Genomic DNA, 229,334 nt, shown 5'->3' on the forward strand with positions numbered 1-229,334 from the left:
CGCCGGTGATGAACGGCCCGCAGGTCTCGGCGCCCGGCGGCACGGTCAGGAACTGCTTGAGGTGCCCGCGGGACGGGCCCTCGATCGGCGTCGCGAACAGCCCGTCGTTGCTGCCCAGCGCGTTGCCGTCGGTCGCGATCCACAGGTTCCCGGTGCTGTCGAAGGCGACGTTGTCGGGGCAGGAGATCGGCGAGACCTTCGTCTTGTCGAATCCCGCGAAATACGTGGACGGGTCGGCCGGGTCGCCGCAGACGATCGGCAGCGACCAGGTGAAGGTGGTGCCGGTGTGGTCGCCGCCGTCCTCGGTGATCTCGAAGATCTGGCCGTGCCGGTTGGCCACACGCGGATTGGCCTCGTCGACGCCCGGATACGTACCGACCCCGCGGTTGGTGTTGTTGGTGAGGGCGGCGTAGATCTTGCCGGTCTTCAGGCTCGGCTGGACGTCCTCGGGACGGTCCATCTTGGTCGCTTTCACCGCGTCGCCGGCGAGACGGGCAAAGGTCAAAACCTCAATCGCGGACATTCCCTGTACGAAGGAGGTGGTGCCCGAAACCAGCTTGATCCACTTGCCCGTGCCGTCGAACGCGCCGTCCGAGGGCAGCTTCCCGGAGCCGTCGATCTCCGAGGCCGGGCTGTCCCCGCTGAGCTGCGCTACGTAGAGCGTCCCCGATGACAGCAGGGTGAGATTGTGCCGCCGATCATGCGGGCGATATGTCCCCGATGAGACGAACTTGTAGAGGTACTCGAACCTCTCGTCGTCGCCCATGTACGCGACGACGTGCCCCGACTTGGCCACGATCACGTTCGCGCCCTCGTGCTTGAAGCGGCCCATCGCGGTGTGCTTGCGGGGCGCTTCGCCGGGCGAGAACGGGTCGACCTCGACGATCCAGCCGAAGCGGTTCGCCTCGTGCGGATGCTTGGCCAGGTCGAAGCGCTCCTGCGCCCGCTCCCAGCGGCGCGAGCCGGACGGATAACGCGCGGTGGTGAGGATGCCGTAGCGGTTCAGGTACGGCTTGTCGGCCGCCGGGACGGCGTCGCCGCCGACGAAATACTGGTTGAAGTTCTCCTCGCCGGACAGAACCGTGCCCCACGGCGTGACCCCGCCGGCGCAGTTGTTGAGCGTGCCGATGATCGTGGTGCCCCGCGGATCGGCCGCGGTCCGCAGCAGCGGCGAGCCGGCGGCCGGCCCGTCCGCCCGGAACTCGGTCGCCAGCATGGTGAAGCGCCTGTTGTACGGCCTCCGCCCGGACCGGATCAGCCGCCACTGACCGGTGTCGCCGACCCGTTCGAGCTCGACGACCGACATGCCGTGCGCGGCCATCGCGGCCCGGACCTGGTCGACGGTGAGCGCCTCCTGGCTGGTGAAGCCGGGGAACATCAGCTCCTCGTTGGTGTACTCGTGGTTCGACACCAGCAGGGCCCGGTCGCGGCGGCCGGGGAAGGGCAGCACGCCGAGGAAGTCGTTGTTGTAGCCGAACTGCTTCGACTGGGTCTCCCCGGTCTGATGGTGCACGTCGAGCCCGGGCGCCCCGGGGAAGATCGGGTCGCCCCAGCGGACGACCACGGCGTGGTCGTAGCCGTTCGGCACGATGAAGGTGTCGAGCTCGTTCGGCGGGATGGGCTTGAAGGTCAACTGGCCGGCAGTGGCCGGTCCCGCAGCGGCTGGTCCCGCACCGGCTGGCCCCGCGGCCTCAGCTGGTCCCGCGGCCGCTGCCTCGCCGCCGCCGACGCCGAGCACCAAGGCGCCCGCACCACCGGCCACCAGCAACCCGCGGCGGCTCACCGCAGCGTCGACGATATCGCCTAAATACGGATTGTCCGTCTGGTTGGGCGCCGGGTGGTCGCACGCGTTCCCGCACCGGTAGAGGCACGTCTTGGCGTCCCGTCCATGACCCAACAGGGGTAGCAGCTCACGCATCTCGAGATCTCCTTTGATCGCGACGCAGATCGGAGTGCATCGATCCCAGGTGAACGCAGCGTAAACAACTCCACGTCAGAGAGCGACCCCTCGATTCTTTGTGGCCCCCGTCGCAGCCGCGTCAAAAACGCGTGAAGAAACCCCCGGCGGCCGTACGCAACGCGTCAACGCCGATGACGCGGACTTCCCGGCGCGCTTCGCTTCGTCCGTACCACCACACCTCCCATGTCCAAGGAGTCACCCCGTGGCTGATCTCGGGTTCGTCGTTCTCACGATCGCGCTGTTCGCGGCGCTGACCGTGCTGATCAAGGCGGTCGAACGCTCGTGAGCGCCGTCAACGTCATCGGCCTGATCGTGGCCGTCGCCCTGGCCGGGTTCCTCGTAGCCGCCCTGTTGTTTCCGGAGAAGTTCTGATGGCCGGCTGGCTTTTCGTCATCACGCTGGTGCTCGCGGTCGCCGCGGCGTACCGGCCACTGGGTGATTACCTCTACCGCGTCGTGAGCGGACGGCGCAGCAACGTCGTCGAACGCGGCATCTACCGCCTGGTCGGGGTCGACCCGAACGCCGAGCAGACCTGGGGCGTCTACGCCCGCAGCGTGCTCGCCTTCTCGGCCGTCTCGATCCTGTTCCTCTACCTGTTCCTGCGCGTGCAGGACAAGCTCTGGCTGTCGCTCGGCTTCGACGGCGTGCCCACGCACATCGCGTGGAACACCGCGGTCAGCTTCGTGACCAACACCAACTGGCAGGCGTACTCGGGCGAATCGACCATGGGCCACCTGGCCCAGATGGCCGGCCTGTCGGTGCAGAACTTCGTCTCGGCCGGCGTCGGCATCGCCGTCGCGGTCGCGCTGATCCGCGGTTTCGCCGCCCGCAAGAGCAGGACGCTCGGCAACTTCTGGGTCGACCTGACCCGGATCACGCTGCGCGTGCTGCTGCCGATCGCCGTGCTGGCCACCCTGGTCTTCATGATCGGCGGGATGGTGCAGAACCTGTCCGGCGGCACCGACGTCAGCACGCTGACCGGCGCCACCCAGCACATCACCGGCGGGCCGGTCGCCTCCCAGGAAGCGATCAAGGAGCTCGGCACCAACGGCGGCGGCTTCTACAACACCAACTCGGCCCACCCGTTCGAGAACCCGACGACCTGGACCAACTGGATCCAGCTGTTCCTGATCCTGTGCATCCCGTTCGCGATGCCGCGGGTCTTCGGCCGGATGGTCGGCCAGAACCGGCAGGGCTACGCGATCGTCGCGGTCATGTCGGTGCTCGCCATCGCCTCGATCGCGCTCACCGTCGGCTTCGAGGTGCACGGTGGCGGAACGGTCCCACAGGCGGTCGGCGCGGCCATGGAGGGCAAGGACGTCCGGTTCGGCGTCCCCAACTCGGCCACGTTCGGCGCGGTCACGACGCTGACCTCGACCGGCGCGGTGAACTCGTTCCTCGACTCGTACACGTCGTTCGGCGGCATGATGCCGATGGTCAACATGATGCTGGGCGAGGTGGCGCCCGGTGGCGTCGGCGCCGGCCTCTACGGCCTGCTGATCCTGGCCACGATCACGGTCTTCGTGGCGGGCCTCATGGTCGGCCGTACGCCGGAGTACGTCGGCAAGAAGATCGGCGCCCGCGAGATGAAGCTGGCATCGCTCTACTTCCTGGTCACACCGGCCGTGGTGCTGATCGGCACGGCGGCCGCGTTCGCCACCGGCCACAACTCCACGGCGCTCAACGTCGGACCCCACGGGCTTTCCGAGGTCCTGTACGCCTTCACGAGCGCCGGCAACAACAACGGCTCCGCCTTCGCCGGCATCACGGTCAACACCCCGTGGTGGGACACCGCGCTCGGCCTGGCCATGCTGCTCGGCCGTTTCCTGCCGATCGTCCTCGTGCTGGCCCTGGCCGGCTCGCTGGCCCGGCAGAAGCCGGTCCCGGAGTCCGAGGGCACCCTGCCCACCCACCAACCACTGTTCGTCGGTCTGGTCGTCGGCGTCACGATCGTGCTGGTCGCGCTGACGTTCCTGCCCGCTCTCGCTCTCGGTCCCATCGCGGAGGGCCTCTCATGACCTTGCTCGCCTCTCCTCCGGAGACCCCGGAGACCAAGACCCCTTCCTCCGTACGCGGTGGGCTGCTCGACCTGAATCAGTTGTGGCGCTCCTTGCCGCAGGCGCTGGCCAAGCTCGATCCGCGCGCGCTCTGGCGCAACCCGGTCATGTTCATCGTCGAGGTCGGCTCGGTCTTCACGACCGTCCTGGCCATCACCGATCCCAGCGTGCTGGCCTGGATCATCACGATCTGGCTGTGGCTCACGGTTGTCTTCGCCAACCTGGCCGAGGCGGTCGCCGAGGGCCGGGGCAAGGCTCAGGCCGCGGCTCTGCGCGCGGCCAAGCAGGACACCCTGGCCTATCTGAAGAACGGCCGCGAGATCCCGGCCACCGAGCTCAAGCAGGGCGACGTGGTGGTGGTCGAGGCCGGCCAGGTGATCCCCGGTGACGGCGACGTCATCGAGGGCATCGCCAGCGTCGACGAGTCGGCCATCACCGGCGAGTCGGCCCCGGTGATCCGCGAGTCGGGCGGCGACCGCTCGGCCGTCACCGGCGGCACCAAGGTGCTCTCCGACCGGATCGTCGTGCGGATCACCCAGAAGCCCGGCGAGAGCTTCGTCGACCGGATGATCGCCCTGGTCGAGGGGGCCAACCGGCAGAAGACGCCGAACGAGATCGCGCTCAACATCCTGCTGGCCGCGCTCACCATCATCTTCCTGCTGTCGGTGGTGACGCTCCAGCCGCTGGCCATCTTCTCGAAGGCGTACCAGGCGGCCGCGCCGGACACGATCGCCATCGACGCGCACGGCGTGACCGGCATCGTGCTGGTCTCGCTGATCGTCTGCCTGATCCCGACCACGATCGGCGCGCTGCTCTCGGCCATCGGCATCGCCGGCATGGACCGTCTCGTGCAGCGCAACGTGCTGGCCATGTCGGGCCGCGCCGTCGAGGCGGCCGGTGACGTGAACACGCTGCTGCTCGACAAGACCGGCACGATCACCCTGGGCAACCGCCAGGCCTCCGAGTTCGTCCCGGTCGACGGCGTGACCGCGCAGGAGCTGGCCGACGCCGCGCAGCTGTCCAGCCTGGCCGACGAGACGCCGGAAGGCCGCTCGATCGTCGTCTTGGCGAAGAACGACTTCGGGCTTCGTGAGCGCGAGCCGGGCCTGATGACGGACGCGACGTTCGTGCCGTTCACCGCGCAGACGCGGATGAGTGGTGTCGACATCAAGCCCAGTCTTCAGTCCGGTGAAGGGCGGGCGGTTGGGGCGGTAGCCGGGGAGAGGCAGATCCGCAAGGGCGCCGCCGGCGCCGTGATCAAGTGGGTCGGCCACTCCTCCGACGAGGTGAGCGAGATCGTCGACGGGATCAGCGCCTCCGGCGGCACCCCGCTGGTGGTGGCCGAGAAGGACCGCATCCTGGGCGTCATCCACCTCAAGGACGTCGTGAAGTCGGGCATGCGCGCCCGTTTCGACGAGATGCGCAAGATGGGCATCCGGACCGTGATGATCACGGGCGACAACCCGCGGACCGCGGCCGCGATCGCCGCCGAGGCCGGTGTCGACGACTTCCTGGCCGAGGCGACGCCCGAGGACAAACTCGCGCTGATCAAGAAGGAGCAGGAGGGCGGACGGCTGGTCGCGATGACCGGCGACGGCACCAACGACGCTCCCGCGCTGGCTCAGGCGGACGTCGGCGTGGCCATGAACACCGGCACGTCGGCCGCCAAGGAGGCCGGCAACATGGTCGACCTCGACTCCGACCCGACCAAGCTCATCGAGATCGTCGAGATCGGCAAGCAGCTGCTCATCACCCGCGGGGCGCTGACCACTTTCTCGATCGCCAACGACATCGCGAAGTACTTCGCCATCATCCCGGCGATCTTCGCGGCGGTCTATCCGGGCCTCGACGCGCTCAACGTCATGCGGTTGCACTCGCCTGGCTCGGCCATCCTGTCCGCGGTCATCTTCAACGCGCTGGTCATCGTCGCGCTGATCCCGCTCGCCCTGCGCGGCGTGCGCTACCGGCCGTCGAGCGCGAGCGCGCTGCTGCGCCGCAACCTGTGGATCTACGGCCTGGGCGGCGTCATCGTGCCGTTCCTCGGCATCAAGATCATCGACCTCATCATCCAGTTCATCCCCGGGATCTGACAGATGCGACTCCCTACCTGGCTCTCACAACACATCGCGGCGCTGCGCGCGCTGCTCGTCATGACCGTTCTGCTCGGTTTGGCGTACCCCCTGGCCTTTGTCGCCATCGGACACGTGCCCGGTCTCGACGGCAAGGCCGAGGGCTCGCTGGTCAAGGTCGGCGACACCACGGTCGGCAGCAGCCTGATCGGCCAGTCGTTCACCGACGCCGACGGCAACCCCGTCCCGAAGTACTTCCAGAGCCGACCTTCGGCGGCCGGTGACGGCTACGACCCGACCGCCACCGCGGCCAGCAACCTCGGCCCGGAGAGCGTGGTCGACACAGCTGACGCGAAGAGTCTCCTCACCCAGGTCTGTGAACGAAGCCTGGCCATCGGCAAGCTGGAGAACGTGGACGGCGGCCGGCCGTACTGCACCAGCGACGGCGTCGGCGCTGTGCTCGCGGTCTTCTACCGCGACGGCCTGACCGGCCCGGTCACCCGGGTCGTGTCGGTCAACCAGACCGGCACCCCGTTCGTCGCGACCTACCAGGGCGTCACCGTCGAGCCGGCCCGGAACGACACCGACTACGTGGCCGAGGGCGGCGTCATCACGCCGATCCGCGGCGACGCCCCGGCCCACCCGGCCGTCCCGCCGGACGCCGTCACGGCCAGCGGCAGCGGCCTCGACCCGGACATCAGCGTCGAGTACGCGAACCTCCAGGCGCCGCGGATCGCCCGCGAGCGCGGTTTGGAGCTGAGCCGGGTTCACCAGCTCATCGAGGAGCACACTGACGGTCGCGCTCTCGGTTTCATGGGCGAGCCCGCCGTCAACGTCCTGGAGCTGAACGTGGCTCTGGACGAAGGCAAGTAGGCGAAGGGAGGCGCGGCGTCATGGCACGTGGAGAACTGCGGATCTATCTCGGCGCCGCGCCCGGCGTCGGCAAGACGTACGCCATGCTCGAAGAAGCCCACCGCCGGGCCGAGCGCGGCACCGACGTCGTGGTCGCGCTCGTCGAGACGCACGGCCGCAAGCACACCGCGGCGATGATCGGCGACCTCGAGGTGATCCCGCGCGAGCGGATCACCTATCGGGACGCCGAGTTCACCGAGATGGACCTCGACGCGATCCTGGCCCGCAGGCCTGAGCTCGCCGTCGTCGACGAGTACGCGCACACCAACGTGCCCGGCTCGGCCCACGCCAAGCGGTGGCAGGACGTGCGGGCCCTGCTCGACGCCGGCATCAGCGTGCTGACCACGGTCAACGTGCAGCATCTGGAATCGCTCAACGACGTGGTCGCCCAGATCACCGGCGTCGAGCAGCGCGAGACCGTGCCGGACGCGGTGGTGCGCGCGGCCGAGCAGGTCGAGCTGGTCGACATGACGCCCGAGGCGCTGCGCCGGCGGATGGCGCACGGCAACATCTATCAGCCCGAGAAGGTCGACGCGGCCCTCGGCAACTACTTCCGCACCGGCAACCTGACCGCGCTGCGCGAGCTGGCGCTGCTCTGGCTGGCCGACAAGGTCGACGACCAGCTCGGCAAATATCGCGCCGAGCACGGCATCGACAAGACCTGGGAGACCCGCGAGCGGGTGGTGGTCGCCCTGACCGGCGGCCCCGAGGGCGACACCCTGATCCGGCGGGCCGCCCGCATCGCCGCCCGCAACAAGGGCACCGACCTGCTCGCCGTGCACGTCACCCGCAACGACGGCCTGGTCGGGGCCGATCCGGCCCGGCTGGCCCGGCAGCGCCTGCTCGTGGAGACCCTGGGCGGCACGTATCACCAGGTCGCCGGCTCGGACGTACCGCAGGCGCTGCTCGAGTTCGCCGGCGCGGTCAACGCCACCCAGATCGTGCTGGGCGCCAGCAGCCGCGGGCGGTTCGCCCAGATCCTCTCGGCCGGCGTGGGCGCCACCACGATCGCCCAGTCGGGCTCGATCGACGTGCACCTCGTGCCACACGAGCGGGCCGCGCAGGGCCGCCGGCGGGTGCGGGTACCGGTCGCGCTGTCACCGGCCCGGCAGATCGCCGGCTTCGTCGCCGTGGTGGCCGGCCTGCCCGCGCTGACCCTGCTGCTCTCGGTCGGCCCGTCGCTGACGCTGACCAACGACATCCTGCTCTTCCTGGCCGCCGTCATCGGCGTCTCGCTGATCGGCGGTCTCTGGCCCGCGCTGCTGGCCGCGGTGGCCGGATCGCTGATCCTGAACTGGTTCTTCACCCCGCCGCTGAAGAAATTCACCATCGCCGAGCGGGACAACCTGCTCGCGCTCGGCATCTTCGTGGTGGTGGCGCTCGCGGTGAGCTGGGTGGTCGACACCGCGGCCCGCAAGACGCGGCAGGCCGCGGCCGCCTCGGCCGACGCGCAGATCCTGTCCACTGTGGCGGGCAGCGTGGTCCGGGGCGAGCGGCCGCTGATGGCGCTGCTCGAACGGGTGCGTGAGACGTTCGGCTTCGACTCGGTGACCCTGCTCAGCGACGGCGAGGCGGCGGCCGAGGTGGGCACGCCGGCGTGCACCCGCTCGGCCGAGGCCGACGTCGAGGTGCGGGCCGACGAGCACGTCACCATGCTGCTCAAGGGCCATCCGCTGGAGGCGTCCGACCGGCGCCTGGTCGAGGCGTTCGCCGCGCAGGCCGCGGTGGCGCTGCGCCAGGAGCGGCTCAGCGCCGAGGCGGCCGCGGCGAAACCGCTGGCCGAGGCCGACCGCATGCGCACCGCGCTGCTGGCCGCGGTCAGCCACGACCTGCGCACGCCGCTGGCCTCGGCCAAGGCGTCGGTGGCGGGCCTGCTCAGCGACGAGGTGCACTTCGACGAGGAGGACCGGCACGAGCTGCTGGTCACCGCGGACGAGTCGCTCGACCGGCTCGACCGGCTCGTGGCCAACCTTCTCGACATGAGCCGCCTCCAGGCCGGCGCGCTCGGCGTCAGCACCGTCGACGTCGGCGCCGAGGAGGTCATCCCGCGCGCGCTCGACGACCTCGGCCCGGACGGCCGCACGGTCACCCTGCACATCCCGGACGACGTGCCGCCCGTGCGGGCCGACCCCGGCCTGCTCGAACGCGTGCTGGTCAACGTGGTCGCCAACGCGCTGCGCTACAGCCCGCCCGAGCAGCCACCGGTAATCACCGTGAGCCGCTACGGCGACATCCTCGAAGTGCGCGTCATCGACCACGGCCCGGGCATCCCGCGGGACCGCTGGGACGACGTCTTCCTGCCCTTCCAGCGCCTCGGCGACCGCGACAACCACACCGGCGTCGGTCTCGGCCTGGCCCTGTCCCGCGGCCTGACCGAGGCGATGGGCGGCGACCTCACCCCCGAAGAGACCCCTGGAGGTGGCCTCACCATGGTCCTTTCCCTGCCGGTGAGCTCATGACCCGCGTGCTCGTGGTGGACGACGAGCCGCAGATCGTGCGGGCCCTGCGGATCAACCTCAAGGCCCGGCGGTACGAGGTGGACACCGCCCCCGACGGCGCCTCGGCCCTGCACGCCGCCGCCCATCACCGCCCCGACCTGGTCGTCCTCGACCTCGGCCTGCCCGACATGGAGGGCGTGGAGGTGATCCGTGGCCTGCGCGGCTGGACCGGCGTGCCGATCATCGTGCTCTCCGGCCGGGCCGGCAGCGCCGACAAGGTGGCCGCCCTCGACGCCGGGGCCGACGACTACATCACCAAGCCGTTCGGCGTCGACGAACTGCTGGCCCGGATGCGCGCGGTGACGAGGCGGGTCCAGCCCGGCGACGAGGCAGGCCCGGTCGTCACCATCGGCGGCCACACGGTCGACTTCTCCACCCGCAGCGTCTCCGGCGGCGACCACGACGTACGCCTGACCCCGCGCGAATGGGAGCTGCTGGAACACCTGGCCCGTCACCCCGGCAAGCTGATCAGCCAATATCACCTGCTCCAGCAGGTGTGGGGCCCGCAGTACGGCACCGAGACCAACTATCTGCGCCAGTACATGGCCCGGCTGCGCCGCAAGCTGGAGACCGACCCGGCCCGCCCGCGGCACCTGCTCACCGAGCCCGCCATGGGATATCGCTTCGTGCCGTGAACGGCCCGTCAACAAAGACCGGGCGCCTGTACGTAACGTGTCAACGCCCCTGTCGACGGGCTTCCCGCCGGCGTTGCATGGAACCGTGAACGGAACAACCGCCCTGGTCACCGGGGCATCGCACGGTATCGGTCACGAGCTGAGCCGCCGTCTGGCCGGACGCGGCTTCCACGTTCTGGTGCACGGGCCCACCCCGCGCTCGGCCGAGAAGGCCGTCCGCCGGCTCGTGGCCGCGGGCACGAAGGCGGAGCGGCTCACCCCGGTCTCGGCCGACTTCCGCCACCCCGAGGAGGTGGCCGACCTCGGCCACCGCGTCGAGCGGCTCGACCTGCTGGTCAACAACGCGGGCACGCTGGGCATCGAGGACCCGGTAACCCTCTACCAGGTCAACTACTCGGCTCATCAGGCGCTCACCTGTGCGCTCATCCCGGCGCTGACCGTCAGTGGCGGGCGGGTCGTCACGGTCGCCTCCGCACGGCACCGGATGGCCCGGCTCGACCTTGAAGTCGTGGGCCTGCGGCCGGCGCAGGCCTACGCCAACGCGCAGGCCGCCCGCATTCTGCTCACCGAGGTGCTGAGCAGCGAGGTCGAGGCGGTCGCGGTGCATCCGGGAGTGGTCGACACCGGCCGGTTCGCCGGGGTCTACGGCATGGGCGGCTTGTCGGTGCGTGACGGCGCCGAGCAGATCCTCTGGGCCACCGAGCCGGGCGCCGTCTTCGAGAACGGCGCCTATTACGAGGGCCGGATGCTCGCCACCGCCGCTCTCCTTGGTATTGGGCGGCCGGTTACCTGCGCCGGGTACACCGGGTGCATGACGGAGCTCCGCTGTGCCATCGAGAGAGACACCGACAAGGCCGGCAACACCACGTACCTGCACCTGAGCGGCTCTTTCGACAAGGCGGCCCACCGTGAGCTGCGGCGCCGGCTGTGGGACGCCTTCGCCCGCAAGCGCCGCGGCCGCGTCGTGGTCGACCTGGCCCGGGTCGACGAGATCGGCAGCGAGTGCATCGAGGTGCTGCTGATGGGGTACACCAGGGCGCTGCGCGGCGGGCACGGTTTCGAGGTCACCAACGCCCAGGGTGGCGTACGCCAGATGCTCGAGGCCACCGGCCTCTGCGAGCGACTCGACGACGACGTGCTCTACGCCCCGGCCTGGCCCGACATCTTCGAGTTCACGCCGCTGGGCGCTCCCGACCGGCTGGGCTGACCCCCACCTCGCGCAGGCGGTGATGGGCCACGCCGGCCGCGCTGAGCCGGTCGGCGATCGACGGGCTGGTGTGGTCGAGGAACACGGCGACCTGATGGTCGTCGCCGAGGAAGCAGGTGGCGACCAGGGTTCCCAGGTTGATCGGATCGATCTCGGGCACATCGTGCAGATCGAGCACGAGTCGCAGGGGCCGTAGGTGGCGCACGGCGTGGACCAGGGTGCGGCGCAGCTCGACCGCGTCCTCGGCGTCGAGAACGCCGTGCGGCTGAATGACGAGCGTGCCGTCGGGGTTGGTTTCGACGTCGACCGAAGTGGCGGTCATCGTGGACCCTTCGTTACCCGTTGTTCTCCGGAGGGAAAGGTTACTGCCGAGTGTGGACCGGCGATAGTCGAGATTTCGGGTGAACCAGCTCGGCCGGTCCGGGCCGATTCAGGTGATAGCCCTGCAGAAGGTCCACACCGGCCTCGGCCAGCGCGGCCGCGGTCGGCTCGTCCTCCACCCCTTCGGCCACGACGGTCAGGCTCAGCGACCGGGCGATGGCGATCACCGACTCGATGATCACCGCGTGCGGCTTCGAGTCGTGCATGCGCATCACGAACGACCGGTCGATCTTCAGCTCGTCGATGGGCAGCTCGGGCAGCAGCCCGAGAGACGTGTACCCGGTGCCGAAATCGTCGATCGCCACCCTGATGCCGGCCGCCCGGATCTCGGCCAGCCGCGCCGCCGCCTGATCGGGCCGGGTCAGCACCGCGGTCTCGGTGATCTCCACGGTGAGCAGTGACGCCGGCAGCCCCTCCAGGCGCAGCAGGGCCAGGATCGTCGGCACTGCCCGGTCCTGGGCCAGATAGGCGGCCGACAGATTCACCGAGACCGGCAGCCCGCGGCCCTCGCGGTGCCAGACGGCGGCCTGATGGATCGCCTCGGCCAGCACCCAGTCGGTCAGCTCGAGGATGACGTCCGAGCGTTCGGCGTCGGGCAGGAAGACACCCGGCGGCAGCATGCCGCGCTGCGGGTGCTGCCAGCGGACCAGCGCCTCGGCGCCACGGACCGTGCGGTCCCGGGCATCGTGCAGCGGCTGGTACTGCAGCAGCAGATGCCCGGCCCGGATGCCGGCCCGCAGCTCGGTGAGCTGGCGCAGGTCGGCCCGCTGGCCGAGACCGAGGTCCTCGGTCCACCGGACGACGCCCGTGCGGTCCTTCTTGGCCGAGTGCATGGCGGCCACGGCGCGGCGGCCCACCACGGAGATGTCGCGATGGTCGGCGTCGGCCACACCGACGCTCGCCTCGAGGCTGACCGGCACGCCGCCGACCGTGTGCGGGCCACGGATGGCGTCGGTGAGCCGGCGCCCGAGCCGGGCCGGGTCGGGGCACGGCACCGGCTGGGCCAGCAGCACCACGAACTGGTCGCCCTCGAACCGGGCGACCAGGTCCTGCGGTCGGCAGGCGTCACGCAGCGCGTCGGCCACCCGTTGCAGCAGGTCGTCGGCCCCGTCCCGGCCGAGCATGTCGTTGACCTCCTGGAACCGGTCGAGTCCCAGGTGCACGACGGCGGCCAGCGTGCCCGCGGCCAGCCGCTGCCGTCCTTCGGCCAGCGCGGTGGCCCGGTTGGGCAGGCCGGTGAGGTGGTCGGCCCGCGACATCCGGGCGTACCGGCCGGCCATCGCGGTGAGCAGCCCGATCACCGGCGCCACGCCGTAACGGTCGTCGGGCCAGCGAACCACGATCGGCTCGTCGCGCTCACCCTCGGGCCGGGCCAGGGCGGCCTCGGCGGCCAGGTCGACGTCGGTGCCGGCGGGCAGCACAAGCGGGTCGTGCAGCGTCCGCGAGCTGCGGCTGAGCAGCCGCGGCCCGGTGGGGGAGTCCATCAGCACGCCGGGCCGGTCCGGGTCGTCGCGCAGCAGTGCCACGATCTCGGCCAGCGGCGTGCCCGCGGGCACCGGCTCCATCGGAACCGCCGTCTCACCGAGCTTGCGCGGCAGGCGAACGCCGCTCACCGCTCAGCCAGCGGAAGGTCAGCCCCGGCCTGCGGGAGGTCAGCCCCGGCCTGCGGGAGGTCAGCCCCGGCCTGCGGGAGGTCAGCCCCGGCCAGCGGAAGGTCAGCCCCGGCCAGCGGGAGGTCAGCCCCGGCCGACGGGAGGTCGGCGCCGGTCAGCCGGAAGTCGGCTCCGGCCAGCGGGAAGCACGTTCCGTCGATCAGCAGGCGGCCCTCGGCCACGCGCGGGCGCAACCGGACCCAGAGCCCACGATCGGGCAGTTCGGCGTCGGCCGTGAAGCCGCCCAGCGCGCCCGCCCAGGCGGCCTCCATCCCGGCGTACGACAAAGGGTCCTCCCCGGTCGACTCGACGACCAAGAGCCGGCCGTCCTGGCCGGTCGTCACGGTGAAGCGGTGCACGGCCAGGCGCCGGGTCAGCTCGTCGAGCTCCATCTCGGTGCGGCGCTCCCCGGTGCGGTCGACCACCATGCCGTCGCAGACCGTGGTGCCGTCGGCCATCCGGTGCGGCCGGGCGTTGCCGTGCAGCCAGCGGCGCTCGCCGTCGTGCCTGATTACGGTGCCCTGCCAGCGCCACGGCTGAAGGGTCAGCACGGTCTCGGTGACGCTGCGGACGAACGACTCCCGGTCCTCCTCGGCGACGATCTCGGTGATCAGCGACGGGTCGGTCATCACCGCGCGCGGGTCCAGGCCGTAGATCTCGCGGCACCCCTCGGAGACGAAGGTGAACGACTGGCCGCCGTCGGGCGCGGTCTGGAACTGGAACAGCATGCCGGGTGCGTTGTTGACGGTCGCGCGGAAGCGGCGCTCGCTCTCACCGAGCGCGGCCTCGCTGCGGCGGCGGCCGGTGTCGTCGATGGCGATGGCGCAGACGCCGTAGACCGAGCCGTCGGGGTCGGTCAGCGGGAAACGGGTCACCACGTACTGGCGTACCTCGTCGCCGAACGGCACCTCCTCGAGGCCGGTGACCGCTTCGCCGGTCGCCGCGACCTGCTGGTTGCTCCGGCGGCCGGTGAGCGCCACGGCGTCGGGCAGCACGTCGGTGTCGAGCCGGCCGACCAGGTCGCCCGCGGAGACGCCGAAGACACGCTCGTACTCGCCGTTGACGAACAGGAAGCGGCCGTCCAGGTCCTTGGCCGAGATCATGGCCGAGGTGTGCTCGAGGATCGAGCTGACCAGTGTCGTGGTGCGCTGCAACTGCTGCTGGGCGCGGTGCCACTCGGTCCGGTCGGACAGAAAGGCGCAGTAGCCGTCGTCGACCGCGTTGATCACCATGGAGACGAGCAGCTCGGAGCCGTCCCGGTGGCAGGCCGGCACCTGCACCTGCGTGCCCGGCCAGGAGTCGTCGCCCGCGACGAGGCGCCGGGCGAAGCCGGCGGCGTGCGCGGCCCGCAGCGGCGCCGGCACGATGGTGTCGGCCAGCGACCGCCCCCGCACCTCGTCCCGGGACCACCCGAAGAGGCGTTCCGCGGCCGGGTTCCACTCGCGGATCACACCGGCCCGATCGATCTCGACGAAGGCCAGCGAGGTCGCCCACAGGGCGCCGGAGGCAGCGATCGAGGAGTCCGCAGCAAGCATGATGAGCTGATCGGCCGCCGGACGGCCGGTCTGAGGATTGTTTTCAGCCGGCGCGGCCGGCCCGGACCATCCCGGACTCGTAGGCGAAGACGACGGCCTGGACACGATCGCGCAGCCCCAGCTTCATCAGCACCCGGGCCACGTGGGTCTTCACGGTCGCCTCGCCCACCGCGAGCGCCGCCGCGATCTCGGCGTTCGAGTGGCCCCGGGCTACCAGGCGCAGCACCTCGGCCTCGCGGGGAGTGAGCCCGTCGAGCGCGGCCGGCGGCCGCGGCCCCGGCTGCGCCGCGAAGGCCGAGATGACCCGGGTGGTGACCGCCGGGTCGAGCAGGGCCTCACCGGCCGCGACGACCCGGATCGCGGTGATCAGGTGCTCCGGCGAGGAGACCTTGAGCAGGAAGCCGCTCGCGCCGGCCCGCAACGCCCGGTAGAGATTCTCGTCGGTGTCAAACGTCGTCAGCATGATCACCCGAGGCGGCTGCGGCGCCGCGAGCAAGGTGCTGGTGGCGGCCAGACCGTCCTGCCGGGGCATGGCAATGTCCATGAGTACGACATCAGGCCGCACCCGCCGCGCCACAGCAACCGCGTCGGCACCGTCACCGGCCTCGCCCACCACGGTCATGTCCGGCTCGGTCTCGATGACCATGCGCAGCCCGGCCCGGACCATCCGCTGATCGTCAGCGATCACCACAGAAATGCTCACCGGAGTACCACCACCGGCAACGGAAGCCGGCAGGTGACAGCGAAGCCACCCCCGTCCCGCGGCCCGGCGGTCAGCTCGCCTCCGAAGAGAGCGGCCCGCTCCCGCATGCCGATCAGCCCATGCCCCGCTCCAGCCGCCGCGATCCGCCCGCCCCCGTCTCCAGCGGTCGCGATCCGCCCGATCTGCCCGCCCCCGTCTCCAGCGGTCGCGATCCGCCCGATCTGCCCGCCCCCGTCTTCGGCGGCCGCGATCCGCCCGATTTGCCCGCTTCCGTTTCTGGTGGCCGCAGCCCGCCCGATCTGCTCGGGCACGGTGCCGGCGGATGCGGGTCCGCCCCCGTCGACGATTGAGAGGTGCAGCGCGTCCGGGTGGAAGGACACGGTCACCGTGACCGGGCACGGGCCGGCGTGGCGCAGCACGTTGGTCAGCGCCTCCTGCACTATCCGAAAAGCCGACATGTCGATCGCCGGCGGAACCGGCCCCGGCTCGCCCTCCCGCCTCACTGTCACCGTCAGCCCCGCCTCGCGCACCTGTGCGATCAGGTCGTCGAGCCGCTCCAGCCCGGCCGGTGGTTCCGCGCTCTCCGCCCCCTCGCCGCGCAGCAGCCCCAGCGTCCGGCGCAGCTCGCCGACCGCGTCCCGGCCGGACGACTCGATCGTGTGCAGCAGCTCCCGGTCCACCGGCAGCCCGGCGTCGAGGCGGCGCCGTACCACGCCGGCCTGGATCACCATGACGGTCACGCTGTGGGCCACCATGTCGTGCAGCTCGCGGGCGATGCGGACCCGCTCCTCCATGACCGCCTCACGGGCCAGCTGTTCGCGGACGGCCGCGCGGGCCGAGGCGGCGTCGGCCGTGCGGCGTGCCTGCACGGCGAGAACGACCCCCAGGGCGTACGGCGCCAAGGGAAAGAAGATCGCGGCCATCGGGTCGCCCGGATCGGAGATGAGGTAGACCACGAACGTCGTCGCCATGAGCCCGGCGCCGATCAGGCCGCGCCGGTCGCGGCCCGTCGGCGGCACGCAGCGGCCCACCGTGTACGCGGCGATCATCTCGGCGACCAGCTGCCAGAGCCGGAAGTTGACCGTGGCCTCGCCCGCGATCGTCGCCGGCTCGTAGAAGGCCGGCAGCGGCCCGATCACATGCGGCAGCATCGTCAGCAGCGGAAACAGCCGCCGTACGAGGATCAGCACGGCGAACAGCGCCAGCAACCACGGCCACCACCATCCGGGCATCCGGATGAAGTACTCCTCGGCCAGGGCGAAAGCCACGAAACCGCCGGCCACGACGGCGTCCATCGGCCGCAGCCGGCGCAGGATCATGCGTCGACGCTACGGCCGCGGACGTCGTCACCGAACCCGCCGCGAGGATGACAAGCCGTCCGCCGCGCGGCGGACCCGAGCTCCCTCCGCGTACGGGTTACCGCGCGGCCCGCCGTTCGTAGCGTCCCCTCCCAGACCGACAGAGGGGGAGAAAGCGATGTGGCGTAAGGCGACGGCGGCGTGCCTGGTGCTGGCACCGGTCGCGCTCGCGGTGGCGACCGGTGTGGATCCGGCGCTCGGCGAGGATCAGGGGTACGGCATCTACCGCCAACATCCGGACGCGACGTTGTGGCACGCGGTGCTGCTGCACTGGTCGTGGGTGCTCCTGGCGGTGGGGTTCATCGGGCTGCTTCTGCAGATCGGCAGCCGGAGCCAGAGCCGGGACGGGGGCCGAGACGGTGTCCGGGACGGGGGTCGGGGCGGGAGCCGGGGCCGGGCCTCAGTGCTGGCGGCGGTCGGCTGGGTGGCGACGCTGCTCGGCCTGGTCACGTTCTCGGGGCTGATGGCCTTCGACATCGGACTGCTGGCGCTGGAGCAGCAGCCCGGGTTGACCGACGCGCAGCTGGCTTCGTACGACGAGCGGATCGGCTCGTACGCCTGGGCCCAGTGGGGCTGGCAGGTGCCGGGCATCCTGGGCTGGGCCGTGGCCCTGATCGTGGTGCCGCTGGCGGCGGCCCGGGCCCGGGTGATCAGCTGGTGGGCGGCCGGGCTGGCCCTGGCCGGCACAGCGCTCTACCTGCTCTTCGCGATCTCCCCGGTCCCACTCTGCCTGACCGGCCCGGTAGTGCTCATCGTCGCGTACACCCTGGCCGCCCGGCAGTTGCTCGCACCATCTGAGACAGCGTCACCGGGCGGTCCGGCACTTGCACTATCTGAAACGGCGTTCCCGGCTGGGTCGACACTTGCGCCATCTGAAACGTGTCCGGCAGGCGAGCAGGCGATTGCGCCATCTGAAACGGCGTTTTCGGGTCGGGCCGGGCTTGTGTGTCTGATCGCGGCGCCGCTGTCGTTTGTGGTCGGCATGGCTACCGTGCCGCCTGGGTCTGGTGACTCGTCGACCTATGCCGACCATCCCGGTCTGGCCCAGGCCAGCGCGTTCTTCCTGCATCTGGCGTGGGTGCTCTTCGTGCCGGCGGTCATCGCCGTGTCCGAGCGGGGCGGCCGCTTCACCCGGGCGGCCGGCTTCGTGACCGTGCTTGCCCTCATCAACTTCAGTGCGCTGATGCTCGGCGACTACACCGATCTGGCCGCCCGGCAGGCCCTCGGTGACCCGGTAGCCGACCGGGCCATGGCACTGACCGACGGATATACCCTTTTCACCCTCGGGTGGGCCCTTCCAGGGATGGCGCTGTCGCTGCTCGGGCTGATCACGGTGGCGATCGGCGCCGCCCACGACGGGCTGGTCCGCTGGTGGGTTCCGGTGCTGGTCGTAGCCGGATTTGCCGGTTTCTTCGTGCTTCCGTTCGGGCCGCTGGCGGTTCTCGGCCCGGCGGTCCTGGTGGTGGGCTTCGGTCTGCTGGGTGCGGCGTTGTGGCGTACGCGGATGGTGAACGCCTACCGTGTGTCCTCACTGGACAGCACAGGATAAATTCGGCCGGTGGACGCGGGTCAGCTGTGGCTCTATCGCGAAAAGGTCGATCTGGCCGGGGTGACCGACGTGTCGATCGGCCCGGACACGCCGCCCGCCGCGTTGCGCCATCTGGCCGGGGCGGTCCCGCTGCGACTGACCCGGCTGACCGTCGGTGACGACCGCGCGCCCCAGGACCGCGAATGGCGCTATCTGCCCAACCTGGTCCGGCATCTCGACGAGATCATCGGTGGCTCTCCGGAGCTGCGTGAGCTGACCATCGCGAAATGCCCGATCGAGCGGATCCCGGAATCGGTGGCCGGCCTCGAGCAGCTCCAATCGCTCGCCGTCACCTGGACCCGCATCGGCCGCGTGCCCGAGTGGGTGTTCGAGCTGCCGTCGCTGACCGGGCTCAGCCTGGTTCACAACCACCTGACCGAGCTGCCGCCCGGCGTCGCCGCGGCGGCCCGGCTGACCGACCTCGACCTCGGATTCAACCGTTTCACCGAGGTGCCCGCGGGCATCTGGGCGCTCTCCGGTCTCCAGCGGCTCACCATGCAGGGCTGCCCGCTGGAGAAGATCCCGCCCGACATCCTGCGCCTGCCCGCGCTGACCGAGCTCGTGCTCGGCCGCCGCGGGCGGGCCGGCATCACCGTTCCCCCGCCCGAGGTGGTCGCCCGTGGCCTCACCGCGATCAAGAGCTACTGGGCGCAGGAGCAGGCCTCCGGCCTCGACTTCCTGGCCGAGGCGAAGCTGCTGATCGTGGGCGAGCCGGGCGCCGGCAAGACGACGCTGGCCAAGAAGATCCTCGACGCCGGCTACGCGCTCGACCCGAACGAGGGCTCGACCCAGGGCATCGGTGTGTTCTCCTGGCGGTTCCCCTCCGGCGTGCGGGCCGGCGACGGCCTGGTGGAGCGGGACTTCCGGGTCAACGTCTGGGACTTCGGCGGCCAGGAGATCTACCACGCCACCCATCAGTTCTTCCTGACCAAGCGCTCGGTGTACGTGCTGCTCTGCGACGAGCGCAAGGAGGACACCGACTTCCACTACTGGCTCGACGTGATCAACCTGCTCAGCGCGGGCAGCCCGCTGATCATCGTGCAGAACCGCAAGCAGGGGCGCGGCCGCCCGCTCGACCTCGGCACCCTGCGCCAGGAATATCCGAACCTGGTCGGCACCCTGGCCGTCGACCTGGCGAGCAACGACGGTCTGGCGGAGCTGCTCACCCGCGTACAACGGGAACTTGAATTGCTGCCGCACGTCGGCAGCGCCTTGCCCAAGACCTGGCAGAACGTGCGCCTGGCGCTGGAGGCGGACGAGCGCAGCCACATCTCGGCCGAGAAGTTCTTCCAGATCTGCGCGGCCAACGGCTTCACCCGTGAGGAGGACATGCGGCAGCTCGGCGGCTATCTGCACGACCTCGGCGTCTGCCTGTTCTTCCAGGACGACCCGCTGCTCGGCAAGACCGTCATCCTCAAGCCGGAGTGGGGCACCACGGCGGTCTACCGGGTGCTCGACGACCCGCTGATCATCGAGAGCCGTGGCGTCTTCGACCCGGACGACCTGCGCCGCATCTGGCACGAGCCCGCCTATCAGTCGATGCGGGGCGAGCTGCTGCGCCTGATGGGGCGGTTCTCGCTGTGCTTCACCGTGCCCGGCACGACCACCTATGTCGCGCCGCAACTGCTCTCCGGTCTGCGCCCGGCGTATCGCTGGGACGAGCCGGGCGACCTGACGCTGCGCTACGACTACGAGGTCATGCCCAAGGGCATCGTCCGGCGCCTGATCGTCGAGCTGCACGATTTGATCGAGGACAACGCGGTGTGGCGTACGGGCGTGGTGTTGCGCTACGACGCCGGCCGGGCCGAGGTGATCGAGGACTATCACCGGCGGCGGCTGCGTATCCGGCTGGCCGGGCGCGACCCGCGGGTGATGCTGGCGGTCATCGACCGGGCGCTGGCCACGATCCACCGGTCCTTTCCGGACATCCGGTTCGAGCGGTTCCGGCAGTGCGACTGCGCGGTCTGCGCCGCGGCGGACGAGCCGACCATGTTCCCGGTGCGCGAATTGGAAGATTTCGCCACCACCGGCGATCTGATCCAGTGCCGGGCCAGCCGCCGCATGATGGACCCGGCCGTGCTGCTGAGCGAGCTGTGGAAACGCGCGGACGCGGAGACGGCCCAGCCGGCCGGACCGGCCGAGGTGTACGTGTCGTACGAGCGCTCGGCGCCGGCCGACGAACTGGTCGAGGCCATCGCCGAGCTGGGCCTTCTCGTCCGCCACGACCGTGACGAGCTGCGCTATCGCGACGCCGTCCAGCGGTTCCTGCGCTGGCTCGGCCCCGGCCGGATCGTCGTGGTGGTGCTGGACGAGGCGTACCTCAAAAGCCGCACCTGCATGTTCGAGCTCACCGAGATCGCCGAAAGGCCGGACTTCGCCAAGTACGTCTTCGTGCTCGCCGGCGCCGAGCTCGTCGAGCCGCTCGGGCGTGTGCGCTACGCGCGCCACTGGGAAGACAGGCGGGCCGAGCTGCTGCGAGAGGCCGAAGGAGCCGGTCTGATCGAGGCGGTCCGCGACGACGTGCTCCTGTACGAGAGGTTCCGCGACACGATCGTGCGGATCGACGACCTCCTCGCGGGGATGAACACGCCGTCGCGCGACGAGCTTCTCCGTACGCTCAGCGATCTCTAGCGAAGCCGGTGCCGCCGCACGCGTCGCACATGGACGCCGGGGTGTGCTCGTCCCGGAAGCCCTGTCCGTCGAAGTCGAGCGTCCGCTGGGTGCCGCCGCCGACCCAGCCGGTGCCGTGACAGCGCACGCAGCGCCGGCGGGTGACCGGCGCCGTTCCGGCGCGTCTGAGCAGCATCCGCGCGACGACGGCGGCAATGATCATGAGCAGGAGGAGAAGTAGTAGCCACTTCATGGGTACATCCTCTTCTCTGGTTGACTGATTCGAGCGACCACACGTCTGCGGATGGTGAGATGACGAACAGCGATCCGCTGCCCCGGCTGGCCACCGAGGGTGAGCGTCTCGGGTGGATTTTCAGCGACCGTAACCTCTACCGGCGCCGGTTCACCGAGCCACCGCCGCAGCCCCAGCCCGTCCCGCCCGAGCTGCGCGAGCGCCTGGAGCGCGCGGAGCGGAGCACGACCAAGCGGATCCTGGTCTCGATCGGCGTGGGCGTGCTGCTCGCGGTGCTGATCGGCTGCTGCGGCGGCGTGGCCGCCCGCGGCGACGACGGCAGCGGCCGGGCCGTGGTCTTCCTGTTCGCCGGTTTGGCCTTCGTGGCCGGCATCGCCGGAGCCGTGATCGCCGCCCTCATGCCGGGCTGGGCCCGCAAGGCCGTCGAAAACGCACAACAGAAGGCCGAGGACGAGTACGCCAGTGACCACGCCGCCTGGGACAGCCGCCGGCAGTGGCACGACCAGCAGCAACAGCAGGCGGTCGACGCCCGCCCGGAGTGGACGGCGGCCAGCCCGTCGCCCGGCACCCGCCGCGTCGACATCATCGGCGGCACCATGTACGGCTGGGAGGCCGTGCTCACCGTCTTCGGTGGATCGCTGCTGGCCACCCGCGGCCGTATGGTGCTGGCCGACTTCACCGGCGAGGCGCTCAGCGGCGAGCTGATCCGGCTCGCCGAGACGACGAACCGCTCGGTCCGCGAGCTGGTGCTGCCCGAGCAGCTGGCCGAGTTCGACCTGGTCGCCGGCCTCGAACCGGCCGAGCTGGTCGACGGCCTGGTCGAGGCCATGTACGGCGACGCGCCCGAGGGCAACCGGGCCGAACGCTCGCAGGACACGCTGCTGCTGACCGAGGTCAGCACCATCCTCGCGCCCCGGCTGACCATGGCCCGGTTGCTCGCCGCGCTGCACGTGCTGGCCGAGCGGCCGGCCTCGCCCCAGCTGACGCCTTCGGAGCGGGAGCAGCTGCTCACCCTGCGGACCGAGGCGGCCCGCGTACGCCGGATCGAGGCCTTTTTGCACCCCATGGAGGCGATGGGCTCCGCCGCGTCGTCGTCCGAGATCGCCGACCTCACCTGCCTGGTGGCCGGCGGCGAGGGCGGTCAGGCCCAGAACGAGCTGCTCAGAGATCTGACCGTGCAGTGGCTGAGCCGGCAGGTGCGCCGGGCCGAGCCGCCGATCGGCTCGCTGGTCCTGCTCGGCGCCGACGAGATCCACCACCGGGCGCTGGAACGGCTCAGCACGCTGTGCGAGCGGCGCGGCATCCGGTTGGTCCTGTTCTTCGCCCACCTGCGGGCCGACTCGCTGCGCACGATCGGCGGCGGCGAGGTCGCGCTGATGCGGCTCGGCAACCACCAGGAGGCGCAGCAGGCGGCCGAGTTCGTGGGGCGCGGCCACAAGTTCGTGCTGAGCCGCCTCACCCGCTCGCTGGGCGGGGAGGAGACCCACACGCTGGCCGACACGTACGGCGAGAGCGAGAGCAAGGGCGGCGAGCGGGGCTCCCGCCTCGCCGGCCGTCACCTGCGTCGTTTCAGCAGCACGAACTGGAGCAAGAGCCGCAACTGGAGCCAGACCGAGTCGACCGCCCGGGGCACGAACTGGAACGACGCCTCGTCGGCCGAGCGCGTCTACGAATACACGGTCGAGCCGCGAGTGCTGCAGGACCTTCCCGAGTACGCCATGGTGCTCGTCAAGAACGAGGGCACCGGCTCAATCGTCCAGGCCGTCGAGGTCGACCCGGCGATCGTCACCCTGCCCCGCGTGTCGATGACCCCGGTGGCGCTCGAGCCGCCGCCCGACGCTGTGATTCCGGCTCCGCGCCCGTTGGAGGCGCCCACGCCGCTTCCGTCCTGGGGTGCGATCACCGATCCGCCCAAGCAGCAGGAGCCGGGCCGGTCGAGTCACGAATGACCAGCTCGGTGGCGAGCTCGACGTGAAGCGCGTCGAGCCGGTGCCGGTCGAGAAGGCGTACGAGAAGACCGACCGCGATCCGGCCCATCTCGGCCAGCGGCTGGCGCACGGTGGTGAGCATCGGGCTGGTCGCCTGAGCCAGGTCGATGTCGTCGAAGCCGGCGATCGACAGGTCCTCGGGCACCCGTAGCCCGTGGCCGGCCGCCGCGGCCAGCGCGCCCGAGGCGGCCTTGTCGTTGAAGCCGAGCAGGGCGGTGGGCCGGTCGGGCCGGTCGAGCAGATGCCGTGCGGCCTCGTAGCCGAACTGGACGGTCGGCTCGCCGGGCAGGACCAGGCCCGGATCGGGGAGCACGCCGGCGTCGGCCAGCGCCGACACGTGCCCGGCCCGCCGCGCGCTGCTGGCCAGCCAGTTGTCCGGCCCGGCGAGCAGGCCGATCCGCCGGTGGCCGAGCCGGGTCAGGTGCTCGGTGAGGCTGCGGGCGCCGGCGAAGTGGGCCGCGGACACGGCGGCGATGTCGCGCGGCACGGCCTCACGCGGGTCGACCACGACGAACGGGAAGCCCGAGGCCTGAAGGGCGATCAGCTCCTCGCCGGGCTCGGGCGGCAGCACCACGATGGCGCCGCCGACCCCGGGCCGGCCGGCCAGCGACGGCAGGACCTCGCTGTGCTGGGCGGCCTCGCCCGCGTTGAGCACGAGCTGGCGGCCGTGCAGGTCGAGGGTCTCGGCGATCGACGAGACGATCAGTCCGAAGTAGTCGGTGAGCAGGTAGGGGCAGCGCACGAAGACCGCCCCGGCCCGGGCCGGCCGCCGCCTCGGCCCGCGGCCGCCCAGCTGCTCGACGGCGCGATGGACCAGGTCACGGGTCTCCGGTGCGACGTGCTCCTGGTCGTTGAGCACCCGGGAGACGGTCGCGATGGAGACACCGGCGTGGGCCGCGATGTCCCGCACGGTCGGGCCCGCTCTCATACCGGAAGCATAAACATTGACATCCGTCACCGTGACAAGCTTGACTGTTTGTAACAGAAACGTTCCGTAGTTGTTTCAGTTTGTTACATGGGAGCGACCCGTGGCTTACTTCGGAACCACCTTGGCTTTGGCGGCGTCCATCCTCTTCGCCCCGCACCCGGTTGCCGGTGGCGCCCAGGTCTGGGTGACCACGCCCGGGGGCGCCAACTACCACGATTCGGTGTCCTTCGGCGCCTCGACGGCCGGGGTGCCGACCGTGGTGGTCGACCCGAACCGCCGTTTCCAGACCATCGAGGGCTTCGGCGCCTCGATCACGGACTCGTCGGCCGCCGTGCTCTACCGGCTGACCCCGGCGGCGCGCGACGCGGCGATGGAGTCGCTGTTCCGCGAGAACAGGCTCGGCTATCTGCGCCAGCCGATCGGCGCCTCCGACTTCACCGACGAGCCGGCCTACACCTACGACGACATGCCGGCCGGGCGGACCGACTACGAGCTGAGGCATTTCAGCATCGCGCACGACCGGGCGCAGATCCTGCCGTTGCTGCGCCAGGCCCGCCGCCTCAACCCGGCACTGAAGATCATGTCCACGCCGTGGAGCCCGCCGGCGTGGATGAAGACAAATGGCTCGCTGATCGGCGGCCGGCTCATCGATTCGCCGGCGATCTATCGGTCGTACGCCGCCTATCTGGTGAAGTTCGTCCAGGCGTACCGGGCCGAAGGCGTACGCGTCGACGCCCTGACCATCCAGAACGAGCCGCAGAACCGCAACCCGTCCGGCTATCCGGGCATGGACCTGCCGTCGTGGCAGGCGTCCGAGGTGATCACGAGGCTCGGGCCGATGCTGCGCGCGGCCGGACTGTCCACAAAGATTCTGGGGTACGACCACAACTGGTCCGAGCATCCGAACGACGCCGCGTCGACGCCGCCGGACTCGGTGGCCGACATCGACCGCTATCCGCAGCAGTTGCTGTCCACGCCCGCCGACAAGTGGATCTCGGGCATCGCCTACCACTGCTACTACGGCGATCCGAGCGCGATGAGGGCGGTGCGGACGGACGTCTACTTTACCGAGTGCTCGGGAAGCCAGTCGAGCGATCCGGCGAACACATTCTCGGACACGCTGAAGTGGCACGCCCGCAACCTGATCATCGGCAGCACCCGCAACGGCGCCAAGACGGTGATCAACTGGAACCTGGCCCTGGACGAGACGAACGGCCCGCACACCGGCGGCTGCGGCACGTGCACGGGCGTGCTGACGGTGGCCGCGGACGGCACGGTGACCCGCAACGCCGAGTACTACACACTCGGGCACGTGGCCCGTTTTGTCCGTCCGGGCGCGGTGCGGGTGGCCAGCACGTCCTTCGGCACGACGGGCTGGAACGGGCAGATCCAGGACGTCGCGTTCACCAATCCGGACGGCAGCACCGTGCTCGTCGCCCACAATCAAAACGACAATCCCCAGGCTTTCGGTGTACGGCTCGGCACGCGCTCTTTCGTCTACACGCTCCCGGGCGGCGCGCTGGCCACGTTCGTCTGGCGTGGACAGTCGGCGGACCGCCCGATAGCGCCGGAGGGCTGGACGGCTTCGTCCCCGCCAGCGGTCGACGACGACGCCAGCACCCGGTTCACAACCGGAAGTCCGCAGCAGCCGGGCCAATATCTGCGGGTGGACTTCGGGCGGGTGCAGCCGGTCGGACGGGTGGTCTTCGACGCGGGGGCTTCCCTCGGTGACGTGCCCCGCGGCTGGACCATCGCCGGGTCGGAGGACGGCCGGCGCTGGTTCACGGCGGCGACCGGCGCCGGCGGACAGTTCGCCACGGCGGTCTTCGCCGGTAGGCCGATCAGGCACGTCCGGATGACGCTGACCGCGGCGGACCCGTCAGCCTGGTGGTCGGTCGCCGATGTCCGGGCGTACCGCTGAACGCTCTTGGAGAACCGGTCCTGGCGGCCCGGCCGCAGCGCCTCCACGCGCCCGGCCGCAGCGCCTCCACGCCCGGTCGCAACCCTTCTCGCCCGGTCGCAACCTTCTCGCCCGGTCGCAACCCTTCTCGCCCGGTCGCAACCTTGTCGCCCGGTCGCAACCCTTCTCGCCCGGTCGCGGTGCTCTTGTCGCCCGGCCGCAACCCTTCTCGCCCGGTCGCGGTGCCCTTGTCGCCCGGCCGCAACCCTTCTCGCCCCGGCTGTGGCGCCCTCCCCGTCCGGCCGCGGCGCCTTCCCGCCCGGTCGTAACCCCCCCCATCCGCGATGGCTTTGAAATCGACCGGCGGCCCTCGTGACCAGGGCAACTGCTCCTCTGATCTTCATATGGCACGCTAGAACTTGACGTTGACGTCAGGGGCAGAGAACCGCGAAAGGAGTCATTGTGCGTATCGGCGAACTTGCACAGCGGGCGAGCGTGAGCGTCCGCGCTCTGCGCTACTACGAAGAGCAGGGCCTGCTGCTGTCGGACCGCAGCCCCAGCGGCCAGCGGCACTACAGCGAGCCCGCCGTCGACCGCGTCCAGCTGATCCAGCACCTGTACTCGGCCGGCCTGACCAGCAAGACCATCGCCGACCTGCTCCCGTGCGTCGACGCCAAGGTCAGCACCCCGGAGTCGCGGGCGCGCCTGATCGCCGAGCGGGACCGCATCGACGCCCAGATCGCCGACCTGACCACCGCCCGCGACAAGCTGGACGCCATGATCTCCTTCGCCGGCACGCCGGCCAGCGGCTGCGCCTACGTCTGATCGCTAGGCGACGTACAGCTTGCGCAGTGGCGCCGTCACTTCCCACACGGTCGCCGTGCCCGCGGTGAGCCGCACCAGGTCGCCGGGCTTGATGGCGATCGGCTCGGCGCCTTCCACCGCGATCGTGCCCGAACCCTCGAGCACCACGAAGACCTCGTCCACCTCGATGTCGCGGACCGCGCCCGTGCTCATCTCCCACACGCCGATCTCCACGCCCGTGTTCCCGAGCGTCGTGATCGGTGTGGCGCCCAGTGTCGGCGTGCCCGCCACCACCTCGCCGGCATCCGCCGGTGCGTGCACCACCGAGACCTGGGCCAGCGGAAACACCTCGACGTCAGCCATGATCGACACCCTAGTAGCAGCTCGAAGGCCTCCGCATGTCCGGTTCGGAGAAAGCTCCGCTTAACGAGCTGTTTCAGCATTAAAAGAGGCTTTTGCCCGTTTACGAGCCCTTAGCCTCATCTCCGATGACGGAGACGAGAACCGGCGTGAGCCACCCGGCGGCCCCCGCGGCCGCCGGGCCGACGTCCGGCTTCCGGCCCGACATCGAAGGGTTGCGCGCCGTCGCCGTCATCCTCGTGGTCCTCTTCCATGCCGGGGTGCCCGGTGTCGGCGGCGGCTACATCGGCGTCGACGTCTTCTTCGTCATCTCCGGCTTTCTGATCACTTCGCTGATGCTGCGAGAAGTGGACGAAACGGGCCGCGTCTCGCTGATCGGCTTCTACGCCCGGCGCTGCCGGCGTCTCCTGCCCGCAGCCGGGTTGGTGCTGGTCACCGTCGTGCTCGCGAGCTACCACTGGCTCGGCTTCCTGCGCGGCGACGAGATCGCCGAGGACGCGAGCTGGGCCGCGCTGTTCGCCTCGAACTTCCGCTTCGCCGCCCAGGGCGTCGACTACCTCGCGTCGCAGTCCGCGGCCTCGCCGGTGCAGCATTTCTGGTCGCTCGCCGTCGAGGAGCAGTTCTACCTGGTTTGGCCGGTTGCGCTCATCCTGCTGCTGTGGCTCGGTTTCCGCTGGGCCCTGCCGTACTGGCTCATCGGCGCCATCGTCCTTTCCCTCGCCTATGCGGTCGGGCAGGCCGGCACCTGGTCGTCCTTCTCGCCGGTCACCCGCCTGTGGGAGCTCGGCGCCGGCTGCCTGCTCGGTCTGGCCGCGACCCGTCTGCGCCACATTCCGTACCGGATCGCGAGCACGATGGCGGCAATCGGTGTCGCGCTCATCGTGATCACCGCTTTGACCTTCGACGAGCAAACCCCTTTCCCGGGATACGCCGCCGCGCTGCCGGTCGGTGCGACGATGCTCGTTCTCGCGGGCCGTGCGGACGCGCTGCTCGGCGGCCGCCCGATGATGTTCCTGGGGCGGCTGTCGTATTCGCTCTATCTGTGGCACTGGCCCGTGCTGATCATCGCCGAGCAGGCCGCCGGCCGGCCTCTGCCCGCGCTCACCCGGGCGGTGCTGGTGCTGCTCAGTGTGGCGCTGGCCGTGGTGACGTACCTCTGTGTCGAAGACCCGATCCGGCACAACCGGCGCCTCAGGCGCTCCCACCTGCTGACCTTGGCCCTGGCCGTCCTGATGGTCGCCGCGCCGCTCGCGGTGGCGGGCTGGAAGACGTCCACCTCGCCGTCCGCCGACACCGGGCGCGGCGGCGAATATCAACCTCGACTAGGAGCGCCGGCCGCGCATGTCCAGGACTGACCGCCTGCCGATCCTCGCCCTGGCCCTGGTGCTTCTCGCCGGATGCGCCGGCGCCCCGCCGCCCCGGCCCCGCCCGGCCGGTGACGTGCCCGCGCCGGAGATCGCGCTGTCGAGCGTGCTGGCCGCCGTCCGCGAGGCGCCGGGCATTCGGGCGCTGCCCGCCGATCTCACCCCGGCGCTGGCCACGACCGCGACCGATCTGGGCTTCGACAACGAGAAGTGCGAGGCCGGGCCGAAGGCGGACCGGGTCGAGCCGTGCGTCTTCGGCGACCGGGCGAGCGCGACCGACGTCGTGCTCTACGGCGACTCGCACGCCGGGATGTGGCTGCCGGCCCTGTCGGAGATCGCCGAGCGGCGGCACTGGCGGTTGCAGCTCTTCGGTAAGCCGGGCTGCCCGGCGCCGGCCTTCACCATCTGGAACCAGCAGGAGAACCGGCCCTTCAGCGAGTGCGACCGGTTCCGGTCATTCGTGGCTTCCCAGGTCGCTTTGGTACGGCCCGAGCTCGTGATCGTGGCGAACTCCAGCTTTTCGCGGAAGCGGGGCCGGGGCGAGCTGATCACGCCCGGGGAATGGCAGGAGGGCCTGGCCGCGACTCTTCGGACGTTGCGGAGATCGGCCACCGCGGTGGCCGTGCTCGGCGACACACCCGTACTGGATCTGAACGCGCCCGAGTGCCTCAGCGTTCACCGTTCCGACATTTCGCCATGTGAAACGACCCGGACCGCGGCGACGGCCCGGGTATGGAACGCGGCCGACGCGGCGGCGGCGCGGGAAACGGGCGCCGGCTATGTGTCGGTGCTGCCCTGGCTGTGCACGAGGGTGTGCACAGCGGTGATCGGAAATGTCACCGTCTATCGCAATCGGTTCCATCTGACCGGGACGTACGCCCGGATGATGAACGGCGTCCTGGAGGAGGCCCTGCTCGCGCACTTCCCCCAGGACGCGGTTCCCTAGTCGTTACTTGCGGCGGCGGGCCCGCAGGACCGTGCCCGCCGCCGCCGCGATCGCCAGGGCCACCCCGGCGATCACCGCGCGCGGGATCGGGCGGCTGCCCGGTTCGCGGGTGGTCAGTTGTTCCTTAGTCTCGGCGGCGGCCTCGGCGACACGGGCCGCGGTCTCCGCCGTGGTTTGTTTGATGTGCGCGACGCCGGTCGCGGGAGCGGCATGCTTCGGATGCCCTTCCCCGCCGGCGTCGCCACCGCGGATCTCCTGCGTCTTCTCGATCGCCGCACTCTTGACCTGCTGCGTCTTGTCCGCAGCCGTGTCCTTGACCTGCTGAGTCTTCTCCGTGGCGGTGTCCTTGACCTGCTGCGTCTTCTCAGCGGCGGCCTGCTTGACGTCAGCCGCCTTGACCTTCGCCTCGTGCGCCTTCTCGGTGGCGGCCTGCTTGACCTCGCCGGCCTTCTCGGTGGCGGCCTGCTTGACCTCGCCGGCCTTCTCCGCGGCGGTCTGCTTGACCTCGCCCGCTTTGGCCGCGGCGGTCTGCTTGACCTCGCCGGCCTTGGCCGCGGCGGCCTCCTTGGCCCGGACAGCGGCCTGCTTGACCTGCTCGGTCTTTTCGGCGGCGACCCGCTTGGCCTGCGCCTTCACGTCCGCCTTGGCGGCCAGGGCGGCCGCCGTCTCGGCCAGCTCCGCCCGCGTCTCGGCGATCTCCTGCTTCACCTCGTCACGTGACCTGGTGTCGCTCATGCGTGCCGTCCCTCCCGGATCGCGCCCTTGACCGCCTCGACGTCGCGCTTACCGCTCTCCATGGCCGCCTTGGGCTCCGGCGGCAGCGCCTGCTTCACCTGGTTCTTCCCGATCAGCGCGGCCACGCCGGCCGCGCCGAAGAGCACCACGGTCACGATCAGCGCCGCCACCCAGACCGGCATGACCAGTGCCAACAGCGCCCCGATGGTGACCAGCAGCGCCCCGACCCCGTACAGCGCGACGACTCCGGCGCCGCCGAGCAGTCCCGCGCCCGTGCCGGCCCGCTTGCCCTTCTCCACCATCTCCATCCGAGCGAGCGTCAGCTCGTCCCGAACGAGCGTCGACACCTGTTCGCTCAGCTGGCTGACCAGCTGCGCGGTGGGCTGTTGCTCGGTATGCGTCGTCATCAGTGAGCTCCCTTCCGTGTAAGGCCTACTTACCCGGTGGAGTGCCGCCTATTCAGCAAACGGGACAAATCAGGTCTAGCGCCCGGAGAGCCGGCTGGACCCGGGTTCCACGTGCAGCGCGTCGTCGACCTGCCATGACGGCCCATCAGGTTCCAGCCTCCTGCACTCGCCGGTTGAGCCGCGAGGGGATCGAAGGCCGGCAACGATCGGAGCTCCGCCACTAGGATGCTTTCCGTGTTCGATATCTTCGGGCGTTCACGTGCCGGCGGTCATGCCGGGTGTGCTGACCAGACCGGGCCACTGAGCCTGCCGCCTACTGAGGGACGGCGATGAGGCCCCCACCGATCATCGCGGGGGCGGCGTTGCACGTGGGATTGCCGGCCTGGGCTTGACCGCCCGGCGCCTTTGCCTCCGCGAGGTGGAAGCCCAGGCCAGCCCTCTCAGAATGCGAAGTTCGGGCGCTACGCGGCGGCATTCAGGCCCCTTACTTATTCAGCGGCCGACCGTGAGGCGCTGTCTATTCCCGTATGCCGCATCGATGAAAGCGCTGGAGAGGAATCGCAATGGTCAGGGCGAGAGCTGCGAGCCATGGGAATGACAATGAGTTGGTGCAAGTTTGGAGGGAGCTGAATAGGCATGCGGGCAAATTCGGCGGCCTCATCCGGCAGGCGACGGATGAGGTAATAGCGACTCATCGCACTCGGCGGTGGCATCTTGATGAATGCAGCCGCCAGGAGATGGCCTACCTGGGTGTGAACATCGAGAATTTGATCCGCGATGCCTTGGGGCTCGATGCGGGGTCACGGATGGATTTCTCCGTCGGGGGCGTCGATGTGGATTGCAAGTGGACGCGAAACTTCGGGCAATGGCAGATTCCTCGCGAGGCTGTAGGTCATATCTGCCTACTGGTCTACGGCGACGATATTGAGGGCAACATGGCGGTTGGCCTAGTGCGAATCGCGGAAGAATCCTTGGTCGGAGGAAACCGCGACCAGAAGAGGACAATAGCAGCGGCTGCCCGTAATGATATCTTGTGGATTGAGAACCCAGAAACCCCTCTCCCTGAGAATTTCCTGCTGACCCTGAGTAAGGCTGATCGGGCGGCCATCCTCGAGCCACGAGGGGGAACTGACCGGATGGTGCAATTATTCGAGCGGTGTCATGGCCGTGTGATAACTCGCCAGACGGTGGAGTCGATCGGGCAACAAGTTGACTCTGGCCGGCGCGTGCGTGCCGCAGGTGCGCGCCTTCTTCCTGACGGCTACGAGGTTCTGTGCGGGTACAAGAAAAAAGACAAAGAAAAGATGCGCGCGCTCGGCTTCGCCGGTTTGATGCTGAATCGTTCTCAGTACATATGCCTAAAGTCTGATGGGACGACCTTCGAAGACTTCGAGGGGCGTGAGGCGAAGCGGCAGGTGGAGGCCGCGTCTTTTAGGAAAGAATATAAGAAGAGGGTCGCCGCCGAGAAGAGAGAGCGCAAGCGGAAGCGGGACGAGCTATTGAAGAAGCTGGGACCGGCAGTTGCCGACGTGCCAAACCTCGAAGCTACCGACGAGTACTCGCCTTTTGGGGCGGGTCTGGTCCGGGATGCTGAAACTGTGGCTGCCAAGCGGGTTTAGGCGCAGTCCGCGGTCCCGCTTTGGTGGGCGCGAATTTCTAGCAAATACGACGCTGCCCGGCCAGCGAGGCTGGCCGGGCAGCGTTCGAAGTTGATTAGGCGGGCTGCTCCGCCGGGCGGCGGAAGAGGGTCGGGGACAGGGTGAGGGTGTAGCCCTTCACTCGGGCCAGGGCCAGAGCGCCCGCCACCGCCGCGATCGTGGTCACCGCGCCGGCCAGGAGCAGGGCCTCTCGCGGGCCGATGACGTCGCACAGCCAGCCCACGGCGGGGGCGCCGACCATGCCCGACAGCGACGACACCAGGCCCAAGGTGGCCAGGACCCGGCCTCGCATCTCCTCTCGGGTGTCGAGCTGGATGCGGGTCGAGACGACCGTGTCGAAGATGACGGCGCCGGCCGCGATCGGGAGGATCAGGGCGGCGAAGCCCAGCACGTTCGGGGCCAGGCCCGAGCAGAACTGCAGGACGCTGATGAAGAAGCCGGTGGCCAGCAGGACCCGCAGGGTGGAGCGGCCGCTGCCGGCCAGCAGCAGGCCGCCGGCCACGGCGCCCACCGCGAAAACGGTCGAAAGGAAACCGTACGAGCCCGAGGAACCGGACAGCGGGCCGGCGACCATCGCGGCCATCGACACCTGGTAGTTGCGGCCCAGGGAGCCCAGGACGAACGACAGGGCCAGGACGATCAGCACGGCCGGCTGGGACAGGACGTAGCGGAAGCCGGCCACGATGCCGCGCGACGACGCCGGGGCGGTGTTCAAATGGCGCATTTCTCCGGTACGCATGAGGGCCAGCGCGCCGACCACGGCGAGATACGACGCCGCGTTGATGGCGAACAGGGCCGACGGGCCGGTGATGCCGACCAGGACGCCGCCCAGCGCCATGCCGCCGATGCGGCCGGCCGAGCTCAGGACCGAGCCCAAAGCCAGGGCCGAGCCGAGCTGCGAGGACGGGACCAGAGCCGAGCCGAAGCGGCCCAGCATCGGGCCCTCGAAGGAGCTGATCACGCCGGACAGCAGGGCGACCGCGTAGATGATCCAGTTGGTGGAGCCGAAGAGCAGGGCGACCGCCAGGAGCGCTCGCACCATCTGAAACGCGATCAGGAACGGGCGGGCCGGCAGGCGGTCGGCCAGGGCGCCGCCCCAACTGCCCAGCAGCAGCACGGGCAGCGCCTGGAGCATGACGACGAGGCCCATGGTGGCGGCCGAACCGGTCGCGGTCAGGATGAGCCAGTTCAGCCCGAGCACCTGCATCCACGTTCCGCCCACCGAGACCAGGTCGGCGGCGGCCCAGAGACGGTAGTTGCGGACTCGCAGCAGCGCGAACATCGGAGCCAAAGCGGCGGCACCCCCACAGGAAAGCGACGCCGTCCCTCGGCGCCGCCTGCCTGTTCGGGAAGCGACCCCGAACCGCTTCGGCCTAATCGAGCCGCACTACCAGACCGCAACCAGCGGAGTTGTAAACCCAGAGACTTCAGAGGTACGCGGTCACAGCCACCGCCGAAACCTGTTAGAACCCGCCGCAGCGGCGGCCTAGCTGCAAGTCGAGCTCCTCACCGGCCTTCGGCCGGTTCGTCACTCGGGCTGCAAACCGGACAAACGGTTCCCGGCCACCGAGAAGACCCACCCGTTCTTCACTATCTGAAAGCCCTCGATCGTGGCCACCACCTGGCCGGTCGCCGCGCTCAACACCGGCCCACCCGTGTAGAGCAGCCCGCCGGCCCGCATCGGCTGCCCGGCGATCGCGGGCAGCTGCCGCCACCACAGGCGCCGGCCGTTGCGGACGTCGAGGGCTTCGACCGTGCGTTCGGCCGACCGATATACGCGGCGGCCGTCGGTCGCGATCAGTGCGCCCTGCTTGCCCTCGGCCGTCCACAGCTGGGCGCCGTCGGAGGCGCGCACGGCCGTCAACGCCGTGCCGTCCGAAACGAGGAACCTGTCGGCAGAGGGGGTGGCGCTCTCGGCGTACCAAATGCGGTTTTTGGTCCATGAAGCGACGCCCGAGGTGATCGTCACCGCCGTGGTGGTCTTGCCCTTGACCAGCAGGAGCCGGCCGTTCGCGGAGACGCCGGAGGCCTCGTACAGGGGCTTGCGCCACAGCTCGCGGCCGTCCGTCGCGCGATAGGCGACCGTCACCTGCTCATCCGAGGGCGAACTACCGGAGATCACGACAACGCCCTTGTCGACGACGAACGAGGCCACCGGCACCGGCGGCGCGATCCGCCAGCGGACGCGCCCGGTCGCGAGGTCGAGTCCCACGATCCGGCCGTCGGGGTCGCTCATCGAGTTGCAGTCGCTGTTCGCGGCGACGAGTACACCATCTGAAACGGCCATCGAGGGCGTGGTCGAATCGTCCGGGTCTTCCCAGTCGAACCGCCAGGCGAGGCGCCCGGTCATCGCCCGATAGGACGAGATGCCCCGCTCATCCGTGGCAATGACCGAGCCGCCGCCGCCGCTGAGCAATGGCGCGGACGGGCCGCCGCATGCGCCTTCCTTCTCTCGCAGCGCGACTGACCACCTCGGGGCGAGGTCGCCTACGGTGCCGGCGTTGACGACGGATTCGCCCGGGTTGTAGAAGCTGTCCTCGGCGTCGTAGCCGGCGTGGTCCCAACCGCCGGGAGCCGGCGTCGCCAACGAGAGTGCCAACAGCAAAGACGAACAAAGTGGACTAAACACCCACATAACGTACGCATGATTCGCCCATCAGGGGCGTAAACGCCGAAAAGGCGGCCCCGCCAGGCCGCCTTCCGGTTTCACGCTACTACCCGTTCATCAACTTCAGCATCTGCTGGATCTCGCCCTGCCGGGACTGCTTGACCCGCTCGCCGAACTTCTTGGCCTCGGCGTTCAGGCCGCCGGTGGCCTCGATCTTCGACATCTCCATGGCCTGGTGCTGGTGGGCCAGGAAGAGATTGAGGAACGCCGTGTCGAACTCGGATGCCTTCACCGTGCTCAGCGCCTTGATCTCGGCCGCACCGGTGCCGGGCAGGCCGCCGTGGTCGGCGTGCAGGCTGGCCGCGGTGTCGGCCGTGGTCTTGGCGCCCCATCCCGCGAGCCACGACTGGATCATCGCGAGCTCGTCCTTCTCGGTCGCCTGGATGGCCTGGGCCAGCGTGCGCAGCTCGGGGTTCTGCGCCCGTTTGACCGCGGTCGAGGTCATCTCGAGGCCCTGCTTCTGGTGGTACGCCAGCATCTGCAGGAACATCACGTCGGTCTCGTTGTGCTCGTCGCCCGCCTTGATCTCGGCGACGGCCTCGGCGCTGACGGTCTTCCCGGTCGGCGGCGCCGCCTCCTTCGCGGTGCCGCACGCTCCGAGCAGCAGGGGCGCGATCAGCGCGGCGGTGATCAGACGGCGCTTCACAGCGGCAGCCACAGCGCAAGGGTGTAGATCGACGGCTCCCAGCTGACGATCGACGTGTGGGCCTGGCGGGTCTGGTAGCGGACGCCGTTGTAGGTCACGACGTCACCGATCTTGTAGGACACGCCCGGGGCCCACGCGGCTCCGCCGGCCGCCGGAGGAGCGGTCGTCGTCGCCGTGGGCGCGGTGGTCGCCGGCGCGGTCGTACCGGGCGCTGTCGTGGGCGCCTTGGTGGGCGTGGTTGCAGTAGGCGCAGTCGTCGGGGCGCTGGTCGTCGGTGCTGTTGTGGGCGTCGATGAGGACGACCCGCCGATGTTCAGGTCGACGCAGTTGTAGAAGGCGTTCGCGGTGTCGGCGATGTTCCAGACGGCGAGAACCTTCTGCCGGCCCGGGAACTTCGACAGGTCGACGGTGTGATTGACGACCGCCGCCGGCTGCGCGCCGCCGTCGTCGAACGTGGCGACCTTCGTACCCCCGATGAAGTATTCCCAGGTCGAGGTCTTGTGCCGCGCGGTCAGCACCCAGCTGAAGTTCACCGAGGAGCCGACGGCCTTGGCCGGCCAGTTCCTCGATTCGTCGGACAGCACCGAGAACTGGGATACCCCGCCATCGCACGACTTCAAGCCCTTCGGTCCCTCGACGGACTGGGGCTCGAACTGGATCTGCCCGCAGTCCGACACCGCCCCCGACGCGCACAGCGCCTGGCGGCTGGGCGGCGAGGACACGTATCCGTGCGCCAGGGCGGGCGAGGCAACCGTCAGAGTCGCACCCGCCGTCATACCGAGGGCCAGCAGTGGGTAGGCGATCTTCCTGCGCATGTCAGCTCTCTCCGTCGATGTCGTCCCGGCATTTACGGCGGGAACGTTATGAGGAGCTGCCATAACGGAGCCTTAAAGGCACCGGAAAGGATCATGAAACCAGACGACGACCACGATCGGGTGCTTGCAGGAAGATCCCGACCCGGGCCCCGCCGAGCGGGCTCCGGGACAGCACGAGCTGACCGCCGACCTCCTCGGCTGCGCGGCGCACGATGTCCAGGCCCAGGCCGGTCGAGCCGGCCCCGCTCACCCCGCGCTGCACCGACCGCGACGGGTTCGCGATGCCCGGACCGGCGTCGTCGACCAGCAGGCCGGCCGCCGAGACGCTGACCCGGAAGGCCGTTCCGTCCGGGGTGTGCGAGAAGACGTTGCCCAGAATCGCGTCGACCACGCCGATCAGCTCGCTGCGCGGGATCGTCACCATGACCGGCTCGTCGCCGCCGACGACCTCCCACGGCCGTTCCTGATCCTCGGCCAGCACCGACCAGAACGCCAGCCGGTCGGCCAGCACCTCGACCAGGTCGGTCTGCTCGCGGCCGCGCGCCTCCACGCCGAGCCGGGCGCCCTTGATGATCGCCTCGAGTTCCTCGTCGAGCAGGTCGCAGGCCTGGCGCATGCGCTCCCCGATGGGGCCGGGCGGCATGGCCTCGGCGTCGAGGCGGAGCGCCGTCAGAGGCGTACGCAATCGGTGTGAAAGATCTGCCGCCAGCTCGCGTTCCTTGTCCATGAGGCTGCGCAGGTCGTCGGCCATCGCGTTGAAGGCGGTCGCCGCCTCCCGCAGCTCCAGCGGCCCGTCCGGCTTCACCCGCGTGCCGAGCTCGCCGCCACCGAGCCGCCGGGCCGAGCCGGCCAGCTCCCGGGTCGCCCGCACCAGCCGGCTGCCGAGCCGGTCGGCCAGCAGCGTCGAGCCCGCGACCAGCGCGATCGCCAGCCCGCCGAGCACGAACCAGGCCGTCCAGACCCCACGCCGCATCTCCGAGTCGGGCACGTAGACCTCGACCACCACGGTGCGCCCGTCGGTCAGCACGGTCGGCTGGAGATACGCCACCCCGTCCGGAGCCGGCGCCAAAACGGACTTTCGGTCCTGGGCGACGATCGAGATTTGCGCATCCGACAAATGGGAGAAACCAATTGCTGCGACATCGGGCAGATGTACGGCCATCCGGGCCGCCCCACCGGCCGTCGTGCTGGCCACCGCGTTGGTCAGCAGCGTCGGATCGGCGTCCACGCCGAGCACGGTGACGAGCGACGTCGCTTGCTGACGGGCGTCACTGACGGCCCGATCATGCGCGATCTGCTGTACGGCCACGGCCAGCGGCACGAGGAACGCCAGGGCGACCATCGAGGTGATCGCGAGCGCAAGCCGGTTGAGCGCCCACCTCATCGGGGGTCGACCATCATCACGCCCACCCCGCGCACGGTGTGCAGGAAGCGCGGCTTGGCCGCGGTCTCACCCAGCTTGCGGCGCAGCCAGGAGATGTGGACGTCGATCGTCTGCTCCTCGCCGATCCGGGCCTGGTTCCAGACCTCGTTCATCAGCTCCCGCCGGCTGATCACCTGCCCGACCCGCTCGGCCAGGTAGGCCAGCACGTCGAACTCCCGCCGGGTCAGCTGCAACGGCTGCCCGCCCAGCTCGGCCCGGCGCTGCCGCGGGTTGATCACCAGGTCGCCCACGGTGATCGCGGTCGGCTGCTCCTCGGCCTGGGTCCGCGCCCGGCGCAGCACGGCGGCGATCCGGGCCAGGATGTGCCCGCCCGAGAACGGCTTGGTCACGTAGTCGTCGGCGCCGGCGCTGAGCAACTGGATGATGTCGGCCTCGGAGCGCCGTGCGGTGGCCACGATGACCGGGACATCGGACACCGACCGCATCATCCGCAACGCGTCCGTACCGTCGATGTCGGGCAGCCCGAGATCGAGGATGACCAGGTCAGGCCGCTCATCGGTGACAATCTTGAGAGCCTCGGTGGCCCGTCCGACCGGCCGCACGACGTGCCCCGCATCGGTCAGGGCCCGGGACAGCGCGGCCGTGATGATGCGGTCGTCCTCGACCAGCAGGATCATCGCCATGGCGTACACCATAGGGGCAGGTGCGATTATGGTCGCCGTGCGATCTTCCCGGTGGACACCGATCGTGGGCTGGCTGGCCGCCACCGCCACGAGCATCGTGCTGGCCTCGGTGGCATTGCTTCCGGTCCTGCGGACCTCGGCGCCCGAGGACAGCGCGCTCGCGGCGCTGCCCGCGGCCGACACGAGCAGCTTCCCGGCGCCGCTGCCCAGCGTGACCACGCCCGCAGCCCCGACCACGGCGGCTCCGGCCACCACGACGACGACAACGCGGCCGCGCCCCACGAAAACGACGAAATCGCCCACGAAGGAGCCGGCCAAGCCGACGACCACCCCGCCGACGGCCACTACCGCCACGACGCCGCCGACCACGACCGAGGACGGCTGGACGGTCACGACGGGCGCCGACGGCGTACGGACGTACGTCCGGTCCTTCAAGGTCGAGGGCGGCCAGGCAGTCATCCGGATGACGTCGAAGGGTGTGGTCCAGTTGGTGACCGCGACCCCGGCCGATGGCTGGGCCGTCCAGAAGGTGCAGGACTCACCGGACAACCTGGCGGTCTACTTCAACGAGACCAACCACAGCTTCATCATCCACGCCACGTGGTGGGACGACCGCCCGTTCGCCGAGGTCAGTGAAATCGGGTCCTAACCAGCGGCTGGTGGCGGGGAGATCACCTGCTTGATTCGGGCCGCCGCATCCTCTGGCGGCTCGTGCTCCCAAACACGAATCACCTCCCAGCCGGCGGCGGTGAGAGCGGAGGTGGCTTCTTGGTCGCGCTGCACTGTGCGCGCAAGCTTGGGTCCCCAGTACCAGTCGTTCACCTTGGGCTTGCGGCCATGCTCAGGGCACAGGTGCCAGAAGCACCCGTCCACAAATATGGCCACTCGTTTGCGAGTGAAGACGATGTCCGGCCGGACGCGAACGCCGTCAAGATCTAGCCGCAGATCCTTTCGGAACCGCAAGCCGTGGCTGTGCAGAAGTGCACGAAGCCTGATTTCGGGCTTCGTGTCACTTCTGCGGATGGCCTGCATGTTCCGTGATCTGCCCTCATTGAGGGGCTGTGGGTGACGGTACGTCTCCCAAGCCCGGCTGCGGGCTTCATCCGCCATGCTGACAACTGTAAATAGAGCTCTTAGCTCACCTTCGACCGGGTGCGCGCCTGCGCAAAGGCCGCGTGACGGTCGTGGTCTTCCTGACCCCGGAATGCCTTCCATTCCCCAAGCTGGTAGGTCTCACGCTGCCCACGCTTCTTGACCTCGATCGAGAAATCGTGAGAAAGGACGTCGATGCGTTTCTTGATCTCATCGATGGTCATCGAGCTGCCCAGGAGGCCGTGAATGCGGTCCGCGGTCAGCGGGCCGTCGCTGTCGCGTAGCAGCCGGTAAACCTCGTCGTGGACCTTGCGCGGAGCGGGAATCTCGGCCGGGGAGCCCTCCTTGCGCAGGGCCCGGGCGATCGACTCACCCACCGCCCGCGCGACCGGCGGCGGGAACGCGTTGCCAATCTGGCGGTACTTGCTGGTCTTGAGGCCCTTGAATTCCCATTCGTACTCGGCGCCGTACCAGCCCTGGATGCGCGCGACCATCTCGACCGTGAGCTTCGGCCCTCGGGGGTGATCGTCTATGTTCCAGTCCGGTTTCGGCGCCTCATTCGCAAGTCCGTGACCGTCGGTCCACAGTTCCGCCCATGCGCGCTTTGCGCGAGTAGGGCCTAGGTCGGCCCCGCCATGCTTCTTGCTGCCGCCGACGATCGTGGGGGCGATCTTGTTAGCTGCTGTCATCCAGCGCTGCAGGTAGTCGTCGCGCCAGCCGTTGGCGCTAATCAGGTCACCCAAGACGCCACTGACGGTGTTGGTTGCGGCAGCCTTCTGGGGCCACGCGAAGTAGTCGACATAGTCAGGGCGAAGCGCGACAAGGATCATGCGTGGCCGCAACTGTGCGACGCCGAAGTCTCGTGCCTCGAGCAGCTCCCAGAAGGCTGTGTAGCCGAGGGCGGCGAAGCGATCGACGACGGCTTGCCGATATCCAGCGAAACGTGCGTCGTTCAATCCCCGCACATTCTCGAGCAAGACGGCCTCGGGCTCCATCCGCCCGGCGGCTTCCACGGCCCACGCGAAGAGGTCGCGCTCGTCGGCCGAGCCAAGCTGCTTGCCCGCGACGGAGAAGGGGGGGCAAGGAACGCCGCCGGCAAGCAGCTGGGCCTTGCCGCGGTACTCCTCCGGCTTCCAGACCTCCTCGTCCGCGACGTCGCCGACCTTGACGATCTGGCTGACGTCGTCGCCGGGCTGGATCCGCTCCAGGTTCGCTGACAGGGTCCTTGCGGCATTGGAATCGAGCTCAACGGCCAAGTGGTGACGGAAGCCCGCGAGGTGCAGTCCCAGCGATTGCCCACCAGCTCCGGCGCAGATCTCCACGACACTCAGGTCAGTCACTGCTCTCCCTCAGTTGTCTCGGTCCGTAGCTAACGAACGTGCCACCGTCGGTTCATCTTCCTGCACGACATAGCGGACCGCCGTCTACGGGGCGCTCCTCTATGTGACGTGTCGCAGAAAGTCATCACCTTACGGTTCGCTGACGCTATGGCCAGCGGTCTGACAGGGCCGTTGGCAAGACCTGCGCTCGGTAGTGCGTGGTGATACACCAACGCCGCGAGCGAAGACATTTCGGTCACCAGCTGCAGCCTCTTAAGGGGTAAGTCACCGCACGTCACAGGTCGTTCGAGGTCTTATTGCGGCGTTCAAGGGGCCGACGGTAGCTGGTCTGCCTTCTGCGGAGCTGCCCCTCGCCCCTTGCTCGTAGCCTCAGCCGATCTACCTCGCTGGCTCAAGTTGGCATGTCAGCGCTCTTACCGGAGACGCTGCGCTGACCACTAGCGTTCGTACATGCATACGAATGAAACCGAGGATCGAGCCGACGTCGGCTCGCCCCTGCCCCATGAGTATTCAGATCGGGATCCCCTGCGTCGGGCGAGAGCCCGGCCAGAGGGCCGGGCTCAAAGCCGGGCGCCAGGCTCGAGTGAGCTGCCGGCGCCGCAGGCACGCGGCGATGGCTGTGAGAGCTTCGAGGTAGCCGAAATTTGTGCGGGCGCGGGTGGCCAAGCCTTTGGCCTGGAGCGAGCGGGATTCGATCATGCTGTCGCGGTGGAGCTGGACGGCAACGCGTGCAATACGCTGCGCCTCAATCGGCCATCCTGGAAGATCGCCGAGGGTGATGTCGCGGATCAATCGGTGTGGCGTCCAGCCGACTTTCAGGGCGTGTCACTTCTGGCTGGCGGGGTCCCATGCCCGCCGTTCTCCATCGCGGGGAAGCAGTTGGGCGCGGATGACGAGAGGGACCTCTTCGCCTGGGCGGTGGAACAGGTGGCCGTTGTCAAACCTCGTGCAGTGTTGCTGGAGAATGTGCGCGGACTGAGTCTTCCGCGCTTCGCGGGCTATCGGCAGCACGTCCTCGATCGCCTCACCGAGCTTAGATATGTCCCGTCCTGGCGGTTGCTGCATGCGTCTGACCATGGCGTTCCCCAGCTTCGGCCTCGATTCATCCTGGTAGCGCTCAAGAGTGAGGACGCGCCGTATTTCCGCTGGCCGGCTTCCGCAGGCGAGCCTCCGACGGTAGGGCAAGCGCTGGCCAGCCTGATGGGAGCCAACGGCTGGCAGGGGACATGTGACTGGGCTGCCAAAGCCAACAAGATCGCTCCCACGATCGTCGGCGGTTCCCATAAGCACGGCGGAGCAGATTTAGGTCCCACGCGGGCGAGGCGCGCTTGGGCGGGGCTGGGGGTAAACGGCTCGAGCCTCGCGGATGTCGCCCCAAGCTGGGGCGACAGGTTCGACGTGGGGCCAAAGCTGACAAACGAAATGGTGGCCAGGATCCAAGGTTGGTCCGCTGATTTTGAATGGTCATTCACCGGGAGCAAGACGGCTAAATATCGCCAGATTGGCAACGCCTTTCCGCCTCCGGTCGCCCACGCCGTCGGTGCCGAGCTCATGCGGGCGTTCAAGAGAGAGCGAGGGCTGAGGGACGTTGAGGCCGCCGGCCGTGACGTGCTTTTCGAGGCGCTGCGATCAGCGGAGGGCTTTTCGGGACGCAGTCGGCTGATGCAGCTGGCCGGCATCGTTGAAGGTGCCGAGTTGGAGCGGAGGCTCAGTGCGCTGAGCCGGGACTTCGAGTTACAGGTTGATGGCACCGGCGCCGAGCCGGCGTACCGGCTCGGCAAGTTCAGGGGTTTCACCGGTCAAGCCGATCACCGTCGGCATGGTGCTTTCCTTAAGCGTCGGGCCCGGATCAGCTAGCGTCCGTCCCTTGTCGAGCGGTCTCGCCGCAGTGAGGTCGCGTGGGTCAGGTGAGCTGGCCGACTGACCGGCACGATCCTGCTAGCGCGGGGCTCACAATTTTGTGGGGGCGAGTGGCGGCCGAGCCGGTTCTCGTCCCCACAGTCCGACGCCGTGCCGACACTCGGCTTGGCGCGGTTAGCAACTGGTCTTGCACCGCTACTGAAGCCGGTCAGTGTGCAGCGGATGGGTGACCGCGGCACTGGCCGATATTCAGCATCCCGGCTGCGTTTGCGTACAAGTCGCGACGTGGAACGCGACCAAGCCGATCTTGCGCCGGCTAGATTTCAGGAAGGTGAGACGGGGAGGATTGCAGTGATCGAGGGCGTCAAGTTTGTGCGTTATCGCGGTTTCGAGCGGTTTCAGGTGAAGCTATCTCCGGACGCTATTCTGGTCGGCCCGAACAGCGCCGGAAAATCGACCATCATTGAGTCGCTAGCGCTGGCTGAAAGATGTCTGCGAACGGCCCGGCGTAAGGCTCCCACCCTGACAGTCGATCTTCAGGACAGGAAGGTCAAGGCCTTCGCCCTTCCTCGCCCCGAGGTTGAGGGGGTAGACCCTGTCTATTACGACTTTTCCCGCGAGGGAACGCGAGTGACGGTGAGCTGGTCGACCGGCACCCAGTTGCACGTCAGCTGGCCCGGCGACGACGAAGACGGTTCCCAAGACGGCTTCTACTGGCTCGAGCATCCGGACGGCTGGCAGCCCAGAGCCAACATGGTCGACCAGTGGTACCCGGCGCCGACGATCGTTCCGGTCGTCACCCCCCTCGATCCGGTGGAGGACCTGAAGAACGCCGACTACATCCGCAAGCTTGCCGGCAGCCGGCTGGCTAGCCGGCACTTCCGCAATCATCTGTGGCTGATGAAAAAGGCGGGCGAACTCCAGGAGTTCCTCGACTTCGCGGCGCCCTGGATTCCCGAGATCGATGTCCGCGAGGTCGTGCTGGACGCGGGGGCGGACCGGCTGGGTGTGTTCTACAACGAAAGGCGTAGCCGCATCCCGAAGGAGCTCGCCTGGGCGGGCGACGGCATGCAGATTTGGCTACAGCTGCTCTGGCACATCTATCGCGCGAAGGACACGCCAACCATCGTGCTGGATGAACCCGAGGTATATCTGCACCCAGATCTGCAACGGCGTCTGATCCGCCTGCTCGACGAGTGCGAAGCCCAGGTGATCTTGGCGAGCCACTCCTCCGAGGTGATCACCGAGGCGTCCCCGGAGTCGGTGGTGTGGATCGACCGGAGCCAGCGCGGCGGCAAGCGAGTGAGCGCGCCCTCGAAGCTGGCAGGTATCGCTGATGGCCTGGGAACCAACTACAACCTGGCACTCGTACGTGCGAGCCGAAGCCGGATGGTTATCGCGGCGGAATCTGCCGACATACGTCTACTCCGCCCTCTGGCGCGCGTAGTGGGTGCGCGGGCCATCTCGACCGAGGACAACGTCTCGTTTGTGCCGATCCGGTCCTTCACCGCATGGGCGAGTAGCGATCCGCTCATCTGGATGGCTAAGGATGTACTCACTGAAGTACCCACATTCGCCGTCCTGTTGAGCTCCGGCGGCCGTCCGCCCGAGTTCGATTCGAAGATCGCCGGCGAACTTGCCGGCGCGGGCATCGAATGCAGGATCTGGCCTTGGAGGGAACTTCTCAACTGCCTGCTCACTCCGTCTGTCCTCAGCCGGGCCTCGGGATCCGATCCTGCCGTCATGGCTCACCGGTTGGCAGATGCTATCGACGCGGCGGAGGATGAGGCGCAGCAAAATTTTGAGGCCGTAAGGCGGGCCGTTGGGGGGTCTCTCGAAGTAGAAGAGGTGGAGCGAGTCCGGACAGTATCGGCGCAGTTAGTTATCGATCATCTGAACCAGTGGCTGGTTCCGAAAGGATACCGGGGTCTGACACCGGCTTCGATTGCCAAGGCGGCCCGATACGCGGATCTGCCGGTAGAAGTCAGCTCAGCGCTGATTGCCCTGGAGGATGCGCTCTAGCTAGGACGGCATCCAGTCGAAACGCCCGGGCGGTGTAAAAGGAATTCCGAGGTCGAAGAAGGGAAGACCTGCGACGATATCTTGTGGCCCGAGGGTGTACCTTGCGCTTTCCCATCGGGCCGTTGCTGTGCTGTCCGCTGGCGCTTTGGTGACGAGGACGGCGGTCGGCACAGTGCCGACCGCGCCGATGGCGCCGTCCTCAGTGAGACCGATCGTTACCAGTCGCCAGGCAGGATCGAGTTGCGCGATCTCGTACTCATGGCGGCTTAGAAATACAACTAGGCGGCCGCGCCGATTCGTGCTCTTCACTTCCAAGTGCCAGACGGCGCGGCCGTTGGACAGTTCGATGTCATAGCCAAGCCCGTCACTTTCCAGAGCGACGTGTCTAGCGGAACCTGGCGCGACCATGTTCAGCAGTTGCACCAGTGCGCTTTCCCCGGCTAGACCGATTCGTGCCCGCTCGGCTAAGTCGATCTTCCGATGCACCTGGCGAACCGCCAGCACAGCTTCGCTCTCTGGCAATCCGAGGGCGTTGGCAATGTGTGCGAGGTCGCTGGGCATGTCGTCGGGCTTGGAGACATAGCTGTCAGCCTCAGCGAGCCACGGCGGCTGAGTTTCCTGAAGCGTTGCGCCGAGTAGTACTCGTGCGAAACTTCCTGGGGCACTTTGGGCAGCCCGGCCGATAAGCACGAATCCTTGCTCACTATCTGCGACAAGCTTTATGGACACAAGCCAGTCGAGGGCAGTCGCATATTGGGTTCGTGTCAGGTCTGCGTAGGCGGGATCGGCACGGATCAGTGCTGCCGCCTGGTCGTATGACGACCGTGACAGCAGATACAACCAGCGCAGCGCAGCGCGCAGCGTTCTCTCAGGAAGCATGCGAAAGGTATCCCAGGAGCGCGGCCACGTCACTGGTGTTCATGCCGACTGACGAGTCTGGTTCTTCCTCGAGGTCGCTCAGCTGGAGAACGTCTGGATCGTCGAGAATCCCGCCCATGAAGCGGAGCTTGTCGGCCAGCCGGGCGGCTACCAGCTCGTCGATCGTCTCGTTGGCGACAAGGATACGAATGCGTGTTTCGGTTCCTGGGGCAAGTCCGAGCCGATGGATACGGTCCTGGCTTTGCAAGAAGCGCCCGGCGGCAAAATCGCGATCGAGGTATACCGCTTCATGGCACTCGTGGTGCAGGCTGACGCCCTCGCCAAGCGTGGCTGGGTTCGACAGCAGGACCATGCAGTCGTCGTCCTCACGGAATCGCTTCAGCTGTTCGGTGCGATCTAGGGTTCCCCCATGGACCACGGCGGGACTGTACGCCTTCAGTAACTCCTCGAGGGACGTCAGATTACGCACAAAAGTGGACCAGACAATCGTCTTTCGGCCGCGTGCCGAGTTGTCCGAAACGATCTTCAGTGCGGCTTGGTACTTCGGAGCGAGCTCGTATGCAGGGAGGTCTCGCATGAGCTCAGAGAGAGAGGAGTCAGCCGGTGGAATGAGTGGCGGGACTCTGTAGGGCAGCGGGTCGTACCGGCTAGCACCCGGCGCTAGGAGGGCCGGCGTCGTTGCTGCCATCAGCAGGTAAAGCGTGATCCGCCCGAGCGCCTCGATCTCATCGCTGCCGGATCGCACGCGCCGGGACACCTGCCCGAGCAGCGCGTCGTACAACTCGCGGTGCAGCGGCGACAGGTCCACTGGAACGGTCTTGATGTCGACGTCCGGCAGGTGAAGTTGAGCCTTGGTCGTCCGGACGAAGAGCGGCCGCAGCTTCTGACTCGCCGTCCGGAGGTCGTTGCCAGCGATTGCCTGGGATACGGCCCGCCGGCCTTGGCCTGGCCAAACGAAGGACATCAAGTTTTCAAGATCCCGCGGGCCGTTCGGTGCGGGTGTCCCGGTGAGGATGAGGCGGTGTGCCGCGTATGGGCCGAGTGCCAGACAAGCGGAACCCCAAGCGCCGGCTGCCCCCAGCTTCATTCGATGCGCCTCGTCGAGGACGAGCATGGAGGGTCGCGCCCTCAGCCAGATCAATAGTGCGGCACGTGCATCGGGGAGCCGCTCGTAGTTGATGAGAACGATGTCCGCTTGCGGGACGGTCGAGGTATCCATGGCGGCGACCCTTGGAGCCACTTCCGGGGAGTAGCAGACGAGGGTTTCGTTCTGCCAGCTTTCCTGCGCCGACTTTGGGCACACGACCAGCATGCGCTGGACAAGACCGCGATCGCGGCGCGCTTGGAAGAGCGCCAGGCCCATCCGGGTCTTACCTGCGCCCGGGACACTGAAATTTGCTCCGTGAGAAAGGCCCGCCAGCTTGACGAGATGCTCAAGCTGAAGATCGTTTAGGTTTCCGACCCATCCACCGCCGAGTAAGTCGCCCGGCGGCGAAGGTGTGCCGGCGTGTTCGCCTACGTCGGACAATGCGGCCGCAGCCGTGGAGGCATCCACATTGTTTTGCTCGACCAAGGCGAGTAGTTCTCGCTGCCAGCGCACATTGCCGTGATCGCCAGCCGGCCAATGGGACAGCTCATCAAGGTTGACTAGGAAATCGTCAATGTCGACATCGATAGCCGTGAGGCTGATGCTTGTCGCGGTTGGTAGCCGGCCGCGTAGTGCCTGTAGGGCGCGGCTCATGGGCTCATCGCAGGTGAGCTCGATTCGTCCTGCGACCGTCGAGAAACGAAGGTCAAGCATCAGGAAGCGTCGTCCTTGAGCGTGGTCGCTCCGCGCAGCCATGCCAAGCCAGGCCGATCCTGTGCCTTCTCGGCCGAGCGAAGTACGAGCTGGGCGAGCTTGGTGATGCTGACCTGAAGCTGACTGAGGGCGTCGTCTAGATCATCCGCGTCGAAGTTGGCGGTGGCCCGGGCCTCAGCGACGGCCGAGGCGGCGAGGTCGAGACTCTCGGACGCGTCGGTGAGCCGCTCCACCGCGGCATACCGGCGCTTTGTGACCCTGCTGTTCTTTCCGGCCTTGTCCAGCGCCGAATTGAACGCCTCGTCGATATTCTTCAGCTCCTTGCTCGCCTCCGCGAGCTTTTCCGGAGTTACGAGAGCCGGGTACAGCTCCGTCGCCTTTGCCTTCAGGATCGACGTGGTCCACGACTTGAGCTTTTCGAGCTCGGCGCTCGGCGGGGAAGTGGTGATCGACGTGCCCGGGATTGCTCTTGGAGCAGCTGTCGCTACGATATCCGGCACTATCCTCTTGAGATACTTCTGAGTAAAGTCGGCATCGATGAGGCGAAGGTCGGTCTTGGACTTGTCAAGCACCATGGCTGCGAGACGCTGCTCCTTCAGGGCCTCCGCCTGATCCGGAGAGTTGGCCTTGAGCACATTCCATGCCCGGTACAGCTCTTCCAACTGCCCCTGGTCGGCCTCGAAGTCAATGAGCCGCATCGAGAGCTCCGCGCCGGCGGTCCCGGCGGAACGGCTGCGCTCGATGGCCTCCCGGACGAACTGAAGAATCCAGACATTCCGCTCGAAGGTCGCTGCCTTCATCCGGAATGCTCGCTGGATCTTGACTGGCGGATGACCGGAAGCTACGCGCTCGTCAATCGCAAGCAGAAGGTTCATGAAGGAGTAGTCGCGCCGGTGATCCTTGCGCAATTGAAGCGCGAGTTCGATGCCCTGAATGTCGTCGAGTCCGGCATCCTTTGGCAAGACTGCGACACGGATGTTCTCAGAGCCCAGCTCTTTTAGTGCGGCCCGGCGCGTATTGCCGTTGATCAGAACCCCGGACCGCGTGATGATGCCAGGATCGTTCTGGCCGTGTTCGCGCAAGTCCTCCTTCAGGGCGTCGAAGCTCGGATCCGTCTTCCCCGGATCGGTCGGGCTGCCCATGAGCAAGTCGTGAAGGTACTTCTGTGCCGTCTGTCCGTAAGGATCCACTTCCAGCGCTCTGTCGCGCTCGGGATCCAACGCCCGTTGTGCCCTGATCCGGTGCGTGTTGGGATTATAGGTCAGCAGATTGATCGGCATCTGAATCACGGGCAACGGCAAGGGGCGGTCGCGGTACTCAATGGACAGTGTTTCCAGGAGACCTGACTTATCGAGAGCGTCGAGGCGCAGCTCAACCACGTTTTGAACATCCACGGCGTTTGCTGGACCGGACAGAATCACGGATGTGTCCCCATTCGTGGTGGCGCTGGTTTGCTCCGAGATCATCGTCGTCTCCCAATCGAGGGTCAAGCACGCTGCCGACGGGTCGCGCCGCAATGCGAGTATGACGGTCATGACCCGACTCGATTGGCGTAACACGAGCCTGTCCGGCCGCAAGCGCATAGCTCTCTGGCTGCATACCGAAGTGCGGCAAGGAGGCGTCTTCACTAAGCAGCAGATGCGCACGGCGCTGAGCACTGCGGACAAGGAGGAGCAGGACGAGCAGCTCGATCGCCGAATGCGGGACCTCCGTGACGAAGGCTGGGTCATCTCCACTAACCGCGAAGATCGTTCGCTGGCCCTGAAAGAACTTCGCCTGGTCCAGGAAGGCGGGGCGGTGTGGCAAGACGGTTACCAGTCGCGCAAACCCAAGGTCCCGACGGCCAAAGAGCGCGCTGCAATCTTCGCTGCGGATGACTACGCCTGTCGCTTCTGTGGTGTGAGCGCTGGCGATACCTATCCCGAAGACGCTCTCCGCACAGCGAAGCTGACGCTGTCGATGGGAGAGTCCGGGTTGGTGACGTCATGTGATCGCTGCCGGGCAGGCGCGCCGGAGGTCGGCACCACTGATGACATCTTGGAAGCGGCGTCGGAGTTGACCGCCGAGGAGCAAGCTGTTTTGAGGCGTTGGGTGTTCCAAGGCCGTCGGCCCAAGAGTTCGCTTGCCAGCGTGTGGGCTCGGTACAACCAGCTATCCGCCACAGAACGGCGGGCCTTCGCGGCTGACCTGAGGCATCGCTAGGCACCATGCTGTGCTCGAACCTCATCTCGAAGGTCGGATAGCGTGAGCAGGGCACACCGACTTGGCTAAGGGGAGCACGTGGAGCTGTTGCACTCGGGGAAGATCCGGGAGATCTATGCCGATGGGGAGGACATCCTTCTCGTCGCGTCGGACCGGATCTCGATCTATGACGTTGTGCTGCCTACGGCGATTCCCGACAAGGGGAAGATCCTCACCCAGCTGTCGCTCTGGTGGTTCGAGCAGCTTGCCGATGTTGTGCCCAACCACATCATCTCCAGCACTGACGTGCCCGCGGAGTGGGCCGGCCGTGCAGTGAGGTGTGAGCGGCTCGACATGGTCATGGTCGAGTGCATCGCTCGCGGCTATCTCGCCGGGTCGGGGCTCAAGGACTACGAGCGGGACGGCGCCGTCTCCGGTGTGGCGCTTCCGCCGGGGCTGATCGAAGGGTCTCAGCTTCCTGAGCCGATTTTCACGCCTAGCAGCAAGGTGCCGCCGGGGCAGGGGCACGACGAGCCCATGACCTACGAGGAGGTCGGAGCGAAGCTCGGGGCCGAGCGGGCCGCCGAGCTCAAGCGGATCACGCTCGAGGTCTACCGGCGGGGTTCCGAGATCGCCGCGGCCAAGGGGATCATCATCGCGGACACCAAGATTGAGCTCGGGGTGGCCAAGGACGGGTCGCTGAAGCTGGCCGACGAGCTTCTCACCCCGGATGCCGCGCGGTTCTGGTCGGCCGACGAGTGGAAGCCGGGTGGGACGCAGCGCTACCTCGACAAGCAGTTCCTTCGGGACTGGGCCACCCACAACACCGACTGGGACCGTACCGAGCCGGGGCCGGAGATTCCGGACGAGGTGGTCGAAGCGACCCGTAACCGGTACGTCGAGGTCTACGAGCGGCTCACCGGGGAGAAGTGGCGCTAAGCGTGCTTTCGCGTCGCCGTCCACCACATCGGTGACGGTGAGGTGCCGTTGCGCTTGTTGAACAGGTACGTGCCGTAGCCGACGGCCAGCGTGGCCATCAGCACGCCCGTCCAGCCGCCGAAGACGATGCACAGCGGTGCGATCGTCCACAGCAGAACCGCCAGTGCCGTGCGCAGCCGGCGCCTGGGCCGGCCCATCCGGTCCACGCGCCGGCAGAAGTGTGGATCGTTTTCGCGCAGTTCGGTCACCAAGCCGTCGAAGGCGGCCTTGTCAGTGGGATCGAGCACGGCTGACCACCTCCGAGGGGGATGCCGGACGCCGGCATAGATACCCGCCACGCTGTGCCTAAAAACGTACGCTCCGTCACGTGGCACACCTACGATCAACGTGTGGATTACGGTCACCCGCTTGAATTCGGGACGTTCATCACTCCCGTCAACAATCCGCCCAGGGCCGCGGTCGCTCGCGCGCAGCTCAGTGAGCAGCTCGGCTACGACCTGGCCACGTTCCAGGACCATCCGTACCAGCCGGCGTTTCTGGACACGTGGACGCTGCTGAGCTGGGTGGCGGCGCAGACCGAGACGATCCACCTGGCCGGCAACGTGTTCAACGTGCCGATGCGGCCCGCGCCTGTCCTGGCCCGTGCCGCCGCCAGCCTCGACCTGCTCTCCGGTGGGCGGCTCGCGCTCGGTCTCGGCGCCGGCGCCTTCTGGGACGCCATGGTGGCCATGGGCTTCCCCCGGCGTACGGCTGGGGAGTCGGTGGAGCAGCTGGGCGAGGCCATCGACGTCATCCGGGAGCTGTGGAACGAGGCCGATACTCAACAGCTGCGCTACGACGGCGACTACTACAAGCTGGCCGGGGCCAAACGCGGGCCGGCGCCGGAGCACGAGGTGCCGATCTGGGTGGGCGCCTACAAGCCGCGCATGCTCCGCCTGGTGGGTGCCAAGGCCGACGGCTGGGTGCCCTCACTGGCGTACCTCAAATCGGGTGATCTCGCCCGTGGCAATGAGCTCATCGACGAGGCGGCCACGGCCGCGGGCCGAGATCCTCGGGAGATCCGGCGGCTGCTCAACATCGGCGGGGCGGGCAAGTCGCCGGAGGAGTGGATCGGCGAGCTCGTCCCGATGGCGCTGGAGAACGGCGTCGCGACCTTCATTCTCGGCACCGATGATCCGCAGGAGATGCAGCGCTTCGCGGCCGAGGTGATTCCGGCGGTGCGGGAGGCGGTCGGCCGGGAACGCGCCCGGGAAGGGGTGACGACCGGGCCGGTGCGCAGCGTCGCGGTGCTCGCGCAGCGGCGTGACGACATCGACTACGACGGTCTGCCGCCTTCGCTCTCGGCCGTCGAGCCCGGCGATTTCGGGTACGCCAAGGTGCGCTCCACCTATATGCGCGGAGGCTCACCGGGTCTCGTGATCCAGCCGCGCGACGCCGGTCAGGTGGCCGAGGCGCTCGCGTTCGCCCGCGACCAGGACGTGCCGCTGGCGGTGCGCAGCGGCGGGCACGGCATCAGCGGACGGTCCACGAACGACGGTGGCATCGTGATCGACCTGTCGTCGATGCGGGAGATCACCGTCCTGTCGGCCGAGCATCGCCTGGTGCGGGTCGAGGCCGGCGCCCGCTGGAAGGACGTGGCCGCGGTGCTGGCGCCGCACGGGTGGGCGCTGAGCAGCGGCGACTACGGCGGTGTGGGCGTGGGCGGTCTGGCCACGGCCGGCGGCATCGGCTGGCTGGCCCGCGAGCACGGGCTGACCATCGACCATGTGCGGGCGGCCGAGATGGTGCTCGCCGACGGGAGCCGCGTCCGGGTCAGCGACGAGGAGAATCAAGAGCTTTTCTGGGCCGTACGGGGTGCCGGCGCCAATTTCGGCATCGTGACGGCGTTCGAGTTCCAGGTGGACGAGATCGGCGATGTCGGCTTCGGCCAGTTCGTGTTCGAGGCGTCGGACGCGGCCGGGCTGCTGCGCCAGTGGGGCGAGGCGATGGAGGCGGCGCCGCGCGACGTCACCACCAACCTGATCATGGGTCCGCCCCGCCGGGGGCAATCTCTGGCCCAGGTGTACGGGGTGGTCGACTCCGTGAAGCCGGAGACCATCATCGAGCGGTTCACGCCGATCGCTCAGATCGCGCCGCTGCTCGACCAGCAGGTGCAGTTGGTGCCGTACGCCGGGGTCATGAACGTTCCGGACGCCACCCACGAAGGGCAGGGCGAGCCGGTGGCCCGCTCCGGCCTGATCGACCACCTGACGCCGGACTTCTGCGAGGCGGTGGCCGACCTGCTGTCCTCCGGGACGGTCTACTTCTTCCAGGTGCGATCGGTCGGTGGAGCGGTGGCCGATGTGCCCGAGGACGCGACCGCCTATTCGCACCGATCGGCCAACTTCTCAGTCGTCGCTTTCGGCTCGTCTAAGGACAAATTGGATGAAAAGTGGGCGGCGATGGCGTCCCACTTCCGGGGCCTCTATCTCTCGTTCGAGACTGACCAGAGCCCCGAACGTGTGCACGAAGCGTGGCCGGAGAAGTCGCTGGCCCGGCTGCTGGCCCTGAAGAAGCAGTACGACCCGGCCAACGTCTTCCGCGACAACTTCAACATTGACCCGGTGGGCTGACACACGAAAGAGCACTCGCCCCGATGGACGAGTGCTCGTATGTGCCGGGGGTCTAGGAGCTGCTGGACGCCGTGGCGGCGTGGGAGACGCCGCACGTGGGGCACTGGTTGTTGGTCTGGCGGAGGCGCCAGCCCAGCCACACGCCCGACAGGAGGCTCAGGAGGCCGACGACGGCGGCGACCGTGACCGCGCCGGTCATGCGGCCGAGTGGCGCAGCGGAAGGCCGGACTGGGTGTAGAGGCTGCCGCGGCCGGGGAACGGCTGACGGCGGTCGACCGCCGGGTCCTCGGACGAACGGGCCGTCACGTACGGCGCGGTGAAGGTGTCGACGCCGGTGCCGAGGTGGGCTCCGGGGCGATAGGTGACGGTCACCGCGCGAGGCGAGGCCGCCTCGATCACGCCGGCGCGCCATCCGTCGCGGTAGACCCACACCCGGTCGGACGGGTGGTAGCTGTCGGCGGGCGCGACGTCCGCCGGGTCTCGCTGAGGTGGGGCGGTGGTGGGGGTAGCGGTCGGTGCCGTGGACATCGAGTGGACCCTCCCAGATCTCGCCAGATACGGACTTCCGGGCGGCAATCACCACCACCCAGCCCCCGCATCGGCCGAGAAGCCGAACTTTCAGCACGCTCTGTCAGCAATCGGTGCGTGTCTGTCAGCTATCATCCTCGCCGACAGGTGCGTTCGCAAGGCCGGATGCACGTGCATCCGGCGGGGGCGAATGCTCCGGGCGTTGCGCTCGGCGTGTTTCGCCGTGGAGGATCTCCCCCTTAGGATGCTTGGGGACTGCGGCCGGCAGCCCACACACAGCTATGACGAGGAGTCAGGTGAGCGCGGGTACGCAGCAGGAGGAGGCGCCGGGTACCGGCCCTACAGTCCTGCGCATCCTGCTCGGCACGCAGTTGCGCAAGCTCCGCGAAGCCAGGGGGATCACCCGTGAGGACGCCGGGTGGGAGATCCGGGCCTCCGGCTCGAAGATCAGCCGCATGGAGCTCGGCCGGGTCAGCTTCAAGGAACGGGACGTCAACGACCTGCTGACCCTGTACGGGGTCAAGGACGCCAGCGAGCGTGAATCGCTGCTCGTCCTGGCGCGGCAGGCCAACAACCCGGGCTGGTGGCAGCAGTTCAGCGACGTCATGCCGGGGTGGTTCCAGTCCTATCTGGGCCTCGAGGCGGCGGCCACGCTGATCCGTACGTACGAGATCCAGTTCGTGCCGGGCCTGCTCCAGACGGCCGACTACGCCCGCGCGGTGATCATGCTGGGTCACGCCGGAGTGACGCCCGAGGAGATGGACCGCCGCGTCGAGCTGCGCCGGCAGCGCCAGGCCATCCTCGACCGGCCCGGCGATGCGCCTCAGCTTTGGGCGGTGATCGACGAGGCGGTGCTGCGCCGGCCGATCGGCGGCATCGACGTCATGCGTGCTCAGATCGAGTTCCTGATCGAGGCGGCCAAGAAGCCGAACGTACGGCTCCAGATCATCCCGTTCCACGCCGGCGGTCACGCCGCGGCGGGCGGGCCGTTCGCGATCCTGCGCTTCCCGGAGCCGGAGCTGCCCGACGTCGTCTACGTCGAGCAGCTGACCAGCGCGATCTATCTGGACAAGCGCGAGGACGTCGACCAGTACGCGATGGCCATGGAGCGGGTCTGTATCGACGCCGAGCCGCCGAACCACACGCCGGAGATCCTCGGCAAGCTGCTGCACGAGATCGGCCGACCGGCCTGACGGGCTTTTTTCGGGTTTCACACTAGAGGCGTACGAGCTGCAGTCTCGTACGCCTCTAGTTTTTGGTCTTTTGACCGTTTGAGTCTCAGGCGAGCAGGTTGTCGAAGTCGCCGTCGCGAACTCCGCCCAGGAACGCCTCGATCTCGGCCGGGGTGTAGATCAGGGCCGGGCCCTCGGGGTCCCGAGAGTTGCGCATGGCCACGTCACCGTTCGACAGAACGGCAGCCTCGACGCAGTTGCCGCTGGGGTTGCTGCGCCGGCTCTTCTGCCAGGTGACACCCTCCAACTGCCCGGCGGGGATGCCGTTAATCGCGTGCGTCATGTGAAGCTCCCTTGGTTTGCTCCGGTCGGGGATCGTCCGGAGGCAGATGCTCTCCAGTGAGCAATCAATGCCTCACACGTTGTGCAAATGCACGTGCATTTGGCCTTGCGTACTCACGGGATTGTGAGCATGATAACGCACGTACGCACACTCTTGGGGGTCACTAAGGGTGACATCTTTGAGTGACGGATCGGTCGCGGAAACGGCGTCTGCGGCCTCGGCGCGAGGCTCCTTGGCGGGGGCGTCCGAGCGAGAGGTACCACAATGTCCGTTCCCAACATCGGCCCTGAGCACTTCGACCAGGGCGACCCCGACGGGGTCGAGGGATCGCGCCGGGGCAACCCGGCTCCGCTCTATCGAGATGAGACGGTGACCGACGACGTGACCGCGGCCTCAACCCGGGCAAGCGCTGTCACACACCGTTTTGGGGGGATCAGGTACGCCCTGTCCCGCCCCGGAACACCGACGGCCGACCCTCGGCCGTCTACTGAGGAGGGTGGTTCTGACAGCCCCGAGTGATCTCGTTCGCCACCGTTCCGGTGATGCTCGAGGCGCCGTTGTCGGCGCGCCTCGCACGAGCGGTCACGCGCTGTTCGCGGTGGCACGGCTTGATTACGCCCCGTGTGCGCCACTCGGTCGCCGGAGGCCGCACGCCGAGGCTCGACACGGCGGCCACCACCCCCGCCGGTGAAGACGACCGACAGATTTCTTGTGGAAGCTGCCTGGCGGATACCCGTTATTGGCGAGATGTAAACAACTGAATTCGCGGGTGTGACGCCGTAACACCCGCTCCCGCGCCCTTGAGGGCGCCGCCAGGCTCCGGCCGGGCGGTCCGGTTCCCCCGTGCCGGATCGCTCGGCCGGTTTGGCTTCAGGGCGCGCAAGACGCGCCTGCCGGGTTGGCGGCGGGGCAGGCGGCACCCTCTGGGTCGGCGGCGGGCGGCGGCGCCGATCGGGTTGGCTGCGAGGCGGTGGCGCCGATCGGGTTGGCGACGGGGCGGCGGCGCCGATCGGGTTGGTGGCGAGGCGGGTGGCGCCATCTGGATTGGCGACGGGGCGGCGGCGTCGATCGGGTTGATCGCGGGGCGGGCGGCGCCGATTGGGTTGATCGCGGGGCGGGTGGCGTCGATTGGGTTGGTCGCGGGGCGGGTGGCGTCGACCGGTTGGTCGCGGGACATAGGACGCGCTGGCTGGGTTGGCCGCAAGGCATGAGACGCGCTGCTCGGGTTCGCCACAGGGTGCGCGGTGGGAAGGCGTCGGGAGGTTCGGCGGCCGGGCGTGGTCGGAGGCGTCGACCGGGTTGGGTGCGGGGCGCGCGGTAGGAGTCGGCCCGGTCGGCCACAGAGCACGCAGAAGAGAGCCCGGACCGGTCAGGCCGGCCGAGGACACCGGTTGGGGCCACACCGGCTGTAAAGGCGTGCGGAAGAGCGGCATCGGCCCGCTGAGCACGGGAGCGAGAAGCATCAGATCAGTCGCGGGGTGGGCGGCGACGGCGTCGGGTCAGTCGCGGGGTGGCAGCGAGAGCGTCGGGTCAGTCGCGGGGTGGGCAGCGAGGGCGTCGGGTCAGTCGCGGGGTGGGCGGCGAGGGCGTCGGGTCAGTCGCGGGGGGCGCGAGCGAAAGGTGCCGGGCCGGTCAGACGCAGGGCGCGCGCGACGAAGCGGGGACCGGTCGCAAGGCGCGCGGGCGTGAAGCGCCGGCCGACTGCGGCTGCGCGATCAGCTGGGAAAGCTAGGGCTTGCGGGCGACGCCGGCCCAGTAGTACGCGGCCTTCGGGTCGTCGACCGGCTCGTCGGGGCGCCAGCTCGAGACGGGCACCAGGCCGGGCTCCAGCAGCTCCCAATCGCCGAACAGGCGCTCGACGGCCTCTCTGGTGCGGGCCACCAAGGTCATGCCGGCGCTTGTGGCCGCTGTGACCGCCTCGCCCACCTCTTCCGGTGCGAAGTCCGCCGTCGGGTGTGTGATGGCCAGGCAGCTGCCCGACGGCATCGCGTCGCGCAGGGCGGCCACGCTCGACCACGGATCGTCCTGGTCGGCGATCAGCATCAGGATGGCGATCAGGGTGAGGCCGATCGGCTCGTCGAAGCTGAGCGTCTCGAGCAGCGTCGGGTCTTTGAGGATCGAGTCGGGGTCGCGGATGTCGGCCGAGATGTACTCGCTGCGGCCCTGCTCCGTGCTGATCATCAGGGCTCGGGCGTGTACCAGCACGATCGGGTCGTTGTCCACATAGACCACCCGGGCCTCAGGGGTGATCCGCTGGGCCACCTCGTGCAGGTTGGGCCGCGTCGGGATGCCCGTGCCGATGTCGAGGAACTGGCGGATGCCTTCCTTCTCGACCAGGTTGCGGGCCGCCCGGTGGACGAACTTGCGATTTTCGCCCGCCATGTAGCGCATGCCGGGGATCGCCTTGATCATGGCCTCGCCAACGGCGCGGTCGACCGCGAAGTTGTCCTTGCCGCCCAGCCAGTAGTCGTAGATGCGGGCGGAGTGAGGCACGTTGATGTTCACACCCGGGGGTGCGACTTCGTTCTCCACGGGGTACAGCGTAGCGGTCTTAATTGATCAAGTTGAGTCCCAGCTCAGGCCGCTGCCGCCCGCATCCCGCGGTGGACGACGCGGTCGCGGCCGGCGTGCTTGGCCGCGTACAGATTGCGGTCGGCCAGGGAGAGAAGGTTGTCGCTCTCGGTCTCGGACAGGCCGGCGACCCCGATGCTGATCGTGACCGGCAGACCCCGGGTGAGCGTGCCCCAGTCGTAGCCCCGCACCGCGCGGCGGATGGCGTCGAACTCCGCGGCGGCCTGGGCGACGGAACGGCCCGGCATCACCATCACGAACTCCTCGCCGCCCAGCCGGGCCACGAAGGCCTCCCTCGACACCGCCGCCAGCTCCGTCTCGAGCAGTTTCGCCACCTGGACGAGCACCTGGTCGCCGACGTCGTGCGACAGCTGATCGTTGATCCGCTTGAAGTGGTCGAGGTCGATGATCGCGACGACCAGGTCGGGGTCGGTGTCGATCAGGCCGGGCAGCTGTTCGTCCAGGTAGCGGCGGTTGCGCAGCCCGGTCAGCGGATCGCGGCGGGCCTGCTCGCGGAACCTCTCGGCCTCCTGGCGCGCCTCGGCCGTCTCGAACAGGGCCTGCCTGGTGCGGGCCTGCGCCTCGCGCTGCCGCGAATGCAGGTTGGTGAAGGCCGAGAAGAAGAGCTTGTGGACCTCGTACGCCTGAGCGAACTCACCCCGCGCCGCGTGCAACTCGGCCTGCTCCTGGTGCACCCGCACCAGCACGTCGGCCAGTTCCCGTTCCACACACAGGCTGCGGCAGGCGTCCAGACTGGCCTGGGCCCGGTCGTACGCCTCCAGGCCGCGCTGCGCCCGGGTGAGGGTCAGCAGATATTCGGGCAGCGCGTCGGCGTCGTCCTCACGGCCGGCGAGATGGCGCTCGATGCAGACCTCGAGCGTGTGCTCGGCCTCGGCGTAGCGCCCCCGCCCGATCTCGATGAGCCCGATCGTGTCGAGCAGCGACGCGTCCAGCTCGAAGCCGTGCTCGGCCGCGTGCCGCTGGAGGCGCTGCGCGACCCGCTCGGCCAGCTCGTGGTTGCCGGCGGCGTACTCGGCGTACGCGAAGTTGTTGAGGACCGCGAGCCTCAGGTCCTGCCGTCCGTACTCGATGGCCAGCCGTTCGGCCTGCTCGAAGCGGTAGCGGGCGGCGTCGATGGAGTGGCTGAAGGCCAGGGCGTCGGCCAGCTTGACCCGGTGCCAGACGCGCATGTGGTCGGTGGCGGTCTCGTCGAGCAGTTCGACGCTGAGCACCGCGTGTTCGAGGCACTGGGCCGGGTCGCCGAGGTGGCGGTGGATGTTCGACCACACGAGGTGGGTGCGGGCGGTGAGCTGGCGGGCGCCGTTGTCGACCGCCCACTGGTGCACCTTCCAGATGCGCTGGGCCGCGCCCGCGACGTCGCCGGCGCGCATCCGCAGGTTGGCCTGGCTGAGCCGGGCGCGGGTGGCGAGCAACTCGTTGCCGAGCAGGCGGGCCTGCCGTTCGAGCCGCACGGCCCGGTCGAGCATCGCTTCCGCGTCCCAGTTGATCTCGTCTTCGAGCTCGAGCAGGGCGGCGGAGAGACTCTCGGCGTCCAACCTGCCACCTCCCTCAGCTCCGGCACCATAGATCGGCAGCGCGGGCTCGGGGATGAGGATGATCAGCGCTCCGCTTTCGAAGATTAGCTCTGCGTTAGCCCCGAGTTCCACGTCTCCAGGCGTGACGATTGTCGCCACTCCTGTAACGAGCCGAATACAGAAAGATGCGGCACCCTGCGGGGTGCCGCATCTTCGAGCGGGGATCAGCGGGCGAGCGCCGCTTCCTTCTCCGGTGCCGAATCGGCCGGGGCGTCGACCGTCGTGCGGAGCGCGATCGGCTTGAGGAAGGCCGCGGCCACCACGCCGACCACCGCCACCGCCGCCGAGATCAGGAAGATGTGGCCGGTGGCGTCGCCGTACGCGGCCCGGACGATGTGCTGCACCGCGTCCGGCAGGGCCGACAGGTTGAGCGTGCTCACGCTGCCCCCGGAGGAGCTGCCACCCGAGACGCCGGCGTTGGCCAGGTCCGTGGTGATCGTGTCGGAGACCCGGCGGGCCAGGACCGCGCCGAGGACCGAGACGCCGATCGTGCCGCCGAGCGAGCGGAAGAAGGCGACCGTCGAGCTGGCCGCGCCGATGTCCTTGAGCGAGACCGTGTTCTGCACGGTCAGCACCAGGTTCTGCATCGACATGCCGACGCCCGCGCCGACCAGGAACATCGAGGCGCCGACGTACCAGAGCGGGGTGTCGTGGTCGAGGAACGAGAGCCCGGCGAAGCCCAGGACCAGGATGATCGTGCCGGCCAGGATGTACGGCTTGATCTTGCCGTACTTGGTGATGAGCCGGCCCGAGATGGTCGACGAGATCAGGATGCCGCCCATCATCGGGATGGTCAGCAGGCCGGCCTCGGTCGGGCTGTAGCCGCGGCCGATCTGGAAGTACTGGCCGAGGAAGACGGCGCCACCGAACATCGCCATGCCGACCGAGAGGCTGGCCAGGATGGCAAGGGCGGTGTTGCGCTTGGCCACGATGTCGAGCGGGACGACGGGCTCGGCGACCCGCTTCTCGGTCCAGACCGCGGCGGCCAGCAGGACCAGGGCGCCACCGACCATCGCGGCGCTCTGCCACGAGACCCAGGCGAACGAGCCGTCGACGAACGAGACCCAGATCAGCAGGACGCTGACGCCGGCCGCGATCAGCGACGCGCCCAGGTAGTCGATCTTGACGTTGGCCCGGCGGATGACCTCGAGGTTGAGGGTCTTCTGCAGGACGACCAGGGCGATCACGGCGATCGGGGCGCCGATGAAGAAGCACCAGCGCCATCCGAGGCTGCTGTCGACGATCAGGCCGCCCAGCAGCGGGCCGCCGACCGTGGCCAGGGCCATGACGCCACCGAGGTAGCCGTTGTAGCGTCCGCGCTCGCGGGGCGGGATCATCGCGGCGATGGCGACCTGGACCAGGGCCTGGACGCCACCCATGCCGAGGCCCTGGAACGCGCGGGCGGCGATGAGCTGCGGGGCGGTCTGCGCGAAGCCGGCGATGATCGAGCCGAGCACGAAGACCACGATGCTGATCTGCACAAGCAACTTCTTGCTGTACAGGTCGGCCAGCTTGCCCCAGATGGGGGTGGACGCGGTGGCGGTCAGCAGGGTGGCGGTGACCACCCACGTGTACTGGGTCTGTGACCCGTCGAGCGCGCCGATGATCGTCGGCAGCGCGGTCGAGACGATGGTCGAGCTGGCCATCGCGACGAAGAGCACCAGCAGGAGGCCGGAGAGGGCCTCCATGATCTGGCGATGTGACATGGCACCCGGTCGGGCGCCGGTGATGCTCGGGGCGCTCATCGCGCAGCCTCCATCAGATCGTCGGTGAAGCGCTGAAGCATCGTCGAGAGGGCGCGTCGCTCCTCGGGTGTCCAGTCGCGCAGGGCATCGGCAAGCTGCCGATGGTGGTGGGTCATGACCTCGTCGAGAACCTCGCGGCCCCGCTCGGTGACGTCGAGGACCGCGGCCCGGCCGTCGGCGGGGTCGGCGGCTCGTTCGACGAGTCCGGCCTTGACCAGCGCCGCCACGGAGCGGCTGACCGTCGAGGGATCGAGGGCACACTCGGCGGCCAGCGACTTCACGTGAGTGCCGCGGCCGGTGGCGATCATCACGAGGGTGCCGAGCGTGCCCGGCGGCACGGCCGCGTCGTGCGGCGCCAGCCTGCTCTTGAACACGCGGATGGCCCTGAGCAATTCCTGCATCTGCGTCAGCAGCGCGTCATCGATCACGGTCGGCCTCCCACGGATTTGATTGCCACATACAACTATCCGCCGAACCTGCCCAATGCGCAAGTTTTCTCATTGAGAAGCAAGTCACACGCCGGTACTCTCATGTCATGAGCACCACGGCCGAGCCCGGACTGCGCGAACGCAAGAAGGCCGCGACCCGTCAGGCCCTCCATGACGCGGCGATGCGGCTGGCGATAGAGCACGGCGCCGACCGGATCACGGTCGAGGCGATCGCCGACGAGGCCGGCGTCTCCCGCCGCACCTTCTCGAACTACTTCAGCAGCAAGGAAGAAGCCTTGCTGTACGGCGACTATCAGCGCATCCACTCGATGATCGCGCTCGTGCGGGCGCGTCCGGCGGACGAGCCGGCCTGGGCCGCGCTCACCGCAGCGGCCCACCAGTTCTATCTGGAGCTGGGTGACGTCGACCCGCAGTGGGTGGCGCGCAGCCGCCTCGTGCGCACCCAGGCCTCGCTCGTGGGGGCGCAGGTGCAGACGTTCGCGGCGCTCGAACGCGAGCTCTCGGCCGAGATCGCCGTGCGCCTGGGCGACGACCCCGCGGGCGTACGCGTGAAGATGACCTCAGCCGCTTTTCTCGCCGCCCTGCGGGTGGCGCTGCACATCTGGCTCGACCGGCCACCGGGCACCAGCCTGTGGGAGCTCGTCTCGGAGGCGCTGGCCGAGGCGGGGCGCGGCTTCGCCTGATCACCAAAAAAGCGTGACTCCGGGTGGGGGCCCGGAGTCACGCCTTCTGGGGATGGGAAGAGGGTTGTCAGCCGGTGAAGCCGGCGAAGATCTTGCTGAAGTCGAACGGTGACTGCGCCACGTTGGTGCACTGGAAGAGCGCGCCGTTGCAGGCGTTCTTGTCGCGGTTGGTCTCCCACATCGAGACGAATCCGATGTGGTTGGTGTTGGCGAAGGCGACCAGGTCGCGGGCGTCGGCCAGGCCGAAGACGCCGTTGTCGTCGTTGACGCCGATCATCGGGGTGACACCGACCATCTTGAAGGCGGCCGCGTCGCTGTTGCCGTAGACCGACTTGATCTGGTCCTTCGTGGACGTCACGGCCTGGATGGCCAGATTGCCGTAGTCCTGACCGGCCCGGCCGTAGTCCATGGCCATGATGTTGACCAGGTCGAGGTCGACGCCGGCGTTCTTGGCCGAGCGCACCACGTTGAGGCCGTCCGCGGTCAGGCCCTCCGGCAGCACCGGCAGGGTCAGCGAGATCTTCAGGCCGGGGTTGGCCTTCTGGAGCGCGGCCAGCGCGGTCGAGCGGCGGGCGATGGTGGTCGGGTCGGCCACCGCGGCGCCCTCGATGTCGAGGTCGATGTACTTGAGGTTGTACGCGCTCACCACGGCCTGATATTCGGCCTGGAGGGCGGTGACGCTGGTGCAGGCCTGTGCGAGCTCGATGCCGGTGGCCCCGCCGAACGAGACCTTGACGTCGCCGCCGGCCGCGCGGACCGCGGCGATCTGGTCCGCGAACTGCTTGGCCCGCGGGTCGAAGGCGTTGAACCAGCTCGCCTTGCAGCCGGCGCTGGTGACGAAGGCCAGGCTGAACGACTTGGTGTTGCCGCTCGTGCCCAGTTGGGCCAGCGTGGTCGTGCCATTGGAGAGCAGTCCCATGTCGACGTACGGCGCGAATCGCACATTTCCGTTATTCCCGGCCGGAGGCGTGGTGGTGGCGGGAGGCGCGGTGGTGGCCGGAGGTGCGGTGGTGGCCGGAGGTGCGGTGGTCGCGGGCGGCGTGGTCGCGGTGGGTGAGGTGGTGGCCGGTGGCTTGGTCGGGGCCGTCGTGGCCGGCGGCTTGGTGGGTGCGGTCGTGGGGGCCGTGGTCGCGGAACCGCCGCCGCATGACGCTCCGTTGATGGTGCAGCTGGTCGGGGCGCCACTGCCAGTCACGATGAAGCCGAACTGCGCGGTCGCACCGGCCGCGATCGTCGGCGCGTATCCCGGGTTCTTCGCGGTCGACACGCCGTTCGAGGTGGTGACCGTGGCGTCCCAGAAGCTGCCCAGCTTGGCGCTCGACGGCAGGCCGAAGGCGAGCTGCCAGCCGTTCACGGCGGCGCTCGTGCCGTTCTTGATCGTGTAGCGGGCCTGGTAGCCGGTGCCCCAGTCGCTGTCCTTGCTGAACGTGGCGGTGAGGCCGCCCGTCGCCGCGGTGGTGCCGGCCGGGTTGGTGGCCGCGACCGCCGCGCCGACGCCGCCGGCCACGGCGAGAACCGCCGCCGAGGCGTAGATGGCCAGGCGCAGACGACTGCGTTGCATGGGGTGACTCCGATCGCAGGGGGTGACGACGGAAGTCGAGTCTCGTCCGCTGCGCGTTAAATGACCTTGCTGACTGCCTTAAAGATCCTTAAATGACAGGCCGTCAACGACCAGTGACAGGTGCCTTTTCCACACCGTCGGATCGCTCGAGCTGCGCAGCACCCCGGCGTTGGCCCGCATGAGCAGGCTGATGTCCTGCCGGGTGAAGTCGGCCCGCAGCCGGCCCGTCTCCTGGGCCCGCCGGATCACCTCGGCCGCGCCGCGCTGCGCGGTCGCCTTCAGCGTGGCCAGCCGTTCGTCGTCGTCGAAGCTGCTGGTCACCAGGATCTCGGAGAGGCCCCGGTCGGTCGCCTGGATCTCGAAGAGCCGCCGCACATATCCGACGAAGCCCTGCCACGGGTCGGGGTCGGCCAGCGCGGCGTCGGCCAGCTCGACATAGCCGGCCATCTGACCGGCGAAGACCGCGGTGATCAGATCGCGCCGGGTGGGGAAGCGGCGGTACAGCGTGGCGTTGCCGACGCCCGCACGCCGGGCGATCTCGTCGAGCGAGGCATCCAGGCCCTGCTCGCCGAAGACCTCACGGGCGGCGGCGAGCAGAGCAGCGCGGTTACGCTGCGCGTCGGCCCGTAGTCGATCTGCCATGGTGCAAAGGGTAACGGCGGCCTACTGCTCGTAGAGACCGGGGAAGAAGCGATCGGTGGCGGTCACGTCGTACACCTGGCGGACCTCGGTGATCCGGTTGCCCTCGATGCCGAGGAACTCGACCATCCGCACCGTGCCGAACGGCGCCACCAGGTCGTAGAACAGCGCCGCGCCGTCGTCGGCACGGGTCTGCTCGATCACGGTGACCGTGTCGGCGAAGACCGCGATCTTGTGGAGGGTCCGCATCAGCTCCTCCTCGTCGACCGGCGCGTCGAGGTTCCACTCGATCTCGGCGTCGGGCGCGAGCAGCTGCCGCGTCGCGACCCGGTCGTCGCTCGTCCATGACTTCGTCCAAAAGTCGACGACGTCCATCGCGCTCTCCCTCATCGGGCCACTCCCGCCACCGGACGGGCGGGCATCGGGTCGGGGAACTGGCCGTGTCCGAGCAGGGCGGCGGTCGCCTGGGCCACGCGACAGGAGGCGAGCCCATCGCCGTACGGGTTCCCGCCGGCCGCCATCGCGTCGCGGCGGACGCGGCTGTCGAGCAACTCGGCCACCGCGCTGGTGATCGCGGCCGGATCGGCCGCCACGAGCCGCACGCTGCCGGCGTGCAGGGCCTCGGAGTATTCGGTGCCCTCGGCGATGGCCAGGACGGGCGTGCCGAAGGCCAGCGCCTCCTCGAGCAGGTCACCGTCGTCGGTCACCACGACGTACGCCTCGGCCAGCGTCCGCACCTGGTCGGGGCGGAGAACCTCGAGGTCGGGGTGGCGGGCGGCCAGATAGCGCAGGGCCGGCCCGATCGCCTGGGCCCGCTCCGGCGGGACGCCGAGCACGACGCGCCGCTGGTGAGGGCTGCGCCGCAGCAGTTTGGCGGCGGCGTCGGCCGCGGTGCCGCCGGTCAGCAGCAGGTCGCCGGCGACGACGCGCTCGTCGAGCAGGTTCATGGCGGCCAGCGGGGTCGCCGCCAGATGCACGGTGGCGACCTGGGCGAGCAGGCGCCGCTGTGCCTCCCGGGGCGAGGCCGCGACCAGGTCGCCGTCGCGCCGCCCGGCGTCGAGCTGCATGATCGGAATCCGCCGCCAGAACGCCGCGAGGGCCGCCGGCAGGTCGTCGCGGACCACCACCGCGTCGGGCGTGCGGCCGGCCCAGAGCTCGTCGAAACGGCGGACCGTCTCGGTGGGCCCGTCGGCGGACGGCAGCGTGATCTTCGGGGTGAGCCGGAACCGGGCCAGCGTCGCGTCGACCGCCGCCGGGTCGGCCCCGGTGGCCACCAGCACCGGGGTGAGCCGGCCCTGCTCGCGCATGGCGAACGCGACCGGTGCGAGCCGGAACGCCTCGGCCGGCGTTCCGGCGACCAGGTGAACTTCGGGCAGCGACGACATCGAACTCTTCTCCGGAGCTGGCTGGGGGAGGGCCGCGTCGAACGCTATGTAGTTACGCAGTGTGATGCAAGACCGTCACCCTGAGTGCCGGAGCAAAGTGGCCGAACGGCCGAACCCAGACATGTCAGACGTCGCCGATAGCGCTCAAATCGGGCACTTCCGGCTGGAGCCCGATCGCGATGGCGACATTACTTTCCGTTACTGCTGTTCGAGCAGCGTGGGATCGTCACGCAACATCGCGGCCAGCCGGCGCGCCGCCATCTCGGTCTCCTCCGGGCGCTCGACCTGGAGCGGCACCGGTTTCGGCAGGGGCGTCGGGTTGATCCGGCGGGTCGCCTCCTGCGACTGCTCCGGCACCGGCGGCGGCGGGGTCGCGGCGAACGGGTGCGGCGGATATTGATCGCTCGAGGAGGAGGCCATGCCGAGGTCGCGCAGGCGGGCGCCGAGATCACGCGACGACTCGCCCACGTCGTGGGCCGGTGAGCGTTGCTCGGGCGCCGGCGGGTGGTCGAAGCTGCCGTACTGCCGCTCGGCCGTGTCGGACTCGTCGTAAAAAGGCTGCTGGGGCGGCGAGTAGCCGTACCTCTCCTGGTCGTCGTAGCTCGCCGGGGGTGGCGACGCCGGAGTGGCCGGCCAGGGCCGATCGACCGGCTCGCCGACCTCGATGTCGACGTCGGCGTGCCGCGGCACGTCACCGTCGGCCGGCTGGAGGGCCGCCGCGTTCTCCGCGTTGACCTGCACCTGGCCGTCGGCCACGTAGAAATGCAGCAACAACGGCTCGCCGGCGCCCTCGACGCCGACGCTGACGCCCAGCTCGGGGTGGCGCCCGATGACTCCCGCGACCGCCTCGACCAGCTCCGTCACGGCCGCTGGGGTGCCCGTGGCCTCCCCGGCGGCCCGGCGGCGCAACTCATCACGGCGCGCCAGCTTGTCGAGCGCGTCGTCCAGTCCGCCTCGCACCTGATCGTCCTTCCGTAGCGGGTCGCCTTCCACTGTGCCCGCTGTGAGGCCGATTTGGGAACCTCGATCTGAGCGACCCGCCGCACACCCTACGTCGCCTTCTGACGAATGGCCTTGTCGAGGGCTTGATCCAGGACGACCAGCAGGGCGTCCCGTACGGAAGCTTTGAAGCGCGCGTCATAGGCGAGCACCGGAACGTCCTCGCGGACGGCCAGGGCCCAGCGCACTTCGTCCAGGCTGTACTGCATTTGCCCGTTGAAGGTGTTGACGCCGACGACGAACGGGAGCCCGGCCTTCTCGAAGTAGTCGACCGCCGGATAGCAGTCGTCGATCCGGTTGGTGTCGACCACCACGAGCGCGCCCAGCGCGCCCTTGATCAGGTCGTCCCACATGAACGCGAACCGTGTCTGACCCGGCGTGCCGAAGATGTAGAGCTTCAGCGTCTGGTCGATGGTGAGCACGCCGAAGTCCATCGCGATGGTCGTCGTCGTCTTCGTCGACCCCAGGCCGGGGTTGTCGATGCCGACCGAGGCCGAGGTCATCTCGGCCTCGGTGGTCAGCGGGGCGATCTCCGAGATGGCCCCGACCGTCGTCGTCTTGCCCACGCCGAAGCCACCGGCAACGATGATCTTGACCGGGACCGGGGCCTTCTTCGGCCGTCCCTCGTTGCCCACGGCGGCCGCGCCGTAGGCGCGGTTAGGTGATTGCTCGTAGTCCACGGATCACTCGCATGATGGTCTCAGGGTCGGGGGTGTCGTTGTCCAGCACGTGCACGTCGAGCTGGCCGGCGGCGCGCAGGTCGCCGACGAGGATGCGGGTGACGCCGAGGTGCAGGCGCAACCGTGCCGAGATCTCCGCCACGGAGACGGGCTCGACACACAGTCCCACGATGGCGCGCATCTCGGGTGAGAGACGCACGCGGTTCGCGGCCGGGTTGACGGTCACCTGGGTTTCCATCCCGATCTCGGGATCGGCGCCGTCGGTGCGCCCGGACGTGATGACGAACGGGCGCAGGGTCGCGGTCGGGTCAGTGGCCGGGGGCACCTCTTCGCGCGGGGCGGGTCGGTAGCCACCGGCCGACTGCGGACCGGACTGCAGGAAGGGCCGGACACTCGGCCGAGCCGGGTGTGCCGGGTCGTCGGGGTCCGGATAGGTCATTGCTGAACGGCGTTCTTCAACTCGGCGATCAGGCGCGGGCTGAGCGCGCCGCCGGCCCTCGTCGCGAAGAGCGTCATCTCGTACGCCAGGGTGCCGAGGTTCGCGGACCGGTCGGCGATGACCCCCAGCACCGAGCCGGCGCTGATCGCCGTGACCAGCAGATATCCCTCGGCCATGTCGATGATGACGCGGTTGAGCGAGCCCAGCCGGTACCAGCTCGCGGCGCCGCCGGCCAGGCTCGTGAGGCCCGAGACGACCGCGGCCAGGCGCTCCGCGTTCGGCCGGTCCTTGATCGCGGACATCGCCATCAGCAGACCGTCGGAGGACACCGCGATCGCCTCGATGACGCCCGCTGTGCCGGACGTGAACGAGTCCAGCAGCCAGTTGAAGGTCTTGGCCTCCGCGCTCAGCTGGGGCTGGGCATAGCCGTGGCCGGTTTCGGTCGAGTAGGGGGAAGTCATCGCGGTTGTCCCTCGGGTTGTGGCTGAGTTTCGTTCAGTGCGAGTGCGACGCCGTACTCGAACTGTTCCATCAGGGCCCGGGCCTGATCCGGATCCAGCGGCAGGCTCGGACTTGCCGGCGGCGGGTAGTTGGGTTCGTCCCGCGGCAGGGTGGCGCCCGGTACGCGCCGGGCGAGCGGAGCATGGCCGGCCGACGGCGGCGCGGTCATCTGTGTCTCGGCCGCGTCGAACTGGGCGCGGCTCACACCCGCCTCGAAGTCGTCGAACGCCGAGCGGGCGGCGGCCGCGTCGTCCTGAGACGGCAACCGGGAGGGCAGCGTGGGGGCGGCGGCCTCTTCGGGAAGCTGGCTGCCCGGCACACGGCGTCGCAGCGGGGCCCCGTTCCCGGGGGCGGAGGGCTGCTGCCGCGGCGCCTCGTAGGCCGTGGGGGTCGTGTAGCGGTAGTCCTCCTCGGGGGTGCGCTGCTGCGGAATCACCGGGGCCTGGGACATCGCCGGGGCCGCCGGGATGGCCGGCATCGCCGGAGGCGCCTCCACGGCCGGGGCCGTGTTCCAGACGGGCGGTGCTTCCACGGCCGGAGCCGTGTTCCAGACGGGCGGGGCCTCCACGGCCGGCGGGGTGCTCCACGTCGGCTGCGGGGCCGGTGTGGGCTGGTGCCACGCGGACGGACCGGCGGCCGGCAGCTCCGGCATCGCCGCCGGGACGCGGCCGGCGACCGGCGCGTTCAGCTCGTACGCCGGGTCGACGGCCGGCTGCGCGATCGGCTGGGCGATCGGCTGCTGATAGGCCGGCCCGGGCGAGTAGACCGGCTCGGCCTCGTAGACCGGCTCCTCGATGGCCGGGACGACCCGGGCCGGCGAGAAGGCGTTCCACGACTGCCCGGTCTCGAGGGTCCGTGTCGCCCGCTCCAGCACGTTCGCGTCGAACGGCTGCTGGCTGCCGGGCACCGACGCCCGGGCCGCCGATCCGGCGATGACCTGGGCGAACTCGGCGGTGTGGTAGCCCTGCGGCGTGATCGGGGCCGACGGCGCGGCGACCGACGGGAACGGGGCCATCTCGGGGGCGACCATGCTGGGCACCCGGGCGATCAGGTGGGACGGGTTGAGGTCGACCCACGCGGTGACGCCGCCACCGGGCGTCTCGGTCAGGGTCACCTCGATGCCGTGCCGGCGGGCGAGCCGGCCGACCACGAACAGGCCCAGCACCTCGGAGGGGGCCAGGTCGAGCCGCTCGCGGCGGGTCAGCCGGGCGTTCTCCTCGGCCATCCGCTCGGACGGCATGCCGAGGCCGTTGTCGACGATGGCCAGGCGGGCGCCGCCGCGCAGCTCGGTCGCGCTGACCACGACCCGGGTGTGCGGCGGGGAGAACGCGGTGGCGTTCTCCATCAGCTCGGCCAGCAGCAGCGTGAGGTCGGCCAGGACGGCCGGCACGACCACGATCTCCTCGGGGACGTCGACGTCGACGCGGGTGTAGTCCTCGATCTCACCGAGGGCGAGACGGACGACGTCGGAGAGCGGCAGCGGCGCCATGTGCTCGTTGGCGCCGGTGTCACCGGAGAGCACGACGAGGCTGGACGCGTTCCGGCGCAGACGGCTGGACATGTGGTCGAGCCGGTAGAGCTCGCCCAGACGGTCGCTGTCGGTCTCGCGGCGCTCCAGGTTGTCGATCAAGGCCAGCTGGCGGCCGACCAGGTTCTGCGTACGGCGGCCGACGTGCGCGAACATCTGCGCGACGTTGCGCCGGCCGAGGACCTGGCGCTCCACCAGCCGTACGGCCGTGGTCTGCACCCGGTCGAACGCGCGGGCCAGGTCGCCGATCTCGTCCTGGGACTCGACGTCGACCGGGTCGAGCCGAATCGGGCGTACGGACTCGGACTCGTCGTCGGCCACCCTCTCGAGCTCGGCCTCGGCCGCGCGGGCGATCCGGTCGGCCGAGACGGTGAGGCGGCGCAGCGGCCGGGCCACCGCGCGGGCCATGAACAGGCTCAGGCCGATCACCAGGAGCAGCAGCAGGAACGAGCCGCCACCGATGAGGAAGGCGTCACGGATGGCCGCGTCGCGGTTGCTCGTCACGATGGCCTGCACGTCGGCGGCCACCCGCTTCTCCACGAAGCCACCGAGCACGAGCACCGAGCGCAGCGAGGGGAAGAGTGTGCCGATGTTCAGCAGCGCCACGGCGTTGCTGGGGTCGGTCGCCGCCAGCTGGAAGAAGTCGGCGCCCACGCGGGACGTGAACGCGTCCTGCGCACCCAGGTAGAGCTTGTACTGGGTGTCGGTGAAGAACGCCTGCGAGTTGGCGATGACCTGCTGGATCTGCACCAGCGTGGAGGAGAACAGACCGACCAGGCCGGAGTTCTTGGTGATCGTGGCGGCGGTGAGATATCCGGACGCCTGGCTGATCAGGTCGTCGGTACGCAGCGCCTGCTCGAGGGCGAACAGCTGGCGGCCGACGCCGGTCTTCAGGTCGGCGTTCGACGAGATGGCCAGGCCGTTGATGACCGGGGTGATCCAGGTGGTGAACTCGGTGACCACCACGTCCGGGTTGATCGCCCGGTTGAGCACGTTCTGCCGGGTGTTGTCGAGCTTGGACGTGTTACGCAGGGCCCGCGCGAGCTCCTTGGAGACGGTCACGTCGTCGTCGACCCGGGCCACCGCGTCCTTGGCCCGCGCGCTCTGCACGGACAGGGTGGGCTGGTCGACCAGGTTGAACAGATATCCGACGGCGAGCAGGCGCTCCTCCTGGAGCTCCTGCACGGCCGTGCCGACGCGACCGGCCAGCTCGACCGTGTCGGACGTGGACTGTGCCTCGGTCGCCGCGTCGACACGGTTGACGATGATCGGCACGCTCAGCGCCACGACGCCGAGCAGGGGTACGAGCACCAGCAGGGCGAGTTTGCCCAGGATGCGGAATTTACCGAAGAGCACCGGACCGCTCCCGCTGTGTCGGGTCGAGCTCGCCGTAGGCCGGGATCTGGCCGTACGGGTTGGTTCCGTAGCCGGGGTTGCCGCCCGGTTGGTTCAGCGCGACGTCGCGGGTCGACTCGCCGGGCTGGCGCGGCGCCGGCGGGGGCTCGGCGCCGGCCTCGCGGCGGCGGCTGACCACCGGCCAGGCCACCGCGCCGAGGACCAGCAGGACCGCCAGCACGCCCATGATCACCGCTTCGGTGCGCCGGTAGTTCAGCGAGCCGAGCCGGTCGTCGAGCAGGCGCTCCATCTCCTTGAGGGTGATGCCGGAGAGGGTGCTCAGCGCGGTCTGGAGCGTGCTCTGCGCGGTCGACATGGTGGCGACGTTGACGTTGGCGAGCGAGGCGCCGCGGGTCATCGACTCGACGCCGCGGCGGAACGAGTCGAGCGAGCTGACCAGGCTGCCGCTCAGCGTCGGGCTGCTGGTGTTGTCGACCGCGGCCTGGAGGTTGTTGGTGAGCTGGTTGACCGACTCCTGCACGGCCAGGACCTCCTGGCCGAACTGGACCCGCAGAGCGGCGGCGGCGTTGCCCTTCGCGGCCTGAAGCAGGTTGGCCTGGTCGCCCATGCGGTTGACCCGCACGACCGTGGTCGGCATGTCGACCGCGGTGGCTTCCTGGAGGTTGGAGATGTCGCTGTCCGGGTCGCGGTTGAGCTCGGCGTTGCGGCGGACGGTGACGTACAGCTCGAGGATCAGGTCGGTGACCTCGACGTGGGCCGCGTAGACGTTCGTCGCGCCCTTGACCGCCGCGAGCTTGCCGATCTTCTGCTGGAGGTCGGCCCAGCGCTCCTTGGTCTTCAGCTCGTCGCCGAGGCGGTTGTCCACGTCGGAGACCTTGGCCACCGCGGCCTTGAGCGAGTCCGGCGGCTCGGCGACGCCCTGGATGGCTGTCGACTCCGACTCGGCCAGCGAGCTGACCAGCGGGGACAGGGCGGTGATGTATTCGACGCCCTTCTTCTCCAGCTCGGTCTGGTCGCGGTGGTCCGCGTTGTCCGTCCAGACCCGGCCGAAGAGCACTGCCGTCGGCACGAGCACCAAAACAGTCAAAATCACCGCGAGCGCGGAGCCTAAACGGGTTCGCCGGCTGTTCATTGCTTTTCGTCCTCCGCCATGCACACGCGATGAGCCGTTGTGACGGCTACTTTCCGTAGCCGGTTGGGCGCACGGATCCGGGCCAATCTATCCGAGAAAACCTCAAGAAACGCCTTTCCAAGGGACAGATCTCTCTCGGCTGATCGGGGGATACAGAGCCCGGTCGCTGTAGTTGTAACGAGCGTTCAGTTTCCGACCCCGGGGTCATGAAGCCCCAGCCCACACCGGTTCCGGAAGGAAGGAAAGTTACCGCGGCGATGGTAACGGCAGAGCGGCGGTACGAAAAGCCACAAGATCCATAATGCGTACCCGATAAGACTGGCGTCGATTAAACGCTGCGTAGTGGATCGAGTGCGCTGCGCAGAAAAGTAGCGCTGAGTCGTGGTGCGGATACGGCAGAAACGGGCTTTTCCTCAGACGCCCGCTGAGGAAAAGCCCGAATCAGGTCAAAGCCGTGCAAGTGCCTTGCGTAGCGGGTCCAGGCCCAGGCCACCGAGGTTGAGGGCGTCCCGGTGGAATGTCTTCAAATCGAAATCCGCGCCCTTGCGCTGCCGGGTCTCCTCACGGGCCTGGAGCCAGATGCGTTCGCCGATCTTGTACGACGGCGCCTGCCCCGGCCAGCCGAGGTACCGCTTCCACTCGAAGCGGAGCGTCTTCTCCTCCATGCGCGTGTGCGCGCGCAGGAAGTCCCAGCCGAGCTCCGGCGTCCACCGCTCACCCGGGTGGAAGCCGAACGGGTTGTCCCGCGGGATCTCCAGCTCCAGGTGCATGCCGATGTCGACGATGACCCGGGTCGCGCGCAGCGCCTGCGCGTCGAGCATGCCCAGGCGGTCACCCGGATCGGCGAGATAGCCCAGATCGTCCATCAGCCGCTCGGCGTACAGGGCCCAGCCCTCGCCGTGCCCCGAACACCAGCAGAGCAGCCTCTGCCAGCGGTTGAGCGTGTCCGCCCGCAGCAGGGTCTGGCTCACCTGGAGGTGATGGCCGGGAACGCCCTCGTGATAGACGGTCGTGACCTCACGCCAGGTCGAGAACTCGGTGACGCCCTCGGGCACCGCCCACCACATGCGGCCGGGACGGGAGAAGTCCTCGCTCGGCCCGGTGTAGTAGATGCCGCCGTCGCTGGTCGGCGTCAGGCAGCACTCGATGCGCCGGACCGGCGGCTCGATGTCGAAGTGCGTGCCGTTGAGGTCGGTGATCGCCTTGTCGGCCAGCGCCTGCATCCAGTCGCGGAACGCCTCCTTGCCGGCGATGTTGCGGGCCGGATCGGCGTCGAGCGCGGCCACCGCCTCGTCGATCGAGGCGCCGGAGCCGGCGATCGTGGCCGCCGTCCGGCGCATCTCCTCCTCGATGCGGAAGAGCTCGGCGAAGCCCCACTCGTACGTCTCCTGGAGGTCGACCTTCGCGCCCAGGAAGTACTGCGAGGCCAGCTCGTAGCGCTCGAGACCGGCCGCCTCCTTGTCGCGCCCCCGCGGCGCCAGATCGCGGCGCAGGAACTCGGCGAAGTCGGCCGTGGCCGCGGTGGCGGCGTCGGCGCCCCGCACCAGCGCGGCGGCGAGCGCGCCGCCGGCCTCGAGCCGCCCGGCCAGCCCGTGGTAGAAGTCGTCGCGGTCGGGGTCGGTCCAGGCGTCGCACTGCTCGGCCACGGCCAGCATCTGCGCCCGCGGGCTCACGTTGCCCTTTTCGGCCTCTTCGAGCAGCGTGCGCTTGTACTGCTCGAGGGCGGCCGGGAGGTCGCCCAGCCGGGTCGCGATGTTGGCCATCGCCTCCTCGCCCTCGGTCGGCATCACGTCGAAGACGCCGCGCAGGGCATGGATGCCGCTGGAGATCACGCTGATCGCGCTGGCCGTCTGCCCGGCGTCGGCCTGGGCCAGCTCGAGACCGAGCCGCTCCATCATGGCGTCCTTGGCGACCTGCTCGGACTCGTGTTCCGGCTCGATCACGTCAAGATCGTTCAACGTACGGCGTACGAGCTCGGTCTGAGCCTCGAAGCCCTCCGGCGAGAAATCGTCGGTCCTGCCGTCGTGTCCGGCGATGCCGGCGTAGGTGGCGCCGATCGGGGTGAGCTCGGCCCACTCGTCGACATAGCGGTCGGCCAGGTCATCAATTCGTCCCACGGGCCGACCCTACGGGAATTCAGGCATGGCCCGCGGTCCACTCCAGGAGGCGTTCCATCTCCCAGGTGTTCACGACCCGGTCCTCCGGCACACCGCAGAGCGCGGCCCGCTCGCAGCCGAAACGCAGCCAGTCGAGCTGGCCGGGCGCGTGCGCGTCGGTGTCGATGCTGAACAGGCAGCCGGCCTCGACCGCCACGGTCAGCATGCGCTTGGGCGGATCGAGCCGGTCCGGTCTCGAATTGATCTCAATCGCTTTGCCGTGCTCGACGCAGGCCTCGACGACCTTGTCCAGGTCGAACGTGCTGGGCGGCCGGGTGTGCCCGGCCCGGTGCCCCTTGTCGCCGCCGCCCGCCGCGGCCACCTTGCGGCCGGTCATGTGGCCCAGGATGTCCAGGTGGGGGTTGGCCAGCGCCTTGACCATGCGCTTGGTCATCCGCGGCGACTCGTCGCGCAGTTTGCTGTGCACCGATCCGACCACCACGTCGAGCCGGGCCAGCAGCGCGTCCTCCTGGTCGAGGGAGCCGTCGTCGAGGATGTCGACCTCGATGCCGGTGAGCACGCGGAAGCCCTCGGGCAGGGCGTCGTTGAGCTTGGCCACGTGGTCGAGCTGGCGGCGCAGCCGGGCCGGCGGCAGGCCCCGGGCCACGGTCAGGCGGGGCGAATGGTCGGTCAGCACGAGATATTCGTGGCCCAGCTCGACGGCGGCCAGCGCCATCTCCTCGATCGGCGAGCCGCCGTCCGACCAGTCCGAGTGCGAGTGGCAGTCGCCGCGCAGGGCCTCGCGCAGCGTGCGGGCGGCGCCCTGAAGATCCGTACCCTCGGTGGTCTGAAGCCGGCGCAGATAGACCGGCTCCTCGCCGGCCAGGGACTCGGCGACGCAGCGGGCGGTCACGTCGCCGACCCCGGAGAGCTTGGCCAGCGTGCCGGCGGCGGCCCGCTCGGCCAGCTCGTCGCCGGGCAGCGCGGCCACGGCGGCGGCGGCCGAACGGAACGCCTTCACCCGGTAGGTCGCCTCGTTGGCCCGCTCCAGCAGGAAGGCGATGCGCCGCAGGTCGGCCACCGGATCACGGGAAGACATGCCGACCAGCTTAGGGCGGCCGGGCCGGCGTCGTGGGGCCGTGTCGAGGGTCGGCGGGCCTGCGTTGTGGAGCCGCGTCGTGGGGCTGGGTCGAGGGTCGGCCGGGCCGCCCGCGGTCGGCGCGCTGACTAGCATCGCGGCATGCGGACGATCGACTGGGTTGACGGTGCCATCGAGATCATCGATCAGACGGCGCTGCCGGGGGAGCTGCGGATCCTCCGGCTGCACACGGTCGGTGAGCTGGTGGCGGCCATCCAGTCGCTGGCCGTGCGGGGCGCGCCGGCGCTCGGGGTGGCCGGTGCCTTCGGGGTCGCGCTGGCGGCCAAGGTGCACGCCGACGACCCGGCCGCGCTGGAGCTCGCGGTCGATCGGGTGTCGGCGGCCCGGCCGACCGCGGTGAACCTGGCCCGCGGGGCCCGGCGGGCGGCGCGGCGGCTGCCCTCGTTCGACGCGGTCCTGGCCGAGGCGTGTGCCGTGCGCGACGAGGAGATCGCGGCCTCGTCGGCGATGGCGGCCCGCGGCGCCGACCTGCTCGTCGAGCTCTGCGGCGGACGGCCCCGGCTGCTCACCCACTGCAACACCGGCGGGCTGGCCGCGGTCACCCTGGGCACGGCCCTCGGCGTGGTGCACGAGCTGCACCAGCGCGGCCACCTGGCCGGAGTCATCGCCAGCGAGACCCGGCCGCTTCTCCAGGGCGCCCGGCTCACCTCGTGGGAGCTGTCGCAGTGGGGCATCGAGCACCGGGTCGCGGTCGACTCGGCCGGCCCGTTCCTGATGGCGCGGGGCGAGGTCGACGCGGTGATCGTCGGCGCCGACCGGATCTGCGCCAACGGCGACGTGATCAACAAGGTGGGCACCTATGCGCACGCGCTCGGCGCCCGCCGCGCCGGTCTGCCGTTCGTGGTGGTCGCGCCCGAGTCGACGGTGGATCCCGACACCGCGACCGGGCTCGACGTGCCGATCGAGGACCGGGGAGCGGCCGAGGTCACGCCGTGGGCCGCCGCGGTGAACCCGGCGTTCGACGTGACCCCGTACGACCTGGTCACCGCGATCGTGACCGACCAGCGGGTGATCAGGCCGGCCGCCACGGCTTGAGCCAGTCGGTCTCGGGCCAGCCCTCGGCCGCCGCCATCAGGGGATAGGCCGTGGCGCCGTCCACCGACTCCCGGACGATGTCGGCGTGGCCGGTGTGCCGCGCGGTCTCCTGGATGAGGTGCAGCAGCACCCAGCGCAGCGTCCAGTGGGTCAGGTCCTTGGGGTTCCAGGGCACGGAACGGTCGATCGGGACCGGGTGGTCGAGGTCGGCGAGCTCGGTCACGGTCTTCTCGGTGCGTACGGCGATGCGGTCGTACCGGGCGAGAACGTCGTCGATCGACTCGTCGTCGCCGAGGCGGAAGTTCTCGGCGTACGCCTGATAATCAAGCTCTTGCGGCTCGCCGCGCACGGTGCTGATCCAGTTCTCCTCGGTGGAGGCGCAGTGCTTGATGAGGCCGCCGACGCTGAGCTGGCTGGCGGACGGGGCCGCGCGTAGCTGCTCGGCGGTGAGTCCGTACGCGGTCAGCCGCAGCACGTACCGCATCTGGGCGAGATAGGCGAGAAGGCCCTGCTGCTCGTTCTCGATGGCGCCGACCTGACCTGGCATGACGTGCTCCTCTCGGGTTCTTGAGAGGAATCTATGAGCGATTGCGGTCAGTTTCCGGCCGGATTGCCTCGACGGTTTCGCGGTTCACCGCGGCGACCCACCCGCCGGCGCGGCCGAGCTCGAGCAGAGGTTCGAACTCGATGGGCAGCTCGACCACGTCGCCGGCCTCGGCGGGCCACGCCCGGCGCAGGTCGACGGCCGGGCGGAGCGCGGGAACCAGGGCCGCCACCGGGTCGGGGGCGTCGAGCAGAAGGCGTACATCGTGAAGCTCGGAAATGAGCCGGTCGAGCTCGGCGCCGACCGCGGACGCGTTGCCGCCGCACATGGCGGCGATCAGCTCGGCCCGGGTGGCGGCGACCCGGGTGCCGTCGCGGAAGGAGCCGGCCGCGAGCGTGCCGGCCAGGGGATTGTCCCGCAGCTGACCGGACAGGGCGGTGGCGAACAGATGCGGGACGTGGCTGACCTGGGCGACCGCGCGATCGTGCTCGTGGGCGGTGATCGGGATGACACGGGCCGCGAGTTCGGTGAAGAGCGTGGCCAGGGTGCGCCAGTCGTCGAGGGAGGTCTCGCCGGGCTCCAGGCACAGCACCCACGAGCATCCGGTGAAGAGGGTCGCCTCGGAGGCGGCGAAGCCGGAGGTCTCCCGGCCGGCCATGGGATGGCCGCCGACGAAGCGCGGGAGAGAGGTGGACAGGTCGCGGACGGGGCCCTTGACCGAGGTGACGTCGGTGATCAGGCCGGGGAAGTCCTTGAGCCCGTCGATGATCGGCGGCAGGGCCGGCAGGGGCACGGCCAGCACGACGAGATCGCGACCCTCGACGGCCGCGCCGATCGAGTCGGCCGTGGTGAAGCTCTCGGCGCCGGCCGCCTCGCGGGTCTCGGGGTCGGTGTCGTAGCCGGTCACCTGATGGCCGGAGGCGTTCAGCGCTTTGAGCACCGATCCACCGATGAGCCCGAGCCCGATGACAGTCACGTTCACGCTCAGAACCTTCGCACACCCTCGCTTGATCATCCTTTTGGCCAGGTCGAGTTTCGTCCGTTTCGCAGCCCCTCCGCCGCTGAGTCCTCCTCATACGGTTATCTCGTGACTTACCGGGGGAAAACGCTCATGACGGTCTTCATCGCCGTCCTCCTGTCTCTGGCGGCGCCGGCCTTCGCCCAGGGCTCCGACGCCATGCCCAGCTTCAACGGCACGGTCCTGGCCGTCGCCTACTCCGGCAACATCGTGTACGTCGGCGGCGACTTCACCGCCGCGATCGTCAACGGGAAACCGGTCGCCCGGGGCCGGCTGGCCGCGATCGACGCCCGCAAGGGAACGCTGCTGCCGTGGTCGCCCGCGGCCGACGGCCGGGTGAAGGCCCTCGTCGTCAGCGGTCAGTCGATCTACGTGGCCGGCGACTTCGCCACGGTCAACGGCGTGAAGCGTGACAGCCTGGCCCGGCTCGACATCGGGTCCGGCACCACGCACAGCACCTTCAAGCACTCGATCAGCGGCCGGCCCCTGGCCGCCTACGCGGCGCACGGCCGCCTCTACCTGGGCGGAACGATCACCGCGGTGGACGGGCAGGCCCGCGGCCGGCTCGCGGCCTTCAACCTGAACACGGGCGCCCTGGACAAGCGCTGGCTGCCCACGGCCGACGACCAGGTGGAGACGATCGCGGCGGGCGGCGGCCGGGTGTACGTCGGCGGCAAGTTCCACCGCGTCAACAGCGTTCCCGGCTACGACCGGCTGGCCGCCCTCGACCCGGCGTCGGCCGCGCTGGTCACGACCTTCAAGCCCAAACCCCCGGTCATCACGTACGCCCTGGCGGTCACCGCCGACACGGTCTACTCCGCGCACGGCGGCCAGGGCGGCCGGATCAGCTCGTACACGCACGCCGGGGCGCTGCGCTGGTCGGCCACGTTCGACGGCGACGCCCAGGCGGTGACGGTGCTGGGTGACACGGTCTACGCCGGCGGCCACTTCGACCGGGCGTGCAGCACGGCCCGCACCGGAGCCCAGGGCTCATGCGTCGACGGCGCCGACAACCGGGTGAAGCTGGCCGCCCTCTCGGCCGCCGACGGTCACCTGCTCGACTGGACGGCCGACGCCAACGGGGTCGAGGGCGTCCTGGCCCTGGCCGCCAACCCGCGCCTGAAGGCGATCGCCATGGGAGGCGCCTTCACCACCGTCGAGGGCCGCCAGCAGAAGCGTTTCGCCCAGTTCAGTTAGCTTTTCTCCCGGCAGCGCGGGGCCGCACCCATCGGGCGAGGGGTGCGGCTTCGTGCTGCCTGTTCAGGCGTCGCGGCTCAGGCCTTGCAGTCGTGCGAGCGGTTCCAGGCGGCCACGGTTCCGACCGGGCTCTTCTGGCCCTTCTCGCGCCACGAGTCGAGGAACGTCGCCGGCCAGATGACCCCGCGGCGAACCTTCCAGTCGCCGACCTTGGCGCACGGCGGCGAGATGCCGTAGTGCAGATGGCAGACGCCGTTGGCGTTTCCGGTGTGGCCGACCTTGCCGAGCAGCTGGCCGGCGGTGACCCGGACGCCCTTGGTGATGCCGCTCTGGACCTTGCTCAGGTGCGACCCGTAGTAGCGGACGCCGTCGTCGCCGAGCAGCGACACCGACAGGCCTCCGTTGTTGGGCCCGTCGGGCGACCCCCTGACGTACACATCCTTGAGACTGATCTCCAGAACGACGCCGCTGGTCGTGGCCACCACCGGCTCGCCACAGTCGGCGAAGATGTCGGTCGCCGGATATTTCGAGTGGGTCGGGTGGTAGTCGACATTTGACGCCTTGACCGGAAAGACGTATTTCACCGTCTTGGGAGCCGCGGTGGTCGGCGCTTTCGTCGACGGAGTCGTGGCCGGCGCCGCGGCAGTGGGTGCGGGCCCGGAACTGGGCGCGGCCGCCACGGGAGGAGCGGCCGCGTCGGCGCCCACACTCGCGCTCGCCGTCACCTCGGGCTCGATGAACTGCGGCGTCGCGGTCACCGGCGGCGAGCCGGTCACACTGCCGCAGCCGGCCAGGCAGACGGCCAGGACGGTCAAACCGGAGAGGGCACGGAACAAAGGCACCGGGCCATCCTGGCAGAAGTGCCCCCATCCTGCCGACCAGCCTGTGGACGACGGCGTCGCCTGTGGATAACCCGCTCCGCCCCGGCGAGGGTGGATAGGCTGGCATTCACCGGCGGCCGGGTGCGCGTCCGGTGCCTACGCTGGAGGTGAGCGGTGACCGACCCGAACGACCCGAACCCTCGTCCCGCCGAGCCGTCGCTTCCCGCGCCGCCGCAGGCCGCGTTCGAGCCGGCCGGGCCGGTGCCCGCTTATGCCGCGTCACCTGAGCCCTTCCGGCCTTCACCATCCGGCCCTTACGCGCGGGCTTCCCATGGCGCGCCGTTGCCGCAGGCCGGGTACGCGCAGTCCGGCCCGCAAGCCGGGCACCCGCAGGCTGGGTACCCGCAGCCCGGTCCGCAAGCCGGGCACCCGCAGGGTGGGTACCCGCAGTCCGGTCCGCAAGCCGGGCACCCGCAGGGTGGGTACCCGCAGTCCGGCCCGCAAGCCGGGCACCCGCAGGGTGGGTACCCGCAGCCCGGCCCGCCGGCCGCGCGCTCGCAGCCCCACGTCCGGGGTTCGGGGCTCTTTCCGGGACCGTCCCGGCCCACCTATCGCGAGCCGCATCCCGTCAACGCCGGTCCGCTGCTGTCCGGGATCGGCTCGGCCGCGCTGTGGATGGTGCTCTTCGGCACACTCGGCCGCGACCTCGCCAGTTATGCGTGGTGGACGATCGTGGCCGCCGTCAGTGCCTGGGCCGTCGCCCTCGTCCTGACCTACCTGGGTGACCGGGGCGTCGCCGTCGGGGTGGCCCTCGCCTCCGGTCTGGGTCTGTCGGTAGCCCTCGCCTTCGTCGGCGGCCGGTGGATCACCACCCAGGACTGGCCGCTGTGGTGACCGTTTTTGTCCGATCTTGACCGGCTTGTCGGCGACCGGATGTGCCTTCGTAGTTGCGGTGCGCACTTGGCCTTGACGAACGGTTTGTGGTCGGCGAATCTCGGCTTCATGGCCCCCTCACCGCCCCGGCTCGACCCCGATCGGCGCCGCCGTCGTCTCGAGTTGCTGGCAGCTCTCGCGAGTGCGAAATCGGCCCGGGAGAGCACCCAGCCGCAAAGGCTGCGCCGGGCGCGTCTGCGGGAGCTCATCGCCATGCGTCGTCGCCTGGTGAACTGACGTTTGACCCGACTTCGCCCGCCGTCAAGGCGTGGCGCGCCGCACCCGCCGTTCTTCCCGCTACCGTCACTCGCTGAAGACAAAAGTCGCGTGGGGGGAAAGTTGTCGACATTCGCTGCCGCCGTAGCTCGGGGCAAGAACGGGTGGACGGCGTCCGAGCTGGACCTGAGCGGTCTGGCCGACATCGACGAGGTCGTCGACGCGCTGCGGGACGTGGAGCCGGACGCCGACCTGACATTGCTGTTCGTCGAGAGCGACGACCAATACCTCGCCGTCCTGCGCCTCGACGAGGGTGAAGATCTGCGGGTCTTCGGCTCCGACTCGGCGTTCGTGGACGAGTCGCGGATCGGCTCGCTGCTCCTCGGCGAGATCGAGACGCCGCCGGCCCTGGAGATCGACGATCTGGCCGCCGGTGAGGGCGACGAGGACGAGGACGACAAGCCGGCCGCCGATCCCGACGCCGACCCGGTCGGCGACGCCGATCTGCTCAACGACCTCGGCGTGAACTCGCACCGGCTGCTCGCGCTCTGCGGCAAGGAGGGCATGCTGCCCTCGGACGTGACCGCCGAGATCTGCCAGCGGATCGGCTGCGGCGACGAGATGGAAGAGCTGCGCGAGGCGTGAGCCTGGCCATCTCGCCCCGGCACGTGTCGTGGATGCGGCGCGCGCTCGAGGTGGCGTCCGCCACCGGCGACGACATTCCGGTGGGCGCGGTGGTCCTCGACGCCGACGGGGCGGAGCTGGCCGTCGGCGCCAACGAGCGGGAGGCCCGCGGCGACCCGACCGCGCACGCCGAGATCCTGGCCCTGCGCCGGGCGGCCGAGCGGGCCGGCAGCTGGCGGCTCAGTGGCTGCACGCTCGTGGTGACGCTGGAGCCGTGCACCATGTGTGCCGGCGCGCTCGTGCTGGCCCGGGTGTCCACGCTGGTCTTCGGGGCCTGGGAGCCGAAGACGGGTGCGGCCGGCTCGCTCTGGGACGTGGTGCGTGACCGCCGGCTCAACCACCGGCCGGAGGTCTACGCCGGGGTGCTCGAGGACGAGTGCGCCGCTCTGCTCCGCGGCTTCTTCGGCCGGGGTGCTGACGAGACGTACGGCTGAAAGCCGCGGCAGCGCGGGAAGCGCGATGCCGCGGCACTCAGATCAGGCGGCGCCGGCGATCGCGGTCTCGAGACCGATTTTCACCATGTCGCCGAAGCCCTGCTCGCGCTGGGCCGAGTCCATCTTGGCGCCGGTCTTGATGTGATCGCTGACGGTGAGGATGGTCAGGGCCTTGGCGCCGTAGCGGGCGGCGATGGTGTAGATCGCGGCCGATTCCATCTCGACGGCGAGCACGCCGTAGTCGGCGAGCGCGTCGTAGAGGTCCGGACGGTCGGTGTAGAACGCGTCGGCGGCCAGGATCGGGCCGACGCGGATCGGGGTCCCCTGACGCTCGGCGACCTCGACCGCGGTGCGCAGCAGGCCGAAGTCGGCCACCGGCGCGTAGTCGATGAGACCGTCGAAGCGGGACCTGTTCATGTTGGAGTCGGTGGCCGAGCCGATGGCCGCGATCACGTCGCCCAGCTGGAGGTCCGGCGCCAGGGCGCCGCAGGAGCCGATGCGGATGACGGACTTCACGCCGTACTCGTTGATCAGCTCGTGTGTGTAGATCGACGCCGACGGCATGCCCATGCCGGAGCCCTGCACGGACACGCGGACGCCCTGATAGGTGCCGGTGAAGCCGAGCATGCCGCGGACCTGGGTGTAGCACTTGGCGTCCTGCAGGAACGTCTCGGCGATCCACTTCGCTCGCATCGGGTCGCCGGGGAGCAGAACCCGCTCGGCGATGTCGCCCGGCTGCCCGCCGATGTGCACGCTCATCGGCGCGTCTCTTCTCGCTCGTTCATACCTCGGATACTGCCAGGTCGGGCGGGGTCTGCTCGGCAAAGGGGAACCCGGCTTCGAGCGTCGATCGGCGTCGGGTAACGTACTTCCCGGTGGTGTGTCCGAGCGGCCTAAGGAGCACGCCTCGAAAGCGTGTGAGGGTGCAAGCCCTCCAAGGGTTCAAATCCCTTCACCACCGCCAATGACCCGGCGGCTCCCTGCGGAGCCGCCGGGTTTTTTGCGTCCCCGGGCTCCCCTCGTTGGTCACGCTGCGTGCTGATGAATCAGTTTCATGTACGCCGAGTGAGGGCCCCCGGGAGAGGCTTTTCCAAGATCAGGTATCGTGCGCGTAACGACGCCGTTTCGGCCCTGGAGGGTCTCCGCCACCACCAGTGGCGATGACAGACCGTGATGACGGGGGAACGGCGCAAATATGGTGCCTGTTGCGCAAGTCACTAAGCCAAAAACTACCGGATCAGACAATGCGCTTTTAACCACCTGGTGAGAAAGTTTCACAAGATTGCCCAGCGCCGATACCTGTGAACTGTCCTAGATTTGACTGGTGAGAGTTGAGCATCACTGGTGGAATGGTGACGTCCGGCTCGCCCGCCGGGACGTCTACGTGCGCACCGACGGCGAGTTCTGGGAAGTCGAAGCTCAGATGGGCGGCCCGGACGGCAAGTCGAAGGTGCAGCAGTGCCCGGGTCGGGCTTCGGCCATGATCCTGGCCGACGCGTGGCGTGGCCCACGCTGGCAGTGGCGCAAGCTGTAAGGCGCCAGGAGCCGAGGCTGCGCCGCACCCGCTTGACATCACACGGCCAGCCGATCTTTTGAAATCGAGTCGGGCCCCCTTTTCGGGGTCCGGCTCGATTGCTTTCGTACGCCCGCACCGCTTGTCCGACGACAATTAGTTGATCGCTTCTAGGTTGGGTTGCCCACCACCGCCAGAAAGCGATCCCCATGCAGGCCACAGTCACCGATCACCGTTGCGACGTCGCCGTTCTCCATCTCAAGGGCGAACTCGACTCGGACACCGCCGGCCAGCTCCACGGGATCCTCGCGGATCTGCTGGAGCGTCCCGTACCGAAGATCGTCGTCGACCTCTCCGACCTCAAGTTCTGCGACTCGGTCGGCTTGAGCGCATTCATCACCAGCAAGCAGGTCATCTCCGCCCGCGGAGGTTGGCTGAGCTTCGCCGGCGCCAACCCGTTCCTCATACAGCTGCTGGAGACCGTCGGCCTGAGCCGTTACTTCGCCATCTTCCCCGAGGTCGACGACGCCATCGCGGCCGCGCAGCTCTGAGAAACGCCGAAGGGGCTGGACTCGATGAGTCCAGCCCCTTCAGCGTTGCTGGCGGAGGATACGAGATTCGAACTCGTGAGGGGTTTCCCCCAACACGCTTTCCAAGCGTGCGCCCTAGGCCACTAGGCGAATCCTCCGTGCGCCAGAATACAGAAGCTCCTCGCGGGCGTCGCACGGGTCCCCGGCGTACCGCCCGGCGCGGTTGGGTACGCTAGGGGCAAGCCTCTCGTGCGGCGTGCATCTCGTGAACCTCCCCAGGGCCGGAAGGCAGCAAGGATAAGCGGGCTCTGACGGGTGCACGAGGGGCCCTTTACGTTCCCGGGGCGCGACCCCGGCCACCCCAGCGGTACAGAGTTGGTTCTTGTCATACCCCCGACGGACAATGGCGCGGTCGTTGAGGAGGGGCTGGAGTGGCACTCGCGCTATACCGCAAGTACCGGCCGCGTACGTTCGCCGAAGTGATCGGGCAGGAGCACGTCACCGAGCCGCTGTCGCAGGCGCTGCGCAGTGGGCGGTTGCACCACGCCTATCTGTTCTCGGGGCCGCGTGGCTGTGGCAAGACGTCCAGCGCGCGCATCCTGGCCCGCTCGCTCAACTGTGAGCAGGGGCCCACGCCCGAGCCGTGCGGGGTCTGCGCCTCGTGCCGTTCGCTGGCGAACGACGGCGCCGGGTCGATCGACGTCATCGAGATCGACGCGGCCAGCCACGGTGGTGTCGACGACGCCCGCGAGCTGAGGGAAAAGGCGTTCTTCGCCCCGGCCAACAGCCGCTACAAGATCTACGTGATCGACGAGGCCCACATGGTCTCGTCGGCCGGCTTCAACGCGCTGCTCAAGCTCGTCGAGGAGCCGCCGGAATACGTGAAGTTCATCTTCGCGACCACCGAGCCGGAAAAGGTGCTCGGCACGATCCGCTCCCGGACACACCACTACCCGTTCCGGCTCATCCCGCCGGCGACGCTGAGGCCGTATCTCCAGCAGCTCACCGAGGCCGAGGGCGTCACGGTCGAGCCGGCGGTCTTCCCGCTGGTGGTGCGGGCCGGCGGGGGCAGCGCCCGGGACACCCTGTCGGTGCTCGACCAGCTGATCGCCGGCGCCGGCCCTGACGGCGTCTCCTATTCGCGGGCGGTTTCCCTGCTCGGCGTCACCGACGTCACGCTGCTCGACGAGATGTGCGACGCGATCGCGGCCGGCGACGGTGCCGCGGCGTACGCGACGATCGACCGGGTGGCCGAGGCCGGTCACGACCCGCGCCGGTTCGCCTCCGACCTGCTCGAGCGCTTCCGCGACCTGATCATCCTGCAGCAGGTGCCCGACGCGGTGTCCAAGGGCCTGATCGACGGCCCGGCCGACCAGCTCGAGTCGATGAGCGCCCAGGCGTCCCGGCTCGGTCAGGCGACGCTGTCCCGCTGCGCCGACATCGTGCACAACGGCCTGGTCGAGATGCGGGGCACGACGGCTCCCCGCCTCCTGCTCGAGCTGATCACCGCCCGCATGCTCCTGCCCGGCGCCGACGACTCGACGGGCGCGCTGCTTCAGCGTCTGGAGCGCATGGAGCAGCGGGTCACGCAGGGCGGTTTTTCGGCTGTACGTAGTGAGGACGCCCCCACAACCGCAATCGCGGGCGCCCCGCCGGCCGCCGCCCAGCCCGCCCCAGCGCAGGAGGCGGCCCCGGCCGCCGGTCCCGCCGACGGAGTAGGTGGCGGGGTCGGTGGCGGATTGTCGGCGGCCCGCGCCGCCGCGAAGGCGGCCGCGGCCCGGCGCTCGACTTCACCCGGCGCCCGCCCGGCGGTTCCGGCTGCGACCGCGGCGGCTCCGGCCCCTGCGGTTCCGGCCTCTCCTGCTCCTGCGGCTTCGGCCTCCGTTCCCGTCGCAGTTCCGGCCTCTGACGCTCCAACTGCGCCGGCGGCCGCGGGCGCATCGACGGGGGGCCCTTCCACGCCTGCGGCGGCACCCGTCTCGGCCTCTCCGGCTCAGGCGCCGGGCGGCTCTTCGGCCGCCGAGCCCGACTGGAACGAGGTGGCCGACGGCGGGTCCGGCGCGACGGCGGAGCACTACGACGACGAGCCGCCGTGGGACGACGAGCCCGAAATGCCCGAGCCGGTGACGGCCCGGCCGCAGGCGGACGATGCCGCGCGGTCGCCGCGGGTCGAGCCGGTCTCCGAACCGCCGGCGGCCGAGTCGGCTGTTCCTCAGGGGCGGGTCGAGCCGGCCGCGTCCGAGCGGCCGGTTGACCACGCCGAGGTCGAGCGGCGGGGTGAGCCGGCGGGAGTGTTGCCGGATGCGCCCGAGGAGCCGGGGGCCGCAGCGGTCGAGGCCGTGGCGGCCGGGCCGGGGCAGCCGACGGCCGAGGAGATCCGGCAGGCGTGGCACGACATTCTCGAAGAGGTGAAGAAGCAGCCGGGCGGCAAGGTGCTCCGGGCGGCGGCGATCAATGCCACCGTTCGGTCGGTCGACGGGCAGAGTGTGCTTCTCACGGTCGCGGCCGGGTCGCTTCAGCAGCGGATCGCCCAAGGGGCGCCGCTGATCGCCAACGCGCTGTACGAGGTCTTCGGCAACCGCTGGGAGGTGCGCTGCGAGATCGCCGGTGAGGGCGGCGCGGCGCAGGTCGCTCCGCCACGCGGCGGGCGGCCGCCGGCTCGTAACGAGAGCGGACCGGCCCAGCGCCCGGCGGTCGCCGCGCAGCGACCCGCGCCGGCGGCCCAGCCGGCCGCCGCGGCTCGCGAGCCGCAGAACAGGCGTCAGGCCGCGGCCGCGCCCGCCTCGTCCGACGACGACTGGCCAGAGCCGGTCAAACCGGGCGGGCTGGCGCCCCCGCCGCCCTCCACCGAGGTAGCGGCTGACGACGACTGGCCCGAGGTCAGCCCGATCGGCTCACAAGCGACGAACACCCGGCCAGACGGCGGAGACCCCACCTTCGCGCCGACGAGCCCGGTTGCTGGTCCCCCGGTCACGGCGACGAGTCCGGCGTCCGGTCCCTCCGCTGCGGAGGCGAGTCGGGCGTCTGGTCTCTCCGCTGCGGACGCGAGTCGGGCGTCCGGTCTCTCCGCTGCGGACGCGAGTGGGGCGTCTGGTCCCTCGGTTGCGGACGCGAGTCGGGCGTCTGGTCCCTCCGCTGCGGAGGGGAGTCCGGAGTCCGGTTCCACGGTCGCGGCGGCGAGCTCGGCCACGGGGCCCTCTGTCGCGGCGGGAGGTTCAGCTGATTGGCCCGGCGTGGCGGCGTTGGGTTCGGTTGAGTCGTCCGTGGCGGCGTCTGCGCCGGCTCGCGAGGCGGATCAGCCTGCCGTCGCCCCTGTGGGTGGCGCCGAAGCCGCCGGCCGGGTCGACGAGAACGACAGCGGCAGCCACCGAGGCGCGACCGCGGCCGGTTCCGGCGAAGCGGGGCTCAGCGCTGCGGCAGGGCTGGCGGTCCCCGGGGAGGCTGGGGGCGGGTCTGGTTCCGCGGCGGGCCCGGCCGTTTCCGGCGAGGCCGGAGGTGGGGGGCTCAACGCCGCGCGGGCGGCGGCCGCGCGTTCTGGAGGGCCCAGCGCGGTTGCGACCGATGCTCCGGCTGCGGGTGGGCCTGGGGTCGCCGCGCCGGCGCGGGCTGCTCGGAATGCCGGTGCCGGGCTCGCGGCGGCTCGGGCTGCCGCGGCCGGGGCTCGGGGCGGCGGTGGCGCTCGTCCGGCACCGGCCAAGCAGGCCTGGTCTGATGGGTCACCGACCGAGGAGGCTCCCTACGACCCGGAGTTCGACGGGCCGCCGAAGGTGGGTGGTGGGGGCAAGCCCAGCTTCGAGGGCTTCGACCCGGGGGACGAGCCGCTCGACGAGGTGCTCGACGAGAAGACCGCTCGGGAAAGTGGCGAGCAGATGGCCTTCCGTCTCCTCAAGGAGGCGCTGGGGGCCGAGAAGATCGGCGAGAGCTGACACCGCTGTGGCGCGTGGGGCCGGCGGTACGGGGCGGCTACGCTGGGCGGCGGTTACCCGGCGCCGCCGTCGGTTATTGACGGGTGTCGGGCTTTGACAGGTAGTGCGACGGGACTTTGAGGAGCGGTGCGATGCGCCCCGGTGGACAGCCGAACATGCAGCAGATCATGAAGCAGGCGCAGAAGATGCAGCAGCAGGTCGCTCAGGCGCAGGCCGAGCTGGCCGCGGCCGAGCTGACCGGCACGGCCGGCGGTGGGCTGGTCTCCGTCGTCATCACGGGGCTGGGCGAGTTCAAGTCGGTGAAGATCGACCCCAAGGCCGTCGACCCGGAGGACGTGGAGACGCTGGAGGACCTGATCCTCGCCGCCGTGCACAACGCCGCCGAGGCGCAGCGGGAGCTCACCGAGGAAAAGATGGGCCCGGCCACCGGCGGCCTGAGCCTGCCCGGGTTCTGATCGCGTGTACGAGGGTGCCATCCAGGACCTGATCGACGAGCTGGGGCGCCTGCCGGGCGTCGGCCCGAAAAGCGCCCAGCGCATCGCCTTCCACGTCCTCTCCGCCGACCCGGCCGACGTCAACCGGCTCTCCACCGCCCTGCGCAAGGTGAAAGAGCTGGTGCGCTTCTGCACGACCTGTTTCAACGTGGCCGAGTCCGAGCAGTGCCGGGTCTGCCGGGACCCCCGGCGGACCAACGAGGTCCTCTGCGTGGTCGAGGAACCCAAGGACGTCGTGGCCATCGAGCGGACCGGCGAGTTCCGGGGGCGCTACCACGTGCTCGGCGGGGCCATCAATCCGCTCGAGGGCATCGGGCCGGACAACCTGCGCATCCGCGAACTGCTGATGAGGCTGGGTACGGGCGAGGTGAAGGAGTTGATCCTCGCCACAGACCCCAACACCGAGGGTGAGGCCACGGCCACCTATCTGGCGCTGATGGTCAAGCCAATGGGGATCACTGTCACACGACTGGCAAGCGGTTTGCCGGTTGGCGGTGACCTGGAGTATGCGGACGAGATCACTCTCGGTCGCGCTTTTGAGGGCCGTAGAGCCGTATGACCACACATAACGTGATCGTATGATCACGGGGCGATAGCATTTTGGTCCGGATTGGCTCCTTGCAGCCCTTCTACACGGTAGTTTCCGATTGGTCGGCGCCGCAGGTCACGGTCACATCACGACGGGGACACGGAACTATTCGTGTGCGGTCAGTGAACTTGACCTGAAGCACCGCATTAGGTGAGTGTTCCTATCCGATGGCGGCACACCCGCCGTCGAGTGCCTTCGTGGCCGGAGTCTGATCTGACCCGGGCGACGAGGGTAGGCACTCGAGGCATGCGATAACCGATCGGTTGCCGTTCGCTGCGTGGGCCATCGTCCTCCGGTCTCACGGGTCCTCGCCGGGCCCTGCGCCGGGTGGCCGTGGACTCATGCACGTCCGGCCGCCGGGGAAGGACCGGCGCTTAGATGTCGCTTGGCCCAGAGGCGTCGGTCACCGACGAGACGACTCCGCCTACCGCCGACGCGGCCGAACGCCCGGGCGAGAAGGCGATCGCTGGACGATCGCTGAAGCAGATCGCCTGGCGTCGCCTGAAGAAGGACAAGGTGGCGATCGCCGGTGCGTGCGTCGTCATCTTCCTGATCGTCGTCGCGATCCTGGCCCCGCTGTTGATCAAATGGCTCGGCCACCCGACCGACGAGTATCACCAGGACAAGCTCGATCTCGCGACCGGAACCGGTCTGCCGCTGGGTCACCTCGGTGGCATCAGCTGGGACTACCTGCTCGGTGTGGAACCGCAGACCGGCCGCGACATCTTCAGCCGCATCATCTACGGCGCGCAGACCACCCTCACGGTGGCGTTCCTCTCCGCCTTCGTCTCGACCTTCCTGGGCACCCTCTTCGGCCTGGCGGCCGGCTTCCTGGGCGGCTGGGTCGACTCGGTGATCAGCCGTGTCATGGACTTCCTGCTCGCCTTCCCGCAATTGCTCTTCGCGATCGCCCTTCTCTCCGTCCTGCCCGACGAGTTCTTCGGTCTCGGTGATCGATGGTCGCGGGTGCTCGTGCTGATCGGCGTCATCGGCTTCTTCGGATGGCCGTACATCGGCCGGATCGTGCGGGGGCAGACGCTCTCGTTGCGTGAGCGTGAGTTCGTCGAGGCGTCCCGCAGTCTGGGCGCCCGATCGGGCCGCATCCTCTTCCGCGAGCTGCTTCCCAACCTGGCCGCGCCGATCCTCGTCTACACGACGCTGATCATCCCGACCAACATCCTCACCGAGGCCGCGCTGAGCTTCCTCGGTGTCGGCATCCCGGCGCCCAACCCCTCCTGGGGCGGCATGTTGTCGGACGCGACCCAGTTTTATCAGGCCGACCCGATGTACATGATCATCCCGGGTTCCGTCATCTTCATCACCGTGCTCGCCTTCAACCTGTTCGGTGACGGCCTGCGCGACGCACTCGACCCGAAGGCTCGCTGAGCTTTCCGGGGCGAAGTACCACCGCGGACCGGCCGGGTTCGCATTCGAGAAGGTAGGAGATCAGGTGGCACGCAAGACAAGGGCGCTGGCGGCGTCAGGCGTCGCCCTCGCGCTCGGGCTGACCACCGCCGCGTGCGGTGGCAGCTCGGACAGCAATAGCAGCAGCAGCTCGGACGGCAAGTCGGAGTTCAACGCGGCGACCACCAGCGTGGTCAACGCCAACACCAAAAAGGGCGGCACGCTCAACCTGTGGTCGTCGCAGGACGCCGACAGCTGGGACCCGGCGCGTGGCTACTACGCGTTCGTCTGGAACCTCAACCGCCTGTACACCCGCAAGCTGGTGGACTACGCCGCCAGCCCGGGCAAGGACGGCCTGAAGCTCCAGCCCGACCTGGCCGAGGCCGAGCCGACGATCAGCGCCGACAAGCTGACCTACACCTTCAAGCTGCGCAGCGGCCTGAAGTGGGACGACGGCGCCCCGATCACGTCGAAGGACGTCAAGTACGGCATCGAGCGCGTCTGGGCGACCGACGTGATCTCCGGCGGCCCGTACTACCTGCCGAACATCCTCGACCAGGGCCAGAAGTACCCCGGCCCGTACAAGGACACCGACCCCAACAAGCTGGGTCTGAAGTCGGTCACCACGCCGGACGACCAGACGATCGAGTTCAAGCTCGAGAAGCCGTACTCGGACTTCCTCTACCTGCTGGCCATGCCGGGCTCGGGCCCGGTGCCGCAGAAGCGGGACACCGGTGCGCAGTACGGCTCGAAGCCGGCGGCTTCCGGCCCGTACATGTTCAAGGAGATCAAGCCCGGCAAGAGCGTCTCCTGGGTCCGCAACCCCAACTGGGACCAGGCGACCGACCCGATCCGCAAGGCGCTGCCGGACGCGATCAACCTGACCATCACCACGAACGCCGATGACCTCGACAGCCGCCTGCTCTCGGGCACCGCGGACCTCGACGTCGGCCAGACCGGTGTCCAGGCGGCGGCCCGCACCAAGCTGCTGACCGACGCCAACCTGAAGAAGAACGCGGACGCCCCGAACACCGGCTTCCTGCGCTTCGCCGACTTCACGCCGGTCGCCCCGCTGAACAACCCCGACTGCCGCAAGGCCGTCATCTACGCGGCCGACCCGACGTCGATCCAGACCGCTCGCGGTGGCGAGTTCGCCGGTGGCGACATCGGCACCAGCATCCTGCCGCCGAACATCGCCGGCTCGGACGCGAACTACGACCCGTACAACCGCAAGCAGGGCAAGGCGCAGCTCGACAAGGCCAAGGAGGCCCTTGCCGCGTGTGGTCAGCCCAACGGCTTCAACGTGACGATCGCCGCCCGTAACAACCGGGCCGCCGAGGTCAAGACCGCCGAGGCGCTGCAGGCCGCGCTCAAGGCGGCCGGCATCACGGCCAAGATCGACCAGTACGACGGCGCGCAGGACTCCTCGATCGGCGGCTCGCCGGAGATCGTGAAGAAGCGCGGTTACGGCATCATCATCACCGGTTGGGGCGCGGACTACCCGACCGGCGCCGGTTACATGCAGCCGCTGGCCGACAGCCGGTTCATCACGAAGAACGGTAACTTCAACCGTTCCGAGATCAAGGACCCGGCGATCGACAAGCTGTTCGACGACGCCGCTGCCGAGACCGACCCGGACAAGGCCGCCGCGATCTACAGCCAGATCAACCAGAAGGTCATGGAGGGTGCGTACGTGCTGCCCTTCGTGGTCGACAAGGCGCTCAACTACCGCAACCCGCGGCTGACCAACGCCTACGTGCACGAGGCCTTCGGCATGCTCGACTTCCAGGCCCTCGGTACCAGCGACGGCAAGTGACGCTGTTCCACCCCAGTAACAACGGGTAATTCGAAGGGTTGGTGAAGGCCGCCCCCGGCGGGCGGGCATCGGTTCCGCGAGGATCTGATGCCCGCCCGTCTCTCGGCCGAATGTCGTGCTGGCATACATCGTTCGTCGCGTGATCAACGCGATCATCACGCTGCTCGTGGTGACCGCGGTCACCTTCGGCATCTTCTTCGCGATTCCGAAGGCCACCGGTAGTGATCCGGCGCTGCTCTATATCGGTAAGCAGTCGGACCCCGTGGCGATCGAGGGCATCCGGCAGAAGATGGGGTTCGACGACCCCATCTATGTGCAGTACGGCAAGTTCCTCAAGGGCCTCGTGGCCGGCCGGGACTACGCCAACGGCCCGGACGTCACCCACTGCCCGGCGCCCTGTTTCGGTTACTCGTTCGCGACCGACCAGGAAGTCACGCCGCTGCTGCTGGAGGACATCCCGGTCACCCTGTCGCTGGCTATCGGCGCCGCGGTCCTCTGGCTCGTCATCGGCATCTCCTTCGGCGTGATCTCCGCACTCCGAAGAGGCTCGTTCATCGACCGGGCCGCCATGACCACCGCATTAGCCGGTGTCTCGCTACCGGTCTACTTCACCGGTCTGCTCTCCACGGCAATCTTCGTCTATTGGCTGGGCTGGCTCCCTCAGGGTCAGTACGTGCCGTTCCTGGAGAATCCGGCCGACTGGTTCGTCAACCTGATCCTCCCGTGGGTCACGCTCGCCTTCCTGTTCGCGGCGACGTACGCGCGACTCACCCGGGCCAACATGTTGGAAACCCTGGGTGAGGACTACGTGCGTACGGCCCGGGCCAAGGGTTTGACCGAGCGGGTCGTCATCGGCAAGCACGCCCTCCGGTCGGGTCTGACCCCGATCGTCACCGTCTTCGGCCTCGACCTCGGCGCGCTGCTCGGCGGCGCCGTCCTCACCGAGACGGTCTTCAACCTCCGCGGCCTCGGCTACCAGGCTCTGCAGGCCATCCGCCAGAACGACCTGCCGATCATCCTCGGTGTAACGTTGATCGCCGCGTTCTTCATCGTCTTCGCGAACCTGATCGTGGACCTGGTCTACGGCTGGATCGACCCGCGCGTCCGGCTGGCCTGAGGGAGAGTCACGTGTCCATCGGCGCCACCAACGCCCGCCCGTTCCTCGAGATCAAAGATCTCAACGTCCGGTTCGAGACCGACGACGGCATCGTGCAGGCCGTCACCGGCTCGACGTTCAGCCTGGAGAAGGGACAGACCCTCGGCATCGTGGGCGAGTCCGGCTCCGGCAAGAGCGTGACCTCGCTGGCCGTGCTCGGCCTGCACCGCACCCGTAGCAACGCGAAGGTCTCCGGCGAGATCTGGCTCGACGACAAGGAACTCGTCACCGCCACCGACGAAGAGGTCCGCAAGCTCCGCGGCGGCAAGATGTCGATGATCTTCCAGGACCCGCTGAGCGCGATGCACCCGTACTTCACGGTCGGGTCGCAGATCGTCGAGGCCTACCGGGTGCACCACCCCGGCGTGAACAAGAAGGTCGCCCGCGAGCGGGCCATCGACATGCTCGCCCGGGTCGGCATCCCGCAGCCGGAGCGGCGCTTCAACGACTACGCCCACCAGTTCTCGGGCGGCATGCGGCAGCGCGCCATGATCGCGATGTCGCTGGTCAACGACCCGGCGCTGCTGATCGCCGACGAGCCGACCACCGCGCTCGACGTGACCGTGCAGGCGCAGATCCTCGACCTGATCCGTGACCTGCAGGAGGAGTTCGGCTCCGCGGTCATCATGATCACCCACGACCTCGGTGTGGTCGCCGAGCTCGCCGACGAGGTGCTCGTCATGTACGGCGGCAAGGTGATCGAGAAGGGCCCGGCGGTCGACGTCTTCCAGCAGCCGCAGCACCCGTACACCTGGGGTCTGCTCGGCTCGATGCCGCGCCTCGACCGCGAGGTCCGCGACCGGCTCAACCCGGTCAAGGGCACCCCACCCAGCCTGATCAACCTGCCGCACGGCTGCGCCTTCAACCCGCGCTGCCCGTACGCCGGGCGCAACGGCGACCGGTCCTTCACCGAGACCCCCGAACTTCGCGGCGACATCCACAAGGTCGCCTGTCACCTGCCGGCGGAAGAGCGCACCAAGATCTTCCAGCAGGAAGTGCTACCCAATCTCTGAGCATGGAGTGATTTAGATGAGCGAGAACCTGCTCGAGGTGAAGGGGCTGGAGAAGCACTTCCCGATCACAAAGGGCCTGTTCAAGCGCCAGGTCGGCGCCGTGCGAGCGGTCGACGGCATCGACATCGAGGTGCGGTCGGGCGAGACGCTGGGCCTGGTCGGCGAGTCCGGCTGCGGCAAGTCGACCACGGGGCGGCTCTTCACCCGCATCCTGGAGCCGACCAGTGGCACGATCACCTTCGAGGGTGAGGACATCAGCCACAAGTCGGTGACCCAGCTGCGGCCGCTGCGCCGCGACGTACAGATGATCTTCCAGGACCCGTACTCGTCGCTGAACCCGCGGCACACGGTCGGCTCGATCGTCTCGGCGCCGCTGCAGATCCAGAACATCCCGACCCCGCAGGGCCTCAAGAAGGCCGTGCAGGAGCTGCTGGAGCTCGTCGGCCTCAACCCGGAGCACTACAACCGCTATCCGCACGAGTTCTCCGGCGGCCAGCGCCAGCGCATCGGCATCGCCCGGGCGCTCGCCCTGCGGCCTAAGCTGATCATCGCGGACGAGCCGGTCTCGGCCCTCGACGTGTCGATCCAGGCCCAGGTGGTCAACCTGCTGGACGACCTTCAGCGCGAGTTCGACCTGACGTACGTCTTCATCGCGCACGACCTGTCCGTGGTGCGCCACATCTCGGACCGCGTCGCCGTCATGTACCTCGGCAAGGTCGTCGAGGTGGCGGAGCGGGACGACCTCTACAAGAACCCGCGTCACCCGTACACCGTGGCCCTGATGTCGGCGGTTCCGGTGCCCGACCCGGTCCGGCGCGACCGCGCCCAGCGCGACCGCGTGCTGCTCACCGGTGACGTGCCGAGCCCGATCAACCCGCCGTCCGGTTGCCGCTTCCGCACGCGCTGCTGGAAGGCGCAGGACATCTGCGCCACCGAGGAGCCGCCGCTGGTCACGCGGCTCGACGACCCGGCCAGCCACCTCACCGCCTGCCACTTCCCGGTGGTCGACGACGAGGCCGTCGTGGGTCGCCGTCCGGCGGCTACTCCCGCTTGATTCGTCCGTACGAGGAAAGGGCCGCTCCCGGCGAGGGAGCGGCCCTTTGCCGTTGTCCTAGTAGCGTTCGACCTTCTCGCAGTTGCCGATGGCGTCGCCGGCATCCGCGATGCAGTGGTCGCCGGTCCCGTCGCCCGCGTTGACGTGGTCGTCCTTGTCGCGGTCGTTGGTGTTGATCCGGTCGTTGCCGGCATCGCCGTAGAAGTAGTTCAGGCCGTCGGTGGCGGTGAGGTTGTCGTTGCCGCCGCCGCCGCGGATGACGTTGTTGCCGCCGTCGCCGTCCAGGTTGTTGGCGGCCGCGTTGCCGGTGATCCGGTCGTTGCCGGCGCCCCCGTAGACATCCTCCACGTCGGCGCCGACGGTGTCGCGCTCCCCGGCCTGCCCGTCGTCGCCGGCGGCGCCGTCCAGGTCGATCGTGAGCGGCCGGGTGTAGGCGCCGTAGTTCACGGTGTCGCGGCCCGGCCCACCGAGCAGGGTGTCCGCGGCCACCGGGTACATGTCGAGCTGCTCGTCGCCGTAGAGCATGTCGTTGCCGGCGGCGCCGCTGACATAGTCGCGTCCCGGGCCGCCGCTGAGAATGTCGTCGCCCGCGCTGCCCGCGACCACGTCGTTGCCGGGACCACCGGCGAGCCAGTCGCGCCGTGCCGTACCGATCAGACGGTCGTTGCCGAACCCGCCGATGATGCCTTCGACCGAGGCGCCGATGGTGTCGTGCTCGCCGGCCCGGCCGTCGTCACCGCGGACGGCGTCGGCATCGGCCACGACCGGCTTTGTGATCCATTCGTAGCTCACGAAATCGAGTCCGGTGCCCCCGATGAAGGAGTCCGCGTCCGCTCCCGGCGAGTCATCGGTGTGCCGGATCTCGTCGTCACCGGGTCCGGCGTCGAAGATGTCGTTGCCCAGGCCGGCGAAGAGCATGTCGTTGCCGTTGCCGCCGTACACCCGGTCGTTGCCGCCCTGGTCGTCGATGACATCGGCTCCGTTGCCACCGTAGAGCTTGTCGCCGCCGTCGCCGCCGCGGACGCTGTCGTTGCCATCGCCGCCGGAGAGCGCGTCGTTGCCGTCGTGGCCCTCGATGTTGTCGTTGCCGCCCATGCCCCAGATCGCGTCGGTGCCGGCGTCACCCTCCAGCAGATCGGCGCGCGAGCCGCCGGTGAGCCGGTCGGCGCCCGCACCACCGCGCGCGGTGATGGCGACGTCGGTCCGGTTGACCAGTGTGTCGTTCTTGGGGCCGAACTGGACCCGGATCCGGGACGGGTCGACCTTCAGGGCGCAGCGCACCTTCGTACCGTCGACCTTGGCGCAGCCGGCCCCGGCCGTGATCCCGACGACGTCGTCGACGGTGATCGTGCGGCCGGAACGGGTGATCGACACGTTGTGGGCCCGGCCCGAGTTGTCGACCATGGCCACGACCGACTTGTCCACGACATACACCGTGCCCTTGGCGGCCGCGTCGGCCGGGAGGGCGACCATCACGGTCGCCGCCACCGCGGCGCCGCCGAGGACGGTGGCCGCGACCCGCTTCGTCAGCTTCACGACGCCTCGCAGTACAGGACGGTGTCGCCGCTGCCACGCTCGCACTGGTCGGTGCCCACGCCGCCGTTGACCGAGTCGCGGCCGGCGCCGCCGATCAGGAGGTCGTTGCCGGCGTAGCCGTTGATGACGTCGTTGCCGGCCTCGCCGTAGAGGTAGTCGGCGCGGGCCGTGCCGATCAGCCGGTCGTTGCCGGAGCCGCCCATGATGGCCTCGACCGAGGTGCCGATCGTGTCGCGTTCGCCCGGCACGCCGTCGTCGCCGCGCACGGCGTCGGCGTCGGCCGTCACCGGCTTGCTGCGGAAGACGTACGAGACAGTGTCGAAGCCGGCGCCACCCACGAAGGCGTCGGCGTCGGCCCGGTCCGGGTTGTCGTTCTGGGAGAAGTGGTCGTTGCCGGCGCCGCCGTCCTCGATGTCGTTGCCGAGGAAGCCGTTGAGCTCGTCGTCGCCGTTGCCGCCGTACAGCCGGTCGTTGCCCCAGCCGCCGATGAGCACGTCGTTGCCGTCGCCGCCGGAGAGGGCGTTGGCGCCGTCCGGGTCGCTGATGTCGTCGTTGCCGCCCAGACCCCAGATCGCGTCCGAGCCGGCGTTGCCGTCGATGATGTCGCGCTTGGGGCCGCCGGTGATCCGGTCGTTGCCGGCCCCGCCGTTCGCGGTCATCGACAGGTCGGTCCGGTTGACCAGGATGTCGTTGTAGCCGCCCAGGACCACGCGGAGCCAGGTCGGATTGACCTTGAGGGTGCAGCGGGCCTTCGTACGGTCGCCGCTGACGGCGGCGCAGCCCTTGCCGGCCTTGACCGGCACGGAGTCGTCGACCGTCACGGTGCGGCCGGAGCGGGTGATGCTGACGTTGTGCCGGGCCGTGCCGAGCTGGGACACGTAGGCCACGATGGACGACCGCTCGACGGCGACGGTGCCGATGTAGGTGGCGGCCTGGGCCGGCACCGCGATGGCGCCGACGGAGAGGACGGCCGCCACGGGGAGAAGGATGCGGGCCGGCCGGGGGAAGCGACGCATGTGCACCTCTGGATGCGAAGAGGGGAAAAGAGGGCGGCCCCGCGTGGGACCGCCCTCTTCAGGAAAAAACTCAGCGTCAGCCGAGAACGTCTTCCTTGGCGCGGATCGCGTCCACGTCGAGGGACGGCCGGCTCTTGTTGCCCTTGGCGGACAGGTCGCTGGAGATCTGCTCGCAGCTGATGAACTTGTCGCCGTCGTAGTCCTGCGAGCAGAAGTCGGTGCCCGCGGCGCCGTTCAGGGTGTCGACACCCTCCTCGCCGGCCAGGTAGTCGTTACCGGCGCCGGCGCCGATCACGTCGTTGCCGGGACCGCCGAGCAGGAAGTCCGTGCGGGCCGTGCCGACCAGCACGTCGTTGCCGGCGCCGCCGAGGATGGCCTCGATCGTGCCGCTGATGGTGTCCTTCTCGCCGGCCGCGCCGTCGTCACCCTTGACGCCGTCGGCGTCGGCCCGGATGCCCTTGGTGCGGTAGTCGATGCTGTAGTCGACCGCGTCCTCGCCGGCGCCGCCGATCAGGACGTCGGCGTCGGTGCCCGGTGCGTACTGCAGGAGCTGCAGGAAGATGTCGTCGCCGTTGCCGCCGTCCTCGATGTCGCCGCCGGCCTGGCCGCCCAGGACGTCGTCGCCGTTCGAGCCGTAGAGGCGGTCGACGCCGGCCGCGCCGTCGAGGATGTCGTCGCCGTTGCCGCCCGAGAGGGCGTCGTTGCCGTTGCCGCCGACGATGGTGTCGTTGCCGTCCTGGCCCCAGATGGCGTCGACGCCGTCGTTGCCCTGGAGGCTGTCGGCCTTCGGGCCACCGTAGATCTTGTCGTTCCCGGCGCCCCCCGCGACCGTCGAGCTGAGATCGGTCTTGTTCAGGAAACTGTCGTTCCCGTCGAGCAGGCTCGCGATGATCCAGGTCGGCTTGACCTTGAGGGTGCAGCGGATCTTCGTCTTGTCGCCCTTGACCGCGCCACAGCCGGCGCCGGCCTTGATGGCGGTGGTGGTGTCGTCGACCGTGATGGTGTTGCCGGAACGGGTGACGATCACCTGGTTGGTGCGGCCGGCGGCGGCGACGTACTGCACGCGGCTGCCGTTGACGACCTTGACGACGCCGGCGGCGGTCGCCGCGTCGGCCGGGATGGCCAGCCAGCCGACGGCCGCGACGCCGATGGCGCCGACCGTGACGACCGCGGCGCGCGCGGGCTTCTTGCCGATCTTCATGAGGTCTCCTTGGAGCATCCGCGTTGCGAGGCTCCGAGAGCATAGGACGGTACGGACCCGTTCTGCTGCCCCGTACCGGCCTTGAAGATCAGCCTTCCGGACGATTTAGGATGCCCGATACGACGATGTGGATCGCTTCGGCGTCGGCCGGGTCCTTGAGCGTGGCCTTGGCGCCGGTGACCGTGTACCACTCCTCGGCGTCCTTGTACTGGACCCGGACCACCGCGTCGGCGCCGGTCAGCTCGGTGCGCAGGGTCAGATCGCCGGTCACGACGCCGACCTCGTCGGTCATGACCCCACCGGGGCCGGCGACGATATCGGTAGTGAGCTCGGGCATCAGCACTTCCTCAACATGTCGTCGAGCGCGGACTTCTCCTTGTCGGTGACCGTGAGTTTCCACTTGGTCTTCACGGCGATCCAGTCTTTCGCATATTCGCACCAACTGCTGGTTTCGGACGGTTTCCAGGTCGACGGGTCCTGGTCGCCCTTGGACCGGTTCGAGCTGGCCGACACCGCGATCAGCTGCGGGTCGTCCAGGTCGTTGGCGAAGTCGCCCCGCTTGTCGGTCGTCCACTTCGAGGCGCCCGACCGCCAGGCGTTGGCCAGCGGCACCATGTGGTCGATGTCGACCTTGGTCGGTGAGTTGAGGACCTGGCCGTCGTAGAAGCTGGTCCAGGTGCCGGCCACGACGTTGCAGCCGGAGAACTTGACGTTGCGGCCGTCGCGCTTGAGCACCGAGTCGCGCACGTCGCAGTTCGACCCGGTGTCGCGCCAGTGCGGGAACTTCTCCCGGCTGTATCCGGCCATCGAGCCGGCCTTGGCCACGGTCAGCTTCGCGAGCTGGGCCGAGGAGTTGGCGGACCCGGGCTTGGAGGTCGGTTCGCCCGTGTCGGAGGGGGAGACGGAGACGGGCTCGCAGGCGGTCAGCGCGAGCAGGGCGGTGGCGAGAGCAAGCGGGATGCGAGGGGACACATGTCCCAGCCTAGGAGTGCGGCGCCCCCTCCGCTCAGCAAGATCAGCCGATCGGAGGAGACGCCGCCGGGAAACCTATCGAGCGCGGTTGACGGCGCTGTTCACGGCCTTGATCGAGGCGCTCACGATGTTTTCGTCGATGCCGACGCCCCACACCGTGCGGTCACCGACCTCGACCTCGACGTACGCCGCGGCCTGGGCGTCGCCGCCGGAGGTCAGCGCGTGCTCCTGATAGTCGAGGACCCGGGCCTTGACGCCCAGCGGCTCGATCGCCTGCACGAAGGCGTCGATCGGGCCGTTGCCGACGCCGACCAGCGGCCGCCGCTGGCCGCGGTGGAAGACCTCGACGTCGACCTCGACCTTGCCGTCCACGGTCGACGTGCGGAAGTCGACGACCTTGAAGGCGGAGCCGAGCTGGTGCTCGACCAGATATTCGGCCGCGAAGATGTCCCACATCTCCTGGGCGCTGACCTCGCCGCCCTCCTCGTCGGTGTGGTGCTGCACGACGCCGGAGAACTCGATCTGCAGCCGCCGCGGCATGTCGAGCTTGTGCTCTTCCTTCATGATGTACGCCACGCCGCCCTTACCGGACTGCGAGTTGACCCGGATGACCGCCTCGTAGCTGCGGCCCAGATCCTTCGGGTCGACCGGCAGGTAGGGCACACCCCAGGTGAACTTGTCGATGTCGGCACCGGCCGCGTCGGCGTCGGCCTGGAGGGCCGCGAAGCCCTTCTTGATCGCGTCCTGGTGCGAGCCTGAGAAGGCGGTGTAGACCAGATCGCCGACGTACGGGTGACGCTCGTGCACCGGCAGCTGGTTGCAGTACTCGACGGCGCGCTTGATCTCGTCGATGTCGGAGAAATTGATCATCGGGTCGATGCCCTGCGAGAACAGGTTGAGGCCCAGGGTGACCAGGTCGACGTTGCCGGTGCGCTCGCCGTTGCCGAACAGGCAGCCCTCGATGCGGTCGGCCCCGGCCAGCAGGCCCAGCTCGGCCGCGGCGACCGCGGTGCCGCGGTCGTTGTGCGGGTGCAGCGACAGCACCACCGACTCGCGGCGGGGCAGGTTGCGGTGCATCCACTCGATCGAGTCGGCGTAGACGTTCGGGGTGGCCATCTCGACGGTGGCCGGCAGGTTGATGATCAGCGGGCGGGCCGGCGTGGGGTCGATCACGTCGATCACGGCCGAGCAGATCTCCAGCGCGTACTCCAGCTCGGTGCCCGTGTAGGACTCCGGCGAGTATTCGTAGAAGATCTCGGTGTCCGGGGTGTGGATCTCGGCGTACTTCTGGCACAGGCGCGCGCCCGTGGTCGCGATGTCGGTGATGCCGTCCTTGTCCAGGCCGAAGACGACCCGGCGCTGGAGCGTGGACGTCGAGTTGTAGAAGTGCACGATCGCGCGCTTGGCGCCGCGGATCGACTCGAACGTGCGCTCGATCAGGTGCTCCCGGCACTGCACCAGCACCTGGATGGTGACGTCGTCGGGGATCAGGTCCTGCTCGATGAGCTGGCGGACGAAGTCGTAGTCGGTCTGGCTGGCGGCCGGGAAGCCGACCTCGATCTCCTTGTAGCCCATCTGGACCAGCAGCATGAACATGCGCCGCTTGCGCTCGGGGGACATCGGGTCGATCAGGGCCTGGTTGCCGTCGCGCAGGTCGACCGCGCACCAGCGCGGGGCGGCCTCGACGTGCTTGGCCGGCCATTGCCGGTCGGTCAGATCGACGGCGAATTGCTTCTGGTACGGCACGTAGCGCTCGAACGGCATCTTGCTGGCACGCTGCGACGCGAAGGGACTGGACTCGGACATGTGGAACTGCTCCTAAGAGGGCGAGGCGAGGAAGGCGGCGCGCGTCAACTCCGCGACGAGGTGCCGGCCTGGGATGGGGCCTCGTCGCGGCAGCGAAGAAGAAGGAACGCCTGCCACATGTCGGTTGCGACGTTACGCGCTCGGCAACAGCGTGGCCAGCAAGACGCCCGGATCGTGGGAAGTCACGCCGACGGCGCGAGCGAGGGCTGGGTCACCTGCGGGTTCACCGGCGGCGGGGCGTCCTGGCCCATCGGCGGCCCGGCGGTCACGGCGCCCGGCAGCTGCACGGTCGCCGGTCCGGTCGACTCACTGACCATCTTGAGCACACCGAAGCCGACCCGGGCCGCGGTCAGCACGCCGTCGGTCGAGTAGCAGTAGATGCCGATGTCGACCGGGTCGGCCAGCGACGCCGCGGTCGAGTCGACCGAGAAGCAGTCGCCCTTGGCGCCGGCCAGCGGCTGCACCTCGGTCACCGCGATCGCCGCCTGCCGGTCGGTGAACACGCTCAGCCACTGCCGGAACAGGCGCTGCACCTCGAGGTCGTACTCCTTGGGGACGCGCTTGCCCGGGGCGGCCAGCTTGACGCAGGTCGGCGTGATCGGGTTGGTGGCCGAGGAGATGGTGCACTGATAGACCCCGGTGGAGATCGAGACGAGCGACACGTCGGCCGTGCCGCCCAGCGCCCCGCCGCCGACGTCCACCTTCCACGTGCCGTCGGCGCCGACCGTGGCGACCACGTTGCGCACCTTTCCGCCGCCCTGATCCAGGGTGTAGAGCGCCGCGTAGGCCTTGTCCATGGCGGCCGCGGCCCGTCCGGCCAGCGCGACCCGGGCGTCCGGCGTGCCGGTGGCCGGGGGTGGCGCCGAGGCCGGCGACGTGGGCGTGGTGGTGCCGCCCGCGGCGTCGCCGCACGCGCCGACGGCCGTCACGAGGAGGACGGCGGCGGACAGAGGCATCAAGCGAGGGCGCACCGAGACATTCTCGCCTCCATCGGCCGTATCGCTCTGTCCGCACGTCGGCGTGTCGTGCGTGTCCCCGGTCGCGGCGGGCCGGATTCTGGGATCGCCTGTCGGCGTGCGAGGCGGTCACGGCTAGTGTGGTGGCGATTGTTTGTACGCCAAGGATTGGATCGCCGTGGCACTGGTGGTGCAGAAATACGGGGGCTCGTCCGTCGCGACCGCCGAGCGGATCAAGCGGGTCGCCGAGCGGATCGTCGCCGCCCGCAAGGCCGGTGACGACGTCGTCGTCGTGGTCTCCGCGATGGGTGACACCACCGACGAGCTCATGGACCTCGCCAACCAGGTGAGCCCGCTACCGCCCGGCCGCGAGCTCGACATGCTGCTCACCTCGGGTGAGCGCATCTCGATGGCGCTGCTGGCGATGGCCATCCACAACCTCGGGTACGAGGCGAGGTCGTACACGGGCTCGCAGGCCGGCGTGCTGACCACCTCGACCCACGGCAAGGCCCGGATCATCGACGTGACCCCCGGCCGCCTGCGCAGCGCGCTCGACGAGGGCGCGATCGCGATCGTGGCCGGCTTCCAGGGCGTCTCGCAGGACACCAAGGACATCACCACCCTGGGCCGCGGCGGCTCCGACACCACCGCGGTGGCGCTCGCCGCCGCCCTGCACGCCGACGTGTGCGAGATCTACACCGACGTGGACGGCGTCTTCACGGCCGACCCGCGGATCGTCCCCGACGCCAAGCACATCAAGCAGATCACGTACGAGGAGATGCTCGAGCTTGCCGCCGGTGGGGCGAAGGTGCTGATGTTGCGATGCGTGGAATACGCGCGCCGTTTCAAGGTACCCATCCACGTACGCTCTTCGTATTCCCACAAGCCCGGCACCCTGGTCACCGGATCGATGGAGGACCCTTCCGTGGAACAAGCGCTCATCACCGGGGTCGCACACGAGCGAAGCGAAGCCAAGATCACGATCGTCGGTGTCCCGGACGAGCCCGGCGCGGCCGGCCGCATCTTCGAGACCGTGGCCTCCGCCGAGATCAACATCGACATGATCGTGCAGAACGTGTCGACCGAGGGCACCGGGCGTACCGACATCTCGTTCACCCTGCCCAAGGCCGACGGCTCCACGGCGATGACCGCGCTCGACAAGATCAAGGACCAGGTGAAGTTCAAGAGCCTGCTCTTCGACGACCACGTCGGCAAGGTCTCGCTCATCGGCGCCGGCATGCGCTCGCACCCGGGCGTCGCGGCCTCCTTCTTCGCCTGCATCGGCGAGGCCGGTGTCAACATCGAGATGATCTCCACCTCGGAGATCAGGGTCTCCGTGGTCTGCCGTGACAGCGACCTCGACACCGCGGTCCGCGCCGTGCACGACCAGTTCGAGCTGGGCGGCGGCGAGCAGGCGGTGGTCTACGCGGGCACCGGCCGGTAAGACCGCCTGCCATGGCGCAGCCCACGCTCGCCGTCGTCGGAGCCACCGGCTCCGTCGGCACGGTCATGCTCGAGCTGCTCTCCTCCCGGCGCAACGTCTGGGGTGAGATCCGGCTGATCGCCTCGGCGCGGTCGGCCGGCAAGCAGCTGAGCTGTCGCGGGGAGCAGCTCACCGTCGCCGAGCTCACCCCCGAGGCGTTCGACGGGGTCGACGTCGCCATGTTCGACGTGCCCGACGACGTGTCGCGTGACTGGGCGCCGGTCGTCGCCGACCGTGGCGTGATCGTGGTGGACAACTCGGCCGCGTTCCGCATGGAGCCCGACGTCCCGCTCGTGGTGCCCGAGGTAAACCCCGACGCGCTGCGCCACCGCCCGCGCAACATCGTGGCCAACGCCAACTGCACGGTGATGGCGATGATCATGGCGATCGCCCCGCTGCACCGCGAGTACGGCCTGCGCGAGCTGGTCCTGGCCTCCTACCAGGCGGCCTCGGGGGCCGGCCAGTTCGGTGTGGACACCCTGCACGACCAGCTCAGCAAGGTCGCCGGCGACCGGCTGCTGGGTTCACGGCCGGGCAACGTGCGCCAGGCCGTCGGCGACGATCTCGGCCCGTTCTCGGCGCCCCTGGCGCTGAACGTGGTGCCCTGGTCGGGAGCGTTCGAAGCGCTCGGCTGGTCGTCCGAGGAGCTCAAGCTCCGCAACGAGTCCCGCAAGATCCTCCAGCTGCCGGCGCTGAAGGTCTCGGCCACCTGCGTCCGCGTCCCGGTGGTCACCGGCCACTCGATCGCGGTCCACGCCGTCTTCGGCTCCGAGGTCGACGCCGAGGGCGCCCGGCAGGCCCTGCGCAACGCGCCCGGGGTGATCCTGGTCGACGACCCCGAGGCGGGCGAGTTCCCGATGCCGATCGACGCGGTCGGCACCGACCCGTCCTGGGTGGGCCGCATCCGCCGGGCCATGGACGACCCGCGGGCCCTCGACCTCTTCGTCACCGGCGACAACATGCGCAAGGGCGCGGCCCTCAACACCGTGCAGATCGCGGAGATGTTGGCCGCCGAGCTCTCGAAACAGCCCGGCGGCTCTTGAGAACGATCAGGCCACGGCTTCCAGGTCGGCGCGGGTCAGCAGCGCGCGCAGCGTGATGCCGTCGGCGGCCAGCGCCTCGGTGCCGCCCTCCTGCCGGTCGATCACGCAGAGCGCGTGGTCGACGTGGGCGCCGAGCTTGCGCAGGTCGTTCGTCGAGATGACGACCTGGCCGCCCGAGGTCACCACGTCCTCGACCACCAGCACCCGGCGGCCGGCCACCTCGGCGCCCTCGGCCAGCCGCGCGGTGCCGTACTGCTTGGCCTGCTTGCGAACGAAGGCCGTGGGCAGACCGGCGTGCCGGGCCACCGCGGTCACCACGGCGATGCCGCCCATCTCGAGACCGGCCAGCACCTCGGTGCCCTCGGGGATCAGCACGGCCATCTGCTCGGCCAGCTTGTCGAGCAGCACCGGGTCGGCTTCGAACTGGTACTTGTCGAAGTACTCGTTCGCCACCCGGCCCGAGCGCAGGACGAACTCGCCGGTCAGCCGGCTCACGGCGCGGACCTGCCGCGCAAGGTCAGAGTCACTCACGAGGGACTAGCCTGTCAGGCCCCTCGGGGACGGACGACAGCACCCCACAAGCAACCACTCAGCAACCGACAAATCGTGCCGATCAGAGGATCATGCAGATCAACCCGCACCGCTGGTTCGGCGTGGGCCAGAGCAGCGCCCCCGACTCCGCCAAGGCGGGCGCCGAGGCCGCACACGCGGCCGTGGGTGGGCGTACGGCCAAGGCGGTCTTCGTCTTCGCCTCCGCGAGCCACGATCTGCCGGCCCTGCTGGCCGCCGTGCGGGCCGAGGCCGGCCCGGCGGCCGAGATCGTCGGCTGCACCACCATGGGCGAGCTGGGCAGCGCCGGGGTGACCGACGGCGGCGTGTCGGTCGCGGCCCTCGGCGGCGACGGCTTCACCGTGCGGGTGAAGGTCGCGCCGATCAACCCGTCCGACCCGCGGGCGGCCGGCGCGGCGGCGGCCGACGCCGTCCACGGCCTGCACGACGAGCACCAGGTGCTGATCCTGCTCTGCGAGGGCCTGTCCGGGCGCCCGCACGAGATCGTCCGGGGCGCCTACTCGGCTCTCGGCGCCACGATCCCGCTGGTCGGCGGCTTCTCGGCCGACGACCGGCGCTTCCAGCAGACCTTCCAGTTCTACGGCGACGAGGTGCTCAGCGGCGCCGTCATCGGCCTCGGGCTCGGCTCGGACGGCCCGATCGGCGTCGGCGTGGCCCACGGCTGGCGGCGCACCGAACCGCCCATGGTCGTCACCAAGAGCCACGGCCCGCACATCTACCAGCTCGACGGCCAGCCGGCGCTGGACGTGCTGCTGCGGCGCAACGACTTCGACGGCTCGGCCGAGGAGTTCTTCGACCGGGGACGGCAGTTGCAGCCGCTCGGGCTCTCCCGGCGCAGCGGCGAGGACATCCGGGTGATCCATGCCGGGGACGACGCCGAGCGCTCGGTCTGGGGCACGGCCGACGTGCCGCAGGGCGCGCTGGTCTGGCTCATGGAGGGCGACCGGCAGGCGCTGCTGGACGGCACCACCCAGTCCTGCGCCGAGGCGGTGGCCCAGCTCGAGCCGTTGCCGCCGCTCGGTGTGCTCGCCTTCGACTGCGGCGGCCGCCGGGCCGGCCTGATCGAGGGCGGGCTCGACGCCGAGATGCGGGCCATGCACGCGTCCCTGGGCGACGCACCGTACGCCGGCCTCTACACGCTGGGGGAGATCGCCCGGGTGCGCGGCGCGCTCGGCATGCACCATCTGACCCTCGTCACCCTCGCCCTGGCCTGACCCATGCTGGCCTGGTCGACGCATCAGCTCACCGAGTACTTCACCGCGGTCAACGCGGCCGAGGACGAGACGTCGGCCATCGCGAACGCGGTCGAGCGGGCGACCGAGATGGTCGACGCCGAGGTCGGCGCGGTCGTGCGCGAGGGTGGCGTGCACGGGGCGTACGGCTTCGGAAAGGTCGTGCCGGAAGTGGGCGTCCTGGAGGTCGCCGCCGGCCAGCCGATGCTCGTCGTGCCGAACGTGGGTGATCTGCACGCGGTCGCGAATCCGCTGGGCGACCAGGCCGGCGAGGCGCTGGTGGTGGCCCGGCTGGCCGAGCCGTTCGCGCCCGAGGAGCGGCAGATGCTCCAGGGCATGGGGCAGGTGCTGGGCCTGGCCCTGCGCAGCATCCGGGTGCTGGCCGCGGAACGTCACCTGCGGGCCGAGAAGGAGCGGCAGGCGACCTCCGCGCAGACCCGTCAGCGGCTCGTGGAGACGCTGTTGACGATCCAGCGGGGGATCTCGGCCCGGCGGCCGCTCCCGGAGATCCTGGACGCCGTGACCGGCGGCGCGGCCGAGCTGCTGGGCGGGGCCACGGTGACGCTGCTGCTGGCCGAGGGCGGTCAGGAGCGGCGGCTCACGATCGCCTCGACGTCGGGCGGCGGCGTGACGCCGCCGGAGGGGCTGGCCCGGGCGGCGATGGCGGGAGGATCGGCTCTCGTACGGGTCGACGCGCGCGGCCAGATGATCGCCGCCCCGGTGCGGGTCACCGGCGAGATGGCCGGCTGCCTGGTGGCCCTGCTCTGCGGGGTGACCGGCGAGGACACCGAGCGCAGCGACCAGCTGGCCGCCTTCGCCCAGCAGGTGAGCCTGGCCCTGACCGACGCCCGCACGGTCGAGGCGGTCCGCGAGGCCCACCACGATCCGGTCACCGGCCTGCCCAACCGGGCGCTGTTCCTGACCATCCTCAACCGGGTGCTGGCCTCGCGGGCGACCGTGGAGGACCCGACCAGCGTGCTCTTCGTCGATCTGGACCGGTTCAAGGCGGTGAACGACAGCCTCGGCCACGAGGCCGGCGACCAGCTGCTGGCGCTGGTGGCCCGGCGGCTGCGCGGATGCGTGCGGGCGAGCGACACCATCGCCCGGCTCGGCGGCGACGAGTTCGCGGCGCTGCTGCACGACTCGCCGGTGGAGGCGGCGACGCTGATCGGCGAGCGGATCGTGGCCGCGGTGAAGGAGCCGTTCCGGGTGGCCGGCCGGGAGATCTTCATCGGCGCCAGCGTCGGGGTGGCGGTCTCCCGCGAGGCTGAGCTGAAGCCGGAGGAGCTGCTGCACAACGCGGACGTGGCGATGTACCGGGCGAAGAAGGACGGCCCGGGCCGGGTGCTGGCCTACCAGCCGTACATGCACGCCGAGGCGCTCGACCACCTGAGCCTGCGCGGCGACCTGCAACGGGCGCTGCGCGACGGCGAGTTCCGCCTCCAATATCAGCCGCTGATCCGGCTCGCGGACGGCAAGCCGGTCGGCGCCGAGGCGCTGATCCGCTGGTACAGCCCGACCCGCGGGTTCGTCTCGCCGGTCGACTTCATCCCGATCGCCGAGGAGTTCGGGCTGATCGTCGACATCGGCCAGTGGGCGCTGGAGACGAGCGCGGTGCAGGTCGCCCGCTGGCGGCGCGACTTCCCCGACCTGGGGCTCAACGTGAACGTGTCGGGCCACCAGTTGGTCCATCCGCGCTTCGCCGACAACGTGATGAAGGCGCTGGCCATCGCCGGGCTGCCGTCGAGCGCGGTGACGCTGGAGCTGACCGAGTCGGTGCTGATGAGCGAGCCCGACCTGGGCAAGGCGGCGCTGCATCAGCTGCGCGGGCTGGGTGTGCAGCTTTCCATCGACGATTTCGGTACGGGCTACTCGTCGCTGGCCTACCTCCGCGAGCTCCCGGTCGACGAACTCAAGATCGACCGGGCCTTCATCGCGCGGGCCGAGCTCACCGGCGAGGATCTGGCCCTGGTGCGCACGATCGTGGAGCTTGCGCAGATCCTCGGCCTCAGGGTGGTCGCCGAGGGCATCGAGAACGCCGCTCAGCTGGCCGCCCTCAGGCGGCTGGGCTGCGGATATGGACAGGGATATCACCTGTGCCGCCCGACCGACCCGGCCGAGGTGCCGGCCAAACTGCTGCGCGCATCGATCGCCGTGCTGGGTTGATCTTCACCCGTTGGCGTACTTGATCACCGCTCTACCGCATGCGGGATCCTTGAGGGGTACTTTTCGGCTAATTGGTACATATGCCCCGGAAGGAAAATAACGGTGACACCCTTCGCGTTGCTCTTCCTGCTAGCCCTGGCCGGCTCCACGTGCTTCGCCCTCGGCCGCGCCCTCGGCCGCGGCGAGCGCTACGAGAAGGGCTACCGCGAGGGTTTCCGCGACGGCGAGACCGGCTCGCTGGCCCGCGCGGCGCGGCTCATCCAGCTCAACGACCGCCCGGCCATCGCACCGGCGATCGAGTCGATGCTCGGCCCGTACGCGGTCCCCCAGCAGCAGTTGCCGGGCCGCAGCGTGGGCCCGGCGGTCACCGCGGTTCCGGTGAGGCCGCAGCTGGCGCTCTGAATGGGGTACGGCGTGACGCCGTACCCCACGATCCTCAGAGCAGGTTGATGGCGGCGCTGGCCACGAAGCCGAGCACGGTGCCCACGATGGCGATGATGAGGCCCAGCTTGCCGAGCCGCTCACCGCGGCGCAGGGCCACCGCGCCGAAGACGATGCCAAGAACGCCGAGAAGCGGAACGAGAAGAAAACCGACCCCCGCCAGCACAAAGGCAGCGATGCTGAAGTTGTTCCCGACCGGCCGGGAGGGGTTGTAGGGCGGCGGCGCGGCCCCGTAGGGCACGTTCTGAGGCATCCCATAGGGCGGCTGCGCGGCGTTGACATAGGGCTGCCCACCCGGCGGATATCCACCCCCAGCCGGATATTGCCCCGCAGGCGGCTGGTCGGCGGCGGGCGGCGCGTAGTACGGCGGCTGACCCACGGGCGGCGGCGAATAAGGCGGCGGCAGCTCTCCGGCGGGCGGCGTGTAGTGCGGCGGCTGGCCGGTGGCGGGCGGCGCGTAGTGCGGCGGCTGGCCGGTGGCGGCCGGCGTGTAGTGCGGCGGCTGGTCGGTGGCGGGCGGCGCATAGTGCGGCGGCTGACCCGCTGCGGGCGGCCCGTAGTGCGGCGGCTGACCTCCGGGTGGTGGCGGATAAGGCGGCGGCAGCTCTCCGGCTGGCGGCGCGCTCGTGGGCGCCTGCCCAGCCGGCGGTGCGTAGTTGTATCCCGCGGTCGGGTCGGGCGCGGCCCACCCCGCCTGCGGTGCGGCGGCGAGCTGGCCGCAGGTGGCGCAGTAGCCGTTCGGCTGGATGGCCGTCGAGCCACAGTTGGCGCAGGTCATCGACTTCGTCTCCCGGGTGTCGGTGTCACCCAGGAGCGATCGGCCCTTCACGCGCCGACTTGAGACCCGCCACCCCTCGACATGCCGATCGGCATCAGCCGGCGACCGTGATGGTCGTCCCGGCCGGGTGGATCTCGGTCTCGCCGTCAGCCCGCGTGACGGTGATGGCGGCCGACGACGTCGCCTTGTCGCCCGGCTGGAGTGCCACCTGGCCCGGCGGGTCCATCACGAATGTGCCGTGCCCGTGCCGAACCTCGACCAAGCCTTCATTCCGCAGAAGCGAGAGCGCGCGGCGGATGGTCTCCCGGGCCAACCCGAACTCGTCATGCAGATCCTTCTCGGACGGCATCCGCTGACCGGGAACCAACTCCCCGCCACGAATGCGGCCGCGCAGCATGCCAGCCAGCTGCCGATATGCGGCACCTTCGCTGTCTCGCGTGATCATGCTCTTACCCTAGGTCAAGTGGGCTACCCGACTAGAGGGCTATACGTCTAGACGTCTAGAGGTGGCGGGCCGAGAATGGACTCGGGCAGCGCGGCCGGCAAGGTGTCTGGCTCGTGGCCGAGGCGCGGACTCGCGGCAGCGTCCCGCGCCTGCTCATCACCCTGGAACGCGCCGCTTCGTCCCGGCGGGCGACTTGACCGCCGACGGGCGGGGCCGTCAATTCTCGTGATCGGGTCGGCGAGTGCCGGGCGGTTCGCTGAGATCCAGGCCTCGATGTCGGCGATTCTCCAGACCCGGCCCTGGACGAGCTCGTCGTAGGGCTTCGGCCAGTCGGGGCGGAGGGCCAGCTGGTACACCCGCTGACGGGTGATCCCGCCCATGCGAGCCCGGATTTCGGCTATCCCCATCAAATTCCTAGTCATGGAGCTACTTTACAAGCGACTATCGTAAATGTCGTGCCTGCTCCGTGCCAACATCCCTGGAGGGGCCCCGTGCGGGAGCCCCTCCAGGCGTACATCTCAATCAGCCGAGCTGGCGGCGGACCTCAGCCGCCACACGGCCGCCCTCGGCGCGGCCCGCGACGGCGGCCTGCGCGGCCTTCATCGCCGGGCCCATCTGTGCCTTGCCGGTGAAGCCGCCGGCCGACAGGGCCTCGCGGACCAGGCCGGCGATCTCGTCGTCGGTGAGCTGCTTCGGCAGGTAACGCTCCAGCACCTCGCCCTCGGAACGCTCCTTGGACGCCTGCTCGGCGCGGCCCGCGTCGGCGAAAGCCGTGGCGGCCTCGCGGCGCTTCTTGGTCTCCCGGGTCAGGACCGCGAGGACCTCGTCGTCGGTGAGAGCACGGGCCTCGGAGCCGGCGACCTCGGCGTTGCGGACGGCGGCGAGGGCCATGCGCAGCGTGGAGGTGGTCAGCTCGTCGCGGCCCTTCATCGCGGCGTGCAGGTCATCGTTCAGGCGGTCCTTCAGCGTTCCCATGGACGGAGAAACTACTCTTTCGGTCATGCGTAAGCGCTCCTTTATCGCCCTGGGTGCCGGGGTGGCCGCCGCGGGCGGCGCGACCCTCGCCTATGCCTCGCTGGTCGAACGCAACCTGTTCACGCTGCGGCGCTTCGACGTGCCGGTGCTCGAACCGGACGCCGAGCCGCTGCGGATCCTGCACCTCTCGGACCTGCACATGATGCCCGACCAGCGACGCAAGCAGGCGTGGGTGGCCGCGCTGGGCGGCACCGACCCCGACTTGGTGATCGTCACCGGCGACAACATGGCGGACCCGGCCGCTGTTCCCGGCGTGCTGCGAGCGCTCGACCCGCTGCTGGAGGTGCCCGGCGCGTTCGTCTTCGGCTCGAACGACTACCGCGGCCCGCGCTGGAAGAACCCGCTGGAATACCTGATGCCCGAGCGCGAGTACGTGCAGGGCGTCGACCTGCCCACCGAGGACCTGAGGGCGGCCCTGACCGACGCGGGCTGGGCCGACCTGAACAACGCCCGCACCGTGCTGAAGGCGGGCGGCCGCTCGATCGAGCTGGCCGGCGTGGACGACCCGCACGTCGACCGCGACGACTACCCGTCCGTGGCCGGCCCGGTCTCCACCGGCGCCGACCTCCACCTGGGTGTCACACACACCCCGGCCTCCCACGTCCTCGACGCGATGGCCGCCGACGGTTTCGAGCTGCTGCTGGCCGGCCACACCCACGGCGGCCAGGTGTGCGTCCCGTTCTACGGAGCGCTCACCACGAACTGCGACCTGCCCACGTCGATGGCGAAGGGCCTGCACCGCTGGCCCGGCTCCGACTCGTGGCTCCACGTCTCGGCCGGCCTGGGCACCCACCCGACCGCCCCGATCCGCTTCGCCTGCCGCCCCGAGGCCTCGCTGCTCACTCTCATACCGCGCTGACCTGCGGTTTTACGCTTCCGGGGATACCGATTTCGCGTCCGGCGAGGCGTCGGATAGTATTTCCTGGCAGCTCGGGGTGTGGCGCAGCTTGGTAGCGCGCTTCGTTCGGGACGAAGAGGCCGTCGGTTCAAATCCGGCCACCCCGACCAAGAGCAGTGCAGGTCAGGCCCGGTTACCGGAAACGGTAACCGGGCCTGATGTCTTTCCGGCCCCAGCGGGGGCAGTGTCCGGTGAGGGCCGGCCGAGGGCTGGTTCTGGGGCATCGGAGCAGCACTCGGTTTGAGCGCGATGGCGCGCGGGGCCCGAGCTTCGGGGCGGGGCTGGTTCGCATCTCAATCGCGTGGGATTGACACATGTGCGGCGATGACATCTGTGGTAGTCGTCTGTAAAGTGGCTCCATGACTAGGCACTTGATGGGTGTGGCCGAGATTCGGGTTCGGCTGGGTGGGGTCAATCGGCAGCGCGTGGACCAGTTGGCCTGTCGTCCTGACTGGCCGGAGCCCTACGACGAACTCGTCCGAGGGCGAGTGTGGAGGATCGCTGACATCGAGGCCTGGATCAGGGTGCACCGGCCGGCGCTCGCCCGCCGCCGCGATTGACGGCGTGCGAGGATGCGCCGTGCGGATCTCCTGGGAGCAGCGGCGCGTGTGCCGGCGATTCGGCGTTCGAGGGCCCTGTCGAGAGGCCCGGAGCTGCTGCCCCTCAACGCCGTGCGCCATCTGCCGGTCGGAACGACGAATGGCTGGTACATCTACCGCGGCGAGGCTGCCGCTCCTGCGGATGACGACTTCTACAGCCCTCTCCACGTCGATCACCTGGGTGATCACACCCCGGAGCTGATCCCCTACTTGGCCTTGCCGCCGGGGTGGGCGGTGGTCCTCGCGCCCGGCTATGAGGACGTGTACTTCGACGAAGGCCTGATCACCGGGTAGCGGTCAAGGCTTCCAAGCGGCGGGCGATCTCGGTGGCCGGCTGGGTGGCGTCGATCTCGGCTGTGGCGGTGGCTCTGAGAAGGGGCTCGACGGCGGCCACGTTGGCCAGGATCTCGGCGCGGTCGGCGGGTGTCCTGCCGTACGGGTTGGTGGTTCTCGCCTGCACACGGGCCAGCAGGACGGCCGCGGGGGCACTCAGCAGCACGATGTGGTCGAAGAGTGGGTAGAAGCGGCCCTGGTTCGACTTGCAGCCGGCCACGAAGACGTCGGGTGTGGTGGTCAGCAGGTCCGTGATGGGGGCCGGTCGCCAGATCCAGTCGTCGCCCGCCCATTCGCTCCACTCGTCGGTGTCCGTGTCCACGGTGTGGTGGCCGCGCGCGGCCAGCAGGGCCAGGGCCGTCGACTTGCCGGTGCCGGACATTCCGGTGATCAGGATGCGGGGCATCCGCAAAAAGTACGGGCGGGACCTCCCGAAGGAAATCCCGCCCGCGATGTCGGAGCGTCAGCGGCCCGGAGGCTTGGGCTTGTTGCCGCCCGGCGGGGCGCCGCTCGGCGGGGTCTGCACGGCCTTGCCCTTGCTCACCTCGATGACGACCACGCCGCCCTTGATGGTCTTGCCGCCGGGGTCGGTGCCGGCCGCCGTTCCCTTCGGGCAGTCGGACTCGACCTCGTTGCCCACCACCGCGTCGAAGCCGGCGGACTCGATCTCGTCCTTGGCGTCGTCGATGGACTGGCAGGCCACGCGGGGGATGGAGCGCTGGTCGCCCTCGGCGATCTTCTTGCTGCCGGGGACCTTGAACTGCTCCTTCGGCTTGCCCTTCATGTAGTCGGCCAGCGTCTCGTAGACGGCCGGGTTGACCACGTCGTGGCTCATCCGGTCGGTGTGCTGGGGCCAGTCCGGATTGACCAGATATCCCGCCACGACCAGCTTCGTCGTGCCGGTGATCAGGGCCGCCGTCTTGTCGGCGTCGGTCGTTCCGGTCTTGCCGAACACCGGGTGCTTCACCGTCGACTTGACCGCGCGGGCCGTGGCGCCGTTGCAGTTGCCCAGCTGGGCCGAGTCGCCGACCGGGCAGCGGGTCGCGTCGAGCGTGGCCCGGGCGACGTCGGGGCTGGTGGCCCGGATGCAGCGCGGCTTGCCGATGTCGAGTTTCTCGCCGGACTGCGTGGTGATCTGCTCGATCGGGGTGGGCTCGCAGTGCATGCCGTCGCCGGGCAGGACGGCGAAGGCGTTCGCCATGTCGAGCGGCGTCGACGCCGACACGCCCAGGGTGAAGGCGCCCCACTGGTTGGCCGAGACCGCGTTGTTGGCGAAGTCGGCGTCCTGCTTCACGCGGAACTGCACGCCGAACCGCTTGGCCACGGCGACCACGTTCTCGGCGCCGACCCGCTCCTCCAGCGGCACGAAGTACGTGTTGATGGACTTACCGAAGGCCGTCCACATGTTGTAGACGCCCTCGCCGCCGCCACCGGAGTTGCTCGGGCACCAGAAGTGGGTGCCGGGGCAGGCCGAGTCGTTGCCCGAATCGATGATGTAGCCCGACTTGTAGCGTTTCTCCGCCTTGATCGGGTACGCCAGCGGGTAGCCCTTCTCCAGCGCCGCGACCATCGTGAACATCTTGAACACCGAGCCGGCCTGGTAGCCGCTGATGTCGCCACCGCCGGAGAGCAGCGGGTTGGTCGTGTTCGGGTAGGTGGCCCGTACGCCCTTCTTGGCCTTCTTCTTGTCCGACGACAGCGGGTTCTGCGGCTTCGACGGGTCGTCCAGCTTGTAGCGCCGGTTGGCCGACAGGATGCGGACCTTGCCGTTGCCGGGCTCGACGCCGGAGATCAGGAGCGCGTTCTTGTTGTTGAGCGAGATGTGCTCGGAGATGCGCTTGCGGGCGTCCGCCGTGCCCTTGACGTCCATCGTCGTGACGATGCGGTAGCCGCCGCTCTTCAGCCGGCGCTCACGGTCGTACGTCGTCGCCCCGAACGACTCCTGGCTCATCCACCACCGGTAGAAGTAGTCGCAGAAGAAGCCCCAGTTGTTGTTGGCCACCGAGACGCAGCCGTTGCTGATCGGCTTGACCTTGCGCGGGATGGCTTCCTTGACCGCCTTGTCGGCCTGGACCTGGGTGATCATCCCGGCCTCGACCATGCCGGGGATGATGTAGTTGTTCCGGCGGTCGCGGATCTGCGGGTAGCCCTCGGAGCTGGTGGGGTTGAAGCTGGTCGGCGCCTTGACCATGCCGGCCAGCATGGCCGCCTGGCCGATCGTCAGGTCCTTGGGCTTCTTGTTGAAGTAGACCTGGCTGGCCGCGTAGACGCCGTACGCCTGGTTGCCGAAGGGCGCGATGTTCAGGTAGCGCTCGAGGATCTGGTCCTTCGACAGCTCCTTCTCCACCTGCAGCGCGTACTTCATCTCGTTGACCTTGCGCTTCGGCGTGTCCTTGGTGGCGTCGACGACCTCCTGCGGGTTGGTCGCCGAGTACGCCAGCGAGAGGCGCACGTACTGCATCGTGATGGTCGACGCGCCCTGCTTGGACTCGGACTTGCCGCTGTTGCTGACGAACGCGCGGGCGACACCCTTGAGGTCGACGCCGTTGTGGTTGTAGAACTCCCGGTCCTCGGCGGCCACGATCGCGTCGCGCATGAACTTCGAGATGTCCTTGATCGGGACATCGCTGCGGAACTCGTCGTAGAACTGCGAGATCTGCGTCCGGCCGTCGCGGGCGTAGATGCGGGTGATCTGCGGGGAGCTGAAATCTTTGAGCTCGCTGGGCAGCTGCGCGAAGGTCTCGCCACCGGCCTTGGCGGCCAGTCCGGACATGGCGGCCGCGGGGAAAGCGGCGGCCGCGACGACGACGCCGGCGAGTAAACCGCAGATCAGCAACGAGGTCGCATTGGCGAAGATGTTGTGATCGCGTCTGCGCATCCAGGAGGTCACCCGAGCAGGGTACGCGAGGACCGCACGTAACCGCGCGTTCAGAGAGCCCACTTTCAGTCTGCCCTAACGGGGGATCTTTCGTGGGGATTTGTGAAGTAGGCTTCGCGGCCTTTGCCCGGAAGAGCCGGGCTGTAGGTATTTGAGGGACAACGTTGCGTAATCGCCCAACTACAGAGCATGATGGTCCGAGCACGACGTCCACGTGGCTCAGGGGGACACACACACGCCCCGCGGACGTCAGGGGGTAACGCTAGGGGGGACGTTTACAGATGGGGATGATCAGCGACTGGCCCAGCATGGCCGCGTGTCAGAGTGGCGACCCTGACGCGCTTTTCGTGCAGGGCGCCGAGCAGAACGTGGCGAAGAGGATCTGCCGCAGCTGCCCGGTTCGCTACGAATGCCTCGCCGATGCCCTGGACAACCGGATCGAGTTCGGCGTCTGGGGAGGAATGACCGAACGGGAGAGGCGGGCGCTGCTGCGCCGCCACCCGCACGTGGCGAGCTGGCGAAAGATGTTCGAGGCCGCGATGAAGGACAAGGGCGCCGACAAGGTGCTCGTCCCGACCCGCTGACCCGCTAGGCGAGAAGCGCGCCGATCGTCCGCAGCCCGTCGACGTCATGAACGTCGGCGGGCTGCGCCGTGACGGAGACGGCCGGAACGGCCGGGAAAGCGTCGGTGAAGGTGGCGGCCACGCGCTGCTCGCGCTCGGTCTGCCGGACGAGGTTGGCGTGGATCCGCAGAGCGCCGGCGGTCAGCTGGTTTTCGCCCGAGGCGTCCAGCTCGGCGGCGGCGGCCTCGCTCCGGTCGGCCGGCAGGCCGGCCACCTCGGAACGGTGCATCCGGTTGAGCACCAGGCCGGCCAGCGGCATCCGCTCGGCGACCAGGCGCTCGGCGAAATACGCGGCCTCGCGCACGGCGTCGCGCTCCGGGGCCGCGACCAGCAGAAACGCGGTCTGGGGATCCTGCAGGATGCGGTACGTCTCGTCGGCCCGCTGCCGGAAGCCGCCGAACATCGAGTCGAGCGCGGCCACAAAGCCCGACAGATCAGTGAGCAACTGGGCGCCGAGGACCTTCTGCACCGTACGGGAGAAAAGCCCGAAAGACGCGGTGACCAGGCTGAACATGCTGCGGCCGCCGGAGCGGGCCGGCGCCAGCAGCATGCGCAGCATGCGGCCGTCGAGGAACCGGGAGAGCCGGGCCGGCGCGTCCAGGAAGTCGAGCGCCGAGCGTGACGGCGGGGTGTCGACGACGATGAGGTCCCACTCGTCGGTGGAGCGCAGCTGGCCCAGCTTCTCCATCGCCATGTATTCCTGCGTGCCGGCGAAGGTCGAGCTCATGGCCTGGTAGAACGGGTTCGCGAAGATCTCGGCGGCGCGCTGCGGCGTGGTGTGCTGCTGCACCACCTCGTCGAAGGTGCGCTTCATGTCGAGCATCATGGCGTGCAACTCGCCGCCGTTCTCGCCGTCGATGCCCTTGACCTGGCGCGGCGTGTTGTCGAGCTCGCTGAGACCCATCGACTGCGCCAGCCGCCGGGCCGGGTCGATGGTGAGCACGACGGTGCGGCGGCCGTGCACCTCGGCCGCCCGCAGGCCGATGGCGGCGGCGGTGGTCGTCTTGCCCACCCCGCCGGCGCCGCAGCAGACCACGATCCGGATGGCCGGATCGGCGAGAAGACCGTCGACGTCCAGCACCTCACCCACTACTCCAGAGTAGTCCGTACTTGATCCCGCGGACGGCGACTGTGTCCCGGCCCGCATCACGCGCGCATCAGGGCCGCGGCCAGCTCGTCGAGCCCGGCCTGGTCGACGCCGCGTGGCAGCAGGGGCAGCTCGACCAGGGGCAACCCGCTCTCGGTGAGCTCCTGGCGCAGCGTCTCCTCCAGCTCCTGCCGGGTGAGATAGTCCTTCACCTCGGTGGCCAGGCCGGTCACGGTGCCGGCGTCGGTCGGCAGGCCGGCCTCGGCCAGGCCGCGCTTGAGCTCGGCCTTCGTCACCCGTCCGGCGGTCACCAGCGCGGGGCGGGTGGCGTTCAGGATGATCCGGCCGACCGGGATGCGCAGGGCGTTCAGCTCGGCGATGGCGTCGAGCGTCTCCTGCACCGGCATCTCCTCGAGCAGCGTCACCACGTGCACCGACGAGATGGGCGAGCGCAGCAGGGCGGCCACGCTGTCGCTCTGTGTCTTGATCGGGCCGACCTTGGCCAGCTTGGCCGTCTCGGCCGTGACGTTGAGGAAGCGGCCGATGCGGCCGGTCGGAGGAGCGTCGAGGACCACGGCGTCGTACGCCCTCTTGCCGTCCTGGGAACGGGTGGTGGCCTCTTTCACCTTGCCGGTGAGCAGCACGTCACGCAGGCCCGGCGCGATGGTGGTGGCGAAGTCGATCGCGCCCACCTTGCGCAGCGCCCGGCCGGCCGCGCCCAGGTGGTAGAACATGTCGAGATATTCGAGCAGGGCCTCTTCGGGGTCGACGGCCAGCGCGCGCACCTCGCCGCCGCCCGCGACCTTGGCGATCCGCAGCTCCTTGTAGGGCAGCGGCTCGGTCTCGAAGAGCTGGGCGATGCCCTGCCGGCCCTCCACCTCGACCAGCAGCGTGCGCTTGCCGCCGGCGGCCAGGCCCAGGGCCAGCGCCGCGGCCACGCTGGTCTTGCCCGTGCCGCCCTTGCCGGTCACCACGTGCAGCCGCGCCGGCCACCTGCTCACTCGCTCGCCCATGGAATCAAAGGTAACGGGACGTCCTCAGCCGGTGACCTCGCAGACCAGCCAGCCGGTCTTGCGGATCACGGTGAACCGCAGGTCCTGGGCGGCGGTCTTCTCGTCGGCGGTCGACATGGTGACCTGCACCGCAACCGTCGCGCGGTCGTCGCCGTCGCCGGCCACCGCCGGCTCGGCCCAGCGGAACACCGGCTCCTGATATCCGGCGGCGTACGCCTTGATCTCGTCGACCCGCTCGGCGATCTTCTGCTTGTCGCGGGCCTCGCGGCAGACCAGGTCGTCGGCGGCGGCCGCGTCCTGCTGGCTGTAGACGGCGGTCAGGAAGCGGTCGACCGCGGTCGCCGCGTCGGGCGAGCCCGGGTTGTCGGCGTTGCGGAGAAGGAAATAGGCCGAGAGGGCGCCGCCACCGCAGAGCAGGATGGTGCCGACCAGCGCCACCGAGACCCAGACGGCGCCCCGGCGCGATCTCGGCTGCTGCGGCGGACCGGCCCAGATCGGCTCGGGCTGGGGCAGCGGAACCGGCGGCGGGATCGAGTGTTGATAGGCCAGGTGCTCCGGCGGGGTGGTCTGCCACTGGCCGGGCGCCTCGTGCTGGGCGTGCCACGGCGAGGTCGGCGGCGGCGCCTGCCAGCCGGCGTCGGCCGGGATGACCTGGGTCTCCTCGTGGGAGGCGGCCTCGCCGGAGTACGCCCCGGGTGGCGGCCACTCCAGCTCGGCGGGCGCGGGCGCTGCGTCGATGAAGGAGGAGGACACATGTGGGGGCTCGGGCGTCGGGATCGGCTCGTCCGGCGGGATGGGCTGCGGCGGCTCGGGGTCGGGCACGGGCACCGGCGCGGGCTCCGGGTGCCCCGGTTGGCCGCCCTGCGGGTGCGTCATGTCGCCCTCCGTGATGTGACGTGTCCGGCTTGCTCAGCCTAGTCAAATCGGCACGATCGTGGGCCCTAAGCTGGGCGCGTTACCGACGATCAGGGGAGTAGCAGCGATGCCGAAGTGGGAGTACGTGACCGTGCCTCTGCTGGTCCACGCGACCAAGCAGATCCTCGACAACTGGGGCGAGGACGGCTGGGAGCTGGTTCAGGTCGTTCCGGGGCCGAACCCGGACCAGTTGGTGGCCTACATGAAGCGGGAGAAATCGTGACGCTGCCGATCGCCGGCGAGGGCGGCGTGGACGCGTACGCCAAGCTCGCCGAACTGGGTCTGACCCTGCCGTCCGTGGTGCCGCCGCTGGCGTCCTACGTCCCGGCCGTGCAAACGGGCAATTACGTGTACGTCTCCGGGCAGCTTCCGCTGGTCGAGGGCAAGCTGCCGTACGAGGGCAAGGTCGGCGCCGAGGTCACGCCCGAGCAGGGCACCGAGCTGGCCCGGTACTGCGCGGTCAACGCGCTCGCCGCGATCGAGTCGCTGGTCGGCCTGGGCCGCGTCGGCAAGATTGTGAAGCTGACCGGCTTCGTGGCGTCGGCCCCCGGTTTCACTGGTCAGCCCGCTGTCGTCAACGGGGCGTCGAATCTGTTCGGCGACGTCTTCGGCGAGCAGGGCCGGCACGCCCGCAGCGCGGTCGGCGTGGCCGAGCTGCCGTTGAACGCGCCGGTCGAGGTCGAGGTCATCGTCGAACTGGCCGAGTAGCTGTACCGGTTAACAAAACTGGATCTCTCAGCCTTTTTGGTTGCTATCCGTAACCTGAGCGGGCACTGAGATCGCACATCCGGTCCTCTCCGTTCACCCCATGCGCGACGTAGGATTTCGCGCATGGGGGGTGCTGCGCCGAACGGCCTGCCGGGGTGGGTGACGCTGTTACGCGCGCCTAACCCGGGTCCGATGACGCTGGACGGCACCAACACGTGGGTCCTGCGGGCGCCCGGCGAGACCCGCGGCGTCGTGATCGACCCCGGCCCGCTGGACGAGGGACACCTGTCCCGCATCGCCGGTCACGGTCCGTTTCAGTCGATTCTCATTACTCACGGTCATCACGACCATGTCGAGGGTGCGGCCCGGCTCTCCGAGATGCTCGGCGGCACGCCGGTGCTGGCGGCCGACCCGGTCCACGCGATACCGGCCGAGCCGATGATCCGCGATGGCCGGATCGCCGCCGACGGGCTCGACATCGAGGTGCTGGCCACCCCGGGCCACACGGCCGACTCGGTCAGCTTCGTGGTCAACGGCGAGGCGGTCTTCACCGGCGACACCATCCTGGGCCGGGGCACGACGGTGGTGGCGCACCCCGACGGCGACCTCGGTAGATATCTGTCGAGTCTCCGACGCCTCAGCTCGTACGAAAAAGTCCTGATGCTGCCCGGCCACGGACCGGCCCGCGATGACGTCGCGCTGCTGGCCCGGGAATATCTGGCCCACCGCGAGGAGCGGTTGGCGCAGGTCACGGCGGCGATGCGGGCCGGGGCCGAGACGGCCGAGCAGGTCGTCGACATCGTCTATCCCGACATCGATCCGGCCGTGCGGTTCGCGGCGGTCTGGTCGGCCGCGGCCCAACTCGATTACCTCAATCACAAAAACCGGGAATCAGGAACACTCGCAGGCGGGTTGGATCGGCTGTGACCTGTCCTGTGTGTGGAACCGTCGCCGTTCCGGGCGCCCGTTTCTGCCACAACTGCGGCGCCGCTCTGCCGGCCGCGGCGACCCTGCCCGCGGCCGAGCGGCGCATCGTGACCGTGCTCTTCGGCGACCTGTCCGACTTCACCTCCTGGTCGGAGGACCTCGACCCGGAACGGGTGGGCGCGGTCACCGACCGGGTGCTGGCCGCCCTGGCCGGCGCGGTGAAGACGTTCGGCGGCCACGTCGACAAGCTCACCGGCGACGGCATCATGGCCGTCTTCGGCGCCCCGGTGGCGCACGAGGACGACGCCGAGCGCGCGGTGCGCGCGGCCCTGAGCATGCAGCGGGCCGTCCGGCGGGTGCTGGACGACGAGCGCGGTGGTGGCGCCCCCCTCGGCCTGCGGGTCGGCCTCAACACCGGCGAGGTCGTCGCCGGCATGCAGGCCGGCATCGAATACACCGTCATCGGCGACACCGTGAACACGGCGGCCCGGCTGGCCGACGCGGCCGCGGTCGGCGCCGTCTACGCCGGCTCCCGGACCAGCGGCGGCACCCGGCACATCGCCTCCTGGCGGCAGCTGCGCCCGCTGCGGCTCAAGGGCAAGCGCGAGCCGGTGCCCGCCTTCGAGCTGCTCGGCCTGCACGACGCGCCCGGCACCCGGTCGGGCCTGGGCGACGAGGCGCCGTTCGTCGGCCGCGAGACCGAGCTCGGCCGGGTGGCCGGCCGGCTGGCCGAGGCGATCGACGCCGGCACGCCGCGGGTCATGGTGATGACGGCCGAGGCCGGCATCGGCAAATCTCGGTTCGCGGGCGAGGTCAAGCGGCTCGCGGCCGGCTACGACGTGGGCAACGGGCGCTACGCGGCGCACGCCGGGGCCCGGGTGCTGCGGGTGCGGTGCCGCGCGTTCGGCGAGCGCCGCCGGTTCGCGCCCCTGGCCGACCTGGTGCGCAAGTCGGTCGGCCTGCCCAAAGATGTGGTCTCCACGGTCGGCCGGACGGTCGTCGAGGAGCGCCTGCGCAAGCTGGCCAACCGGCTGAGCCGCGATGGAGACCCGGTCCGGCTCGACATCGACCGGCTGCTGGCGCTGCTGGGCTACGGCGAGGCGCCGGCCAACCCGGTCGGCCCCGCGGCCAGCGCCGACTGGCAGCCCACCAAGCGGCTCGACGCCGACGCCATCTCGACCGCGGTGGCCGAGCTGCTCTCCGCCCTGGCCGCCGAGACCCCGCTGGTGGTCATCGTCGACGACCTGCACGACGCGACCGCGTCGACCGTGGACGCGCTCGGGCGCACCCTCTCGATGCTCGACGGCCCGGTGGTGGTGCTGCTGCTCGGCCGGCCCGAGCTGGTGCGCACCGCGGGCGCGCTGACCCGGATGGCCGACGCCGAGGTGCACACGCTGCCGCCGCTGCGCGGCGCGGACGCGTCGCGGCTGCTCACCTCCTATCTGAACGGCGGCAAGCTGCCGCAGCCCGACACCGACCGGCTGCTGGCCACCGCACAGGGCAACCCGTTCTATCTGGCCGAGATGGTCACGCTGCTGATGGAGCGGGGCGCGCTCACCCCGGCCGTCGGGGCCAACGCGGCCGGCAAATGGATGCTGGCCGACGGCTCGCTCGGCCGGCAGCTGCTCTCCCGCGACCTGGCCGCGGTGCTGGCGGCCCGCATCGACGCGCTGCCCCCGGAGCCCCGGTCGGTGCTGCGCGACGCGGCCGTCGTCGGCGACACCGTGCCCTCGGGCGTGGTCGAGGCGCTGCGTGAGCGCCGGGCGGCCAGCGACGCCCGCCCGGGCGCGGTGGCCGCGGTCGAGCTCGAGCGCTCGGTCGACGAGCTGCTCCAGCGCCGCATGCTGCACCGGGTCCGCGGCGGTTACGCCTTCACGACCCCGCTGATGCGCGAGGCCGCCTACTCCGGCATCGGCAAGGCCGACCTGGCCGACCGGCACGCCTACCTGGCCAACTGGGCGGCGCCCGAGGCGATCGACCGGCTCGGCTACGACAGCGCGAGCCGGCTGAGCCTGAGCGAGAACGAGCGGGACGCGTTCGTGGCCACCCACGCCGAGTGCGCGGTCGACCTGGCCGACGCCGTACGCCTGCGGCCGGACGCCGCCGTGCGTGACGTGGCGCCACTGGGTGTGGCCGCGCTGGGCCGGATGGCCCGGCGGGCGCTGGCCAACATCGAGCCCGGCGCCTCGATCGAATACGCGGAACGCGCCGCCCACCTCGAGCCGGACGGCGTGCTGCCCCTGCCCGACCAGCTCGTCTACGCCCGGGCCCTGCTCCGGCTGGGCCGGGCCGAGGAGGCGCTGGAGCACGGCGAGAAGATCGCCGTGAGCGCCGGCGACGAGCCGGTCAGCAAGGCCGAGGCGCTGCTCGTGGTCGGCCGCGCCCTCGAGGCGCTGGGCGACACGAACAAGGCGGTGGCGGTCTGGCAGGAGGCGCTCGAGGTCGCCACCGAGGCCGAGCTGCTGCCGGAGCGGGCGAACGCGATGCGCCGGCTCGGCATGGCCGACTTCCTGGCCGGCCGGCTCAGCCAGGCCAGCAGCCGGTTCGCCGCGGCCTATCAGGTCACGCTGGCCGCCGGTGACCGGCACGGACAGGCCTGGGCCCTGCAGAACCTGGCCTGGGTGACCACCACCCGGGGCGACTTCGCCGGCACGGACGCCGTGCTCGGCCGGGCGGCGCGGCTCTTCGCCGAGCTGGGCGACCCGGTGGGCCGGTCCTGGCTGCGCGGCACCACGGCCTTCGCCCGGCTGCTGGCCGGCCGGCTCCAGGAGTCGCGGCGGCTGGCCCGGGTCTTCCTGCCGTTCGGCGACCGGGTCGGCGAGGGCTGGGCGGTGGGCACGCTGCGGGCCGTGGAGGCGTACGCGGCGGCCGAGCTCGGCGAGCTGGCCGAGGCCGACGGTGAGGCCCGACGGGCCTACCGCGACTTCAACGCGGTGGCCGACGACTGGGGCCGTGGCCTGGCGCTGGTGGTGCGGGGCGCGATCGCCCGCGGGCTGGGCGAGTTCGACCACGCCTTCGACCTGCTGACCGACGCCCTGGGCTACGCCGACAAGACCGGCCATCCGCTGCTGCTCGGCATGGCCGGCACGCTGCGCGGCTTCGTGTCCCTCCACCGTGGCGACCTGGCACAGGCCGAGGCCGACGCGCGCCGGGTGATGACCGCCGTCGAGCCGCACAACCCGCTCGCCCCGGCCCAGGTCGGCCCGCGGGTGCTGCTGGCCGAGGCGCGGCTGCGGGCCGGCGACGCCGCGACCGCGATCGGGCTGCTGGCGCCGATCGCCACCGACACCGGCACGCCGTCACTGCTCTTCTCGCGGCGGCACGCCCTGGCCTCGTACGCCGGGGCCCTGCTGGCCGACGGCCGGGTCGACACGGCGATGACGTGGATCGGCCGGGCCCGCGAGGTGCCGGCCGAGGACGTGCGCAGCGGCGTGCTGGCCGCGATGGTCCACGCGCGGGTCCTGGCGGCGGCGCAGCGGTACGACGAGGCGCGGGAGGCGGCCGAGGAAGCGGTCCGGCTGGCGTCCTCGACCGAGCAGACGAGTGAGCGCTGCGCGGCCGAGGATCTGCGCGACGCGCTCGCGTCGGCGGGCTCGGAGCCGCCTCCGCCGGAAACTGTCGCGTACGCGTCCGACGTGCCCGGATGATCTCCGGGCCCTCTGGGATATTTTCAGACTCATGACCGAGACACCTCGCGGAGCACTGCCGGTCCCGTACGTGCCCGGCATGTCTGGATTGTCGGTCATGGCCCGTGGGGGATATGCGACCGTCTATCGAGCGATGCAGGACTCGGTGGGCCGCGAGGTCGCCATCAAGGTGGAAAATCGCCGCCTCGAGAGCGACCGCGACCAGGCCCGCTTCCTCCGCGAGGCGCGGGCCGCGGGCAAGATGTCCTCCCACCCGCACGTGGTCGACCTGTTCGACGTCGGGGTGACCGTCGACCAGCACCCCTACCTGATCATGGAGCTGTGCGACGGGTCGTACCTCGACCGGATGCGCCGGGCCCCGCTCGGCGCCGAGGAGGGCCGCGACCTCGGTATCAAGATCTCCGACGCGCTGATCCACTCGCACGCCAACGGCGTGCTGCACCGCGACGTGAAGCCGGCCAACATCCTCTACTCCGAGTTCAACTCGGCCGTGCTGGCCGACTTCGGCCTGGCCGTGCTGGGCGAGATGCGCGACTCGTCGGTCACCCTCGAGGTGCTCACCCCGGCCTACGCGCCGCCGGAGATGTTCCGGCACGACGACCCGTCCGACGCGGTCGACGTCTACGCGCTCTGCGCCACCCTCTACGCGGTGATGCGCGGCCGCCCGCCCCGCTGGGACGGCGACCGCAGCCCCAGCCTGATCACCCTGATGGACCTGTTCAACCAGCCCATCCCCGATCTGCCCGGCGTGCCGCCGCAGCTCACCCAGGTGCTGCGCTACGGCATGGCCAACGACCCCAACTCGCGGCCGACCGCCCGGCAGCTGCGCGACCTGCTCACCGCCGTGCAGCTCGACGGTTCCTCGCAGCACATCCCGCCGCCGCGATCCTCACACGGCGACGAGACGCCGACCGTGCGCACGGCGAAGCAGACCAAGCGGAAGCGGCTGTTCGGCCTACTCGGGATCCAGGACCGCTAACAGCTCGCCGGTGTCCACCTCGGTGCCCGGGTGCACCGGCAGCGAGGCGACCACCCCGGCGCTGGGCGCGTGCACCGGATGCTCCAGCTTCATCGCCTCCAGCGTGAGCAGCAGCTCCCCGGCCCGCACGCGCTGGCCCGGCACGACCAGCACCCGGCGGACGGCGCCGGGCAGCGGGGCGATCAGCGAGCCCTCGACGGCCTCGGGCGCCGGCAACGGGAAGCGGGACAGCTCCCGCAGCGCCACCGAGCCCTCCGGACTGTCCACGTACGAGACCTCGCCCACCCGGTGCACGTTGAACGTCAGCCGGATGCCGTTGACGTCGAGGACGACCTGCTCGTCGCCGGCCCGCACGACCACCGTCTCCGGATAGTCGGCGACCACCGGCGCCTGGCCCAGCCCGGCCAGGTCGAGCTCCTCCGGGTCCACCGTGCGCACCCACCAGCCGGCCAGCTCGCCGTGCCGGTTCATCCGATAGCCGACCTCGACCGGTCCGGCCGGGCCGTCGTAGACGGCCGTCTGCGAGCCGGAGGGCACGTTGCGCCAGCCCGACGGCACGGCCGCGAGCACGGCCGCCTCGGCGCGCCGGGCGGCGGCGCCGGCCAGGGCCGAGGCCAGGCACGACAGGCGTACGGCGTCGACCGCCGACAGGAGCGGGGCGAACACCTCCGGGCGCCGGTCGAGGAAGCCGGTGTCCACGTCGCCCGTGCGGAAGGCGTGGTGCCGCAGAGCCCGTACGAGAAGGTCGCGGTTGGTGGCCACGCCGTGGATCTGCGAGCGGGTCAGCGCGGAGGCCAGCATCCGCGCCGCCTCCTGCCGGGTCGGTGCCCAGGCGACCAGCTTGGCCAGTGTGGAGTCCTGGTGGGCGGCGATCACCGAGCCGTCCTCGACCCCGGCGTCCAGCCGCAGGCCGGGCGCGGGCAGCGGGCGGAACCGGCTCGCCACGTCGGGCACGGCGAAGCGGTGCAGGGTGCCGGTGGCCGGCAGCCAGGCGTACGCCGGGTCCTCGGCGCACACCCGCACCTCGATCGCGTGCCCGCGGATCGGCGGCGGGCCCGGCATGGGCAGGCTGCCGCCCTCGGAGACCAGCAGCTGCAGGCGTACGAGGTCATAGCCCGAGACGCACTCGGTGACCGCGTGGTCGGCCTGCAGCGTCGGGGTGAGCTCCATGAACCAGAAGTCGCCGCGGGCGTCGAGCAGGAACTCGACCGCGCCCGCGCCGACGTAGCCCAGGGCGCGCACGGCCACGATCGCGGCCCGGCACAGCTCCTCACGCAGTCCCGGGTCGACGGCCGGCGACGGCGTCTCCTCGACGATCTTCTGGTAGCGGCGCTGGATCGAGCACTCGCGCTCGCCGAACGGCACCACCGCGCCCTGCTCGTCGGCCAGGATCGGCACCTCGATGTGGCGTACGTCCTCGACGTACGGCTCGCAGTAGACCTCGCTGCCCACCTCGCGGCGGGTCGAGGCGATCGCCTCGGTCAGCGTCGTCGCGTCGCGGACTACGCGCAGGCCGGTGCCGCCGTTGCCGGTGTCCGGCTTGATCAGCACCGGGAAGCCGGGAACCTGCGCGGGGTCGGTGTAGCTGGGCAGCACCGGCACCCGGGCCTCGGCCACCAGCGCCTTCGTCTCGGTCTTGCTGCGCAGGATGCCGAGCGTCTTGGCCGGCGCGCCGACCCAGATCATGCCGGCGTCGGCCACGGCCGAGGCGAAGTCCGGATCCTCGGCCAGCTCGCCGTTGCCGGGGTGGATGGCGTTCGCCCCCGAGCGCTGGGCGGCGGTGATGATCAGGTCGCCGCGCAGGTACGACGACCGGGGCGTGCCGCCGTCGAGGCGTACGGCGTAGTCCGCCTCCCCGACGTGCGGCGCGTCGGAATCGGCGTCGGAGTAGACGGCGACCGTCTCGATGCCGACCAGGCGGCAGGTGGCGAACACCCGGCGGGCGATCTCGCCACGGTCGGCCACCAGAAGACGTCGGATCACTGGTCTACCTTTCCGGGTCGGAACACGCCGATGTGCCCGGCGCCCTCGACGGCCGCGCTGTGCGCGGCGGAGAGGCAGAGTCCGAGGACGGTACGCGTGTCGCGGGGGTCGATGGTGCCGTCGTCGTCGCCGTTCGCCACCGGGCCGTCGGCCGGCCAGCTGAACGCGAAGCGGGGATCACCGGTGCGGCCGCTGTTGAGGGCGAACAGCGGCACTGTGGAGTGCGCGAGCGCGTCGATCTCGCCCGGGCCGAACGACTCGGCGGTCTCGTCGCGCTGGATCAGCAGCAGCGACGTGTCGGTGGCGTTGGCGAGCTGGATGAAGTGCACGGCCTTCTGTGTCTCGGCCGGGGTGTGCGGCGCGCCCGAGGCGGCCAGCACGCCGACCGGATATCCGTGCAGCTCACCCCAGCCGGCCAGCAGGGCGGTGCCGACCGCGGGCTTGAACTCGTCGAAGTCGCTGCCGTCCAGTATGCGGGCGAGCAGTTCCCGGGGGTCGTAGAGGGTGGTCAGCGCCAGCAGGTCCTCGGCGTCGTACTTGGGCTCGATCGGCGGGAAGCTGCGTGGCCGCGGGCCGCGCTTGCGCCAGTTGAGGCGGCGCACGCACTGCCGGGCCAGGCGCAGCCCGTCCCGCTCGTCCTCGGCCAGCTGGTCGGCGACGTCCTTGGTGGCCCGGGCCGGCTGCGGCTTGACCGTGATCGTGTAGTCGGAGAGCGCGGGCAGATAGGCGGCGATGCCCTCGGCCGGTCCGAAGACGACGCAGATCGCGGGCACCCGGTCGGCGGCCAGGCGGCTCAGGTCGCGGGCGATGCCGCCGCGGGGTTGCGGGCCGCCGGGCGCGGTCTCGGCGGCCGATTCGACGAGGTTGACCAGCGGCAGCCGATTGCAGGAGGCGATCCGCGCGGCCCGGCGGATCTTCTCCACGGCGTACGGGTTCACCGGCCCACCGTCCACGGTGGGATCAGTGGCGATGATCATGCATTCGACGCCCTCGACCGCGCCGATGCCGGTGACCACGCCGGCCCCGACCGGGAACTCGGTGCCCCAGCCGGCCACCGGCGAGAGCTCGAGGAACGGGCCGTCCTGGTCGAGCAGCATCTCGATGCGCTCGCGGGGCAGCAGCTTGCCGCGGGCGTGGTGCCGGGTGACCGCCCGTTCGCCGCCGCCGGCCCGGGCCTCCTCCAGCGCGGCCTCGAGCCGGGCCAGCCGGTCCGTGGCGGTGCCGCAGCCCTCGAGATAGCCGGGGGTGCGCGCGTCGAGGGCGGTATCGAGCACGGTCACGAAGGCACCCCGATGCGCTGCTGTACGCCCCCCACCATGTTCAAAGCCGCGCCCTCTCGTATCCGCCGGTGCCTCTCGACCACCTCCACAACGAGTGGTCGAGTAGGTGCGACACGGATGCGAAAGACGCGTTTGAGGGGCTACCCGCTTGGGCAGCCCCTCAAAGACGGGAACCTCAGACTCGGGCCCGCCGAGCGAGGCGCTCGGGGTCGAGAATGATGACGCTCTTGCCGTCGAGCCGCAGCCACGCGCGGGAGGCGAAGTCGGCCAGGGCCTTGTTCACCGTCTCGCGGGACGCGCCGACGAGCTGGGCCAGCTCCTCCTGGGTGAGGTCGTGGGTGACCCGCAGCACACCGCCGTCGCGGGTGCCGAAACGACCGGCCATCTGGAGCAGGTTTTTCGCCACGCGGCCGGGCACGTCCGTGAAGATCAGGTCGGCCAGCGCGTCGTTGGTGCGCCGCAGACGACGGGCCAGCACCCGCAGGAGCTGCTCGGCGATCTCCGGGCGGTTGTTGAGCCACGGGCGCAACGACGTCTTCTTGAGCCGGGCCAGCCGGGCGTCGGTCACCGCGGTCGCGGTGGCCGTGCGGGGACCGGGGTCGAACAGGGACAGCTCGCCGACCATGTCGGAGGGGCCCATGATCGAAACCAGGTTCTGCCGGCCGTCCGCGGCACGGCGTCCCAGCTTGATCTTGCCGGACAGCACGATGTACAGGCTGTCACCGGCCTCGCCCTCGTTGAACAGGACGTCGCCCTTACGGACTTCGACCGTGTCCATCTCCTTGGCGAGCGCCTCGGCCGCCTCCGGGTCAACACCCTGGAAGATTCCGCTGCGCGCCAGTACCTCATCCATCTGCGCACCTCCGAACACGCGCAACGCCTGCGCTCGATCAGTCTAGGCGCACGCGGGCGGGAATCGGGCGGGCACCCCTTGATCTGAATACCGCAGGGTAACCGTTCCGACCGTGACGGGCTGTGCATTTCGTCGCTTCAGGTGGGCGACGACGAGCCATTCGACGGGTCGTCCGCGTAGCAACCCGAAGGTATCGTCGCGGTCGATGAATTCCCACCCCCCGCATCGAAGGCAGGGTCTTTTCGGCCGCCCTGTCCTGACAATCACGATTGTCCTGGCGGCTTTGGCCGGTATAGCCGCCGGAAGTGTCGCCTTCGCGAATCGCGACGACGGTTCCGGAGACTCGCAATGGCAGCCGCCCGGAGCCGCCGCGGCGCCCGCGTCCAAGCCCGCCTCGGGCAAGCCGGCGCCCACCACCGAGTCGGGTCAGGTGGTGGCGGACGACACCATCACACTCTCCGCGACCGGCGACATCATGATGAGCAACGCCCCGAGCAAGATGCCGCCGAACAACGGCAAGGGCTTCTTCGACTCGGTGAAGGCGAGCCTCGCCTCCGATCTGGTGATGGGAAATCTCGAGCAGCCGCTCACCGAGGACACCGGCACCTCCAAGTGCGGGCCGGGCTCGGGCAACTGCTTCGCGTTCCGGTCGCCGCCGTCGTACGTCCAGCACCTCAAGGACGCCGGCTTCGACCTCGTCAACACGGCGAACAACCACGCCAAGGACTTCGGGACCAAGGGCGCGGCCAACACGCGGGACGCCCTCGACGAGGCCGGCATCAAGGCGACCGGCAACTCCGAGGAGATCACCGTCGTCGACGTCAAGGGCGTCAAGGTCGCGGTGGTCGGCTTCGCGCCGTACACCGGCCTGAACAACCTGAACGACGTCGAGGGGGCCGCGGCCCTGGTCGCCAAGGCCAAACAAGAGGCCGACCTGGTCGTCGTGCAGGCGCACCTGGGCGCCGAGGGCGCCGAGAAGCAGCACGTGAAGCCGGGCACCGAGATCTTCTTCGGCGAGAGCCGGGGCGACCCGATCAAGTTCAGCCACGCGGTGATCGACGCCGGGGCCGACCTGGTCGTCGGGCACGGGCCGCACGTGGCCCGGGGCATGGAGTTCTACAAGGGCAAGCTGATCGCCTACAGCCTGGGCAACTTCGCCGGCGGCGGGAAGACGCTGAGCCGTACGGGCGTGCTCAAGTACGGCGGGATCCTGCAGGTCACGCTGAGCAAGGACGGGTCGTACGCCGGTGGCAAGCTCTTCTCCACCTATATGAACGACATCGGCCTGCCGACCCGGGACACCAGGAACGAGCAGAGCCGGAAGATCATGGCCCAGCTCAGCGCAGCCGACTTCCCGTCGACGGGCGCGCGCATCGGTTCGGACGGTGCGATCAAGCCCGCCGCGTGACGAGCGACGTACTCTTTAGCGGTGGATCTGGTGGTGCGATCGGTCAAGCGGTTCGCGGGGGAGACGCCCATCGGGCGCAAGAGGCGGGCGCGCAAGATGGCCCGGGTCCTCGCCGAGACCCACCCCGACGCGCACTGCGAGCTCGACTTCACCAACCCGCTCGAGCTCGCGGTGGCGACCATCCTGTCCGCGCAGACCACCGACGTGCGGGTCAACCAGGTGACGCCCGGGCTGTTCCAGCGATATCGGACGCCGGCCGACTACGCGTCGGCCGACCGGGCGCGGCTCGAGGAGACGCTGCGCCCGACCGGCTTCTTCCGGGCCAAGACCGATTCGTTGATCAAGCTGGGTAACGCGCTGGTCGAGCGCTACGACGGCGTCCTGCCGAGCAAGCTCGACGACCTGGTGTCGCTGCCCGGCATCGGGCGCAAGACGGCGAACGTGATCCTGGGCAACGCGTTCGGCGTGCCCGGCATCACCGTCGACACCCACTTCCGGCGGCTCACCAACCGCTTCGGCTGGGTGCAGGAGGACGACCCGGTCAAGATTGAGTTCCAGGTGGCCGACCTGATCGAGAAGCGCGACTGGACCATGCTGTCGCACCGGGTGATCTTCCACGGTCGCCGCGTCTGCCACTCCCGCAAGCCGGCCTGCGGCGCCTGCACGCTGGCCACCATGTGCCCGTCCTACGGCACCGGCCCGACCGAGGCCGCCCCCGCGGCCAAGCTGCTCAAAGGCCCGCGCGCCCGGGAGCTGGCGGTCGCCGCCGGCGTCGACCCCGACCTCGTGCCGGCGGCCGCGGTGACCGCCCCGGACGTCCCGTGAGGCTCCCGCGCCTGCTGGCGGCGCCTCTCGTCGTGCTGCTGCTGGCCGTCACCGCCGCCTGCGGCAGCGACGAGCCGGCCTCCCCCTTCGACGACTGCTCTCAACTGACCGGCGCCGGGTCTCCCAACGATCTGCCGGATCTGAGCCTGCCCTGCTTCACCGGGGACTCCTCGATCTCGCTGCGCTCCCTGAAGGGCCCCGCCGTGATCAACATGTGGGCGTCCTGGTGCGGGCCCTGCCGGGCCGAGCTGCCGGTCATGCAGAAGCTGTCCGACACGGGAAAGGTGACGGTGATCGGCGTCGACACCGGTGACAGCCGTTCCAACGGCGCGGACTTCGCCTCCGAGAAGGGCGTCACGATGCCGACCCTCTTCGACGCCGACCAGAAACTGGTGCACGAGCTGGAGCGCATCAACCTGCCGGTCACCGTCTTCCTCGACGCGGACGGCAAGTCGACCGTGCACATCCTGCCCCTGAACGCGGCGACCCTGGCCCAGCAGGTTGACAAGCTCCTGGGCGTAAAGGTGGCCGTGTGATCCCCGCCGATCTTCCGTCCTGGTTCCAACCGCTGCTGTCCCGCGTCTCCAGCGTGCGCAGCGAAGACTTCACTCCTCTGCGCGCGCCGGCGGGTGTCGGCCGGCCCAGCGCGGTCCTCGTGCTTTTCGGCGACGGGCCCGACGGGCCCGACCTGCTGGTGCTCCAGCGGGCCGCCACCATGCGCAACCACGCCGGCCAGGTCGCCTTCCCCGGCGGCGGCACCGACCCCGAGGACGCCGACGCCGCGGCCACCGCGCTGCGCGAGGCCAACGAGGAGGTCGGTCTCGACCCGTCCACGGCCGAGGTGCTGTGCGAGCTCCCCGAGCTCTACATCCCGGTCAGCGGCTTCGTGGTGACCCCGGTCCTGGCCTGGTGGCGCCACCCCCACAAGGTCTGCCCGCGGGAGCCGGCCGAGGTCGCCCATGTGGCGAGGTTGCCCATCGGTGAACTGGTAGACCCCGCGAACCGTATCCGGGTGCGGCATCCCAGCGGCTGGGTCGGCCCGGCCTTCCAGGTCAGGGGGATGCTGGTCTGGGGCTTCACGGCAGGGGTGATCTCGACGTTGCTCGACATGGGTGGCTGGACGAAACCGTGGGAGCCGGGCGCTCTGGTCGACCTGCCGGACGCGGCGGCCCCGGTGCCGGCCACCCGGGCCGGCGGGCCGGACGAGGTTCTGCCGTGAGCCGGCAGTGGCCCAGCACTTCTACTCTGAGTGAGTGCCCGTGGTCGATGTCCTCCTGATCGTGCTCATGCTGGTCTTCGCGATCAGCGGTTACCGCCAGGGTTTCGTCATCGGCGCGCTCTCGCTCGGCGGTTTCTTCAGCGGCATGCTGATCGGCCTCCAGCTGGGGCCGCTGATCGCCGAACGGTTCACCGACGACTGGGCCCGCCTGGTCGTCTCCCTGGTGGTCATCTTCGCGCTGGCGGTGCTCGGCCTGACCCTGGCCGGCTGGGTCGGCATAAGGCTGCGCCAGGCCATCACCAACAAGCCGCTCCAGATGGTCGACGACGCGGGCGGCGCGGTCATCTCGCTGCTGTCGGTGCTGGTCGTGGCCTGGCTGATCGCGGTGCCGCTGAGCACCACCCCGTTCGAGGGGCTCAACCGCGAGGTGCGCAACAGCGCGATCCTGCGCGGCGTGAACGACCTGATGCCCGAGCAGGTGCAGGACCTCTCGTCGGCGCTGAGCGAGACCCTGAACACCAACGGCTTCCCCGACGTGTTCGGCGGCCTGGCCCGCACGGAGGCCCGGCAGGTGGCGGCGCCCGACCCGGCGCTGAAGAACTCGGCCGTGGTGCAGAAGAGCAAAAGGTCGGTCATCAAGGTCCTGGGTACGGCGCCGAGCTGCTCCCGGCGCATCGAGGGCTCCGGCTTCGTCTACTCCAACGAGCGCGTGATGACGAACGCCCACGTGGTGGCCGGCACCCGCGACGTGACGGTGGAGGTCAACGGCCGGCGCGAGGACGCGACGGTCGTCGTCTACGACCCCGAGCGTGACCTGGCGGTGCTCTACGTGCCCGGCCTGAGCGCCCCGGTGATGCCGTTCGTCAAGAAGCAGGCGGCCACCGGCGCCAGCGCGATCGTCCTCGGCTATCCCCAGGACGGCCCGTACGACGCCCAGTCGGCCCGGGTGCGCGACGTCGGCGACATCACCGGCCCCGACATCTACGAGTCCCGCGACGTGACCCGCGAGATCTACACGATCCGCTCGCTGGTGCGCAGCGGCAACTCCGGCGGCCCTCTGATCAACCCCAACGGCCAGGTGGTCGGCGTCATCTTCGCGGCCGCCGCCGACGACAAGAACACGGGCTTCGCCCTCACCGCGGCCGAGGCCGCCCCGGTCGCCTCGGCCGGTGTCACCCGCACCCGAGGCGTCAAGACCGGCGACTGCGCTTAGAAGGGCTGCTCCCGGACCTCGGCGGCCTCAGGTGGTGCCGGCGAAGCGGCGGATCGTCAGGAGCGCCGCTACGGCCGAGACGAGGAAGAGGGTGGCGGCGGCCCACCAGTTGCGGTGGGAGGAGACCGGGGTGGCGATGATCGGGGCGGCGCCGCCGCCCGAATCCTCGCCCTCGGTGCGCGGGGTCAGCGGGGTCAGGGCGTCGGGGGCCGACTGGGCCTGGCCGGGGACCGGGGCGCTGCCGAACCGGGCGACGCCGGGCGACGGGTTGGTGTCGAGCGGGTTGTCGAGCACGGCCGGCAGCGAGGCGGTCAGCGCGGCCACCGGGTTGACCATGCCGTAGCCGAAGGTGGTGTCGCGGCCGGGTGTGCCCAGGTCTTTGGCCGTGCGGATGATGCGGTTGATGACCTCGCCGGCCGGCATCTCGGGCCAGCGGGAACGGATCAGGGCGGCCGTCGCCGAGACCATCGGCGCGGCGAAGCTGGTGCCCTGGACCTTCCAGTAGGTGCCGCCCGAGCGGGCGCCGACCAGCTGGGTGGCGGGGGCGGTGACCACCGTTTCCTTGCCGGTGATCGAGCCCGACCACAGCGACGTGCCGTCGCGCTCCGTGCCGGCCACCGCGAGCACGCCGGGCTCGCGAGCCGGATACCACACGTCGGTGCCCGAGGAGGCGCTCGTGTTGCCCGTGCAGGCGATCACCACGACGTCCTTGGCGAACGCGTAGTCGAGGGCGGCGGCCAGGGCGGCGCTGCTGCCGTTGCCGCCGAGGGAGAGGTTGATGACCCGGGCGCCGTGGTCGACCGCCCAGCGCACACCCCGCGCGACGATCAGGGCGTCGTCGTAGCGGTTGTCCTCGTCCAGGACCCGTACCGGAAGAATCTTGGCCTTGGGCGCTATGCCGACGACGCCGTTCTGGTCGTCGTCGCGGCCGGCGATGATGGCCGAGACCGTGGTGCCGTGTCCGACCAGATCGTTGTCGCCGTCGCCTTTCGGGTCGACGAAGTCGTGACCGGGAAGAACCTGGCCCTGGAGGTCGGGGTGGGTCGCGTCGACGCCGGAGTCGATGACCGCCACGGTCACGCCGGCGCCGTCGGCGTAGGTCCACGCGTCGGGGACGTCGAGGGTCTCCAGATGCCACTCGTCGTCGCGGACCGAATCGGAGAGCAGCGGGGCCGGCTCGGCGTGGGCCGGCGTGGCCGGAAGGCCCAGCGCGAACACTCCGGCGACGGCGGCGGCCAGCAGCCGGCGGGCACTGGTGGGTGCACGCCATGACTTCCTGCTCGCAACGCTCACGGTCGCATCGCCATTCTCGGTCCGGACGGTCGATGCAGATTACTCCGAAACCGCGCCTGTTGGTCGCGATCGGTCGATGTCAGTCGCACCGGCAGTCTGTCAATTGTGTGGCCGGCTCAGAACGGGGGCAGGTGCGCCAACTGGATCAGGCGCACTCCCTCACGCCGTGTGAGCAGGCGCCCACGCCCCGGTGGCATCAGCGCCGGCCGGATCGGGCCGATCAGCGGGCCCTCGTCGGACGGGCCGGACATCACCAGGCCGGGCGCCGACAGCTCCCGCAGCCGCTGGATGATCGGCTCGTAGAGCGACCGCCCGGCGCCGCCGGCCCGCCGGGTGAGGATCAGGTGCAGGCCGATGTCGCGCGCCTGCGGCAGATATTCGAGCAGCGGCGTGAGCGGGTTGGCCGGGCCGGCCACGACCAGGTCGTAGTCGTCGACCAGCACGAACAGCTCGGGCCCGGTCCACCAGGACCGGTCGCGCAGCTGCTGGGCGGTCACGTCCGGCCCGGGCAGCCGGCGCTCCATGTATCCCGCCACCGACTGCATCAGCTCCAAGGTCTTGGGCGCCTGGATGCCGTAGCCGATGCGGTGTTCCGTCTCGGGCAGGTCCATCAGGCTGCGCCGGTAGTCGACCAGGATGATCCGGGCCTCCTCGGGCGCGAACCGCTGGGTGATCGTGGTGGCGAGGGTTCGCAGGAATGTCGACTTGCCGCACTCGGCGTCACCGAAGAGCAGGAAGTGCGGATCGGAGGCGAAGTCGATCTCGACGGGCCGCAGGTCGGCCTCGGCCAGGCCGATCGGCATGCGCAGGCCGGTGCCGGCGCCGGCCTCGAGGTCCTCGTACGGAACGAGGGCGGGCAGCAGGCGCACCTTGGGCGCGGACGGGCCGTGCCAGTTGGCCGCGATCTCCTTGACCAGGTCGCTCGTGTCGGCCAGCGTGCTGAGCTCGGGCCGCACAGTAAGAAGGTGCAGCGCCTTGTTCTTGTCGGTCGGGTGCTCCTTGATGCCGCGGCCCGGCTTCTCCGGCACGCTCATCGCGGCCCGCCGGTTGATCGACGAGTCGCTCGGGTCGCCGAGCCGCAGCTCGACCCGCGAGCCGAACAGGTCGCGGATGCCGGGCCGGAAGTCCATCCACCGTGAACTGGACGCGACCACGTGGATGCCGTAGGAGAGGCCCCGGGTCGCGATGTCGGTGATGACCGGATCGAGCTCCTCGAACTCCTTGCGAACGGTCGACCAGCCGTCCACGACCAGGAAGACATCGCCGAAGGGGTCGTCGTCGGGGCTCGGGTTGGCCGGGTTGGCCCGGCGGCGCCGGTACGACGCCATCGAGTCGATGCCCAGGCTCGCGAAGCGCGCCTCGCGCTCGGACAACAGAGTGGAGACCTCACCGACCGTACGCCGGACGCCCACCGTGTCGAGACGGCCCGCCACCCCGCCGACGTGCGGGAGATCGCGCAGCGTGCCCAGCGAACCGCCGCCGAAGTCGAGGCAGTAGACCTGCACCTCGGCCGGGGTGTGTGTCAGGGCCAGCCCGCAGATCATCGAGCGCAGCGCCGTCGACTTGCCGCTCAGCGTCGAGCCGACCACGGCCACGTGACCGGCCGCGCCCGACAGTTGGAGCCACATCACCTCGCGCACCTGCTCGCGGGGCCGGTCGACCAGCGCGATCGGCACCTGGAGGGCGCCGTGCAGCTCGGGGTTGGCGAACGCGAGGCCGCGGGCCGGATCGGCGACGACCGGGCCGAGCAACTCGTCGAGCGCGGCCGACTGGGTGAGCGGCGGCAGCCAGACCTGATGCGCCGGCGGTCCCTGCCCGCCGAGCCGGTCGACCATCACGTCGAGCACGCTCTCGCCGGCCGGGGTCAGCTCGGGTTGCGGCTCGACCGGCTTCACCGGCTTCGGCGCGGGGATGTAGCGGGTCGTGTACGCCAGCACCTGCGGATCGGCACCGGCGCCACCGGCGGCGGCGCGGGCGCTCGCCTTGGGCAACGGTCCCGAGACGTACGCCGCCTTGAAGCGCAGGAGAGGCTCGGTGCCGAACTTCAGATAGCCGTGACCGGGCGAGCGCGGCAGCTCGTACGCGTCCGGGACGCCCAGGACCGCCCGCGACTCCAGCGCCGAGAAGGTCCGCAGACCCACCCGATAGGACAGATGGGTGTCGAGCCCGCGCAGCCGGCCCTCCTCCAGCCGCTGGCTGGCCAGCAGCAGATGGACGCCGAGCGAGCGGCCCAGCCGTCCGATCTGGACGAACAGGTCGATGAAGTCGGGCTTGGCCGACAGCAGCTCGGAGAACTCGTCACAGATGACCAGCAGCGACGGCAGCGGCGGCAGCGCGGCGCCACCGGCACGGGCCTTCTCGTAGTCGCGCAGGCTCGCGTAGTTGCCGGCCTTGCGCAGCACCTCCTGCCGCCGGACCATTTCGCCGTCGATCGCGTCCACCATGCGGTCGACCAGCGGCAGCTCGTCGGCCAGGTTGGTGATCACGGCGGCGGTGTGCGGCAGCCGGTCGAGCGAGGCGAAGGTCGCGCCGCCCTTGAAGTCGATCAGGACGAAGTTCAGCGTCTCCGACGAGTGTGTGGTGGCCAGGGCCAGCACCAGGGTGCGCAGCAGCTCCGACTTGCCCGATCCGGTGGCCCCGATGAGCAGGCCGTGCGGGCCCATACCGTCCTGGGCGGACTCCTTCAGGTCGAGCTCGATGGGGCTGCCGTCCGCACCCACGCCGATCGGCACGCGCAGCTTGTCGCGGTTGGGCCGGGGCATCCAGGCCCGCGACACGCTGAACGTCTCGGGATCGCCGATGCCGAGCAGGTCGGCCAGGCCCATCTCGGCCGCGAGCGGGGTGTCCGACGACTTCGACATCGCGGCCAGCCGCAGCGGCGACAACCGCCGGGCGACCGCCTCGGCCTGCTCGACGCTGAGCCGGTCGGGCGTGCCGACCTCGGCCTCGTGCTCCATCGAATAGGTGTTGAGCACCCGCCGGCCGCCGGCCCGGGCGACCTCGAGCACCAGCAGCGACCGGTCGAGCAGGCGCGGCGGCTGCTCGTCGAGGTCGAGCACCGTCACGCCGTCGATGCCGTCGTCGAGCTGGGTGGCGCCGCGCAGGTCGGCGCCGTCGAGCACGATCACCACATGAGGGGAGCCGGCACTGGTGGCCATCGGGTTGAACCGCGGCCGGTTGCCGATCACGTCCTCGAGCAGTTTCTCCAGATCGGGCCCGGAGCTGGCGACGAGCCGCACATGGCCGAGCGCGTCGGTCCGGGCCGGATGGAGGTTGTGCGGAAGCCACTTGATCCATTCCCACTCGGCCCGGCGCTCGGGGCCGGCGCAGACCGCGACGATCAGGTCGTCGGGCGCGTGGAAGGTGGCGAGCTGGCAGACCACGGCGCGGGTCAGGTCGTGCACTGCTTTTTCGCCGCGCAGGAAGACCCGCGCGAAGCTGCGCAGCGAGGCCGCGACGGGCAGATCGGGGACCACGGAGTACGCGTCGAGGAAGCGCCGCAGGGCGCCCGCGGTCATCGGCTCGAGCTCGTCGAGCGGCCGCGTGACCGGCGGAATCAGGGGCGTCGCCAAGGTCTGTGGGCCGACCGCCAGGCGTACGACACCGAAATCGGGATCGCTGACGCGCCTCTCCCAGACCCGGTGGCTGTTCGCGGTCGACCAGAGCTTGGCCGGGTCGGGATGGCGGTAGAGCAGGCCGACGCGCTGCATGTCGGCGGTCTCACGCACGCGGCGGCGCAGGCCGGCCAGATGGCGCAGATATTCGCGGCGGGCGGCCATCATCTCGGCCTTCTTGGGCGAGCCGCTCGCGCCGAAGCTGGTGGTGAGCATGGCGATCGAGGAGATGCCGAACAGGCCACCGATCACATAGGAGTACGCACCGCCGCGGCCCTGTCCCATCATCATCGCCATGGCGACCGAGCCGCCGAGCATGGGCAGCGCCATCATGGCCTGCTGCCAGCGGCCGCCGGTCTGTTGCGGGATCTCGGGTGGCGGCTCGACAGCGATCTCCCCGGTCGGAATCTCCGGCGCCGGACGCCGTGCCGACCGTTTGATCACCACCGTACTCATGCCGATTTATGTCCTTTTCGTCCACATTGGTGTACGCCCCCGTGTGGCCCATCGTAGGTAAAGTCGGCTAGCTGGCGCATTCACCTCTTTTTTCAGGAGTCGACGATCATGAGCATCGGGTTGGCTCGCGTCACCATCAGTGCTCCGCAGCGCCGCATCGACGTGGCGCTGCCCGAGCACGTGGCGCTGGCCGAGCTGCTGCCCGAGGTGCTGCGGCACGCCGGCGAGGGCCTGGCCGACGACGGCGAGAAACACGGCGGGTGGGTGCTGCGGCGCACCGACGGGGTCGCGCTGGCCACGACCCAAGGTCTTTTCCCCCAGGGTGTACGCGACGGCGAGGTGCTCCATCTCGTACCGGCCCACGACGAGTGGCCCGAGCTCGAGTACGACGACGTGGTCGAGGCGATCGCCGAGGGCGCCCGCCGCCGCGGCAGCTCCTGGACGCCGGCCTCCACCCGCACGGCCACGCTGGTCGCGGCCGGGGCGCTGCTGGCGATCGGGCTGATCGCGGTCCTCGCGGCCGGCCCCGACTGGCCGGGCGCGGCCTTCGCGGGGCTCGGGCTCGCGGTGATCCTCGCGCTCGCGGGGGTGACGGCGTCCCGGGCGTACGGCGACGCGCGCGCCGGCGCCGCCCTGGGGGCCTATGCGATGCCGTACGCCTTCGCGGGCGGCGCGGTGCTCGTCGCCACCGACGACCGGGTCGGCGTGTTCGGGCTGCTGCCCTGGCTCGGCGGCTCCGAGCTGCTCGCCGGCTCGGTGGCGCTGCTGCTGATCGCGGCGCTCGGCGGGGTGGGCGTGGCGGCGTCGCTGCGCCTGTTCACGGCCGGCGGGGTGGTCGGGCTCTTCGGCGCGCTGACCGCCCTGGTCGCGATGGTCACCGACGCCCCGGGCGCGGCCGCGGTGCTGATCTCGGCCCTGGTCTGCGGCATCGGCGCGCTGCCGCTGCTGGCGATCCGCTTCGGCAAGATGCCCACGCCACCGGTCACCCTGCCCACCGGCACCGACGCGTCGGAGGGCTTCACCGGCGCCATCTCGCTCGACGCCTCCCGCGACCGCCCCGACCGGGCCACCGTCTTCGCGGCCGTGACCCGCACGGAAGAGCTGCTGGCGGGCATGCTGCTCGGGCACGCGGTGCTCGCGGTGGCGGCGTTCGGGGTGCTGGCGGTGGCGGGCACGCTCTCGGCCCGCATCCTGATCGCGGTGTCGGCGGCGGCGCTGCTGCTGCGCTCGCGCCTGTTCGTGACCCTGCGCCAGCGGGTGCCGCTGGTCGTGGGCGGCCTGGCCGGCGTGGCCGCGCTCGGCGCCGACCTGCTGCGCGGTGCGGGCCCGGCGATGCTGCTCGGCCTGACCGGGGCCGCGCTGGCCCTCGCGCTGATCACGGTGGTGGCCGGGGCGACGTACTCCCGCAAGCCTCCGTCGCCCTATCTGGGCCGGGCCGCCGACCTGCTGGACACCTTGGTCGTGGTGTCGGTGATCCCGGTGGCGTGCGCGGTCGTGGGCCTCTACGACGCGGTGGGGAACATCAGCCTTTGACCAAGAGCGGCCGCATCGACGACGCGGCCGCTCTCATCGGTCTTCTCAGTGCTCGTGGCCCTCGGCCTCGGCGGCCTCGGCCCGCTTGAAGGAGGCCAGGATCTCCTCCTCGGCCTCGACGCGGCCGGTCCAGGTGGCGCCCTCGACTGACTTGCCGGGCTCCAGGTCCTTGTAGACCGTGAAGAAGTGCTGGATCTCCATCCGGTCGAACTCGCCCAGGTGGTGGATGTCGCGCAGGTGCTCCTGGCGCGGGTCCTCGAACGGCACGCAGAGGACCTTGTCGTCGCGGCCCTTCTCGTCGGTCATGCGGTACATGCCGATCGCCCGGGCCCGGATGAGGCAGCCGGGGAAGGTCGGCTCCTGCACCAGCACGAGCGCGTCCAAGGGGTCACCGTCCTGGCCCAGGGTGCCCTCGATGAAGCCGTAGTCGGCCGGGTACTGCGTCGCGGTGAAGAGCGTCCGGTCCAGCCGGATGCGACCCGTCTTGTGGTCGACTTCGTACTTGTTGCGCTGGCCCTTGGGGATCTCAACCAATACGTCGAAATCCATTTATCTGCTCCCTTGTTCGCCCGCTGAAGAGAAGACCGGTCCGGCGGGCGGTGAGATCCGCGCGCAACGGTGTGCCGGATGTCGCTAGTCTCCCCTAAGTCCGACGCCGCGTACTAGGAGGGGCTCGTGGGGAGGCAAGATTCACACGACGGTCCCCGGCATGACGGCGTGTCCGGGTCGCATGACGACCCCAAAAACGGTAACCCGTCAACGGAGGGCGGCAACGTTACTTCGCCCACTCCGAAGGACAATGCCGATCACGACAACCTCAATGTCATGGTTGGTCCTCATTCATCACCCCAAACCCATTCACCGGTACGGGCGGAGCCCGCGCCCGATATACGACAAGAACCCCACGCTCCGCGCGCCGAGTCGGAAGATCGACAGGTGCACCCGCATGACCAGCCCACACCCGCCGTCCCGGCAACGGACCCGCCCGGAACGAATCGCGCCTCCGGTCAGGTGACCGGCGCGGCTCCCGTCGATCGCCCGGCCGAACCGGCACCTGCCGATCGCGGGCCGGCCTCGGCGCCCGTTGACCGTGCGCCCGGTTCGGGACCTGCAGATCGTGCGCCCGGTTCGGCTTCCGTCGAGCGTGCGGCCGGCTCGGTGCCTGTCGAAGGTCCGGATCAGCCCGGGGCGCCCACCAGCGGCGGCGCAGCCGACCAGCAGGTCACCGTGTCCGAGCCGCGTGGCGCCGCGGCCGACCGTCCTGGCCAGTCCGTGCCGGTGCGGCCCGATTCTGACAACGCCGAGCCTGCGCGGCCGAGCGGTTCTGCGTCCGCGGGGTCAGGCGGATCTGCGATGGGGCGGCCTGACGGACCCTCGTTCGAGCGGGGTGAGGGCTCTGGGCCCGGGGAGCAGCATGCGGGCGGCTCCGGGCAGCCTGGTGACCCCGCGGACCGTGGCTGGTTCGAGCAGGTGGCAAGTGCGGGTGATCGAGGTCGGTCGGGGCGGCCGAGTGGGTCGGCGAGTGCGGAACAGCCGGTTGCTGCTCCGGTAGAGCGAGGTCAAGGCCCCTGGTCGACAGCGCCGGGGAATCTGCCACCAGCCGGTGGATCGGCGCCGGCCCAGGCCCAGGCCGGCAATGTCTACGGCCAGGCTTCACCGGGCGCTTCCGGAGAAGGAGGTCCGGCCAACGCCTCTCGGCAGCCCGATCTGCCCACGCCGGGTGGTCGACTCGACGGCCAGCATCAAGGTGGATCAAGGCAGGGTGGCCAAGCGCCCGGTGTCTACGGCAGGCCGGCCGCTGAGGGCGCGGGCCCCGGCGTGAACGATCAAAAGCCTTCTGGCGGCCAGAACCCGGCGGGAACTCCGGGCGGCGGTGGCGTCTATGGGAGGCCGACCGCGGGCAGTCAAGGTGACGGCGCTGAAAAGGATCGCCCGGCCGGGCAGCTTGCAGCGTCGTCGGGTCGAGACGGCTCCGGGGCGGCGGCCGGTCGAGAGGGCTCTGGGGCGGCCGGTCGAGAGGGCTCTGGGGCGGCGGCCGGTCGAGAGAGCCCTCGGGTGGCGCCGGGGCAAGATGGCCCGGCTGGGGGTGCCGGTCAAGAAAGTCAGCGTGCCGGTGGTGTCTATGGCGGGGCGGTAAACACTCCCGCCGGCGGTCAGGTGGTATCGGCGGGCGATCGGGGGCGGCCTTCCTCCGGGGAGCGGCCGGGTCTCTACGGCGCGCCGGGTCAGGTGGGCGGTGCCGCGCCTTCTGGGGCGGCGGCGGACGCTGGTGTCTTCGGTAGTGCGGCGCAAGCGCTCGGTGATCTGATCTCTCCGGACGGGGCTCGTGGGGGTGGCGTTTACGGCGGGCCGGCGCGCGCTGATGGTCAGCCTGGGCCGCGGGCAGGTTCGGGTGGGCCCGGCGGGGCTGCACGGACAGGCGGCGATCACGGACCTGACGGTGCTGGCCAGGCCACTCGGCCCGCCGGTGGCGTCTATGGGGGGCCCTCAGTCCAGCAGCGGCCCTTGGAAACGGGTCTTTACGGCAGCGCCACCCAGCCGGAGGCGGCTGCGGGTCGGCCGGGTGGTGCGGCTCAGGTCGCCGGGCCGGCTCAGGCTTCCGGGCCGGCTCAGGTCGCCGGGCCGGCTCAGGTCGCCGGGCCGGCTCAGGTCGCCGGGCCGGCTCTGCGCGGTGCTGGGCAGGGTGAGAAGGCGGCCGGTGGAAGCGTCTACGGCGGGCCGAAGGCGGGTGCTGTCGAGCAAGCGGAAGGGCCGGCGCCGGGCGGGAACGTCTATGGCGGAAAGCCGTCGGGCGCCGGGAGTGGCTCTTCCTCCGGTGCTGATGTGACGCAAGTTGTCGCGGGTGGGCCCGGCGGGGCGACCGTTGATCTGGCGACGCATGTGGCCGGTGGTGGGGAGCTCAAAGCCGGTGGGGGCGGCGTCGAAGCTCGGGCCTTTGTGCGTGAGCCCGCAGGTCAGCCCGCAGCCGGCCCTACGGCCGGGACCAACGACGGACCTCGCCTCGAAGAGCCCGGTGGTGGTCGGAGGACGCGTACAAAATGGGTCTTTGCGGTTTTAGCGGTTTTGGTGGTCTTCGCCGGAGTCGTGGGGATCGTTCGGCCGGGGCCTGTTGACGGATGGCTGGGAGCTGAGCCGACTGTGGCGCCGCCTACGACGGCGGCGCCCACGCCGGAAGCTGCTCCTACGCCGGTGTTGGCGGCGGCCGATGGTGGAGGTACGGCTCTGACGGCGGCCGGGGTCAAGAAGGCGCTCGATCCGCTCGTGGGGTCGGCGGCGCTGGGGAACAAGGTGCATGTCCGCGTGCTGGATGTGGCCTCGGGGCAGGTGCTCTACGCGCGGAACGCGGACACCATGACCACGCCGGCGTCCACGACGAAGCTGCTCACCGCGGCGGCTGTGCTGTCGGCTCGGGGGGCCGCCTATCGGCTGAGCACCCGGGCCGTGGCGGGGAGCGCGCCGGGTGAGGTCGTTCTGGTCGGTGGTGGGGATCCGTCATTGTCAGTGGGCGCGAAGGGGCAGTTCCCGGGGGCGGCTCGGCTCGATCAGCTGGCCGCGCAGGTCAAGAAGGCGCTGGGTGCGGTCAAGCCGACCAAGGTGACCATCGATACCTCGTTGTTCAGTGGGCCCGAGACGGCGGTCGGGTGGGACTCGTCCGACATCTCGCCCGGCGGGCAGGTGTCGCGGATCCAGTCGCTGATGACCAACGCGGGGCGGATCAAGCCGGTGCACAACGAGTTCGGCGGGGATCCGCGCTATCCGGATCCGGCGATCGCGGCCGGTAAGGCGTTCGCGAAGCAGCTGGGGGTGCCGGCGACGACCGTGAAGAGGGGTAAGGCGCCGGCGGCGGGCCAGCAGCTCGGTGTGGTCCAGTCGCCGCCGATGGTGCAGCTCACCGACTGGATGCTGGAGCAGAGCGACAACACCATGGCCGATGTGCTCGGGCGGCAGGTGGCGCTCGCGGCGGGGCAGCCGGCGACGTTCGACGCCGCCACCGACGCCATCGTGAAGAAGATGGACGACCTGGGGCTTCCGGGGGACGAGGCGGATCTGTACGACGCGAGCGGGCTCTCCCGGAACAACGGGATCAGCCCGACCATGCTGACCCAGCTGCTGTCCCTGGCCGCCAGTGGGCAGGAGCCGGCGCTGAGCAGCGTCTTCGGTGGGCTGCCGGTGGCCGGATGGTCGGGGACCATGACCAAGCGCTTCGTGGCGCCGCAGGCGAACCGGATCGGCCAGGGGGTCGTACGGGCCAAGACGGGCACGCTCAGCGGGGTCAACACGATGGCGGGGGTGGTGACCACCGAGGAGGGGCGGTTGCTGGTCTTCGCGATCATGGCCAGCGGGTCCGGGAACGCTGTGACGGCGCGGGCGGCGCTCGACAAGGTCCCGGCACGTCTCGTTTCGTGCGGGTGCTAGTCAAAAAGCCTTCAGTCCGGTCAAGGGCGGCGGTGGGGCGGTCGGATGGGGGGTTTTTCCTGAGGTGGGTGCTGGAAATCCGCGGGTACGGTGGGGTGCATGGCGCAGTTCGTTGATTGGGATCTGGCCGCCGCGACCGCTGGCGCGCTGTCGAAATCCGGGCCCGCGGTCTCCTACGACGATGCGATGGCGGTGGTCGCCGAGTTGCGGGCGCTCACCGACGAGGCGGCGGGACACGTCGCCGCTTATACGGGACTGAGCTCGCAGATCGAGGTGCCGCCGGTGCGGGTGGTCGACCGCAAGGACTGGGCGGCGACCAACATCGAGGGCCTCAAACAGGTGATCATTCCGCTGGTCACCCGGCTGTCCGGCGACAAGCAGCCGGGCGGGCTGGCCGACGCGATCGGCTCGCGGGTCACCGGCGTGCAGGCCGGCACGATCCTGGCCTATCTCTCCGGCCGAGTGCTGGGGCAATATGAGGTGTTCTCCGGCAACCCCGGTCAGCTGCTGCTGAACGCGCCGAACATCGTCGAGGTCGAGCGCAAGCTCGGCGCCGACCCGCGCGACTTCCGGCTCTGGGTCTGCCTGCACGAGGTCACCCACCGCACCCAGTTCACGGCCGTGCCGTGGATGCGGGGCTACTTCCTCGGCGAGGTGCAGGCCTTCGTCGACGCGTCGCAGAGCACCGAGCACATCCTCGAGCGCATGCGCCGCGGCGTGGCCACCCTCTCCGACGCGCTGCGCGACCCCGAGTCGCGCTCCTCGGTGCTCGACATCGTGCAGACACCGGGGCAGAAAGCCGTGCTCGACCGGCTGACCGCGCTGATGACGCTGCTCGAAGGGCACGCCGAGTTCGTGATGGACGGCGTCGGCCCCGACGTCATCCCGAGCGTCGAGTCGATCCGGGCCAAGTTCAACCGCCGCCGCGAGAGCGGCAACCCGCTGGAAAAGGCGATCCGCCGCCTGCTCGGCATCGAGGTGAAGATGCGGCAGTACGCGGAGGGCCGCAAGTTCGTGCACGGCGTGGTCGAGCGGGTCGGCATGGAGGGCTTCAACAAGATCTTCGACTCGCCGCTGACCCTGCCCCGGCTCGACGAGCTGGGCGACCCGGACGCGTGGGTGACCCGGGTGCACGGCTCGCAGCCGGCGATCGGGGGGTAGATGGCGCGGATCCCACCCTCGGTGGCCGCGGTGCGGCTCGCCGTGCGGCGGGCTCTGCCCGCTTCCGGCCTGGTCCTGGTGGCCTGTTCCGGGGGAGCCGATTCGCTGGCCCTGGCGGCCGCCGCCCGATTCGTCGGGTCTGAGGTGGGGCTCGTGACTGTGGATCACGGGCTCCAGGAGGGGTCGTCGGAGCGAGCGGCCCACGTCGCCCTATGGGCGGAGAAATCCGGATTTTTCCCGGTCGAAGTGGCTGCCGTTTCCGTCGGCGGACGGCCGGGTGGGCCGGAGGCGGCGGCGCGTACGGCCCGATATGAAGCCCTGACCGCGGCGGCGCAACGGCACGGGGCGGTGGGAGTGCTGCTCGGGCATACCCGGGACGACCAGGCTGAGACTGTTCTTCTGGCGCTGGCTCGGGGAGCTGGGCCCCGAGGACTGTCCGGGATGCCGGCGGTGAAGGGGATCTTTCTGCGGCCGCTGCTGGATGTGGCGCGAGCCGATACGCGGAAGGCCTGTGCGGCCCTGGGCCTGGCGCCGTGGGAGGATCCGCACAATTCGGACCCCTCCTTCGCTCGTTCGCGGGTGCGGGGGTCGGCTCTTCCGGCTCTTGTCGAGGCGCTGGGGCCCGCTGTCGTGGCGAATTTGGCGCGTTCTGCCGGACAAATCGGGCAAGACAACGAGGCATTAGATGCTATCGCTGCGGATTTTTTGGATATGTCGGTCGAGGCGCTGTCCGCGTTGATGCCGGCTATCCGGAAGCGGGTTCTGCATTCCTGGGCGCTGCGGCTCGGTGCGCCCGGTGGCGCGCTGTCGCACCGGCACGTGGAGGCGCTCGACGCGCTCGTCACCGCCTGGCGCGGTCAGGGGCCGGTGCACCTCCCTGGTGGCATTCAGGTGGCCCGCGACCGGGGAGCACTCGTTCGAGTGCCCTGACCGCCTGTGAGAGTCGTCACTCGCGATGTCCGATTCGCCGGTACTACCGACCCGAACTGGGTGTTTTCCAGCGGTTCCGTCCGAGTTGATCGCCGCCCCGTGCGGCGGGCGGCAACCTTCATGCGGCACGCTGGTGCCATGGCTGATGGCTCCTGGTACGACGCCGACATCGACCACGTGATCATCTCTGAGGAGCAGATCCGGGAAAAGATCGCCGAGTTGGCGAAACAGGTCTCCGCGGACCACGCGGACGCGGACGGCGGCATCCTGCTCGTCTGCGTGCTCAAGGGGGCGGTCATGTTCATGGCCGACTTCGCGCGGGCGCTCGGCCACCACGGGCCCTCCACCGAGATGGAGTTCATGGCGGTCTCCTCCTACGGGCAGGGCACCACGACCTCCGGGGTGGTGCGCATCCTCAAGGACCTCGACCGCGACATCACCGGCCGGCACGTGGTCGTGGTCGAGGACATCGTCGACTCCGGTCTCACGCTGTCGTGGCTGATGAAATACCTCCAGTCGCGCTCGGCGGCGAGCGTCGAGGTGGTCGCCCTCTTCCGCAAGCCGGACGCGGTCAAGGTGCAGGTTCCGGTGAAGTACGTGGGCTTCGACATCCCGAACGAGTTCGTGGTCGGCTACGGCCTGGACTTCGCCGAGCGCTACCGGGAGTTGCCGTACGTCGGTGTGCTGCGGCCCGAGGTCTACGCCCGTAGCTGAACCGTTTCTCAGCCTCTTCTCAGAAATCCGTCTTTATGGGCGGTTTTGCTGCGATACCTCGCTGAACGGGCGAGGACCGGGAGGTGTCCGGCCAGCGGGCTCACGGGTTCGCAACCGGCACCCACGGTGTACCGTCGAGTGACCGATGGCGCAGTGTCACAAGCGCCGGAGGGCCGGGATGATTCACCGTCATCAGGCGGGGTATCGCTCCGGCAGCCGCCGTGGGCGGCACCGTTGAGGTGACCAGGACGCCGATCAGGAGGGTCCGGGCGCTTGGCGCCCGACAACAGTATGGAACGTACGCGTTTCTTCCGCCGCCCGGTGGTCTGGATCATTCTGGTGATCATCGGCGTGATTGCGCTGAGCTCGTTCTTCACCAGTGGTCCGAGCTACCAGCGCGTAGATACCTCGGTGGCGCTCGAGCGCCTCAATCAGCCCGGCATCAAGAAGGTCGTTCAGAAGGACAAGGAGCAGACGCTCCAGATCGACCTCGCATCGCCGGAACGATTCGATGGCAAGACCACTGACAAGATCGAGACCCAGTACCCGTACGAGGTCACGCAGACGATCTGGAATGAGGTCCAGGAGGCCAAGACCGCGGGCCGGATCACCGGCACGATCAACGCCACGGTCTCGGGCGACAACATCCTCTTCAGTCTGCTGATCAACCTGCTGCCGATCGCCATCCTGGTGATCCTGCTGCTGCTGTTCATGTCGCAGATGCAGGGTGGCGGCTCGCGGGTGCTGAACTTCGGCAAGTCCAAGGCGAAGATGATCACCAAGGACACGCCGAAGACCACCTTCGCCGACGTCGCCGGCGCCGAGGAGGCGGTCCAGGAGCTCCACGAGATCAAGGACTTCCTCCAGAACCCGGCGAAATACCAGGCTCTCGGCGCCAAGATCCCGAAGGGCGTGCTGCTGTTCGGCCCGCCCGGAACGGGTAAGACGCTGCTCGCCCGCGCCGTCGCCGGCGAGGCTGGTGTGCCGTTCTACTCCATCTCCGGTTCCGACTTCGTCGAGATGTTCGTCGGTGTGGGCGCCAGCCGTGTCCGCGACCTGTTCGAGCAGGCCAAGTCGAACGCGCCGGCGATCGTCTTCGTCGACGAGATCGACGCCGTCGGCCGCCACCGCGGCGCCGGCATGGGCGGCGGTCACGACGAGCGTGAGCAGACGCTCAACCAGCTGCTCGTCGAGATGGACGGCTTCGACACCAAGGGCGGGGTCATCCTGATCGCGGCCACCAACCGGCCCGACATCCTCGACCCGGCGCTGCTGCGTCCCGGCCGTTTCGACCGGCAGATCGCGGTCGACAACCCGGACATGGAGGGTCGCAAGCAGATCCTCCGCGTGCACGCCAAGGGCAAGCCGTTCACGCCCGACGTCGACCTCGACTCGGTGGCCCGCCGCACGCCCGGATTCTCGGGCGCCGACCTGGCCAACGTCATCAACGAGGCCGCGCTGCTGACCGCCCGTAACGAGAAGCGGGCGATCTCCAACGAGTTCCTCGAGGAGTCGATCGACCGGGTCATCGCCGGTCCCGAGCGGCGCACCCGGGCGATGAGCGACAACGAGAAGAAGATCACCGCCTACCACGAGGGTGGACACGCGCTGGTGGCGTACGCGCTGCCGCACTCCGCCCCGGTGCACAAGGTGACGATCCTTCCGCGTGGCCGCTCGCTGGGTCACACGCTCGTGCTGCCGACCGAGGACAAATACACCCAGACCCGCGCCGAGATGATCGACACCCTGGCCTACGCGCTGGGTGGCCGGGCCGCCGAGGAGCTCGTCTTCCACGAGCCCACCACCGGCGCCGGCAACGACATCGAAAAGGCGTCCGGTCTGGCCCGGGCCATGGTCACGCAGTACGGCATGAGCTCCAAGCTGGGCGCGGTCAAGTACGGCACCAGCGGTGACGAGCCGTTCATGGGCCGCAACATGGGCCACGAGCGCGACTACTCCGACTCGGTCGCGGCCGACATCGACGCCGAGGTGCGCGCGCTCATCGAGCTGGCGCACGACGAGGCGTGGGAGATCCTGGTCGAATATCGCGACGTGCTCGACAGCATGGTCCTCGAGCTGATGGAGAAGGAGACCATCACCCGCGAGGACATGGACCGCATCTGTGCCCGGGTCGTCAAGCGCCCGCCGATGTCGCCGTTCAACGGCTTCGGCAAGCGCATGCCGTCCGAGGCGCCCCCGGTGCTCACCCCGGCCGAGCGCGAGAAGCTCAAGGCTCAGGCCGTAGCGGACGGTCAGGCTGCGATCGGTTCCAACCCGAACGGCAGCGCCCCGGAAAGCAGCAACTGATCAGCGACGACGACGCCCTCGACTATCTCGCCGCCCGTCTGGTCGACGGAAAGCTCACCGGCACGCCGGTCGAGCAGTCCGTCGACCTCGGGCGGATCGAGAAGGCGGTCCGGGAGATCCTCATCGCGATCGGTGAGGACCCGGACCGGGACGGGCTGGAACGCACCCCGGCCCGGGTCGCCCGCGCCTACGCCGAGCTCTTCGCCGGCCTGCGGGTCGACCCGGCCCAGGTTCTCTCCACCACCTTCGAGGCCGACCACGAAGAGCTCGTGCTGGTCCGCGACATCGAAGTGATGAGCATGTGCGAGCATCACCTGCTCCCCTTCAAGGGCGTGGCCCACATCGGCTACGTGCCCGGCACCCACGGCCGTATCACCGGCCTCTCCAAGCTGGCCCGCCTGGTCGAGGTCTACGCCCGGCGCCCGCAGGTGCAGGAGCGCCTCACGTCGCAGATAGCAGATCTGCTGATGGAGAGGCTCGACGCCCGCGGCGCGATAGTGGTTCTCGAGTGTGAGCACCTCTGCATGGAGATGCGCGGCATCCGCAAGGTCGGCGCCCGTACGGTCACCTCGGCCGTCCGCGGCGCGTTCCAGAACGACGCCAAGATCCGGGCCGAGGCCATGGCCCTGATCAACGCACGCTGACCATGCGGTTGGCCAGGGTCGACATCGTGTACGTCCCAATGCCCAGCACCACCTCCAGCGCGTTGCGCCGGGTGTAGCCGGCGGCGAGGAAGCCCTCGACCGGGGTGTCGCCGGCCGAGGCGAGCACCTCCAGCGTGAAGGCCCGCAACGCCTCCAGCCGGGGATCGGCCAACTCGCGTTTCTCTCTCAGCGCCGTGATCAGCTCCGGTGCGGCGCCCAGCTGGCGTAGCCGCCCGGTGTGCATGGACAGGCAGAGCCGGCAGCCGTTGCGGGCGGCGATCGTCATGACCACCACCTCCCGCGACAGCGGATCGAGCGTGCTGGCCTCGAAGAGGCCGCTGACGTGCAGGAACCCGCCCAGCATCTCGGGTGACTCGGCGAGCCGGGACACCTCGTCGGGCAGGTGACCGAGGTGTTCGACGGTGGCCTCGATCAGCGGGCGGGACGCGGCCGGTGCGGACTCCAGGGTGTGCTGAATGAACATCTCGACTCCGATAGGATCGACAACGTGGTTGTCGAAACCGTAAACCAGGTTGTCGAGTTTGCCAATGGCTGAGGGCTACGAGCTGCCGCTGCTGCTGTTCGCCGGCTTCCGCACGCTCATCGACGACCTGCACGCCGAACTCGCCCGGCGGGGCCACCCCGACGTGCGTCCCGCGTATGGCTTCGCGATGCAGGCGATCGGGGTGCGGGGCGCCTCGGCCAGCGAGGTCGGCCGCCGTCTCGGCGTCTCCAAACAGGCCGCCGGCAAGACCGTCGACCGGCTGGAGGCTCTCGGCTACGTCGAGCGGGTGGACGACCCGGCCGACGCCCGGCGCAAGCTCATCCGGCTCACCCCTCGCGGCGTCGACTCGCTGGCCCAGTCGGCCGAGATCTTCGACGAGCTGCGGGCCCGCTGGGTCGCCGAGCTGGGCCCGGACCGGGTCGAGCTGATCGAGTCGTCGCTGCGTACGGTGGTTTCCGGACCGATCTTCCCGGTGGATGTGCCCGGATGGCTCAGTTGATTCTCAGTTGAAGAACGACGCGAGCCCGACGCCCATGCAGGTCAGGAGCACCGGGGTCAGGCAGGCGATCGCGCCGACGATCGGGGTGCGGTCGACACCGTCCGGCCCGCCGCCCCACACGAAGCCGACCGTCGCCCAGCCCAGCCCGAACGCCACCAGCGGCATGCTCAGGCCGCACAGCAGCGCGAGGTTCGACACCGAGCCCGGCGGGGCCACCAGGTACAGCGCGATCTGCACGATCAGCACCACCACCGCGAACGGCCCGTACACGAGCAGGTTGCGGGCCCACGGGCGCCACGGCCGGCTCGGCGCCGGGCCGGTCAGCAACGCCTCGGCGGTGTCGGCCGTCCGCCGGGCCTGCTGGAGCGCGGCCAGGGCGGCGGCCGGACCGCCGGCCACGGCCTGCGCGGCCACATCGAGGTCGGCCTGGGTCGGCCGGAGCTCGGTCAGGGGAATGCCGAGCTCCCCGCCCAGACGCGCCTGTTGGTGAGCGAGCTGGGTTCGTACCACCGAAAGCTCTTGACCCGCGGCCGCAGCCGCGGCCTGATGCTCGCCCGAGGCCGAGCTCGCGGCCCGGCGGACCGCGTCGAGCCGTTGCGCGGCGGCCAGGTAGTCGGCCCACGGACCCGGCGCGGGCGGCGTCGCCTGAGCCGGGATCGCGTTGGTCTGCTGATCGGTCACGACTCGTCCCCGTCCGGCTCGAGGAACGGCACGAGCGTCACCGTCCGATCGGCGTGGCGGTCGTGCAGCAACGCCCGGTTGGGGCGCGGCTGCCACTCCAGCGGCCGCCCCACCATCGCCGCCACCTCGGCCGCGGGCACATTCAAGAAGAGCAGACCGGCGATCTCGTACGCCTCCTCGGCCAGCCGGCGCGGATCACGCCACCACGAGAGCAGATGCGCGCCGTGGCCGGGGCCGTCCCGCAGCAGACCCCGCAGGCCGGGCAGGCCGTTGAGCGGCGTCGCGTCCATGCCGAAGACCACCCGGTAGCCGGGCCGGGCCGGATCGAGCTCGGCTGCCAGGCCGGCCGCGTCCACCATGACGACCTCCTGCCGATGGCCGATCTCGGCGGCGAGGGCCTCGGCGAGCCGGTCACCCTCGGCGACCAGCGAGGCGATGACGAACCGGGTGGTACGGGGCTGGTGGCACGCCGCCACACTGCGGGCGGCCGCGTCGAGCACCTCGGAGCCGGCCGCCTGCGTGCCGAAGATGGCCAGATGACGCCCGGGCGAGGCGTCGAGCGGGAACGCGGCGGTGGAGAGATTGACGTCGAGGGCCCGGCCGACCAGTGCGGCCGGGCGCAGCGAGCGACCGGCCAGGGCGGCCCGATAGGTGGGGTCGTCGGCGAGATGCTGCGACGCGTAACCGGCGAAGACGCGCGGCGGCTGCGCTTCGGGATCGCGGGCGCCCCACAGCCTGTGCCGCAGGTCGCTGAGCAGCTCCTCGTCGGCGTGCGGGTCGGGGAAGCGGACCATCCGCTCGTGACCCCGGGTGGCACCCCGCGGGCCGCCGAGGCCACCGGCCGTGTTCACCACGGCGGTGCCCAGCGGCAGACCGGCCGCGGAATCGTTGGCCGGCTCGAGAACGTCGCCGCCACCCGGCAGAGCGATGCGCACCGGGAACTGGCCGAAGAAGTCGCGCGGACCGTGCACCTGAACGTTCTGGCTGGCCAGGATCAGGTGGATGCCGTACGAACGCCCTCGGCGGGTCAACGAGTCGAGCAGGGCGGCGGCCTCGACGGCCACCGGGTCGGCGCCGGCCAGAAGCACCGGGAACTCGTCGATGACACAGAGGATGCGGGGCGCTTTGCCGTCCGCTCCCAGCTCCGCGAATCGGGAAACACCGGCCCGCTCGAAGGCGGCCGCGCGCCGTGTCATCTCGGCGTCCAGCTCGCGGAGCACGGCCAGGCCGTACTCCCGATCGGCCTCGACACCGACGGCCCGGGCATGCGGCAGCCAGGTGCGGTCGCGCCGGGTCGGCACGAACTCGGCGAACGTCACGCCCTCCTTGAAGTCGAGCAGATAGAGCGAGAGCTCGGCCGGGCTGTAGCGGGCGCCGAGCCCGTAGAGGACGTTGACCAGGAAGGCGGTCTTGCCGGCGCCGGACCGGCCACCGACCATCCAGTGCGGAGTGAGGTCGTTGAACCGCAGGGCCAACGGCGTATCGCCGTCGTGGCCGACGACGGTGCTCAACCCCTCGGCGGCGTCACCGGACCACAACTCCTCGCCCGGCTCGGGAAGAAGATCGGACAGGGTCACCCGCGAGGCGGCGGCGGAATGGGCGGCGAGCTCCCGGCAGACGGCCTCGACCAGATGGGGCGGAGGGTCCTCGTCGAGGAAGACCGGGGCGTTGAGCCAGGACACGCTGGGGATCGACCCGTAGGTGGCCCCGGGCGGATCACCGATGACGGCATAAGGATTACGGACGGAGACCATCGTCGTACGGGGCAGTGGCGCCTGAGTGGTCTCGGCGGTGAGCGGGGGAGGCGGCCACCCGCCGACGATCAGGTGGAGCCCCGAATCGGGCCCCTGCTGAGCGAGAGCGGCGATGCGGCGCAACTCCTCACCCTCGGTCAGCTCGGGCAGGCTGGCGATGACGACAAGCATCATCCGGTCACGGCGGCTGCGCCGGGGAGCGACCCCACGGCCGGGCCGAAGCCATTTCTCGGCCTCGGCGAGCACATCACGCAGCCCTTGCCGATCGGTGGCCGGAGGAGACATCAGGCCGGCGTCGCACAGAACGGCGAAGGGCGCGAAAACCTCGCCGGCCCCGACACCATCGACGGCCCGAACGAGAAGAGAGCCGGCCGGGGCGGCGGCGAGAAGCCGTACAAGAAGAGAACGAAGAAGCCCGAAAACCCGGGAATCGGTCGCGGTGGCGTCGATGGTCAGATGCCCGGTGCCCAGAAGGGGCACGAGGGCCGGGAACTGGGCGTCGTCGAGCGGCTGAGCGGCTCCGAGACGCACGAACTGCGGCGGGTAGACACCGCCGAGGGGGGTGTTCAACGACTGGGCTTCCAGGGGTGCTCCGAGCCACCCCGGCGCGAGGGCGGCGGCGGCGATCCGAAGCTCCTCGACAAGCCGATGCTGCTCAAGCGGATCGGGCATGGCCGCACCGTCACCATCGAGCACAGCGGTGGCGGCATCGGCGACGGCCGCCGCTTGCCGATGCAAAGCGGCAGCCTGATGGGCCCGCGAAGCCGGATCAGACACCGCTCTCACCTCCTGTGTGTGCGGATAAAACTTATCCCAGAGCGAGCCGGGCATCGCGTTCCCGGTGCGGGGTGGCCGCCCGAGTCGCGAGGCTTGTGCCACTGGGTAGCCGAGAGGGCGGTTACGGGTGACGAGGCACTACTGTCGTATGTGTGCAGCCGCAGGAGCCCGCAACCGGACCGATGCCGCCGCCCGAGCCGCCCAAGCAGCCGGACGGCGGAGTGAATCCCGAGGCTCAGGAGAAGCCGCAAAAGCCCCGCAACCCCAGGCGGCGGTTGTGGTTGGCAGTGGGCGCCGGAATCCTCACCTTGCTGTGCCTGGGCGGCGTGGGCGTCTTCGTCCTTCTGTACGACGAGGAAACGAAGATCGACCGCGCGGAGCCCGATGCCGTCGTAGACAACTTTCTCCGGGCCTATCTCGTCAATCGGGACGATGACAGAGCACGGCTTTATCAATGCAAAAGCGGCGGAAACTTCCAAGAGATCGCCGACTATCGCGCCGACATCCTCACCCGTGAGAAGCAGTTCTCGGTGGGAATCAATGTCGGCTGGTCAACCTTCACCGTTCAGATGAGCGGCTCCACTGGCGAAGTGAACACAGACTTGGTGAAGACGGCGTCAGACTCATCGGGTCGTGTCAGTGAGCCTTGGAGCTTCCGCGTGGTGGACGAAGGCGGCTGGCGCGTCTGTGGTGCGACCGAACTGAGCTGAACTACTCCAACCAAAGCAAATGCACTGGTACCTCGAGGGTCCGTGGTGTTCGTCCGCTCCACGCCCAGCGGTACCACTCCAGCTCAGGAGCTACTCGAACGCAGATGTCGCCGTCATTATTTGTGTGCATTTCGGTGACGGCTCGCAGATCGCGCTCTTCTTTGCCGGAGTCGAGCATGCGTACGACGCGCAGGCCGGTGAGCCGTGCGGCATCGAGGGCTTTGGCGGGACTTCTACGGGACGGCTCGTCGAGCGATACCAGCTTCGACGTCACATCCGTGATGGCTGGCGTCAGCCCGCTGATCCCGTAATCCTCGACCCATACTCGCTCGACCGGAATGAGGGGCGCGAACACCTCGGTCTGCTCGGCCTCGGCCCGATACCACTCGCCTTCCTGCATGACCGGGACATAGGTGCGACTGCCCTGGACGACCTTCTCGTCCGACCGCAGGTCACCTCGCCAGCCGTGGCCCGGCAGGCCGATCAGGACGCGCTTGCCCCGTAGCGATCCGCTCATGGCCGCGGGAGTGGGCACTATCGGCCGCGGCGCTTCCAGCGAGCCGTCGGGCCCGGCAAAGGGATCGGGCATCGGTCCGCCGATCATCCCGCACCTCCCAGCGGTGCTCCCTGCGTTCGCATGAACGCTACGGGATCGATGGCGCCGGCGCTGGACCGGTCGTTGTTGAGGTGGACCTCGAAGTGCAGGTGAGGGCCGGAAGAGTTGCCGCTCGTGCCGACACGGCCGATGATCTCGCCCGCTGTCACTTCCTGTCCCTCCTTGACGAACGGCCGCTGCACCATGTGGCAGTACCTCGTCATGATGTTGCCGGCGTGCTGGATCTCCACCATCCAGCCGCAGCCACCCTTGCCCGGATAGCCGTCCGAGTTGCAGGTTCGGCGTCCATTGTGGTCCTCGTCGCACTTCACCATGGAGACGATGCCGCTCGCGACGGCGGCGATCGGCGTGTACCGCCCGATGATCAGGTCCACGCCCTGGTGGTTGGGGCGTGAAGCGCTGCGGAAGCCGGACCCTACGACCGCGCCGACCGGAAGGGTCCAGCCCGAAGCGGCGATCTGGCTGCCTGACGCGCACACCATGGCGAGTGAGCCGCCGACTGCGTTGGCCGCGCCGTCGGCCAGCTGGTTCACGATCTGAGTCGCGAGCGGCTCGTGTTTGGCGTAGGCGTCGGGGTACGCGCTGATCTGCACCTTCTGGGCGGCCTCGGTGAGCGCCATCGTCTCCCAGCCGGGGATCGTCTTGAGCTTCTGGTAGAACTTCGTGGCCGAGTAGACCGGATCCATGACCTGGGTCGGCGTGCCCCAGCCGGTGCTCGGCCGCTGCTGGAAGAGGCCCAGCGAGTCGTGATCGTTCCGCGCACCGAGGTTGCCGAGGTTGGTGAGCCGCGACTCCTGCATGGAAGTGGCGATGGCGATGACCCACGCCCGGGGCGGCATCTTCAGGTCCGCGCCCACGTTGATGATGACTGCCGCGTTGCGCATCTGCGTGGCGCCGTACGGACGTACTCGCGGAAGTTTGGAATCGGGGTCGACCGGACCACCCTTGCCGCAGCCCATCGCGACGTTGAGTTTGCTGCCTTCGTCGGTGAGGCCGCCGACCAGCAGGGCCGTGACGCTGCCTCCGCAGCACAGCAAAACAAGCGTCGCCCCGAGGGCGACGAGAAGGACGATCTTTCGGCGTCGCGGAACGCTCACGCCGAGTCCCAGTCGATGCCGTCGACCAGCCAGTGACCGTCCGGCGAGATCAGGCGGAGGCTCAGCTTGCCCGAGTCCATCGTGACGACCGCGTTCACCACGGTGGCGCTCACCGGCACGAGGCTCGGCCGTCCGACGACCCGGTCGGCCGGCACGCCCGCCGGGTCCACGCCCGTGAGCTCGTTCGCCAGCTTCTTGGTGGCGTTCGGCAGCAGCTGATCGCGCCAGGCCTTCGGGGTGATGTTCTGGTGGTCGGCCCAGGCCGACGCGAAGGCGTAGGCGACGGCCTCGGGCTGAGCCCTCCCGGGACTGGTGGACGGGCGCGGTGGCGGCGCCGTGTCGACGATGCTGTCGTCCTCGGACGGGTCGACGCTGACCGCCGGCGCGGGCGAACCCGCGCCTAGCGGCGGTTGCGCCGAGTCGTCGTCGCCGGCGAACAGGCGACCGAGCCCGACGATCGCCAGGACGATGACCGCGAGAACGATGGCGACGCCCCACCGCGATCGGAAGATCCGGTTGAGGCCGAGTTCGAGAGACCGGGGCATGAGATCACTTCGCCTCGGAGCGCACCCGCGGGGTAGCCGGTGGCGCCGGCTCCGGCGTGCTGGAGCCGGTCTCCGGCCGGTAGATCGTGAAGGACGCCGGCCGTTCGGCCTCGTCCGGCTCGGTCCAGCTGGACGTCGCCCGCGACCGGGAAGCGGTGGTGGCCTTCTCCTTCGTGCCGGTCGAGTCCTTCTCCGGCGCCGCCGCCTCGGTCGTGTCCCGTACCGACTCTTTACCGTCCGGCCGGGTCGGGCCGCCGCTGCGCCTCCCGGATCCAGCGGTGACCGGAGCCAGATCACCACGGCTCGCGGCGGAGTGGGCGGGGTCCTCGAGCCGGGCTTCGGGCCGGAGGTTGGTCTGATCGACGTACACGGTACGGCCGTCCTTGCCGACCACCTGACGGTTGTCGCCGTCGGCAGACTCGGTCTTGGCCGCCTCCCGCATGTCGCGGAAGAAGTTCCGCGTCCAGGAGCCAGTGGCGATCGTACGGGCGCCGTCCTTGCCGCCGAGTTGCGTGATCCGGCGGTAGGGGCGCAGAAGCAGCCACCCGGCCACGCCACAGAGCCAGACCAGAACGACCTGAAGCCAGCCCGGAAGACTGACCGTGCTCATGATCATATCCACGGCGAAGAGGTAGATCGCGGCGCCGGTGCCGAAGATGAGGATGTTGAACACGGCGGCCACGACGGCGTTGCCGAGACGCTTGATGCCCGCGCTCGCGGGGCGAAGAAGACCGATGGTGCCCAGGATGGGAGCCGCGATCACCGCCCAGCGGAAGACCAGGAAGCCGAGCAGGACCAGAACGGATGCCGTGAGATCGAACATCGCGAACAGGACGGCTGCCAGCACCGCGATGAATCCAGCGCCGATGCGGTCCATGCCGTTGACGCCCTGCAGATACTCATAGGCTTCCGGGTCTTCTTGCTTGATCTGCTCGGCGACCCGCTCCCATTGTTCCTTCTTGCCGTCCAAGACGCCGTCACGCGTTGCGGGATTCTCCCGGATCCGCTGCGCTTCATCCCACGTCAAGGACCGTGCGTCGTAGAGAGCCATGCCGTACTTCTTGGCCGTCTCGCTGTCCGCCGATCCGAGAAGCCCGCGAAGCCAGTTGCGGTAGAGCATGGACTCGGTAACGGTGTCACTGGCTCGCACTGCTGGCGGACGGTTGTCCTCGCATGCATTGCCACCGAGCGAACAGTCGGCCGGCGGAGAGTCAGGCCGAGGGCCGACGGCATCGTGTACCACCCCGAGCGTGGTGATCAACGTTCCGTCGGCGATGTTCGCCGATCGAACCGGCCACGCCGCGATTGCGGTCACGGCGACCATGATGAGAATTGCCCAGCCTGCTGTGGTTGTGGCCGCGCCCATCTCGGCTTGCCTCGACCGCCAGAGGAGGTAGAGGCCCACGACGCCCAAAGTGATGACGCCAAAGACGCTGAAGACCTTCTCGTAGACAGCCTTGGTGGCTTGGTCTACGAGGGGATCGGCCCAGCCCCATAGCGCCTGCGGGTCCCAAGCTCTCTCCCGAAGAGCGTTGGACGCGCCGATGACAGCGGTCGCGATCATGAATTCGCCGTTGGCGATGGTCGTCTCGAACTTGTAGTCGGGGTCGACCACTGTCGAGGCGCAACCACTATCCAGGTCGTAGGTCGTATAGCTGTATCCGGCGTACCCATAGTCACTGTAGAGGCCTGGGAAGCTGGTCTTCGCGTCCTTGGTCTCGGGCCGCTCGGCGAACCACCCAGCGAGACCAGAATCCGGTGTGCTCGGCGTCGGCGCGTTCAAGCACTGTGCGCGAGCGGTTCCGACCTCAGTGAGTCGGTCGACGCAGCCTGGGATGTCCTGCTGCCACTCCTCGACGCTGCATGCGCCGCCCGGGGCCTTTGTCGGCAAGCCGGCCGGTGTGGCCGAAGCCGGCTGCGGGGCGACCGCCCACACGATCGACGCCACGACGACGACGAACATCGTCAGCAGCAGCGCCAATCCCCGCCGCACCATCTCAAGCCTCCCGGTCGGACGGCGACATCGGAATGGCCGTCGGTGGCGCCTTCGCGGCCGTCGGCGTTGTGTCGAGGTGTTCGAGCAAGCCCTCGACGTACGACACGTCCACGCGGACCTTCTGCACCCGGCCGTCCACGTCACGCATCACGAACTCGCGGAAACCGAGCCTCGACGACGATGACGTGTCCACTTGCGACAGAGAGGCTAGCGTCGCCTCGTAACCGTCGTGCACCGGCACCCTCAGCAGGCGCAGGGCCTCCGAGGCGATCTCCTGGTCCTCCGCGATGCGGCCCACGAACACTGTCGACACCAGGTTCTGCACGTCCAGACCCAGGATGTCCCGCGGGTTCTGCGAGGCCACCAGCGCCGCCAGGTTCCACTTCCGGCTGTCGCGGGCCAGGCGGACCAGGAACGAGCGGCCCGAGCGCCACCCCTCCATGAAGTGCGCCTCGTCCAGTCCCACCATCTTGCGTGACGACATCGACCCGCCGTAGCAGCGCCGCACCGCCAGCCGGTGGGCCGTGTGCAGCATCGGCAGGGCCAGCGACTCCTCGGCCGACCAGTACTCGCGCTCGATCTTCAGGTCGGGCAGGCGCAGGCCGGCCATCGTGATGACCGTCAGCGCCGCGTCCGCGCCCAGCAGATGTTGCGGCGGCGAGCCGAAGAACAGCAGCGCCAGCGGCATCTCCGCCGTGTCCAGGAGCAGGTTGGCCAGTTCCTTGCCCTCGTCGTCGTCCAGGCCCTGCAGGGTGCGGACCACGTCGTCCAGCGTGGACGACTCCTCGGCCGGCACCTGGCGCACCGCGTGCCGGAGCAGGGTCGCCGTCGACGCCTCCTTCGCCACCTGGGGCGGCACCAGCATCGAGCAGATGTCCTGCACCAGCATGCGGCGTTCGGCCCGGGCGTTGGAGACCGCGATCTCGAACTCGCGGTCGCCGCCGGGCCCGGTCGCGAACTCGGAGCGGACCGGCGTCGGGATCAGCGCGTACGGGGCGAGCGTGCCCTGTTCAGAACCGGTCAGGTTCAGCACCCGTGAATACGGGCGCAGCTCCGGCATCTGGCACAGCCGGGCCAGCGGCCCGGACGGGTCGAGCAGGGTTACCTGTACGCCCCGGCGGGCGTTCAGATAGCCGAGCGCGCCCATCAGCGTCGACTTTCCACCGCCGGGCTCGGCCACGAACACGCCCAGGCCGGAGCGCTCCCGAACCTCCATCGGGAAGTGCAGGTCGAGGAAGACCGGCCGCCGGCAGGTTCCGGCCGTACGCCCGATCAGGTCACCTCGCCGGTCACCGACCGTCGAGGCCGCCTGCGGCAGCGCCGCCGCCAGCAGTTTGACCGGCATCCGCCGGACGTAGCCGGTGTTGGCGATCGGCTCGCCGGGGATGAACTCGCGGGCCAGCTGGTCCTGGTTCTTCGGGTGCTGCAGCGAGATCCGCATCTCGCGCGAGTAGAGCTGGATGAGCCGCCGGGCCCTTTCCAGGCATTCCTCGCGGGTGGCGCCGCCGACCGCGATGCGGTGCCAGCCGTGCGCACGAGCCGACTCGACGGGCAGGCCGGTGGTCATCTCGTCGCCGATCACCAGGGCCCGCTTGGCCAGGCGCTCCAGCTCGGGCGGGGCGTCGATGCCGTGCTCGGCGTAGTCGAGCTGCTGCGACCGGATCATGCGGAGCCGGTGCTCGAGGTTCTTGAACGAGCTGCCGGAGCCGAGGATGTCGATGCGCGAGGAGATCTCCATGGGCCACGGCAGACGCTCGTGGAAGTGCAGCCACGGCTCGTGCTTCTCGGGGATCTCCAGCGGTTCCATGCGGCCGACGGAGAGCACGGCCACGTGCCTCTCCTCGCCGGTCATGCGGTTGACCAGCTTGACCGTGGAGCCGTACGGCGTCCGGTAGCGCTCCACCTGCTCGGTCAGCGCGAGCAGATCACCGGTGTCCCACTGCCCGTTGGTGACCGGCGAGAGCGGCCCGGGCGGCGACATGCACAGCGCGACCGAGCGGAACAGGAGCCATTCCAGCTCCTGCGGGGTGACGCGCCGCCCGCGCATGCCGAATGCATTGAGAACTTCGTCGAACTGCTCGACCGTACGACCGAGCTTGCGCCTTTCGCTGTCGGACGTCCCGCGCCCGAAGATGCGCAGGATGCGCTCGGAGAACGTGTCACCCAGCGAGCGCCGCGCGAAGGTCACGCCCAGGTAGGTCTGCCCCTCGGCGTGGTTGACCGAGAGCAGGTGCCGCTGAGCCGCGACCAGGTGATCGGACCAGCTGGTGCCGCCCCGCACGTCGGGCAGCGGCTTCGCGGTGAAGGAGTCGACCGTGCGGGCCCACTCGTCGGCCGGGAAGGGCCGGTTGGTGCGGCGCAGGTGCAGCCGGAAGCCGGCCAGGCCCGCGTACTGCTCGGAGATGGCGCTGAGCAGCGCCTCGCGCTCGGCGTCGGGCCGGAAGGCCCATCGCACCTCGGGCAGCGAGTACCAGGCGGTGACCGTGCTCTGCGTGAAGGTCAGGTGACCGGCGATCTCGCTGATCTCCAGCTCCATGGCCGGGTCACGGTCGTTGAACTTCAGCTTGTGCGGCCGCAGCGGAGCCGGGCGTGCCTTCTTCTCCTGCCGGACCGGCAGGTTCCTCGGCTCCTTGCGCTTGGCCGGTGCCTTCTCCTTGCGCTTGGCCGGGGCTTTCTCCTGCGCGGGCACGGGCAGCGAGGCTGCTTGCGCTTCTTGGGTGTACGGGTCGGCGAGCGCATCCGGGCCGGCCGAGCTCCGGAGGTCGCGCACCGGCGGAAGACCGGAGCTGCCCACGGTCTGCCAGAGCGGCGGCGTGGACACCGGCGGCGCCGGTACCGGCTCGGTGGCGGGCGGTGCGGCCGCGCCGACCTGCGGCGAGGCCGGCCAGTTGTCGAAGTCGGGCCAGTCGTCGACGCTCAGATCGCCCGAGGACTCGAAGAAATCGGCTTGCGGACCGACGGGCGCCCGGCTGTACGGCGACACCGGCTCCGGCACGCCCCAGGCGCCCGATTCACCCTGATCGAAATCGGACGCCGGCGCCGGTACGGGCGGACCGTCCACCGGCACGACGCCAGGCTCGACCGGCACCGGCGCGTACGCCGAGGTGTCAGCCCGTGGGTAGGCCGACGGCGAGGTGTCGGGCGGCGTGGCGGCCGAGCGCGAGGTGTCGGGCCGCGAGTAGGCCGACGGCGAGGAGTCGGCCGGCGAGTAGGCCGATGGCGAGGACTCGGTCGGCGAGTACGCCGGGGGCGCTGAGCTCGGCTGCGCGGAGACGGGTTGCGCGGAGACGGGTTGCGAGGAGACCGGCTGTGACGAGATCGGCTGCGCGGAGATCGGCTGCGCGGAGATCGGCCGCGCGGCCGGGGGCGACGAGACGGGGGGCGAAGCGACGGGAGGCGAGGAAACAGGAGACGGTGAAGCGGGGGGCCCCGAAACGGGAGGTGCCGAGACGGGCGGCGACGAGACGGGCGGCGACGAGACGGCCGGCGCGGGGGCGGCGGCGGTCCGCGGCGGCACCGGGTCGGCGGCCGGTGGCATGGGGCGGGCGGCCGGGGACACGGGGCGGGCGGCCGGCGGGGCCGGATCGGTGACCGGGGGCGGGCCGAAACCGTTCGCCGTGGTGGGGCGGTCGTCGAAGTCGAAGCCGAAGTCGAAGTCGGCGCCGTCGTCCGGAATCGTGCGGGATTCACTCGCCGGAGTGCCCTGGACGGGGGCCGGCGCGGCCACCCCGCCGAACAGATCGAGGAACGGCGAATCGATGTCGAGCGTGGTGTCGACCGCCGCGCCGCGCGGGCGTACCGGCTGGGGTGGCTGGAAGACGCCCACCCCGCCGTGCCCCGGCGCGGCGACGAGGTCGTCGACACCGTCATCGGGAGAATCTGGCGAAGCGTAGTTGTCCGAACGCACACCGTTACTCTGCATGCCCGGCCGCTGCGCAGCCGCGCGGGGATGCCCGGGCGGAATCGGTCCGGTCATGCGCCGACCCCGTGGAAGAGCGCGATGGAACTGGTCATACCAACTCCTCCCGAACCCGGATGCGAGTGGCGACAAGACGCGGATCGCGCCGCTCGTCGGCCGGCTCGCGGGTGCGGCGCCAGTCGGTGAGCGCGGTGCGGATGACGACTCGGGCGGGACGGTCGGGGTCGACGTGCCGGAACACGTATGACGTCGTGACCATCGCCAGCGCGATCTCCCAGGCGGGGAACGCGTCGAATTTGAACGTCATCAGGTAGTGCAGGAGCATGAACAAGGGCACCAGCGCCACGAACATGCCGTACTGGGCGTAGGGCAGATGGACGGGCAGGGTGTATCCCGGGGGGCCGAGGTAGAGCAGGCGCGCCCGGTAGATGTCGTCGTCGGTGCGAAGCCGCATCTCAGCTGAAGATCAGATCGATGAGGAAGTCGCCGACGAAGAACAACGTGGCCGCGCCGGCGATGAACGCCAGGCCCACGATGGCGATGGCCGAACTCGTCAGCACCTTGGAGATCTCACCGCGGCTGGCCCGTCCAATGAAGATCACACCCAGCACCGCGAGCAGGATCGGCGCGATGTTGCTGGCGAAGAATTTGACGACGCCATTGGTGTCGATGCCCTTGGGTTCGGGCGCGGCGAGCGTAACCTGCTGGAGCACGGACGCGGCCTGCGTGGCGAGCTCAGTGGCGATCATCGGTAAACCTCCCCGTGCCCGGCTAGGGGGTTCCGGGCACGCTGCAGTTGTGGTGCCTCACGGCAACGCCCATATGGTGCTACTTCCCACCCCGCGCGTCGAGTGAGCCGTTCGGGCAGCGCCATGCTCGTCTGCTCTCTTCGGTTCCTTCAATGATGCCCAGTTCCGAAGAGTACGGCTCGTACTTCTTGGCTACAAGCGTCTGAAACGTTACGCAAGGTGATGGCGTGCGTGAAAATGAGTCACGGTCCATCGTACGCACGTGCGACAACGTCACCCGCCGTACCCTCGTCCTGTGACGACTCAGCCGACGGAATCGCAGGTCGCGGGCCACCGCCTGATTCATGTGGATCATCCGGTGGTGATGGGCGTCCTCAACGTCACGCCGGACTCGTTCTCGGACGGTGGGAAATACACGGACGAGGAGTTCGCAGTTGCGCACGGGTTCGATCTCCGGAAAGCCGGCGCGGACATCGTGGACATCGGCGGCGAGTCGACACGCCCGGGCGCGGAGCGGGTGGACGCGCCGACCGAGATCGCCCGGGTGGTTCCGGTGATCAAGGAACTGGCCGCGGCGGGGGTGCTGATCAGCATCGACACCACGCGGGCGGCCGTGGCCGCGGCCGCGCTGGAGGCCGGCGCGGCCGTGATCAACGACGTGTCGGGCGGGCTGGCCGACCCGGACATGACCCGGGTGGCCGCCGAGGCCGGCTGCCCGCTGATCCTGATGCACTGGCGTGGCCACTCGCGGCACATGAATGAATTGGCCGTCTACTCCGACGTGGTGGCCGAGGTGCGCGACGAGTTGCTCCAGCGGGTGGACGAGGCGCTCGCGGCCGGAGTCGCGCCGGGACAGATCATTCTCGACCCCGGGCTCGGCTTCGCCAAGACGGCCGAGCACAACTGGGCCCTCAGCGCCCATCTCGACGTCCTCGTCGGCCTCGGCTACCCGCTCCTGTTCGCGGCCAGCCGCAAGACGTACCTCGGCCGCCTGCTCGCCGGCGCCGACGGCACGCCGCGCCCGGTCGAGGAGCGCGAGGCGGCCACGCTCGCCACCTCCCTGCTGGCGGTCGCCGCCGGGGCCTGGGGTGTCCGCGTGCACGATGTGCGTTCGACGGCGGACGCGCTCGCGGTCTGGCGCGCCACCGGATCTCCGCGCCTGCGTACGGCAAGCTAGGGATCATGAACGAGGAGCAGGGGCGGATCTCGCTCAGCGGGCTGCGGGTGCGGGGCCGGCACGGCGTGTTCGACTTCGAGCGCGAGCAGGGCCAGGACTTCGTCATCGACGTACGCCTCGACCTCGACCTCGGCCCGGCCGCGGCCAGCGACGACGTCACCGACACGGTGCACTACGGCGAGCTGGCCGAGCGCCTGGCCGCGATCGTCGGCGGCGAGCCGGTCAACCTGATCGAGACCCTGGCCGACCGGCTGGTCACGGCCTGCCTGGAGGACCGGCGGGTGGCCACGGCCGAGGTCACCGTCCACAAACCGCAGGCGCCGATCCCGCTGGAGTTCGCCGACGTCGCGGTGACCCTGCGCCGGAGCCGGCCATGACGCGGGCCGTCCTGTCCCTGGGCAGCAACCTCGGCGATCGTCAGAGACATCTTCAACAGGCCGTACGGATCCTCGGCGACAGCGTCGTGACGATGTCCGGTGTCTACGAGACCCCGCCGTGGGGCGACGCCGACCAGCCCCCGTACCTCAACGCGGTGGTTCTGGCCGTCGACCCGAAGGCCGCGCCGCACGACTGGCTGGAGCGCGCCCGGGCCGCCGAGACCGCCGCCGGGCGGGTCCGCGACCCGGAGCGCCGCTTCGGCCCGCGCACCCTCGACGTCGACGTCATCGCGGTCTGGAACGCCGACGACGAGCCGGTGACCAGCGACGATCCCGAGCTCACGCTGCCGCACCCGCGGGCCCACCTGCGAGCCTTCGTGCTGCGCCCGTGGATCGACATCGATCCGTACGGCCGGCTGCCCGGGCACGGCTGGCTCACCGATCTGCTGAACGACCCCGCCCTCGCGGACGACCTCGCCGGGCTGACCCCGAGGCCCGACCTCCCACTAGAGTCGGACGGGTGAGCAGCAACCCGCAGGCGCCCAAGTCGGACCCGTCGATGCGCCCGACCAGCATCTCGGTGCTGATCGTGGCCGGGCTGGCCTCGGCCGCCGTGGGCTGGCTGCTGCTCAGCTTCTCCTATTCGTCGCTGCCCGAGCTGCCCTGGTCGCCGGTGATCGTGCTGGCCGTGCTCGCGGTGGCCGAGGGCCTGCTCGCGCAGAACACCAGCGCCCGCATCCAGCGCAAACCCGGCACGATGCCGGTCGACCCGCTGGCGGTCGCGCGATATGTCGCTCTTGCCAAGGCGTCCTCGCTGGTCGGGGCCATCTCGGCCGGGTTCTCGGCCGGTCTGCTGGCGTGGCTCGCGATGGAGCCGACCCAGGCCGCGCACGACGACATCCCCAAGGCGGTCGGCGGCCTCGTGGGCGCGCTCGCGCTGGTCGGGGCCGCCCTCTGGCTCGAGCGGTCGTGCCGGGTCCCGGAGCGTCCCGACTCCAAGGACGAGGAAGATTCCGGCCTGCGCTGACACCCCTTGTTTTCGGCCTTGAACTGAGACCGACTCCTATCCGTATGCTCTGGGCGCGGGCCTTGCGACCCGGCGGATCTCGGCGTGCCGACGCGCGGGGACGCAGAGGAGGGAGGCACGGCTATGGCGTACGACGAGGCGACCTACCGCCGGCCGGCCGATGAGCAGCCGACCGATCCCGCCGCCTACCGTGCGAACACTCTGGCCGCGGCCGAGCAGCGCCGCCGCGCCGAGCAGCTCGACGATCCGGGCGACACCACCACGACCGATGTGATGCGCCGGGCCGACGCCGATGAGGACGGCCGCGACCGCCTCGGCATCCACCTCGGCTGGGAGGTCGTGCTGCTGGTCGCCGCGGTGGCGATCGGCTACATGCTGTGGCGGGCCGACTCGGACGCGCTCCAGCGCCCCGGCCTCGACAACCTTCTCGTCACCGGCGCCGCCATCGGCCTGCTCACGCTCGGGGCCGGGCTGACCCTGCGGGCCGGCGTGCCCAACCTGGCGCTCGGCCCGATCGCGCTGGCGGCCGCCCTTCAGTACGCCGAGCAGGGCGACCAGGGCCTGGTCAAGGCGGCCGTCCCGGCGCTGATCATCGCCGCCGCCGGCGCCGTGCTGATCGGCCTGCTGATCCTCGTGCTGCACGTGCCGGGCTGGGCGGCCACGCTCGCGGCGGCCCTCGGCGTGATCGTCTACGACCAGCTGCGGATCGCGCCGGTCGTGGTTCAGGGCGACTACGACCCGACCGAACAGGCCTTCTTCCTCTTCGGCGGTTTCGCGCTGCTGGCCGTGCTCGGCGGCGCCCTCGGCACGGTCGGCCCGGTACGCCGCTGGCTGGGCCGCCTGCGCCCGGCCGGCGACCCGGCCGCCCGCCGGGGCGCGGCGGTGGCGGTGCCGGTGATCGGCACCCTGGTGATCTCCTCGGTCTTCGCGGTGGCGGCCGGCGTGCTGTTCGCCGCCCAGTCGAGCACCCCGATCCTGCCCGGCACCGGCCTGGAGTGGACGGGCATCGCGCTCGGCCTGGCCATGCTGGCCGGCACCAGCGCGTACGGCCGTCGCGGCGGCATCTTCGGGACGCTGTTCGCGGTCAGCGCCCTGACCCTGTTCCTCGACTACCAGACCCGGGAGAAATTCGACATCGCGCTGTTCGCGATCGCGGCCGCGGTCTTCGGTGGCGGCCTGATCGTCACGCGGCTCGTCGAGACGTACGGCAGACCCCTGCCGGCCGGTGGCGAGCCGGAGTGGAACGCGGCGCCGGCCACGACCGGCGCCAACTGGTCGCCCGACCTGCCCGAGACCTGGTCCACCACGAGCACGACGACGGGCCGCACCGACCGCTGGGACGCGGGTCCGTGGGGAACCACCCGATGATCGCTTTATGCTTGCTCGCATGACCTCTGGAAGCTTCGCCGAGCTGGACGCCCTGCCCACCGAGGAGCTGCGCGAGCGCGCCTTCGCCCTGGCCCGGGAGCGGCACGACATCAAGTTCTTCTGGACGGTCTTCCGCAACCTGCCGGACGCCGACGAGGCGGCCGAGCTGGATGGCGCGCCCAACTCGATCGGCCCCATCATCGACGAGGCGGTCGCGCTGTGGCGCGAGTTCGAGGGCCACATCGCGTACGGAGAGCAGGAGCCCCTGCTGCGCGCGGCGTTCATCGATTATCTGCAGAAGAAGGCGTGACCAGGGGATTCACGCTCGTCGTTTGAAACGGGAGCCGCGCTGGGAATTAGCCGCGCATGGCTCTCGGTAACCGATACAAGTCTGTGCCTGGTGCGGGCACCCTTGCCGCGCTCATACTCGTGCTCGTCTTCGGCAGCCCCTGGTACGCCGATTGGGCGAGCGACAACGCCGACCCGGAGACCGCCGGCGGGTGGTTCCTCAACCTGCTGGCCTGGCCGCGCTGGTCGTTCGACACCAGCGACTCGCTGCGCGACATCCTGGTCACCGACCTCAAGGCGATCCTGCTGGTCGTGCTGACCGCGCTCTTCCTCTATCTGCTGCCCGGCTCGCAGCTGGCCCGGGCCCGCGGCACGATCAGCCAGTTCTTCTCGGGCTGGTCGGCGTACATCTTCGCGGGCGGTTTCGCCGCCCTGTTCACCACCCTGTTCCTGGCCAACCCGTCGCTGATCGCCGCCTTCAGGGCCGCGGGCAACGGCGCCTCGTACGGTCTGTTCGTGGGCTGGATCATCGGTCTGGCCACGCTCGGCGGCTACCGGGGCACGCGCTAGGCCGGACCCCTGGGTCAGACGGACGCCGGGGTGTCGAAGATGGCCGAGCGGGAGACCGTGCCGACCGGCCGGCCGTCCTCGACCACGACCACCTCGGCCGAGTCCACCGTGAGCATCGCGGCCAGCGCGTCGTGCAGCGATCCCGTGATGTCCACGGTGGGCCGGTCGCCGGCCTGAAGGCCCTCGGCCGGCTGGAGCGCGTCACGCACCGGGGTGACCGCCAGCCGGCGGATGCCCCGGTCGGCCCCGACGAAGCTGGCCACGGCGGCTGAGCTCGGCCGGCTCAGCAGCTCGGCCGGCGGCGCGAACTGCTGGAGCTTGCCACCCTCGGCCAGCACCGCGATCCGGTCGCCGAGGCGCACCGCCTCGTCGATGTCGTGGGTCACCATGACGATCGTCTTGCGGACCTCGGCCTGCAGCTTGAGGAACTCCTCCTGGAGACGGCCGCGGGCGATCGGGTCGACCGCCGAGAACGGCTCGTCCATCAGCAGCACCAGCGGGTCGGCGGCGAGCGCCCGGGCCACGCCCACCCGCTGCCGCTGACCGCCGGAGAGCTCGTGCGGATAGCGGTCGCGATATTTCGCCGGGTCGAGGCCGACCAGCTCCAGCAGCTCGTCGACGCGGGCCGTCACGCGGGCTCGGTCCCAGCCGAGCAGCTTGGGAACGGTGCCGATGTTCGCGCCGATCTTCTGGTGCGGGAAGAGACCGACGTTCTGGATCACATAGCCGATGTGGCGGCGCAGCTCGACCGGGTTGCGCTTCAGGATGTCCTGCCCGTCGAGCAGGATCGTGCCCCGGGTCGGCTCGATCAGCCGGTTGATCATGCGAAGGATCGTCGACTTGCCGCAACCCGACGGCCCGATGAGCACGGTCAGCTCACCGGCGCGGACCTCGAGGCTGAAGTCCCCGACCGCCACCGTGCCGTCCGGATAGGTCTTCCCGACGTCCTGCAGGGTGATCGAGGCAGCGCTCCGGGAGGGTCCGCCCTCGGTGATCGCGGTAGCGTCCACGTATGTCCTTCCTGTCGTGGGCCCCGGCGGGCGCCCCGCCGCTGGCCGCACCCGCCGACGACGGGCCCGGGAATCCGTGGTTCTCCTGGCAGTACGTCCGAGACAACTCCGACATCATCCTCGACAAGCTAGGATTTCACGTCGGCATCACGATCGAGACTGTGATCATCGCCCTGCTGGTGGCCGTCCCGCTCGCCGTCCTCGCGTACTGGATCAAACCGCTGACCGGGCCGATTCTCGCACTGTCGGGCATCCTCTACACGATTCCGTCCCTGGCTCTGCTGGCCCTGCTGGCGCCGCTGCTCGGCGCCACCAGCCGGGTGCCGGTGCTGATCGCGCTGGTGCTCTACGCGCTGCTCATCGTGGTCCGTAACGCTCTGACCGGGCTCACCCAGGTGCCCGACGAGGTCCGGGACGCGGCGGCCGGCATGGGTTACGGCCGCTACGGCCGGCTCTGGCGGGTCGAGCTGCCGCTGGCGCTGCCCGGCATCGTCACCGGCCTGCGGCTGGCGACCGTCTCGACCGTGGCGTTGGTCACGATCGGCTCGATCATCGGCAACGGCGGCCTCGGCGATCTGATCCTGGGCGGCTTCGCGAACAACTTCTACAAGGCGGAGATCCTGACCGGCACGGTGCTGTGCGTCGCCCTGGCCCTGGTCCTCGACCTGGCGCTGGCCGGATTCGGCCGGCTGCTGACGCCGTGGAGCCGCCGGAGGGCCTCGTGAGCTACTTCTCCGACGGCATCAAGTGGCTGAACGACCCGCTCAACTGGACGAATCCCGGCGGGCTGATCGACCGGCTCCAGGAGCACCTCGTCATCAGCTTCTGGGCCGTGCTCATCGGCTGCGTGGTCGCCCTGCCGATCGGCATCTGGCTGGGCCACCGCGGCCGGGGCGGCGGCGCCGTCATCACGGTGGCCAACCTGACCCGGGCCATCCCGACGCTCGCCTTGCTCACGATCCTCCCGCTGACCGCCCTCGGCTTCGGCAAGCTGCCGGTCATCGTCGCGCTGGCCGTGTTCGCGGTGCCACCGCTGCTGGCCAACGCCTACACCGGCCTCCAGTCGGTCGACGCCGAGACCAAGGACGCGGCGAAGGGCATGGGGCTCTCCGGCGGGCAATTGTTGCGCCGGGTGGAGTTGCCGCTCTCGGTCCCCTACCTGGCCGCGGGCCTGCGCACGGCCGCGGTGCAGGTGGTGGCGACGGCCACGCTGGCAACATTTGTGAACGGCGGCGGGCTCGGGCAGATCATCACGGCCGGATTCGGGCTGGGCATCAGCGTCGGCGGGGGTCAGATTGTGGCCGGCGGCATAGCTGTGGTGGTCCTCGCACTTCTCGTCGAGGGAATCTTCGCCATCGTGGAACGCCTGGTCACGCCCCGTCCATTGAGGTCCGTGCGCCGCCGGAAGGTGGCCGCGGCCGACCCGGCCGGGTAACGGACCCGCAACTTTGCCGAAAGTTGTCACACCCACCGGGTAGACCTTCTAGGGCAGGGAAACTCCGGACACGCGGCGCGGCCTTCTGGTCGTGCCGGGACACAGAAGGCGGCAGTAATGCGTCGAAACATCTTCCTGGCGGCCGCCGCGGCAACGGTGGCCGTCGTCTCGCTCGCCGCCTGCGGCGACGCGGGCTCCTCGGGCACAGAGGCGCCGCCGTCCGCCGCCGCGGGCGCCGGGTGCGCCCCCGTGGCCGGTGACGCGCTCGTCGTCCTCGAGGACGACAAGAAGCTCCAGAACACCGACAACGTGATCCCGGCGATCAACAAGAAGGCGTCGTCGCCCGAGCTGATCGCGGCCCTCGACAAGGTGTCGGCCGCGCTCGACACCACCAAGCTGATCGCGCTCAACAAGGCGGTCGACATCGACCGCAAGTCGTCCAAGGCGGCCGCGCAGGAGTTCGTGACGGCCAACAACATCACGGCCGGCCTGGCCAAGGGCCCCGGCGGCAAGATCACCGTCGGCGCCGGCAACTTCACCGAGAGCGCCACCCTCGGCGAGATCTACGCCCTGGCGCTGACCGGCGCCGGCTACACGGTCACCGTCCAGCAGATCGGCAACCGTGAGCTCTACGAGCCCGCGCTCGAGAAGGGCAGCGTCGCGGTCGTGCCGGAGTACGCGGCCACCCTGGCCACGTTCCTGCAGGGCAAGGTCGACAAGAGCGGGGCCGACCCGTCCTCCAACGACCTCGACACCACGGTGAAAAACCTGACCGCGCTCGGCGAGAAGGTGGGCCTGGTCTTCGGCAAGCCCGCCGCCGCGCAGGACCAGAACGCGTTCGCGGTGACCACCGCGTTCGCCGACAAGAACGGCCTCAAGACGCTGTCCGACCTGGCCGGCAAGTGCTCGGGCGCGGCCACCGTGCTCGGCGGCCCGGCCGAGTGCCCGCAGCGGCCCAAGTGCCAGCTCGGCCTGACCGAGGTCTACAACTTCCAGGCCGGCAAGTTCTCCAGCCTCGACGCGGGCGGCCCGCTCACCAAGAGCGCGCTCAAGCAGGGTCAGATCAGCGTGGGCCTGGTCTTCAGCTCGGACGGATCGCTGGCCGCGGGCTGACCGTTTTCACTGTTTAGACACCGTTTAGAAGGTGAGCGCCGGGTTTCGGTAATCTGAAGCCCGGCGCTCAACATTTGCCCTCCCGCGAGCCCTGGGTAATATCGGCGCCCATGCCGGAAGAGGAACCTGTCGCGGGTCACAGCGCGCGCCTGCTCCGTGGCCTTGTCTGGGCGGGCGTCCTGCTCGCGCCGCTGGCCGCGGTGATCGTGCTGCTCGGCGACAATTCGGGCTCCGTGCGCTTCGCCGTGCTGCTCATCGCGGCCAGCGTCGCCCTGATCGGCGCCTCGGTGCTGATCCGCGGCGACACGGTGCTCCAGCGCGCCCACGTCGAGGACCGCGTCGCCGACGAGGTGGCCGTCCTGCGCCGCGAGTTGCGCGCCGAGTTCAGCCGGCCCAGCGCCCCGGTGCGCGCCGCGCCGCCCCCGATGGCCGATCCCTCCTACGACGAGGTTCCGTACGAGGCCCCTTACGAGGCGACCTCGTTCGACAGCTCCCCCTACGACGACTCGCCGTTCTTCGCGGACGACCAGGGCGACCCGATGGCGCCCGCCGACGAGCCCTACCCCGCGCCTTCGCCGGCGCCCGGCCGCGCGGGTGTCGCGTCCGCGTCCGGCGCGGTGCGGCCACCGGCCCGCACCGGCCCCGGCATGAGCACAGGCGGCCGCAACCCGGCCCCGCCCACCGCCCGCCCGATGCCCGCCCCGGCCGCCGCGGCGGCTGCGGCCGTGCGGGTCCCCGCCGCCTCCGCCCAGGTCCCCTCCGGAGCGGCTTCAGTCCCCTCGGGCGCTGCTTCAGTGCCCTCGGGCGCTGCTTCAGTCCCTTCCGGAGCTGCCTCGGTCCCGTCGGGCGCCGCCTCCGTCCCTTCCGGCGCTGCCTCGGTCCCGTCGGGCGCGGCTTCAGTCCCGTCGGGCGCGGCCTCGGTCCCGTCGGGTGCGGCCCAAGTTCCGGCCGGCGCGGCGCAGGTTCCGCCTGGTGCAGGTCATATGACGTCCGGTGCGGGTCACGCGATGCCCGGTGAGGCCTACGTTCCGCCCGGCGCGGGCCACGCGACGCCCGGCGGGCCCCACGTTCCGCCTGGTGCGGGTCACGCGATGCCCGGTGAGGCCTACGTTCCGCCCGGCGCGGGCCACGCGACGCCCGGCGGGCCCCACGTTCCGCCTGGCGCGGGTCACGTGACGCCTGGCGCGGGTCACATGACGCCCGGCGGGGGTCACGTTTCGTCCGGTGCGGCTCAAGTTCCGATGGGCGCCGCCCAGGTGCCGTCCGGCGCGGCCCAGGTTCCCGGCAGCGGGCCGTTGCCGCGTCAGCGGGGAGCGGCCTCGGTTCCGGGGCCGGCCGGTCCCGGCCGGGGCACCCAGTACGGCGGCGCGCCGGCACCCGAGTTCATCGAGGACGACTTCGGCGCGAGCAATGGCTACCTCGACACCCCCGACGCCCCGGCCCCGGCGGTCTACGGTTCGCAGGCCGCCGGCGCCACCTACGGCTCCGCGGCGCCACCGCAAGACGGGTACGCCGCCCCGAACGACTACGACTATCAGGGCGACCAGGGCTACTACGACGACTACCCGGAGGCCACCGGCTACGGCCGCCCCACCCAGTACGGCCGCCCGGCCGACTACGAGGAGTACGACCACAGCGGCGAGTACGGCACCTCCAACACGTACGGCCAGCCGGCCACCTATGGGCAGCCCGCCACCTACGGCCAGCCCGCCGACTACGGGCTCGACGGCGGGTACGACGAGGCCCCGAGCGACCCCGCCTACAAGGCCAAGCGCCACCGCCCGTCGGCCAACGACACCAACGTCGGCACCCTCGCCGACTTCGCCTCGTACCCGGCCGGCGGCGACGAGAGCTACGGCCCGCGTTACTGAGCCGGCTATTTGTCGATGTCGCCGACCACGAAGAACATCGAGCCCAGGATCGCGATCAGGTCCGGCACCAGGCAGCCGGGGATCAGCGTGGCCAGGGCCTGCACGTTCGCATAGGAGGCCGTGCGCAGCTTCATCCGCCACGGTGTCTTCTCGCCGTGTGACACCAGGTAGTAGCCGTTGATCCCGAGCGGGTTCTCGGTCCAGGCGTACGTGTGCCCTTCCGGCGCCTTGACCACCTTGGGCAGACGCACGTTGACCGGCCCCGAGATCCGGTCGACCCGGTCCAGGCACTCCTCGGCCAGGTCGAGCGAGACGTACACCTGGTCCAGCAGCACCTCGAAGCGTGAGTGGCAGTCACCCGCCGTCCGGGTGACCACCGGGACCTCGAGCTGGTCGTAGGCCAGGTAGGGCTCGTCGCGCCGCAGGTCGAGGTCGAGCCCGCTGGCCCGGGCGACCGGGCCGGACGCGCCGTACGCGGCGGCCTGCTCGGCGCTGAGCACCCCCACGCCGACCGTGCGGGCCAGGAAGATGTCGTTGCGCCGGATGATGTTGTCGAGGTCGGGCAGGCGCTTGCGGACCGTCCGGATCGCCTCACGGGCCCGTACGGTCCAGCCCGCCGGCACTTCCTCCTTGAGGCCGCCGACCCGGTTGAACATGTAGTGCATGCGGCCGCCGGAGACCTCCTCCATGACCGCCTGGAGCGTCTCGCGCTCGCGGAACGCGTAGAACATCGGCGTGATGGCGCCGATCTCCAGCGGGTAGGAGCCGAGGAACATCAGGTGGTTGAGCACCCGGTTGAGCTCGGCGAGGGCCATCCGCAGCCAGGTCGCGCGCTCGGGCACCTCGATGCCCATGAGCCTTTCGACGGCGAGGGCGACGCCGAGCTCGTTGGAGAACGCCGACAGCCAGTCGTGCCGGTTGGCCAGCACGAGGATCTGCCGGTAGTCGCGCACCTCGAACAGCTTCTCGGCGCCGCGGTGCATATATCCGACGATCGGCTCGCAGGAGACCACACGCTCACCGTCGAGGGTGAGCTTGAGCCGCAGCACGCCGTGGGTCGAGGGGTGCTGCGGCCCGATGTTGAGCACCATGTCAGCGGTCTCTAAGCCGGCTCCAGTGCCCACGGTCATCTCACGCAGCGCATCAGTCACAACAGCATGCTCCCACGTGCCTGAGCCCCGATGCTGTGCAGCAGCCACCAGTGACCGCCGAGTCCCGCCGGCTCGATCAGCTCGGCGGCGGCGCCGGCGGCGGCGAGACCGCGGACGTACGCCGCCGGGTCCGTGCGGGCCAGGTCCATCGGTGGCCGGGCGCCGTCGATTCCCAGCGCTTTCAGCGCCTCACGCTGGCGGATTATTTTGTACGGCACCCCGGCCGCCCACGCCACGGCATCCATCGCCACGTGGGCCGTCACGTCACAGGTACCGTCCGGCACGGGTGTCACCTGCCGCCCGGCCCGAAATCCGGTCAGCGTTCCGAAGGCCGGCCGCTCGTCGCGCAGATGCCCGTAGTCCACGGCGAGCGCCCACCCGCTGCGCACCCGCTCCACCGCCGAGGCCCAGGCCGCGTCCCGGGTCCAGCCGATCTCGGCCCGGCCCGGGCCGGGCCACCAGCGCCGCAGCCAGAACAGGTCGGCCGCGTCCACCGCCCCACCCAGCGACTCGGCCCCGGTGGCCGGATCGACCAGCACCTTGCGCATCCGGCCGGCGTCGTCGAGGTCGGCCACGTCGAGCGGCACGTTGTCGAGCCACTCGGTCGCGATCAGCAGCCCCACGATCCCGTCCGGGGCTTCGGGAAGCCAGGCGATCCGCTCCGGAAGCCCGGTCGGCCGGGGCGCGACTTCGACCCCGGTCAGCCGTACGCGCTCGGACAGCTCCGCCGGAAGCATCGCCGCCAGCGTGCTGAGCAGCTCGCCCCGCCCGGCCCCCACATCGACCAGGTCCAGCGCCCTGGGCCGGCCGAGCGCCTCGTCGGCCCGCTCGACCAGCCGCAGCAGCGCCCCCGCGAACAGCGGCGAGGCGTGCACGCTGGTCCGGAAGTGCCCGGCCGGCCCGTCGTCGCCGCGCACGAAGAACCCGTCCGGCCCATAGAGCCCGGTCGTCATCGCCTCGCGCCATCCGGTCATGAGGGCCAGCGTAGGGCGGTCGATGGTGTTCTTCACATGGTCTTGTCACGCGCGTGTTACGGCGGCGCATACTGGCGCCACGACCGGTACCCGCACGAGTGGACTGGATCTTGCACATGAACGCATATCGATTGACCGTCGGCGTGGTCGGCGCGGGACGGGTGGGTGCCGTCCTCGGCGCCGCGCTCATCGCCGCCGGACATCACGTCGTAGCCGCGGCGGCCGTATCCGCCGCCTCCCGCGAGCGGGCCGCCCGCCTTCTGCCCGGCGCCGCGATCCTCCCGGCCGACGAGGTCGCCCGGGCTGCCGGCGACCTTCTCCTGCTCGCCGTCCCGGACGACGCCCTGGCCGGTGTCGTCTCCGGCCTGGCCGCGACCGGCGCGCTCCGGCCGGGCCAGATCGTGGCGCACACCTCGGGTGCTCATGGCGTGGCCGTTCTGGGCGATGTACAGGGCATGGCCCTGCACCCCGCGATGACCTTCACCGGCGCCGACGCCGACCTCGAGCGCCTTCCCGGCATCGCCTGGGGCGTCACGACGGCCGACCGGGCGTTCGCGACCCGGCTCGTGGCCGACCTCGGCGGCGTGCCCGAGTGGATCGCCGAGGACGCCCGGCCGCTCTACCACGCGGCCCTCGCACACGGGGCGAACCACCTGGTCACGCTGGTGAACGAGGCCTCCGACGTGCTGCGCGCGGCCGGCGTCGAGCATCCGGACCGGATCCTGTCGCCGCTGCTGCACGCGGCCCTCGACAACGCCCTGCGCCTCGGTGACGCCGCCCTGACCGGGCCGGTCTCGCGCGGTGACGCCGGGACCGTGGCCAAGCATCTCGATCGTCTGCCGGCGGAGGCCGTACCGGCGTACCTCGCCCTGGCCCGAAGGACCGCCGACCGTGCCATCGCGGCAGGCCGCCTGAGGCCGCAGGACGCCGCGTTGCTTCTTGATGTTCTTTCTCGCGTTCGAGTGGGGAGTCCGGCATGACCTATGTGATCCACACCCGGGCCGAGCTGGCCGAGGACGTCTCGCACGCCAACGGCGAGGTCGCGGTCGTGATGACCATGGGCGCGCTGCACGAGGGACACCGGCAGCTCATGCGGGAAGCGCGTAAGCGCGCGAAGTTCGTCATTGTCACGATCTTCGTGAATCCGCTGCAATTCGGGCCGAACGAGGACTTCGACAAATACCCGCGCACGCTGGAGGCCGACGTCGAGGCCTGCCGGGCCGAGGGTGTCGACGTGGTCTTCGCGCCGGGCCGCGACGAGATGTACCCGGGCGGAGCGCCGTCGATCACCATGAACGCCGGCCCGCTCGGCGAGATCCTCGAGGGCGCCAGCCGTCCCGGGCACTTCTCGGGCATGCTCACCGTCGTCCAGAAGCTGCTCATGCTGACCCGGGCCGACGTGGCGTTCTTCGGCGAGAAGGACTTCCAGCAGCTCGCCCTGATCCGCCGGATGGCCCACGACCTGGAGCTGGGCGTCGAGATCGTCGGCGTGCCGACCGTGCGCGAGCCGGACGGGCTCGCGATGTCGAGCCGCAACCGCTACCTCTCGCCGGAGGAGCGCCGGGCCGCGCTCGTGCTCTCCCAGGCGCTCCGCGAGGGGGCCGCGCACGACGACGCCGAGTCCGCCCTGGCCGCCGCGACCAAGATTCTCGAGGACGAGCCGGGCGTACGGGTCGACTACCTGTCCCTGACCGGCGCCGACCTGGGCCCCGCGCCCGCCGGCGGGCCGGCCCGCCTGCTCGTGGCCGCGCGGGTCGGCGCGACCCGCTTGATCGACAACGTTCCGCTGACCCTGGGAAGGGCCGCCTGATGTACCGCACCATGCTCAAATCCAAGATCCACCGGGCCACGGTGACCCAGGCCGACCTGCACTACGTCGGCTCGGTGACGGTCGACCTCGACCTGCTCGAGGCGGCCGACCTGCTCCCGGGCGAGCAGGTGGCGATCGTCGACGTGACGAACGGCGCCCGCCTCGAGACGTACGTCATCCCGGGCGAGCGCGGCAGCGGCGTGATCGGCATCAACGGGGCCGCGGCCCACCTGGTCCACCCCGGTGACCTGGTGATTCTCATTTCGTACGGCCAGATGGACGACGCCGAGGCGCGCGCCTACCGGCCGCGCGTGGTGCACGTCGACGCCGACAACAAGATCATCGAGCTGGGCGCCGACCCGGCCGAGGCGGTGCCCGGCATGGCCGATGATCTCGTACGGGGTGACCTGACGCTCCTCGCCTGAAACGCCGCCCCATGCCCGGTTGATCACCATATGATCGGGTCCAGGCATGGGTAGGCGTTCGGAAGGCGGAGGTAGATGCGACACCGGCTGGGCATCGCGCTCGCCGTCGTCGCCTCCATCCTGCTGACCGCGGGCTGTGGGCGTCCGAGCGGCACCGACGGCGACCTGACCAACGGCTGGGGCGCGATGGCGCCGGCCACCGGCTTCGAGCCCACCGCCGGCGCCTGCCACGGCGCCAACTTCAACGCCGTCGGCGCCCGCGGGACGTACGAGGAGATCGACTGCTCGCTGCGGCACCGCACCGAGACCGTCTACGTGGGCACCTACGAGTCGCCGGCCGCCGACGCCGACGAGCCGCCGGCCGACGGCTCGGCCGGCGCGCGCACCGCCTATCAGGTCTGCGACCAGAAGACGACCACCTACGTCGGCGGCCCGTGGCGCAGCGCCCGCCTCTGGATCGGCGTCACCCGCCCCACCGCCGCCGCCTGGTCCGGCGGCGCGCGCTGGTACCGCTGCGAGGTGCTCGAGCTCAGCTCGGTCGAGGACGACGGCAGCCTCGTGCAGCGCGACACCAGCCTCCGCGACGAGCTCGCCGACGGCACCTCCGGCCTGCTGCTCGGCTGCTACGCGATCCAGCTCGACGGCAACGGCGCCATCGCCACCATGCCCGGCGTCGACTGCACGGCCAAGCACAACGGCGAGTTCGCCGGCCTGTGGATCGCCAAGGACCTCGAATATCCGAAGGACACCAAGAGCTGGGCGAAGTTCCACGAGGGCTGCCGGCAGACCATCGCCGACTACGCCGGCGTGCCCAACGACAACGACCTTCAATACCGTACGGGCGTGGTCTCGCTGCCCGGTGGCGCCGACGTCTGGGCGCTCGGCGACCGCGGCGTGCGCTGCTACCTCTGGCTCGAGGGATCCGAGCTCACCACGTCGCTGCGCGGCAAGGGCGTCAAGAGCCTGCCGATCCAGTACAAGTAACCGTTGCCACTGATGCCGCCCCCGCCGCGAAACCGCCGCACCGGCGGGGTGTACTGAGCAGATGTCACCTCTCGCGGACCTCCCGGAGCTGCCGCGCCGGCTCGCCGCCGCCGACCCAGGATGGAGCGAGACCACCGACGTGCTGGTCGTCGGCTCCGGCATCGCCGGCCTGACCGCCGCCCTCCACCTGCGCGAGCAGGGCCTGCACGTCACCGTCGTCACCAAGGTCAACATCGATGACGGCTCCACCCGCTGGGCACAGGGTGGCATCGCCGCGGTCCTCGACCCGCTCGACACCCCGGCCGCGCACGCCAACGACACCGAGATCGCCGGCGTCGGCCTCTGCGACCCGGCCGCCGTGCGGGTGCTGGTCGAGGAGGGCCCGGTCCGGGTCCGCGAGCTGATGCGCCTGGGCGCCGCCTTCGACCGCAACGCCGACGGCTCGCTCATGCTGACCCGCGAGGGCGGCCACCGCGCCGACCGCATCGTGCACGCCGGCGGCGACGCCACCGGCGCCGAGGTGCAGCGGGCCCTGCACGAGGCGGTCCACCGCGACCCGTGGATCCGGCTGGTCGAGCACGCGCTCGTCCTCGACCTGCTGCGCGCCGCCGACGGCCGTGCCTGCGGCATCACCCTGCACGTGCTCGGCGAGGGCAGCGAGGACGGCGTCGGCGCCATCCTGGCCCGCGCGGTGGTGCTGGCCACCGGCGGCATGGGCCAGATCTACTCGTCCACCACCAACCCGTCGGTCTCCACCGGCGACGGGGTGGCCCTGGCGCTGCGCGCGGGCGCGGTCGTCACCGACGTCGAGTTCGTCCAGTTCCACCCGACGTCGTTCGTCACCGCCGACCTCAGCTCGGTGCAGCGCCCGCTGATCTCCGAGGCGCTGCGCGGCGAGGGCGCCCACCTGGTCGACGAGTCCGGCAAGCGCTTCATGGTCGGCCAGCACGAGCTGGCCGAGCTGGCGCCGCGCGACGTGGTGGCCAAGGGCATCCACCGGGTCCTGCGGGCCACCGGCGCCGACCACGTCTATCTGGACGCCCGCCACCTCGGCAACGACTTCCTGGAGCACCGCTTCCCGACCATCGTGGCCTCCACCCGCGCCGCCGGCGTCGACCCGGCGACCGACCTGATCCCGGTCGCGCCGGCCGCCCACTACGCCTCGGGCGGCGTCCGCACCGACCTCGCCGGCCGCACGAGCATCCCGGGCCTCTACGCGTGCGGCGAGGTCGCCTGCACCGGCGTGCACGGCGCCAACCGCCTGGCCAGCAACTCGCTGCTGGAGGGCCTGGTCTTCGCCCGCCGCATCGCCGACGACATCGCCCGCGACCTGCCCGAGCAGGCTGAGCCGGTCACCGCCGGGTCCGCCGCCTCTTCGTCGGCTGCCGGCTGGGTGGTCGACCCGGGCATTCGCCCGGAGCTCCAGCGCTCCATGACCCGCGGCGCCGGCGTGCTGCGCTCAGCCGACTCGCTGACCGCCACCGCCAAGGAGCTGTCCCGCCTGGCCGAGCTGCGCGCCACCCCGCACAACGCGGCCTGGGAGGCCACCAACCTCCTGACCGTCGCGACGGTGCTGGTCGCCGCCGCCCGTACCCGCCGCGAGACGCGGGGCTGCCACTGGCGCGAGGATCACCCCGTGGCCGAGGACGAGTGGCGTGGCCACCTTCTGCACACTCTCGACCGCAAGGCCCAGCTGGCACAGACCTTCGAGGAGATGGCGTGATGGACAAGGGACTCGATCTGGCCGAGGTGGAACGGGTCGTCTACACCGCGCTGGCCGAGGACCTCGGCGATCCGCCGCGCGACGTGACCAGCGAGGCCACCATTCCCGGCGGCCAGGTGGACACGGCCGAGCTGGTCGCCCGGGCCGACGGCGTCGTGGCCGGCCTGCCGGTGGCGGCCCAGGTCTTCGCCGTCACCTCCGGTGGCACGGCCACCTTCGATCAGCTGGTCGAGGAGGGCTCACGGGTCACCCGCGGCGACGTCCTGGCCGTGATCACCGGGCCCACCCGCTCGCTGCTGACCGCCGAGCGCACCGCCCTCAACCTGATCAGCCGCATGTCCGGCGTGGCCACCCACACCCGCCGCTGGGCCGATCTCCTCGAGGGCTCCAAGGCCACCGTCCTCGACACCCGCAAGACCACTCCGGGCCTGCGGGCCCTGGAGAAGTACGCCGTACGGGCCGGCGGCGGCACCAACAAGCGCATGGGCCTGTACGACGTCGCCATGATCAAGGACAACCACAAGCTGGCCGCCGGCAGCATCACGGCCGCGTACCGCCTGGTCCGCGAGAAGTTCCCCGACGTCCCGGTCCAGGTCGAGGTCACGACGCTGATCGAGGCGCGGGAGGCGGTCGAGGCGGGCGCCACCTTCCTGCTCTGCGACAACATGACCCCCGAGACCCTGCGGACGGTCGTCGAGGCGGTCGGTGACCGGGCCGAGCTCGAGGCCACCGGCAACCTGACCCTGCAGACCGCCGAGGCGTACGCGGCCACCGGCGTCGACTACCTCTCGGTCGGCGGCCTGACCCACTCCTCGCCCATCCTCGACATCGCCATGGACCTGCGACCATGAGTGCCAACAGTCGAATCCGGAAGGGACCGCGCCGTGCTGCTCTGCATTGACATCGGTAATACGAACACGGTGCTGGCGACCTTCGACGGCGACAAGCTGGTGCACAACTGGCGGATCAAGACCGACGCCCGCTCCACCGCGGACGAGCTGGGCCTGATGTTCCGTGGGCTGCTGGCCGGCGACGCCGTGGAGATCACCGGGGTGGCGGCCTGCTCGACCGTGCCGGCCGCCCTGCGCAGCCTGCGCACGATGCTCGCCCGCTACTACGGCGACCTGCCCAACGTGATCGTCGAGCCGGGGGTGAAGACCGGCGTACAGCTGGCCATCGACAACCCCAAGGAGGTCGGCGCCGACCGCGTGGTGAACACCCTGGCCGCCCACGCCCTCTACGGCGGACCGTCGATCGTGGTCGACTTCGGCACCACCACCAACTTCGACGTGATCAGTGCCAAGGGCGAGTTCCTGGGCGGCGCCTTCGCCCCCGGCATCGAGATCTCCTTCGACGCCCTGGCCGCCCGCGCGGCCCAGCTGCGCAAGGTCGAGCCGGCCAGGCCCAAGTCGGTGATCGGCAAGAACACGGTCGAGTGCCTTCAGTCCGGCATGTACTTCGGCTTCGCCGGTCAGGTCGACGGCATCGTGTCCAAGATGATCGAGGAGATCGGGCCGGTCTCGGCCGTCATCGCCACCGGTGGCCTGGCCGGGCTGGTCAAGGACGAGTGCCGGACGATCACCGCCTACGAGCCGATGATCACGCTGATCGGGCTGCGGATGGTATATGAGAGGAACGTCTGATCGCGGCTGAGTAGGCTTTCAGGGCCCATGCCAGCCCGTACAGAGAGTCGTGCCGTGACCGAGCAGAATGTGCCCGCAACTGACCCCGCCGAGGACCTACCCGAGCAGATGCGGGTCCGCCGGTCGAAGCGGGACCGCCTGCTCGCCGAGGGGATGGCGCCCTACCCGGTGACCGTGCCGCGCACGGCGACGCTCAAGGAGCTGCGGGAGAAGTACACCGATCTGCCGATCGACCACGCCACCGGCGACCAGGTCTCGATCGCCGGCCGCGTGATCTTCATCCGTAACGGTGGAAAGCTCTGCTTCGTCACCTTGCGCGATGGCGACGGCACCGAGCTGCAGGCCATGCTCTCCCTCGACAAGGTCGGCGAGGCCGCCCTGACCGGCTGGAAGCAGCTGGTCGACCTCGGTGATCTGGTCGGCGTCACCGGCGAGGTGATCACCAGCCGGCGCGGTGAGCTGTCCGTTCTCGCCGACACCTGGCAGATGAACGCCAAGGCGCTGCGCCCGCTTCCGGTCGCCCACAAGCCGCTGTCCGAGGAGACCCGCGTCCGCCAGCGTTACGTCGATCTGATCGTGCGGCCGCAGGCGCGCGAGACCGTGCGCACCCGCGCCGCGGTCGTCCGCAGCCTTCGCGAGTCGCTGTTCCGCCGCGATTATCTCGAGGTGGAAACGCCAATGTTGCAGTTGCTGCACGGCGGCGCCGCGGCCCGCCCATTTGTGACGCACAGCAACGCTCTGGACACTGATCTCTATCTGCGGATCGCGCCGGAACTGTTTTTGAAGCGGGCCGCCGTGGGTGGCATCGAACGCGTCTTCGAGATCAACCGCAACTTCCGCAATGAGGGCATGGACTCCACCCACTCGCCGGAGTTCGCGATGCTCGAGGCGTACCAGGCCTACGCCGACTACAACGTCATGCAGTCGCAGGTCCGCGAGTGGATTCAGGAAGCCGCGTCCGCGGTCTCCGGATCGCACGTGGTGACCCACTTCGACGGCCGCGAGTTGGATCTCGGTGGCGAGTGGGCGTCGGTCACCCTCTACGGTTCCCTCTCGGCCGCGCTCGGCGAAGAAGTCACCCCCCAGACCGATCTCGCGCAACTCCAGCGGTACGCCGAAAAGCACGACCTTTCCGTCGACCCGAAGTGGGGCCCGGGCAAGCTCGTCGAGGAGCTGTTCGAGCACCTGGTGCAGCACACGCTCCAGGAGCCGACATTTGTGCGGGATTATCCCGAAGAGACCGCTCCGCTCACCCGTGCACACCGCGAAACGCCGGGTCTCACGGAGAAGTGGGACCTCTACGTGATGGGCTTCGAGTTGGCCACCGCCTATTCCGAGCTGGTCGACCCGGTGGTCCAGCGTGATCGTCTGGTCGCGCAGTCGTTGCTCGCGGCCGGCGGCGATCCCGAGGCCATGCAGCTCGACGAGGATTTTCTCCGTGCCATGGAGTACGGAATGCCGCCGTCGGGCGGGATGGGAATGGGAATCGACCGGCTCTTGATGGCGCTCACCGGGCTCGGCATTCGGGAAACGATCCTCTTCCCGCTCGTGCGTCCCGAGTAAGACCGTCACCGAAATGTTCTGACCGCCATTGACGCGCCGCGCCGCCCTGGCGTTATTGTCTGTGCGTTGCTTTAAGGGGAGAACCTGTGCTCGGGAGGATTGCGGCGCGTGGCCAAGCAGATCATTCACAAGCTGGTCGATGACCTCAGCGGAGGTGACGCCGACGAGACCGTGAAGTTCGCGCTCGACGGCATTCAGTACGAGATCGATCTCTCGGAGAAGAACGCCGCCAAATTGCGGGAGGTCTTCGAGCCGTACGTGACGGCCGGTTCCAAGGTCGCCCGCGGCGGCGTGGTCGTCGGCGGCCGGGCCGCTCGCGGCCGTGGCGGCGCGACGGCCGACCGGGAGCAGAACAAGGCGATCCGGGACTGGGCCAAGAAGGCCGGCAAGGACATCTCCGACCGGGGCCGGATCCCGCAGGAGATCGTGGACGAGTTCCACACCAAGGGCCCGGGAAGAGCCTGAAAGATTGCTGAGAAGGCCCGCCGCGCGCCGCGCGGCGGGCCTTCTTCGTCTTTCGGTCGTTCTTCGGTGCGGGTGCGTAGGGTTATCCACAGGCAGGGTGGCGTTGTCCACAGGCTGTGGACAGAGGTTTCCGGGGATTTCGCTGTCCGCGTAGACGTTCGGCTGGGGGAACAGCCGCTGAGCGTGCGAAGTTGGCTAAATCAACGTTGCGGACGGTTTCAAGGGACCGCGAGGACCCAGCAAGACCACCCGGCGGCGATAGAGTAGTAACAGCACGGGCATCACCGATGCCGGTGCGCTGGCCCCGCCAGTTCATTGGCGCACGGCACGTGAGGAGCACGAGGGCATGTTCGAGCGGTTCACCGACCGAGCGCGACGGGTTGTCGTCCTGGCCCAAGAAGAGGCCCGGATGCTCAACCACAACTACATCGGGACCGAGCACATCCTGCTCGGCCTGATCCATGAGGGTGAGGGCGTCGCCGCCAAGGCTCTCGAGAGCCTGGGCATCTCCCTCGAGGGAGTGCGGCAGCAGGTCGAGGAGATCATCGGCCAGGGTCAGCAGGCGCCGAGCGGGCACATCCCGTTCACGCCCCGCGCCAAGAAGGTTCTCGAGCTGTCGCTGCGCGAGGCGCTCCAGCTCGGCCACAACTACATCGGCACCGAGCACATCCTGCTCGGCCTGATCCGCGAGGGCGAGGGCGTCGCCGCCCAGGTCCTCGTGAAGCTCGGGGCCGACCTCAACCGGGTCCGCCAGCAGGTCATCCAGCTGCTCTCGGGTTACCAGGGCAAGGAGCCGGCCGCGGCTGGCGCGGCGGCGGGCGAGGCCGCGCCGTCGACCAGCCTGGTGCTCGACCAGTTCGGCCGCAACCTGACCCAGGCCGCCCGCGAGGGCAAGCTCGACCCGGTCATCGGGCGCGAGAAGGAGATCGAGCGGGTCATGCAGGTGCTGTCCCGCCGCACCAAGAACAACCCGGTGCTGATCGGCGAGCCCGGCGTCGGCAAGACCGCCGTCGTCGAGGGGCTGTCGCAGTCCATCGTCAAGGGTGAGGTGCCCGAGACGCTGAAGGACAAGCAGCTCTACACGCTCGACCTCGGCGCGCTGGTCGCCGGTTCCCGCTACCGCGGTGACTTCGAGGAGCGCCTGAAGAAGGTCCTCAAGGAGATCCGCACCCGCGGCGACATCATCCTGTTCATCGACGAGATCCACACCCTGGTGGGTGCGGGCGCGGCCGAGGGCGCGATCGACGCCGCCAGCATCCTCAAGCCGATGCTGGCCCGTGGCGAGCTCCAGACCATCGGCGCCACGACCCTCGACGAATACCGCAAGCACCTGGAGAAGGACGCCGCTCTCGAGCGCCGCTTCCAGCCTATCCAGGTCGGTGAGCCGTCCCTGGCCCACACCATCGAGATCCTCAAGGGCCTCCGCGACCGGTACGAGGCGCACCACCGGATCAGCATCACCGACGCCGCCCTCGTGGCCGCCGCGACGCTGGCCGACCGGTACATCTCGGACCGCTTCCTGCCGGACAAGGCGATCGACCTGATCGACGAGGCCGGCGCCCGCATGCGCATCCGCCGGATGACCGCGCCGCCGGACCTCCGTGACTTCGACGAGCGCATCGCCCAGGTGCGGCGCGACAAGGAGTCCGCGATCGACGCGCAGGACTTCGAGCGGGCCGCCCAGCTGCGCGACAAGGAGAAGCAGCTGCTGGGCCAGAAGGCGCAGCGGGAGAAGGAGTGGAAGGCCGGCGACCTCGACGTCGTGTCCGAGGTCGACGACGAGCAGATCGCCGAGGTCCTGGGCAACTGGACCGGCATCCCGGTCTACAAGCTCACCGAGGAGGAGACCTCCCGGCTGCTGCGCATGGAGGACGAGCTCCACAAGCGCGTCATCGGCCAGGAGGACGCGGTCAAGGCGGTCTCCAAGGCGATCCGGCGTACCCGCGCCGGCCTGAAGGACCCGAAGCGGCCGTCCGGCTCGTTCATCTTCGCCGGCCCGTCCGGTGTCGGTAAGACCGAGCTGTCCAAGGCCCTCGCCGAGTTCCTCTTCGGCTCCGAGGACGCGCTGATCCAGCTCGACATGTCGGAGTTCCACGACCGGTACACGGTGTCCCGCCTCGTCGGTGCCCCTCCCGGCTACGTGGGTTACGACGAGGGTGGCCAGCTGACCGAGAAGGTGCGGCGCAAGCCGTTCTCGGTGGTGCTGTTCGACGAGATCGAGAAGGCCCACCCGGACGTCTTCAACACGCTGCTGCAGATCCTGGAGGACGGTCGCCTGACCGACGGCCAGGGCCGCATCGTCGACTTCAAGAACACGGTCATCATCCTGACCACCAACCTGGGCACGCGTGACGTGGCCAAGGCGGTGTCGCTGGGCTTCCAGGCCTCCGAGGCCGAGGAGTCCAACTACGAGCGGATGAAGGTCAAGGTCAACGACGAGCTGAAGCAGCACTTCCGCCCGGAGTTCCTCAACCGTATCGACGACACGATCGTCTTCCACCAGCTGCGCCAGAACGAGATCCTCGAGATCGTCGACATCTTCACCTCGCGTATCGAGACCCAGCTCAAGAACAAGGACATGGGTCTCGAGCTGACCGACAACGCGAAGAAGTACCTGGCGAAGAAGGGCTTCGACCCGGTGCTGGGCGCCCGGCCGCTGCGCCGCACGATCCAGCGCGACCTGGAGGACACGCTCTCCGAGCAGATCCTGTTCAACGAGCTGCGCCCCGGCCAGATCGTCGTGGTCGACTGCGAGGGCGACCCGGAGAACATCGAGAAGTCCAAGCTGGTCTTCCGTGGCGCCGACCGTGGCGTCTCGGTCCCCGACGCGGTGCCCGCCGACCTCGGCGCCACCGCCACCGAGGAGTAAGAACCCGCTGATACCGACAACGGCCCGGCTGCGAAAGCAGCCGGGCCGTTGCGTATATCGGTCGCCTTCCGGGCCGGCGGCGATCACCATGACGATCGTGAAGTACCGAGAAGTCAGGGCGGTCTACGACGACACCGCCATCACCGTCTACCAGGCGTACGCGGCGCCCATCGCCGGCGCCGCGCTCGGCGCCGGGCGGTTCGTCCCGCCGTTCAAGCGCGAGCGGATGACCTGGATCAAGCCGTCGTTCCTGTGGATGATGTACCGCTGCGGCTGGGCCGCGAAGCCCGGTCAGGAGCGGGTGCTCGCCGTCTCGATCCGGCGGGACGGCTTCGAGTGGGCGCTGCACCGGGCCGTGCTCAGCCACTACGACCGCGACCGGCACGCCGACCGTGCGCAGTGGAGTCAGGAGCTCAAACGCAGCCCGGTGCGGGTGCAGTGGGATCCGGAGCGCTCACTGCGGCTGGGCGAGCTGCCGTACCGCTCGTTGCAGGTCGGTCTCTCCGGTGAGGCGGTGGACCGATATGTGGACGAGTGGACCGTCGAGATCACCGAGGTGACCGCTCACGCCCGGGAGATCCGGCAGCGGCTGGACGACGGCGACGAGGCGGGCGCCGCCGCGCTGCTTCCGGAGGAGCGGATCTATCCGCTGCCCGCCGACATCGCCGAGCGGGTCGGGGCGGGGTAGCGCGCGCCTTCATCGCCGAGCGGGTCGGGCGGGTGTGGCGCGCCTTCGCCGAGGGGATCGGGGCGGGGTAGCGCGCGCCGGGCCGGTTGGGGGGCCGTCTCGGCCCGGCGCGCGCGGGATCAGGTGATCGGGCCGGCTCCGCCGGACGGGACGCCGAAGGAGGGCGTGCCGTCGGCGTTCCAGTTCAGGCGCTGGATGCGGGTGTGGCGGTTGGGGTCGTACAGCGGATCGCCCGTGATGTCGCGGTAGTCGCGGGCGTGGTAGACCAGCACGTCGGTCACGCCGTCCTCGGCGACCGTGAACGAGTTGTGGCCCGGCCCGTACTGCGAGGTCGCCGGGTTGGAGACGAAGACCGGGTCCGGGGTCTTCACCCACGACGCCCGGTTGAGCAGGTCGGCGTTGGCCGGGGCGGTGAGCAGCCCCATGCAGTAGCGGGCGTCGGTGGCGCTGGCCGAGAAGCTCAGGAAGACACGGCCGTTGCGGATGATCACGGCCGGGCCCTCGTTGACCCGGTAGCCTTGGATCTCCCAGGGGCGGGTCGGCGTGGTGATGCGGGTCGGCTTCGTCGCGAGCGTCCACGGGTTGCTCATCCGGGCGATGTAGAGGCTCGTGTTCACCGCGATCTCCGGCTCGCTCTGCGCCCACACCAGATAGCGGCTTCCCCGATGGGCGAACGTCGTCGCGTCGAGGGTGAACCCGTCCCACTCGGTGCGCAGCTTCGTCTTGAGCTGCCAGCCGCTCGCGTCCAGCGGATCGGCCAGCGGTGACTCCAGGACGTAGGTGCGGATCCGGAACACGTCGTCCGAGTCGCCGGCCGCGAAGTAGATGTACCAGCGGCCGTTGATCCGGTGCAGTTCCGGCGCCCAGATGTGCCCGGCCATCGTGCCGCTGGCCGGCCGGCGCCACACCACGGTCTCCGGCGCCGTCGACAAACCGGTCAAAGTGGAAGCTCCGCGCAGGGCGATCCGGTCGTACTCCGGCACCGAGCCGGTGAAGTAGTACTTCCCGTTGGTGCGCGGCGTGATGAACGGGTCGGCCCGCTGGGTGATCAGCGGGGCGGCCGGCGCGGCCGCCGACGCCGCGGAAGCTGACGACAGCCCGGCCAGGGTGGCCAGCCCGAGCGATCCGGTGAGCAGGGCTCGGCGGGACGTCATGCGGTCCTCCTCAGGCGCAGGAACGTGATCGAGTTGGCCGGGAACTCCCGGGTGAAGGTGGATGCCAGCCCTCGGACCGTCGAGGTGACCGGCTGGATCGGCTCGGCGCTGCGGGTGTTCTGCTCGCCCGGGTCGCCTGCCAGCACGGTCATCCGCCCGGTCGGGGCCACCTTGATGCCGTCCAGGTCGACCTTCGTCAGCGCCGGCTTGTCCTGCGCGTTGACGACCTTGACGATCAGATCGCGGCCGTCCTGGGTGATCACCTGGGCGAACGGCTCGGTGACCTTGTTGTCGTCGAAGGTGCCCCACACCTCGCCGTCGCGGATCAGGGTCACCCGCGTGCCCCGTACCTGGATGGTCAGGTTGTAGGTCTGTCCCGTGACCACCGTGTCCGGCCTGGTCAGCAGCTGTTCCTTGGCGTCGGCGCTGCCGGACGCCTTCTCGATCGCGCCCTGCGTGTTGTTCCAGCCGCCCAGGTTCCACCAGTACCAGGTGTCGGAGTCCTTGATCCCGAACGGGATGAGGAAGCCCTCGGCCCCGGCGGTCTTGGTCGCCTTCAGCGTGATGTCGTAGTCGGTGGCCGTGATGTCGGTGGCCGCGGCCACCATCGTGTTGGTCGCGGCGGTGTCCGACTGCACGTACGCCCCGTCCTGCACCGCCCACGTGCCGCGGTTGCTCAGCGAGGTCCAGCCGTCCGCGTCGCCGTCGGCGAAGTCGTCGCTGAACAGGACCGTGCCGTCGGTGCCGGTGACCTTGACGTCGTCGTAGCGCGCGGCGGTGGCCCAGGTGGACAGTCCGACACGTCCGGCGATCGGCTTGGGTTGTACGACCGCGCCCGTGACCGACGACGGCACCACCCGGTCGCCGACGTTGTTCATGAACAGCTTCTGGGTCTGGTAGCTCGTGGTGCCCCACGACTCGTCGGCGTCGAACCAGATGAGGTCGGGCCGCCACTGCACGTGGTCGATGTTGGCCAGGAGCGGCGCGTACGACGCCATCTGGACCACGTCGGCGTTGCGCTCGAGACCCGTCATGTACGCGGCCTCGGCCAGCGAGTTGGCGAACTTGGCGTCCTGCGACGCGTATTCACCGAGGAAGACCTTCGGCCCGTTGCGGTCGTAGCCGTCGTAGCGGGCGTTGTTCTGCAGGAACCAGGACGGGCTGTTGTAGTAGTGCTCGTCCACCATCTCCGACTTCGCATCGCGGTTGAGCTGCCACAGCCGGTCGAAGGTGGCTCCCTGGTCGTCGGGCCCCGAGTTTCCGATGACCACGATCTGGGGGTACGCAGCCTTGATCGCGTCCCGGAATTTCAGATAGTTGGCGAAGTACGCGTCCGGCAGGTTCTCCTCGTTGCCGACCGCGATCATGCTCAGCCCGAACGGCTTCGGGTGGCCCATCCGCGCCCGCAGCTTGCCCCACGTCGAGGTGACCGGCCCGTTGGCGAACTCGATCAGGTCGAGGGTGTCCTGGATGTGCCGCTGGAGCAGGGCCGGGTCGTCGGTGGCGCGGTTCTGGCCGCAGCCGGTGACCAGCGCCGGCACGACCGGCAGGGGAGCGGCGCCGATGTCCTCGGCGAACTGGAAGTACTCGTAGTAGCCGAGGCCGTAGCTCTGGTTGTAGCCCCAGAAGTTGGCGTTGGTGGCGCGGGTCTCGACCGGGCCGACCGTGTCCTTCCACTGATACGAGCGCGCTCGCGGATAGCCGGACGCGGCGTCGTATCCGTACATGCTGCCGGTGTTGACCAGGCATCCGCCCGGGAAGCGGACGAAGCCCGGATCCAACGCGTCGATCTTGGTGGCCAGGTCGGTGCGCAGGCCGTGGTTCTTGAACGTCTTACGCGGGAAGAGCGAGACCATGTCCAGTTTGACCGGTCCGGCGCTTTGCACTTTCAGCGTTGCCGCGTCGGTGGTCGTTGTCGCCCTGATGGCCCCGCTGTATTTGGCCCAACCACCACTTCGGACATTTACGATTTGCCGCGCGTCGCCCACGGTTATGGTCAAGCGCGTAGCGCCTTCCGCCCGTGCCCAAACGGAGAAATCGTAATAGTCGCCCTTGGTGGTCGCGAATGGTGTACTCGTAACGCTGCCATTTAAATCGAGATATGTCCGGTTGCGCTCATTGAGTCTGGCCGCGTCATCGACCGCGGCGGCGGTTCCGCTGACGGTCCATCCGGTCAGCCCGTTATAGGACGCGTTGTCGGCGGGCGAGAACTCGAACGACCGGTTCCGGATGAGCTCGGCGTAGAGGCCGCCGTCGGCGGCCCAGTTGATGTCCTCGAAGAAGACCCCGTACATCGAGTCGCTGATCTCGGCGCCCCGGGCCGAGGAGTCGACGGTGATCGTGTAGTCGGGGGAGACGGCCGGCGGCGCCCCCACGAGTGGCAGTGCCGCCAGCGCGACGAGCGCGCCGGCGAACAGGCGTGGCATAGACGGTCCTCTCTGTTCACGTAAACAGCCTGGCACCTGAAAGACCTTGACGAGCATCTATGTGAACGTTAACCCTAGCGGTAACACAACCGAAATGTCAGGAGCCTCGAAGCATGAGATTCAAGAGCCTCGTCGCCCTCGCCGCCGTGGCCGCGGTGCTGGTCGCGGCCGAGCCCGCCCTGGCCTATCCCGGGCCCGGCGTCGTCACCGGCAGCGTCAACGTCCACGACCCCGGCATGATCAAGAAGCCGGACGGGACCTACCTGATAGCCCACACCGGCAACAACATCTCGCTCAAGACGTCGACCGACCGCACCGCGTTCCGCGACGCCGGGGTCGCCTTCCCCAACGGCGCGTCGTGGACCACCACGTACACCGGCGGCAGCGCCAACCTGTGGGCGCCCGACGTGTCGTACCGCAACGGCCGTTATTACATGTACTACTCGGCCTCGACCTTCGGCTCGAACCGCTCGGCGATCTTCCTGGCCACCAGCACGACCGGCGCCGCCGGCTCCTGGACCAACCAGGGCCTGGTGATCGAGTCACGCACCACCGACAACTTCAACGCGATCGACCCCAACCTCTACGTCGACCCGTCCGGCCGCTGGTGGCTGTCGTTCGGCTCGTTCTGGAGCGGCATCAAGCAGGTGCAGCTGAACGCCTCCACCGGCAAGCGCCTCGACAGCACCATCCGCTCCCTGGCCGGCCGGGGCGGCGGCGCGATCGAAGCCCCGTTCCTCTACCGGCACGGCTCGTACTACTACCTGGTCGTCTCGTTCGACATCTGCTGCCGGGGCGCGGCCAGCACCTATCGCATCATGGTCGGCCGCTCCACCAGCCCGACCGGCCCGTTCGTCGACCGCAACGGCACCGCCATGACCAGCGGCGGCGGCACCGAGATCCTGGCCGGGCAGGGCAGCATCCACGGCCCCGGCGGCCAGTCCGTCTTCACCGACACCGACGCCGACGTCCTCGCTTACCACTACTACGCCGACAACGGCGCCGCCCGCCTGGGCATCAACCTCTTGGCGTACGACTCCTCGGGCTGGCCCTACGTGTACTAGATCCGGCGGTCAGGCCATCCGGAGTCCGGCTGTACGACCAGCAGCGCCATCGCGAGATGCCAGGACGCCACGGCCCACAGCACCTCGGCGTCGCCGGAAAGAAGCCCGGCCAGCGAGACGGCCGGCAGCACGAGGACGGCCAGGGCCGACAGCCGGAACCAGTACCACCGCCGCTCCTGGAAGATCCGGAGGAACATCAGCGCGGCGGCCGCGAGCGCCAGGATGGCGACGTGCAACGGCAGTCCCCATCCGATGCTGACCGCGACCGCCGCGACGATGCTCTGCTGAGCGGACGCCGCGAGCACCGCGATCGCGCCCACGTCCAAGGCGGCGTAGAGCGCCAGGTGCAGCGCCACCCACACAGCCGGCGGCGCCTCCGCCACCAGCCGCCGGGGAGGACACCGGTGGATCACCGCGAGCGACGTCATGGCCTCACCGTAGGCCGGCGGCGCCGCTTTCACAGGCCCATTTCGCCGGGCCTGCGGCGCGCTTCACAGGATCTGCGGCGCGCTTCACAGGATCTGCGGCGCGCTTCACAGGGCCTGCGGCGCGCTTCACAGGGCCTGCGGCGCGCTTCACAGGGCCTGGGGCGCCGGCGACGGTGCGTCTCCGGCCAGCACGAAGGAGCCGCTGCCGAAGGGCTCGACCAAGCCGTCGTCGACCAGGCCGGCCAGGGCCCGCGCCCGCTGGACCTCGTCGGTCCAGACCAGATCGAGGCGCTGCCTCGGCACCGGGCCGGTCGCGTGCCGCAGGACCTCGAGAAGCAGGCCGCGCACCTGACGATCCGTGCCGGCGTACGTCTGCCGTTTGCGGCTCGGCCCCTCCAGCGCGGGCGAGCCGTCGAGCCGCCAGGCGCAGACCTTCTCGAACGGGCACGACGGGCAGCGCGGGGACCGCGCCGTGCAGACGATCGCGCCCAGCTCCATGAAGGCGATGCTCGCCCGCGCCGCCTTCGCGACGTCCGGCGGCAGCAACTCCTCCATCGCGGCCAGATCGGCCGCCGTCGTGGCCGGACCGGCGTCCGGCTTGCCCTCGACCGCCCGGGAGACGACCCGGCGGACGTTGGTGTCGACCACCGGGTGGCGCTGGCCGTACGCGAAGGTCGCGACCGCCCGGCCGGTGTAGGTGCCGACGCCGGGCAGGGCGAGCAGCTGATCGAGATCGGACGGCACGTCGCCGCCGTGCCGTTCGACCATCGCCACCGCGCAGGCGTGCAGCCGCATCGCCCGGCGGGGATAGCCGAGCCGGCCCCACATGCGGATCGCCTCCGACGGTGGGTCGGCGGCGAGGGCGGCCGGAGTCGGCCAGCGGTTCATCCAGGCGTGCCAGGCCGGCTCGACCCGTACGACCGGGGTCTGCTGGAGCATCACCTCGCTGACCAGCACCCCCCACGGGGTCGTGTCGGGCTGCCGCCAGGGCAGATCGCGGGCATTGGCGTCGTACCAGGCGATGGCGTCTTCGGCGAGAGTCATGGCAGGTCTTACTGTAGGTGAGTGCATGAGCTGGCCATCACCGTGATCGGGCCGGACCGTCCCGGCATCGTCGCCGACGTGTCCGAGGCGCTGGCCGCGGTCGGCGCCAACCTGACCGACTCCACCATGACCCGCCTGCGTGGTCACTTCACGATGACGCTGATCTGCACCGGGCCGGGCCCGGCCGAGGCCGAGACGGCGCTCGGCGGGCTTTCCGGGGTGGTCACCCAGGTGCGTTCGGTTTCCCCGGAGTCGTACGGGATGAAGGACGGCGAACCGTGGGTCGTGAGTGTCCACGGGGCCGACCGGCTCGGCATCGTCGCCGCCGTGACGCGGGTCGTGGCCGCGGCCGGCGGGAACATCACCGACCTGTCGACCCGCCTCGCCGGGGCCCTCTACGTGCTGGTCGCCGAGGTCGACCTGCCACCGTCGGCCGGCGACGAGCTGGCCGAGCAGCTGGCCGTGGCCGCGGCCGAGCTGGGTGTCGATGTGTCCTTGCGCCAGGCCGAGCCGGAGATCCTGTGATCGCTTGGGACGGCCCCGACGGGCGCGTGCTTCCGGTGGTCACCGCTCCGGCGCCCGTGCTGAGCGCGGTCGGTGACGAGGTCGATCCATGCTCGCCGGAGGTCCTCCGGCTGGCCGCCGACCTGGTCGCCACCATGCGGGTCTCGCCGGGCTGCGTCGGGCTGGCCGCGCCCCAGGTCGGCGTCGGCGCCCAGATCTTCTGCGTCGATGTGACCGGCCATCCGAAGGCGTCCACCGTCCACGGCGCGTTCGTCCTCTGCAACGCCAAGGTCATCGAGGCCAGCCGGTGGAAGGCCGGCCGCGAGGGCTGCATGTCGGTGCCCGATCTGACCGGCGACGTGAAGCGGGCCGGCCGGGTCGTCGTCTCCGCGGTGCTGCCCGGCAGCGGCGAGCCGGTGACCGTCACCACCGACGCTTTCGAGGCGCGGGCGCTGCAACACGAGATCGACCACTGCGACGGAAAGCTTTTTCTCGATCGGGTCGCCGGGGCGCACGCCATCTACCAGCGCAAGGTCTATCTATAACGACGAAGGCGTGAGTCGGTGTCGCATAACCCGGCGCGTCGCGGCCTTCGTCTGGGCCGTCCGGGTTTACGGTGACCCCACTATGCGATCGACGGTTGGTCCCCTTCCTTCCGCCGTCTACTGGCGGCGTCGTGCGGTCGTGCTGGGCGCTGTCCTGCTCGGCATCATCGTGCTGTTCGTTTCCTGCTCCGGCAACGACGACAAGGACAACCCCAAGGGCACCGGGTCGTCGCAGCTGCCGACACCGGCCCCGGCGTCCTCGCCGACCACCGAGCCGTCCTTCCTCGACGGCGCCACCGGCGGCGGCCCGTCCCTGCCGGATCCGGGTGACGTCGAGTCGCAGCAGCCGGGACAGCAGCAGCCCACGGCCACCGGCCCCACGCTGCCGGCGAACACGGCGGCCACCAACGGGCAGAACGCGAACGGCGGCCAGAACGCGAACGTCAACGCCCCGGCCGGCGGCAGCTGCACGGACGCCGAGATGCAGGTGACCCCGGTGCCGGCGCAGACGCAGCTCAAGCGGGGCAACGCCGTCCAGATAGAGCTCAAGATAAAGAACATCGGCACCCGCACCTGCTCGCGCGATGTCGGCGCCGACCCGCAGGAGCTGTACATCGACTCGGGCGCCCAGAAGTACTGGTCGTCGGACACGTGCAGCAGCGCCAAGGGCGGCGACGTCCGCCAGCTGACCGCGGGCCAGGAGCTCAACTACAAGGTGACCTGGAACGGCCGCCAGTCGAGCAGCTGCTCCGGCGGCGCCGCCTCGGGCCCGAACCCGCCGCCCGGCCAGTTCGAGCTCCGTGGCCGCCTGGGCACCCTCGTCAGCCAGCCGGTGACGCTGACCATCGTGTCCTAAGTGGTCGCGGCTTTAGAGCTTTATCTGGACGTCGACGCGACCAGACGGGTACGGACGTTGTGGCGCGCCCTCGAGGAAGAGGGTGTGCCCACGATGGCGTCGCTGCTGAACGACAAGCACCGCCCGCACGTCTCGCTGGCCGCCGCGCGCACGCTCCCGCCGTCGGCCGTGGTGGCGGCCCTGTCCGACATGACGGTGGCCCGCCCGCTGACCTTGCACCTGGATTTCATCGGCCAGTTCGTGGGCCGGGTGCTGTGGCTGGGCGTGACCCCGACAGCCGGCCTGCTGGACCATCACCGCCAGGTGCACGAGAGGTTGGCCGCCGCCGGCGTGGAGACGTGGGATCTCTACCACCCCGGCAAGTGGGTCCCGCATTGCACGGTCTCGATGCGCGTGCCGAACCCGCTGATGGCCCCCGCCATCCGCCGCTGCCTGGAGATGCTGCCCGTGACCGCCACGGTCACCGGCGCCTCGGTCACCGACCACGCGAACGGCATCGCCGAGCCACTGCCCTGACCCGGTCGCTGCCCCGCGAAGCCGCGCGCGGCGGGGGGTGGGCGCGGAGGTGGGGCCGCGAGGCGGCGTGGCTGAACGAGCGCCGGAGGTGGGACCGCGAGGGGGCGTGGCTGAACGAGCGCGAGGTGCGGGGCCGCGAGGGGGACGCGGGGATCAGTGGGCGCGGTTCAGACGTAGCGCTCGAGGATCGACGCCTCGGCCAGGCGGGACAGGCCCTCTCGTACGCCTCGGGCCCGGGCGTCGCCGACGCCGTCGACGGCCTGGAGGTCTTCCACCGTGGCGCCCAGGAGGCGCTGGAGGCTGCCGAAGTGATCGACCAGGCGGTCGACGATCTGGGTGGGCAGGCGCGGGACCTTGGCCAGCAGGCGGAAGCCACGTGGCGAGACCGCGGCGTCCAGGGCGTCGGACGCGCCCGGATATCCGATCGCCTTGGCCACCGCGACCAGGTCGATCATCTCGGTGGCGGTCAGGAGGTCGAGCTCGACCAGCGCCTCGTCGAGCGTGCGGGCCTTGCGGCCGCTCGGCAGGTAGTCGCGGATGACCAGGGTGCGGTCGGAGTCGACGCCGGCCATCAGCTCGTCGAGCTGAAGGGCCAGGAGGCGGCCGTCGGTGCCGAGCTCGACCACGTATCCCGAGATCTCGTCGGCGATGCGGCGGACCATCTCGAGGCGCTGGACGACCGCCACGGCGTCACGCACCGTGACCAGGTCTTCGATCTCCAGCGCGGACAGCGTGCCGGACACCTCGTCGAGGCGCAGCTTGTAGCGCTCCAGGGTCGCCAGGGCCTGGTTGGCCCGGGACAGGATGGCCGCCGAGTCGTCGAGGACGTGGCGCTGGCCGTTCACGTAGAGCCCGATGATGCGCATCGACTGGCTCACCGAGATGACCGGGAAGCCGGACTGCTTGGCCACGCGCTCGGCCGTCCGGTGCCTCGTGCCGGACTCCTCGGACGGGATGGACGGGTCGGGCATGAGGTGGACGGCGGCCCGCACGATGCGGGTGCCGTCGCTGGAGAGCACGACCGCGCCGTCCATCTTGCACAGCTCGCGCAGGCGGGTGGCCGAGAACTCGACGTCGAGCGGGAAGCCGCCGGTGCAGATCGTCTCGACGACGGCGTCGTGGCCGAGGACGATCAGCGCGCCGGTGCGGCCGCGCAGGATGCGCTCGAGGCCGTCGCGCAGGGCCGTGCCGGGCGCCATCAACGCCAGATTGGCGCGTAGCGGGTCGGCGGTCACGCCGCCGCCGGTGAGGCCGGTGGTGGGAGTGGTCGCCGCACGATGGGCCGAACCGTTGACGCCTGGTCGTGGCGACGGAGAGGCGGCGGCGGGCTTGGAACCATCGCGGTCGAGCGGCACCTGTACATTCTACGGACCCTCTTCCACGTCAACGAAGCGTGGCTCGATGAATCACCGACGGTCACCACCGTGGGCGGCCGAGGCCCGGGCCGCGGACTGCAGCGCGGAGCGCAGATCGGCCACCTCGACGACCTCCATGCCCTTCAGCGAGCCGCTGCTCTCGGGGGCGCAGCCGGGCGGCACGAGCGCCACCTTGAAGCCGAGCCGTGAGGCTTCGGCCAGGCGCCGGCCGACCGCGCCGACCCGCCTGATCTCGCCGGTCAGGCCGACCTCGCCGATCGCCACCAGATGGGGCGCCATGGCCAGGTCGAGGCCGCCGGAGGCGACGGCGAGGGCCATCGCCAGGTCGGCCGACGGCTCGGTGAGCCGGATGCCGCCGACGGTCGCGGCGAAGACCTCGCGGTTGTAGAGCTTGAGCTGCTTGGTGCGGCGCTCGAGCACGGCCAGCACCATGGCCAGCCGGGCGCTGTCGAGGCCCGACACCGTACGCCGCGGCGAGCCCTGCACCTCGGCCCCGATCAGCGCCTGCACCTCGGTGACCAGGGCGCGGCGGCCCTCCATGGCCACGGTCACGCAGGTGCCGGGCACCGGCTCGGCATAACGCGTGAGGAACAGGCCGGACGGGTCGGGGAGGCTCGCGATGCCGCCCTCGTGCATCTCGAAGCAGCCGACCTCGTCGGCGGCGCCGAAGCGGTTCTTCACCCCTCGTACGAGTCGCAATGAAGAATGCTTGTCGCCCTCGAAGTGGAGCACCACGTCGACCAGGTGCTCCAGGACGCGGGGGCCGGCCACCTGGCCGTCCTTGGTGACGTGGCCGACCAGCACGGTGGCGATGCCGCGCTCCTTGGCCACGCCGACCAGGGCGGCGGTGACCGCGCGGACCTGGGTGACGCCGCCGGGGACGCCCTCGGTGCCGGGAGCGGAGATGGTCTGCACGGAGTCGAGCACGAGCAGGCCGGGCTTGACCGCGTCGAGGTGGCCCATGACCGCGGAGAGATCGCTCTCGGAGGCCAGGTAGAGCTTCTCGTGCAGGGCGCCGAGCCGCTCGGCCCGCAGCCGGACCTGGCTGACCGATTCCTCGCCACTGACCACGAGGGACGCCGAGCCCGAGTGGGCGGCCCACTGCTGGGCCACGTCGAGCAGCAGTGTGGACTTGCCCACACCGGGCTCGCCGGCCAGCAGCACCACCGCGCCCGGGACCAGGCCGCCGCCGAGCACCCGGTCGAGCTCGCCGACATTCGTCGGCACGGCCTTGGCCGGGGCGGCGCTGATCTGGGCGATGGGGCGGGCCGGCTCGGACGGCATGCGCGAGCTGACCACCCGGCCGGCGCCGAGCGGCGTGGTCACCGTGGACTCGATGACCGAACCCCACTCGCCGCACTCGGGGCACCGGCCGAGCCATTTCGGCGGCTGGTGCCCGCAGGCGTCGCAGACATAAGTCGGGCGAGCCGCCTTGGCGGCCGAGCGGGTCGAAGAGGAAGTCACCCCGACAAGTTAGCCGCCGGGTATGACATTTACTCCTCGGTGTTCTCGTGCTCGTCGACCGCCGGGCCCCGCGAGGCCGGCGACAGCGGCACCTGGAACGGCGCCTCCACCTGCAGCGGCTGCGAGACGCCGCTGACCTCGAAGGTCAGGGCCAGCGAGGTGCCCGGGGCGAGCTTGCCGGACAGGCCGAGGGCCAGCACCTTCTGCTCGTCGGAGGGGAGGAAGGTGGCGCTGCTCAGCGCGGGGATGGTGATCTGGGCCGGCTCGACCTGCGGCTGGGCCGGCTCGCTGGGCGCGCTCGGCACGGTGCCCGACGCGGGCGACGGGGCGCTGGCGTCGGCCGAGGGGACACCACCGGGCTGCTCGTCCTGCGACGCGCGGCTGCCCGAGGGCTCCGGGTTGGGCGCGGGCGAGGCCGCGGCGGCACCGCCGGTCAGGCCGATCTGCTGCGCCGACACCACGTTGTTGGTCGTGTCCTGCGGCGGCGTGCTGCTGATCGACACCTGGATCGACGAGGTGGTGGTGTTGTAGAGACTCAGCTCGAGCTGCGCGCTCTCACCGGCCGCGTAACCCTCGGGGCTGTTGTAGACCACCTGGAGATTGCGGATCTCGAGGCGCCCGTCGGGGCTCTGCGTGTTGAGGCCCGAGATGGGCGTCTTCAGAATGGCGGTCTCGGCGACCTGGCCGGCCGAGCAGCCGGTCAGCGCCATCACGGCGACCGTGGCGACACCCGCGGCCATTGCGACGCGGCGGGTTCCCAGCGAGCGCATCACGATCCTCCAAGAAAAGAACACCAAAGGGCGTAAGCCCCAGCCTAGAGGTCGGCGATCGGCCACGTGCGCCGACCCGTCCATTCACACCACCCGGCCGCTGAAGATCAGCAGCAGGACGTCGATCAGGGCGACCACGATGACCGCCCGGAACATGGCCACCGCGCGTCCCGAGGCGCGCGTCATGCCGTACCACCCAAGCGGCAGGACCACGACGCAAGCGCAGGCCGCCGCCCAGCCCGCCCACGACGGAGGCCCGGAAGGCCCGAAGACCAGCGTGAGAGTCGCGGCGAGAAGAAGCACCGCGGCCGCGACGGACGAACCGGTGGCGCCTAGCACATGTGGCAGTCCTCGCACCCCGGTTTCGGCATCGTCGGCGAGATCGGGCAGCACGTTGGCGAAATGCGCACCGCCGCCGAGCAGCGCCCCCGCCGCCACGAGCCAGGCCGGCGGCGCCGGATGGCCCGGCAGCGCGACCACCACGAAGGCCGGCAGCAGCCCGAACGCCACCAGATAGGGCACCACCGAGAACACCGTGGACTTCAGCGGCCAGTCGTAGAGCAGCGCGAAGACGCCGACCAGCGAGATGAGCACCGTCGGCCACAGCCCGAACGGCAGGCCCAGGAACGGGATGGCCAGAGAGGCGATCAAACCCGCGGTTCCGACGGTACGGCGACTGACCGCACCCGCCGCGACGGGTTTGTCCCCACGGCCGGCGCGGCGGTCGCGATCGGCGTCGAGCCAGTCGTTCACCCAGCCGACGGAGAGCTGGGTCGCGCCGACCGCGAGGAAGACGCCGAGGATCGCCCACCCGCGATGGCCGGCCCCGATCGCCAGCAAGGTCATGGCCACCGTGACCGCCCCGCCCGGTTCCGGATGGGACGACTTGATCAACGCGAGGGCGCGGGACATGAAAGCAGTGTGGTGGTTGTGACCGATGCGTGCCACGCTCGATCACATGCCGTCGATGCCGCGTAACGATCCGCGTCAGTACGACGACCTCGCCGGCGAGTGGTGGCGCCCCGGCGGTGGCTTCGAACTCCTGCACTGGCTGGCGGCAGCCCGGGCCGACCTGATCCCGCCGGCGTCGTCACCCGGCGCGGTCCTGGTCGACGCCGGCTGCGGCGGCGGCCTGCTGGCCCCTCACCTGGCCGGCAAGGGCTACCGACACATCGGTGTCGACCTGCGCGTCTCCGGGCTGGCCCACGCGGCCCAGCGCGGGGTGACCGCGGTCCGCGGCGACGTGCTGGCCCTGCCGCTGGCCACCGGCTCGGCCGACGTGGTGGCCGCCGGCGAGATCCTCGAACACGTCACCGACCTGCCGGCCGCCGTGGCCGAGCTGTCCCGGGTCCTGCGGCCGGGCGGCCTGCTGGTGCTCGACACGGTCAACTCGGGGGCGCTCAGCCGCTTCGTGACGGTCACCCTGGGCGAGTGGATCGGCGTGGCCCCGATCGGGCTGCACGATCCCGCCCTCTTCGTCGATCCGCGCCGGCTCACCGCCGAGTTCGCCACCCATGGCGTACGCCTCGAGGTGCGCGGCCTGCGGCCCAGCGCGGCCGGGCTGTTCCGCTGGCTGGCCCTCGGCCGGGGCACGGGCGGCCGCATCGTTCCCACCCGTTCGACCGCCGTGCTCTATCAGGGCCGCGGCCTCAAGGAGGCTCCCCGATGATCGAAGAAGCCCGGCGGCTGGCGCCCCGGTTCGCGGCCCGCGCCGCCGAGCACGACCGCGACGGCTCCTTCCCCGCCGACGACTTCGCCGACCTGCGCGACGCCGGCTTCTTCGGCCTGATGACGCCGAAGCGGCTGGGCGGCGCCGGCGCGAGCTTCGCCGACTACGCGGCGGTCGCCTACGAGCTGGCCCGCGGCAACGGCGCCACCGCCCTGATCTTCAACATGCACGCCTCGGTCACCGGCGCCCTGGCCGGGGTGAGCGACGAGCTGGCCGAGGCCCTGGGCCTGGCCGACGAGGCGCTGCGGGCCCGCGACGAGCATCTGCGGGCGGCCGCCGACGGCTCCTGGTACGCGGTGGCGATGAGCGAACGCGGCGCCGGCTCCCGACTCTCCAAGATCACTACGTCGTACGAGCACGTGGACGGCGCCTTCCACATCAAGGGCGCCAAGACCTTCTGCTCCGGCGCCGGGCACGCCGGCGCCTATCTGGTCGCCGCCCGCAGCGCCGACGACCCCGACCAGGTCTCGCAGTTCCTGGTGCCGGCCGGCGACGGCCTGCGCGTCGAGCCGACGTGGGACGCCCTCGGCATGCGCGCGACCGGCTCCCACGACCTGCACATCGACGTGACCGTCCCGTCCGGGGCGCTGCTCGGCGGCGTCGAGGGCCTGGCCCTGGTGATCGCCCAGCTCGCCCCGCACTGGATGGTGGCCAGCTACGCCGCCGTCTACGTGGGCGTGGCCCGCGCCGCCGTCGACGCCGCGGTCGAGCACGTCAACCAGCGCAAGCTCGGCCACCTGCCGGCCGTGCGGGCGCGGATCGGCCGCGCCGACGCCGCGGTCGCCGCCGCCCACCTGGCCGTGATGGAGGCGGCCCGCCGGGTCGACGAGCAGCCCGGCGAGGCCGAGACCACCCGCTGGGTGTGGCGGGCCAAGCTGCTGGCCGGCACGACCGCGGCCGAGGTGGCGGCGTCGATGCTCGAGGCGGCCGGCACCTCGGCCATGCGCCGCGGGCACCCGCTGGAGCGCCTCTACCGCGACGCCCGGGCCGGCTCGCTGCAACCGGCCACCAGCGACGTGTGCGCCGACTGGCTCGGCGTCGACGCGCTCGGCGGTGATCCCGACTCGGACGGATCCGCGCCACGTTGGTAGCGGCTTCTGCGGGGTATGAGTGGCCTGGGGAGGCGTAAGTGAATAACGACGCGACCATCGCCGGGGTAGGAGTCGCTCTACCGCCGTCCGTGGTGCAGGACGATCTGTGGGACGGCTACTTCGCACGGCACTACCCACCCGAGCGGCGGGCGCTGGTCCGGCGGATCTTCGAGAACTCCGGGGTGCGTACCCGGCAGGCCGCGGTGAGCCCGCTGCTCGAGGACGTCTCGGACTGGTCCACCGAGCGGCGGATGCGCCGCTATCAGGTCGAGGCGATCCCGCTCGGCAAGGAGGCGGTGGGCCGGGCCCTGACCGACGCGGGGATCGCCGCCGACGAGCTCGGGCTCTTCGCGGTGTGCTCGTGCACCGGATACGCGACGCCCGGGCTGGACATCCTGCTCGCCCGCGACCTGGGCATGTCGCCGAGCGTGCGGCGGCTCTTCGTGGGGCACATGGGCTGCTACGCGGCGCTGCCCGGGCTGGGCTCGGTGGCCGACTACGTGGTCGCCCAGGGCAAACCGGCGCTGCTGCTCTGCGCGGAGCTGACCAGCCTCCACCTGCAGCCGGCGGCGGCGCGGGTGGACATGCAGCAGATCGTGTCGCACGCGCTTTTCGCGGACGCGGCGGCGGCCGTCGTGGTCACTCCGGGTTCCCAGGGGTACGCCGTAAAGGAGGTCGCCGCCGTCACGGACACGACGACGGCCGACCACATGACGTGGGAGGTGACCGACCTCGGGTTCCGGATGGGGTTGTCCCCACGGGTGCCGGCGGTCCTGAAGCTGCACGTCCGGGAGCTGGTCGACAGCATGCTGGCCCGGCACGGGCTGACCGTGGCGGAGGTGGACGGCTGGGCGGTCCACCCGGGCGGCCCCAAGATCCTGAACGTGGTGCAGGAACAGCTGGGCCTCGGCGACGAGGCGATGGCGCCGTCGCGGGAGGTGCTGTCGGCGTACGGAAACTGCTCCTCGCCGACGGTGCTGCTGGTGCTGGACGCCCTCCGGCGCCGTCCGGCGCCGCCACGACGGGTCGTGATGCTGGCCTTCGGGCCGGGTCTCACGCTCTACGGAACACTGCTGGAGACCTCTACAGTCACAGGGTGACGACCGATCGGCTGCGGGGCGTGGTGCTGTACTCGATGGCGGCGGCGCTGCTGGCCGGCGGCGCCGCGTGGTGGCTGGTGACGGCGCCGGACGACACCAGGCCGACCAGCCAGGCCGAGCAGTGGCGGCGGACCGCGGAGCGGTTGCTGCCGGATGTGGGCACCCAGGAGGACGGCGCCACGATGACCCTCACGCCGGGGGCCGAGCAGCAGGTCTCCACCGAGGTGCCGTCCGGGCAGTATTCGGTGGCGATGGTCTGCGTGGGCGGGGTGGGCAGCACGGTCCGGGTCTCGCTGGACAATTCCGAGGGCGGTTTCGGCGACTTCAGCGGCATCGGAGGTGACTCGGGCCTGGGGATGAGCTGTGAGCAGGAGCGCTCGCCCGAGACTTTCCCGGTCCAGCTCTCCGACGCGCTGCGAATGACAGTCTCCGCCGGCCAGGACAGCGAGGTCGTCTTCCGCTACTCCTTGGTCCGCATCGGCTGACCTCTCATCCGTGCCTTGTCAGAGGCGGGCCAGGTCGGGGCGGATGTCCTCGATCGAGGCGGTGCGAGGGAACAGGCGCACGATCTTGGAGTCGCCGTTGACGAGCAGGGCGGCGGCGACGCCGTCGGGCGGGGGCAGTCGCAGATGGGTGCGCAGCGTGGCCGTCGGATCGTGCAGCGGGCGCAGCGTCTTTCCCTGAGCCTGGGGCGTCGTGTTCGTCGGCGGGGTGATGGCGGCGCTCGCGGTGGCGGCCGACGACACCGTGATCACGGCGATCTCGGGGCGGACGGCGCTGACAGTGTCGGAAATAAGCTTCGCGCAGGCGCAGCCGTCGATGAGCAGGATGACAGCGGGTAGCTGCCGGTTGATCGGGACCGTGCGGCCGTCGGAGCCGAACAGCTCGAGCGCCGGCAGCTCGGTGGCGGGCTCATTGGTGGTGGCGGCCGTGCGCTGGGCGGCGGGCTGGCGCGGCGGCCCGGGCCAGGCCGAGGCGAAGAGGCTGGCCACGGTTACCAGCACGGCCATCGAGATGATCAGGACCGGGGCCCGCATGGCCTTGCCGGCGAGCCGGCGCACCCGGCGGATCGCGGGGCGGCGGGCGAAGCGCTGCCAGCGCGTGGGCGGACCGGTGAGCCGCAGCTCCTCGCGGACCGCCTCGACCTCTTCGGAGAGCTCGGAGAGGTCGTCGGGGATGACGATGACGCCCCACTCCTCGGGCAGGTCAGGCAGGTCGTCCGGCGAACCGCCATCCGACGACCATCCGCCGTTGTCGCTCGCACCAGCCATGACTCACCCTCCCCCCAAGCCGACCAGCCACTCCTACTTCGGCATTTCTTCGGTCGGGGACCTTGCCTCCCAGCCTTCCTCACCTGGCGCTCCACCGCCAGTAGTGCGTGCTTCCGGACCTTAGCGATAAGCTTGACCTCACAAACGCCCTAGGTACGAAATATCCGACCCAGGGGTCAAAGCGGTCACCCTTTCGTCACTTTGCGTTACGAAGGCAGCTCGCGGCGCTTCTGTCAAGCCGTAGAAAGGCCCGTCACAGGGCCTCTGAGCTGCACTAACAGTCACCGGCAGGGTGGGACATCGCTGCCTGAGCGTGTTACCCTAGACACAGCGAAAGGGGCTTCGAACCTATGGTTTTCAGTGTCGGCGAGACCGTTGTTTACCCCCACCACGGGGCCGCACTCATCGAGGCAATCGAAACTAGGGTCATCAAGGGCGAGCCAAAGCAGTACTTGGTCCTGCGCGTCGCCCAGGGCGACCTGACTGTTCGGGTGCCCGCTGAGAATGCCGAAATCGTCGGCGTGCGCGAAGTGGTTGGCGAGGAAGGCCTGGGTAAGGTCTTCGACGTCCTCCGCGCTCCGCACACCGAGGAGCCGACCAACTGGTCGCGGCGTTACAAGGCCAATCTCGAGAAGCTTGCCTCCGGTAACCCCCTGAAGGTTGCCGAGGTCGTTCGCGACCTCTGGCGTCGTGAGCGTGAGCGCGGCCTCTCGGCCGGCGAGAAGCGCATGCTCGCGAAAGCTCGTGACATTCTGGTCGGTGAGGTCGCTCTTGCGGAGAAGAGCACCAAGGACGAGGCCGAGGTTCTCCTCGACAAGGTCCTCACCGAGGCCTGATCTACCCACAGACACAACATCAAAACTTGTGTTCTCAGGACCGCGACGTGACCGCGCAGCTTAGTGCTCGGGGTGACGTCGCGGTCCTGGTTCCGGCAGCGGGTGCCGGCCTGCGGCTCGGCCCGGGCGGGCCCAAGGCTTTGCGCCTGCTCGCCGGCGAGCCGCTGCTCGTGCACGCGGTCCGCCGCGTCGCGGCGGCTCCGTCGGTACGCCTCATCGTGGTCGCCGCTCCAGCGGCCGAGGTCGAGGCGGTTCAGCAGTTGTTGGCGCCGGTCGCGCCGGTCACCGTGGTGGCCGGCGGGGCCGAGCGGCAGGAGTCGGTGTCCCGGGCGCTGGCCCAGGTCCCGCCCGACATCCCCATCGTGCTCGTGCACGACGCGGCCCGCGCCCTCACCCCACCCGACCTGATCGAGTCGGTGGCGGCAGCCGTCCGCGACGGCCATCCCGCGGTGATCCCAGCCCTGCCCGTGGTCGACACGATCAAGGAAGTGGCCCCCGGCGAGACCGTCCTCGGCACGGTCGACCGCTCGGTGCTCCGCAGCGTCCAGACGCCACAGGGTTTCCGCCACGACATCCTGGCCGCCGCCCACGCGACCGCCGCCGGCCAGTTGACCGACGATGCCGGCCTGGTCGAGAAGGCCGGCCTGCCGGTGCTCTGCGTGCCCGGCTCCGAACTGGCCATGAAGATCACCCGCCCCCTCGACCTGATCCTGGCCGAGGCGCTCATCAGCCTCCCGCCCGGCCGTCGGTAGCCTGGGCCGGTGATCAATCAGCGGGTCGGTATCGGGACGGATGTGCACGCCTTCGAGCCGGGGCGGCCCTGCTGGGTGGCCGGTCTGTACTGGCCGGACGTGATCGGGCTGGCCGGGCATTCCGACGCCGACGTGGCCGCTCATGCCGCTTGCGACGCCCTCTTCGGCGCCGCGGGGCTCGGCGACCTGGGCAGCAACTTCGGCACGTCGCGGCCGGAGTGGGCCGGTGCGTCCGGTTCGGCCCTGCTCACCGAGACGTCCCGGCTGGTGAGGGCGGCGTCGTTCGAGGTGGTGAACGTCTCGATCCAGGTGATCGGCAACCACCCCAAGATCGGCAAGCGGCGCGCCGAGGCCCAGGAGGCCCTTTCCGCCGCCGTGGGCGCCCCGGTGACCGTCTCCGGCACCACCACCGACGGCCTGGGACTGACCGGCCGCGGCGAGGGCTTGGCCGCCATGGCCGTCGCCCTGATCGCCTCTGTCTGATCGCCGCTGGAGGTATGGGGAGTGGCGGCGTGCACCCCCACAGGTGGCGTTAGGTGGGAGCGCCTACCCTCGACTCGTGGCCGCGCCTCTGGATCCCGAGACCACGCCCGAAGAGTATCGGCAGCGGGCTCTGCTCCTGGCTGACCTCGGCCGCTATGACGAAGCGGCCGGGGAGATCGCGGCTGGGCTCACCGTGGCGCCTGAGGAAGCCAGTCTTCTGGCCACCCTCGCGCGTATCCATCTGGCGGCGGAGCAGCCGGCCGAGGCTCTGATGGCCGCCGAGCGGGCCTCTGCGGCGGCGCCGGCGGAGATCACTGCCCTTGTCGTGCGGGCCATGGCTCTGGCCGACAGCCGGAAGTTCGGGGAGGCGGCCCGGGTCGCGGGGGACATCCTGCGGCAGTGGCCCGCTGATGCCTACGCGCAGCGGACCGGGGCCGCGCTTCTCAGCGAGTCGCGTAACGGGCAGGAGGCTTTGAACGCCGCCTGGAACGCCGTGCGGGTCGCGCCGGCCGAGGCGGAAGCCCATCTGGTGCTGGCCGTGGTGGCCGCGCGGTTGCGGCTTTTCGATCTGGCGCAGAGGGCGTACGCCCAAGCCCTGGATCTCGATCCGGCTATCGGGGATGCCCAGCGTGACATGGGCATCGTGCGGTTCGAGCGGCGGCGCTGGGCCCGGGCCCTGGAGGAGCTGGCCGACGAGGCTACGTTGCCGGTCGCGCCGGACGCCGACGGTGACTATCCGTCGCCGTTTCCGCGGGCCTATCCGGCGCCCGACCGGCCCGGGGAGCCCGAGCCGGTGACGGCGCACTGGACCGAGGTGCCCGCGGTGAGCCGGCCGTCCGGGCCCGTCCTCGACGTGTCGGGGAGCTCGGCCGAGCAGGTGCGGCGGTTCGCCCTCTACGGGGCGAACGCCACCCAGGTCGCCGCGGTTCTCGCGGGGCTGATGACGCTGGCCAGCGACGGCATCTCGCGGATGTGGGCGGGGCTGATCGGCCTGCTGATCTTCGTAGGTGTCATCGTGGCGCTCAACCGGAACGTTCCGGAGCCGCTCGCGGCCGCGTTGACCCGGCTGCGTGCGCATGACCGGCGGTTGGCCGCGGCGGCGTACGTCGGCTTTGTCGCTCCTCTTCTTTTGTTCGTTTATGCCCTGGCCGGTGGCATTGTGGCGCTGGTGTCGGCAATGGTGCTTGCGGCGGTGGCCGAACTCTTGATCTTGACCAGGCGTTAACCGCGGAGAGGCCCGGCGGCTACCTCTGCCGCAGATTCTTTCGCGGTGCGCAATTTTACGAATGACCCGCAGACCCGCCGCCGCTTCCTGACGACCGCCGGCGCCGGAGTCCTCGCGATCGGCGGCGGTCTCGCGACAGGCGCGACGCCCGCCCAGGCGAAACCCCAGGAGAGGATCCCGTTCCTCGCGGCCACGGTCGAGCAGACGGCCGCCGGTGAGTTCAGGATCAGTTGGAAGGCCGAGGGTGTACGGCGGGTCGCGGTCTACGCGAGCAGGGACCAGCACCGGGTCTCACGGCACCACGCCGTCGCCCACGCCGGTGGAACCGCCACGGTCACCGTGCGCGGGCTCGGCGAGGCCGACCGCTGGTGGTTCGAGCTCGTGCCCGACCGCGGCCGGTCGCTCACCCTGGCCGACCGGTCGCTGCACCTCGCGGCCGCCCCGAACTTCCGCGACGGCGGCGGCTATCGCACGGCCGACGGCCACTGGGTCCGGATGGGCGTCTTCTACCGCTCGAACAGCCTGGCCACCCTCACCGACGCCGACGTGGCCAAGCTGAAGCGGCTCGGCATCCGTACCGACATCGACTTCCGCACCGACTCCGAGGCCGCCGCCGCTCCCGACCGGCTGCCGGCCGGCACGAAGTACGTCTTCGCCAACGTGATCGGCACGACCAGCCCGGGCACCGGCGGCTACTCGCTGGACACCGAGGCGAACGGCGTCGCCATGATGGTGGCCGGCGAGAAGGGCATGGTGTCGTCCGACTCCGCCCGCAAGGCCTACCGCACCTTCCTCACCGCAGTGGCCGACCCCCGGGCCGCGAACGTGCTCTTCCACTGCACGGCCGGCAAGGACCGCACCGGCTGGGCCGGCGCCGCGCTGCTCACCGCCCTCGGCGTGCCGCGCGCCACCGTCTTCGAGGACTACCTGCTCAGCAACACCTATCTCGCGGCCTCCAACGCCGCCGCGCTCGCCGCCGTCCCGGAGGCGATCCGTCCCGGCTACAAGGCCGTCCTCGACGTGCGCCCGGAATATCTCCAGTCCGGCTTCGACGAGGTCGCGGCGAAGTTCGGGACGTTCGACCGCTACCTGCGCGACGGACTCGGCGTCAGCGCGCGGGCGCTGCGGGCCCGCCTACTGGTGGGCTGACCGGATCGAGGAGATCAATCCCTCGCGTACGGCGGTGAGCCCGGCATCGAGCGCGCCCAGCAGCACCGCGTCGTCGTCGATGGCGGTCAGCGCGATGGGACTCTCCAGCGGCGCCGCCCGGCGCATCGCACCGGTCACCGCGGAGAGCAGGACGCCGCCGCCGGCCTGGGCGATCGGGCCGGCCAGCACCACCAGGTAGGGATCGAGGACGGCGACGACCGCGGCCAGGCCGACCACGATGCGGTCGGCCAGCCCGGTGAGGAAGTCGCCGGCCGCGGCCGGGTCGTCCGCCGCCGCGCTGACCACTTCGGCCGGCGTGCGGCCCGGAACGCCGTTGTCCCGGGCCAGCTCCAGGATGGCGGCGCCGCCGAAGAGGTGCTGCAGGTCGAGCTTGCGGTCGGCCGAGTCGGGGGAGTAGAGCGGCATGTAGCCGATCTCGCCGGCGCCGCCCCGGGCGCCGCGCATCAGCGTGCCGGCCATGTCGATGGCGAGGCCCAGGCCTTCCTGGCCGAGCCAGAGCAGGGCGAAGCCCTCGGCGTCGCGGCCGACCCCGCGCCGGCGTTCGGCCACGGCGGCCAGGTTCACGTCGTTGTCGACGCCGACCTCGGTGCCGAGCGCGCCCGCGATGCGGGGCACGAGACCCGTACGGCCGAAGCCCGGGAGATGCACGTGCCGGATCGTCGCCGCCCGGGCGTCGTAGGAGCCGGCCACGCCGATGCGCACGTGGCGCACCCGCTCGGCCGGGACGCCGGCCTCGTCGCGCAGGCGGGCCACCACGTCGACCAGCGCCTGCATCGGATCGCTGGTGAGAAAGTCCACACGCGACTCGACGCGGCCGCATATCGCGCCGGTGAGGTCGCAGAGGGCGGCCACCACCGACGGCGCGCCGCTGGGGCCGATGTCGCGGACCGACACCGCCGCCGCGTAGGCCGCGCCGGGGTTGGCCGCGTAGATCTCGGCGTTCGGCCCGGGGCGCCCGCTGTTGTGACCGACCACAGTGACCAGTCCGGCCTCGGTCAGCCGGCGCAGCACCTCGGAGATGGTCGGTGTCGAGAGAGCGGTGAGTTTGCGGAGGTCGGAGCGCGTCAGCCGGCCCGGGTCGAGCAGGTGGGCCAGGGCCGCGCTCTCGTTCATGGCTCGGAGCAGCTTCGAGGAGCCGGCCAGACGGGTCACCAGCCGGACGTTAAGCGGGGGCGTCTACGCATGTCAAGGTTCATCGAGCCTTATTGATAAAGTTGGTTAACTGTTCTAACGTCTCTGCGGCGCGCGCCAACCCCTCATCCCCCCTCTCGAGGAGCGCCATGATCCGCGCAAGAAGAGTCGTTTACGCCGGTGTCGCCGTGGCCGTCCCCGCCGCGGCCGTGATCTACGGACTGCTGCCGGCCAGCGCCGCGACCGCCGGCCCCATCACCGGCATCGGCGGCAAATGCGTCGATGTCGCCAACGCCAGCTCGGCCAACGGCGCCGCCGTCCAGCTCTACGACTGCAACGGAACCGGGGCGCAGAACTGGACCGTCGGCAACAGCGACGGCAGCATCCGGGCCCTGGGCAAGTGCCTCGACGTTTCCAGCGCCTCGACCGCCAACGGCGCCAAGATCCAGCTCTGGGACTGCAACGCCAGCGGCGCCCAGAAGTGGTCGGTCACCGGCGGCGCGCTGGTCAACACCGGTTCCGGCAAGTGCCTGGACGCCACCGGGCAGAGCTCGGCCAACGGCACCCGCCTGCAGATCTGGACATGCGCCGGCTCGGCCAACCAGACTTGGGTGACGCCCGGCGGCTCGACGACGCCGCCGACCACGCCGCCGGCCACGGGGGTCAACTTGGACAATCCGGCTAAGAAGGACGTCGCGATGCAGCTCGTCTCGGCGGCCGAGAACTCGTCGCTCGACTGGCGGGCCCAGTTCTCCTACATCGAGGACATCAAGGACGGGCGCGGCTACACCGCCGGCATCATCGGATTCTGCTCCGGCACGGGCGACATGCTGGAGCTGGTCCAGGCGTACACGAACGCCGTGCCCGGCAATGTACTGGCCAAATATCTGCCCGCCCTGCGCTCGGTGAACGGCACCGCCTCGCACTCCGGCCTCGACCCCAACTTCACCCGCGACTGGCGTACGGCCGCGGCCGACCCGGCCTTCCAGGCCGCACAGGAAGCCGAGCGCGACCGGGTCTACTTCAACCCCTCGGTGCGCGACGGCAAGTCCGACGGCGTACGGGCCCTGGGGCAGTTCGCCTACTACGACGCGGCCGTCATGCACGGCTACGAGGGCATGCGCCAGATCCGCGGCGCCGCCCTGAAGCGGGCCAAGCCGCCGGCGCAGGGCGGTGACGAGCGCACCTGGCTCAACGTCTTCCTCGACGAGCGCGTCATCGAGATGAAGAAGGAGGCCGCGCACGACGACACCACCCGGGTCGACACCGCGCAGCGGCGCTTCCTCAACAACAGCAACTTCGACCTGAACACGCCGCTCGACTTCGCGGTCTACGGCCAGAGCTTCCGCATCGGCTGACGTTCCGGGGCCGGGGCTGATCAACAGCGCCGGCCCCACTAGCGTGTCGGCATGGTCGATCTCGTCATCGCCGGTGTGGCGGTCCTGCTGCTGATCGCGGTCACCGTCGCGGTGGTACGCAGCGAGCGGCTCACCCGCGGGCGGCTGGCCACCGCGCTGGCGGTGGCGGTGCTGGCCGCGGGCACGTTCGCGGTGACCCTCTACCGCAGCCAGACGGGCCCGGCCGAGTCGAGCCCGTCCGTCGTCGTCGCCTCGACCCCGCCCCGGCAGGCCTTCGGCACAGCGGTGCTGTCGGTCAGCGTGCCGATGGGCTCGGGTGACAAATATCCGCAGGGCGCTCTCTGGCTCTCGCCGCCGCGGGCCGGGACGAACGCCTACACCGGCGACGTCTCGCTGCTCTGCTCGACGCCCGGCAAGGACGACAAGGTGCAGAACTGTACCGGCGCCGACCAGCGGGTGTGGAGCGCCGAGCCGCTGGAGAAGCGGGCGACGATCGGGCCGGCGACCGGTGATCCGTTCACCGACCCGAACGCCTGCGACGAGGACAACGGCGTGACCTACGGCCCCGGCTACGTCGAGCTCGCCGCGGGCAAGGGCTACTGCCTGCACCGCGGCGGCAACGTCATGGCGATGCGGGTGCCGGCCTTCCCCTCCGGTCAGCCGCTCCCGGCGTCAATCACGGTCGAGGTCTCGGTTCTTCACTGAGGGCGGTTCCAGGTCCAGGCGTACGCCGTGTCCTCCACCGCCAGACCGGCCTCGCACAGATCCAGCGGGCGGAACGTGTCGACCATGACGGCGAGCTCGTCGAAGGCCTCGGCGCCCAGGGCGCGCTCGACCGCGCCCGGCTGCGGCCCGTGGGTGAAGCCCGAAGGGTGCAGTGAGATCGACCCCTGCTCGATGCCGGAGCCGCGGCGGGCCTCGTAGTTGCCGCCGGTGTAGAACATCATCTCGTCCGAGTCGACGTTGTGGTGGTTGTACGGCACCGGGATGGCCAGCGGGTGATAGTCGACCTTGCGCGGCACGAACGAGCAGACCACGAAGTTCGGCCCCTCGAACGTCTGGTGCACCGGCGGCGGCTGGTGGACCCGCCCGGTGATCGGCTCGAAGTCGTGGATCGAGAACGCCCACGGATAGAGGCAACCGTCCCAGCCGACCACGTCGAACGGGTGGTGAGCGTAGACGTGCCGGGTCCAGCCGGCCCGGTGCTTCACGTAGACCTCGACGTCGGTGCCCTCGGCCTGCAACGGCTCGCCGGGGCCGCGCTGGTCGCGCTCGCAGTACGGCGCGTGCTCGAGGAACTGGCCGCGCACCGAGAGATAGCGCTTCGGCGGTCCGATGTGGCCGGTCGCCTCGATGGTCAGCAGCCGTACGGGCCCGTCCTGCGGCACGATCCGGTGCACCACCGAGGTCGGGATGATCACGTAGTCACCCGTGCCCACCTCCAGCGTGCCGAAGGTGGTCTCGACGATCGCGCGGCCGTCCTCGACGTAGAGGCACTCGTCGCCGACGGCGTCGCGGTAGAGCGGCGACGGGCGGTCGGCCACGACGTATCCGATCCGGACGTCGCCGTTGGCCAGCAGCGGCCGGCGGCCGAGGACCGCGTCGGCCGGGCCGGCGTCGAGCTTGTGGGTTCGCAGATGGCGCGGTTTCAGGGGCAGGTTGGGCGACTGCGTGCTCGCCGGTGGCTCGTACGTCTCCGCGGAGACGATCGCGGTGGGCGCGTGCCGGTGATAGAGCAGCGACGAGTCGGAGGAGAAGCCCTCCTGGCCCATCAGCTCCTCGGCGTAGAGCCCGCCGTCGGGGCGCCGGAACTGAGTGTGCCTTTTGTGCGGCACCTCGCCGACGCTGCGGTAGTACGGCATCGCTGCCTCCCAGAGTTCGCCTGATTGGCAAAACCGACATAGCGGACGTGGTTGTCCGCTTCTCGAAGCGTCTATTAGGTTCGGATTCGTGTCAACGCTGGTGCCTCCGCTCTTCGCCGGGCTGGTGGACGACGCGTCCCTGATGCCGCCGAGCCCGGTCAGCGTGACCGATGCTGTCGCCAAGCACGCCGAACATCGCGACGGCTGGTTCGCCGGTCTGCTCGGGCCGCTGCTCGTCCCCGCCTCGCTGATCGGCGCCGACCTGCGCGCCGGGAAGCTTCCGGTCGCCCTGGTCGGCGACGTCCCGTTCAGCGCCGTGCCGGTCGCCGTCGAGAAACTGCGGGCCGCCGGCGCTGTGGTCCTGCATCTCGAGGCCGCGGTGGCCCGTCGCGGCGAGGACCCGCAGCCTGGCCTGACCAAACTGCGGGCCCTCGCGGGCGAGGATCAAAACCTTGAGGTGTACGCCGAGATCCCGCTCAGCTGGGGCCTGCTGGCCGCCCTCGACGCCGTCGCCGAGGCGCGCGCGGCCGGGTTGCGGATAGCGCCCAAATTCCGGGTCGGCGGGCTGGCCGCCGAGCTCTTCCCGACGCCGGTCGAGCTGGCCGCGGTGCTGTGCGCCTGCCGCGACCGCCGGCTGCCGTTCCGCCTCGCGGCCGGTCTGCGGCACGCCATCCGGCACACCGATCCCGAGACCGGATTCACCCACCACGGCTTCCTGAACGTGCTGACCGCCTCGATCACCGCCGACCGGGGCGCCGAGGTGGCCGAGGTGGCCGAGGTGCTGGCCGCGACCCATCCGGTGCCGCTGGTCGAGGCGTGCCGGGCCCAGCGCGACGGTCCGCGGCCGCTGTTCACCGGCTTCGGGGTGGCCAACGTGGTCGAGCCACTCACCGAGCTGGTCCGGCTCGGCCTGATCAACGGGGGTTATTCATGACGGGCTACGGCCTCGACAATCTGCCGTACGGAGTGTTCAGCGTTCCCCGGGGGGAGCGGCGTCTCGGCGTACGGCTGGGAAACGACGTCGTTGATCTGTCGGGTCTCGGCGGGTACTTCGCGGCGTCGTCGCTCAATCCGCTGATGGCGGCCGGGCGTCCGGAGTGGACGGCGGCACGGGAGGCCGTCCTCGACTACGTAGCGTCGGGACCGCCGACGATCCCGTTGCACGCGGTGACGCTGCACCTGCCGTTCGACGTGGCCGACTACACCGACTTCTACTCCTCCGAGGCGCACGCGCTCAACGTCGGGCAGATCCTGCGGCCGTCGTCGCCCGGGCTGCCGCCGCAGTGGCGTCACCTGCCGATCGGCTATCACGGCCGGTCGTCGACGGTGGTGGTCTCGGGCACGCCGATCCGGCGGCCCTACGGCCAGCTCGGCGCCGGTTCATATGGCGCGACCGAGCGGCTCGACGTCGAGGCCGAGGTCGGTTTCGTGGTCGGCACGCCGGGGCGCCGTCTTTCCACCGGTTCGTTTGAAGATCATGTGTTCGGGATCGTGCTGGTGAACGACTGGTCGGCTCGCGATCTGCAAGCCTGGGAATATCGGCCACTCGGCCCTTTCCTGGCCAAATCGTTCGCCACGTCCGTCTCGCCGTGGGTGGTGCCGCTCTCCGTGCTGGCCCCGGTGCCGGCGCCCACCCAAGATCCGGAGCCGCTCGGCTATCTGCGGCCGGCCGGATCGGCGTACGACCTCAAGCTCTCGATCTCCTGGAACGGAACCGTGGTGAGCTCGCCGCCGTTCGCCTCGATGTATTGGACGGCCGCCCAGCAGCTGGCCCATCTGACCAGCAACGGCGCCTCGGTCCGGACCGGCGACCTCTTCGCGTCCGGAACCGTCTCCGGACCGGCCCCCGACCAGGTCGGCTCGTTCCTCGAACTGACCGCGAACGGCGCCTCGCCGGTGACCCTGTCCGACGGCTCGCGGCGCGGTTTTCTGCTCGACGGCGACGAGATCGTGATCAGCGGATCGTCGGCCGACGGAAAGATCGGTCTCGGATCGGTCAGCGGGATCGTGGTCGGATAGTTACTGTCTGACTGCATGGGAGGTGACGCTATGTCGACGGTCGTGGTGACCCGCCCGATCGACGCGCCCGTCGCGGTGGTCTGGCAGGTCTTCACCGATCTGAGCCGGCGCCGCGAGTGGCTCTCCGCGGTCACCCGGGTCGAGGTCCGCAGCCACGGGGACTTCGGGGCGGGCACCGTATGGCGCGAAACCCGGCAAATGGCCGACGGAGGCGAGGTCACCGAGGAGTTCCGGGTGCTCGAGTGCGTGGTGCCGGACAGATTCGTGGTCACGTCGCCGGGCATCGGCGCCGACTACCGGATGACGTACTCGTTCCAGCCGATCGTCTCCGGACGGCACCGCGGCGGCACGATGGTGACAGTGGTGCAGGACGGCAGCCCGACCGCTCCGGCCGGGCGGATCCTCGCGCTGATCTTCGGGGGTCTGGCCGCCGAGACCGCCGAGGGCGCCCTCCGGCGCGACCTGGACGACCTGGCGGCGGCCGCCTGACATAACCTCTTCTGGTGCTCCGAGTGCTGATCCGTACGTCGTTGGCGCTCGTCATAGCCCTGGTCGCCGCCGTGATCGGCTGGCGTGTCCTGGCGCCGGCCGAGGTGTCGTCGGCCGCGGCCGCGCCCTATCCGGTCGCCAAGACCCGCCCGCCGCAGGTCACCGGGCGCACCAACCAGGCCCCGCTGATCGTCGCCGACGCGATCCGGGTGTACGCGTCGAAACGTCAGGTGCGGGCCGACGCGCCGGTCGACGCGAAAAGCGTGATGACCGCGATCTGGTCGGAGCGGCGCTGGCCCGCGCAGCTCTCCGGCGTCGTGGCCGTCGGCGACACGGTGATCAGCCGCTGGGCCGACGGTGCCCTGATCGCGTTGTCGGCCTCGAGCGGCAAGATCATCTGGCGGGTGTCGAGCGGCATTCCGGCGCCTCCGTTCGACGGGCACCGAACCGGCACGGCGACGGTGTGGGCCCCGGCCGGGCTGTACACCTGGGGCGGGGCGGTGTTCGTCAGCGGCGGCGGCCGGGTGATCGCCTACGACGCCGCCACGGGCGCTCAGCGCTGGTCGTCACCGATCTCGTGCGGGGACGCGTTCACCACCGCGGGCGGCCAGTTCGTCTGCACATCGCAAGTCTTCTCGCTGGCCACCGGGCAGGCGGTCGCCGGGTGGCCGGCCGGGCCCTACACGCCTCTGGGCTGCGGTGTCGCCTCCTCCGGCTGCGGCGGTGTGCGCGACGTGGCGGGCCTGGGCTGGTTGACCACCGGCACCGGTCCGAAACGCGCGGTTGTGCTCGATGAGCAGGGCAGCACGGTGGCCGGCGGCCGCGCCATCCCGCCGCAGCCCGGCGCGCAGGTGCTGGGCGCCTCGCGGGGCCGCCTGGTGCTGCTCACCGACGACCGTCACCTCAAGGTGGGCGACGTGGACCTCACCCTCGCCGTCGACACCGAGAAGCTGACCTGGAAGCCGGGCCTGTGGCAGGTCACCGACCACTGGGTGGCCATCGAGCGCCTGGCCGGCGACGGACCGGCCGATCCCGGCAAACCCGGCCACTACTTCACCACCGACACGGTCATCATCGCCGCCATCTGACCGCGACCGTTCGCCGCCCGCCGGCGTTGAACCACAGATGCGCATCGTGGTCCTGGACGGCCTCCGGCTGTTCGCCGCCGTCATGGTGGCCTTCTACCACTTCGCCGGCCGCAACGACGTCACCGGCGCGTGGGGCGCCCCACCGGCGGTAGCGGTCGCCCGCGTCCACGAGGCCGCGCAGTACGGCTGGCTCGGCGTCGAGCTCTTCTTCATGATCAGCGGATTCGTGATCTGCATGAGCGCCTGGGGCCGCGACACCGGGGCGTTCATCCGCTCCCGCTTCATCCGCCTCTTCCCCGCCTACTGGCCGGCCGTGCTCATCACGGCCACGGTGGTGGCCCTGTGGCCGGTGGTGGCCCAGCCGTTGCGCGTCAGCGACGTGCTCCTCAACCTGACGATGCTCCAGTGGCCGCTCGGCGTGCACGGAGTCGAGGGCGTCTACTGGACGCTGTGGGCCGAGGCGAGGTTCTACCTGCTCTTCGCCCTGCTGCTGTGGCGCGGCCTGACCAGGCAGAGCGCCATGTGGTTCGGCTACGGCTGGTTGCTGGCGGCGGTCATCGCCCACACGAGCCGCGAGAAGCTGCTGATCGCCACGCTCCAGCCGGACTATGCGCCGCTGTTCGTGGCGGGCATGGCGTGCTACCTGATCCACCGCTTCGGAAACGACCTGAAACTGTGGGGCCTGCTGGTGGCGTCCTATCTGATGGCCCAGCACAACGTGATCGCCCGGGTGGCCCAGACGGAGAAGGCGAACATCAAGGCGCCGCTCTCGGACACGACGGCCATCCTGATCGTCACGGCGTTCTTCGCGGTGATGGTGGTGGTCGCCCTGGGCTGGACGGCGCGGGTCCGGTGGCGCTTCCTGACCACGGCGGGCCTGCTGACGTACCCCTTCTACCTGCTGCACCAGAACATCGGCTGGCTGATCATCCGAGCCACCCACGACCACGCCCCGCACTGGCTGGTCCTGCTCGGCACCATCGCCGTCATGCTCGTGGTCGCCTGGCTGGTCCATCGCTGGGCCGAGCGCCCGCTGGCGGCCTACCTTCGCCGCCGTCTTCAACCGCCCCGGCCCGCGGACGTGACGCAGGAACTCCCGATCCTCACGAACGCCCGCCCCTCCCCGCGCCGCCAGTGGGCCGAGGAGAACCGCATCCGAACTCCCGGCCAGCGTTAACCTCGAGAAACAGGCGAACGCTCGGCGCACTACCGATGTGCCGTACGTTCGCCTTGGCCACGAGCCGAGCCTCCGGTGTCCGGCCGCGCTGCCGTCCCCTCATCCCGAACCGGCCGATCCCCAGCGAGACCGCGCTCGTGCAGGAGTTCGGCATCGCCCGGGGAACTGCCCGCCACGCGGTCGAGCTTCTCCGCGAGCGGGGTCTGGTCGCCACTATTCCGGGGCGAGGGACATTCGTCCTCCCCCGCCGGCGGCGACTAGGAAGTCGGCAGGCCCTTTTCAGGGGCCGATCCACAGTGCCAGCCAGCCCGCGACCATGCTGCTCAGGCTGACCGCCAGGGACAGAACGTCGAACCCGCGCGGGCGAGTCGGTTCACCCGCCGCCGGCCGGCCGGGCAGCCCTGAAGGAGCGGCCCTGTGGGTGCGCCGATCGGTGGTCGGCTTCCGGGCCGCGGCGCGGTCCCGGTCGCGGCCGAAGATCCTTCCGACACGGTCGAACCGATGGTAGGCACAACCGAGCAGCCAGCCGTTGCCGATGTGGCGGCACGCCCGCTGCTCGCGCGTGTAGCCGCCGGGTAGCCGTTCTGGCTACGAAGGGCCCGAGCCGATGCGGAGGAGCGGGTTGGGGCGGGTCACGTCGGCGAAGAAGTCGTTGCCCTTGTCGTCGACGACGATGAAAGCCGGGAAGTCCTCGACCTCGATGCGCCAGACCGCCTCCATGCCCAGCTCGGGGTATTCGAGGACCTCGACGTGGCGGATGCAGTCCTGGGCCAGGCGGGCGGCCGGGCCGCCGATCGAGCCCAGGTAGAAGCCGCCGTACGACTGGCAGGCCTTTGTCACCTGGCCCGAGCGGTTGCCCTTGGCCAGCATGACCAGGGAGCCGCCGGCGGCCTGGAACTTCTCGACGTACGAGTCCATGCGGCCGGCCGTCGTCGGGCCGAACGAGCCCGAGGCGTACCCCTCGGGGGTCTTCGCCGGTCCGGCGTAGTAGACCGCGTGGTCGCGCAGGTATTGCGGCATGGGCTCGCCGGCGTCCAGGCGTTCGGCGATCTTGGCGTGGGCGATGTCGCGGGCCACCACCAGTGGGCCGGTCAGGGAGAGGCGGGTCTTCACCGGGTAGCGGGACAGCTCGGCCCGGATCTCGGCCATCGGGCGGTTCAGGTCGACCTTGACCACCGGCTCGTTGCTGACGTCGACGTCGGGCAGGAAGCGGGCCGGGTCGGTCTCGAGGCGCTCGAGCCAGACGCCGGAGGGGGTGATCTTGGCCAGGGCCTGGCGGTCGGCCGAGCAGGAGACCGCGATCGCCACCGGGCAGGACGCGCCGTGGCGGGGCAGGCGGATCACCCGTACGTCATGACAGAAGTAGCGGCCGCCGAACTGGGCGCCGATGCCGAAGTCGCGGGTCAGCTCGAGGACCGCCGCCTCCAGCTCGACGTCGCGGAAACCGTGGCCGGCCATCGTGCCGTGCCGGGGCAGGTTGTCGAGATATTTGGCGCTGGCCAGCTTGGCCGTCTTCAGCGCGTGCTCGGCGCTCGTGCCGCCGATGACCACGGCCAGGTGGTAGGGCGGGCAGGCCGACGTGCCGATCAGGCGCAGCTTCTCGTCGAGGAACTCCATCATGCGCGCCGGGTTCAGCAGCGCCTTGGTCTCCTGGTAGAGGTACGACTTGTTGGCCGAGCCGCCGCCCTTGGCCATGAAGAGGAACTTGTACGCGTCGGGCTGGCCGCCCGGGTCCTCCGCGTAGAGCTCGATCTGGGCCGGAAGGTTCGACCCCGTGTTGCGCTCGTCCCACATGGTGAGCGGGGCCAGCTGCGAGTAGCGGAGATTGAGCCGGGTGTACGCCTGGTAGACGCCCTGGGCGATGGCTTCCTCGTCGGTGCCGTCGGTCAGCACGTGGCGCCCGCGCTTGCCCATCACGATCGCCGTGCCGGTGTCCTGGCACATCGGGAGCACGCCGCCGGCCGCGATGTTGGCGTTGCGCAGCAGGTCGAGCGCGACGAACCGGTCGTTGGCCGAGGCCCTCGGGTCGTCGATGATCGACCGGAGCTGCGACAGGTGGGCCGGGCGCAGGTAGTGGGCGATGTCGTGCATCGCCTCGGCGGTGAGCTGCGTGATCGCCGACTGCTCGACGGTCAGGAACTGTCGCCCGCCCGGGCCCGCGACGACATCCACACCTTCGTCCGTGACCAATCGGTACTCGGTCAGGTCGTCGCCGGTGGGCAACAGCGGCGAGTACGTGAATGCGGCGCCTCTGCTCATGAGCGGCAAGCCTAGGACAGCCGCCGGGGGGTTCGCGAACCGCTCCGCCCTTGCTCACATACCAGTTGGGTCAAGCCCAGGGGATGTACGCCATGTCGCGCCCGGCGACGGCGATCATTCCCCCTGGTCCGACCGCGAAGACCTCGGCGTCGGTGCGCACGTCGGCCAGCAGCCGTCCCGATCCGGGCGCGATGGCGACGATCCGGTCCGGTTTCCGACTGACAACCAGGGCGGCGTACGGGGTGAGGGCCGTCGACGGGTTCGCGCCCACCTGACGGGACCACACGGTGTGATTGCGGCCGAACGCATAGCCACGGAACGTGTTCTTGGCGGCGTTACGGATCACGGCGTAGTTGTCGTTCACCGCGAGCACGTTCTCGCCCTTGGCCCCGTGCCACAGCACCCGGCCGTCATGTCCGGCGAGCAGCTCCTCGCGACCCACCGGGTCGACGCCGAGCAGCACGTCCTCGCCGCCGGCGGGGTCGCGTTCCTGTTTGCAGTTGGAGCCGTTCTCGGCCGTACGAAGGTTGAGACCCTCTTTTTTCCAGACCGGCGACGTCGAGGGCGGATCGGTCGCCACGACGCTGTAATAGCAGGTCCCGTCGCCGGGCGTGCCCGTGATGGTGAGCACCCGGCCGCCCGCGATGGCCACCCGCTGATCCTGCGCGGGCTCGACGGTCTGCGCGACCCGGCCGGTCGCGGTGTCGACCACCCGGACCTTCCCGTCGTCCGGCAGCCCGATCAGGCTCGGCATCTGACGCGGCCGGGCCACGTCGTCGTCGACCCGGTCGGCGGTGAGCTGCCGGGTGTCGGGCAGATCCGGATTGGCGGCGTTGAGGACGAACCCGATACCGCCCGTGTCGACGGTCCACAACGGCTTGCTGCCGCGTGGCGCCCAGGCGGTCAACTGGCAGTCACTGCCCTTCGAGCAATGAAGATCCAACAGAGCGTTCCTGTACGTCCACACGGCGGTGGCCGCGTCGTCCGATCGGAGCACGGTCCCACTGTGCGGATCGAGCACCTGGTAGCCCTTGGTGAGCAGCCGCCCGGTGGCGACCACGGCGTCGTCGCCGTCGCCGGCGATCGAGGCCCAGTCGGCGTCGCTCTCCCAGAGCTTCACCCCGGCGGTGATGCCGTACGCCTCGACGGACGTCCGATATTCGACGACCACCGCGTCGCCGGCGATCGCGACGCTCTGCGGGCTGCCGCCGATCCGCTGCTGCCACCGGGCCGCGTCGCCGGCGATCGGCTCGCTGGTGTTGACCCAGTTCCAGACGTTCGGCCACGGGTTCCACACCCCGGTGGTGGCGAGCACGACCACGATCACGATCGCGACCAGCGCGTAGCCCTTCCAGGGGCTGCCACCCGACGCCATGCGCGACACGCTAGCCAGGTCAATCACCCGGACGATGGATCTCGATCCGCCCGTGTCGAGCGCTTATGTCCTGAAGATCACCTATGGCGGAGCGTGGACTGTGCAAGTTGCACTGTGAGGATGACGTCACGGGGAGTGGATCGCGCAGACTGCCCAACCCGGGGAGCAACTGTTGCCCCAGCGCTGTGACCTGGGACAACCTCGGCCAATGACGCAGACGATGGAACACGGGACCCGCACCGCCGACGTCTTTCCGGTCAAGGGCGTCGATCATCTTCAGTTTCTCGTGGGCAACGCCAAGCAGGCCGCCCACTATTACTCAACGGCCTTCGGCATGAAGCTCGTCGCCTACCGCGGCCCCGAGCAGGGATATCGCGACCACGCCGAGTACGTCCTGGTCAGCGGTTCGGCCCGGTTCGTGCTGACCGGCTCGGTGCACGCCGGGGCGCCCGGCGCCGACCACGTCACCAAGCACGGCGACGGCATCCGCGACATCGCGCTCGAGGTGCCCGACGTCGACGCCGCGTACAAGCACGCCACCCGCGCCGGCGCGCGGGGCGTCACCGAGCCGTACGACCTGAAGGACGAGCACGGCACCGTCCGGGTCGCCGCGATCGCCACCTACGGCGACACCATCCACACGCTGATCGACCGCTCCGGCTACGACGGCCCGTTCCTGCCCGGCTTCGTGGCCCGCGAGCCGATCGTCGACCGTCAGCCCGCCATCGACGCCGGCCTGCAGCCCAAGCGTTTCTTCCAGGCCGTCGACCACGTGGTCGGCAACGTCGAGCTGGGCCGCATGGACGAGTGGGTCGAGTTCTACCGCCGGGTCATGGGCTTCACCAACATGGCCGAGTTCATCGGCGACGACATCGCCACCGACTACTCGGCCCTGATGTCGAAGGTCGTGGCCGACGGCACCCGCAAGGTCAAGTTCCCGCTCAACGAGCCGGCCGTCTCGCAGCGCAAGTCGCAGATCGACGAATACCTCGAGTTCTACGGCGGACCCGGCGCCCAGCACGTCGCGGTGGCCACCAACGACATCATCGGCGCGGTCGACGCCATGCGGCAGGCCGGCGTCGAGTTCCTGAAGACCCCGGACTCGTACTACGACGACCCTGAGCTGCGGGCCCGGATCGGCGAGGTGCGGGCGCCGATCGAGGAGCTGAAGAAGCGCGACATCCTGGTCGACCGGGACGAGGACGGCTATCTGCTCCAGATCTTCACGGCGCCCGTGCAGGACCGGCCCACGGTGTTCTTCGAGCTCATCGAGCGGCACGGCTCGCTCGGCTTCGGCAAGGGCAACTTCAAGGCGCTGTTCGAGGCCATCGAGCGGGAGCAGGAACTGCGGGGCAATCTGTAAGACTCACCTGGTCGCCGCACACAGAAATCGCCCAGGCCCAGGTCGCTAAGGTTCTTCCATGAGTTCGCTGCCCGCCGGTTGGTACAAGGACCCGGCCGACCCCGACACCCAGCGCTACTGGGACGGTGAAGGCTGGCTCGGCAAGGCCATCCCGGCCGACGCGACGCCGCCCGACGGCCCGCCGCCGGTCGAGGAGGAGCCGCCGCCGGCGGCCGCTCCCGCTTCCGTGCCGCCGGCGCCGGGCCCGCAGCCCGGTCCGCCGGTGGCCGGCCCTCCGGTGACCGGGCCTCCCGGGGGCTGGCAGCAACCGTCCGGGCCGCCGCCGGGATGGCAGCAGCCCGGTCCGCAGCAGCCCGGTCCGCAGCAGCCCGGTCCGCCGCAGCCCGGTCCGCCGCCCGGATGGCAGCAGCAGCCCCCGCAGGGTTGGCAGCAGCCGCCGCCGGGTGGCTGGCCGCAGCAGCCCGGTCCGCCGCCCGGGTGGCAGCCCCCGCCGGGGTGGCAGCCGCCGCCCGGGTGGGAGCGGATGCCGCCCGGCATGCGCGCGGCCATGTACCCCGTGCAGGCCCGCCCGCACGGCTACGCGCTGGCCGGGCTCGGTCCGCGCCTGGTCGCCCGGCTGCTCGACATCCTGGCCGTGCTGCTGCTCAACGTCGTGGTCAACGGCTGGTTCGCGTACCAGTGGGCCAAGGAGTTCGCGCCGATCTACCGCGCCACCCTCGACGAGATGGCCAACGGCGGCAGCGCCTTCGACGTGCAGGCCAACGGGCGGATGGACGGCCTGCTCTGGGCCATGCTGATCGTCGCGACCCTGCTCTGGCTGGCCTACGAGGCGCCCGCCATCGCCGGCAGCGGGCAGACCCTCGGCAAAAAGATCATGCGCATCAAGGTGGTCGCGGTCGAGAACACCGAGCCGCTCGGCTTCGGCCGCGCGTTCGGGCGCTGGGCCCGGCTCGGCCTCTGGACACCGGCCTGGGGCTGTGCCGGCATCGGCTTCGTGCTCCAGCTGATCGACTGCATCTCGCCGGTCTTCGACCAGCAGCTCAGGCAGGCGTTCCACGACAAGACGGCCCGTACGGTCGTGATCGCCCTGCCGCCGGACAACCGCCAACCGGTCGACGCCAACACGAAGCCGTCCGACCACCCCGCCCACCGCCCTTGACCTGACCGAAGCCATCCGACCACCCCACCCACCACCCTTGATCGGACCTAAGCCATCCGACCACCCCACCCACCACCCTTGATCGGACCTAAGCCATCCGACCACCCCACCCACCACCCTTGATCGGACCTAAGGACTGAGCTGTATGACTCGCCTCACCCGTGCTGACCTCGACGGCCTCCCGGCGTACGTGCCCGGCCGCAACCTGGCCGACCTGACCCGTGAGCTCGGCATCGCCGAGGCGGTGAAGCTGGCCAGCAACGAGGTGCCCTACGGCCCGCTGCCGGGCGTGGCCGAGGCGGTCGCCGAGGCGATGCTCTCCTCGCACCGCTACCCGGACATGGGTTCGGCGGCGCTGCGCGACGCG

At 70.1% G+C, this 229,334-nt stretch carries 208 protein-coding genes, 3 tRNA genes, 1 other RNA gene and 1 pseudogene (2 of these 213 only partly in view); 116 read left to right on the plus strand and 97 right to left on the minus strand.

Annotation, left to right across the window (positions count from 1 at the left end; genetic code table 11):
• On the minus strand, positions 1-1,918 hold the 5' portion of the coding sequence (locus ACFY36_RS34140; protein ID WP_499750037.1) for a PhoX family protein. Its footprint begins 152 nt before the window's first position; 1,918 of the gene's 2,070 nt are visible here — the first part of the coding sequence; the start codon lies at positions 1,916-1,918; its stop codon lies off the left edge, out of view.
• 324 nt (positions 1,919-2,242) lie between these two features.
• Here ACFY36_RS34140 and kdpF point away from each other — a divergent pair, with 324 nt between their 5' ends.
• The 7 genes from kdpF (at position 2,243) to ACFY36_RS34175 (ending at position 11,338) form a co-directional block, all read left to right on the plus strand.
• Positions 2,243-2,332 (plus strand): K(+)-transporting ATPase subunit F, encoded by a 90-nt coding sequence (gene kdpF / locus ACFY36_RS34145; RefSeq protein ID WP_499750038.1) that lies wholly within the window; start codon positions 2,243-2,245, stop codon positions 2,330-2,332.
• On the plus strand, positions 2,332-3,978 hold the full coding sequence (kdpA, locus tag ACFY36_RS34150; RefSeq protein WP_499750039.1) for a potassium-transporting ATPase subunit KdpA: 1,647 nt from the start codon (positions 2,332-2,334) through the stop codon (positions 3,976-3,978). The genes kdpF and kdpA overlap by 1 nt, the downstream gene beginning before the upstream one ends.
• Entirely contained in the window at positions 3,975-6,107 is a 2,133-nt protein-coding gene (kdpB, locus tag ACFY36_RS34155) for a potassium-transporting ATPase subunit KdpB (RefSeq protein WP_499750040.1), read from the plus strand. Before kdpA ends, kdpB begins: the two co-directional genes overlap by 4 nt.
• Before the next feature lie 3 nt (positions 6,108-6,110).
• Positions 6,111-6,959 (plus strand): potassium-transporting ATPase subunit C, encoded by an 849-nt coding sequence (locus tag ACFY36_RS34160; protein WP_499750041.1) that lies wholly within the window; start codon positions 6,111-6,113, stop codon positions 6,957-6,959.
• 20 nt (positions 6,960-6,979) lie between these two features.
• A complete protein-coding gene (locus ACFY36_RS34165; protein ID WP_499750042.1) occupies positions 6,980-9,457 on the plus strand; it encodes a DUF4118 domain-containing protein in 2,478 nt (825 codons plus the stop codon).
• Positions 9,454-10,131 (plus strand): response regulator, encoded by a 678-nt coding sequence (locus ACFY36_RS34170; RefSeq protein ID WP_499750043.1) that lies wholly within the window; start codon positions 9,454-9,456, stop codon positions 10,129-10,131. Before ACFY36_RS34165 ends, ACFY36_RS34170 begins: the two co-directional genes overlap by 4 nt.
• A gap of 85 nt (positions 10,132-10,216) precedes the next feature.
• Entirely contained in the window at positions 10,217-11,338 is a 1,122-nt protein-coding gene (locus ACFY36_RS34175; RefSeq protein ID WP_499750044.1) for an SDR family NAD(P)-dependent oxidoreductase, read from the plus strand.
• On the opposite strand, the gene ACFY36_RS34180 is transcribed toward ACFY36_RS34175, so the two are convergent.
• From ACFY36_RS34180 to ACFY36_RS34200, 5 genes are read right to left on the minus strand one after another with little or no spacing between them, the layout of a single operon-like run.
• The gene (locus ACFY36_RS34180; RefSeq protein WP_499750045.1) at positions 11,304-11,660 is read right to left on the minus strand and encodes an STAS domain-containing protein; all 357 of its coding nucleotides are present in this window, start codon (positions 11,658-11,660) and stop codon (positions 11,304-11,306) included. The genes ACFY36_RS34175 and ACFY36_RS34180 overlap by 35 nt on opposite strands.
• Before the next feature lie 40 nt (positions 11,661-11,700).
• The gene (locus ACFY36_RS34185; RefSeq protein ID WP_499750046.1) at positions 11,701-13,332 is read right to left on the minus strand and encodes a putative bifunctional diguanylate cyclase/phosphodiesterase; all 1,632 of its coding nucleotides are present in this window, start codon (positions 13,330-13,332) and stop codon (positions 11,701-11,703) included.
• Positions 13,329-14,906, minus strand: coding sequence for a PAS domain-containing protein (locus ACFY36_RS34190; RefSeq protein ID WP_499750047.1), 1,578 nt, complete (start codon positions 14,904-14,906; stop codon positions 13,329-13,331). Before ACFY36_RS34190 ends, ACFY36_RS34185 begins: the two co-directional genes overlap by 4 nt.
• 43 nt (positions 14,907-14,949) lie before the next feature.
• Positions 14,950-15,642 carry a response regulator gene (locus ACFY36_RS34195; RefSeq protein ID WP_499750229.1) on the minus strand — a complete coding sequence of 231 codons (693 nt, stop codon included), beginning with the start codon at positions 15,640-15,642 and terminating at the stop codon, positions 14,950-14,952.
• A complete protein-coding gene (locus ACFY36_RS34200; RefSeq protein ID WP_499750048.1) occupies positions 15,606-16,928 on the minus strand; it encodes a sensor histidine kinase in 1,323 nt (440 codons plus the stop codon). Before ACFY36_RS34200 ends, ACFY36_RS34195 begins: the two co-directional genes overlap by 37 nt.
• A gap of 157 nt (positions 16,929-17,085) precedes the next feature.
• Between ACFY36_RS34200 and ACFY36_RS34205 the strand changes: the two genes are divergently transcribed.
• Together ACFY36_RS34205 and ACFY36_RS34210 are read left to right on the plus strand one after the other, a co-directional pair.
• Positions 17,086-18,516 (plus strand): hypothetical protein, encoded by a 1,431-nt coding sequence (locus ACFY36_RS34205; protein ID WP_499750049.1) that lies wholly within the window; start codon positions 17,086-17,088, stop codon positions 18,514-18,516.
• A 9-nt stretch (positions 18,517-18,525) separates the two neighbouring features.
• Complete coding sequence (locus ACFY36_RS34210; RefSeq protein ID WP_499750050.1) at positions 18,526-21,186, plus strand: COR domain-containing protein; 2,661 nt, start codon at positions 18,526-18,528, stop codon at positions 21,184-21,186.
• On the opposite strand, the gene ACFY36_RS34215 is transcribed toward ACFY36_RS34210, so the two are convergent.
• On the minus strand, positions 21,173-21,418 hold the full coding sequence (locus ACFY36_RS34215) for a hypothetical protein (RefSeq protein ID WP_499750051.1): 246 nt from the start codon (positions 21,416-21,418) through the stop codon (positions 21,173-21,175). The two genes, ACFY36_RS34210 and ACFY36_RS34215, sit on opposite strands and share 14 nt — an antisense overlap.
• A 59-nt stretch (positions 21,419-21,477) precedes the next feature.
• On the opposite strand from ACFY36_RS34215, the gene ACFY36_RS34220 reads away from it, so the two are divergent.
• Positions 21,478-23,367 carry a hypothetical protein gene (locus ACFY36_RS34220; RefSeq protein ID WP_499750052.1) on the plus strand — a complete coding sequence of 630 codons (1,890 nt, stop codon included), beginning with the start codon at positions 21,478-21,480 and terminating at the stop codon, positions 23,365-23,367.
• Here the strand turns inward: ACFY36_RS34220 and ACFY36_RS34225 are convergent.
• A complete protein-coding gene (locus ACFY36_RS34225) occupies positions 23,318-24,334 on the minus strand; it encodes a LacI family DNA-binding transcriptional regulator (protein WP_499750053.1) in 1,017 nt (338 codons plus the stop codon). The genes ACFY36_RS34220 and ACFY36_RS34225 overlap by 50 nt on opposite strands.
• Before the next feature lie 100 nt (positions 24,335-24,434).
• On the opposite strand from ACFY36_RS34225, the gene ACFY36_RS34230 reads away from it, so the two are divergent.
• Together ACFY36_RS34230 and ACFY36_RS34235 are read left to right on the plus strand one after the other, a co-directional pair.
• Positions 24,435-26,255: a glycoside hydrolase family 30 beta sandwich domain-containing protein gene (locus ACFY36_RS34230; protein WP_499750054.1), complete on the plus strand. Its 1,821-nt coding sequence runs from the start codon at positions 24,435-24,437 to the stop codon at positions 26,253-26,255.
• Positions 26,256-26,696: 441 nt separating this feature from the next.
• A complete protein-coding gene (locus ACFY36_RS34235) occupies positions 26,697-27,059 on the plus strand; it encodes a MerR family transcriptional regulator (protein ID WP_499750055.1) in 363 nt (120 codons plus the stop codon).
• A 3-nt stretch (positions 27,060-27,062) separates the two neighbouring features.
• Here the strand turns inward: ACFY36_RS34235 and ACFY36_RS34240 are convergent, their stop codons facing one another.
• On the minus strand, positions 27,063-27,401 hold the full coding sequence (locus tag ACFY36_RS34240; protein ID WP_499750056.1) for a cupin domain-containing protein: 339 nt from the start codon (positions 27,399-27,401) through the stop codon (positions 27,063-27,065).
• A 125-nt stretch (positions 27,402-27,526) separates the two neighbouring features.
• Between ACFY36_RS34240 and ACFY36_RS34245 the strand changes: the two genes are divergently transcribed.
• Both ACFY36_RS34245 and ACFY36_RS34250 read left to right on the plus strand, forming a co-directional pair.
• The gene (locus ACFY36_RS34245; RefSeq protein WP_499750057.1) at positions 27,527-28,753 is read left to right on the plus strand and encodes an acyltransferase family protein; all 1,227 of its coding nucleotides are present in this window, start codon (positions 27,527-27,529) and stop codon (positions 28,751-28,753) included.
• Positions 28,740-29,708: an SGNH hydrolase domain-containing protein gene (locus tag ACFY36_RS34250; RefSeq protein WP_499750058.1), complete on the plus strand. Its 969-nt coding sequence runs from the start codon at positions 28,740-28,742 to the stop codon at positions 29,706-29,708. The genes ACFY36_RS34245 and ACFY36_RS34250 overlap by 14 nt, the downstream gene beginning before the upstream one ends.
• Before the next feature lie 3 nt (positions 29,709-29,711).
• Here the strand turns inward: ACFY36_RS34250 and ACFY36_RS34255 are convergent, their stop codons facing one another.
• Positions 29,712-30,443 (minus strand): hypothetical protein, encoded by a 732-nt coding sequence (locus ACFY36_RS34255; RefSeq protein WP_499750059.1) that lies wholly within the window; start codon positions 30,441-30,443, stop codon positions 29,712-29,714.
• The gene (locus tag ACFY36_RS34260; RefSeq protein ID WP_498693030.1) at positions 30,440-30,850 is read right to left on the minus strand and encodes a phage holin family protein; all 411 of its coding nucleotides are present in this window, start codon (positions 30,848-30,850) and stop codon (positions 30,440-30,442) included. The genes ACFY36_RS34255 and ACFY36_RS34260 overlap by 4 nt, the downstream gene beginning before the upstream one ends.
• Positions 30,851-31,458: 608 nt before the next feature.
• On the opposite strand from ACFY36_RS34260, the gene ACFY36_RS34265 reads away from it, so the two are divergent.
• Complete coding sequence (locus ACFY36_RS34265) at positions 31,459-32,469, plus strand: NaeI family type II restriction endonuclease (protein WP_499750060.1); 1,011 nt, start codon at positions 31,459-31,461, stop codon at positions 32,467-32,469.
• A 94-nt stretch (positions 32,470-32,563) separates the two neighbouring features.
• Here the strand turns inward: ACFY36_RS34265 and ACFY36_RS34270 are convergent, their stop codons facing one another.
• The 6 genes from ACFY36_RS34270 to ACFY36_RS34295 form a co-directional block, all read right to left on the minus strand.
• Positions 32,564-33,790: an MFS transporter gene (locus tag ACFY36_RS34270; RefSeq protein ID WP_499750230.1), complete on the minus strand. Its 1,227-nt coding sequence runs from the start codon at positions 33,788-33,790 to the stop codon at positions 32,564-32,566.
• 246 nt (positions 33,791-34,036) lie between these two features.
• Entirely contained in the window at positions 34,037-35,107 is a 1,071-nt protein-coding gene (locus tag ACFY36_RS34275; RefSeq protein WP_499750061.1) for an outer membrane protein assembly factor BamB family protein, read from the minus strand.
• 115 nt (positions 35,108-35,222) lie between these two features.
• Complete coding sequence (locus ACFY36_RS34280; RefSeq protein ID WP_499750062.1) at positions 35,223-35,834, minus strand: DUF305 domain-containing protein; 612 nt, start codon at positions 35,832-35,834, stop codon at positions 35,223-35,225.
• Positions 35,819-36,637: a lytic polysaccharide monooxygenase gene (locus ACFY36_RS34285; protein ID WP_499750063.1), complete on the minus strand. Its 819-nt coding sequence runs from the start codon at positions 36,635-36,637 to the stop codon at positions 35,819-35,821. The genes ACFY36_RS34280 and ACFY36_RS34285 overlap by 16 nt, the downstream gene beginning before the upstream one ends.
• A 91-nt stretch (positions 36,638-36,728) precedes the next feature.
• Positions 36,729-38,021 carry a HAMP domain-containing protein gene (locus ACFY36_RS34290; RefSeq protein ID WP_499750064.1) on the minus strand — a complete coding sequence of 431 codons (1,293 nt, stop codon included), beginning with the start codon at positions 38,019-38,021 and terminating at the stop codon, positions 36,729-36,731.
• The gene (locus ACFY36_RS34295; protein WP_498655947.1) at positions 38,018-38,704 is read right to left on the minus strand and encodes a response regulator transcription factor; all 687 of its coding nucleotides are present in this window, start codon (positions 38,702-38,704) and stop codon (positions 38,018-38,020) included. The genes ACFY36_RS34290 and ACFY36_RS34295 overlap by 4 nt, the downstream gene beginning before the upstream one ends.
• Before the next feature lie 28 nt (positions 38,705-38,732).
• Between ACFY36_RS34295 and ACFY36_RS34300 the strand changes: the two genes are divergently transcribed.
• Complete coding sequence (locus tag ACFY36_RS34300) at positions 38,733-39,353, plus strand: DNA mismatch repair protein MutL (protein ID WP_499750065.1); 621 nt, start codon at positions 38,733-38,735, stop codon at positions 39,351-39,353.
• Here the strand turns inward: ACFY36_RS34300 and ACFY36_RS34305 are convergent.
• Both ACFY36_RS34305 and ACFY36_RS34310 read right to left on the minus strand, forming a co-directional pair.
• Positions 39,350-39,814 (minus strand): very short patch repair endonuclease, encoded by a 465-nt coding sequence (locus ACFY36_RS34305; RefSeq protein WP_499750066.1) that lies wholly within the window; start codon positions 39,812-39,814, stop codon positions 39,350-39,352. The genes ACFY36_RS34300 and ACFY36_RS34305 overlap by 4 nt on opposite strands.
• A 23-nt stretch (positions 39,815-39,837) precedes the next feature.
• On the minus strand, positions 39,838-41,136 hold the full coding sequence (locus ACFY36_RS34310; RefSeq protein WP_499750067.1) for a DNA cytosine methyltransferase: 1,299 nt from the start codon (positions 41,134-41,136) through the stop codon (positions 39,838-39,840).
• 588 nt (positions 41,137-41,724) lie between these two features.
• Between ACFY36_RS34310 and ACFY36_RS34315 the strand changes: the two genes are divergently transcribed.
• Both ACFY36_RS34315 and ACFY36_RS34320 read left to right on the plus strand, forming a co-directional pair.
• A complete protein-coding gene (locus ACFY36_RS34315) occupies positions 41,725-42,993 on the plus strand; it encodes a DNA cytosine methyltransferase (protein ID WP_499750231.1) in 1,269 nt (422 codons plus the stop codon).
• 288 nt (positions 42,994-43,281) lie between these two features.
• Positions 43,282-45,018 carry an ATP-binding protein gene (locus tag ACFY36_RS34320; RefSeq protein WP_499750068.1) on the plus strand — a complete coding sequence of 579 codons (1,737 nt, stop codon included), beginning with the start codon at positions 43,282-43,284 and terminating at the stop codon, positions 45,016-45,018.
• Here the strand turns inward: ACFY36_RS34320 and ACFY36_RS34325 are convergent, their stop codons facing one another.
• Genes ACFY36_RS34325 through ACFY36_RS34335 form a run of 3 tightly spaced genes read right to left on the minus strand, consistent with a single transcriptional unit; the run spans position 45,019 to position 49,233 of the window.
• Positions 45,019-45,897 (minus strand): protein NO VEIN domain-containing protein, encoded by an 879-nt coding sequence (locus tag ACFY36_RS34325; RefSeq protein WP_499750069.1) that lies wholly within the window; start codon positions 45,895-45,897, stop codon positions 45,019-45,021. It lies immediately after the preceding gene.
• A complete protein-coding gene (locus tag ACFY36_RS34330) occupies positions 45,887-47,698 on the minus strand; it encodes a DEAD/DEAH box helicase (protein WP_499750070.1) in 1,812 nt (603 codons plus the stop codon). Before ACFY36_RS34330 ends, ACFY36_RS34325 begins: the two co-directional genes overlap by 11 nt.
• Positions 47,698-49,233: a hypothetical protein gene (locus ACFY36_RS34335; RefSeq protein ID WP_499750071.1), complete on the minus strand. Its 1,536-nt coding sequence runs from the start codon at positions 49,231-49,233 to the stop codon at positions 47,698-47,700. Before ACFY36_RS34335 ends, ACFY36_RS34330 begins: the two co-directional genes overlap by 1 nt.
• Between ACFY36_RS34335 and ACFY36_RS34340 the strand changes: the two genes are divergently transcribed.
• Both ACFY36_RS34340 and ACFY36_RS34345 read left to right on the plus strand, forming a co-directional pair.
• On the plus strand, positions 49,232-49,900 hold the full coding sequence (locus ACFY36_RS34340; RefSeq protein ID WP_499750072.1) for a KpnI family restriction enzyme N-terminal domain-containing protein: 669 nt from the start codon (positions 49,232-49,234) through the stop codon (positions 49,898-49,900). The genes ACFY36_RS34335 and ACFY36_RS34340 overlap by 2 nt on opposite strands.
• 78 nt (positions 49,901-49,978) lie before the next feature.
• Entirely contained in the window at positions 49,979-50,818 is an 840-nt protein-coding gene (locus tag ACFY36_RS34345) for a phosphoribosylaminoimidazolesuccinocarboxamide synthase (RefSeq protein WP_499750073.1), read from the plus strand.
• On the opposite strand, the gene ACFY36_RS34350 is transcribed toward ACFY36_RS34345, so the two are convergent.
• On the minus strand, positions 50,815-51,105 hold the full coding sequence (locus ACFY36_RS34350) for a DUF3040 domain-containing protein (RefSeq protein ID WP_499750074.1): 291 nt from the start codon (positions 51,103-51,105) through the stop codon (positions 50,815-50,817). The genes ACFY36_RS34345 and ACFY36_RS34350 overlap by 4 nt on opposite strands.
• Positions 51,106-51,207: 102 nt before the next feature.
• Between ACFY36_RS34350 and ACFY36_RS34355 the strand changes: the two genes are divergently transcribed.
• Positions 51,208-53,430, plus strand: a complete 2,223-nt coding sequence (locus ACFY36_RS34355) for an LLM class flavin-dependent oxidoreductase (RefSeq protein ID WP_499750075.1) — start codon at positions 51,208-51,210, stop codon at positions 53,428-53,430.
• A gap of 52 nt (positions 53,431-53,482) precedes the next feature.
• Here the strand turns inward: ACFY36_RS34355 and ACFY36_RS34360 are convergent, their stop codons facing one another.
• Together ACFY36_RS34360 and ACFY36_RS34365 are read right to left on the minus strand one after the other, a co-directional pair.
• Positions 53,483-53,629 carry a hypothetical protein gene (locus ACFY36_RS34360; RefSeq protein ID WP_499750076.1) on the minus strand — a complete coding sequence of 49 codons (147 nt, stop codon included), beginning with the start codon at positions 53,627-53,629 and terminating at the stop codon, positions 53,483-53,485.
• Positions 53,626-53,958, minus strand: a complete 333-nt coding sequence (locus ACFY36_RS34365; RefSeq protein WP_499750077.1) for a hypothetical protein — start codon at positions 53,956-53,958, stop codon at positions 53,626-53,628. The genes ACFY36_RS34360 and ACFY36_RS34365 overlap by 4 nt, the downstream gene beginning before the upstream one ends.
• Positions 53,959-54,239: 281 nt before the next feature.
• Here ACFY36_RS34365 and ACFY36_RS34370 point away from each other — a divergent pair, with 281 nt between their 5' ends.
• Positions 54,240-55,151, plus strand: a complete 912-nt coding sequence (locus ACFY36_RS34370) for a Sco1979 family transcriptional regulator (RefSeq protein WP_499750078.1) — start codon at positions 54,240-54,242, stop codon at positions 55,149-55,151.
• An 85-nt stretch (positions 55,152-55,236) separates the two neighbouring features.
• On the opposite strand, the gene ACFY36_RS34375 is transcribed toward ACFY36_RS34370, so the two are convergent.
• From ACFY36_RS34375 to ACFY36_RS34395, 5 genes are all read right to left on the minus strand, one after another.
• Positions 55,237-55,473, minus strand: coding sequence for a DUF397 domain-containing protein (locus tag ACFY36_RS34375; protein ID WP_499750079.1), 237 nt, complete (start codon positions 55,471-55,473; stop codon positions 55,237-55,239).
• 1,728 nt (positions 55,474-57,201) lie between these two features.
• The gene (locus ACFY36_RS34380) at positions 57,202-58,005 is read right to left on the minus strand and encodes an SAM-dependent methyltransferase (protein WP_499750080.1); all 804 of its coding nucleotides are present in this window, start codon (positions 58,003-58,005) and stop codon (positions 57,202-57,204) included.
• Positions 58,006-58,049: 44 nt separating this feature from the next.
• Positions 58,050-59,600, minus strand: coding sequence for a GGDEF domain-containing protein (locus ACFY36_RS34385; RefSeq protein ID WP_499750081.1), 1,551 nt, complete (start codon positions 59,598-59,600; stop codon positions 58,050-58,052).
• A gap of 203 nt (positions 59,601-59,803) precedes the next feature.
• Positions 59,804-61,384, minus strand: coding sequence for an MDR family MFS transporter (locus ACFY36_RS34390; protein ID WP_499750082.1), 1,581 nt, complete (start codon positions 61,382-61,384; stop codon positions 59,804-59,806).
• Positions 61,381-61,812: a MarR family winged helix-turn-helix transcriptional regulator gene (locus ACFY36_RS34395; protein ID WP_499750083.1), complete on the minus strand. Its 432-nt coding sequence runs from the start codon at positions 61,810-61,812 to the stop codon at positions 61,381-61,383. Before ACFY36_RS34395 ends, ACFY36_RS34390 begins: the two co-directional genes overlap by 4 nt.
• Positions 61,813-61,919: 107 nt before the next feature.
• On the opposite strand from ACFY36_RS34395, the gene ACFY36_RS34400 reads away from it, so the two are divergent.
• Positions 61,920-62,516 (plus strand): TetR/AcrR family transcriptional regulator, encoded by a 597-nt coding sequence (locus ACFY36_RS34400; protein WP_499750084.1) that lies wholly within the window; start codon positions 61,920-61,922, stop codon positions 62,514-62,516.
• Positions 62,517-62,583: 67 nt separating this feature from the next.
• On the opposite strand, the gene ACFY36_RS34405 is transcribed toward ACFY36_RS34400, so the two are convergent.
• The 12 genes from ACFY36_RS34405 to ACFY36_RS34460 form a co-directional block, all read right to left on the minus strand.
• Complete coding sequence (locus ACFY36_RS34405; protein WP_499750085.1) at positions 62,584-64,077, minus strand: cellulose binding domain-containing protein; 1,494 nt, start codon at positions 64,075-64,077, stop codon at positions 62,584-62,586.
• 78 nt (positions 64,078-64,155) lie between these two features.
• Positions 64,156-64,719, minus strand: coding sequence for a TetR/AcrR family transcriptional regulator (locus tag ACFY36_RS34410; RefSeq protein ID WP_499750086.1), 564 nt, complete (start codon positions 64,717-64,719; stop codon positions 64,156-64,158).
• Between the two features lie 21 nt (positions 64,720-64,740).
• The gene (locus tag ACFY36_RS34415) at positions 64,741-65,091 is read right to left on the minus strand and encodes a hypothetical protein (RefSeq protein ID WP_499750087.1); all 351 of its coding nucleotides are present in this window, start codon (positions 65,089-65,091) and stop codon (positions 64,741-64,743) included.
• Positions 65,092-65,102: 11 nt separating this feature from the next.
• On the minus strand, positions 65,103-66,101 hold the full coding sequence (locus ACFY36_RS34420; RefSeq protein ID WP_499750088.1) for a UDP-N-acetylglucosamine 2-epimerase: 999 nt from the start codon (positions 66,099-66,101) through the stop codon (positions 65,103-65,105).
• Between the two features lie 198 nt (positions 66,102-66,299).
• The gene (locus ACFY36_RS34425) at positions 66,300-67,061 is read right to left on the minus strand and encodes a hypothetical protein (protein WP_499750089.1); all 762 of its coding nucleotides are present in this window, start codon (positions 67,059-67,061) and stop codon (positions 66,300-66,302) included.
• A gap of 89 nt (positions 67,062-67,150) precedes the next feature.
• Positions 67,151-67,735 (minus strand): GTP-binding protein, encoded by a 585-nt coding sequence (locus ACFY36_RS34430; protein ID WP_498701302.1) that lies wholly within the window; start codon positions 67,733-67,735, stop codon positions 67,151-67,153.
• Positions 67,736-67,757: 22 nt separating this feature from the next.
• Complete coding sequence (locus tag ACFY36_RS34435; protein WP_498655927.1) at positions 67,758-68,219, minus strand: DUF742 domain-containing protein; 462 nt, start codon at positions 68,217-68,219, stop codon at positions 67,758-67,760.
• The gene (locus ACFY36_RS34440; RefSeq protein ID WP_097317486.1) at positions 68,216-68,680 is read right to left on the minus strand and encodes a roadblock/LC7 domain-containing protein; all 465 of its coding nucleotides are present in this window, start codon (positions 68,678-68,680) and stop codon (positions 68,216-68,218) included. Before ACFY36_RS34440 ends, ACFY36_RS34435 begins: the two co-directional genes overlap by 4 nt.
• Entirely contained in the window at positions 68,677-71,604 is a 2,928-nt protein-coding gene (locus tag ACFY36_RS34445) for a nitrate- and nitrite sensing domain-containing protein (protein ID WP_499750090.1), read from the minus strand. Before ACFY36_RS34445 ends, ACFY36_RS34440 begins: the two co-directional genes overlap by 4 nt.
• Complete coding sequence (locus ACFY36_RS34450) at positions 71,591-72,673, minus strand: hypothetical protein (RefSeq protein ID WP_499750091.1); 1,083 nt, start codon at positions 72,671-72,673, stop codon at positions 71,591-71,593. Before ACFY36_RS34450 ends, ACFY36_RS34445 begins: the two co-directional genes overlap by 14 nt.
• Positions 72,674-73,182: 509 nt before the next feature.
• Positions 73,183-74,853, minus strand: coding sequence for a DUF885 domain-containing protein (locus ACFY36_RS34455; protein WP_499750092.1), 1,671 nt, complete (start codon positions 74,851-74,853; stop codon positions 73,183-73,185).
• Positions 74,854-74,872: 19 nt separating this feature from the next.
• Complete coding sequence (locus ACFY36_RS34460) at positions 74,873-75,931, minus strand: PHP domain-containing protein (protein ID WP_499750093.1); 1,059 nt, start codon at positions 75,929-75,931, stop codon at positions 74,873-74,875.
• A gap of 141 nt (positions 75,932-76,072) precedes the next feature.
• On the opposite strand from ACFY36_RS34460, the gene mtnA reads away from it, so the two are divergent.
• Positions 76,073-77,026 carry an S-methyl-5-thioribose-1-phosphate isomerase gene (mtnA, locus tag ACFY36_RS34465; protein ID WP_499750094.1) on the plus strand — a complete coding sequence of 318 codons (954 nt, stop codon included), beginning with the start codon at positions 76,073-76,075 and terminating at the stop codon, positions 77,024-77,026.
• Here mtnA and ACFY36_RS34470 read toward each other — a convergent pair.
• Complete coding sequence (locus tag ACFY36_RS34470) at positions 77,004-77,573, minus strand: DinB family protein (RefSeq protein ID WP_499750095.1); 570 nt, start codon at positions 77,571-77,573, stop codon at positions 77,004-77,006. The two genes, mtnA and ACFY36_RS34470, sit on opposite strands and share 23 nt — an antisense overlap.
• 31 nt (positions 77,574-77,604) lie before the next feature.
• Positions 77,605-78,552, minus strand: coding sequence for a prephenate dehydrogenase (locus tag ACFY36_RS34475; protein WP_499750096.1), 948 nt, complete (start codon positions 78,550-78,552; stop codon positions 77,605-77,607).
• Positions 78,553-78,657: 105 nt separating this feature from the next.
• Between ACFY36_RS34475 and ACFY36_RS34480 the strand changes: the two genes are divergently transcribed.
• Entirely contained in the window at positions 78,658-79,785 is a 1,128-nt protein-coding gene (locus ACFY36_RS34480; protein ID WP_499750097.1) for an outer membrane protein assembly factor BamB family protein, read from the plus strand.
• Positions 79,786-79,862: 77 nt separating this feature from the next.
• Here the strand turns inward: ACFY36_RS34480 and ACFY36_RS34485 are convergent, their stop codons facing one another.
• Positions 79,863-80,627 (minus strand): M23 family metallopeptidase, encoded by a 765-nt coding sequence (locus tag ACFY36_RS34485; RefSeq protein WP_499750098.1) that lies wholly within the window; start codon positions 80,625-80,627, stop codon positions 79,863-79,865.
• 555 nt (positions 80,628-81,182) lie between these two features.
• Here ACFY36_RS34485 and ACFY36_RS34490 point away from each other — a divergent pair.
• The 4 genes and pseudogenes from ACFY36_RS34490 to ACFY36_RS34505 all read left to right on the plus strand — a co-directional run.
• A pseudogene (locus ACFY36_RS34490) lies at positions 81,183-81,500 on the plus strand (hypothetical protein); the annotation flags it as partial.
• Between the two features lie 72 nt (positions 81,501-81,572).
• Positions 81,573-81,776 carry a hypothetical protein gene (locus ACFY36_RS34495; protein ID WP_499750099.1) on the plus strand — a complete coding sequence of 68 codons (204 nt, stop codon included), beginning with the start codon at positions 81,573-81,575 and terminating at the stop codon, positions 81,774-81,776.
• Positions 81,777-81,878: 102 nt separating this feature from the next.
• On the plus strand, positions 81,879-82,400 hold the full coding sequence (locus ACFY36_RS34500) for a tRNA adenosine deaminase-associated protein (RefSeq protein ID WP_499750100.1): 522 nt from the start codon (positions 81,879-81,881) through the stop codon (positions 82,398-82,400).
• A gap of 32 nt (positions 82,401-82,432) precedes the next feature.
• Positions 82,433-82,873 carry a nucleoside deaminase gene (locus ACFY36_RS34505; RefSeq protein ID WP_499750232.1) on the plus strand — a complete coding sequence of 147 codons (441 nt, stop codon included), beginning with the start codon at positions 82,433-82,435 and terminating at the stop codon, positions 82,871-82,873.
• A 42-nt stretch (positions 82,874-82,915) separates the two neighbouring features.
• Here ACFY36_RS34505 and deoD read toward each other — a convergent pair whose 3' ends face one another.
• Positions 82,916-83,632 carry a purine-nucleoside phosphorylase gene (gene deoD / locus ACFY36_RS34510; protein WP_498655915.1) on the minus strand — a complete coding sequence of 239 codons (717 nt, stop codon included), beginning with the start codon at positions 83,630-83,632 and terminating at the stop codon, positions 82,916-82,918.
• Positions 83,633-83,747: 115 nt separating this feature from the next.
• Here deoD and ACFY36_RS34515 point away from each other — a divergent pair.
• From ACFY36_RS34515 to ACFY36_RS34525, 3 genes are all read left to right on the plus strand, one after another.
• Positions 83,748-83,837, plus strand: a tRNA-Ser gene (locus ACFY36_RS34515).
• A 360-nt stretch (positions 83,838-84,197) separates the two neighbouring features.
• The gene (locus ACFY36_RS34520) at positions 84,198-84,407 is read left to right on the plus strand and encodes a hypothetical protein (RefSeq protein WP_097317499.1); all 210 of its coding nucleotides are present in this window, start codon (positions 84,198-84,200) and stop codon (positions 84,405-84,407) included.
• 188 nt (positions 84,408-84,595) lie between these two features.
• Positions 84,596-84,937: an STAS domain-containing protein gene (locus tag ACFY36_RS34525; RefSeq protein WP_499750101.1), complete on the plus strand. Its 342-nt coding sequence runs from the start codon at positions 84,596-84,598 to the stop codon at positions 84,935-84,937.
• Between the two features lie 49 nt (positions 84,938-84,986).
• On the opposite strand, the gene ACFY36_RS34530 is transcribed toward ACFY36_RS34525, so the two are convergent.
• A tRNA-Ser gene (locus tag ACFY36_RS34530) sits at positions 84,987-85,074 on the minus strand.
• Positions 85,075-85,155: 81 nt separating this feature from the next.
• Here ACFY36_RS34530 and ffs point away from each other — a divergent pair.
• The 9 genes from ffs to ACFY36_RS34575 all read left to right on the plus strand — a co-directional run bounded on the left by ffs (position 85,156) and on the right by ACFY36_RS34575 (position 96,368).
• Positions 85,156-85,250: signal recognition particle sRNA small type (ffs, locus tag ACFY36_RS34535), an RNA gene on the plus strand.
• 97 nt (positions 85,251-85,347) lie between these two features.
• Positions 85,348-88,842, plus strand: a complete 3,495-nt coding sequence (locus tag ACFY36_RS34540; RefSeq protein ID WP_499750102.1) for a DNA polymerase III subunit gamma and tau — start codon at positions 85,348-85,350, stop codon at positions 88,840-88,842.
• A 155-nt stretch (positions 88,843-88,997) separates the two neighbouring features.
• Positions 88,998-89,297, plus strand: a complete 300-nt coding sequence (locus ACFY36_RS34545; RefSeq protein ID WP_218854085.1) for a YbaB/EbfC family nucleoid-associated protein — start codon at positions 88,998-89,000, stop codon at positions 89,295-89,297.
• A 4-nt stretch (positions 89,298-89,301) separates the two neighbouring features.
• The gene (gene recR, locus ACFY36_RS34550; RefSeq protein WP_498655913.1) at positions 89,302-89,895 is read left to right on the plus strand and encodes a recombination mediator RecR; all 594 of its coding nucleotides are present in this window, start codon (positions 89,302-89,304) and stop codon (positions 89,893-89,895) included.
• 408 nt (positions 89,896-90,303) lie between these two features.
• On the plus strand, positions 90,304-91,311 hold the full coding sequence (locus ACFY36_RS34555; protein ID WP_499750103.1) for an ABC transporter permease: 1,008 nt from the start codon (positions 90,304-90,306) through the stop codon (positions 91,309-91,311).
• A 64-nt stretch (positions 91,312-91,375) separates the two neighbouring features.
• The gene (locus ACFY36_RS34560) at positions 91,376-93,145 is read left to right on the plus strand and encodes an ABC transporter substrate-binding protein (RefSeq protein ID WP_499750104.1); all 1,770 of its coding nucleotides are present in this window, start codon (positions 91,376-91,378) and stop codon (positions 93,143-93,145) included.
• Between the two features lie 115 nt (positions 93,146-93,260).
• A complete protein-coding gene (locus tag ACFY36_RS34565) occupies positions 93,261-94,262 on the plus strand; it encodes an ABC transporter permease (protein ID WP_499750105.1) in 1,002 nt (333 codons plus the stop codon).
• Between the two features lie 11 nt (positions 94,263-94,273).
• Complete coding sequence (locus ACFY36_RS34570) at positions 94,274-95,314, plus strand: ABC transporter ATP-binding protein (RefSeq protein ID WP_499750106.1); 1,041 nt, start codon at positions 94,274-94,276, stop codon at positions 95,312-95,314.
• Positions 95,315-95,330: 16 nt separating this feature from the next.
• On the plus strand, positions 95,331-96,368 hold the full coding sequence (locus ACFY36_RS34575; RefSeq protein WP_499750107.1) for an ABC transporter ATP-binding protein: 1,038 nt from the start codon (positions 95,331-95,333) through the stop codon (positions 96,366-96,368).
• A 57-nt stretch (positions 96,369-96,425) separates the two neighbouring features.
• On the opposite strand, the gene ACFY36_RS34580 is transcribed toward ACFY36_RS34575, so the two are convergent.
• From ACFY36_RS34580 to ACFY36_RS34610, 7 genes are all read right to left on the minus strand, one after another.
• Complete coding sequence (locus ACFY36_RS34580) at positions 96,426-97,904, minus strand: calcium-binding protein (RefSeq protein WP_499750108.1); 1,479 nt, start codon at positions 97,902-97,904, stop codon at positions 96,426-96,428.
• A complete protein-coding gene (locus tag ACFY36_RS34585; RefSeq protein ID WP_499750109.1) occupies positions 97,901-98,920 on the minus strand; it encodes a calcium-binding protein in 1,020 nt (339 codons plus the stop codon). Before ACFY36_RS34585 ends, ACFY36_RS34580 begins: the two co-directional genes overlap by 4 nt.
• Positions 98,921-98,996: 76 nt before the next feature.
• Positions 98,997-100,121, minus strand: coding sequence for a calcium-binding protein (locus tag ACFY36_RS34590; RefSeq protein WP_499750110.1), 1,125 nt, complete (start codon positions 100,119-100,121; stop codon positions 98,997-98,999).
• A gap of 88 nt (positions 100,122-100,209) precedes the next feature.
• Positions 100,210-100,458 carry a hypothetical protein gene (locus ACFY36_RS34595; RefSeq protein ID WP_499750111.1) on the minus strand — a complete coding sequence of 83 codons (249 nt, stop codon included), beginning with the start codon at positions 100,456-100,458 and terminating at the stop codon, positions 100,210-100,212.
• On the minus strand, positions 100,458-101,093 hold the full coding sequence (locus ACFY36_RS34600; RefSeq protein ID WP_499750112.1) for an HNH endonuclease family protein: 636 nt from the start codon (positions 101,091-101,093) through the stop codon (positions 100,458-100,460). The genes ACFY36_RS34595 and ACFY36_RS34600 overlap by 1 nt, the downstream gene beginning before the upstream one ends.
• Before the next feature lie 75 nt (positions 101,094-101,168).
• Positions 101,169-102,899: a 2-isopropylmalate synthase gene (gene leuA / locus ACFY36_RS34605; RefSeq protein ID WP_499750113.1), complete on the minus strand. Its 1,731-nt coding sequence runs from the start codon at positions 102,897-102,899 to the stop codon at positions 101,169-101,171.
• Between the two features lie 182 nt (positions 102,900-103,081).
• A complete protein-coding gene (locus ACFY36_RS34610) occupies positions 103,082-103,855 on the minus strand; it encodes a hypothetical protein (RefSeq protein WP_499750114.1) in 774 nt (257 codons plus the stop codon).
• Positions 103,856-104,033: 178 nt separating this feature from the next.
• On the opposite strand from ACFY36_RS34610, the gene ACFY36_RS34615 reads away from it, so the two are divergent.
• On the plus strand, positions 104,034-105,299 hold the full coding sequence (locus ACFY36_RS34615) for an aspartate kinase (RefSeq protein WP_498692942.1): 1,266 nt from the start codon (positions 104,034-104,036) through the stop codon (positions 105,297-105,299).
• Positions 105,300-105,310: 11 nt separating this feature from the next.
• A complete protein-coding gene (locus ACFY36_RS34620) occupies positions 105,311-106,381 on the plus strand; it encodes an aspartate-semialdehyde dehydrogenase (protein ID WP_499750115.1) in 1,071 nt (356 codons plus the stop codon).
• A 6-nt stretch (positions 106,382-106,387) separates the two neighbouring features.
• Here the strand turns inward: ACFY36_RS34620 and pyrE are convergent, their stop codons facing one another.
• Entirely contained in the window at positions 106,388-106,912 is a 525-nt protein-coding gene (gene pyrE, locus ACFY36_RS34625) for an orotate phosphoribosyltransferase (protein WP_499750116.1), read from the minus strand.
• Positions 106,913-107,004: 92 nt separating this feature from the next.
• Between pyrE and ACFY36_RS34630 the strand changes: the two genes are divergently transcribed.
• The 3 genes from ACFY36_RS34630 to ACFY36_RS34640 all read left to right on the plus strand — a co-directional run bounded on the left by ACFY36_RS34630 (position 107,005) and on the right by ACFY36_RS34640 (position 110,751).
• Positions 107,005-108,165 (plus strand): FIST signal transduction protein, encoded by a 1,161-nt coding sequence (locus ACFY36_RS34630; protein ID WP_499750117.1) that lies wholly within the window; start codon positions 107,005-107,007, stop codon positions 108,163-108,165.
• A 3-nt stretch (positions 108,166-108,168) separates the two neighbouring features.
• Entirely contained in the window at positions 108,169-110,349 is a 2,181-nt protein-coding gene (locus tag ACFY36_RS34635; RefSeq protein ID WP_499750118.1) for a putative bifunctional diguanylate cyclase/phosphodiesterase, read from the plus strand.
• A 102-nt stretch (positions 110,350-110,451) separates the two neighbouring features.
• On the plus strand, positions 110,452-110,751 hold the full coding sequence (locus ACFY36_RS34640) for a hypothetical protein (protein WP_097317520.1): 300 nt from the start codon (positions 110,452-110,454) through the stop codon (positions 110,749-110,751).
• Positions 110,752-110,785: 34 nt separating this feature from the next.
• On the opposite strand, the gene ACFY36_RS34645 is transcribed toward ACFY36_RS34640, so the two are convergent.
• From ACFY36_RS34645 to ACFY36_RS34660, 4 genes are all read right to left on the minus strand, one after another.
• Positions 110,786-111,619, minus strand: coding sequence for a DUF4190 domain-containing protein (locus ACFY36_RS34645; RefSeq protein ID WP_499750119.1), 834 nt, complete (start codon positions 111,617-111,619; stop codon positions 110,786-110,788).
• 43 nt (positions 111,620-111,662) lie between these two features.
• A complete protein-coding gene (locus ACFY36_RS34650; protein ID WP_499750120.1) occupies positions 111,663-112,013 on the minus strand; it encodes a GntR family transcriptional regulator in 351 nt (116 codons plus the stop codon).
• A 47-nt stretch (positions 112,014-112,060) separates the two neighbouring features.
• Positions 112,061-112,435 (minus strand): helix-turn-helix transcriptional regulator, encoded by a 375-nt coding sequence (locus ACFY36_RS34655; protein ID WP_499750121.1) that lies wholly within the window; start codon positions 112,433-112,435, stop codon positions 112,061-112,063.
• 100 nt (positions 112,436-112,535) lie between these two features.
• Positions 112,536-112,988 (minus strand): GatB/YqeY domain-containing protein, encoded by a 453-nt coding sequence (locus ACFY36_RS34660; RefSeq protein ID WP_499750122.1) that lies wholly within the window; start codon positions 112,986-112,988, stop codon positions 112,536-112,538.
• 25 nt (positions 112,989-113,013) lie between these two features.
• Here ACFY36_RS34660 and ACFY36_RS34665 point away from each other — a divergent pair, with 25 nt between their 5' ends.
• From ACFY36_RS34665 to ACFY36_RS34675, 3 genes are all read left to right on the plus strand, one after another.
• Positions 113,014-113,907, plus strand: coding sequence for a metallophosphoesterase (locus ACFY36_RS34665; protein WP_499750123.1), 894 nt, complete (start codon positions 113,014-113,016; stop codon positions 113,905-113,907).
• Between the two features lie 72 nt (positions 113,908-113,979).
• Positions 113,980-114,056, plus strand: a tRNA-Pro gene (locus tag ACFY36_RS34670).
• A 462-nt stretch (positions 114,057-114,518) separates the two neighbouring features.
• Positions 114,519-114,839, plus strand: a complete 321-nt coding sequence (locus ACFY36_RS34675; protein WP_499750124.1) for an immunity protein Imm33 domain-containing protein — start codon at positions 114,519-114,521, stop codon at positions 114,837-114,839.
• Here ACFY36_RS34675 and ACFY36_RS34680 read toward each other — a convergent pair.
• On the minus strand, positions 114,829-115,284 hold the full coding sequence (locus tag ACFY36_RS34680; RefSeq protein WP_499750125.1) for an AAA family ATPase: 456 nt from the start codon (positions 115,282-115,284) through the stop codon (positions 114,829-114,831). The two genes, ACFY36_RS34675 and ACFY36_RS34680, sit on opposite strands and share 11 nt — an antisense overlap.
• 57 nt (positions 115,285-115,341) lie before the next feature.
• Positions 115,342-117,756 carry a transglycosylase domain-containing protein gene (locus tag ACFY36_RS34685; RefSeq protein ID WP_499750126.1) on the minus strand — a complete coding sequence of 805 codons (2,415 nt, stop codon included), beginning with the start codon at positions 117,754-117,756 and terminating at the stop codon, positions 115,342-115,344.
• Between the two features lie 281 nt (positions 117,757-118,037).
• Between ACFY36_RS34685 and ACFY36_RS34690 the strand changes: the two genes are divergently transcribed.
• Positions 118,038-118,340, plus strand: coding sequence for a WhiB family transcriptional regulator (locus ACFY36_RS34690; protein ID WP_097317528.1), 303 nt, complete (start codon positions 118,038-118,040; stop codon positions 118,338-118,340).
• A gap of 4 nt (positions 118,341-118,344) precedes the next feature.
• Here the strand turns inward: ACFY36_RS34690 and bagB are convergent, their stop codons facing one another.
• From bagB to ACFY36_RS34705, 3 genes are read right to left on the minus strand one after another with little or no spacing between them, the layout of a single operon-like run.
• Positions 118,345-119,469, minus strand: coding sequence for an ATPase BagB (gene bagB / locus ACFY36_RS34695; RefSeq protein ID WP_499750127.1), 1,125 nt, complete (start codon positions 119,467-119,469; stop codon positions 118,345-118,347).
• A gap of 56 nt (positions 119,470-119,525) precedes the next feature.
• Positions 119,526-120,479 carry an ATPase BagA gene (gene bagA / locus ACFY36_RS34700; protein WP_499750128.1) on the minus strand — a complete coding sequence of 318 codons (954 nt, stop codon included), beginning with the start codon at positions 120,477-120,479 and terminating at the stop codon, positions 119,526-119,528.
• Between the two features lie 24 nt (positions 120,480-120,503).
• Positions 120,504-121,355, minus strand: a complete 852-nt coding sequence (locus tag ACFY36_RS34705; RefSeq protein ID WP_499750129.1) for an Rv0361 family membrane protein — start codon at positions 121,353-121,355, stop codon at positions 120,504-120,506.
• A 106-nt stretch (positions 121,356-121,461) separates the two neighbouring features.
• On the opposite strand from ACFY36_RS34705, the gene sp36 reads away from it, so the two are divergent.
• From sp36 to ACFY36_RS34730, 5 genes are all read left to right on the plus strand, one after another.
• Entirely contained in the window at positions 121,462-121,617 is a 156-nt protein-coding gene (gene sp36, locus ACFY36_RS34710) for a Sp36 family protein (RefSeq protein WP_097317531.1), read from the plus strand.
• Positions 121,614-122,102 carry a RidA family protein gene (locus ACFY36_RS34715; RefSeq protein ID WP_499750130.1) on the plus strand — a complete coding sequence of 163 codons (489 nt, stop codon included), beginning with the start codon at positions 121,614-121,616 and terminating at the stop codon, positions 122,100-122,102. The genes sp36 and ACFY36_RS34715 overlap by 4 nt, the downstream gene beginning before the upstream one ends.
• Before the next feature lie 123 nt (positions 122,103-122,225).
• Entirely contained in the window at positions 122,226-123,029 is an 804-nt protein-coding gene (locus tag ACFY36_RS34720; protein ID WP_499750131.1) for an MBL fold metallo-hydrolase, read from the plus strand.
• The gene (locus ACFY36_RS34725; protein ID WP_499750132.1) at positions 123,026-126,676 is read left to right on the plus strand and encodes an adenylate/guanylate cyclase domain-containing protein; all 3,651 of its coding nucleotides are present in this window, start codon (positions 123,026-123,028) and stop codon (positions 126,674-126,676) included. Before ACFY36_RS34720 ends, ACFY36_RS34725 begins: the two co-directional genes overlap by 4 nt.
• Positions 126,677-126,707: 31 nt before the next feature.
• On the plus strand, positions 126,708-127,655 hold the full coding sequence (locus ACFY36_RS34730) for a serine/threonine-protein kinase (protein ID WP_499750133.1): 948 nt from the start codon (positions 126,708-126,710) through the stop codon (positions 127,653-127,655).
• On the opposite strand, the gene ACFY36_RS34735 is transcribed toward ACFY36_RS34730, so the two are convergent.
• The 3 genes from ACFY36_RS34735 to ACFY36_RS34745 form a co-directional block, all read right to left on the minus strand.
• Positions 127,632-129,638: an acetyl/propionyl/methylcrotonyl-CoA carboxylase subunit alpha gene (locus tag ACFY36_RS34735; protein ID WP_499750134.1), complete on the minus strand. Its 2,007-nt coding sequence runs from the start codon at positions 129,636-129,638 to the stop codon at positions 127,632-127,634. The two genes, ACFY36_RS34730 and ACFY36_RS34735, sit on opposite strands and share 24 nt — an antisense overlap.
• Positions 129,635-130,918, minus strand: coding sequence for a carboxyl transferase domain-containing protein (locus tag ACFY36_RS34740; RefSeq protein ID WP_499750135.1), 1,284 nt, complete (start codon positions 130,916-130,918; stop codon positions 129,635-129,637). Before ACFY36_RS34740 ends, ACFY36_RS34735 begins: the two co-directional genes overlap by 4 nt.
• A gap of 175 nt (positions 130,919-131,093) precedes the next feature.
• The gene (locus ACFY36_RS34745; protein WP_020515203.1) at positions 131,094-131,771 is read right to left on the minus strand and encodes a Crp/Fnr family transcriptional regulator; all 678 of its coding nucleotides are present in this window, start codon (positions 131,769-131,771) and stop codon (positions 131,094-131,096) included.
• A 205-nt stretch (positions 131,772-131,976) separates the two neighbouring features.
• On the opposite strand from ACFY36_RS34745, the gene ACFY36_RS34750 reads away from it, so the two are divergent.
• Genes ACFY36_RS34750 through ACFY36_RS34770 form a run of 5 tightly spaced genes read left to right on the plus strand, consistent with a single transcriptional unit; the run spans position 131,977 to position 136,436 of the window.
• The gene (locus ACFY36_RS34750) at positions 131,977-133,179 is read left to right on the plus strand and encodes a CapA family protein (RefSeq protein WP_499750136.1); all 1,203 of its coding nucleotides are present in this window, start codon (positions 131,977-131,979) and stop codon (positions 133,177-133,179) included.
• Positions 133,180-133,206: 27 nt separating this feature from the next.
• Entirely contained in the window at positions 133,207-134,004 is a 798-nt protein-coding gene (gene nth / locus ACFY36_RS34755; protein ID WP_499750233.1) for an endonuclease III, read from the plus strand.
• Positions 134,001-134,540 (plus strand): TlpA family protein disulfide reductase, encoded by a 540-nt coding sequence (locus ACFY36_RS34760; RefSeq protein ID WP_499750137.1) that lies wholly within the window; start codon positions 134,001-134,003, stop codon positions 134,538-134,540. The genes nth and ACFY36_RS34760 overlap by 4 nt, the downstream gene beginning before the upstream one ends.
• Positions 134,540-135,223: an NUDIX hydrolase gene (locus ACFY36_RS34765; protein ID WP_499750234.1), complete on the plus strand. Its 684-nt coding sequence runs from the start codon at positions 134,540-134,542 to the stop codon at positions 135,221-135,223. Before ACFY36_RS34760 ends, ACFY36_RS34765 begins: the two co-directional genes overlap by 1 nt.
• Before the next feature lie 34 nt (positions 135,224-135,257).
• Positions 135,258-136,436 carry a MarP family serine protease gene (locus ACFY36_RS34770; protein ID WP_499750138.1) on the plus strand — a complete coding sequence of 393 codons (1,179 nt, stop codon included), beginning with the start codon at positions 135,258-135,260 and terminating at the stop codon, positions 136,434-136,436.
• Positions 136,437-136,463: 27 nt separating this feature from the next.
• Here the strand turns inward: ACFY36_RS34770 and mycP are convergent, their stop codons facing one another.
• Both mycP and eccCa read right to left on the minus strand, forming a co-directional pair.
• Complete coding sequence (mycP, locus tag ACFY36_RS34775; RefSeq protein WP_499750235.1) at positions 136,464-137,654, minus strand: type VII secretion-associated serine protease mycosin; 1,191 nt, start codon at positions 137,652-137,654, stop codon at positions 136,464-136,466.
• A 191-nt stretch (positions 137,655-137,845) separates the two neighbouring features.
• Positions 137,846-141,799, minus strand: coding sequence for a type VII secretion protein EccCa (eccCa, locus tag ACFY36_RS34780; protein WP_499750139.1), 3,954 nt, complete (start codon positions 141,797-141,799; stop codon positions 137,846-137,848).
• Between the two features lie 108 nt (positions 141,800-141,907).
• Here eccCa and eccD point away from each other — a divergent pair, with 108 nt between their 5' ends.
• Positions 141,908-143,332 carry a type VII secretion integral membrane protein EccD gene (eccD, locus tag ACFY36_RS34785; RefSeq protein WP_499750140.1) on the plus strand — a complete coding sequence of 475 codons (1,425 nt, stop codon included), beginning with the start codon at positions 141,908-141,910 and terminating at the stop codon, positions 143,330-143,332.
• Between the two features lie 45 nt (positions 143,333-143,377).
• On the opposite strand, the gene ACFY36_RS34790 is transcribed toward eccD, so the two are convergent.
• Together ACFY36_RS34790 and ACFY36_RS34795 are read right to left on the minus strand one after the other, a co-directional pair.
• The gene (locus tag ACFY36_RS34790) at positions 143,378-143,881 is read right to left on the minus strand and encodes an inorganic diphosphatase (RefSeq protein WP_097317543.1); all 504 of its coding nucleotides are present in this window, start codon (positions 143,879-143,881) and stop codon (positions 143,378-143,380) included.
• 1,938 nt (positions 143,882-145,819) lie between these two features.
• Complete coding sequence (locus ACFY36_RS34795) at positions 145,820-146,074, minus strand: hypothetical protein (RefSeq protein WP_499750141.1); 255 nt, start codon at positions 146,072-146,074, stop codon at positions 145,820-145,822.
• A gap of 396 nt (positions 146,075-146,470) precedes the next feature.
• On the opposite strand from ACFY36_RS34795, the gene dacB reads away from it, so the two are divergent.
• The 6 genes from dacB (at position 146,471) to folE (ending at position 153,504) form a co-directional block, all read left to right on the plus strand.
• On the plus strand, positions 146,471-147,748 hold the full coding sequence (gene dacB, locus ACFY36_RS34800) for a D-alanyl-D-alanine carboxypeptidase/D-alanyl-D-alanine endopeptidase (RefSeq protein WP_499750142.1): 1,278 nt from the start codon (positions 146,471-146,473) through the stop codon (positions 147,746-147,748).
• Between the two features lie 99 nt (positions 147,749-147,847).
• Positions 147,848-148,909 (plus strand): zinc-dependent metalloprotease, encoded by a 1,062-nt coding sequence (locus tag ACFY36_RS34805; protein ID WP_499750143.1) that lies wholly within the window; start codon positions 147,848-147,850, stop codon positions 148,907-148,909.
• A complete protein-coding gene (gene tilS, locus ACFY36_RS34810; RefSeq protein WP_499750144.1) occupies positions 148,910-149,839 on the plus strand; it encodes a tRNA lysidine(34) synthetase TilS in 930 nt (309 codons plus the stop codon).
• Positions 149,840-149,977: 138 nt separating this feature from the next.
• Positions 149,978-150,553, plus strand: coding sequence for a phosphoribosyltransferase (hpt, locus tag ACFY36_RS34815; RefSeq protein WP_498692893.1), 576 nt, complete (start codon positions 149,978-149,980; stop codon positions 150,551-150,553).
• A gap of 291 nt (positions 150,554-150,844) precedes the next feature.
• Complete coding sequence (gene ftsH / locus ACFY36_RS34820; protein WP_499750145.1) at positions 150,845-152,860, plus strand: ATP-dependent zinc metalloprotease FtsH; 2,016 nt, start codon at positions 150,845-150,847, stop codon at positions 152,858-152,860.
• Entirely contained in the window at positions 152,857-153,504 is a 648-nt protein-coding gene (gene folE, locus ACFY36_RS34825) for a GTP cyclohydrolase I FolE (RefSeq protein ID WP_499750236.1), read from the plus strand. Before ftsH ends, folE begins: the two co-directional genes overlap by 4 nt.
• Here folE and ACFY36_RS34830 read toward each other — a convergent pair.
• Positions 153,491-153,988: a carboxymuconolactone decarboxylase family protein gene (locus ACFY36_RS34830; RefSeq protein ID WP_499750146.1), complete on the minus strand. Its 498-nt coding sequence runs from the start codon at positions 153,986-153,988 to the stop codon at positions 153,491-153,493. The two genes, folE and ACFY36_RS34830, sit on opposite strands and share 14 nt — an antisense overlap.
• Positions 153,989-154,052: 64 nt before the next feature.
• Here ACFY36_RS34830 and ACFY36_RS34835 point away from each other — a divergent pair, with 64 nt between their 5' ends.
• Positions 154,053-154,508 (plus strand): MarR family winged helix-turn-helix transcriptional regulator, encoded by a 456-nt coding sequence (locus ACFY36_RS34835; protein ID WP_499750147.1) that lies wholly within the window; start codon positions 154,053-154,055, stop codon positions 154,506-154,508.
• A gap of 3 nt (positions 154,509-154,511) precedes the next feature.
• Here the strand turns inward: ACFY36_RS34835 and ACFY36_RS34840 are convergent, their stop codons facing one another.
• Complete coding sequence (locus ACFY36_RS34840) at positions 154,512-155,189, minus strand: hypothetical protein (RefSeq protein WP_499750148.1); 678 nt, start codon at positions 155,187-155,189, stop codon at positions 154,512-154,514.
• On the minus strand, positions 155,186-157,615 hold the full coding sequence (locus ACFY36_RS34845; RefSeq protein WP_499750149.1) for an FtsK/SpoIIIE domain-containing protein: 2,430 nt from the start codon (positions 157,613-157,615) through the stop codon (positions 155,186-155,188). Before ACFY36_RS34845 ends, ACFY36_RS34840 begins: the two co-directional genes overlap by 4 nt.
• A gap of 257 nt (positions 157,616-157,872) precedes the next feature.
• On the opposite strand from ACFY36_RS34845, the gene ACFY36_RS34850 reads away from it, so the two are divergent.
• Complete coding sequence (locus tag ACFY36_RS34850) at positions 157,873-158,430, plus strand: hypothetical protein (protein WP_499750150.1); 558 nt, start codon at positions 157,873-157,875, stop codon at positions 158,428-158,430.
• A 1-nt stretch (position 158,431) separates the two neighbouring features.
• Here the strand turns inward: ACFY36_RS34850 and ACFY36_RS34855 are convergent, their stop codons facing one another.
• The 7 genes from ACFY36_RS34855 to ACFY36_RS34885 all read right to left on the minus strand — a co-directional run bounded on the left by ACFY36_RS34855 (position 158,432) and on the right by ACFY36_RS34885 (position 167,352).
• A complete protein-coding gene (locus tag ACFY36_RS34855) occupies positions 158,432-159,031 on the minus strand; it encodes a hypothetical protein (protein WP_499750237.1) in 600 nt (199 codons plus the stop codon).
• Positions 159,031-160,143, minus strand: coding sequence for a M23 family metallopeptidase (locus ACFY36_RS34860; RefSeq protein ID WP_499750151.1), 1,113 nt, complete (start codon positions 160,141-160,143; stop codon positions 159,031-159,033). Before ACFY36_RS34860 ends, ACFY36_RS34855 begins: the two co-directional genes overlap by 1 nt.
• Complete coding sequence (locus tag ACFY36_RS34865; RefSeq protein ID WP_499750152.1) at positions 160,140-160,688, minus strand: hypothetical protein; 549 nt, start codon at positions 160,686-160,688, stop codon at positions 160,140-160,142. Before ACFY36_RS34865 ends, ACFY36_RS34860 begins: the two co-directional genes overlap by 4 nt.
• 4 nt (positions 160,689-160,692) lie before the next feature.
• A complete protein-coding gene (locus ACFY36_RS34870; RefSeq protein WP_499750153.1) occupies positions 160,693-162,684 on the minus strand; it encodes an MFS transporter in 1,992 nt (663 codons plus the stop codon).
• 1 nt (position 162,685) lies between these two features.
• A complete protein-coding gene (locus ACFY36_RS34875; protein ID WP_499750154.1) occupies positions 162,686-166,591 on the minus strand; it encodes an ATP-binding protein in 3,906 nt (1,301 codons plus the stop codon).
• Between the two features lie 103 nt (positions 166,592-166,694).
• Complete coding sequence (locus ACFY36_RS34880) at positions 166,695-167,057, minus strand: hypothetical protein (protein ID WP_097317554.1); 363 nt, start codon at positions 167,055-167,057, stop codon at positions 166,695-166,697.
• 1 nt (position 167,058) lies between these two features.
• On the minus strand, positions 167,059-167,352 hold the full coding sequence (locus ACFY36_RS34885; RefSeq protein ID WP_498692879.1) for a hypothetical protein: 294 nt from the start codon (positions 167,350-167,352) through the stop codon (positions 167,059-167,061).
• A gap of 364 nt (positions 167,353-167,716) precedes the next feature.
• On the opposite strand from ACFY36_RS34885, the gene folP reads away from it, so the two are divergent.
• From folP to ACFY36_RS34920, 7 genes are all read left to right on the plus strand, one after another.
• Positions 167,717-168,529, plus strand: coding sequence for a dihydropteroate synthase (gene folP, locus ACFY36_RS34890; RefSeq protein WP_499750238.1), 813 nt, complete (start codon positions 167,717-167,719; stop codon positions 168,527-168,529).
• 5 nt (positions 168,530-168,534) lie between these two features.
• On the plus strand, positions 168,535-168,906 hold the full coding sequence (folB, locus tag ACFY36_RS34895; protein ID WP_499750155.1) for a dihydroneopterin aldolase: 372 nt from the start codon (positions 168,535-168,537) through the stop codon (positions 168,904-168,906).
• Complete coding sequence (gene folK, locus ACFY36_RS34900) at positions 168,903-169,430, plus strand: 2-amino-4-hydroxy-6-hydroxymethyldihydropteridine diphosphokinase (RefSeq protein ID WP_499750156.1); 528 nt, start codon at positions 168,903-168,905, stop codon at positions 169,428-169,430. Before folB ends, folK begins: the two co-directional genes overlap by 4 nt.
• Positions 169,431-169,465: 35 nt before the next feature.
• Positions 169,466-169,933 carry a DUF3180 domain-containing protein gene (locus tag ACFY36_RS34905; protein WP_499750239.1) on the plus strand — a complete coding sequence of 156 codons (468 nt, stop codon included), beginning with the start codon at positions 169,466-169,468 and terminating at the stop codon, positions 169,931-169,933.
• Between the two features lie 123 nt (positions 169,934-170,056).
• Positions 170,057-171,301 carry an ABC transporter permease gene (locus ACFY36_RS34910; RefSeq protein WP_499750157.1) on the plus strand — a complete coding sequence of 415 codons (1,245 nt, stop codon included), beginning with the start codon at positions 170,057-170,059 and terminating at the stop codon, positions 171,299-171,301.
• Between the two features lie 19 nt (positions 171,302-171,320).
• Complete coding sequence (locus tag ACFY36_RS34915; RefSeq protein ID WP_499750158.1) at positions 171,321-171,611, plus strand: hypothetical protein; 291 nt, start codon at positions 171,321-171,323, stop codon at positions 171,609-171,611.
• A gap of 56 nt (positions 171,612-171,667) precedes the next feature.
• Positions 171,668-172,159, plus strand: a complete 492-nt coding sequence (locus ACFY36_RS34920) for a hypothetical protein (RefSeq protein WP_499750159.1) — start codon at positions 171,668-171,670, stop codon at positions 172,157-172,159.
• Positions 172,160-172,173: 14 nt separating this feature from the next.
• Here ACFY36_RS34920 and ACFY36_RS34925 read toward each other — a convergent pair whose 3' ends face one another.
• Entirely contained in the window at positions 172,174-173,169 is a 996-nt protein-coding gene (locus tag ACFY36_RS34925) for an ABC transporter ATP-binding protein (protein WP_499750160.1), read from the minus strand.
• Positions 173,170-173,171: 2 nt separating this feature from the next.
• On the opposite strand from ACFY36_RS34925, the gene ACFY36_RS34930 reads away from it, so the two are divergent.
• The 4 genes from ACFY36_RS34930 to ACFY36_RS34945 all read left to right on the plus strand — a co-directional run bounded on the left by ACFY36_RS34930 (position 173,172) and on the right by ACFY36_RS34945 (position 177,588).
• Positions 173,172-173,894 carry an ABC transporter permease gene (locus tag ACFY36_RS34930; RefSeq protein ID WP_097317562.1) on the plus strand — a complete coding sequence of 241 codons (723 nt, stop codon included), beginning with the start codon at positions 173,172-173,174 and terminating at the stop codon, positions 173,892-173,894.
• Positions 173,891-174,604 carry an ABC transporter permease gene (locus tag ACFY36_RS34935; RefSeq protein ID WP_499750161.1) on the plus strand — a complete coding sequence of 238 codons (714 nt, stop codon included), beginning with the start codon at positions 173,891-173,893 and terminating at the stop codon, positions 174,602-174,604. The genes ACFY36_RS34930 and ACFY36_RS34935 overlap by 4 nt, the downstream gene beginning before the upstream one ends.
• Positions 174,605-174,721: 117 nt before the next feature.
• Entirely contained in the window at positions 174,722-175,717 is a 996-nt protein-coding gene (locus tag ACFY36_RS34940) for a glycine betaine ABC transporter substrate-binding protein (protein WP_499750162.1), read from the plus strand.
• 110 nt (positions 175,718-175,827) lie between these two features.
• Positions 175,828-177,588 (plus strand): hypothetical protein, encoded by a 1,761-nt coding sequence (locus ACFY36_RS34945; protein ID WP_499750163.1) that lies wholly within the window; start codon positions 175,828-175,830, stop codon positions 177,586-177,588.
• A 5-nt stretch (positions 177,589-177,593) separates the two neighbouring features.
• On the opposite strand, the gene ACFY36_RS34950 is transcribed toward ACFY36_RS34945, so the two are convergent.
• Positions 177,594-178,718, minus strand: a complete 1,125-nt coding sequence (locus ACFY36_RS34950; protein WP_499750240.1) for an NADH-quinone oxidoreductase subunit D — start codon at positions 178,716-178,718, stop codon at positions 177,594-177,596.
• A gap of 17 nt (positions 178,719-178,735) precedes the next feature.
• On the minus strand, positions 178,736-179,713 hold the full coding sequence (locus ACFY36_RS34955; protein WP_499750164.1) for an SAM-dependent methyltransferase: 978 nt from the start codon (positions 179,711-179,713) through the stop codon (positions 178,736-178,738).
• A 116-nt stretch (positions 179,714-179,829) separates the two neighbouring features.
• On the opposite strand from ACFY36_RS34955, the gene ACFY36_RS34960 reads away from it, so the two are divergent.
• From ACFY36_RS34960 to ACFY36_RS35010, 11 genes are all read left to right on the plus strand, one after another.
• On the plus strand, positions 179,830-180,693 hold the full coding sequence (locus ACFY36_RS34960) for a Rossmann-like and DUF2520 domain-containing protein (RefSeq protein ID WP_499750165.1): 864 nt from the start codon (positions 179,830-179,832) through the stop codon (positions 180,691-180,693).
• Entirely contained in the window at positions 180,690-181,523 is an 834-nt protein-coding gene (panC, locus tag ACFY36_RS34965) for a pantoate--beta-alanine ligase (RefSeq protein ID WP_499750166.1), read from the plus strand. Before ACFY36_RS34960 ends, panC begins: the two co-directional genes overlap by 4 nt.
• Positions 181,523-181,948 (plus strand): aspartate 1-decarboxylase, encoded by a 426-nt coding sequence (panD, locus tag ACFY36_RS34970; protein WP_498692859.1) that lies wholly within the window; start codon positions 181,523-181,525, stop codon positions 181,946-181,948. The genes panC and panD overlap by 1 nt, the downstream gene beginning before the upstream one ends.
• A 75-nt stretch (positions 181,949-182,023) precedes the next feature.
• A complete protein-coding gene (locus tag ACFY36_RS34975) occupies positions 182,024-182,932 on the plus strand; it encodes a septum formation family protein (RefSeq protein ID WP_499750167.1) in 909 nt (302 codons plus the stop codon).
• Positions 182,933-182,993: 61 nt separating this feature from the next.
• On the plus strand, positions 182,994-184,655 hold the full coding sequence (locus ACFY36_RS34980; protein WP_499750168.1) for an L-aspartate oxidase: 1,662 nt from the start codon (positions 182,994-182,996) through the stop codon (positions 184,653-184,655).
• On the plus strand, positions 184,655-185,506 hold the full coding sequence (gene nadC, locus ACFY36_RS34985; RefSeq protein ID WP_499750241.1) for a carboxylating nicotinate-nucleotide diphosphorylase: 852 nt from the start codon (positions 184,655-184,657) through the stop codon (positions 185,504-185,506). The genes ACFY36_RS34980 and nadC overlap by 1 nt, the downstream gene beginning before the upstream one ends.
• Before the next feature lie 33 nt (positions 185,507-185,539).
• Positions 185,540-186,298 (plus strand): type III pantothenate kinase, encoded by a 759-nt coding sequence (locus ACFY36_RS34990; RefSeq protein WP_360247226.1) that lies wholly within the window; start codon positions 185,540-185,542, stop codon positions 186,296-186,298.
• A gap of 54 nt (positions 186,299-186,352) precedes the next feature.
• Positions 186,353-187,861, plus strand: a complete 1,509-nt coding sequence (gene lysS, locus ACFY36_RS34995; protein ID WP_499750169.1) for a lysine--tRNA ligase — start codon at positions 186,353-186,355, stop codon at positions 187,859-187,861.
• Positions 187,862-187,969: 108 nt separating this feature from the next.
• A complete protein-coding gene (locus tag ACFY36_RS35000; protein WP_499750170.1) occupies positions 187,970-188,326 on the plus strand; it encodes a histone-like nucleoid-structuring protein Lsr2 in 357 nt (118 codons plus the stop codon).
• A 346-nt stretch (positions 188,327-188,672) separates the two neighbouring features.
• The gene (locus ACFY36_RS35005) at positions 188,673-191,195 is read left to right on the plus strand and encodes an ATP-dependent Clp protease ATP-binding subunit (RefSeq protein ID WP_499750171.1); all 2,523 of its coding nucleotides are present in this window, start codon (positions 188,673-188,675) and stop codon (positions 191,193-191,195) included.
• A gap of 88 nt (positions 191,196-191,283) precedes the next feature.
• Entirely contained in the window at positions 191,284-191,883 is a 600-nt protein-coding gene (locus ACFY36_RS35010; RefSeq protein ID WP_499750172.1) for a DUF4291 domain-containing protein, read from the plus strand.
• A gap of 119 nt (positions 191,884-192,002) precedes the next feature.
• On the opposite strand, the gene ACFY36_RS35015 is transcribed toward ACFY36_RS35010, so the two are convergent.
• Entirely contained in the window at positions 192,003-193,037 is a 1,035-nt protein-coding gene (locus ACFY36_RS35015; protein ID WP_499750173.1) for a glycoside hydrolase family 43 protein, read from the minus strand.
• Positions 193,034-195,463: an alpha-L-arabinofuranosidase family protein gene (locus ACFY36_RS35020; RefSeq protein ID WP_499750174.1), complete on the minus strand. Its 2,430-nt coding sequence runs from the start codon at positions 195,461-195,463 to the stop codon at positions 193,034-193,036. The genes ACFY36_RS35015 and ACFY36_RS35020 overlap by 4 nt, the downstream gene beginning before the upstream one ends.
• Positions 195,464-195,576: 113 nt before the next feature.
• Here ACFY36_RS35020 and ACFY36_RS35025 point away from each other — a divergent pair, with 113 nt between their 5' ends.
• Complete coding sequence (locus ACFY36_RS35025; RefSeq protein ID WP_499750175.1) at positions 195,577-196,527, plus strand: arabinan endo-1,5-alpha-L-arabinosidase; 951 nt, start codon at positions 195,577-195,579, stop codon at positions 196,525-196,527.
• Here the strand turns inward: ACFY36_RS35025 and ACFY36_RS35030 are convergent.
• Positions 196,524-196,955 carry a hypothetical protein gene (locus ACFY36_RS35030; RefSeq protein ID WP_499750176.1) on the minus strand — a complete coding sequence of 144 codons (432 nt, stop codon included), beginning with the start codon at positions 196,953-196,955 and terminating at the stop codon, positions 196,524-196,526. The two genes, ACFY36_RS35025 and ACFY36_RS35030, sit on opposite strands and share 4 nt — an antisense overlap.
• Before the next feature lie 147 nt (positions 196,956-197,102).
• A complete protein-coding gene (locus tag ACFY36_RS35035) occupies positions 197,103-197,999 on the minus strand; it encodes an HhH-GPD family protein (protein ID WP_499750177.1) in 897 nt (298 codons plus the stop codon).
• Between the two features lie 21 nt (positions 198,000-198,020).
• Here ACFY36_RS35035 and ACFY36_RS35040 point away from each other — a divergent pair, with 21 nt between their 5' ends.
• The 4 genes from ACFY36_RS35040 (at position 198,021) to ACFY36_RS35055 (ending at position 200,420) form a co-directional block, all read left to right on the plus strand.
• Positions 198,021-198,524 (plus strand): glycine cleavage system transcriptional repressor, encoded by a 504-nt coding sequence (locus ACFY36_RS35040; protein ID WP_499750178.1) that lies wholly within the window; start codon positions 198,021-198,023, stop codon positions 198,522-198,524.
• The gene (locus ACFY36_RS35045) at positions 198,521-199,048 is read left to right on the plus strand and encodes a peptide deformylase (protein ID WP_499750179.1); all 528 of its coding nucleotides are present in this window, start codon (positions 198,521-198,523) and stop codon (positions 199,046-199,048) included. The genes ACFY36_RS35040 and ACFY36_RS35045 overlap by 4 nt, the downstream gene beginning before the upstream one ends.
• 82 nt (positions 199,049-199,130) lie before the next feature.
• Positions 199,131-199,904: an adhesin gene (locus ACFY36_RS35050; RefSeq protein WP_499750180.1), complete on the plus strand. Its 774-nt coding sequence runs from the start codon at positions 199,131-199,133 to the stop codon at positions 199,902-199,904.
• Positions 199,905-200,420, plus strand: a complete 516-nt coding sequence (locus ACFY36_RS35055; RefSeq protein WP_499750181.1) for a 2'-5' RNA ligase family protein — start codon at positions 199,905-199,907, stop codon at positions 200,418-200,420.
• A 167-nt stretch (positions 200,421-200,587) separates the two neighbouring features.
• Here the strand turns inward: ACFY36_RS35055 and disA are convergent, their stop codons facing one another.
• From disA to ACFY36_RS35075, 4 genes are all read right to left on the minus strand, one after another.
• Positions 200,588-201,775, minus strand: a complete 1,188-nt coding sequence (gene disA / locus ACFY36_RS35060) for a DNA integrity scanning protein DisA (protein WP_498655824.1) — start codon at positions 201,773-201,775, stop codon at positions 200,588-200,590.
• A gap of 51 nt (positions 201,776-201,826) precedes the next feature.
• Entirely contained in the window at positions 201,827-203,260 is a 1,434-nt protein-coding gene (gene radA / locus ACFY36_RS35065) for a DNA repair protein RadA (protein WP_499750182.1), read from the minus strand.
• 29 nt (positions 203,261-203,289) lie between these two features.
• Positions 203,290-204,030 (minus strand): hypothetical protein, encoded by a 741-nt coding sequence (locus ACFY36_RS35070; protein ID WP_499750183.1) that lies wholly within the window; start codon positions 204,028-204,030, stop codon positions 203,290-203,292.
• Between the two features lie 84 nt (positions 204,031-204,114).
• Positions 204,115-204,942, minus strand: coding sequence for a UbiA family prenyltransferase (locus ACFY36_RS35075; RefSeq protein WP_499750184.1), 828 nt, complete (start codon positions 204,940-204,942; stop codon positions 204,115-204,117).
• Between the two features lie 46 nt (positions 204,943-204,988).
• Here ACFY36_RS35075 and ACFY36_RS35080 point away from each other — a divergent pair, with 46 nt between their 5' ends.
• Genes ACFY36_RS35080 through ACFY36_RS35095 form a run of 4 tightly spaced genes read left to right on the plus strand, consistent with a single transcriptional unit; the run spans position 204,989 to position 208,435 of the window.
• Positions 204,989-205,699 (plus strand): methyltransferase domain-containing protein, encoded by a 711-nt coding sequence (locus ACFY36_RS35080; protein ID WP_499750185.1) that lies wholly within the window; start codon positions 204,989-204,991, stop codon positions 205,697-205,699.
• Complete coding sequence (locus ACFY36_RS35085) at positions 205,696-206,850, plus strand: acyl-CoA dehydrogenase family protein (protein WP_499750186.1); 1,155 nt, start codon at positions 205,696-205,698, stop codon at positions 206,848-206,850. The genes ACFY36_RS35080 and ACFY36_RS35085 overlap by 4 nt, the downstream gene beginning before the upstream one ends.
• 38 nt (positions 206,851-206,888) lie before the next feature.
• Complete coding sequence (locus tag ACFY36_RS35090) at positions 206,889-207,950, plus strand: type III polyketide synthase (protein WP_499750187.1); 1,062 nt, start codon at positions 206,889-206,891, stop codon at positions 207,948-207,950.
• Positions 207,947-208,435 (plus strand): DUF6023 family protein, encoded by a 489-nt coding sequence (locus ACFY36_RS35095; RefSeq protein WP_499750188.1) that lies wholly within the window; start codon positions 207,947-207,949, stop codon positions 208,433-208,435. Before ACFY36_RS35090 ends, ACFY36_RS35095 begins: the two co-directional genes overlap by 4 nt.
• 18 nt (positions 208,436-208,453) lie before the next feature.
• Here ACFY36_RS35095 and ACFY36_RS35100 read toward each other — a convergent pair whose 3' ends face one another.
• Positions 208,454-209,221: a hypothetical protein gene (locus tag ACFY36_RS35100; protein ID WP_499750189.1), complete on the minus strand. Its 768-nt coding sequence runs from the start codon at positions 209,219-209,221 to the stop codon at positions 208,454-208,456.
• Positions 209,222-209,571: 350 nt separating this feature from the next.
• On the opposite strand from ACFY36_RS35100, the gene ACFY36_RS35105 reads away from it, so the two are divergent.
• From ACFY36_RS35105 to ACFY36_RS35125, 5 genes are all read left to right on the plus strand, one after another.
• Positions 209,572-210,057, plus strand: a complete 486-nt coding sequence (locus tag ACFY36_RS35105; protein ID WP_026206027.1) for a CarD family transcriptional regulator — start codon at positions 209,572-209,574, stop codon at positions 210,055-210,057.
• A gap of 47 nt (positions 210,058-210,104) precedes the next feature.
• Positions 210,105-210,809 carry a 2-C-methyl-D-erythritol 4-phosphate cytidylyltransferase gene (gene ispD, locus ACFY36_RS35110; RefSeq protein WP_499750190.1) on the plus strand — a complete coding sequence of 235 codons (705 nt, stop codon included), beginning with the start codon at positions 210,105-210,107 and terminating at the stop codon, positions 210,807-210,809.
• Positions 210,810-210,818: 9 nt separating this feature from the next.
• The gene (gene ispF, locus ACFY36_RS35115; RefSeq protein ID WP_499750191.1) at positions 210,819-211,292 is read left to right on the plus strand and encodes a 2-C-methyl-D-erythritol 2,4-cyclodiphosphate synthase; all 474 of its coding nucleotides are present in this window, start codon (positions 210,819-210,821) and stop codon (positions 211,290-211,292) included.
• Between the two features lie 76 nt (positions 211,293-211,368).
• A complete protein-coding gene (locus ACFY36_RS35120; RefSeq protein ID WP_499750192.1) occupies positions 211,369-212,517 on the plus strand; it encodes a tetratricopeptide repeat protein in 1,149 nt (382 codons plus the stop codon).
• A 45-nt stretch (positions 212,518-212,562) separates the two neighbouring features.
• Positions 212,563-213,666 carry a tyrosine-protein phosphatase gene (locus tag ACFY36_RS35125; protein ID WP_499750193.1) on the plus strand — a complete coding sequence of 368 codons (1,104 nt, stop codon included), beginning with the start codon at positions 212,563-212,565 and terminating at the stop codon, positions 213,664-213,666.
• On the opposite strand, the gene ACFY36_RS35130 is transcribed toward ACFY36_RS35125, so the two are convergent.
• Positions 213,652-214,839 (minus strand): ROK family transcriptional regulator, encoded by a 1,188-nt coding sequence (locus ACFY36_RS35130; RefSeq protein ID WP_499750194.1) that lies wholly within the window; start codon positions 214,837-214,839, stop codon positions 213,652-213,654. The genes ACFY36_RS35125 and ACFY36_RS35130 overlap by 15 nt on opposite strands.
• A 128-nt stretch (positions 214,840-214,967) precedes the next feature.
• On the opposite strand from ACFY36_RS35130, the gene ACFY36_RS35135 reads away from it, so the two are divergent.
• Both ACFY36_RS35135 and ACFY36_RS35140 read left to right on the plus strand, forming a co-directional pair.
• On the plus strand, positions 214,968-216,176 hold the full coding sequence (locus ACFY36_RS35135) for a chitosanase (protein ID WP_499750195.1): 1,209 nt from the start codon (positions 214,968-214,970) through the stop codon (positions 216,174-216,176).
• A 51-nt stretch (positions 216,177-216,227) separates the two neighbouring features.
• Positions 216,228-216,881 (plus strand): hypothetical protein, encoded by a 654-nt coding sequence (locus tag ACFY36_RS35140; RefSeq protein WP_499750196.1) that lies wholly within the window; start codon positions 216,228-216,230, stop codon positions 216,879-216,881.
• Here ACFY36_RS35140 and ACFY36_RS35145 read toward each other — a convergent pair.
• The gene (locus tag ACFY36_RS35145; RefSeq protein ID WP_499750197.1) at positions 216,875-218,038 is read right to left on the minus strand and encodes a homogentisate 1,2-dioxygenase; all 1,164 of its coding nucleotides are present in this window, start codon (positions 218,036-218,038) and stop codon (positions 216,875-216,877) included. The genes ACFY36_RS35140 and ACFY36_RS35145 overlap by 7 nt on opposite strands.
• Positions 218,039-218,126: 88 nt before the next feature.
• On the opposite strand from ACFY36_RS35145, the gene ACFY36_RS35150 reads away from it, so the two are divergent.
• From ACFY36_RS35150 to ACFY36_RS35175, 6 genes are read left to right on the plus strand one after another with little or no spacing between them, the layout of a single operon-like run.
• Positions 218,127-218,972 carry a hypothetical protein gene (locus ACFY36_RS35150; protein WP_499750198.1) on the plus strand — a complete coding sequence of 282 codons (846 nt, stop codon included), beginning with the start codon at positions 218,127-218,129 and terminating at the stop codon, positions 218,970-218,972.
• The gene (locus ACFY36_RS35155; RefSeq protein ID WP_499750199.1) at positions 218,969-220,057 is read left to right on the plus strand and encodes a fumarylacetoacetate hydrolase family protein; all 1,089 of its coding nucleotides are present in this window, start codon (positions 218,969-218,971) and stop codon (positions 220,055-220,057) included. The genes ACFY36_RS35150 and ACFY36_RS35155 overlap by 4 nt, the downstream gene beginning before the upstream one ends.
• Positions 220,058-220,087: 30 nt before the next feature.
• Entirely contained in the window at positions 220,088-220,546 is a 459-nt protein-coding gene (locus tag ACFY36_RS35160; protein WP_499750200.1) for an SRPBCC family protein, read from the plus strand.
• 14 nt (positions 220,547-220,560) lie between these two features.
• Complete coding sequence (locus ACFY36_RS35165) at positions 220,561-221,634, plus strand: outer membrane protein assembly factor BamB family protein (RefSeq protein ID WP_499750201.1); 1,074 nt, start codon at positions 220,561-220,563, stop codon at positions 221,632-221,634.
• 37 nt (positions 221,635-221,671) lie between these two features.
• Complete coding sequence (locus ACFY36_RS35170) at positions 221,672-222,811, plus strand: acyltransferase family protein (protein WP_499750202.1); 1,140 nt, start codon at positions 221,672-221,674, stop codon at positions 222,809-222,811.
• 35 nt (positions 222,812-222,846) lie between these two features.
• A complete protein-coding gene (locus ACFY36_RS35175) occupies positions 222,847-223,143 on the plus strand; it encodes a GntR family transcriptional regulator (protein ID WP_499750203.1) in 297 nt (98 codons plus the stop codon).
• 256 nt (positions 223,144-223,399) lie between these two features.
• Here ACFY36_RS35175 and ACFY36_RS35180 read toward each other — a convergent pair whose 3' ends face one another.
• Together ACFY36_RS35180 and ACFY36_RS35185 are read right to left on the minus strand one after the other, a co-directional pair.
• On the minus strand, positions 223,400-225,070 hold the full coding sequence (locus ACFY36_RS35180; protein ID WP_498692800.1) for a fumarate hydratase: 1,671 nt from the start codon (positions 225,068-225,070) through the stop codon (positions 223,400-223,402).
• Positions 225,071-225,140: 70 nt separating this feature from the next.
• A complete protein-coding gene (locus ACFY36_RS35185) occupies positions 225,141-226,445 on the minus strand; it encodes a PQQ-binding-like beta-propeller repeat protein (RefSeq protein ID WP_499750204.1) in 1,305 nt (434 codons plus the stop codon).
• A gap of 208 nt (positions 226,446-226,653) precedes the next feature.
• On the opposite strand from ACFY36_RS35185, the gene hppD reads away from it, so the two are divergent.
• The 3 genes from hppD to hisC all read left to right on the plus strand — a co-directional run.
• Positions 226,654-227,808 carry a 4-hydroxyphenylpyruvate dioxygenase gene (gene hppD, locus ACFY36_RS35190; RefSeq protein WP_499750205.1) on the plus strand — a complete coding sequence of 385 codons (1,155 nt, stop codon included), beginning with the start codon at positions 226,654-226,656 and terminating at the stop codon, positions 227,806-227,808.
• A 58-nt stretch (positions 227,809-227,866) separates the two neighbouring features.
• A complete protein-coding gene (locus tag ACFY36_RS35195; RefSeq protein WP_499750206.1) occupies positions 227,867-228,967 on the plus strand; it encodes an RDD family protein in 1,101 nt (366 codons plus the stop codon).
• A gap of 145 nt (positions 228,968-229,112) precedes the next feature.
• Positions 229,113-229,334, plus strand: partial view of a histidinol-phosphate transaminase gene (hisC, locus tag ACFY36_RS35200; protein WP_499750207.1) — the 5' portion only. Its footprint extends 861 nt past the window's final position; 222 of the gene's 1,083 nt are visible here — the first part of the coding sequence; its start codon is at positions 229,113-229,115; its stop codon lies off the right edge, out of view.

It is taken from the genome of Actinoplanes sp. NPDC000266 (assembly GCF_042899005.1).
Classification (GTDB): Bacteria; Actinomycetota; Actinomycetes; order Mycobacteriales; family Micromonosporaceae; genus Actinoplanes.

Coding starts and splice junctions, on each gene's coding strand:
- kdpA (WP_499750039.1), top strand. CDS start 2,332: ATGGCCGGCTGGCTTTTCGTCATCACGCTGGTGCTCGCGGTCGCCGCG.
- kdpB (WP_499750040.1), top strand. CDS start 3,975: ATGACCTTGCTCGCCTCTCCTCCGGAGACCCCGGAGACCAAGACCCCT.
- ACFY36_RS34160 (WP_499750041.1), top strand. CDS start 6,111: ATGCGACTCCCTACCTGGCTCTCACAACACATCGCGGCGCTGCGCGCG.
- ACFY36_RS34165 (WP_499750042.1), top strand. CDS start 6,980: ATGGCACGTGGAGAACTGCGGATCTATCTCGGCGCCGCGCCCGGCGTC.
- ACFY36_RS34170 (WP_499750043.1), top strand. CDS start 9,454: ATGACCCGCGTGCTCGTGGTGGACGACGAGCCGCAGATCGTGCGGGCC.
- ACFY36_RS34180 (WP_499750045.1), bottom strand. CDS start 11,660: ATGACCGCCACTTCGGTCGACGTCGAAACCAACCCCGACGGCACGCTC.
- ACFY36_RS34190 (WP_499750047.1), bottom strand. CDS start 14,906: ATGCTTGCTGCGGACTCCTCGATCGCTGCCTCCGGCGCCCTGTGGGCG.
- ACFY36_RS34200 (WP_499750048.1), bottom strand. CDS start 16,928: ATGATCCTGCGCCGGCTGCGGCCGATGGACGCCGTCGTGGCCGGCGGT.
- ACFY36_RS34205 (WP_499750049.1), top strand. CDS start 17,086: ATGTGGCGTAAGGCGACGGCGGCGTGCCTGGTGCTGGCACCGGTCGCG.
- ACFY36_RS34215 (WP_499750051.1), bottom strand. CDS start 21,418: ATGAAGTGGCTACTACTTCTCCTCCTGCTCATGATCATTGCCGCCGTC.
- ACFY36_RS34220 (WP_499750052.1), top strand. CDS start 21,478: ATGACGAACAGCGATCCGCTGCCCCGGCTGGCCACCGAGGGTGAGCGT.
- ACFY36_RS34225 (WP_499750053.1), bottom strand. CDS start 24,334: ATGAGAGCGGGCCCGACCGTGCGGGACATCGCGGCCCACGCCGGTGTC.
- ACFY36_RS34240 (WP_499750056.1), bottom strand. CDS start 27,401: ATGGCTGACGTCGAGGTGTTTCCGCTGGCCCAGGTCTCGGTGGTGCAC.
- ACFY36_RS34245 (WP_499750057.1), top strand. CDS start 27,527: ATGACGGAGACGAGAACCGGCGTGAGCCACCCGGCGGCCCCCGCGGCC.
- ACFY36_RS34250 (WP_499750058.1), top strand. CDS start 28,740: ATGTCCAGGACTGACCGCCTGCCGATCCTCGCCCTGGCCCTGGTGCTT.
- ACFY36_RS34255 (WP_499750059.1), bottom strand. CDS start 30,443: ATGAGCGACACCAGGTCACGTGACGAGGTGAAGCAGGAGATCGCCGAG.
- ACFY36_RS34260 (WP_498693030.1), bottom strand. CDS start 30,850: ATGACGACGCATACCGAGCAACAGCCCACCGCGCAGCTGGTCAGCCAG.
- ACFY36_RS34270 (WP_499750230.1), bottom strand. CDS start 33,790: ATGTTCGCGCTGCTGCGAGTCCGCAACTACCGTCTCTGGGCCGCCGCC.
- ACFY36_RS34285 (WP_499750063.1), bottom strand. CDS start 36,637: ATGCGCAGGAAGATCGCCTACCCACTGCTGGCCCTCGGTATGACGGCG.
- ACFY36_RS34290 (WP_499750064.1), bottom strand. CDS start 38,021: ATGAGGTGGGCGCTCAACCGGCTTGCGCTCGCGATCACCTCGATGGTC.
- ACFY36_RS34295 (WP_498655947.1), bottom strand. CDS start 38,704: ATGGCGATGATCCTGCTGGTCGAGGACGACCGCATCATCACGGCCGCG.
- ACFY36_RS34300 (WP_499750065.1), top strand. CDS start 38,733: ATGGTCGCCGTGCGATCTTCCCGGTGGACACCGATCGTGGGCTGGCTG.
- ACFY36_RS34305 (WP_499750066.1), bottom strand. CDS start 39,814: ATGGCGGATGAAGCCCGCAGCCGGGCTTGGGAGACGTACCGTCACCCA.
- ACFY36_RS34325 (WP_499750069.1), bottom strand. CDS start 45,897: ATGCTTCCTGAGAGAACGCTGCGCGCTGCGCTGCGCTGGTTGTATCTG.
- ACFY36_RS34330 (WP_499750070.1), bottom strand. CDS start 47,698: ATGCTTGACCTTCGTTTCTCGACGGTCGCAGGACGAATCGAGCTCACC.
- ACFY36_RS34340 (WP_499750072.1), top strand. CDS start 49,232: ATGACCCGACTCGATTGGCGTAACACGAGCCTGTCCGGCCGCAAGCGC.
- ACFY36_RS34335 (WP_499750071.1), bottom strand. CDS start 49,233: ATGACCGTCATACTCGCATTGCGGCGCGACCCGTCGGCAGCGTGCTTG.
- ACFY36_RS34360 (WP_499750076.1), bottom strand. CDS start 53,629: ATGACCGGCGCGGTCACGGTCGCCGCCGTCGTCGGCCTCCTGAGCCTC.
- ACFY36_RS34365 (WP_499750077.1), bottom strand. CDS start 53,958: ATGTCCACGGCACCGACCGCTACCCCCACCACCGCCCCACCTCAGCGA.
- ACFY36_RS34370 (WP_499750078.1), top strand. CDS start 54,240: ATGACGAGGAGTCAGGTGAGCGCGGGTACGCAGCAGGAGGAGGCGCCG.
- ACFY36_RS34375 (WP_499750079.1), bottom strand. CDS start 55,473: ATGACGCACGCGATTAACGGCATCCCCGCCGGGCAGTTGGAGGGTGTC.
- ACFY36_RS34390 (WP_499750082.1), bottom strand. CDS start 61,384: ATGAGCGCCCCGAGCATCACCGGCGCCCGACCGGGTGCCATGTCACAT.
- ACFY36_RS34400 (WP_499750084.1), top strand. CDS start 61,920: ATGAGCACCACGGCCGAGCCCGGACTGCGCGAACGCAAGAAGGCCGCG.
- ACFY36_RS34405 (WP_499750085.1), bottom strand. CDS start 64,077: ATGCAACGCAGTCGTCTGCGCCTGGCCATCTACGCCTCGGCGGCGGTT.
- ACFY36_RS34410 (WP_499750086.1), bottom strand. CDS start 64,719: ATGGCAGATCGACTACGGGCCGACGCGCAGCGTAACCGCGCTGCTCTG.
- ACFY36_RS34415 (WP_499750087.1), bottom strand. CDS start 65,091: ATGGACGTCGTCGACTTTTGGACGAAGTCATGGACGAGCGACGACCGG.
- ACFY36_RS34420 (WP_499750088.1), bottom strand. CDS start 66,101: ATGTCGTCGCTGCCCGAAGTTCACCTGGTCGCCGGAACGCCGGCCGAG.
- ACFY36_RS34435 (WP_498655927.1), bottom strand. CDS start 68,219: ATGACCTATCCGGACCCCGACGACCCGGCACACCCGGCTCGGCCGAGT.
- ACFY36_RS34440 (WP_097317486.1), bottom strand. CDS start 68,680: ATGACTTCCCCCTACTCGACCGAAACCGGCCACGGCTATGCCCAGCCC.
- ACFY36_RS34460 (WP_499750093.1), bottom strand. CDS start 75,931: ATGTCTTCCCGTGATCCGGTGGCCGACCTGCGGCGCATCGCCTTCCTG.
- mtnA (WP_499750094.1), top strand. CDS start 76,073: ATGCGGACGATCGACTGGGTTGACGGTGCCATCGAGATCATCGATCAG.
- ACFY36_RS34470 (WP_499750095.1), bottom strand. CDS start 77,573: ATGCCAGGTCAGGTCGGCGCCATCGAGAACGAGCAGCAGGGCCTTCTC.
- ACFY36_RS34505 (WP_499750232.1), top strand. CDS start 82,433: ATGCGGCGCGCGCTCGAGGTGGCGTCCGCCACCGGCGACGACATTCCG.
- deoD (WP_498655915.1), bottom strand. CDS start 83,632: ATGAGCGTGCACATCGGCGGGCAGCCGGGCGACATCGCCGAGCGGGTT.
- ACFY36_RS34525 (WP_499750101.1), top strand. CDS start 84,596: ATGCAGGCCACAGTCACCGATCACCGTTGCGACGTCGCCGTTCTCCAT.
- ACFY36_RS34545 (WP_218854085.1), top strand. CDS start 88,998: ATGCAGCAGATCATGAAGCAGGCGCAGAAGATGCAGCAGCAGGTCGCT.
- ACFY36_RS34555 (WP_499750103.1), top strand. CDS start 90,304: ATGTCGCTTGGCCCAGAGGCGTCGGTCACCGACGAGACGACTCCGCCT.
- ACFY36_RS34575 (WP_499750107.1), top strand. CDS start 95,331: ATGAGCGAGAACCTGCTCGAGGTGAAGGGGCTGGAGAAGCACTTCCCG.
- ACFY36_RS34585 (WP_499750109.1), bottom strand. CDS start 98,920: ATGCGTCGCTTCCCCCGGCCGGCCCGCATCCTTCTCCCCGTGGCGGCC.
- ACFY36_RS34590 (WP_499750110.1), bottom strand. CDS start 100,121: ATGAAGATCGGCAAGAAGCCCGCGCGCGCCGCGGTCGTCACGGTCGGC.
- ACFY36_RS34595 (WP_499750111.1), bottom strand. CDS start 100,458: ATGCCCGAGCTCACTACCGATATCGTCGCCGGCCCCGGTGGGGTCATG.
- leuA (WP_499750113.1), bottom strand. CDS start 102,899: ATGTCCGAGTCCAGTCCCTTCGCGTCGCAGCGTGCCAGCAAGATGCCG.
- ACFY36_RS34610 (WP_499750114.1), bottom strand. CDS start 103,855: ATGCCTCTGTCCGCCGCCGTCCTCCTCGTGACGGCCGTCGGCGCGTGC.
- ACFY36_RS34620 (WP_499750115.1), top strand. CDS start 105,311: ATGGCGCAGCCCACGCTCGCCGTCGTCGGAGCCACCGGCTCCGTCGGC.
- ACFY36_RS34630 (WP_499750117.1), top strand. CDS start 107,005: ATGCAGATCAACCCGCACCGCTGGTTCGGCGTGGGCCAGAGCAGCGCC.
- ACFY36_RS34635 (WP_499750118.1), top strand. CDS start 108,169: ATGCTGGCCTGGTCGACGCATCAGCTCACCGAGTACTTCACCGCGGTC.
- ACFY36_RS34650 (WP_499750120.1), bottom strand. CDS start 112,013: ATGATCACGCGAGACAGCGAAGGTGCCGCATATCGGCAGCTGGCTGGC.
- ACFY36_RS34655 (WP_499750121.1), bottom strand. CDS start 112,435: ATGACTAGGAATTTGATGGGGATAGCCGAAATCCGGGCTCGCATGGGC.
- ACFY36_RS34660 (WP_499750122.1), bottom strand. CDS start 112,988: ATGGGAACGCTGAAGGACCGCCTGAACGATGACCTGCACGCCGCGATG.
- ACFY36_RS34665 (WP_499750123.1), top strand. CDS start 113,014: ATGCGTAAGCGCTCCTTTATCGCCCTGGGTGCCGGGGTGGCCGCCGCG.
- ACFY36_RS34675 (WP_499750124.1), top strand. CDS start 114,519: ATGCGCCGTGCGGATCTCCTGGGAGCAGCGGCGCGTGTGCCGGCGATT.
- ACFY36_RS34680 (WP_499750125.1), bottom strand. CDS start 115,284: ATGCCCCGCATCCTGATCACCGGAATGTCCGGCACCGGCAAGTCGACG.
- ACFY36_RS34685 (WP_499750126.1), bottom strand. CDS start 117,756: ATGCGCAGACGCGATCACAACATCTTCGCCAATGCGACCTCGTTGCTG.
- ACFY36_RS34690 (WP_097317528.1), top strand. CDS start 118,038: ATGGGGATGATCAGCGACTGGCCCAGCATGGCCGCGTGTCAGAGTGGC.
- bagA (WP_499750128.1), bottom strand. CDS start 120,479: ATGGGCGAGCGAGTGAGCAGGTGGCCGGCGCGGCTGCACGTGGTGACC.
- ACFY36_RS34705 (WP_499750129.1), bottom strand. CDS start 121,355: ATGACGCACCCGCAGGGCGGCCAACCGGGGCACCCGGAGCCCGCGCCG.
- sp36 (WP_097317531.1), top strand. CDS start 121,462: ATGCCGAAGTGGGAGTACGTGACCGTGCCTCTGCTGGTCCACGCGACC.
- ACFY36_RS34720 (WP_499750131.1), top strand. CDS start 122,226: ATGGGGGGTGCTGCGCCGAACGGCCTGCCGGGGTGGGTGACGCTGTTA.
- ACFY36_RS34730 (WP_499750133.1), top strand. CDS start 126,708: ATGACCGAGACACCTCGCGGAGCACTGCCGGTCCCGTACGTGCCCGGC.
- ACFY36_RS34745 (WP_020515203.1), bottom strand. CDS start 131,771: ATGGATGAGGTACTGGCGCGCAGCGGAATCTTCCAGGGTGTTGACCCG.
- ACFY36_RS34750 (WP_499750136.1), top strand. CDS start 131,977: ATGAATTCCCACCCCCCGCATCGAAGGCAGGGTCTTTTCGGCCGCCCT.
- eccCa (WP_499750139.1), bottom strand. CDS start 141,799: ATGAGTACGGTGGTGATCAAACGGTCGGCACGGCGTCCGGCGCCGGAG.
- eccD (WP_499750140.1), top strand. CDS start 141,908: ATGAGCATCGGGTTGGCTCGCGTCACCATCAGTGCTCCGCAGCGCCGC.
- ACFY36_RS34790 (WP_097317543.1), bottom strand. CDS start 143,881: ATGGATTTCGACGTATTGGTTGAGATCCCCAAGGGCCAGCGCAACAAG.
- ACFY36_RS34805 (WP_499750143.1), top strand. CDS start 147,848: ATGGCGCAGTTCGTTGATTGGGATCTGGCCGCCGCGACCGCTGGCGCG.
- tilS (WP_499750144.1), top strand. CDS start 148,910: ATGGCGCGGATCCCACCCTCGGTGGCCGCGGTGCGGCTCGCCGTGCGG.
- hpt (WP_498692893.1), top strand. CDS start 149,978: ATGGCTGATGGCTCCTGGTACGACGCCGACATCGACCACGTGATCATC.
- ftsH (WP_499750145.1), top strand. CDS start 150,845: ATGGAACGTACGCGTTTCTTCCGCCGCCCGGTGGTCTGGATCATTCTG.
- ACFY36_RS34830 (WP_499750146.1), bottom strand. CDS start 153,988: ATGTTCATTCAGCACACCCTGGAGTCCGCACCGGCCGCGTCCCGCCCG.
- ACFY36_RS34835 (WP_499750147.1), top strand. CDS start 154,053: ATGGCTGAGGGCTACGAGCTGCCGCTGCTGCTGTTCGCCGGCTTCCGC.
- ACFY36_RS34845 (WP_499750149.1), bottom strand. CDS start 157,615: ATGCCCGATCCGCTTGAGCAGCATCGGCTTGTCGAGGAGCTTCGGATC.
- ACFY36_RS34865 (WP_499750152.1), bottom strand. CDS start 160,688: ATGCCCCGGTCTCTCGAACTCGGCCTCAACCGGATCTTCCGATCGCGG.
- ACFY36_RS34870 (WP_499750153.1), bottom strand. CDS start 162,684: ATGGTGCGGCGGGGATTGGCGCTGCTGCTGACGATGTTCGTCGTCGTC.
- ACFY36_RS34880 (WP_097317554.1), bottom strand. CDS start 167,057: ATGCGGCTTCGCACCGACGACGACATCTACCGGGCGCGCCTGCTCTAC.
- ACFY36_RS34885 (WP_498692879.1), bottom strand. CDS start 167,352: ATGATCGCCACTGAGCTCGCCACGCAGGCCGCGTCCGTGCTCCAGCAG.
- folP (WP_499750238.1), top strand. CDS start 167,717: ATGGGCGTCCTCAACGTCACGCCGGACTCGTTCTCGGACGGTGGGAAA.
- folB (WP_499750155.1), top strand. CDS start 168,535: ATGAACGAGGAGCAGGGGCGGATCTCGCTCAGCGGGCTGCGGGTGCGG.
- folK (WP_499750156.1), top strand. CDS start 168,903: ATGACGCGGGCCGTCCTGTCCCTGGGCAGCAACCTCGGCGATCGTCAG.
- ACFY36_RS34905 (WP_499750239.1), top strand. CDS start 169,466: ATGCGCCCGACCAGCATCTCGGTGCTGATCGTGGCCGGGCTGGCCTCG.
- ACFY36_RS34910 (WP_499750157.1), top strand. CDS start 170,057: ATGGCGTACGACGAGGCGACCTACCGCCGGCCGGCCGATGAGCAGCCG.
- ACFY36_RS34915 (WP_499750158.1), top strand. CDS start 171,321: ATGACCTCTGGAAGCTTCGCCGAGCTGGACGCCCTGCCCACCGAGGAG.
- ACFY36_RS34920 (WP_499750159.1), top strand. CDS start 171,668: ATGGCTCTCGGTAACCGATACAAGTCTGTGCCTGGTGCGGGCACCCTT.
- ACFY36_RS34930 (WP_097317562.1), top strand. CDS start 173,172: ATGTCCTTCCTGTCGTGGGCCCCGGCGGGCGCCCCGCCGCTGGCCGCA.
- ACFY36_RS34940 (WP_499750162.1), top strand. CDS start 174,722: ATGCGTCGAAACATCTTCCTGGCGGCCGCCGCGGCAACGGTGGCCGTC.
- ACFY36_RS34945 (WP_499750163.1), top strand. CDS start 175,828: ATGCCGGAAGAGGAACCTGTCGCGGGTCACAGCGCGCGCCTGCTCCGT.
- ACFY36_RS34950 (WP_499750240.1), bottom strand. CDS start 178,718: ATGACCGTGGGCACTGGAGCCGGCTTAGAGACCGCTGACATGGTGCTC.
- ACFY36_RS34955 (WP_499750164.1), bottom strand. CDS start 179,713: ATGACCGGATGGCGCGAGGCGATGACGACCGGGCTCTATGGGCCGGAC.
- ACFY36_RS34960 (WP_499750165.1), top strand. CDS start 179,830: ATGAACGCATATCGATTGACCGTCGGCGTGGTCGGCGCGGGACGGGTG.
- panC (WP_499750166.1), top strand. CDS start 180,690: ATGACCTATGTGATCCACACCCGGGCCGAGCTGGCCGAGGACGTCTCG.
- panD (WP_498692859.1), top strand. CDS start 181,523: ATGTACCGCACCATGCTCAAATCCAAGATCCACCGGGCCACGGTGACC.
- ACFY36_RS34975 (WP_499750167.1), top strand. CDS start 182,024: ATGCGACACCGGCTGGGCATCGCGCTCGCCGTCGTCGCCTCCATCCTG.
- ACFY36_RS34980 (WP_499750168.1), top strand. CDS start 182,994: ATGTCACCTCTCGCGGACCTCCCGGAGCTGCCGCGCCGGCTCGCCGCC.
- nadC (WP_499750241.1), top strand. CDS start 184,655: ATGGACAAGGGACTCGATCTGGCCGAGGTGGAACGGGTCGTCTACACC.
- ACFY36_RS35005 (WP_499750171.1), top strand. CDS start 188,673: ATGTTCGAGCGGTTCACCGACCGAGCGCGACGGGTTGTCGTCCTGGCC.
- ACFY36_RS35010 (WP_499750172.1), top strand. CDS start 191,284: ATGACGATCGTGAAGTACCGAGAAGTCAGGGCGGTCTACGACGACACC.
- ACFY36_RS35015 (WP_499750173.1), bottom strand. CDS start 193,037: ATGACGTCCCGCCGAGCCCTGCTCACCGGATCGCTCGGGCTGGCCACC.
- ACFY36_RS35020 (WP_499750174.1), bottom strand. CDS start 195,463: ATGCCACGCCTGTTCGCCGGCGCGCTCGTCGCGCTGGCGGCACTGCCA.
- ACFY36_RS35025 (WP_499750175.1), top strand. CDS start 195,577: ATGAGATTCAAGAGCCTCGTCGCCCTCGCCGCCGTGGCCGCGGTGCTG.
- ACFY36_RS35030 (WP_499750176.1), bottom strand. CDS start 196,955: ATGACGTCGCTCGCGGTGATCCACCGGTGTCCTCCCCGGCGGCTGGTG.
- ACFY36_RS35035 (WP_499750177.1), bottom strand. CDS start 197,999: ATGACTCTCGCCGAAGACGCCATCGCCTGGTACGACGCCAATGCCCGC.
- ACFY36_RS35050 (WP_499750180.1), top strand. CDS start 199,131: ATGCGATCGACGGTTGGTCCCCTTCCTTCCGCCGTCTACTGGCGGCGT.
- ACFY36_RS35070 (WP_499750183.1), bottom strand. CDS start 204,030: ATGCGCTCGCTGGGAACCCGCCGCGTCGCAATGGCCGCGGGTGTCGCC.
- ACFY36_RS35075 (WP_499750184.1), bottom strand. CDS start 204,942: ATGTCCCGCGCCCTCGCGTTGATCAAGTCGTCCCATCCGGAACCGGGC.
- ACFY36_RS35080 (WP_499750185.1), top strand. CDS start 204,989: ATGCCGTCGATGCCGCGTAACGATCCGCGTCAGTACGACGACCTCGCC.
- ACFY36_RS35085 (WP_499750186.1), top strand. CDS start 205,696: ATGATCGAAGAAGCCCGGCGGCTGGCGCCCCGGTTCGCGGCCCGCGCC.
- ACFY36_RS35100 (WP_499750189.1), bottom strand. CDS start 209,221: ATGGCTGGTGCGAGCGACAACGGCGGATGGTCGTCGGATGGCGGTTCG.
- ACFY36_RS35105 (WP_026206027.1), top strand. CDS start 209,572: ATGGTTTTCAGTGTCGGCGAGACCGTTGTTTACCCCCACCACGGGGCC.
- ACFY36_RS35135 (WP_499750195.1), top strand. CDS start 214,968: ATGATCCGCGCAAGAAGAGTCGTTTACGCCGGTGTCGCCGTGGCCGTC.
- ACFY36_RS35140 (WP_499750196.1), top strand. CDS start 216,228: ATGGTCGATCTCGTCATCGCCGGTGTGGCGGTCCTGCTGCTGATCGCG.
- ACFY36_RS35145 (WP_499750197.1), bottom strand. CDS start 218,038: ATGCCGTACTACCGCAGCGTCGGCGAGGTGCCGCACAAAAGGCACACT.
- ACFY36_RS35155 (WP_499750199.1), top strand. CDS start 218,969: ATGACGGGCTACGGCCTCGACAATCTGCCGTACGGAGTGTTCAGCGTT.
- ACFY36_RS35160 (WP_499750200.1), top strand. CDS start 220,088: ATGTCGACGGTCGTGGTGACCCGCCCGATCGACGCGCCCGTCGCGGTG.
- ACFY36_RS35170 (WP_499750202.1), top strand. CDS start 221,672: ATGCGCATCGTGGTCCTGGACGGCCTCCGGCTGTTCGCCGCCGTCATG.
- ACFY36_RS35175 (WP_499750203.1), top strand. CDS start 222,847: ATGTGCCGTACGTTCGCCTTGGCCACGAGCCGAGCCTCCGGTGTCCGG.
- ACFY36_RS35180 (WP_498692800.1), bottom strand. CDS start 225,070: ATGAGCAGAGGCGCCGCATTCACGTACTCGCCGCTGTTGCCCACCGGC.
- ACFY36_RS35185 (WP_499750204.1), bottom strand. CDS start 226,445: ATGGCGTCGGGTGGCAGCCCCTGGAAGGGCTACGCGCTGGTCGCGATC.
- hppD (WP_499750205.1), top strand. CDS start 226,654: ATGACGCAGACGATGGAACACGGGACCCGCACCGCCGACGTCTTTCCG.
- ACFY36_RS35195 (WP_499750206.1), top strand. CDS start 227,867: ATGAGTTCGCTGCCCGCCGGTTGGTACAAGGACCCGGCCGACCCCGAC.